This window comes from Lentihominibacter hominis, from assembly GCF_014385065.1.
GTDB lineage: Bacteria > Bacillota > Clostridia > Peptostreptococcales > Anaerovoracaceae > Lentihominibacter > Lentihominibacter hominis.
Window position 1 is genome coordinate 115,343 of the sequence record NZ_JACRTA010000003.1, and the last position, 230,686, is coordinate 346,028.

219 protein-coding genes, 5 tRNA genes, 2 other RNA genes and 1 CRISPR repeat array (2 of these 227 cut by a window edge) are annotated in these 230,686 nt (G+C 38.2%); of the genes, 157 read left to right on the top strand and 69 right to left on the bottom strand.

Annotation, left to right across the window (positions count from 1 at the left end; all coding sequences use genetic code 11):
* Positions 1-855: the 3' portion of an ABC transporter ATP-binding protein gene (locus H8692_RS08565; RefSeq protein ID WP_187525477.1), read on the top strand. The gene continues 531 nt to the left of window position 1, outside the view; only the last 855 of its 1,386 coding nucleotides appear in the window; its start codon lies off the left edge, out of view; its stop codon occupies positions 853-855.
* Between the two features lie 563 nt (positions 856-1,418).
* On the top strand, positions 1,419-2,345 hold the full coding sequence (locus tag H8692_RS08570) for an FkbM family methyltransferase (protein ID WP_187525478.1): 927 nt from the start codon (positions 1,419-1,421) through the stop codon (positions 2,343-2,345).
* 391 nt (positions 2,346-2,736) lie between these two features.
* Here the strand turns inward: H8692_RS08570 and H8692_RS08575 are convergent, their stop codons facing one another.
* The 3 genes from H8692_RS08575 to H8692_RS08585 are packed head-to-tail and all read right to left on the bottom strand — an operon-like array spanning position 2,737 to position 6,769.
* Positions 2,737-4,560 carry an ABC transporter ATP-binding protein gene (locus tag H8692_RS08575; RefSeq protein WP_187525479.1) on the bottom strand — a complete coding sequence of 608 codons (1,824 nt, stop codon included), beginning with the start codon at positions 4,558-4,560 and terminating at the stop codon, positions 2,737-2,739.
* Positions 4,553-6,286 (bottom strand): ABC transporter ATP-binding protein, encoded by a 1,734-nt coding sequence (locus H8692_RS08580; RefSeq protein ID WP_187525480.1) that lies wholly within the window; start codon positions 6,284-6,286, stop codon positions 4,553-4,555. The genes H8692_RS08575 and H8692_RS08580 overlap by 8 nt, the downstream gene beginning before the upstream one ends.
* A 45-nt stretch (positions 6,287-6,331) precedes the next feature.
* A complete protein-coding gene (locus tag H8692_RS08585) occupies positions 6,332-6,769 on the bottom strand; it encodes a MarR family winged helix-turn-helix transcriptional regulator (protein WP_177268658.1) in 438 nt (145 codons plus the stop codon).
* Positions 6,770-7,072: 303 nt separating this feature from the next.
* Here H8692_RS08585 and H8692_RS08590 point away from each other — a divergent pair, with 303 nt between their 5' ends.
* From H8692_RS08590 to H8692_RS08645, 12 genes are all read left to right on the top strand, one after another.
* On the top strand, positions 7,073-7,216 hold the full coding sequence (locus tag H8692_RS08590) for a hypothetical protein (protein WP_187525671.1): 144 nt from the start codon (positions 7,073-7,075) through the stop codon (positions 7,214-7,216).
* A 77-nt stretch (positions 7,217-7,293) separates the two neighbouring features.
* Positions 7,294-7,581 (top strand): type II toxin-antitoxin system Phd/YefM family antitoxin, encoded by a 288-nt coding sequence (locus H8692_RS08595; RefSeq protein WP_177268657.1) that lies wholly within the window; start codon positions 7,294-7,296, stop codon positions 7,579-7,581.
* A complete protein-coding gene (locus H8692_RS08600; protein WP_177268655.1) occupies positions 7,565-7,882 on the top strand; it encodes a type II toxin-antitoxin system RelE/ParE family toxin in 318 nt (105 codons plus the stop codon). Before H8692_RS08595 ends, H8692_RS08600 begins: the two co-directional genes overlap by 17 nt.
* 399 nt (positions 7,883-8,281) lie before the next feature.
* Positions 8,282-8,467 (top strand): hypothetical protein, encoded by a 186-nt coding sequence (locus H8692_RS08605; protein ID WP_177268653.1) that lies wholly within the window; start codon positions 8,282-8,284, stop codon positions 8,465-8,467.
* 119 nt (positions 8,468-8,586) lie between these two features.
* On the top strand, positions 8,587-8,700 hold the full coding sequence (locus H8692_RS08610) for a recombinase family protein (protein ID WP_187525481.1): 114 nt from the start codon (positions 8,587-8,589) through the stop codon (positions 8,698-8,700).
* Between the two features lie 189 nt (positions 8,701-8,889).
* Positions 8,890-9,033, top strand: a complete 144-nt coding sequence (locus H8692_RS08615; RefSeq protein ID WP_177268649.1) for a hypothetical protein — start codon at positions 8,890-8,892, stop codon at positions 9,031-9,033.
* An 18-nt stretch (positions 9,034-9,051) separates the two neighbouring features.
* Positions 9,052-10,623, top strand: coding sequence for a recombinase family protein (locus tag H8692_RS08620; protein WP_187525482.1), 1,572 nt, complete (start codon positions 9,052-9,054; stop codon positions 10,621-10,623).
* A 16-nt stretch (positions 10,624-10,639) separates the two neighbouring features.
* Positions 10,640-11,443, top strand: coding sequence for a D-alanyl-D-alanine carboxypeptidase family protein (locus tag H8692_RS10950; RefSeq protein WP_346727794.1), 804 nt, complete (start codon positions 10,640-10,642; stop codon positions 11,441-11,443).
* A 24-nt stretch (positions 11,444-11,467) separates the two neighbouring features.
* Positions 11,468-11,704, top strand: a complete 237-nt coding sequence (locus tag H8692_RS08630) for a putative Se/S carrier-like protein (protein ID WP_177268643.1) — start codon at positions 11,468-11,470, stop codon at positions 11,702-11,704.
* A gap of 338 nt (positions 11,705-12,042) precedes the next feature.
* Complete coding sequence (locus H8692_RS08635) at positions 12,043-14,316, top strand: SH3 domain-containing protein (RefSeq protein WP_177268641.1); 2,274 nt, start codon at positions 12,043-12,045, stop codon at positions 14,314-14,316.
* Positions 14,317-14,341: 25 nt separating this feature from the next.
* Positions 14,342-15,208, top strand: a complete 867-nt coding sequence (locus tag H8692_RS08640; RefSeq protein ID WP_187525484.1) for a hypothetical protein — start codon at positions 14,342-14,344, stop codon at positions 15,206-15,208.
* Between the two features lie 538 nt (positions 15,209-15,746).
* Entirely contained in the window at positions 15,747-18,620 is a 2,874-nt protein-coding gene (locus H8692_RS08645; RefSeq protein WP_187525485.1) for a glucosaminidase domain-containing protein, read from the top strand.
* A gap of 79 nt (positions 18,621-18,699) precedes the next feature.
* Here the strand turns inward: H8692_RS08645 and H8692_RS08650 are convergent, their stop codons facing one another.
* Entirely contained in the window at positions 18,700-19,809 is a 1,110-nt protein-coding gene (locus H8692_RS08650; protein ID WP_177268635.1) for an aminopeptidase, read from the bottom strand.
* A 101-nt stretch (positions 19,810-19,910) separates the two neighbouring features.
* Here H8692_RS08650 and H8692_RS10955 point away from each other — a divergent pair, with 101 nt between their 5' ends.
* From H8692_RS10955 to yaaA, 7 genes are all read left to right on the top strand, one after another.
* Entirely contained in the window at positions 19,911-20,870 is a 960-nt protein-coding gene (locus H8692_RS10955) for a diacylglycerol kinase family protein (RefSeq protein WP_187525486.1), read from the top strand.
* Positions 20,871-21,081: 211 nt separating this feature from the next.
* A tRNA-Ser gene (locus tag H8692_RS08660) sits at positions 21,082-21,169 on the top strand.
* A gap of 871 nt (positions 21,170-22,040) precedes the next feature.
* Positions 22,041-22,355 (top strand): nucleotide pyrophosphohydrolase, encoded by a 315-nt coding sequence (locus H8692_RS08665; protein ID WP_187525487.1) that lies wholly within the window; start codon positions 22,041-22,043, stop codon positions 22,353-22,355.
* Positions 22,356-22,369: 14 nt separating this feature from the next.
* On the top strand, positions 22,370-24,097 hold the full coding sequence (locus H8692_RS08670; RefSeq protein ID WP_187525488.1) for a DUF2075 domain-containing protein: 1,728 nt from the start codon (positions 22,370-22,372) through the stop codon (positions 24,095-24,097).
* Positions 24,098-24,301: 204 nt separating this feature from the next.
* Positions 24,302-24,811: a GNAT family N-acetyltransferase gene (locus H8692_RS08675; protein WP_187525489.1), complete on the top strand. Its 510-nt coding sequence runs from the start codon at positions 24,302-24,304 to the stop codon at positions 24,809-24,811.
* Between the two features lie 20 nt (positions 24,812-24,831).
* The gene (locus H8692_RS08680; RefSeq protein WP_177268629.1) at positions 24,832-25,284 is read left to right on the top strand and encodes a peroxiredoxin; all 453 of its coding nucleotides are present in this window, start codon (positions 24,832-24,834) and stop codon (positions 25,282-25,284) included.
* Positions 25,285-26,061 carry a peroxide stress protein YaaA gene (gene yaaA / locus H8692_RS08685; protein WP_187525490.1) on the top strand — a complete coding sequence of 259 codons (777 nt, stop codon included), beginning with the start codon at positions 25,285-25,287 and terminating at the stop codon, positions 26,059-26,061.
* A 60-nt stretch (positions 26,062-26,121) separates the two neighbouring features.
* Here the strand turns inward: yaaA and H8692_RS08690 are convergent, their stop codons facing one another.
* A complete protein-coding gene (locus H8692_RS08690) occupies positions 26,122-27,732 on the bottom strand; it encodes a carboxylesterase/lipase family protein (protein ID WP_187525491.1) in 1,611 nt (536 codons plus the stop codon).
* 179 nt (positions 27,733-27,911) lie between these two features.
* Positions 27,912-28,319 carry a response regulator transcription factor gene (locus tag H8692_RS08695; RefSeq protein WP_187525492.1) on the bottom strand — a complete coding sequence of 136 codons (408 nt, stop codon included), beginning with the start codon at positions 28,317-28,319 and terminating at the stop codon, positions 27,912-27,914.
* Between the two features lie 702 nt (positions 28,320-29,021).
* Between H8692_RS08695 and H8692_RS08700 the strand changes: the two genes are divergently transcribed.
* The 19 genes from H8692_RS08700 to H8692_RS08790 all read left to right on the top strand — a co-directional run bounded on the left by H8692_RS08700 (position 29,022) and on the right by H8692_RS08790 (position 48,253).
* Complete coding sequence (locus H8692_RS08700; RefSeq protein WP_177268621.1) at positions 29,022-29,225, top strand: hypothetical protein; 204 nt, start codon at positions 29,022-29,024, stop codon at positions 29,223-29,225.
* A 1-nt stretch (position 29,226) separates the two neighbouring features.
* Positions 29,227-29,748 carry an O-acetyl-ADP-ribose deacetylase gene (locus H8692_RS08705; RefSeq protein ID WP_187525493.1) on the top strand — a complete coding sequence of 174 codons (522 nt, stop codon included), beginning with the start codon at positions 29,227-29,229 and terminating at the stop codon, positions 29,746-29,748.
* A gap of 16 nt (positions 29,749-29,764) precedes the next feature.
* Positions 29,765-30,202, top strand: coding sequence for a MaoC family dehydratase (locus H8692_RS08710; RefSeq protein WP_177268617.1), 438 nt, complete (start codon positions 29,765-29,767; stop codon positions 30,200-30,202).
* A 159-nt stretch (positions 30,203-30,361) separates the two neighbouring features.
* A complete protein-coding gene (locus H8692_RS08715; protein ID WP_177268615.1) occupies positions 30,362-30,655 on the top strand; it encodes an HIRAN domain-containing protein in 294 nt (97 codons plus the stop codon).
* Positions 30,656-30,758: 103 nt separating this feature from the next.
* Positions 30,759-31,751, top strand: coding sequence for a helix-turn-helix transcriptional regulator (locus tag H8692_RS08720; RefSeq protein ID WP_187525494.1), 993 nt, complete (start codon positions 30,759-30,761; stop codon positions 31,749-31,751).
* Between the two features lie 135 nt (positions 31,752-31,886).
* The gene (locus tag H8692_RS08725; RefSeq protein ID WP_187525495.1) at positions 31,887-32,210 is read left to right on the top strand and encodes a hypothetical protein; all 324 of its coding nucleotides are present in this window, start codon (positions 31,887-31,889) and stop codon (positions 32,208-32,210) included.
* A gap of 126 nt (positions 32,211-32,336) precedes the next feature.
* Entirely contained in the window at positions 32,337-35,642 is a 3,306-nt protein-coding gene (gene cas9, locus H8692_RS08730) for a type II CRISPR RNA-guided endonuclease Cas9 (RefSeq protein WP_187525496.1), read from the top strand.
* Positions 35,643-35,789: 147 nt separating this feature from the next.
* Positions 35,790-36,701, top strand: coding sequence for a type II CRISPR-associated endonuclease Cas1 (gene cas1, locus H8692_RS08735; protein WP_187525497.1), 912 nt, complete (start codon positions 35,790-35,792; stop codon positions 36,699-36,701).
* 4 nt (positions 36,702-36,705) lie between these two features.
* Entirely contained in the window at positions 36,706-37,014 is a 309-nt protein-coding gene (cas2, locus tag H8692_RS08740) for a CRISPR-associated endonuclease Cas2 (protein WP_243206958.1), read from the top strand.
* Entirely contained in the window at positions 37,011-37,994 is a 984-nt protein-coding gene (gene csn2-St, locus H8692_RS08745; RefSeq protein ID WP_187525499.1) for a CRISPR-associated protein Csn2-St, read from the top strand. Before cas2 ends, csn2-St begins: the two co-directional genes overlap by 4 nt.
* 96 nt (positions 37,995-38,090) lie before the next feature.
* A CRISPR array of direct repeats spans positions 38,091-39,180; the repeat unit is 36 nt; unit sequence ATTTTAGTACCTAGAGAAATTGAGTTATTGTAAAAC.
* Positions 39,181-39,646: 466 nt separating this feature from the next.
* Positions 39,647-40,144 carry a DUF2284 domain-containing protein gene (locus H8692_RS08750; RefSeq protein ID WP_187525500.1) on the top strand — a complete coding sequence of 166 codons (498 nt, stop codon included), beginning with the start codon at positions 39,647-39,649 and terminating at the stop codon, positions 40,142-40,144.
* Positions 40,145-40,210: 66 nt separating this feature from the next.
* A complete protein-coding gene (gene yhbY / locus H8692_RS08755; protein ID WP_187525501.1) occupies positions 40,211-40,504 on the top strand; it encodes a ribosome assembly RNA-binding protein YhbY in 294 nt (97 codons plus the stop codon).
* Between the two features lie 23 nt (positions 40,505-40,527).
* A complete protein-coding gene (locus tag H8692_RS08760; RefSeq protein ID WP_187525502.1) occupies positions 40,528-40,893 on the top strand; it encodes a DUF4186 domain-containing protein in 366 nt (121 codons plus the stop codon).
* Positions 40,894-41,238: 345 nt separating this feature from the next.
* Entirely contained in the window at positions 41,239-41,754 is a 516-nt protein-coding gene (locus tag H8692_RS08765; RefSeq protein WP_207722981.1) for a QueT transporter family protein, read from the top strand.
* Positions 41,755-41,766: 12 nt separating this feature from the next.
* Positions 41,767-42,264 (top strand): preQ(1) synthase, encoded by a 498-nt coding sequence (gene queF, locus H8692_RS08770; protein ID WP_177269810.1) that lies wholly within the window; start codon positions 41,767-41,769, stop codon positions 42,262-42,264.
* A 37-nt stretch (positions 42,265-42,301) separates the two neighbouring features.
* On the top strand, positions 42,302-43,072 hold the full coding sequence (locus tag H8692_RS08775; protein ID WP_187525503.1) for an EFR1 family ferrodoxin: 771 nt from the start codon (positions 42,302-42,304) through the stop codon (positions 43,070-43,072).
* A 135-nt stretch (positions 43,073-43,207) separates the two neighbouring features.
* A complete protein-coding gene (pta, locus tag H8692_RS08780) occupies positions 43,208-44,167 on the top strand; it encodes a phosphate acetyltransferase (RefSeq protein WP_177269808.1) in 960 nt (319 codons plus the stop codon).
* A 184-nt stretch (positions 44,168-44,351) separates the two neighbouring features.
* Entirely contained in the window at positions 44,352-45,503 is a 1,152-nt protein-coding gene (locus H8692_RS08785; RefSeq protein ID WP_187525504.1) for an exonuclease SbcCD subunit D, read from the top strand.
* Entirely contained in the window at positions 45,500-48,253 is a 2,754-nt protein-coding gene (locus H8692_RS08790; protein ID WP_177269804.1) for an AAA family ATPase, read from the top strand. The genes H8692_RS08785 and H8692_RS08790 overlap by 4 nt, the downstream gene beginning before the upstream one ends.
* 157 nt (positions 48,254-48,410) lie before the next feature.
* Here the strand turns inward: H8692_RS08790 and H8692_RS08795 are convergent, their stop codons facing one another.
* Positions 48,411-49,088 carry a manganese catalase family protein gene (locus H8692_RS08795; protein WP_177269802.1) on the bottom strand — a complete coding sequence of 226 codons (678 nt, stop codon included), beginning with the start codon at positions 49,086-49,088 and terminating at the stop codon, positions 48,411-48,413.
* Between the two features lie 194 nt (positions 49,089-49,282).
* Here H8692_RS08795 and H8692_RS08800 point away from each other — a divergent pair, with 194 nt between their 5' ends.
* The 3 genes from H8692_RS08800 (at position 49,283) to H8692_RS08810 (ending at position 53,473) form a co-directional block, all read left to right on the top strand.
* Positions 49,283-49,894 carry a TetR/AcrR family transcriptional regulator gene (locus H8692_RS08800; RefSeq protein ID WP_243206959.1) on the top strand — a complete coding sequence of 204 codons (612 nt, stop codon included), beginning with the start codon at positions 49,283-49,285 and terminating at the stop codon, positions 49,892-49,894.
* Positions 49,895-49,980: 86 nt separating this feature from the next.
* Complete coding sequence (locus H8692_RS08805) at positions 49,981-51,747, top strand: ABC transporter ATP-binding protein (RefSeq protein WP_187525505.1); 1,767 nt, start codon at positions 49,981-49,983, stop codon at positions 51,745-51,747.
* Entirely contained in the window at positions 51,740-53,473 is a 1,734-nt protein-coding gene (locus H8692_RS08810; protein WP_187525506.1) for an ABC transporter ATP-binding protein, read from the top strand. Before H8692_RS08805 ends, H8692_RS08810 begins: the two co-directional genes overlap by 8 nt.
* A 34-nt stretch (positions 53,474-53,507) precedes the next feature.
* Here H8692_RS08810 and H8692_RS08815 read toward each other — a convergent pair whose 3' ends face one another.
* Positions 53,508-54,494, bottom strand: a complete 987-nt coding sequence (locus H8692_RS08815) for a helix-turn-helix domain-containing protein (protein WP_187525507.1) — start codon at positions 54,492-54,494, stop codon at positions 53,508-53,510.
* Positions 54,495-54,714: 220 nt separating this feature from the next.
* On the opposite strand from H8692_RS08815, the gene H8692_RS08820 reads away from it, so the two are divergent.
* The 3 genes from H8692_RS08820 to H8692_RS08830 are packed head-to-tail and all read left to right on the top strand — an operon-like array spanning position 54,715 to position 57,514.
* Positions 54,715-55,293, top strand: a complete 579-nt coding sequence (locus H8692_RS08820; protein WP_187525508.1) for an MptD family putative ECF transporter S component — start codon at positions 54,715-54,717, stop codon at positions 55,291-55,293.
* Positions 55,293-56,030 (top strand): energy-coupling factor transporter transmembrane component T, encoded by a 738-nt coding sequence (locus H8692_RS08825; protein WP_177269795.1) that lies wholly within the window; start codon positions 55,293-55,295, stop codon positions 56,028-56,030. The genes H8692_RS08820 and H8692_RS08825 overlap by 1 nt, the downstream gene beginning before the upstream one ends.
* A gap of 5 nt (positions 56,031-56,035) precedes the next feature.
* Positions 56,036-57,514 (top strand): ABC transporter ATP-binding protein, encoded by a 1,479-nt coding sequence (locus tag H8692_RS08830; RefSeq protein ID WP_187525509.1) that lies wholly within the window; start codon positions 56,036-56,038, stop codon positions 57,512-57,514.
* A 52-nt stretch (positions 57,515-57,566) separates the two neighbouring features.
* Here the strand turns inward: H8692_RS08830 and H8692_RS08835 are convergent, their stop codons facing one another.
* From H8692_RS08835 to H8692_RS08845, 3 genes are all read right to left on the bottom strand, one after another.
* Positions 57,567-59,471 carry an ABC transporter ATP-binding protein gene (locus H8692_RS08835; protein ID WP_187525510.1) on the bottom strand — a complete coding sequence of 635 codons (1,905 nt, stop codon included), beginning with the start codon at positions 59,469-59,471 and terminating at the stop codon, positions 57,567-57,569.
* Complete coding sequence (locus H8692_RS08840; protein ID WP_187525511.1) at positions 59,472-61,208, bottom strand: ABC transporter ATP-binding protein; 1,737 nt, start codon at positions 61,206-61,208, stop codon at positions 59,472-59,474.
* 147 nt (positions 61,209-61,355) lie between these two features.
* Positions 61,356-61,775: a MarR family transcriptional regulator gene (locus H8692_RS08845; protein WP_187525512.1), complete on the bottom strand. Its 420-nt coding sequence runs from the start codon at positions 61,773-61,775 to the stop codon at positions 61,356-61,358.
* Between the two features lie 164 nt (positions 61,776-61,939).
* Here H8692_RS08845 and H8692_RS08850 point away from each other — a divergent pair, with 164 nt between their 5' ends.
* Entirely contained in the window at positions 61,940-62,473 is a 534-nt protein-coding gene (locus tag H8692_RS08850) for an HdeD family acid-resistance protein (protein ID WP_187525513.1), read from the top strand.
* 74 nt (positions 62,474-62,547) lie between these two features.
* On the opposite strand, the gene H8692_RS08855 is transcribed toward H8692_RS08850, so the two are convergent.
* Entirely contained in the window at positions 62,548-63,789 is a 1,242-nt protein-coding gene (locus H8692_RS08855; protein WP_187525514.1) for an MFS transporter, read from the bottom strand.
* Positions 63,790-64,144: 355 nt separating this feature from the next.
* On the opposite strand from H8692_RS08855, the gene H8692_RS08860 reads away from it, so the two are divergent.
* From H8692_RS08860 to ppk1, 13 genes are all read left to right on the top strand, one after another.
* Positions 64,145-64,597 (top strand): Hsp20/alpha crystallin family protein, encoded by a 453-nt coding sequence (locus tag H8692_RS08860; RefSeq protein ID WP_177269099.1) that lies wholly within the window; start codon positions 64,145-64,147, stop codon positions 64,595-64,597.
* Between the two features lie 120 nt (positions 64,598-64,717).
* Positions 64,718-65,659: a DnaJ C-terminal domain-containing protein gene (locus tag H8692_RS08865; protein WP_187525515.1), complete on the top strand. Its 942-nt coding sequence runs from the start codon at positions 64,718-64,720 to the stop codon at positions 65,657-65,659.
* Between the two features lie 88 nt (positions 65,660-65,747).
* Positions 65,748-66,755 carry a CobW family GTP-binding protein gene (locus tag H8692_RS08870; protein ID WP_187525516.1) on the top strand — a complete coding sequence of 336 codons (1,008 nt, stop codon included), beginning with the start codon at positions 65,748-65,750 and terminating at the stop codon, positions 66,753-66,755.
* Positions 66,756-66,800: 45 nt separating this feature from the next.
* Complete coding sequence (locus tag H8692_RS08875; RefSeq protein ID WP_187525517.1) at positions 66,801-67,751, top strand: TIGR03943 family putative permease subunit; 951 nt, start codon at positions 66,801-66,803, stop codon at positions 67,749-67,751.
* Between the two features lie 22 nt (positions 67,752-67,773).
* Positions 67,774-67,926: an FAM210 family protein gene (locus H8692_RS08880; protein ID WP_177269107.1), complete on the top strand. Its 153-nt coding sequence runs from the start codon at positions 67,774-67,776 to the stop codon at positions 67,924-67,926.
* Between the two features lie 4 nt (positions 67,927-67,930).
* The gene (locus H8692_RS08885; RefSeq protein WP_187525518.1) at positions 67,931-68,431 is read left to right on the top strand and encodes an NUDIX hydrolase; all 501 of its coding nucleotides are present in this window, start codon (positions 67,931-67,933) and stop codon (positions 68,429-68,431) included.
* On the top strand, positions 68,428-68,793 hold the full coding sequence (locus tag H8692_RS08890) for an ACT domain-containing protein (protein WP_187525519.1): 366 nt from the start codon (positions 68,428-68,430) through the stop codon (positions 68,791-68,793). Before H8692_RS08885 ends, H8692_RS08890 begins: the two co-directional genes overlap by 4 nt.
* A 21-nt stretch (positions 68,794-68,814) precedes the next feature.
* Positions 68,815-69,153: a hypothetical protein gene (locus tag H8692_RS08895; protein WP_187525520.1), complete on the top strand. Its 339-nt coding sequence runs from the start codon at positions 68,815-68,817 to the stop codon at positions 69,151-69,153.
* 29 nt (positions 69,154-69,182) lie between these two features.
* The gene (locus H8692_RS08900; protein ID WP_187525521.1) at positions 69,183-69,767 is read left to right on the top strand and encodes a helix-turn-helix domain-containing protein; all 585 of its coding nucleotides are present in this window, start codon (positions 69,183-69,185) and stop codon (positions 69,765-69,767) included.
* A 151-nt stretch (positions 69,768-69,918) separates the two neighbouring features.
* Positions 69,919-70,131 carry a hypothetical protein gene (locus tag H8692_RS08905; protein WP_187525522.1) on the top strand — a complete coding sequence of 71 codons (213 nt, stop codon included), beginning with the start codon at positions 69,919-69,921 and terminating at the stop codon, positions 70,129-70,131.
* Positions 70,124-70,648: a DUF2798 domain-containing protein gene (locus tag H8692_RS08910; protein ID WP_177269120.1), complete on the top strand. Its 525-nt coding sequence runs from the start codon at positions 70,124-70,126 to the stop codon at positions 70,646-70,648. Before H8692_RS08905 ends, H8692_RS08910 begins: the two co-directional genes overlap by 8 nt.
* A 116-nt stretch (positions 70,649-70,764) precedes the next feature.
* Entirely contained in the window at positions 70,765-71,700 is a 936-nt protein-coding gene (locus H8692_RS08915; protein ID WP_207722982.1) for a Ppx/GppA phosphatase family protein, read from the top strand.
* Positions 71,643-73,778: a polyphosphate kinase 1 gene (gene ppk1 / locus H8692_RS08920; RefSeq protein WP_177269122.1), complete on the top strand. Its 2,136-nt coding sequence runs from the start codon at positions 71,643-71,645 to the stop codon at positions 73,776-73,778. The genes H8692_RS08915 and ppk1 overlap by 58 nt, the downstream gene beginning before the upstream one ends.
* A gap of 63 nt (positions 73,779-73,841) precedes the next feature.
* Here ppk1 and H8692_RS08925 read toward each other — a convergent pair whose 3' ends face one another.
* Complete coding sequence (locus H8692_RS08925) at positions 73,842-74,240, bottom strand: NifB/NifX family molybdenum-iron cluster-binding protein (protein ID WP_187525523.1); 399 nt, start codon at positions 74,238-74,240, stop codon at positions 73,842-73,844.
* Between the two features lie 198 nt (positions 74,241-74,438).
* On the opposite strand from H8692_RS08925, the gene H8692_RS08930 reads away from it, so the two are divergent.
* The 3 genes from H8692_RS08930 to H8692_RS08940 all read left to right on the top strand — a co-directional run bounded on the left by H8692_RS08930 (position 74,439) and on the right by H8692_RS08940 (position 76,577).
* A complete protein-coding gene (locus tag H8692_RS08930) occupies positions 74,439-74,804 on the top strand; it encodes a desulfoferrodoxin family protein (protein WP_177269126.1) in 366 nt (121 codons plus the stop codon).
* Positions 74,805-74,822: 18 nt separating this feature from the next.
* Positions 74,823-75,023 (top strand): ferredoxin-thioredoxin reductase catalytic domain-containing protein, encoded by a 201-nt coding sequence (locus H8692_RS08935; RefSeq protein WP_177269128.1) that lies wholly within the window; start codon positions 74,823-74,825, stop codon positions 75,021-75,023.
* Positions 75,024-75,167: 144 nt separating this feature from the next.
* Positions 75,168-76,577 carry an MATE family efflux transporter gene (locus tag H8692_RS08940; RefSeq protein WP_177269130.1) on the top strand — a complete coding sequence of 470 codons (1,410 nt, stop codon included), beginning with the start codon at positions 75,168-75,170 and terminating at the stop codon, positions 76,575-76,577.
* A 10-nt stretch (positions 76,578-76,587) separates the two neighbouring features.
* Here H8692_RS08940 and H8692_RS08945 read toward each other — a convergent pair whose 3' ends face one another.
* Entirely contained in the window at positions 76,588-77,178 is a 591-nt protein-coding gene (locus H8692_RS08945) for a hypothetical protein (RefSeq protein WP_177269132.1), read from the bottom strand.
* Between the two features lie 93 nt (positions 77,179-77,271).
* Here H8692_RS08945 and H8692_RS08950 point away from each other — a divergent pair, with 93 nt between their 5' ends.
* From H8692_RS08950 to H8692_RS09350, 81 genes are all read left to right on the top strand, one after another.
* A complete protein-coding gene (locus H8692_RS08950; protein ID WP_207722983.1) occupies positions 77,272-81,543 on the top strand; it encodes an acyl-CoA dehydratase activase-related protein in 4,272 nt (1,423 codons plus the stop codon).
* 87 nt (positions 81,544-81,630) lie between these two features.
* On the top strand, positions 81,631-82,362 hold the full coding sequence (locus H8692_RS08955) for a YebC/PmpR family DNA-binding transcriptional regulator (RefSeq protein WP_187525524.1): 732 nt from the start codon (positions 81,631-81,633) through the stop codon (positions 82,360-82,362).
* Between the two features lie 276 nt (positions 82,363-82,638).
* On the top strand, positions 82,639-83,007 hold the full coding sequence (locus H8692_RS08960) for a GntR family transcriptional regulator (RefSeq protein WP_177269134.1): 369 nt from the start codon (positions 82,639-82,641) through the stop codon (positions 83,005-83,007).
* Positions 83,004-83,741, top strand: a complete 738-nt coding sequence (locus H8692_RS08965; protein ID WP_187525525.1) for an ABC transporter ATP-binding protein — start codon at positions 83,004-83,006, stop codon at positions 83,739-83,741. Before H8692_RS08960 ends, H8692_RS08965 begins: the two co-directional genes overlap by 4 nt.
* Positions 83,731-84,558, top strand: coding sequence for a hypothetical protein (locus tag H8692_RS08970; RefSeq protein WP_187525526.1), 828 nt, complete (start codon positions 83,731-83,733; stop codon positions 84,556-84,558). The genes H8692_RS08965 and H8692_RS08970 overlap by 11 nt, the downstream gene beginning before the upstream one ends.
* A gap of 97 nt (positions 84,559-84,655) precedes the next feature.
* Positions 84,656-85,333 (top strand): response regulator transcription factor, encoded by a 678-nt coding sequence (locus tag H8692_RS08975; protein WP_177269140.1) that lies wholly within the window; start codon positions 84,656-84,658, stop codon positions 85,331-85,333.
* Positions 85,326-86,237 (top strand): sensor histidine kinase, encoded by a 912-nt coding sequence (locus H8692_RS08980; protein WP_187525527.1) that lies wholly within the window; start codon positions 85,326-85,328, stop codon positions 86,235-86,237. The genes H8692_RS08975 and H8692_RS08980 overlap by 8 nt, the downstream gene beginning before the upstream one ends.
* A gap of 263 nt (positions 86,238-86,500) precedes the next feature.
* Entirely contained in the window at positions 86,501-87,172 is a 672-nt protein-coding gene (locus H8692_RS08985; protein ID WP_177268364.1) for an ABC transporter ATP-binding protein, read from the top strand.
* A 13-nt stretch (positions 87,173-87,185) separates the two neighbouring features.
* Complete coding sequence (locus H8692_RS08990; protein WP_177268366.1) at positions 87,186-89,837, top strand: ABC transporter permease; 2,652 nt, start codon at positions 87,186-87,188, stop codon at positions 89,835-89,837.
* Positions 89,838-89,963: 126 nt separating this feature from the next.
* A non-coding RNA gene (gene ssrS / locus H8692_RS08995) (6S RNA) lies at positions 89,964-90,143 on the top strand.
* A 139-nt stretch (positions 90,144-90,282) separates the two neighbouring features.
* Positions 90,283-92,187: a molecular chaperone HtpG gene (gene htpG, locus H8692_RS09000; protein WP_177268368.1), complete on the top strand. Its 1,905-nt coding sequence runs from the start codon at positions 90,283-90,285 to the stop codon at positions 92,185-92,187.
* A gap of 190 nt (positions 92,188-92,377) precedes the next feature.
* Positions 92,378-93,196, top strand: coding sequence for a formate/nitrite transporter family protein (locus H8692_RS09005; protein WP_187525528.1), 819 nt, complete (start codon positions 92,378-92,380; stop codon positions 93,194-93,196).
* Between the two features lie 36 nt (positions 93,197-93,232).
* On the top strand, positions 93,233-94,207 hold the full coding sequence (locus H8692_RS09010; protein WP_177268372.1) for a P1 family peptidase: 975 nt from the start codon (positions 93,233-93,235) through the stop codon (positions 94,205-94,207).
* 11 nt (positions 94,208-94,218) lie between these two features.
* On the top strand, positions 94,219-96,888 hold the full coding sequence (polA, locus tag H8692_RS09015; protein ID WP_177268374.1) for a DNA polymerase I: 2,670 nt from the start codon (positions 94,219-94,221) through the stop codon (positions 96,886-96,888).
* A gap of 40 nt (positions 96,889-96,928) precedes the next feature.
* Complete coding sequence (gene coaE / locus H8692_RS09020; RefSeq protein ID WP_177268376.1) at positions 96,929-97,567, top strand: dephospho-CoA kinase; 639 nt, start codon at positions 96,929-96,931, stop codon at positions 97,565-97,567.
* 339 nt (positions 97,568-97,906) lie between these two features.
* Entirely contained in the window at positions 97,907-98,125 is a 219-nt protein-coding gene (locus H8692_RS09025) for a hypothetical protein (protein ID WP_177268378.1), read from the top strand.
* Positions 98,108-98,190 (top strand) — tRNA-Leu (locus tag H8692_RS09030). The genes H8692_RS09025 and H8692_RS09030 overlap by 18 nt, the downstream gene beginning before the upstream one ends.
* A gap of 168 nt (positions 98,191-98,358) precedes the next feature.
* A complete protein-coding gene (locus tag H8692_RS09035; protein WP_187525529.1) occupies positions 98,359-98,778 on the top strand; it encodes a cupin domain-containing protein in 420 nt (139 codons plus the stop codon).
* 20 nt (positions 98,779-98,798) lie between these two features.
* Positions 98,799-99,764 carry a helix-turn-helix domain-containing protein gene (locus tag H8692_RS09040; protein WP_187525530.1) on the top strand — a complete coding sequence of 322 codons (966 nt, stop codon included), beginning with the start codon at positions 98,799-98,801 and terminating at the stop codon, positions 99,762-99,764.
* Positions 99,765-100,071: 307 nt separating this feature from the next.
* Positions 100,072-101,787, top strand: coding sequence for an APC family permease (locus H8692_RS09045; RefSeq protein ID WP_187525531.1), 1,716 nt, complete (start codon positions 100,072-100,074; stop codon positions 101,785-101,787).
* A 155-nt stretch (positions 101,788-101,942) separates the two neighbouring features.
* Entirely contained in the window at positions 101,943-102,512 is a 570-nt protein-coding gene (locus tag H8692_RS09050; protein ID WP_177268384.1) for a DUF5684 domain-containing protein, read from the top strand.
* A 149-nt stretch (positions 102,513-102,661) separates the two neighbouring features.
* A complete protein-coding gene (locus tag H8692_RS09055) occupies positions 102,662-103,957 on the top strand; it encodes an FAD-dependent oxidoreductase (protein ID WP_177268386.1) in 1,296 nt (431 codons plus the stop codon).
* A gap of 87 nt (positions 103,958-104,044) precedes the next feature.
* Entirely contained in the window at positions 104,045-104,845 is an 801-nt protein-coding gene (locus tag H8692_RS09060; RefSeq protein WP_177268388.1) for a GH25 family lysozyme, read from the top strand.
* Positions 104,846-104,866: 21 nt separating this feature from the next.
* Positions 104,867-108,532 carry an efflux RND transporter permease subunit gene (locus tag H8692_RS09065; RefSeq protein WP_187525532.1) on the top strand — a complete coding sequence of 1,222 codons (3,666 nt, stop codon included), beginning with the start codon at positions 104,867-104,869 and terminating at the stop codon, positions 108,530-108,532.
* A 20-nt stretch (positions 108,533-108,552) separates the two neighbouring features.
* Positions 108,553-108,639 (top strand) — tRNA-Leu (locus tag H8692_RS09070).
* A 54-nt stretch (positions 108,640-108,693) separates the two neighbouring features.
* On the top strand, positions 108,694-109,143 hold the full coding sequence (gene yajC / locus H8692_RS09075) for a preprotein translocase subunit YajC (RefSeq protein WP_187525533.1): 450 nt from the start codon (positions 108,694-108,696) through the stop codon (positions 109,141-109,143).
* A 116-nt stretch (positions 109,144-109,259) separates the two neighbouring features.
* A complete protein-coding gene (locus H8692_RS09080) occupies positions 109,260-109,625 on the top strand; it encodes a TIGR04086 family membrane protein (protein ID WP_177270321.1) in 366 nt (121 codons plus the stop codon).
* A gap of 171 nt (positions 109,626-109,796) precedes the next feature.
* Positions 109,797-112,175: a protein translocase subunit SecD gene (gene secD / locus H8692_RS09085; protein ID WP_187525534.1), complete on the top strand. Its 2,379-nt coding sequence runs from the start codon at positions 109,797-109,799 to the stop codon at positions 112,173-112,175.
* Between the two features lie 14 nt (positions 112,176-112,189).
* Positions 112,190-114,394 (top strand): RelA/SpoT family protein, encoded by a 2,205-nt coding sequence (locus tag H8692_RS09090; RefSeq protein ID WP_177270317.1) that lies wholly within the window; start codon positions 112,190-112,192, stop codon positions 114,392-114,394.
* Positions 114,391-114,840, top strand: coding sequence for a D-aminoacyl-tRNA deacylase (dtd, locus tag H8692_RS09095; RefSeq protein ID WP_187525535.1), 450 nt, complete (start codon positions 114,391-114,393; stop codon positions 114,838-114,840). Before H8692_RS09090 ends, dtd begins: the two co-directional genes overlap by 4 nt.
* 14 nt (positions 114,841-114,854) lie before the next feature.
* Entirely contained in the window at positions 114,855-115,478 is a 624-nt protein-coding gene (locus tag H8692_RS09100; protein ID WP_177270313.1) for an MBL fold metallo-hydrolase, read from the top strand.
* A gap of 4 nt (positions 115,479-115,482) precedes the next feature.
* A complete protein-coding gene (gene hemZ, locus H8692_RS09105) occupies positions 115,483-116,826 on the top strand; it encodes a coproporphyrinogen dehydrogenase HemZ (protein WP_187525536.1) in 1,344 nt (447 codons plus the stop codon).
* A 4-nt stretch (positions 116,827-116,830) separates the two neighbouring features.
* Entirely contained in the window at positions 116,831-118,084 is a 1,254-nt protein-coding gene (gene hisS / locus H8692_RS09110; protein WP_187525537.1) for a histidine--tRNA ligase, read from the top strand.
* Positions 118,085-118,106: 22 nt separating this feature from the next.
* Positions 118,107-119,879, top strand: a complete 1,773-nt coding sequence (aspS, locus tag H8692_RS09115; protein ID WP_187525538.1) for an aspartate--tRNA ligase — start codon at positions 118,107-118,109, stop codon at positions 119,877-119,879.
* 5 nt (positions 119,880-119,884) lie between these two features.
* Positions 119,885-121,105 carry a serine/threonine transporter SstT gene (sstT, locus tag H8692_RS09120; protein ID WP_187525539.1) on the top strand — a complete coding sequence of 407 codons (1,221 nt, stop codon included), beginning with the start codon at positions 119,885-119,887 and terminating at the stop codon, positions 121,103-121,105.
* A gap of 8 nt (positions 121,106-121,113) precedes the next feature.
* Entirely contained in the window at positions 121,114-121,722 is a 609-nt protein-coding gene (nadD, locus tag H8692_RS09125) for a nicotinate-nucleotide adenylyltransferase (protein ID WP_187525540.1), read from the top strand.
* Complete coding sequence (gene yqeK / locus H8692_RS09130; RefSeq protein WP_187525541.1) at positions 121,703-122,272, top strand: bis(5'-nucleosyl)-tetraphosphatase (symmetrical) YqeK; 570 nt, start codon at positions 121,703-121,705, stop codon at positions 122,270-122,272. The genes nadD and yqeK overlap by 20 nt, the downstream gene beginning before the upstream one ends.
* Positions 122,269-122,613 carry a ribosome silencing factor gene (rsfS, locus tag H8692_RS09135; protein WP_177270299.1) on the top strand — a complete coding sequence of 115 codons (345 nt, stop codon included), beginning with the start codon at positions 122,269-122,271 and terminating at the stop codon, positions 122,611-122,613. Before yqeK ends, rsfS begins: the two co-directional genes overlap by 4 nt.
* Positions 122,614-122,626: 13 nt before the next feature.
* Entirely contained in the window at positions 122,627-125,095 is a 2,469-nt protein-coding gene (gene leuS / locus H8692_RS09140) for a leucine--tRNA ligase (RefSeq protein WP_187525542.1), read from the top strand.
* A 34-nt stretch (positions 125,096-125,129) separates the two neighbouring features.
* Positions 125,130-127,016, top strand: a complete 1,887-nt coding sequence (locus H8692_RS09145) for a ribonuclease J (protein ID WP_187525543.1) — start codon at positions 125,130-125,132, stop codon at positions 127,014-127,016.
* Positions 127,017-127,069: 53 nt separating this feature from the next.
* Entirely contained in the window at positions 127,070-127,426 is a 357-nt protein-coding gene (locus tag H8692_RS09150) for a YlbF/YmcA family competence regulator (RefSeq protein ID WP_177270287.1), read from the top strand.
* A gap of 197 nt (positions 127,427-127,623) precedes the next feature.
* Positions 127,624-128,184, top strand: coding sequence for an elongation factor P (gene efp, locus H8692_RS09155; RefSeq protein WP_177270285.1), 561 nt, complete (start codon positions 127,624-127,626; stop codon positions 128,182-128,184).
* A gap of 110 nt (positions 128,185-128,294) precedes the next feature.
* Positions 128,295-129,356 carry an endolytic transglycosylase MltG gene (gene mltG, locus H8692_RS09160; protein WP_177270283.1) on the top strand — a complete coding sequence of 354 codons (1,062 nt, stop codon included), beginning with the start codon at positions 128,295-128,297 and terminating at the stop codon, positions 129,354-129,356.
* Between the two features lies 1 nt (position 129,357).
* A complete protein-coding gene (locus H8692_RS09165) occupies positions 129,358-130,023 on the top strand; it encodes an O-methyltransferase (protein ID WP_177270281.1) in 666 nt (221 codons plus the stop codon).
* Positions 130,024-130,039: 16 nt separating this feature from the next.
* The gene (locus H8692_RS09170; protein WP_187525544.1) at positions 130,040-131,263 is read left to right on the top strand and encodes a peptidase U32 family protein; all 1,224 of its coding nucleotides are present in this window, start codon (positions 130,040-130,042) and stop codon (positions 131,261-131,263) included.
* 70 nt (positions 131,264-131,333) lie between these two features.
* Positions 131,334-132,752, top strand: coding sequence for a hemolysin family protein (locus H8692_RS09175; protein ID WP_177270277.1), 1,419 nt, complete (start codon positions 131,334-131,336; stop codon positions 132,750-132,752).
* A gap of 54 nt (positions 132,753-132,806) precedes the next feature.
* Positions 132,807-133,562: a ZIP family metal transporter gene (locus H8692_RS09180; protein WP_187525545.1), complete on the top strand. Its 756-nt coding sequence runs from the start codon at positions 132,807-132,809 to the stop codon at positions 133,560-133,562.
* A gap of 177 nt (positions 133,563-133,739) precedes the next feature.
* Positions 133,740-134,654: a stage III sporulation protein AA gene (spoIIIAA, locus tag H8692_RS09185; RefSeq protein ID WP_207722984.1), complete on the top strand. Its 915-nt coding sequence runs from the start codon at positions 133,740-133,742 to the stop codon at positions 134,652-134,654.
* 1 nt (position 134,655) lies between these two features.
* The gene (locus tag H8692_RS09190) at positions 134,656-135,168 is read left to right on the top strand and encodes a stage III sporulation protein AB (protein WP_187525546.1); all 513 of its coding nucleotides are present in this window, start codon (positions 134,656-134,658) and stop codon (positions 135,166-135,168) included.
* An 18-nt stretch (positions 135,169-135,186) separates the two neighbouring features.
* Positions 135,187-135,381: a stage III sporulation protein AC gene (gene spoIIIAC / locus H8692_RS09195; protein WP_177270271.1), complete on the top strand. Its 195-nt coding sequence runs from the start codon at positions 135,187-135,189 to the stop codon at positions 135,379-135,381.
* Between the two features lie 9 nt (positions 135,382-135,390).
* Complete coding sequence (gene spoIIIAD / locus H8692_RS09200) at positions 135,391-135,777, top strand: stage III sporulation protein AD (RefSeq protein ID WP_177270269.1); 387 nt, start codon at positions 135,391-135,393, stop codon at positions 135,775-135,777.
* 15 nt (positions 135,778-135,792) lie between these two features.
* Complete coding sequence (gene spoIIIAE, locus H8692_RS09205; RefSeq protein WP_187525547.1) at positions 135,793-136,887, top strand: stage III sporulation protein AE; 1,095 nt, start codon at positions 135,793-135,795, stop codon at positions 136,885-136,887.
* Positions 136,875-137,045 (top strand): stage III sporulation protein AF, encoded by a 171-nt coding sequence (locus H8692_RS09210; protein WP_177270265.1) that lies wholly within the window; start codon positions 136,875-136,877, stop codon positions 137,043-137,045. The genes spoIIIAE and H8692_RS09210 overlap by 13 nt, the downstream gene beginning before the upstream one ends.
* Before the next feature lie 42 nt (positions 137,046-137,087).
* The gene (locus tag H8692_RS09215) at positions 137,088-137,492 is read left to right on the top strand and encodes a hypothetical protein (RefSeq protein ID WP_177270263.1); all 405 of its coding nucleotides are present in this window, start codon (positions 137,088-137,090) and stop codon (positions 137,490-137,492) included.
* Positions 137,482-138,093 (top strand): SpoIIIAH-like family protein, encoded by a 612-nt coding sequence (locus H8692_RS09220; protein ID WP_177270261.1) that lies wholly within the window; start codon positions 137,482-137,484, stop codon positions 138,091-138,093. The genes H8692_RS09215 and H8692_RS09220 overlap by 11 nt, the downstream gene beginning before the upstream one ends.
* A gap of 200 nt (positions 138,094-138,293) precedes the next feature.
* On the top strand, positions 138,294-139,535 hold the full coding sequence (locus H8692_RS09225) for a saccharopine dehydrogenase NADP-binding domain-containing protein (RefSeq protein WP_187525548.1): 1,242 nt from the start codon (positions 138,294-138,296) through the stop codon (positions 139,533-139,535).
* Positions 139,535-140,155: a hypothetical protein gene (locus H8692_RS09230; RefSeq protein WP_177270257.1), complete on the top strand. Its 621-nt coding sequence runs from the start codon at positions 139,535-139,537 to the stop codon at positions 140,153-140,155. The genes H8692_RS09225 and H8692_RS09230 overlap by 1 nt, the downstream gene beginning before the upstream one ends.
* 14 nt (positions 140,156-140,169) lie before the next feature.
* Complete coding sequence (locus H8692_RS09235) at positions 140,170-141,588, top strand: sodium:solute symporter family protein (protein ID WP_187525549.1); 1,419 nt, start codon at positions 140,170-140,172, stop codon at positions 141,586-141,588.
* A gap of 47 nt (positions 141,589-141,635) precedes the next feature.
* On the top strand, positions 141,636-141,875 hold the full coding sequence (locus tag H8692_RS09240; protein WP_177270253.1) for a hypothetical protein: 240 nt from the start codon (positions 141,636-141,638) through the stop codon (positions 141,873-141,875).
* Entirely contained in the window at positions 141,856-143,466 is a 1,611-nt protein-coding gene (locus tag H8692_RS09245) for an amidohydrolase (RefSeq protein ID WP_187525550.1), read from the top strand. Before H8692_RS09240 ends, H8692_RS09245 begins: the two co-directional genes overlap by 20 nt.
* Before the next feature lie 164 nt (positions 143,467-143,630).
* Entirely contained in the window at positions 143,631-146,171 is a 2,541-nt protein-coding gene (locus H8692_RS09250) for a YhgE/Pip domain-containing protein (protein WP_177270249.1), read from the top strand.
* Complete coding sequence (locus tag H8692_RS09255; RefSeq protein WP_177270247.1) at positions 146,168-148,348, top strand: YhgE/Pip domain-containing protein; 2,181 nt, start codon at positions 146,168-146,170, stop codon at positions 148,346-148,348. Before H8692_RS09250 ends, H8692_RS09255 begins: the two co-directional genes overlap by 4 nt.
* Before the next feature lie 61 nt (positions 148,349-148,409).
* On the top strand, positions 148,410-148,793 hold the full coding sequence (locus H8692_RS09260; protein WP_177270245.1) for an Asp23/Gls24 family envelope stress response protein: 384 nt from the start codon (positions 148,410-148,412) through the stop codon (positions 148,791-148,793).
* The gene (gene nusB / locus H8692_RS09265) at positions 148,780-149,178 is read left to right on the top strand and encodes a transcription antitermination factor NusB (RefSeq protein ID WP_177270243.1); all 399 of its coding nucleotides are present in this window, start codon (positions 148,780-148,782) and stop codon (positions 149,176-149,178) included. The genes H8692_RS09260 and nusB overlap by 14 nt, the downstream gene beginning before the upstream one ends.
* On the top strand, positions 149,171-150,139 hold the full coding sequence (locus H8692_RS09270; protein ID WP_177270241.1) for a tRNA (adenosine(37)-N6)-threonylcarbamoyltransferase complex transferase subunit TsaD: 969 nt from the start codon (positions 149,171-149,173) through the stop codon (positions 150,137-150,139). The genes nusB and H8692_RS09270 overlap by 8 nt, the downstream gene beginning before the upstream one ends.
* On the top strand, positions 150,120-151,340 hold the full coding sequence (gene xseA, locus H8692_RS09275) for an exodeoxyribonuclease VII large subunit (RefSeq protein WP_187525551.1): 1,221 nt from the start codon (positions 150,120-150,122) through the stop codon (positions 151,338-151,340). Before H8692_RS09270 ends, xseA begins: the two co-directional genes overlap by 20 nt.
* Positions 151,341-151,549: 209 nt before the next feature.
* Positions 151,550-151,738, top strand: a complete 189-nt coding sequence (gene xseB / locus H8692_RS09280) for an exodeoxyribonuclease VII small subunit (protein WP_177270504.1) — start codon at positions 151,550-151,552, stop codon at positions 151,736-151,738.
* A gap of 10 nt (positions 151,739-151,748) precedes the next feature.
* Positions 151,749-152,645, top strand: coding sequence for a polyprenyl synthetase family protein (locus tag H8692_RS09285; protein ID WP_207722985.1), 897 nt, complete (start codon positions 151,749-151,751; stop codon positions 152,643-152,645).
* Position 152,646: 1 nt separating this feature from the next.
* The gene (dxs, locus tag H8692_RS09290) at positions 152,647-154,503 is read left to right on the top strand and encodes a 1-deoxy-D-xylulose-5-phosphate synthase (protein WP_187525552.1); all 1,857 of its coding nucleotides are present in this window, start codon (positions 152,647-152,649) and stop codon (positions 154,501-154,503) included.
* Complete coding sequence (locus H8692_RS09295; protein WP_177270507.1) at positions 154,493-155,284, top strand: TlyA family RNA methyltransferase; 792 nt, start codon at positions 154,493-154,495, stop codon at positions 155,282-155,284. The genes dxs and H8692_RS09295 overlap by 11 nt, the downstream gene beginning before the upstream one ends.
* A 27-nt stretch (positions 155,285-155,311) precedes the next feature.
* Positions 155,312-156,502 (top strand): pyridoxal phosphate-dependent aminotransferase, encoded by a 1,191-nt coding sequence (locus tag H8692_RS09300; RefSeq protein ID WP_187525553.1) that lies wholly within the window; start codon positions 155,312-155,314, stop codon positions 156,500-156,502.
* 30 nt (positions 156,503-156,532) lie between these two features.
* The gene (mutS, locus tag H8692_RS09305) at positions 156,533-159,163 is read left to right on the top strand and encodes a DNA mismatch repair protein MutS (RefSeq protein ID WP_243206961.1); all 2,631 of its coding nucleotides are present in this window, start codon (positions 156,533-156,535) and stop codon (positions 159,161-159,163) included.
* Complete coding sequence (gene mutL / locus H8692_RS09310) at positions 159,160-161,001, top strand: DNA mismatch repair endonuclease MutL (RefSeq protein WP_187525554.1); 1,842 nt, start codon at positions 159,160-159,162, stop codon at positions 160,999-161,001. The genes mutS and mutL overlap by 4 nt, the downstream gene beginning before the upstream one ends.
* 1 nt (position 161,002) lies before the next feature.
* Complete coding sequence (miaA, locus tag H8692_RS09315) at positions 161,003-161,944, top strand: tRNA (adenosine(37)-N6)-dimethylallyltransferase MiaA (RefSeq protein ID WP_243206962.1); 942 nt, start codon at positions 161,003-161,005, stop codon at positions 161,942-161,944.
* Positions 161,923-163,056, top strand: coding sequence for a tyrosine-type recombinase/integrase (locus H8692_RS09320; protein ID WP_177270513.1), 1,134 nt, complete (start codon positions 161,923-161,925; stop codon positions 163,054-163,056). Before miaA ends, H8692_RS09320 begins: the two co-directional genes overlap by 22 nt.
* Positions 163,057-163,061: 5 nt before the next feature.
* Positions 163,062-164,639, top strand: coding sequence for a hypothetical protein (locus H8692_RS09325; RefSeq protein WP_187525555.1), 1,578 nt, complete (start codon positions 163,062-163,064; stop codon positions 164,637-164,639).
* 1 nt (position 164,640) lies between these two features.
* On the top strand, positions 164,641-165,933 hold the full coding sequence (locus H8692_RS09330; protein ID WP_187525556.1) for a methionine gamma-lyase family protein: 1,293 nt from the start codon (positions 164,641-164,643) through the stop codon (positions 165,931-165,933).
* A 43-nt stretch (positions 165,934-165,976) separates the two neighbouring features.
* Entirely contained in the window at positions 165,977-166,717 is a 741-nt protein-coding gene (locus H8692_RS09335) for a TVP38/TMEM64 family protein (protein ID WP_187525557.1), read from the top strand.
* A 32-nt stretch (positions 166,718-166,749) separates the two neighbouring features.
* The gene (ilvA, locus tag H8692_RS09340; RefSeq protein ID WP_177270521.1) at positions 166,750-167,955 is read left to right on the top strand and encodes a threonine ammonia-lyase; all 1,206 of its coding nucleotides are present in this window, start codon (positions 166,750-166,752) and stop codon (positions 167,953-167,955) included.
* 15 nt (positions 167,956-167,970) lie between these two features.
* On the top strand, positions 167,971-168,738 hold the full coding sequence (locus H8692_RS09345) for an EFR1 family ferrodoxin (protein ID WP_187525558.1): 768 nt from the start codon (positions 167,971-167,973) through the stop codon (positions 168,736-168,738).
* A gap of 111 nt (positions 168,739-168,849) precedes the next feature.
* Positions 168,850-169,164 carry a LysM peptidoglycan-binding domain-containing protein gene (locus tag H8692_RS09350; RefSeq protein WP_177270524.1) on the top strand — a complete coding sequence of 105 codons (315 nt, stop codon included), beginning with the start codon at positions 168,850-168,852 and terminating at the stop codon, positions 169,162-169,164.
* A 143-nt stretch (positions 169,165-169,307) separates the two neighbouring features.
* Here the strand turns inward: H8692_RS09350 and ruvX are convergent, their stop codons facing one another.
* The 14 genes from ruvX to H8692_RS09420 form a co-directional block, all read right to left on the bottom strand.
* Positions 169,308-169,736, bottom strand: a complete 429-nt coding sequence (ruvX, locus tag H8692_RS09355) for a Holliday junction resolvase RuvX (protein ID WP_177270526.1) — start codon at positions 169,734-169,736, stop codon at positions 169,308-169,310.
* A 97-nt stretch (positions 169,737-169,833) separates the two neighbouring features.
* Positions 169,834-170,085: an IreB family regulatory phosphoprotein gene (locus H8692_RS09360; protein ID WP_207722986.1), complete on the bottom strand. Its 252-nt coding sequence runs from the start codon at positions 170,083-170,085 to the stop codon at positions 169,834-169,836.
* A gap of 103 nt (positions 170,086-170,188) precedes the next feature.
* Positions 170,189-172,807 (bottom strand): alanine--tRNA ligase, encoded by a 2,619-nt coding sequence (alaS, locus tag H8692_RS09365; protein WP_187525559.1) that lies wholly within the window; start codon positions 172,805-172,807, stop codon positions 170,189-170,191.
* 128 nt (positions 172,808-172,935) lie between these two features.
* The gene (locus H8692_RS09370; protein WP_177270532.1) at positions 172,936-173,100 is read right to left on the bottom strand and encodes a hypothetical protein; all 165 of its coding nucleotides are present in this window, start codon (positions 173,098-173,100) and stop codon (positions 172,936-172,938) included.
* A 75-nt stretch (positions 173,101-173,175) separates the two neighbouring features.
* Positions 173,176-173,592: an aspartate carbamoyltransferase regulatory subunit gene (locus H8692_RS09375; protein WP_177270534.1), complete on the bottom strand. Its 417-nt coding sequence runs from the start codon at positions 173,590-173,592 to the stop codon at positions 173,176-173,178.
* Positions 173,593-174,507, bottom strand: a complete 915-nt coding sequence (gene pyrB / locus H8692_RS09380) for an aspartate carbamoyltransferase (protein WP_177270536.1) — start codon at positions 174,505-174,507, stop codon at positions 173,593-173,595.
* Between the two features lie 39 nt (positions 174,508-174,546).
* Positions 174,547-175,179, bottom strand: a complete 633-nt coding sequence (pyrE, locus tag H8692_RS09385) for an orotate phosphoribosyltransferase (RefSeq protein ID WP_177270538.1) — start codon at positions 175,177-175,179, stop codon at positions 174,547-174,549.
* Between the two features lie 20 nt (positions 175,180-175,199).
* Complete coding sequence (pyrF, locus tag H8692_RS09390) at positions 175,200-175,901, bottom strand: orotidine-5'-phosphate decarboxylase (protein WP_187525560.1); 702 nt, start codon at positions 175,899-175,901, stop codon at positions 175,200-175,202.
* Positions 175,901-176,812 carry a dihydroorotate dehydrogenase gene (locus tag H8692_RS09395; protein ID WP_187525561.1) on the bottom strand — a complete coding sequence of 304 codons (912 nt, stop codon included), beginning with the start codon at positions 176,810-176,812 and terminating at the stop codon, positions 175,901-175,903. The genes pyrF and H8692_RS09395 overlap by 1 nt, the downstream gene beginning before the upstream one ends.
* A complete protein-coding gene (locus H8692_RS09400; RefSeq protein WP_187525562.1) occupies positions 176,806-177,552 on the bottom strand; it encodes a dihydroorotate dehydrogenase electron transfer subunit in 747 nt (248 codons plus the stop codon). Before H8692_RS09400 ends, H8692_RS09395 begins: the two co-directional genes overlap by 7 nt.
* Positions 177,553-177,596: 44 nt before the next feature.
* Positions 177,597-178,778 (bottom strand): dihydroorotase, encoded by a 1,182-nt coding sequence (locus H8692_RS09405; protein WP_187525563.1) that lies wholly within the window; start codon positions 178,776-178,778, stop codon positions 177,597-177,599.
* Positions 178,779-178,869: 91 nt separating this feature from the next.
* Positions 178,870-179,553: an amino acid ABC transporter ATP-binding protein gene (locus H8692_RS09410; RefSeq protein WP_187525666.1), complete on the bottom strand. Its 684-nt coding sequence runs from the start codon at positions 179,551-179,553 to the stop codon at positions 178,870-178,872.
* A gap of 14 nt (positions 179,554-179,567) precedes the next feature.
* Positions 179,568-180,227, bottom strand: a complete 660-nt coding sequence (locus H8692_RS09415) for an amino acid ABC transporter permease (RefSeq protein WP_177270556.1) — start codon at positions 180,225-180,227, stop codon at positions 179,568-179,570.
* 32 nt (positions 180,228-180,259) lie between these two features.
* Positions 180,260-181,069 (bottom strand): amino acid ABC transporter substrate-binding protein, encoded by an 810-nt coding sequence (locus H8692_RS09420; RefSeq protein WP_187525564.1) that lies wholly within the window; start codon positions 181,067-181,069, stop codon positions 180,260-180,262.
* A 218-nt stretch (positions 181,070-181,287) separates the two neighbouring features.
* Between H8692_RS09420 and H8692_RS09425 the strand changes: the two genes are divergently transcribed.
* Positions 181,288-181,983, top strand: coding sequence for an ABC transporter ATP-binding protein (locus H8692_RS09425; RefSeq protein WP_187525565.1), 696 nt, complete (start codon positions 181,288-181,290; stop codon positions 181,981-181,983).
* Positions 181,984-181,985: 2 nt separating this feature from the next.
* On the top strand, positions 181,986-183,563 hold the full coding sequence (locus H8692_RS10815) for a hypothetical protein (protein WP_187525566.1): 1,578 nt from the start codon (positions 181,986-181,988) through the stop codon (positions 183,561-183,563).
* Positions 183,564-183,631: 68 nt separating this feature from the next.
* Here the strand turns inward: H8692_RS10815 and H8692_RS09435 are convergent.
* Positions 183,632-183,705, bottom strand: a tRNA-Gly gene (locus H8692_RS09435).
* 248 nt (positions 183,706-183,953) lie between these two features.
* Between H8692_RS09435 and H8692_RS09440 the strand changes: the two genes are divergently transcribed.
* Complete coding sequence (locus tag H8692_RS09440; RefSeq protein WP_187525567.1) at positions 183,954-184,928, top strand: aldo/keto reductase; 975 nt, start codon at positions 183,954-183,956, stop codon at positions 184,926-184,928.
* On the opposite strand, the gene H8692_RS09445 is transcribed toward H8692_RS09440, so the two are convergent.
* The 6 genes from H8692_RS09445 to H8692_RS09470 form a co-directional block, all read right to left on the bottom strand.
* Positions 184,925-185,305: a RidA family protein gene (locus H8692_RS09445; RefSeq protein ID WP_177270565.1), complete on the bottom strand. Its 381-nt coding sequence runs from the start codon at positions 185,303-185,305 to the stop codon at positions 184,925-184,927. The genes H8692_RS09440 and H8692_RS09445 overlap by 4 nt on opposite strands.
* Before the next feature lie 144 nt (positions 185,306-185,449).
* Positions 185,450-186,565 carry a tRNA 2-thiouridine(34) synthase MnmA gene (mnmA, locus tag H8692_RS09450; protein WP_207722989.1) on the bottom strand — a complete coding sequence of 372 codons (1,116 nt, stop codon included), beginning with the start codon at positions 186,563-186,565 and terminating at the stop codon, positions 185,450-185,452.
* Positions 186,486-186,935 (bottom strand): Fe-S cluster assembly scaffold protein NifU, encoded by a 450-nt coding sequence (gene nifU, locus H8692_RS09455; protein WP_177269962.1) that lies wholly within the window; start codon positions 186,933-186,935, stop codon positions 186,486-186,488. Before nifU ends, mnmA begins: the two co-directional genes overlap by 80 nt.
* Before the next feature lie 4 nt (positions 186,936-186,939).
* A complete protein-coding gene (nifS, locus tag H8692_RS09460) occupies positions 186,940-188,109 on the bottom strand; it encodes a cysteine desulfurase NifS (RefSeq protein ID WP_177269964.1) in 1,170 nt (389 codons plus the stop codon).
* A 135-nt stretch (positions 188,110-188,244) separates the two neighbouring features.
* Positions 188,245-188,700, bottom strand: coding sequence for a hypothetical protein (locus tag H8692_RS09465; RefSeq protein ID WP_187525569.1), 456 nt, complete (start codon positions 188,698-188,700; stop codon positions 188,245-188,247).
* Positions 188,701-188,794: 94 nt separating this feature from the next.
* The gene (locus H8692_RS09470; protein WP_177269968.1) at positions 188,795-189,022 is read right to left on the bottom strand and encodes a DUF896 domain-containing protein; all 228 of its coding nucleotides are present in this window, start codon (positions 189,020-189,022) and stop codon (positions 188,795-188,797) included.
* 145 nt (positions 189,023-189,167) lie between these two features.
* Between H8692_RS09470 and fabF the strand changes: the two genes are divergently transcribed.
* The gene (gene fabF, locus H8692_RS09475; protein ID WP_187525570.1) at positions 189,168-190,433 is read left to right on the top strand and encodes a beta-ketoacyl-ACP synthase II; all 1,266 of its coding nucleotides are present in this window, start codon (positions 189,168-189,170) and stop codon (positions 190,431-190,433) included.
* Between the two features lie 70 nt (positions 190,434-190,503).
* Here fabF and H8692_RS09480 read toward each other — a convergent pair whose 3' ends face one another.
* The 8 genes from H8692_RS09480 to nadE form a co-directional block, all read right to left on the bottom strand.
* Positions 190,504-192,156, bottom strand: coding sequence for a sensor histidine kinase (locus tag H8692_RS09480; RefSeq protein ID WP_187525571.1), 1,653 nt, complete (start codon positions 192,154-192,156; stop codon positions 190,504-190,506).
* Positions 192,149-192,826, bottom strand: a complete 678-nt coding sequence (locus H8692_RS09485; RefSeq protein ID WP_187525572.1) for a response regulator transcription factor — start codon at positions 192,824-192,826, stop codon at positions 192,149-192,151. The genes H8692_RS09480 and H8692_RS09485 overlap by 8 nt, the downstream gene beginning before the upstream one ends.
* The gene (gene phoU, locus H8692_RS09490) at positions 192,823-193,497 is read right to left on the bottom strand and encodes a phosphate signaling complex protein PhoU (protein WP_465250897.1); all 675 of its coding nucleotides are present in this window, start codon (positions 193,495-193,497) and stop codon (positions 192,823-192,825) included. Before phoU ends, H8692_RS09485 begins: the two co-directional genes overlap by 4 nt.
* Entirely contained in the window at positions 193,494-194,243 is a 750-nt protein-coding gene (pstB, locus tag H8692_RS09495) for a phosphate ABC transporter ATP-binding protein PstB (RefSeq protein ID WP_177269976.1), read from the bottom strand. Before pstB ends, phoU begins: the two co-directional genes overlap by 4 nt.
* A 4-nt stretch (positions 194,244-194,247) precedes the next feature.
* The gene (pstA, locus tag H8692_RS09500; protein ID WP_177269978.1) at positions 194,248-195,114 is read right to left on the bottom strand and encodes a phosphate ABC transporter permease PstA; all 867 of its coding nucleotides are present in this window, start codon (positions 195,112-195,114) and stop codon (positions 194,248-194,250) included.
* A complete protein-coding gene (gene pstC, locus H8692_RS09505; RefSeq protein ID WP_177269980.1) occupies positions 195,114-195,962 on the bottom strand; it encodes a phosphate ABC transporter permease subunit PstC in 849 nt (282 codons plus the stop codon). Before pstC ends, pstA begins: the two co-directional genes overlap by 1 nt.
* Positions 195,963-195,994: 32 nt before the next feature.
* Positions 195,995-196,858 carry a substrate-binding domain-containing protein gene (locus H8692_RS09510; protein WP_187525573.1) on the bottom strand — a complete coding sequence of 288 codons (864 nt, stop codon included), beginning with the start codon at positions 196,856-196,858 and terminating at the stop codon, positions 195,995-195,997.
* A 228-nt stretch (positions 196,859-197,086) separates the two neighbouring features.
* A complete protein-coding gene (nadE, locus tag H8692_RS09515; protein WP_177269984.1) occupies positions 197,087-197,827 on the bottom strand; it encodes an NAD(+) synthase in 741 nt (246 codons plus the stop codon).
* A 62-nt stretch (positions 197,828-197,889) separates the two neighbouring features.
* On the opposite strand from nadE, the gene H8692_RS09520 reads away from it, so the two are divergent.
* Positions 197,890-198,540 (top strand): GNAT family N-acetyltransferase, encoded by a 651-nt coding sequence (locus tag H8692_RS09520; RefSeq protein ID WP_187525574.1) that lies wholly within the window; start codon positions 197,890-197,892, stop codon positions 198,538-198,540.
* 77 nt (positions 198,541-198,617) lie between these two features.
* Here the strand turns inward: H8692_RS09520 and H8692_RS09525 are convergent, their stop codons facing one another.
* From H8692_RS09525 to murI, 3 genes are read right to left on the bottom strand one after another with little or no spacing between them, the layout of a single operon-like run.
* The gene (locus H8692_RS09525) at positions 198,618-199,559 is read right to left on the bottom strand and encodes an MBL fold metallo-hydrolase (protein ID WP_187525575.1); all 942 of its coding nucleotides are present in this window, start codon (positions 199,557-199,559) and stop codon (positions 198,618-198,620) included.
* Between the two features lie 15 nt (positions 199,560-199,574).
* Positions 199,575-200,177 carry a hypothetical protein gene (locus H8692_RS09530; protein WP_177269990.1) on the bottom strand — a complete coding sequence of 201 codons (603 nt, stop codon included), beginning with the start codon at positions 200,175-200,177 and terminating at the stop codon, positions 199,575-199,577.
* Positions 200,174-201,007, bottom strand: a complete 834-nt coding sequence (gene murI, locus H8692_RS09535; protein WP_177269992.1) for a glutamate racemase — start codon at positions 201,005-201,007, stop codon at positions 200,174-200,176. The genes H8692_RS09530 and murI overlap by 4 nt, the downstream gene beginning before the upstream one ends.
* Positions 201,008-201,228: 221 nt before the next feature.
* Between murI and pepF the strand changes: the two genes are divergently transcribed.
* The 3 genes from pepF to H8692_RS09550 are packed head-to-tail and all read left to right on the top strand — an operon-like array spanning position 201,229 to position 204,804.
* Positions 201,229-203,031, top strand: coding sequence for an oligoendopeptidase F (pepF, locus tag H8692_RS09540; RefSeq protein ID WP_187525576.1), 1,803 nt, complete (start codon positions 201,229-201,231; stop codon positions 203,029-203,031).
* Positions 203,032-203,071: 40 nt separating this feature from the next.
* The gene (locus H8692_RS09545) at positions 203,072-203,875 is read left to right on the top strand and encodes an NAD(+)/NADH kinase (protein ID WP_177269996.1); all 804 of its coding nucleotides are present in this window, start codon (positions 203,072-203,074) and stop codon (positions 203,873-203,875) included.
* 35 nt (positions 203,876-203,910) lie between these two features.
* On the top strand, positions 203,911-204,804 hold the full coding sequence (locus tag H8692_RS09550; protein ID WP_187525577.1) for an RluA family pseudouridine synthase: 894 nt from the start codon (positions 203,911-203,913) through the stop codon (positions 204,802-204,804).
* A gap of 50 nt (positions 204,805-204,854) precedes the next feature.
* Here the strand turns inward: H8692_RS09550 and H8692_RS09555 are convergent, their stop codons facing one another.
* Positions 204,855-205,247 (bottom strand): RrF2 family transcriptional regulator, encoded by a 393-nt coding sequence (locus H8692_RS09555; RefSeq protein WP_187525578.1) that lies wholly within the window; start codon positions 205,245-205,247, stop codon positions 204,855-204,857.
* 99 nt (positions 205,248-205,346) lie between these two features.
* The gene (locus tag H8692_RS09560) at positions 205,347-206,810 is read right to left on the bottom strand and encodes a polysaccharide deacetylase family protein (protein ID WP_187525579.1); all 1,464 of its coding nucleotides are present in this window, start codon (positions 206,808-206,810) and stop codon (positions 205,347-205,349) included.
* A 185-nt stretch (positions 206,811-206,995) separates the two neighbouring features.
* Here H8692_RS09560 and mscL point away from each other — a divergent pair, with 185 nt between their 5' ends.
* Positions 206,996-207,400, top strand: coding sequence for a large conductance mechanosensitive channel protein MscL (gene mscL / locus H8692_RS09565; RefSeq protein WP_177270004.1), 405 nt, complete (start codon positions 206,996-206,998; stop codon positions 207,398-207,400).
* A 2-nt stretch (positions 207,401-207,402) separates the two neighbouring features.
* Here mscL and H8692_RS09570 read toward each other — a convergent pair whose 3' ends face one another.
* From H8692_RS09570 to H8692_RS09625, 12 genes are all read right to left on the bottom strand, one after another.
* A complete protein-coding gene (locus H8692_RS09570) occupies positions 207,403-208,221 on the bottom strand; it encodes a DUF368 domain-containing protein (RefSeq protein WP_177270008.1) in 819 nt (272 codons plus the stop codon).
* 177 nt (positions 208,222-208,398) lie between these two features.
* Positions 208,399-208,485 (bottom strand) — tRNA-Leu (locus H8692_RS09575).
* 105 nt (positions 208,486-208,590) lie between these two features.
* Positions 208,591-208,942: RNase P RNA component class A (rnpB, locus tag H8692_RS09580), an RNA gene on the bottom strand.
* Positions 208,943-208,997: 55 nt separating this feature from the next.
* On the bottom strand, positions 208,998-209,843 hold the full coding sequence (locus H8692_RS09585) for a Nif3-like dinuclear metal center hexameric protein (protein WP_177268034.1): 846 nt from the start codon (positions 209,841-209,843) through the stop codon (positions 208,998-209,000).
* The gene (locus H8692_RS09590; RefSeq protein WP_187525580.1) at positions 209,836-210,594 is read right to left on the bottom strand and encodes a tRNA (adenine(22)-N(1))-methyltransferase; all 759 of its coding nucleotides are present in this window, start codon (positions 210,592-210,594) and stop codon (positions 209,836-209,838) included. Before H8692_RS09590 ends, H8692_RS09585 begins: the two co-directional genes overlap by 8 nt.
* A 4-nt stretch (positions 210,595-210,598) precedes the next feature.
* Entirely contained in the window at positions 210,599-211,747 is a 1,149-nt protein-coding gene (gene rpoD, locus H8692_RS09595; protein WP_177268059.1) for an RNA polymerase sigma factor RpoD, read from the bottom strand.
* 124 nt (positions 211,748-211,871) lie between these two features.
* Positions 211,872-213,626: a DNA primase gene (gene dnaG / locus H8692_RS09600; protein ID WP_187525581.1), complete on the bottom strand. Its 1,755-nt coding sequence runs from the start codon at positions 213,624-213,626 to the stop codon at positions 211,872-211,874.
* Between the two features lie 104 nt (positions 213,627-213,730).
* Positions 213,731-214,735 carry a deoxyguanosinetriphosphate triphosphohydrolase gene (locus tag H8692_RS09605; protein WP_187525582.1) on the bottom strand — a complete coding sequence of 335 codons (1,005 nt, stop codon included), beginning with the start codon at positions 214,733-214,735 and terminating at the stop codon, positions 213,731-213,733.
* 38 nt (positions 214,736-214,773) lie between these two features.
* The gene (locus tag H8692_RS09610; RefSeq protein ID WP_177268042.1) at positions 214,774-214,968 is read right to left on the bottom strand and encodes a catalase-related domain-containing protein; all 195 of its coding nucleotides are present in this window, start codon (positions 214,966-214,968) and stop codon (positions 214,774-214,776) included.
* Positions 214,965-215,936 carry a catalase gene (locus H8692_RS09615; protein WP_187525583.1) on the bottom strand — a complete coding sequence of 324 codons (972 nt, stop codon included), beginning with the start codon at positions 215,934-215,936 and terminating at the stop codon, positions 214,965-214,967. The genes H8692_RS09610 and H8692_RS09615 overlap by 4 nt, the downstream gene beginning before the upstream one ends.
* A 60-nt stretch (positions 215,937-215,996) precedes the next feature.
* On the bottom strand, positions 215,997-216,425 hold the full coding sequence (gene dut / locus H8692_RS09620) for a dUTP diphosphatase (protein ID WP_187525584.1): 429 nt from the start codon (positions 216,423-216,425) through the stop codon (positions 215,997-215,999).
* Positions 216,422-217,630: a M16 family metallopeptidase gene (locus tag H8692_RS09625; RefSeq protein WP_187525585.1), complete on the bottom strand. Its 1,209-nt coding sequence runs from the start codon at positions 217,628-217,630 to the stop codon at positions 216,422-216,424. Before H8692_RS09625 ends, dut begins: the two co-directional genes overlap by 4 nt.
* 167 nt (positions 217,631-217,797) lie before the next feature.
* On the opposite strand from H8692_RS09625, the gene H8692_RS09630 reads away from it, so the two are divergent.
* On the top strand, positions 217,798-218,817 hold the full coding sequence (locus H8692_RS09630) for a hypothetical protein (RefSeq protein WP_177268049.1): 1,020 nt from the start codon (positions 217,798-217,800) through the stop codon (positions 218,815-218,817).
* Positions 218,818-218,918: 101 nt separating this feature from the next.
* Here H8692_RS09630 and H8692_RS09635 read toward each other — a convergent pair whose 3' ends face one another.
* Complete coding sequence (locus H8692_RS09635) at positions 218,919-219,911, bottom strand: 2-hydroxyacid dehydrogenase (RefSeq protein WP_187525586.1); 993 nt, start codon at positions 219,909-219,911, stop codon at positions 218,919-218,921.
* Between the two features lie 113 nt (positions 219,912-220,024).
* On the opposite strand from H8692_RS09635, the gene H8692_RS09640 reads away from it, so the two are divergent.
* Entirely contained in the window at positions 220,025-221,197 is a 1,173-nt protein-coding gene (locus H8692_RS09640; protein ID WP_177268053.1) for an iron-containing alcohol dehydrogenase, read from the top strand.
* A 4-nt stretch (positions 221,198-221,201) separates the two neighbouring features.
* Here the strand turns inward: H8692_RS09640 and H8692_RS09645 are convergent, their stop codons facing one another.
* Positions 221,202-221,633, bottom strand: a complete 432-nt coding sequence (locus H8692_RS09645; RefSeq protein WP_187525587.1) for an acyl-CoA thioesterase — start codon at positions 221,631-221,633, stop codon at positions 221,202-221,204.
* 141 nt (positions 221,634-221,774) lie between these two features.
* On the opposite strand from H8692_RS09645, the gene brnQ reads away from it, so the two are divergent.
* Positions 221,775-223,058, top strand: coding sequence for a branched-chain amino acid transport system II carrier protein (brnQ, locus tag H8692_RS09650; RefSeq protein WP_177268057.1), 1,284 nt, complete (start codon positions 221,775-221,777; stop codon positions 223,056-223,058).
* A 164-nt stretch (positions 223,059-223,222) separates the two neighbouring features.
* Here brnQ and spo0A read toward each other — a convergent pair whose 3' ends face one another.
* The 4 genes from spo0A to H8692_RS09670 all read right to left on the bottom strand — a co-directional run bounded on the left by spo0A (position 223,223) and on the right by H8692_RS09670 (position 226,909).
* Positions 223,223-224,020, bottom strand: coding sequence for a sporulation transcription factor Spo0A (gene spo0A, locus H8692_RS09655; protein ID WP_465250898.1), 798 nt, complete (start codon positions 224,018-224,020; stop codon positions 223,223-223,225).
* 110 nt (positions 224,021-224,130) lie between these two features.
* The gene (gene spoIVB / locus H8692_RS09660) at positions 224,131-225,198 is read right to left on the bottom strand and encodes a SpoIVB peptidase (RefSeq protein WP_187525589.1); all 1,068 of its coding nucleotides are present in this window, start codon (positions 225,196-225,198) and stop codon (positions 224,131-224,133) included.
* 10 nt (positions 225,199-225,208) lie between these two features.
* The gene (locus H8692_RS09665; RefSeq protein ID WP_187525590.1) at positions 225,209-225,637 is read right to left on the bottom strand and encodes a hypothetical protein; all 429 of its coding nucleotides are present in this window, start codon (positions 225,635-225,637) and stop codon (positions 225,209-225,211) included.
* 126 nt (positions 225,638-225,763) lie between these two features.
* The gene (locus H8692_RS09670) at positions 225,764-226,909 is read right to left on the bottom strand and encodes a hypothetical protein (protein WP_187525591.1); all 1,146 of its coding nucleotides are present in this window, start codon (positions 226,907-226,909) and stop codon (positions 225,764-225,766) included.
* Between the two features lie 110 nt (positions 226,910-227,019).
* Between H8692_RS09670 and H8692_RS09675 the strand changes: the two genes are divergently transcribed.
* A complete protein-coding gene (locus tag H8692_RS09675; RefSeq protein ID WP_187525592.1) occupies positions 227,020-227,664 on the top strand; it encodes a tetraspanin family protein in 645 nt (214 codons plus the stop codon).
* An 89-nt stretch (positions 227,665-227,753) separates the two neighbouring features.
* On the opposite strand, the gene H8692_RS09680 is transcribed toward H8692_RS09675, so the two are convergent.
* The 3 genes from H8692_RS09680 to H8692_RS09690 all read right to left on the bottom strand — a co-directional run.
* On the bottom strand, positions 227,754-228,854 hold the full coding sequence (locus H8692_RS09680) for a DUF975 family protein (protein WP_187525593.1): 1,101 nt from the start codon (positions 228,852-228,854) through the stop codon (positions 227,754-227,756).
* Between the two features lie 130 nt (positions 228,855-228,984).
* Positions 228,985-230,109: a 4-hydroxybutyrate dehydrogenase gene (locus H8692_RS09685; RefSeq protein WP_187525594.1), complete on the bottom strand. Its 1,125-nt coding sequence runs from the start codon at positions 230,107-230,109 to the stop codon at positions 228,985-228,987.
* Between the two features lie 55 nt (positions 230,110-230,164).
* Positions 230,165-230,686: the 3' end of an acetyl-CoA hydrolase/transferase family protein gene (locus tag H8692_RS09690; protein ID WP_177269014.1), read on the bottom strand. 795 nt of this gene lie beyond the right edge of the window; only the last 522 of its 1,317 coding nucleotides appear in the window; the start codon falls outside the window, past its right edge — the gene reads right to left on this strand; the stop codon is at positions 230,165-230,167.

Below are 230,686 nucleotides of genomic sequence, written 5' to 3' on the forward strand. Positions count from 1 at the left end.
AGACTTGCAAACACTTTTAGGAAACTAAAAAACGAAGGAAATACGCTCATTATTGCAGAGCATCGCCTTACATGGCTGAATGATATTGCAGATCGTTTTGTATATGTTTCAAATGGAACCATCCAATGGGAAAAGACATTGGCACAGATGCAGGGTATTTCTGAAGAAGAACGAAAACGGTATGGTTTGCGGGAAATAATTGAAAAGGAGCCCTCACTACCAACGTTTTTAATGGATATTGGGAAAGAAAATTTTTGCTCTGTTAATCTGACATTCAAACGCAAAAAGACTGCCATTTTTGAAAACCTGAATTTCTCTCTACCCGCCGGACAGATTGTTGCGCTTACCGGAAAAAACGGCGTTGGTAAAACTACTCTTGCCATGGTATTAACAGGGTTGTGGAAACAGAGCAAAGGAGAAATCTATATAAGAGGAAAAAAGCTATCGGAAGGAAAACGCAGGAAGGCTGTGTGGTACAGCTCTAATGATACAGGAACGCAATTTTTTACAAGCAGTGTAACAGATGAATTATTGCTTCATTCAAGCTATTTTCCTGAGAGATTGGAGCGAGCCAGAGCATTGTTGAAAGAGTTTGGTCTGTATACATACAAGGATGCGCACCCGGCATCTCTTTCCGGTGGTCAGAAACAGCGACTTTCAATTGCCTGTGGGCTGCTATCTGATAGGGAAATTTTGCTGTTAGATGAGCCAACGTCGGGTCTGGATGGGGGAAATATGCGTAAAATTGCTGCTGCATTGACAAACGCAGCAGCCGAAGGGAAAACTATATTGGTGATTACACATGATAAGGAATTGATACAAGCATGTTGTAATTTTCGATGGGAACTGGGATAATAAAATCTTCTGTCAGACATTCCGTCAAAGAGCTATCTAAAAAGAAGTGCCTGTTAAAAGAGGTGAATGGTAACTAACTTTTACAGAACAGGGTAACCAGATAGCTAAACGTGTTTATGAAAAGCATTAGTTTTTTATGAGGCAGCTCATCGAGTCTGGTGTTTCCCATGATATTGTGGCCAAGGACACTTGTAGGTTGGAGCATATCATTAGGAGACAAGTTTTAGGAATTTGCCCTTCTTTGTTTGTCAGCAAGAAAATAAGAACGAGCGTTCGAACATAGTCAGATGCATTAAAAAATTTGGAAGGAAGAATATCGCGGTGGGTAGCCATGTTCACAGTATGCAGTAAAAGTTGTATTCTGTATTTACTGAGTCGTCATTTGTAGGGTTATATAGGGTTAGTCAAAAAATTGTCTGAAGTTTAATGTGCAAAAAATAATATAATATTTCTTCTCTATAAATCTATATTATTTATTAAAATGTAGATTTATTTTTTTAATTTCATATTAGTGGTAGCGTAATCATATAGTTATATACCAAATTAAACGGAAGGGGAATATAATGAATATTATAGATAGAGAATTCCATGAGTTAGTTAACGAAATTAAAGGGTTACGTGAAAAAGAGCTTTATTATAAAATCAGGAAAGCTTTTGATTTAATACCTCTGCAAACAAAGAAAAGTTGCATGAATTTTTTCAATAAATTTAACTATTGGGGAAAGCTTGATATAGACAATGGTATTTATGAAGAAATAGAATTAAAAGGAAAAGCTTTATTTGAACACATAAATGATTTTATATGGTTATATAATCGTCTAATGGATTACAGATCCAAAAAAACTCTTTTTGCTATTTTGAGTAACTGGTACAGATATGATTTTAAAACAACATCGCAAACAAAAGAATACCTTTTTGACAGTTATTTTGATTTAGATATTTTAAAATGTGGAAAAGATGAAGTTATCGTAGATTTAGGAGCTTTTACAGGAGATACTGTGCTTTCTTATATAAATAATTATGGAAAAGATTGCTATAAAAAAATATATTGCTATGAAATTACTCCTGATATATTTAAGATTCTTCAAGAAAATTTAAAAGAATATAAAAATATAGATTTTAGATTAAAAGGTATTGGAGATAGAAAAGAGAAAATGTTCCTATCAGAATGTACAGCAAGTTCTTCTGCAAATACACTTGGTAGTGAGGAGGGGATTGAAGTATCAATGACTACTTTAGATGATGATATAGACGAGCCTTTAACACTCATAAAAGCCGATATTGAAGGTTTTGAACAAAAAGCTATAATAGGTGCAAAAAATCATATTTTTAATAATCATCCTAAATTACTTATATCAGTTTATCACAATAATGAAGATTTATGGAAAATCCCTAAAATGATAAATAATATATCTGACAATTATAAATTTTATTTAAGATATAAAAGTTCTCCCATATATCCGACAGAAATAACTTTGATTGCCATTTAAAAACTTCTATCTTTATGATTTTTTATATATTTGAATATGACAGCCAGGCGGCCGATACTAAGTTTTCGCTTGCAAAGCGACAGTACATTTCTTCCATCGGGCGGGTGTGGGAGGAGACGATTGATAATTACGATTTCGCTTTCTTCAGAGTCTTAAATCCAATGGTAATAGCCCTGCTTTGTTCTTTTAATCAGAATTTTATCTTAGTAGGCAAAGGCATAAATTGAAAATATAACGCTGGCGGAATCATTTATTGATACTATCGGCGTTTCTTTTTTTGATGGTGATTTATTTACTTCACTTGCAAAATGAAACTATATACAGTCGCAGTAAAGTGCTTTATTTTGCTATATAATGCGACTGTTTCTGTCTTTATTTTGTGACAAAGGCATCACGCAAACTGGCTATAATACAGATCGGCATAAGCTCCTTTTGCCTTTAACAAAGTTCTGTGTGTTCCTTGCTCGATAATATTTCCGTTTTGCATAAACAGGATTAAATCAGCGTCTATAATAGTCGAAAGCCTGTGAGCGATTACAAAACTCGTTCTGTTCTTCATCAAGGCTTTCATAGCTTTGCCGATCTCAATTTCCGTGCGGGTATCGACGCTGGAAGTCGCTTCGTCCAAAATGATAACTGCCGGATCACAAAGGAATACTCTGGCTATGGTTAGAAGCTGCCGCTGGCCGATAGAAATATTTTCTGCGTCGTTACTTAAAAGCGTATCATATCCGTGCGGCATAGTGCGAACAAAGAAATCGACTCTGGCCGCTTTTGCTGCCGCTACGACTTCTTCGCGGGTAGCGTTTGGTTTGCTATAAGCGATGTTTTCTGCAATCGTACCGCCAAACAACCATGTATCTTGCAGCACCATTCCAAAATTGCTTCTTAGATTGGAACGGGTCATATCCTTTGTGTCGACTGCGTCTAAAGTGATTTTTCCGCCGTTTAGCTCGTAAAACCGCATAAGCAGATTGATAAGCGTTGTCTTTCCGGCTCCTGTGCTACCAACGATTGCAACCTTCTGTCCCGGTTTTACAGAAAAGTTGATATTATGCATTAAGATTTTGTCCGGCGTATATCCAAATCGGACATTTTGAAATTCTATCGTTCCTTTTGCCTGATCCACAACAGTAGGGAGGGTAGGTTCCGGTGAAAGTTCTTCTTCGTCCAACAGCTTATAAATCCGTTCCAGAGAAGCTAAAGCGGATTGCATACTGTTTATCATGTAGGCAGCTTCCGTGAGTGGTTCCGAAGCCTGATTCGCATACTGGAAAAATGCTTGAAATATACCGACGGTCAATCTTCCTTCTATTAGCATTTTTCCTGCCAATACCGCAATCAGTACTTGACCGAAACGGTTAATCAAGCGAATTGCCGGATTGATAGCGTTTATCATAAAATCTGCCTTTTTTGTAGCTTCGGCCAATTCCTCTGTGGCTCTATGCATATTTTCAGAACTGTTTCCCTCCCGATTAAATGCTTTTATGATAACCCGGCCGCTGTACACTTCTTCTACCTGTGCGGTTACATTACTCACACATTGCTGTCGTTTCATGGCAGATTTCAGTGTTTTTGCAGATACAAAATTCGTAGCTGCCAGTGCAATTCCTGTAAACACCAAAAAAACAAGTGTCAATAGAATACTAAAGCGGAACATCATAACCAAAGAGCCAACAATCATACCAACAGCTGTAAACAGCTTCAACATTCCTGTTTGCAGGGCTTCAGATGTTTTATCCAAGTCATTGATTGTCCGGCTGAGAATCGATCCTGTTTTAGTACGGTCAAAGAACGCCAGAGGGAGTCGGTTTAGTTTTTCGCTGATTTCGGTCCGCAATCGTAAACTAAGTCTTTCTGCGAAACTTGCCATAAGAAACGATTGAAGGGTATAAAACAAAGCCGCTGCTAAATAAATTAACAGCAAAAAAGCGATGTCTCGACCACCTGTCTCCCATGTAATTTGGAAGGCTGTACCTGATGCAAGTGTTTCTTTTATGTTATTCCAAAGCAAATCTATAATATGTGCGCTATACAAGGGCGCAATAATAGAGAGAGAAGTATAAAGAACTACCGACACAAGCACAACTGCTAACCGCTTATGCTGTTCGGCTACGGATCGCCACATCCTTTTTAATGTCTGCCATGCATGATCCGGTGTTTCAAAGTCCATTTCATCTGCAAGGACTTCTATATTGTTGTTATTATCACTCATGGTTCATATCTCCTTTTATTTGGGATTTTGCAATATCCTGATAGACAGGGCAGGTCTGTATTAGGAAGTCGTGATTGCCAATTCCGACAATTCGCCCTTCTTCCAGCACAATAATTTGCTCCGCATTCATAATCGTACTGATCCGCTGGGCGATAATCAGTACGGCAGCGTCTTTTACTTCATTTGCAAGGGCTTTCCGTAACGCCGCATCAGTCTTAAAGTCCAGAGCGGAAAAGCTATCGTCAAAAATATAAAGATCGGCTTTTTTTGCCAATGCCCGCGCAATTGAAAGACGCTGTTTTTGCCCGCCTGAAAAGTTGGTGCCGCCTTGTGATACGCGGGAATAAAGACCATCGGGGAGATCATAAACAAATTCAGACTGTGCAACCGACAAAGCGTGCTTCATTTGCTGTTCGGTCGCCCGGTCATTTCCATGCCGTAGATTATCGGCAATCGTGCCGGAAAACAGCCATGCTTTTTGCGGTACATAGGAAATATGTTCCCTTAATTCTTTCTGCGGCATGCTGCGAATATCTTTGCCATTTAGGAGGACAGATCCGGAGGTAACATCGTGAAACCGTAAAATCATTTGGGCAACCGTAGATTTTCCGCTGCCGGTGCTGCCGATAATAGCGGTCGTTTCCCCACGTTTACAAATAAAATCTAAGTTTTCTAAGGTATTTTCGCCTGCGTCTGTGAAGCGGAAACTTACAGCTTTGAAGCGTATAACTTCTTTAGTTTGACTGGAGTTATTGTCAACAGACAGACCTCCATCTTGAATTTCCGGTGTAAGATGTAGTACGTCGGAAATTCTCCGAACACAAATCATAGCACGAGGTATTAAAATCATCACCATTTGAGCCATAATGATATAAAAAAGGATCATCATGGCATATTGTGTCAGGGCAGTAATATCTCCGATTTCCATAAATCCAGCACCAATCCGGTTCCCGCCTAACCAAAGGATAATGACAATTATCAAATTGATTGCAAACAAGGCAATGCTCTCTAAGCCGGCAAACAGGCGGTTTGCGCTGATTGCTGCTTCCGCATAATCCTCAAAAGATTTTTTCATCCGTTTTTCTTCATCTTTTTCTTTGTTGAAAGCACGAATGACACGAACACCCGTAATATTTTCCCGAAGAACAACATTCATCCGATCAAGGAATTTTTGCAGCTTATCAAAAATTAACGAGGCTTTACGAGTAACAAGGATTGCCAGAAGCAAAATGAAAACTGTTGCTCCTGTCAGCAGGAAACCCATCATGGTATCAATGGAAAACGCCATAACAATTCCCATGATACAAACTGCGGGAACAGGCAGTACCATTTGGATAAACCATACAGCGCCTTGCTGGACAACATTTACATCGTTCAGTGTGCGGGTAATCATAGAGCCGGTCCCAAACTGTTCAAAATCATAGGAGGAAAAAGTAAGTGACTTATCATAAAGATCGTTCCGCATATCCCGGCCAATTTTAGAAGAAAGGTCTGCGGCGAGGTAGCTTCCCAGCAGTGCACCTAAACTGGTAACGATTGTTACAATCAGCATAAGTATTCCGCTGCGGATTAGATAGTCCATATTCCCACCGTTGATACCGGCATTTATCATATTTGCTGTGATGGTTGGAATGAGCAAACCGCCCGCGACATCTAAAAACATTACTATTAATGTAAAAAAACAAAGCCACTTATACGGTTTTATAAATTGTAAAATTGTTTTCATTCTGCGTCGCCTCCTAAATTCAGTAGTCTGCTGCGGAAAATGCAATCAAAGCTCATTTAATTTTCTCCTCAAATTTTCTATATAAATATTTGTTAAGCGTAAAAGTTCCTTTTGTTCTTCCTCTTTCAGAGCGCTAAAAGCCTCATTTTCTTTTTGAACTACCGGCACAATATGGTTTTCAACAAATTGTTTTCCGGCCTCGGTTAAAAAAATGTGTTTATCCCGTCCTCGTCCCTGTTTTAGATAAATGTATCCCTCTTGTACCAGCTTTCGAATGGAAGAATTGACTGTCTGTTTATTTTGAAAAGCTTCGTGGCAAATATCCTTTTGCAGACAACCATCTCCCAGATCGTAAAGAATATAAAAGATACAAAATGCACTATCCGAAATCCCCATTTTCAACGCTGTCTCATGGTATAATTCATCAATTTCTTTGTCAAATTTGTTGAAATCCCGTTGTATTTCACTTGCTTTTCCCTGCATAAACTTACCTCCTTAGTATGATTTCATACTTAAATGGCTTTTATTATAGTATGAAATCGTACTCATAGTCAAGTATGTTTTCATACTTGACTATGAATTTTTCCTTAAATATAGAAAACCAACTGGGGTAGGACAGTCCAAAAGATCATCACGCTCCAGTTTCACTTACTACCAGCATTAATGGATTGGAGATTTGACATAAAAGAAAGTTTTAGACAATATTTTTGAAGAGAATGTGGATAAAAGGCATTATGTGTCACTTGAAATAATTGCAAAAAGGAAAGCGAAACGTACAGCTTTGATTTGAATAAATTTCCTGCAAAATTCATAGATATGCTTGCGAAAGAAATTGTGTATATGATGGCAATGAAATCTTCCGTGTCTTTAGAGGTCAACGGATGGGAACAGATTTTTGCAAAATGTGTTGGAGCTGAGTGGATAAGATAAATATATTTGATCTCATAGTCGTAAAAAGATATAATATATATATAATATTGATATGAAAATAAAGGGAGAGTTAAGCTATGAATATTCGACCATCTGCAGCCATCCGTCAGAACTATAACGAGATTGCCGATATGTGCCGAAAGACCGAAGAACCGGTTTTCCTTACCAAGAACGGTGAGGGCGATTTAGTCGTTATGGACATTGAAACTTACAACCGCAGGGAAAAAATGCTGAAGCTCCGTGAAGAACTGCTTGCTGTCGAGGAAGATAGGATACGTGGAAGCAAAGGATACTCTGTCGATGAAGTCGCTGCTATGATGCGTAGTGCAATCAAGGAGGCGTCAGATCGTGGAAAAGCAGAATAAATACCATGTGATTGTATCGAAACGGGCAACGCAGATGCTTGTTTCATACGCCGCATTTCTGGCACAGGTTAGTCCAGAGGTAGCGGAACGCTTGACTGTAGAGTTTGAAAAGACAGCAAATTCATTAGAACTGATGCCTCAGAGATGTCCGTGGCTCACAGGGAAATATATCCCCAGAAATGCCTACCGTTTTATCCTGTTTGAAAAACGTTATATGATAATTTTCCAGATAATTGATGACATCGTTTATGCTGACTATATAGTAGATTGCAGACAGGATTACAGATGGCTTATCAAATAACAACAGAGTATTGGAATGTTTTATCACATGCGGGCAGATCGTTGTTCTCTATGGAGATGAACTTGCCGCTGTCCTCTCTCTGTTGCCGGAATAGATACAGGAGGAAGTCTTTCAGTACAGTACACAGAAGTAAATCCGTGCGGAGTACGAACAGACCAGACGGTATACCCGGTTTACCTTAAAAAGGAAGTCATCATTTAATGAAAAAGGCAATCGGATTGAAGTGATTCCAGTATACAATGCCGACATACCAATCTTAAATAGGCTTTCTTTGTATTGAAAGAAGTGTATATTATGTTAGAAGTATATCCTGCTATATTTCATGAAGAAGATGGATTTTAGGCTGAATTTTCTGATTTTCCGGATTGTAATAGCTGCGGAAGTACATTATAGGAGACGATGGGGCCTTGCGTAAGAAGTTCTTGGACTATACTGGCAACTTTAGTAGAAGATGGTCAGGAAATACTGAAGGCATCAAATTTAAAAAATATTGGAACTGATGCCTTGGTTTCGTATATTTCTACTGATATGGATAAGTTTTGGAGAAATAATAAAGCGGTGAAAAATTTTAAAGAATGGCAATAATAAAATGATAAATGGCAGCTGTGATAGTTGCTATTTTTTATGCAGATTATTCTGGTAAATAAGTCAATAAACTTATAATGCCTCTAAATAATATTTATATAAATTTGGAGGTAATGAGAATGATTAAATGTGGATATTCAAGAGTAAGCAGTAAAGAACAAAAACTTGAAAGACAAATTGAAGCTCTTTGTAATTTAGGTATGAAAAAAGAAAAAATTCATTTTGATAAGTAGTCGGTAAAAGATTTTAATCGTACTGCATACAAAGAGCTTTTAAAAGTTGCAAAGAAAGATGACATTATCATTATAAAGTCTATTGATAAGTATAGTATGAATATTTATATTTAGTAAGTGTTTATTATGTGAATAATTACCTTTACTTATTAATATATTGTAAACGTATAAACAAATAGGAGGTTTTGTATGAAAAATGAAGTAAAAAAAGAAAATGAATATAACGTAAATGTAAAATATGGTAATCGACCATTAAATGAATGTATGGAAAACGTTATTCAAAAGTTAATTCTAAAAGCTCAACTTTCTAAATTAAACAATTCAAAATCTTAATACTGAGAAGGAGGAGGAATGAAAAGTAGAGCTGCAATTTATTGTAGGCTATCTAAAGAAGATATTGAAAAAAAAGAAAGTGATTATAGTGAATCTATAAAAAATCAAGAATCGATGCTAATTGAATATGCGAAACAACATAATTTTAGGATTGCAAAAATATATCGGGATGATGATTATAGTGGATTATATGCTGATCGTCCAGAGTTTAATAAACTTATAGAGGATGCTAAATTAGGACGTTTTGAAATTGTTATCGCAAAAACTCAAGCAAGATTTACAAGAAATATAGAGCATTTAGAAAGATACCTTCATCATGATTTTGTTGAATGGGGAATACGTTTTATAGGTGTTGTAGATAATGTAGATACTAATGTTTTAGGAAATAAAAAAGCAAGGCAAATAAATGGATTGATAAATGAATGGTATTGTGAAGATTTGTCTGCTAATATAAAAGCGAGCTTTCGTATTAAGCAGCTTAGAGGCGAATTTATAGGTTCGTCAGCTCCATATGGATATATCAAAGACCCAAACAATCATCATCGTTTAATTCCAGATGATTATGCAGCAAATGTAGTAAGGTTTATTTTTTCACTTTATTTGGCCGGGATGGGTAAAAGTAAAATTGCAAGAATTCTTACAGAAGAAGGGGTTCTTAGACCTGCTATCTATAAAAGAACACAATTAAAGCAGAATTATTATAATCCACATGAGAGGGAGTCAGACAAATGTTGGGTTTCTCAAACTGTGAAAGGGATTTTAGAAAATGAAGTTTATATTGGAAATACAATCCAGAATAAGGCAGTAAAAACTTCATTTAAGTCAAAACGTAAAAAGACAGTGGACAAGAAAGATTGGATTAGAGTTGAAAATACACATGTCCCTATAATAGATAAGGTTACATTTGAGATGGCTCAGGAGATTAAACGCAAGAAAAGTGTTCCTGTTAAAGCTATTGAAAAAGATGATTCTATTTTTGCAAGACGATTATTTTGTGCAGATTGTGGGAAAACGATGGTGCGAGCTTTTACCAGAAGTAAAAATAAACCTAAAGAAAGATATTATGTATGTAAAACTTATAAAGCTCATGGGAATTTAACATGTACAAGCCATAAAATTCATGAAAAAGTTTTGATAGATATAGTTTTGTCTGCTATACATAAAGAAGGAGAGCGGATTTTACAAGAAGAAGAAATTGAAAGGATAAAATCTATTGAGTTTAAAAAAGTGGTTTCTAATATAGAAAGTGAATTAGAGCATGTAAACGATGAGTTAAAAAAGCTTAATACATATAAAGAAAAGCTTTATGAGAGCTATATAGATAATATAGTATCAAAAGATGAATATCTTCTTTTAAAGAAAAAATATAATGATCAAATAGCCTTTTTTAAAAATAAAATTGAGCAATTACAAAAGAAAAAGGAAAATTCATCTGATGAGCAGGATCTGGCTTTAATCAGATGGATTAATAAATTTAAAAATCATATGTCAATTGATACTCTGAATAAAGAAGTTGTATCGGAATTAATTCAGAGAATAGAGGTTCACGAAAATAAAGAAGTAGACATATTATTTTATTTTCACCAGTAAAAATTGTTCCCAAACTATAGAAAAATTAAACGCTACCTGTGTTGCTCTCGCAGAGCATCTTAGTGGAAGTGTGGAAAGTTTCGTGGAGCTGATGAACCAACGTGCAAATAAAATGGGTCTTAAGGATAGTCATTTTGTGAATACCAATGGCCTTCCTGTAGCAAAGCATTATTCCTGTGCATATGATATAGGAATGATATCCAGAGAGCTTATGAAATTTGAAAATGCACGAGAATGGTTTACGGCATGGCAAGAAGATATCAAGGTAGGACTTCCCGGAAAGGAAAGCAAATTTACCCTGACTAATACAAATAAGTTAATCAGAAATTATAGCGGAGCAATAGGTGTCAAGACCGGTTTTACACAGGATGCAGGTTATTGTCTTTCAGGTGCTGCAGAAAGAGATTCAACAAGACTTATAGCAGTGGTACTTGGGTGTGAAACGAGCAAAATAAGGTTTGCCGAGATGGCGAAGCTTCTGGATTATGGATTTGCCAATTATCAGACAGTGCAGTTTGCTGAAAAAGGTGAGAAAATAAAGGATGTATCTGTATCGAAAGGTGATGAAGTAAAATTTTCTGCTGTAGCTGAAGATGATCTGGGAATCACAGTAAAAAAAGGCAGTAAGGACAATATAAAGAAAAAAATCGAAATATATGATGATCTCAAGTTACCAATAGAAAAGGGTGGAAAAGTGGGCAGTATGATCATATATAACGGAGAAGAAAAAGAAGCCGAATATGATCTTGTTTCTGATAGAGAGATAAAGCGTGCAGATTTTATGACTACATACATTCGTATGATTAAAAAACTTATATAAATCTGATAGATGGGAGGAATCCCTTTGAATAATAAAAAATGCTATCTTTTCTTTTCCGGCTATTATGTTGTTTCTACGGCATCACAGCTTTTGGCAAGGTATCAGGTGAGCAATAGAATCGTCAGAGCACCGGTATATCTGAGAGACAGTTGTAATTTTGCAGTTCTTATCGATGCTGAAGACGAACAGCGAAGTCTTACATTACTCGAAAAAGCAAAAATAGCCCTTGAGAAAAAAGCCTATACGGCCAAAACTATGTAACTAAATAGAAACTCAGAAAACAAATGCGTTTTCTGAGTTTTTTTATGACCTGCCCGTATCTATGATACGGCGCGCAGGTCAAACACAGAAACCACAGGGCATCAATTTATATTGACTGTTGTTGGCTTATATCAGTAATGTAATAAGAGAGATATATATAATAGAAAAATAATTTATATATTTGTTTGAATTTTGACTTAAATTGGAAGATGCGGAGGTAATATCAAAAGGGCTGTATATATTGACTTTTCAACGTTTTTGCTGTATAATTCCATTGTAAATCACGCTAAAAAACTATGAAAATAGATACAAAAAACATGGTATACAAGGAGGGAGTTATGTCAACAAGACGATTTACAAGAATTAACAGACTGATTTTAATAACAGTTGCGCTGATGATGGCTGTAATGATTTTCGCAGGATTGCCTTCTGCAGATTATGGGAGGGTGTACGCCTCAGGAGAAACTGCTAAAGTTACCGCTGACTTACTGTATGTGAGGAGCGGTCCGGGAACAAATTATTCAAGAATAGGCTCTTTAAGTCAAGGTAAAACTTTTGTCGTTAAAGGCTCTGCCAAAGATTCGTCAGGGGTCACATGGTATAAATTAAACTATGGCTCAAAGACGGGTTATGTATCATCGAAATATGTTAACATAAAACAAAATTCTGTAATATCGGTTTCGAATACACAAGGAACGGTAAATACAAAAACTGATCCTCTTACGGTAAGAAGCGGACCCGGTTCCAGTTATAAAAGTCTGGGAAGTATTGCCAAAGGAAAGACTTTTACCATAAAAGGAAAGGTTCAAGATTTTTCAGGAGTATGGTGGTATACTTTTGATTTTAACGGAAAAACCGGGTATGTTTCTTCTGCATATGTCAAGACCAGCTCCACTTCTACAAGTGTTACGGAGATAAAAGGAACTACAGGTACAGTAAATACAAAAACTGATCCTCTTACGGTAAGAAGTGGTCCGGGTGCAAGCTACAGCAGTCTTGGAACATTGGCAAAGGGCAAAACTTTTGCGGTGACAGGCAAGGCTCAAGACAGTTCAGGAACGTGGTGGTATAGACTTACATATAGCGGAAAGACAGGTTATGTATCATCAAAATATGTTACTGTAAAAACTGATTCAGGAGCTACAGAGAAGCCTCAGAATTCTAAAGGAACAGTAAATACCAAGTCGGATCCTCTTACAGTAAGAAGCGGACCGGGAACCAGTTACGGAAGTATCGGTACTCTGGCCAAGGGAAAAACTTTTGAGATTGTCGGCAGTGCAAAAGATACTTCAGGAAAACTTTGGTATAAACTTACATATAACGGAAGATTTGGATATGTTTCAGCTGATTATGTGAAAGTTACAGATAAAGAAGACAGCGGAAATACGGGTGACAATACAGGAGGAACGTCCAGTAAGCCTGTTACCTTCCAGATGGGAACGACAACAGCGCCGAGTGGTCTTAATGTAAGGAGTGGTCCGGGAACCAACTACAGCAGACTTACGACACTGCCTAAGGGAACAGCAGTGACTATTACCGGATCCGCCAAGGCAAGCGACGGGAAAGTATGGTACAAGTATCAATACAGTGCCGCTAAGGACGGATATATATGTTCTGATTATGTAACAGTGAAAACGGTAACTTCAGACAGTGAATTTGAATCATATATGACATCTCAGGGATTTCCTGAAAGTTATAAGCCGGGGCTTAGGGTTCTTCATGCATCTCACCCTCAATGGATATTCAAGTCGTATAATGTAGGATATACATGGTCACAGGCCATTTCAAAGGAAACTGCCAATGTATCTACTAATCTTGTCAGCTCTTCTTCACCTGTATCATACAGATCTACAGCCCCCGGATCATATAACTCAGCTACGAAGACATGGTCTACATTTGACGGAGGCTGGTATGCGGCAAGCGATAAAGTTGTGGCATATTATATGGACCCCAGGAATTTCTTGAGTGAAAGCGGAATATATCAGTTTATGACTCATAAGTATGACAGTGGATCGCAAAGCGCTAATACAGTGGCAGCAGTAATAAACGGATCTTTCATGCAGAGTAGGAATCCGGGAGGCGGGTATAGTTCATATTCCGCGCTGATAAATGCTGCGGGAAAAAATACAGGAGTAAATCCTAATGTTCTTGCAGCAATGATAATACAGGAACAGGGATGGAACGGAAGCAGCCTTGTATCAGGTACATATCCGGGGTATCAAGGATATTATAACTTTTTCAATATTGGAGCATATACGACAAGCTCTATGAATGCGATACAGAGAGGGTTATGGTATGCGAAGGGCTCGGGAGTAGGAGCGACAAGTTATTCCAGACCTTGGAATACTCCGTATAAATCTATTGAAGGCGGAGCAAAATTTTATTCAGGAGAGTATGTTTCCAACAAACAGGATTCATACTATACTAAGAAGTTCAATGTTAAAAATGGTGTAAATAAAGTAGGTACTCATCAATATATGACTAATGTTGCAGGCGCGGCAGGTGAAGGTAGCATTGTGAAAAGAGCTTACAGCAGCAACGACAATTATCCTGTAGTATTTGAGATTCCTGTTTACAATAGTATGCCTGTATCTGCTTGCCAGCTGCCGTAAACAGCGATAATGATTCGAGGGGTTTATGATGACGCATTGTAAAGAGAAAGAAAATTTAGCAGAATGTATTTTAAGAAAAATGATAATAACGGTGATGGTATTAGCTTTGCTGATACCCATCATCTCGCCTAAGGTATTCGCAGCATCCTCTGTAACAATAAGCGGAGGAGATAATATAAAAGGAGGAGATACTTTTACTGTTGCTGTTACCTTTGGAGGAGGCGATATAGGGCGTGTTGACGGAAGCCTGTCATATGATACAGAGAAACTTACGTATATATCAGGAGGAAGCAGTACGGGAAATTCCGGCTATATACAGCTTAAGGAAGCCAGTACTGACGGCAGTGTTACTTTTAATATAGAGTTTCAGGCTTTAGATGAAGGAGATACAGTGTTACAGGTGGCGACAAGAGAGATGTATGATCTCAATGAGGTTTATATGAGCGAAACTCCTTCTGCTTCTAAAACAATATCAATATCCGGAAGTGCTGCTTCCCAGCAAATTATAACTCAAACATCTTCTCCGGATCAGCCTGTAGCGGAAACAGAGCTCAAAGGTGTAGACGAAAAACCCGATGAGGGTATTTCCGGAAAGACCTTATTTATGGTAATCATTATTGCGGTACCAATTGTGTTGATAATAATAATAGCAATAATTTTATCTAAAAAGAAAAAATCAAAGGATGACATCAGTGGCAAAAAAGAGAATCAAGATGATGAATGTCATGATAACATAGATTATCACAGAGAAAACCGGCATATTGACGGTGAAGTTTCAGAAAATATTGTCAGAAAGGAAAAATCAGAACAGAAAAAAGCTGTAAAAAAGAAAGCTTCGGAAGAAACTGAAAACTGGGCAGACTGGAATGGCTTTGATGATAATGACTTATAGGATAAGTAAAAAAGAGCATCTGAAATTAAAATCAGACGTTCTTTTTTTACGGCAAGATAAATGAAGAAAAGTAAATTAAGATAATAAGTTGTAAAAAATAATATTTAAAAATTAGTTTTTATAAAAACTCAGTAAGTTGTAATAGAAATTTACTAAAGGCTTAAAACATTGACATTTCAACGTTTTTAAGGTATTATTATAGCATAGTTTGCTTAAGAAAAGCAGATAAAAGTACTAAAAAAGCTGATTGACAAGTTTAGGATTATGTAAATTAATTAAAGGAGGTGAATGAAATTATATGTTTTTACGAAGCTTATATCAACTGAATCGTTTGAAATTAGATATGAATCCATTTGAAGATTTTTTAGATAAGTTTCTGTTAAAATTAAATAGAAAAGAAGAAATGTAATTTACATAAAACATTTACAGAAAACTATTTAAACTCGCCAGACAGCATGTATTTTGACTAAAAAATGAGTTGTATGTGAGATTTTAATGTAAATTTTAATATAATGTGATAAAAGGAGGATAAGGAAAAGTGAAAAAACGAAAGATACTGGCATTGGCTCTTTCGCTGTGCTTAATGGTAAATGGTGCTTTTATTTTAGAAAGCAGCGCTGCGGAAGCCGGCAGTGAAAAGTCATCTGAATCTCTCAGTGATGAGAATCAATACAGAGAAATAACTATAATGGATGAGAACGGCAACATCACGGAATCTGAAGATTTTGACGGTAAATTTCCGGAATCTGAAGTGGTTGACCCGACAAGACAGACAAGAAGCAGGTCTGCAAGGTCTTCTTCATATGTGGTGAATTTTAATACTAAAAGTAACGATACAACATCATATACGGAAGCAGCAACGGGAAAAGCAGGGTATACTAATGGAGATTATGGTGCTGATGCGGCTTATCTTGGGACAAGCGGCGGCAAGGTAAAGTTCATGATGTCAGGCGTAGTAGGTCTTGTCAATTCCAGTGAAGTTCAGATCATTTCTGTTGATAGTGCAAAAGTTATCAGCGGGTATGAAGTTTCAAACGGAAGACTCCTTCACGGTATAGTATGTGATATGACTACGCCGGGCTATAACACCAAACTTGACAATGGCAAAGCTCCTTCATATTTAAAGGCAGGAGTTAAATACTACAGTTACGATGGACATTATTTTTATACCGATTATGCTACCATGCTGTCAGATTATCAGAATAACACGAGAAGCAATTCTGTGAATCCAAAAAGTCCGTATTATAATTATTATCAATATCTGCCTATGAGAACCGTTACTTCATACAGCAGCAGTACTCTAAGTTCTATGATAAACAGCAGATCTTCAAGCAGTTCTAAGATGTATAATACCGGAAACAGCTTTGTGAACAATCAGAATACATATGGAGTCAATGCGCTCTTAATGACAGGTATAGCTGCTAATGAAAGTGCATGGGGAAGCAGTTCTATAGCTAAGAACAAGAATAATCTTTTTGGTCTAAATGCTGTTGACAGTTCACCGGGGACAAGTTCATATACATATGCCAGTGTAGATGTCTGCATAAAAGATTTTGCCAATGGCTGGATGTCAAGGGGATATCTGAATCCTAAAGATTGGAGATATTTCGGTGGTTTTCTCGGGAATAAAGCCAGCGGTCTGAATGTGAAATATGCATCAGATCCGTTTTGGGGAGAAAAAGCAGCTAATATTGCTTACAGCCTTGATAAATCCGGTGGAAGCAAGGATTATGACAAATATACTATTGGAATAAAAGATACGATAGCTACATCAGATAAAAACAATTATAATGATGTGAATGTGAGAAAAGAAGCGTCTACAGCTTCCGGCTCCAGTGTGCTTTATTCAACGGGTTCTTCGGCAAGTTATTCAGTAGTTTGCTTAAACAGTGAAACTAAAAATTCCTTCTATAAGATACAGAGCGATGCGGTTTTGAACAGTAGCAGAACAGGAGTAAACAGCAGTTCGGGAAATTATAGTTTTGACAGCATGTATGCCTATATACATTCGGATTATGTAATTCCTGTGAACAGTGGCACTGATACATCTCAGGAACCTGATTCCGAGCCGGTAACATTAAGTTCCATTAAAATAACAACGCCTCCTGAAAAAACAGTATATACAGAGGGCGATAAATTCAATGCTTCAGGCATGAAAGTAACAGCAATATTCAGCGACGGCTCGACTGAAGATGTGACAAGTAAGGTTACGTATACAGATCAGGCACTTAAGATAACTGATACTGATATCACTATCAGTTATAAAACCGGAAATGTAACTAAAACCGCAGTGCAGACAATCACTGTAAAAGAGAAAGCAGAGATAACATCTGTAAAGGTAAATCCTGCAGAAATCACTTTGGAACAGGGTGAGCAAAAAACTTTTGGCGTATCTGTTGCCGGAAAAGGTGATTTTTCCACAGAGGTCGAATGGAGCGTTTCAGGAAATAAAAGCGAGAATACTGTTATAGATGATAATGGCAAACTTACTATATCCTCAGATGAAAGTGCTGAGTCAGTTACGATTAAGGCTGTTTCCAAGGAAGATTCAAGTAAGTCTGCTTCTGTGATTGTAACTATTAAGAAGAAAACGGGAGAAGAACAGAAGCCTTCAGATAAACCACAGACCCCTGATGAGCCGAATATTCCTGAGGTACCGGATGCAACTGAAACTGAAAAAGATGAACTTAAAGATAATGATTCAGGTATAACTCTTTCAGGCAATTTCAGTGAGGGAGCTAAATTAAATGTCACCGAGATAACTGCTGAATCAATGGGAGATTCGGGAAGCATCATTTCGTATGAAGATATAATAAAAACTGTTGCAGATAAGGTAGTATTAGGAGTATATGAAATATCTCTTGAAGGAACTTTTGAAGATTCTATAACTCTTACATTTAAAGTAGAAGACAAATATGAGGGCTGGAATGCTACAGTTCTCCATTATACAGAAAAAGCTTCGTCTGAAGGAGATCAGGAAAATGAAGTTTCAGAGGATGTATATAAAGAGACATATGAATCTACTGTCAAAGACGGAGTTGTTGCAATACAAGTTGACAGCCTGTCACCGTTTGTTTTGGCAGTCGAAGATCCTGACAAAGAAAATTCCGGCGGAGATAACACAGAAGGAACAGTTACCGATGAATCTGATTCAGAAAGCGATCAGACAATTGGTGATGCTAACGAAAACAGCCAAGATGATGTAAACAGCGGAGAAACCACAAAAGAAGATAAAGAGGGAAACGGAATTGAGGATACTGATGAGACTAAAGCGCAGAATGCGACTCAGGATAAGGACAAGTCTGCTGAAACAGGGGACAGCTTCCCAATAACAATACTTGTGATAGTGGCAGTAATAGCAGTATTGTGTATAATAGGAATATTGCTGAGCAGAAAGTTTATGAAGAAATAGAATGTATTGTTTTAAATGTATAATACGTTAATGAAATAAGATAAAAAGTAGGAGATCCTGTGATTCGGATCTCCTGTTTTTATTTAAGATTTTCGGGATTGAGGCATTCCAGCTCAGGAAGAGTAAATATGCCGTCTTTTCTTATGAGTTTGTTATCGAAATATATTTCGCCTCCTCCGTATTCAGGTCTTTGTATAGTGACAAGATCCCAGTGGACAGCTGATTTATTACCGTTAAAAGCATCTTCATAGGCTGCTCCCGGTGTAAGATGAAAACTGCCTGCAATTTTCTCATCAAAAAGCGTATCCTTCATTGGGTGAAGGATATAGGGGTTGACTCCTAAAGCAAATTCACCGAAGAATCTTGCGCCTTCATCAGTATCCAGCAACTTATTTATCCTATCATTATTGTTGGAAGAAGCCTTGATGATTTTTCCGTTTTTTATTTCAAATATAATGTTTTCGAAGGTGAAACCTTGTTCTTCTGACGGGGTATTGTAGGAAATGATTCCGTTTATTGAGTCTTTTACAGGAGCTGTGTAAACCTCTCCATCAGGAATATTGCATTCGCCTCCACATTTTATGGCGGGAATATCTTTTATGGAAAATGAAAGATCTGTACCGGGTCCCTTGATAGTGACTTTATCTGTTTTATTCATCAGATCCACGAGAGAGTCCATGGACTTGCTCATTTTTTTGTAGTCGAGAGTGCAGACATCAAAATAAAAATCCTCGAAAGCTTCAAGACTGCTGTTTGACAGCTGCGCCATAGAAGCATTAGGATATCTGAGTATGACCCACTTGGTTTTGTTTACTCTCTGATCCAGAACGGGTCTTGTAATTTTACTGTAAAGATTAAGCTTTTCAGCCGGGACATCAGAGAGTTCTGAAGTATTATCTCCGGCCCGTACTGCTATATATGCCTGCATACCTTTCATCTGAGCCATCTGATATTCATTCATAAACTCAATCTGATTTTCACTGCAGCCAAGAAGTATTTCTCTGGTGATCTGAGTATCTTTGATCTCAGTATAAGGCAGTCCGCCTTTTGCATATACATTTTTTATCAGTTGTCTGACAAGTGGTTTACAGCATTCTCCTTCGTAAGAGATGAGGACTTTTTCCCCTTTTTGTACGTTGCATGAGTAACCGACCAACAGGTCAGCAAGCTTTTTGATTCGCGGATCCATGAATTCCTCCCTGTCTTGTATATATCAATATTTTAATTTACTATAGCCTATTGTACCCTAAGTATGGTATTTTTAAAAGGAAAGAATGATGGGAGGAAAAGGTGAGATATTTTTTTATAGTCAATCCTAATTCAGGTAAAAAGAAAAAGCAGCGACATATGATTGAATCACTTGAGATCGCAGCTGTACGTCTCGGAATAAAATATGAAATACACTATACACGAGGAACAAAAGACGGAGAGATATATGTCAGGAATTTATGCAGAAAATACTCAGGTACTGATGAAAAATTGAGAATATATGCCTGTGGGGGAGATGGAACCATAAATGAAGTTGTTAATGGAGCTTTTGGATATGGTAATGTGGAGATTGGGGCGATTCCTCTTGGGACAGGCAATGATTATATAAGAAATTATGGAAGTGCAGCCGATTTTCTCAATATGGAAAAACAGCTTACATCAGATTCCGTTTTCAGTGATCTTATCAGGTATGAAGCAGAGTATGGGAACGTTATGACAGAAGGGTACTGTGTGAATATGTTTAATGTAGGATTTGACTGTAACGTTGTGGATATGACTTCAAAAGTAAAACGCATTCCTCTTATAAGCGGCTCACTGGCTTATCTGATATCTGTAGCTGTGATACTCATAAGAAAAAGAGGAGCCGATCTGAGTATCTATTATTCTGATGGATCGTATGTGAGAGGAAAGATTCTTCTTCTTGCAATCGCTAACGGCTGTTATTGTGGGGGTGGAGTAAAAGGTGTTCCATACAGTAAAACAAATGATGGTCTTATGGATGTAAGCGTTGTAAAAAGCATAACAAGGCGAATGTTTGTCGCCCTTTTTCCAAGTTACGCTAAAGGTACTCATATGGAGAAAGCAGCTGTACGAAAGAAAGACGTGATAAAGTATACGAAAGAAGAACAGCTCATTATTGCTGCCAACAGAGAAAGTCTGCGTCTTTGCATTGACGGAGAAATAACAACACAGAAAAAAGCAAAATTTTCAATAGTTCATAACGCTTTTAAATTTATTGTTCCGGAAAGAAGTAAAACTTAATAGTATAAAATGTATTTTTTTCGTTAAAGCTGTATCAGCTCATTAAAAGAAAGTACGTATAGGACATCAGTAGTAAATCTTGCAGAGCATTTGCTACTGAGAGATAATCTTCTGATTTGTAAAACACTACTTGCATGAAATTCCGTTTTAATGTATACTAAACCACATCGGTAAATAGGTAGAAAGTAGTTTTATTTATTATGGTTTACATGGAGAGTTGTCAGAGTGGTCGATCGTGCAGCACTCGAAATGCTGTGTCCTTAACCGGACCCAGGGTTCGAATCCCTGACTCTCCGCCAATAAACAATGCGTCCAATAGGGCGCATTGTTTGTTTTGCGGTGAATTTATGGGATTCAAGGCCGAACCATGTTTGAGGGGTGTGTTTGAAGAATAACAGTTTTATCTTGAAATTTTATGACTTATGTGCTTAATAATCTCTATAAAATTTAAGTAGAAGTTATACTCTGATATCTTATCGTATGGTTTATAAAAAAGAGTTTTAACAATTGTCTTATGTATCTGAAAGTCAGCGCAGTAAGGATACAGAAGAAAATGGAAGATAATGGCGTCATTTTCTTGCATTAAAAGCATTGTAAACCAATACTATGTGCTTTATCAAAGAGTTAGGTTTTAAGAAATGGAAGTATGAAGCGATAACGAAACGGGAAAAGTGTTTCCATTCAATTGATACGGACTTTTTTATTTGTTATCAATAGAATATAAAATTCAATTAATTCAATTTTGTATAAATCTTTAAAAATCGTAGATCTGTTATAATGCTTGTAGTATAATTTGTTATGTATTATTGTATATATTTAAAAGCAAAATGCGAAAATTTGAAAGATTATGGCGTTCTTAGGTTAGTAAAGTAGATACTTGGATAAAAGCCTGTACTGCAGTTGATAAGCAATTTGATTAGAAGGTCTGCTGTTTGGATTTTATTGAATTGTATAAATATCTTGAAAAAATATTTAGTTGGTTTTACTTAAAAAAGAGTGAATCAGCAAAAAGAAAACTGTGATTTTAGATATATGGTTTTTAAGATTCTATGTTTAACAAAGTCATCATTTATTAGGATTTTTTATAAATAATGTAATTGCTATGGTTTATAGTACTATGAAATGTATTAGATATTATATTTAGCTTAAAATGAATTGGCGGAGGTAAAAATGCAAAAGCTCATAGAGGAAATACGCATATTTAACAAGGAGAGAGACTGGGATCAGTTTCATACTGAAGAAAACCTTGCAAAATCGATTAGTATTGAGGCTGGAGAGCTTCTCGAATGTTTCCAATGGGACAGCAGTTACGATTGTGAAGAAGTGTGTGAAGAATTGGCAGATGTTCTCTCGTACTGTATTATGCTTGCAGATAGAATGAATGTGGATATTGAAGAAATTGTACTAAGTAAACTTGAAGAGACAAAACTAAAGTATCCTGTAGATAAGGCTAAAGGCATCAGTACAAAATATACAAAATTGTAATAGGAGATTGTAATATGGCAGTATTTGATCGTCTGAAATTTGATCCAGAAATTATGGTGCGGCTTAAAGAAATAAAGCGTTTTGACAAATATGTAGGCGAAAACTGGCCTGTAGTATATATTTTAAGCAATGAAGAAGAAGCTTATGTTGGAGAAACACATCATGCAGCCATAAGAATGAGACAGCATTGGATGAACCCACAAAGACGTAGCCTTGAGGAAGTGATGCTGATTAGTGGAGATGATTTTAATAAATCGGTTGTTCTTGATCTAGAGTCTTTTCTTATAAAGCATATTAGTGCTGATGGTAAACTCAGGTTGCAAAATGGAAATAGCGGATTACAGGATCATGATTATTACGATAGGTCTGTTTATAAAAATGTATTTGCAAATATATGGGATAGACTTAAGTCAATTGGATTGGTTGAGCATACGATAAATGAGATAGAAAATTCAAACCTCTATAAATACTCTCCATATAAAAGTTTGGGAGAAGAGCAATTTGAAGTAGAACGGCAGATTCTTGCCGTATTTGCAGAGTATATCCATGATGATCAAGGTGTTACAGCACTTGTAAGAGGGGGCGCCGGAACAGGAAAAACGATTCTTGCAATATATCTTATGAAATTGTTTGCTGATATAAACAGTCGACTTGAGATGCAGATGACACCTGATGATTATCTTGATGAATATAGTGATATACAGGTTGCCGCAGAGGCTATTAATGGTATAAATAAAATAGGAATAGTTTTTCCGCAGGCAACGCTTAAAGCTTCAATAACTGATGTCTTTAACAGTGTAAGGTCGCTTGATAAAAACATGGTATATAGTACAACAGAGGTTGTTGATGAGTATCTAAAAAGCGGGGAAAAATTCGACTTGCTTATAATAGATGAAGCCCATAGATTAAAGTGTCGCTATAAAGGTCATTTGAGTTCGTATCCGAAATTCGATAGTTGTACACAAGCACTTGGTTTTAAAAAAGAAGAAGGTAATGAGTTGGACTGGCTAATGGCGTGCAGCCATAATCAGATTATTTTCCGTGATGAATTGCAGACTGTCAGACCATGTGATGTTGATGCAGAAGATTTTAAAAATATTTTGGATACTAAATATAATAACGTGATTGTTGAATTGAGTCTTGATACTCAGTGGAGATGCGAAGGCGGTAATGATTATATTGAATATATAAAGAATATATTATCAGGCAGAGCATCTATAAAGAAAGTAATTAGTAATTACGATTTTAAACTTTATAAAGATGTTGACAAAATGATTAATGATATCAAAGAGAAAGATGCTGAATTAGGACTTTGTCGTAATGCAGCCGGGTATGCATGGAAATGGGTATCTAAAAATAATAAAGCAAAATATGATATTGAGATACAGGGATATCAGTATCGATGGAATTCTACATACAAAAACTGGATTGCAAGTGAAAATTCAATAAATGAGATAGGATGCATACATACTTTGCAAGGTTATGACCTTAATTATGTAGGGCTTATAATAGGTGAAGATATTAAGTATGATGTTGATATGCATGAAATATATGCTGATAAAAACTGTTATTTTGACCAACAAGGCAAATCAGGAGTGGCTAACGATCCGGAAGCGTTGAAAGAATATCTTCTTAATATTTACCTTACTCTTATGACGAGGGGAATAAAAGGTACATATATCTATATCTGTGATGATGCTCTCAGAGAATATTTTGAAAGATTTGTAGATGTAATAGAGTAAAAAGAGGTATTAAAATGGTTTTGGGAAATAAATTAAGGATTAATAATTCTGCGGAGCTTGCCTATGCGGAGAAAGAAGCAAAATAAGAGTTGTGAATTCATTTGAAAAGAATTTGTTGGACACCTTTGAAATAGGTACATTTAAAGTATTGTAAACTGTGCGGAGTCAAAGAATATTGAATGAATAAAGGCAGAGGTGGAGAAAATGTTAATAAGGCAGGCAGAAGCCCGGGATTACAGGGAAGTGTATGAGCTTGTTAAAGAAGCTTTTATAGCAGCGGAACATGCAGACGGTAATGAGCAGGATCTGGTTGAGGCACTTAGAAAAGGTGGGGCGTTTATACCTAAGCTGTCATTGGTGGCGGAAATTGATGGCAAATTGGCCGGCTATATTCTGTTTACAAAAGCAGTGGTGGGCAGAAAAGAGGTTCTTGTACTTGCGCCTGTAGCAGTAAAGCCGGCATATCAGAAGCAGGGTATTGGAGCTGCGCTGATAAATGAAGGTCACGAAATCGCAAAAAAACTTGGCTATGAATATTCGCTGGTATTGGGAAGTGAATTATATTATCCGCGTTTTGGATATGTTCCGGCTGCAAGCTTTGGAATAGAGATTCCTGAAGGCTTTCCGCCAGAAAATTTCATGGCGATAAGACTTAGGGATGATGCGGAGCTTCCTAATGGAAGCGTCGTTTATGCGGAAGAATTTGGAATATAGATATAAGTGAGGATGGAATCATGTTAAAGATAGGAGTGAAAGCGCCGGATTTTGAACTTAAGGATCAAAACGGGCAGATACACAGGCTGGAAGATTACAGAGGAAAGAAGATCGTTCTGTATTTTTACCCTAAAGACAATACAGCAGGGTGCAGCAAGCAGGCGTGCGGTTTTGCAGAGCTTTATCCACATTTTCTTGAGAAGGATGCAGTTGTAATAGGCGTGAGCAAGGACAGTGTTGATTCACATAAGCGTTTTGCGGAAAAGTATAACTTGCCGTTTACGCTGATTTCAGATCCGGAGTTTATGGCAATCAAAGCATATGATGTCTGGCAGGAAAAGAAAACAGCAGGCAGGATATCAATGGGAGTAGTGAGAACCACATATTTGATTGATGAAGAAGGCGTTATTGTTAAAGCTTTCGGTAAAGTAAAGGCGGCAGATAATCCTGCACAAATGCTGGAGGAACTATAAATGAAAATTATTATTTCACCGGCTAAGACCATGAATGTTGAGAGGGATATTCACGATATAAGATCTTTGCCATATTTTTTAGATGAAACGAAAATTCTGATGGATGAAATTAGGAAGCTTTCATTTGACGAATCAAAGGCTTTGTGGAAATGTAATGATAAGTTGGCAATGTTGAATTTTAAGCGGTTTTCACAAATGAATCTTGAAGAGAATCTGACCCCAGCTGTTTTTTCATATGAGGGACTTCAGTACAAAAATATGGGACCCGGAGTTTTTTCTGATGCTGCCCTTGAATATATCGAAAAACATCTGAGGATTTTGTCCGGATTTTACGGTGTTCTAAGGCCTTTTGATGGTGTTACACCGTATCGCCTTGAAATGCAGGCAAAGCTTGGAGTCGGTGAATACAGGGATCTTTATGAGTTCTGGGGCAGAAAGATTTATGAATTTATCAAAAGAGAGTGCCGTGAAGAATTCTGCGGTAAAGATAAATGTTTTACTATTCTAAATTTAGCGTCTAAGGAATATTCTCGGGCTGTTGAGAAATATATCGGCGCGGATTGCAGGTTTGTAACTGTTGATTTTGGACAGCTTTCAGGTGGCAAAGTCAGGCAGAAAGCCACCTTTGCTAAGATGGCGAGGGGAGATATGGTGAGATTTCTTGCAGAAGGAAATATTACTGATATTGAAGGGATTAAGGACTACGATGGATTCGGGTTCAGATTTTCTGAAGAGTTTTCAAGAGGTGAAAGAATGGTTTTTGTTAGAACAGACTAAGAGAAATGCTTTAGTGAGTATTTCCCTTAGTCTTACTTATAGCCTTGCAATTACATTCTTTTATTTTGCCGTGATTTCAAATAAGTTTTGTAATATTTCTCTTGCTTCAGGTTTCGGATCGTTTACGATTTTCCATGGTTTTTCGTCTATTATCATTGTAGCTCGGTTTTTGGTTGTATATTTGAGCCACTTTGTTTCCTGCTTTATACTTGGATTTCCCGTTGTGGCGAAAGCAGTCCAGGCAGCCTGAGTTCTAAGAGCCAGATCCTGCGGCAAATCTTCTCCTGCATAGGCTATAGCGGTAGGAGCGTCAAAATTTCCCAGCACAAACGGAAGTTCAACGGCATGACATGCCCCAAGGCCTTCATTATTGGATTCCCATGCCCATTCATACATATATACATCATTGTGCTGTGACTGGAGCTGGGCGAATATTATTGACGGCTGCTTAATCCATATTTCTCCGGCAAAATCAGTGTATTTCTCGGGATTGTCTTCTATGGTTTTTATATATTCATCTGCAGCAGCAACATTTCCGGAAAATGATTGTCCCATCATAGTATGATTCGGGTATTCTTCTTCAAGGCTCTGCTCAAATTCGGGGTCGTATAATTTGAAATATTTTAATTCGTCTTTATTGGTCCCTATTATGACTTTTACATCTTTTCCTACACCGTCCTTAATATTTTGAAAAACATCTAAAGGTACGGCATATCCGTCTGCTATTGCTCCATAGGTGGAAACATCGAGGGAATCCCCCAAAATATCAGCCAGCTCTTCTGAATACTTTTGAACCTCTGATGCGGATAATTTCTGCAATTCTTCTACAGAAGTTTTTCCGGTAATTTTCATAAATTCCTGACCGATTTTCTTGCTTTGGGCTGTTTCGTCGATGTTAGAAGCACCTTTTTCTTTTATGCTGGCAGGTCCGCCGCTTTCGATGATTGCTTTGTTAAAGAGACCTTCTGCAAGAGGAGTAGCCATTAAGCGGATAATGGCGGAACCTCCGGCAGATTCGCCGAATACAGTTATATTTTCAGGATCACCTCCGAAGCTTTCCACATTTTCGTTAATCCATTCAAGGGCTGCAATTTGATCAAGTATTCCCAGATTTCTGCTGTTCTTATATTCCTTGCCTCCGATTTCCGATAAATCAAGGAAGCCGAAAGGGCCAAGTCGGTAGTTGAAGGAGACCATTACCACATCATTGTTTTCCACAAACTTTTCACCGTCATAAAGAGGATCTGTAGTCCCTCCGCTTACATTGGCGCCGCCATGTATGAATACCATTACAGGTTTTTTGTCATTTACATCTTTTGTCCAGACATTAAGGGTAAGGCAGTCTTCGCCCTGCTGTGCAAAAGAGGCTCGTTCAAATTCGTCCAGCGGCTGTATTGCCGTATTTCCGAAATCATAGGCCTTGATATATTCGTTTGTTTTTTCCGCAGGCTGTGGTTCTTTCCAGCGCAGATCATCTACCGGCTGTTTTGCATAAGGAACGCCTAAGAAGGAGACAACGCCGCTGTCTCTTGTCAGACCGACAAATTTTCCGTACTTTGTATCTGCAACCTGATTGTCCTGCGCTTTATCAGTGCTGCCACATCCGGCGCTTATTAACAGCATGGAAACAGCCAGTAATAATACGGAAAGTATTTTTCTTTTTCTTTTCATGAATTTTCCCTCCTAATTTTATAATGGTAGTTACAGTTTCATAAATCTCAGGGTACCCGTATAAATTTACGCAATATTGTGTTATCTCTGATTTTATGTCTCTTAAGTAAAAAAACAATAGCACCCGGGGTACCAATTTTTTATGGTCCCTCAGGTGCTATGGCGGTATGATTGAAAAATCACTGCAAATACCTGTTTATTAGCTCAACATTTTCTTTGCGGTTCCTGCATTTTGTTTTGCGGTTTATGTTGTTTATGTGTCTCTTTACCGTATATACAGAGATTACATAATGGTTTGCAATTTCCGCATTGCTTTTGCCGTATGCCATGTCGATGAAAATTTCCTGCTCCCTGTTTGTAAGATTATATTCCCGGCCGATTTTTGAGACAGTTTCACTGAGCTTGGCATGTTTTAATATATCATCGGAAGTATTGCTCTTACGCATATAAATTATATCTGTTATGCTGACTGTAAGATATATTATAAGCACGCCGTCAAGGGGATAGAAAAACCACATGCTGGGACCTATGAATCTGAAAATGGCATCTGTGTTGTATATAAATGTGTAAACAAAGTAAATAAGCATTGAAACACCGGGTATAAATATGTTCCAATATGGAGCGCTTTTTCGTTTGTATAGTTTATGGAGAGCTACTAATACACATATAAATGAACTCAGAAATAAAATGACTTCTGATGAAAACGTTATATATTTCGTAATGGATTTAATAATGTAACCTCTATCGTCAAGAGAGAAAATGTATGTTATGAGCCATATACTTGCATATATTCCGCAGATCGTTCCGACTGCAGTGTTTAATTTTTTGTCTTGACTGCCGGAAGCCCTTTGATTTAAATATCTAAGGAAACTGATAAGAACACATATATAAGAAATATCATAAGCCATTAATATTGAAAAGTGAGCACTTGTTTTCCAGCTGAATATTCTTCCGAAAAAGAGGATAAAATTAAAAACAATATATATAAAAAAGAATACATGAAAAATCAGTTTCTTTTTATATAAAGCACTTGTATTGTTTTGATATGTGATTACGTTTAATACCAGTGTAACAGCGCCGCAAATGAAGGCGAATATATAAAAATACATACTCATATCATTTATAATATTTTCCATATTATATCATCCTTTGTATAGTAAAAATATTCTGACTTTGCATAAAGATTATAGCATGAATTAATAATTTAATCAAAATCTTGTGGATTGCTCCTAAAAAGCATATAATTAGAAAAGCAAATAAAAAAGATAACATAAAAGGAGAAAACTTAAATGAAGGAAAAACGTGAAGTTATAAACAAGATAGCTGAATTTCTGGCATACAAAGTTCGCTCAGGTGATGTTTCAACAGAAGGCGGCGATAAGATATGGAGAATAGCATTGAAGAATCCGGAAAAGGTAGATGCCATTATAGACATTCTCGACATGGATCTGCCGGAAGCAGATACGGTAATGAAAGTTGAAAGACTGGTGTAGTATGTCGATAAAAATAATACAAGGAGATATTACAAAGCTTGATTGCGACGCCATAGTCAATGCCGCCAATTCCTCGTTGCTTGGGGGAGGAGGAGTAGACGGAGCCATCCATGCAGCGGCAGGCAGAGCGCTTCTTGAGGAATGTAGGGCCCTAGGTGGCTGTGAAACGGGAGATGCAAAGATTACGGGAGCATATAATCTGCCATGCAGATATGTGATTCATACAGTAGGACCCGTGTGGCACGGCGGTTCCCATGGAGAAAAAGAACTTTTAACTTCTTGCTATAGAAAATCGCTGGAGCTTGCAAAAGCCAACAACTGTAAGTCTGTGGCATTTCCGTTGATTTCTTCGGGAGTTTACGCCTATCCCAAGAAAGAGGCATTTCAAGTGGCGGTAGATACTATCAGAGATTTTATTGCGGAAGTTGAAATGCAGGTATATATTGTGGTTTTCGATAAAGCGGCGCTGGCTGTGGCGGAAAAGCTTTTCAGCGATTTGATTGAGACCAGTAAAATTCAGTAATTTTCAAGGAGGCATCATGTATTTTGATGATTTTACAGTCGGTGATACTTTTGAACTAAGCAGCGTGCAGATAGATAAGGATAAGATGGTTGAATTCGCAAAGGATTACGACCCACAGAAGATTCATATGGATGAGGACCACGGAAGGGCCTCTCGCTTTGGCGATATCATAGCTCCCGGGATCATGAGCTTCATGTCCGTATGGGCAGAATTTGTGAAAAGCAATATAATCTTTGATAACTTTATTGCAGCACAGAATTTCAGGATTGAATGGCTGTCTCCGGTATTTGCAGGAGATGAGCTTACAGGGAAGGTGATAATCCGGAGAACCCAGCCCCGCAATAAATATAACGGAGTGGTGGATATCAATCTGGTCATCTTTAATCAGGATGGAAATAAAGTCATGGATACAGTGACAGAAGCCATACTCAACAGAAGAGTTGGGGAAGCGTAGTTACAAGAATATTGAAGGTAAGAAACAGGTGAAGCAAGTTTGCCTGTTTTTTTGTTTAAAAAAATGTGATGGCGGTTTTCACTGGGAAGATTTATGGACAGTGATATATGGATAATAAAGATATAAAAAGTATTGTTATGGTTTTAGAAAGGATTTGAAATGAAAGAAATGTATATTACTATTACCGGTACAAGCCATTATTACGGAATAGATTTTATAAAGAGTGGAATGACAGTCAGGCTCACAAAAGAACCTGACAATGAATATGACAAAGAAGCCATAGCAGTGAAAATGCAGGGTCTTGATAAAATCGGATACGTTGCCAACAGTCCTTATACGGTATTGGGTGAAAGTGTAAGTGCAGGGAGAGTATACGATAAAATAAGTATGGAAACAGAGGCTGAAGTCCTGTATGTACTTCCTCAAGGTGTTATATGCAAGGTAGTATTATAGTATTTATTGAACAAATAGTAAAATTATAGTAAAATTATATTGAATTAACAAAAGATTTTGAAAAATAATTATCGTAAAACTATACTCAAAAGGACAAACAACCATGACGATTTCCCGAAACAAACTCAGAATACTATATATTATAAAGTTTTTACTGGAACAAACAGATGAAGATAATATTATGTCTGCCGAAGATTTAATAAATGCGTTAAATAGATATGGAATTGAAGCTGAGCGTAAAACTATATACAGTGATATTAAAGTGTTGATAGAATTTGGTATAGATATTATATCTCTGAATGGTGGAAAAACACCGGGATATTATATAGGAACAAGAGAATTTGAACTTCCGGAATTAAAGCTACTTGTGGATGCCGTACAGGCGTCAAAGTTTATTACCGCGAAAAAATCAAAGGAGCTGATTTCCAAGATTGAGAAGCTGGCAAGCAAAAACAGTGCGAGACAACTCCAGCGGAACGTGTTTATTTTCAACAGGACAAAGACTGAGAACGAAAGGATTTACTATAATGTGGATCAGATACATACAGCCGTTTTGGAAAACAGACAGATATCATTTCAATACACTGAATGGAATCTGCAGAAAGAGCTTGTCACGCGAAAAAACGGTAAGATTTATATAGTCAGTCCCTGGGCGCTTACATGGGATGATGAAAATTATTATCTCATTGCTTTTGAAGAAGAATCAAGGAAAATAAAGCATTACCGGGTGGATAAGATGAAAAACACCGAAATCATTGAAGAAAAACGCCTTGGAAAAGATTCTTTTGCCGATTTTGACCTTGCATTTTTTGCAAAGAAAACCTTCGGTATGTATGGCGGCAGGGATGAAACCGTTAGTCTCGTATGCGAGAATCGTTTAATAGGCGTTATCCTGGACCGTTTTTCAAAGGATGTGATAATTATTCCTGAAGACAGTAATCATTTCAGAGTCAATGTGCTTGTATCAGTCAGCCCGCAGTTTTTTGGCTGGATTACGGGAATCGGAGCAGGTATACATATTGAAGGCCCGAAAGTGGTTAAGGAAGAATACAGAAGATTTATTGAAGAGATTTTGGGGAATTATGTATGCAAGTGATAGGAGGAAAGGAAAATGAAAAAGATAAACAGCCATGTTGTGGTTACTGATAAAATCGGCAGTCTACATTTTTATTGTTGTTCTGCTGTTCAAATACTTGATTTTCGATTAAAAAGATCAGAAAGGAAGTAAGTTATGAGTTTATTTGAAAATTATTGCAACTATGCATTGCTGAATGATGAAATAGAATTTTCCAGATATTACGAGCTGCGTGAAGACGAAGAGGGTACTCAATACATCTGTGACATTTCCGAGAGAACCTTTGAACATATATGCATGAAAACACTGCAGGTTTTGCTTGTTTTTAATCATGAAGGACACAACTACGTCATTACCGTTGATTCAGAGGATACATATTACTTAGATGAATATGTACTTCTGGGAGACAGCAAAATCGAACTTATCCAGGTGGAGGAACAGTTGAGAGATGCACTGGTTGAGATGTATTGGGAAGAGTAGTGGCAGTTATGATTTGCTGTTTTTTATAATACCTTCAAGGTTCAAGTAATTAATGCAGAAATTATTGTGTCTAAATTATATACATGTTAAAATTATATAGAATATTTTGGAAATGCGAGGTGCGCTATGAGTATACACATTGGATTGGATATAGGAATTGCATCAGTTGGATGGGCTGTAGTGGATGAAAATTATAATATACTTGAATCGGGAAGTAATCTTTTTGACTCCGCAGATGCCAACAGTAATGTTGAACGTCGTGAAAACAGGGGAAGACGCAGACTAATAAGAAGGCAGAGAACAAGATTATTTGATTTTAATAAATTATGGATGCAGTATACCGGGGTTGTTCCGGAAAAGGGATGTAATACACAGCTACAGCTTCGTGTAAAAGGTTTAACTGAAAAATTGTCTATAGAAGAAGTGTACTTTGTACTTTGCAATATGCTTAAGCATAGAGGAATTTCGTATTTGGAAGATGCTTTAGATGAAAATACAAATGGTAAAAGTGATTATCAAAGAGGCATCAAGAAAAATCAAGAAGAGCTGCAGGAAAAACTACCTTGTGAGATTCAGTTGGAACGTTTAGAGAAGAACGGTAGTTATCGAGGAAATACAACGGTAGTTGAAAACGATGAAAAAATTGTGTTAAGTAATGTTTTTACTATTAGCGCATATAGAAAAGAATTAGAAGCATTTTTTTCTGAACAGAAAAATCATCATGATTTTATGTCTGATGATTTTATAAACAGATATTTTGAATTATTCAATCGTAAAAGAAAATATTATGATGGACCGGGAAATGAGTTATCAAGAACCGATTATGGCAGATATACAACAAAGATAGATGCAGAGACAGGGGAATTTATTACCGATAAAAACATATTTGATAAGCTTATCGGTAAATGCAGTGTTTATCATGAGGAGGAAAGAGCAGCGGGAGCATCATATACAGCGCAGGAGTTTAATGCTCTAAATGATTTGAATAACCTTAAAATTAATAATCGCAAGCTTGAGCGGGAAGAAAAAGAAAAAATAATAGAAGCCTATTTAACTGAAAAGACGGTATCAGTACGTAAGATTATTTCTAAAGTAATAGGAGAGAAAATCGAATCTTTTACAGGAGCGAGGATAGATAAAAGTGATAAAGAACTTTTCCACACATTTGAGACATATAGAAAAATGAAAAAGGCCTTTGAAAAAGAAGGCTTGGATTTGATGCGTTTTGATATAGAAACATATGACTTAATTGCAAGGATTTTAACTTTGAACACAGATAAAGATTCTATTGAAGAAGCAATAAAGGAGAAAGCTATATCTATGAGCGAAGAAGAAATGAATTGCTTCATAGATTTTAGAAAAAAGAACGGTGGAATGTTCTCTAAATGGCAGTCTTTCTCTATTAGAATAATGAAGGAATTAATTCCTCAAATGTATGAGCAGCCAAAAGAGCAGATGACCTTGCTTACAGATATGGGAGTGTTTAAAACAAATATAGAAAGATTCAAGGAATGTAATAAAATCCCTACCGAAGATATATTGGAAGAAATATATAATCCTGTTGTCAGAAGGTCAATAAGAATAGCAGTTAATATTATGAATGCACTCATTAAAAAATATGGCTACCCTGAAGAGGTTGTTATTGAAATGCCTCGTGACAGAAATGATGATGAAAAGAAAAAACGTATAAAGGAGTTTCAGAAAAAACAGGAAAAAGAATCTAAAGATATTGAGAATAAGCTTAAAAAAGAATATAACATTACGGTATATCCGCAGGATTACAGTGAGCATAAGCAGCTTAGAATGAAACTGAAATTATGGAATGAACAGCAGGGCGTGTGTCTGTATTCAGGGAAGCCGATTGAAATTACAGAGCTCTTTAATAATCCTAACCTGTTTGAAATCGATCATATAATACCACGCTCTATTTCTTTTGATGACAGCCGAAATAATAAGGTGCTTGTATATGCAACAGAAAATCAAAAGAAAGGGAATAACACACCGTATAAGTATCTGAATTCTGTACATAGAGAGTGGACTTATGAAAAATATAAGGCTTATGTCCTTGATTTGGCATCAAAAAATTTTATAAATAAATATAAAGTTACTAATTTGTTAAACACTGAAGATATAACTAAGATAGAAGTTTTAGAAGGCTTTATATCCAGGAACTTAAATGATACCCGTTATTCATCAAAAGTAGTGCTTAATACTATGCAAGACTATTTTAATGCAAAAGAAACCGAAACAAAAGTTAAAGTTATACGCGGCAGCTTTACACATCAGATGAGAAGAAATTTGAAACTGGATAAAGATAGAGAAGAAAGCTTTGCTCATCATGCTATGGATGCTGTCCTTATTTGTTATTCTCAAATGGGGTATAAAGCATATAAAAAACTTCAAGAAGATGCTATTGACTTTGAAACCGGCGAAATACTTGATGCAGAAAAGTATGAAAATGTATTTAATGATAAGTGTTATGAGGACATATTATATGAGAAAAAATGGTATGAATTGTCTCAAAATATTAGAGAAGCAGAAAAACACGTAAAATACTGGCATAAAGTGGATCGTAAATATAACAGAGCCCTATGTAATCAGACAATCAGAGGCACAAGAAACATTGATGATAAGATTTATAAAATCAATAAAATGGATATACGTACCAAAGAGGGGTATGCATTGTTTGCTAAAAAAATTAACGCTGGTAAACAGAACGATATTTTAATGGCGGTAAACGATCCTAAAACTTTTGACATCTTACTGAAGATAATGGTCGACTATTCCGATACGGACAATCCTTTTGTTGCTTATGAAGAAGAAACAGGCGAACATATTAAAAAGTATTCCCAAAAGGGTAACGGTCCTAAAATAGGCCTGCTAAAGTATAGAGATGGCGAAGTGGGCAGCTGTATTGATATATCTCATAAATATGGTCACGAAGCGGGGAGCAGAAAGGTCATACTGGAAAGTCTTAAGCCTTATCGTATGGATGTATATTACAGTGAAGAGGAGCAGCAGTATTATTTAATCGGCATTAAATATTCTGACTGTAAATACAGTAACGGAAGGTATGTAATAGATGAAGCGGCGTACGAAAAGATTTTAAGAGATGAAAAGCTTATTAATGCCAATGAAAATATGAAAACTTTAGAAGAAAAGGGAGTAGAGTTTAGACTTTCGTTTTACAAGAATGAAATAATCAGATATGAGAAGAACGGTGAATACTTTACGGAAAGATTCTTATCCAGAACAATGCCTAAAGTTAGAAATTATATTGAGACAAAACCTATTGTTAAACCTGAATTTGAAAAGCGAAATCGTGTTGGATTAAATGGTACAAAAAAGATACAGAAAATACGAGCTGACATTTTAGGAAATACATATATGTGTGAAAAAGAAGAATTTTCTTTAGATATTGACAATATGTAGCAGATGTCGTAAACTGTTAATAGTAGGTTTTTACAATAACTCAATTTCTCAAGATCTACTAAAACAAGGCTTAATGCCGAAACCAAGGACATCGACGGATGTCCTTTTTTTCTTATGTAAATTCATTTTAGAGGAAAGGGGTTGTACATGTCATTTAGAGTGGTGTTAATAGAAAATCAAGTTGATGTTAAGGTGAATTTGGATAACCTTGTTTTTAAAAAAGACGGCAGGGAAATACGAATTCCTGTAAGTGATATTTCCACTATTGTAATAGATAACTTGAAAATCAATATTTCAGTAAGAACATTATGCTTATTGGCTCAAAATAATGTAGGCGTAGTAGTATGCAATCAGGAGCATCTTCCTATTGGATTTTATTCATCATATGACAATCATAGCAGGATATCAAAGCGAATTGGTTATCAGATTAATAGAAGCAAAGCATTTTATGATGAATTATGGGAGAAAATTGTAAAGGCTAAAATAGAAAATCAGGGGAAAGTGTTGGAGCTTCTGGGACATGAAGAACATAATGTTGCAGATGTTATGTCATTTTCTAAAGAGGTACAGCCGGGAGATCCAACCAATAGAGAAGCTCACGCGGCAAAAGTATATTTTTCCAAGATGATGGGGCACAGTTTTTCAAGAGGGAACGATAATATATTACTTAACTCGGGTCTTGATTATGGATATACGATAATACGTTCATATATCGCACGACTTTGTGTAGGATATGGGCTTAACAGTCAACTGGGTATACATCACAGAAGCGAATATAACAGGTTTAATCTTGTTGATGATCTTATAGAGCCATTAAGACCTGTTGTAGATTATTATGTATGCAATCTATTGGATAATGAAGAGTTTTTTACAGGGGAGCATAGAAAATCAATAATTAACATGCTCAATCATAAAATTAAATACAAAGAAAAAAATATGTATCTATGTAATATGATAGAAGAATATGTATCGGATGTAGCTAAATATATAGAGGGCAAAGATGTTGTTATAAAATATCCTTTAGTTGAAAACTATTACGGTGAACAGGATGAGATATAAAGTTATGAGATTATTGTGTATGTTTGACCTTCCGGTAGAGACGGGAGATGAAAAGAGATCTTATCGTATTTTTAGAAAAAACCTGATAAAAGAAGGGTTTATAATGCTGCAGTATTCGGTATATATGAGGACTTGTCCTAACCGGGAATATGCACATGCTTTGGAAAAAAGGCTAAAAAAATATATTCCTGCAAATGGGAACATACGGCTTGTATCAATAACAGAAAAACAGTATGAAGATATGATATTTCTTGTGGGAAGCAAACAAGCAACAGAGGAAGCTGTGGGTACAGAAAGAATGGTAATCATATGAATATAAAAGTAAAGAATAGAGAAGAAATCTATGAAATGAACTTCCTGCCTATAACACAGCTATGTGGGAAAAATATTGTTGAGAAAGCTTTTGTCATAGACTCACTGGAAAAGTATTTTTCTCTATCAAGGTATATGGAGTATGAGCAAGCCATGATAGATAATATTTTAGTAGATGATGAAGCGGTTGGAAGAAAATATTTTGATGTGACTGTAATAAGATCAAGAGAAGACCTTATCAACCAACTGAAAATAACTAAGACGGGAAGAGTAAAAAAGCATATAGATAAGATATTAGCAGAGTATTGCTGTCAGGTTGAAGTGGAAAAGCTTGAACAAATTATAAATAACATATTCGACGAAATAAATATTAAATTTTTAAAGGGCGACAGTGATTTAATGCTTACATATAAAGAAGAGAACTTGTTTGATATGTTCCTATGCAGTGAGTTAAAAGCTATTGATGGGCGTATTTTGGAAGAACTTACAAATATAGAGCTATTGGAAAACTATTTAAAGTTGATTGAAGAAGAACAGCATGAAGATGGTAAAAAGACGATGTTAATATTTGAAAATGTTGATCATCTTTTAAATAGGAAAGAATATTTGAGATTTATGGAAAGTTTAACTGAAGTTGTTACTAAGTCTGATTTGTGGTGTGTTGTCAGTACTAGCTTGGAAGGCTATACATTTTTAGATGAAGAATATTTTACAGGAATAAACTGTGTAAACGATATTATATACACTATGGCAGATTATGCCGTAGTAAAGGAATATGTGGAATTTAATTATCCAGTAAATAAGCTTTTTTCTGACAAAGAATTTAAATTAGGAATGGAAACAGCAATACACAATATAGGTGCCGATAACCATAAATATGATTTGAGAGGGTATATTATTGAGAGGTTAATAAACACATCTGTGTGTACGAATGTATGTGAAAAAAGCAATATGACTTTGCCGGAAAAGAATTTTTTATAGGACATTTATATGGTATAATAAATGTATGCTGATTTCAATAAGAACTAAAATATCAATATGTTGTGTAATGCAGACGTGCAGTTAGCATATTTGGGAATTTTAGTACCTAGAGAAATTGAGTTATTGTAAAACATTTTAACAATCAAAACATATCATTACCAATTTTAGTACCTAGAGAAATTGAGTTATTGTAAAACTTTAAGGGTTGTAAAGATATTTGCGGATTTATTTTAGTACCTAGAGAAATTGAGTTATTGTAAAACGAAGATTACGGGTTTGAGTACAGAGGAGAAATTTTAGTACCTAGAGAAATTGAGTTATTGTAAAACCAAAGGCAATAAAAGAGGGGGTGAACAGTTATTTTAGTACCTAGAGAAATTGAGTTATTGTAAAACGAGCAGTACCGTCCATATCAGGTGCTTCTAATTTTAGTACCTAGAGAAATTGAGTTATTGTAAAACTGAAATACGCCGTACAGCCTACTATCCCGAATTTTAGTACCTAGAGAAATTGAGTTATTGTAAAACCATTTGGCTGTTTGTGAGGATATGGTTGCAATTTTAGTACCTAGAGAAATTGAGTTATTGTAAAACAAAAGTTTAAGTATACTAAATCCCAGCCAATTTTAGTACCTAGAGAAATTGAGTTATTGTAAAACTGTCGAAACATCGTTTAAGTGCCATCGCATATTTTAGTACCTAGAGAAATTGAGTTATTGTAAAACATGTATGCTAATAAATTTTCGTACCTCATTATTTTAGTACCTAGAGAAATTGAGTTATTGTAAAACCAGCAGCAGCGTCAATCGGAACGATCGATGATTTTAGTACCTAGAGAAATTGAGTTATTGTAAAACATGATGAACATGGCATCAGTAGACTGGAAGATTTTAGTACCTAGAGAAATTGAGTTATTGTAAAACAACAAGTACATATCGAAACCCTGTGGAGCAATTTTAGTACCTAGAGAAATTGAGTTATTGTAAAACATAGCCATTTGTACGGCGTTTTTTATTGCGATTTTAGTACCTAGAGAAATTGAGTTATTGTAAAACCAGCAGCAGCGTCAATCGGAACGATCGATGATTTTAGTACCTAGAGAAATTGAGTTATTGTAAAACCTAATTTTTGTAGGAACTCAAGATGTGTATATTTTAGTACCTAGAGAAATTGAGTTATTGTAAAACTGGTCGCTGCCCGCTCGCTTCGCTCGCTCGATTTTAGGAGTTATTGTAAAATTTATCAATAACTCATCATAATATATGGTTTGTAATTTGTTTTTTGTAAAATAAAACAGATGCTACCACCGACGGTATGACTGCTACATATCCCAAAGGTGAGGGAACGACCATCGCATCTGCTTCTAATAATATATCCAATAATTCAGAAAATAGCAATGGAGAATTTTTCATCTTCAATGAATCAGACGTAATCGACTATGTCAATGAGCAAGAGACTGAATTTGTTGATGTTACAGGGTTCAGTGATACAAAATCAACTATCCCACCAATCAGGCGGTATTTTTATTACCTCCAATTCAGCATAATACAATCACATATTACCCACCGCCCCTTGTTTTCCTCAAACCATATATGATACTATTTCCACAGTCATCTTTCCCATAAATGATATTAAATAATTAAGGAGTATACAATGAAAAAATATTTCAACTTCCTATACGATGCCGGTGTTTTCCGTGCAGAAAAAATAGAGGCAAGGTCCATTGTGACTGCTCCGTGGACAAACTATAAATGCAGGTACGGATGTGATTTTTACGGAAAGAGCTGCTGCTGCCCGCCTTATACACCTACGTGGCAGGAGACGCAGGAGATTATAGATTGTTATGAGTACGGCATTCTTTTTAATACGCGAAATGACTGTGATGCAGCTATTACGCCTCTTGCAGTTGAGCTTACAAGGGTGGCCTTTCTTGACGGCTATTACAAAGCGATAGCTTTTGGCAGCGGACCATGTCTGATCTGCAAAGAGTGCAGTGTAGAGTATTGCAGATTTCCCAAAAAGACAGTGCCTTCTATGGAAGGCTGCGGCATAGATGTTTTTTCAACGGCAAGAAATAACGGCTTTAAGGTAGAACCTGTAAAGGAAAGGGCAGATCAGCATAATTATTTTGGACTGGTACTGTTGGAATAGTGACAGAAGTTGTGGTACAATTACTGATAAACTGTCATTTTGAGGAGTTGGAAAAAGGAGTGTAATATGCTGACAGGAAAACAGAGAAGTTATCTAAAAAAACTGGCTCATGAGCTGGATCCTACCGTATATGTGGGAAAGGCTGGACTTACTGAGAATATAAAGAAAGAAATGGTTACTGGTTTTGAATCCAGGGAGCTTGTAAAAGTTAAGCTGCAGGAGGGTTGTATCCTTGATCCCAAGGAGCTTGCAAATCAGCTTGCAGATGAGCTTGGAGCAGAATTTGTGCAAGCTATAGGCAGAAAATTTGTTCTTTACAGACAGTCTAAAGAAAACAAACAAATCATTCTTCCGCGTTAAAAGTTTAAAGGAAGATATTCGTTATGCAAACTATTGAACAGGCTCTCGAAAAGCTAAAGAAATCTGATTTCAGAGCGAGATTTCATCTAAATGATACAGATGTGGCTTATATTAAAGAAAAAGGAATGAAAACTATACGAAAGCACGGGGAAGATTTTATAGCGCAAAGACTGGCTCCTGCTGTCATAAAGAATGACAGCAGGCAGACTCCTATGAGGGGGCATCCTGTATTTAAGGCGCAGCATGCCTGCGGATGCTGCTGTAGGGGATGCCTTGAAAAATGGTATCGCGTACCACAGGGCATAGAGCTTACCGAAAATCAGCAGAAAAGGATAGTAAACCTTCTAATGGCATGGATTGAAAAAGAATTGAAAAGCAGAAGCAAATGATTTATAATATATAGTGGTTTGGAGACAGACCTTAATATTTTCGGGAATTAAACCCGAAACGACAGTTCGAGACCATCCTGTCGGAAAATAAAACTAGGGACAACAAAGAGTTATTATTGTGCGGATAGCATCAAAATGCGATCGGCACTTGTGTAATTGTTGTTGATATTCCCGGGTCAACCCCGGGAATTTTTTTATGACCTGCCCTGACCAAAACTTGTTTTGGCGCGTAGATTAAACGATAGAATTGCATAGCTTTAGCTGTAGAGCAATTTTGCTGCGAAGTATGATCCGCCCATATTTACTGCGAGATACGGTAAGGTCTGTTAATGGAGGTGAACGAATATGGATATAGAAAGAATGAGTCGCATGCAGAAAATGACGTTTTCTGCAATGATGATGGCGATTTATATCGTCGTGCTTTACTTGACACAGAGTTTTTCATTCGGGGCATATCAGATCAGGATAGCTACATCTCTTTATGCCCTTTCTTATCTCTTTCCGTTCCTGGTTTTTCCGCTTGGTTTCGCAAATCTTATATCAAATATGCTTTTTGGAGGATTTGGCATTGCTGATATGATAGGAGGATGTCTTGTGGGCATACTTACTACGGCAAGTATTGTGCTTATTCGGAAGAAAGGCTGGAATCGCACATTTATAGCGGTACCCATCGTACTAATCCCGGGGCTGGGAGTTGCAGTTTATCTTTTTTATTTCCTCAATATACCTTACTGGCTTATGGCTCTCAATCTGTGTATCGGTCAGCTGATTCCGGCTGTTGTCGGAGTGGTTCTTGTAAAGGTGCTGGAAAGAGTGTGGCATCCTGTGCATTCTGCATCTGGTTGTAATGAAAAACATTAAAAGGAGAATAATATGAGTGGACGAGAAAAAGAAGAATTGAAAGGTGTTTCACTTCTGGGAAATCAGAAAGTCTCTTATCCTGTGGATTATGCGCCGCAGATTCTTGAGACCTTTAAAAACAAACATCAGGAGAATGACTACTTCGTAAAGTTTAATTGCCCGGAATTTACAAGTTTGTGTCCTATGACTGGACAGCCTGATTTTGCCACTATTTATATTTCTTATGTTCCGGGAGAAATAATGGTGGAAAGCAAATCTCTTAAATTATATCTTTTTAGTTTTAGAAATCACGGAGATTTTCATGAGGATTGTGTTAATATAATCATGAAAGATCTGGTGAAGCTGATGGATCCCAAATATATTGAGGTCTGGGGTAAATTCACACCGCGGGGAGGTATTTCTATAGATCCTTACTGTAATTATGGAAAACCGGGGACGCCATGGGAAAAGGTGGCTTTTGAGCGGCTTACTCATCATGATCTTTATCCTGAGAAGGTAGATAATCGTTAAAACTGAAAATTACAGACCTCGGACAAGGAGTATTGTTGTGATATTTTATTTTTCCGGTACGGGAAACAGTAAATACGTGGCCCAAATAATAGCAAGCCGGATAGAGGATGATATTTGCTCTATCAATGAGAAGCTGAAAAAAGAAGAATCTTTTTCATCAGAAAGCTTGGGCGGAAAGCCTCTTGTTTTTGTGGCGCCTGTTTATGGATGGAGACTTCCTCGAATAGTGGAAAAGTGGATACTTGAGGCTGAATTCCCAAAAGATTCTAAAGTCTACTTTCTTTTGACATGCGGAGGAGATATGGGAAATTCTGCAAAGTATATAAAAAAACTGTGCAGAGTTAAATCTTTTCTGTATATGGGTTGCGGTGAAATCGTTATGCCCGAAAATTATATAGCCTTGTTTGATGTTCCGCAAGAAAAGGAAGCCAGAGAGATTATAAAGAATTCTCAACCTAAGATAAATATGTTGGCAGACAAAATAAAAGAAAGGCACTGCTTTGCAGATAAGCCTGTTCATATGATGGACAGAATAAAGAGTACCATTGTCAATCCTTTGTTTTATATGACTACCGTAAAGGCAAAAAAATTCATGGTAAAAGACAGCTGCATAGATTGCGGTAAATGCGCCGAAGAATGTCCGTTAAATAATATTTCCATGAGAAATAAAAGACCTTTTTGGTCAGATGATTGTACACACTGCATGGCTTGTATAACGATCTGTCCGGTTGCTGCTATAGAATATGGCAGTAAAAGTGTCGGAAAACCAAGGTACAGGTGTCCTGATATGGAAAATCACAGTCTTTAGTAATTTTTCATCAGAAATACTTGAAAAGCGGAAGTCAAACCGATACAATAAATATGTATGTTCGGAAACGGCTCCGCTTTTTCCGCATACTGTTATTAGGAAAAAATATAAAGATATAAGAAAAGAGGGAAAAGAATGTTTACAAAACTGACAGAACAGTTAAAAGCAAATCCACGCACTATCGTATTTACAGAAGGTCCTGATGCTCGTATTTTGGAGGCTGCTTCAAAGCTTACGGCAGATGATATCCTTAAGGTAATCCTTTTAGGTAAAGAAGATGAAGTTAAGGCTGCCGCAAAGGATGCCGGCTTCAATATCGACAAATGTCAGATTATCGATCCTGAAACCTATGGCGAAATGGATGCTATGGTAGATGAAATGGTGGCTCTGAGAAAAGGTAAGATGACGGCTGATGAAGTAAGAGCAGCTCTTGCTAAGGGCAACTATTTCGGAACTATGCTTGTTAAGATGGGTAAAGCAGACTGCCTGCTGGGCGGAGCTACATACTCAACAGCTGATACTGTAAGACCTGCTCTTCAGCTGATAAAGACAAAACCGGGCAACAAAATCGTAAGCTCGTGCTTTATCATGGTTAAAGGCGATAAGAAGCTGGCGATGGGCGATTGTGCTATCAATATTGCACCTAACGAAGATGAGCTGGCAGAGATCGCTGTGGAAACTGCAAAGACTGCAAAGGTATTCGGAATCGATCCTAAGGTTGCAATGCTTTCATACTCAACATACGGATCAGGAAAAGGTGATATGGTAACTCTGGTTGCCAACGCTACAAAGAAGGTCAAGGAAGCAGCTCCTGATCTTGCCGTAGACGGAGAGTTACAGTTTGATGCGGCTGTAGCACCTGAAGTTGCTAAGGTTAAGTGTTCTGATTCTCCTGTTGCAGGACAGGCAAACACATTCATCTTCCCTGACATAAATGCAGGAAATATCGGATACAAGATCGCTGCACGTCTCGGAGATTATGAGGCAATAGGACCTGTTCTTCAGGGACTCAATGCACCTATCAATGACCTCAGCAGAGGCTGCAACGCGCAGGAAGTTTACAAGATGGCTCTTGTAACTGCTGCATTAAGCTAATCGCATACAGATGATATGAAATAAAATGAAGCCGGGGCAATGCCCCGGTTTTTTGTTGAAAATATCTTTTTGTACTGATTTACGGAGATGCTCATTGGCAGATAAGGGGGCGTAATTTTAGTCAGTTTAGAAAAGCTCTTATATGGTATAATAGATAAAAATTTTTATTTCGGAAGGAACATATATGAAATTCATACATTTATCAGATCTTCATATAGGAAAGCGTGTCAACGGATTTTCTATGATGGAGGATCAGGAGTATATACTGAATGAAATTATAAATATAATCGACAATGAAGAGCCGCAGGCCGTAATACTGGCAGGCGACATATACGATAAGGCGATTCCGCAGGCGGATGCCGTGGAACTTCTTGATGATTTTCTTGTAAAGCTCTCGGAAAGGAGGCTGCAGGTTTTCGTCATAAGCGGCAATCACGATTCGCCGGAAAGGCTGGCATTCGGAAGACGTTTGATGGAAGACAGCGGAATATATGTTGCTCCGGTTTATGATGGAAATGTAAAACCTTTTACTGTGAAAGACGATTATGGTGAGGTCAATATTTTCTTGCTTCCCTTTATTAAGCCTGTACATGTGAGAAAGGCCTTTCCGCAGCAGGTGCATGAGATAGAGTCATATAACGATGCTGTCAGGGTTGCCATAGAAAATATGGATATTGATTCTTCTGTTCGCAGTGTTTTAGTGATTCATCAGTTTGTCACGGGGGCAGTCAGGTCGGAATCTGAGGATATGACATTGTCTGCCGGCGGAAGCGATAATATAGATTGCGGCATATTTAAAAAATTTGATTATGTGGCTTTAGGTCACATACATAAGCCGCAGAATATAGGGTCTCCCAATATACGGTATTGTGGTACGCCCCTCAAGTATTCTTTTTCCGAGAGTCTTCATGAAAAATCTGTGACGGTGGCAGAGCTTGAAGAGAAGGGCAGCCTTTCCGTAAGAACCGTGCCCCTAAAACCTATGAGGGATATGGTGGAGATAAGAGGCGAATATGACCGGGTCACAGCCAAGAGTTTTTATGAAGGGACCACATACAGAAGCGATTATATGCACATAACACTTACTGATGAGGAAGAAATTCCCGAAGTGATAGGGAGATTAAGGTCTGTCTATCCCAACCTGATGAAAGTGGATTATCATAACACAAGGACGCAAAGCACCGGGATTGTAGATGTGGTGAAGATGCCGGAAGTGCATATGCCATTAAATATATTTGAGGAATTTTATGAGAAACAGAATAATGCTCCGCTGTCACAGGAGCAGTCAGGACTTTTAAGGAAACTAATAGAAGAGGTTTGGGAGGAAGAAAAATGAGACCTGTAAAGCTTGTAATGTCTGCATTTGGGCCGTATGCAGGCAGGGTAGAGATAGATTTTGAAAAACTTGGGACAAGGGGAATTTACCTGATAACAGGAGATACAGGAGCCGGAAAGACCACTGTTTTTGATGCCATAACCTTTGCGCTGTATGGGGAGGCAAGCGGAGAGAATAGGGATGTGAAAATGCTCAGATCAAAGTATGCGAGGCCGGAGACACTTACAGAGGTGCAGTTGACATTTTTATACGGCGAAAAAGAGTTCTTCGTAAAGCGTAATCCCGAATATGATAGGCCAAAGGCAAGGGGTGAAGGTATGACCACTGAAAAGGCAAATGCAGAGCTTCATTATGAAGATGGACGTATAATCTCCAAACAGAAAGAAGTCAATAAAGCTATCGTGAATATTATGGGATTGGACCGTCATCAGTTTACTCAGATTGCTATGATAGCTCAGGGAGATTTTCTCAAGCTGCTTCTGGCATCAACTGAAGAGCGGAAAAAAATATTCCGCAGACTTTTTAACACTGATCTTTATCAGAAGCTCCAGGAAAGACTAAAGGAAGAGGCAGGCGCGCTTCGTACTAAACGTGAAGCTATTAACGCAAGCATAAAGCAGTATATTGACGGTATTCTCTACAGCCAGGAGGCAGAAGCTGTATTATCAGATGAAAACATAGTATCTTCGGAAGATGTGATACGAAAACTTCAAAAAATGACAGATGATGATGAAAGGCGGCAGATTCTTTATATAACTCAGGTAAATGAGTTGAGTGACAAAATAAACGACATAAGTGAAAAGCTGACAAGAGCGCAGGAATGGGAGAAAGCGGAGCAGCAGAGACAGGAAGCTGATGTATTACTGAATTCGCAGATCATTAGGTTCAGTGTGTTAAAGGAAGAGCTGAAAAAAGCGGAGGCTCAGCTTAATGAGGCTCGCAGGCTCGGAGAAAAGTCAGCTTTGATTACAGCGGAACTTTCGGGATATGACGATATCGACATTAAGAGGCAGGAGCTGATGGATCTTAAAAAGTTGGAAGAGTCGGATAAAAATACTTTTCGTCAAAAGTCAGAAGATCTTACAGATATAAAGGAGGAGATTAAAGCCCTGGAGGAGGAATTAAAGACTTTATCTGGTTTGGAAAAGGAAATGACAGTGATTCAGCTGCAAAAAAGCGTGCTTTCAAGAGAATATAAAGAGATAGAAGACTTTCAGAACAGCATAGAAGAGCTAAAGCTGCTTCATGAAAAGCTTAAAAAAGCACAGGCATACTATCTCAAAAAATCACAAACAGCAGAGGAAGCAAAAAGCTGGTATGAAGAGAAAAATAAAGCATATCTTGACCAGCAGGCAGGTATACTGTCTCAGATACTAAAAAAGGGCGAGGCGTGTCCTGTATGCGGAGCTGTAAATCATCCCAATCCTGCCAAGCTTTCACCTGGTGCACCGACTGAAGAAGAATTGGAAAACTATAAGGAACTTTCTCAGAAAGCCTCAGATGATGCAGGCCAGGCCAGTAAAACGGCAGGACGATTAAAAGGAATGTGGCAGGAAAAACATGAGACTTTTTTAAAAACAGTGCACAAACTTTTAGGCGATATAAGTGAGAACCTTTGGAACGAAGCTATTTCCGACAAGAAAGCAGAAAATGAAAAAGCGGCGGCAAATCTTTTAAAAAAAGAAGATATAGTATCGGAAAAGATAGAAAGAAAACAGGAGATAGAAGGCTTGCTTCCCATAAAGCGTCAAACAATGAAGTCTCTTGAAGAAGAGGTAAGGCAGACAGAGGCGGCATCAGTAAAGCATAAGGCTGAAGCAGAAGCGCTGAAAAAGTATGTTGAGGATTTGCGAAACAATTTGCAGTATGAAAGCAGAGCCGAGGCAGAAAAGGCAGCATCAGAATTTGAAGCAGAGAAGAAAAATATAGAAGATCGTGAAAAACAGGCAAGAAAAAGTTATGCTGAGTGCGATAAAAATATTGCCGCTCTAAAGGCTAAAATAGAAGAAAGCTGTAAGTTTTTAGAAAATAAAGAAATACTGGATGTTGATAGGGAAAAGAAGAAAAAGCAGCAGCTTTACGATTTGCGTGAGTCACTTGAACCCAAAGTCACGGCAGTGAATATAAGGCTTGATAATAACAGAAGGGCTCTTGAAAACATATCGGAAAAAGCAGCTGAGCTAACAGATATCGATAAGAGATGGGGCTGGATCAAAGCTCTTTCAGATACGGCAAACGGTAATATTACAGGCAAAGAAAAAATAATGCTGGAAACGTATGTGCAGATGGCATACTTTGATCGCATCATTGCCCGGGCAAATATCCGCTTCATGGTAATGTCAGGCGGACAGTATGAGCTGAAGCGCAGTCGTTTGGCAGGCAATAACAGAAGCCAGAGCGGACTTGATTTAGATGTTGTGGACCACTATAACGGAACCGAGCGAAGCGTACGAACACTTTCAGGCGGAGAATCCTTTAAGGCGTCACTTTCTCTGGCGCTGGGACTTTCCGATGAAATACAGGCATCAGCCGGAGGAATACGACTTGATACCATGTTTATAGATGAAGGTTTTGGATCACTCGATGAAGAATCACTGCAGCAAGCTATAAGATCACTTTCTGATCTTGCCAACGGCAATAGGCTTGTAGGAATAATCTCCCATGTACCTGAACTGAAAGAAAAAATAGATAAACAAATAATCATAAGAAAGAGCAAGAGCGGAGGAAGCAGCGCAGAAGTTTCGGTATGAAACACGGATGTATGGTATAATAAAAATAATAGAGATATATTGAACATGGTTTCTCCTCAGGCTGATGCAGTTTTGGATCCAGAAAAATAATTTCAATAAATAAAAAACTCAGCTTTTCCGATGTTTGCATCGATTGTACAGCTGAGTTTTTAATGGTTTAATTATTTGGAGGGGTAAATCCCGGCGGATTTGCCTGAGTATCTCCAAAGGCGCCGGCAGGCGACGGTGTGGAAAGGTCAAAATACATTCTTGAATCTTCTGTCACACCAAAATCATGGTTTGATCCTGTGTCCTGAACTTTATTAAAAGCTTCTCTGAACAGAGCGTTATGAGCTTCTTCTCTGTTAAGGAGAAAGTCGATAGTCTCTTTTACCTTTTTATCATCTATCTGGCGGTATAGATATTCATATACGACTTTAGCTCTTTGTTCGGAAGCTATATTGGAGAGAAGATCAGCGCACAGATCTCCTGTTACTGTTACGTAATCACTTGTCCATGAGTAACCTGAAGCGTTGATAAGACCGGGATTTAACCCCAGGATCACATGACTTTGTATCTCTCCAGAACCAACTGCTGCTGCATCTACATCATGACCGTTGAGCAGGTTTATGGTTTCTGCCACCATTTCCATATGACCCAGCTCTTCTGCAGCAATATCAAGGAAAAGATCTTTTATTTCCTGATCTTTGATACGGAAGCTCTGTGACATGTACTGCATGGCTGCTTTGAGTTCTCCGTTGCCACCTCCCAGCTGTTCCTGAAGCAGAGCAGCGTAGTGAGGGTTAGGACCTTCTACGGCAACAGGGTGAAATAATTGTTTTTCATGTTTAAACATAATATAACATCCTTTCGTATTAATACACACTTTATGAGAATAGTATTTGTTCGCTGAAGGATAATATTCATTAAAGAAAAATATGCCCAGATTATTCTTGACATATCTTCATTACAGGTGTAAGATAACAGTGTTATATAACACTGTTATCTTGATTTAAGAAATTATGATGTTTTATAAAGTCTGGTGATGTTTTGAATAATACTAAAAGTTTAATAGAGCAGGCTGCTATAAAAGAGTTTATGGATAAAGGTTTTAACTGTGCGTCTCTCAGGAAAATTGTAAGAAACGCCGGCCTTACCACAGGAGCTTTTTATAAGTATTATCCTAATAAAGAGGCGTTGTTTGCTGATCTGGTAGAGGAACATGCGGATTATATTTACAGTATTTATGATAACGTGCTGAAAAATTTTGAAGCATTGCCTGCATCAGAGCAGCCTGAGAATATGAAAGATACTTCTCAGGGAGCGATAAGTGAAATGCTGGCATATATATATGCACACTATGATAATTTTAAACTGCTAATATGCAAGTCTGAGGGAACTCCTTTTGCGTGTTTTATTCATAACCTTGTGGAAAAAGAGGTGGCGGCTACAGATCGCTTTATAGTTCTGATGAAGGAAAATGGAATAGATGTGCCTGATATAGATCCTGAGCTTAATCATATGCTCGCAAGCGGTATGTTTTCAGGAATATTTGAAATAGTAGTTCACGATATGGAAGAGACCGAGGCTATAAAAAAGGTTAAGAAACTTAAAGATTTTTATACAGCAGGCTGGGAGAATCTTATGGGAATAAAGTTTTAAAATATCCGCGTTTGTCAGAGCAGACGCGGTAAAATAATAACGGTTGGTTAGAAAAAGCTAACTAAATATAAAGGAGGTTTGAAAAAATGCAGAAGCAAAAAGAAAAATCTGCTGTACAGTGGATATTGGAATGGGCCGGAAGGCGTAAAAGTTTTTACATAATAAGTGTGGCGTTGGCTGTTTTAAACGTGGCTTTTAAGATATTTCCGTATTTTATTATAGGAAATGTCATAGCAAAATTATTGTTAGGAGAAAGAGATATAGAATTTTATATCATACAGGTAGTATTTATAGCTGTTTCTTTTGTATTATCTGAAATTTTTCGCAGTATTTCAACTAGCTGTTCACATAAGGCAACGTTTGCTGTTCTTGCAGAAATACGCAAGCAATGCCTTGATAAACTTGCAAGAGTTCCGCTTGGATATGTTAAAGACACATCGTCAGGGACCTTTAAAAATATAATTGTGGAACGTGTGGACAGTATGGAAACGACATTGGCACATATTATTCCTGAATTTACCAGTAATATGCTCGTTCCTATAGCTGTTATAATTTATCTGTTTGCCATTGATTGGAGAATAGCTCTCTTTTCATTTATACCTATTATACTTGGTCTTGCTGCTACAGGAGGAATGTTTATAGGATATGAGGAGAATTTTAGTAATGCTGTAGCAAGGACAAGAGAGCTGAATGCTGCCGCTGTGGAATATATCAATGGAATTGAAGTTATAAAAGCTTTCGGTAAAGTTGATGGTTCTTACGAAAAGTTTATGGTGGCGGCAAGGCGAGGTGCCGATGCTTTCATATTCTGGATGAAAAAGTGCAATGTATATCACAGTCTGGCTTTTATTTTAGCTCCATATACGCTGCTGACAGTTCTGCCTTTTGGAGCTGTATTTGTCAGCAGTGGCTCTCTTGCTGTATCGGATTTTGTGATGTGTATCATTTTATCTTTAGGAATCGTGGGTCCTATATTGAATATGATGGGATTTACTGATGATTTGGGGACTATAAGTACTATTTTAGGAGAGGTCACTGGTATTTTGACACATGAAGAACTTGATCGACCGGAAATATCTGAATCAAAGCCTGCAAATGCTTCTGTTTCGTTAAAAAATGTGACATTTGCTTACCATGATACGGAGGTTCTCCATGGAATCAATATGGAAATGAAGCAAGGAAGTGTTAATGCTTTGGTAGGACCATCAGGAAGCGGTAAATCTACTATAGCCAAACTTATTGCATCTTTATGGGATGTTACAGGAGGAAGTATACAGATAGGTGGAGTGGATATAAGAAGGATGGCACTGTCTCAGTATAATCGGATGATCGCTTATGTATCTCAGGATAATTATCTTTTTAATGAAACCGTGAGGGAGAATATCAGGCAGGGGAGAGCAGATGCTACTGACCGTGAGGTGGAAGATGTCGCAAAAAAAAGCGGATGTTATGATTTCATAATGAAATTGGAAAATGGTTTCGATACAGTTGTAGGAGGAGCAGGAGGGCACTTGTCGGGAGGTGAACGGCAGAGAATCTCTATAGCAAGAGCTATGCTTAAGGATGCACCTATAGTTATCCTTGACGAGGCTACAGCTTATACTGATCCTGAGAACGAGTCGGTGATCCAGACTTCTGTGGCAAAGCTGGTTTCGGGAAAGACTCTGATAGTCATCGCTCATAGATTGTCTACCATATCTGATGCAGATCATATATTCGTTATTTCTGAAGGGAGAGTTGCTGAAGAAGGTGACCATAAGAGTTTGCTTTCAATGGGCGGTATATATAAACATATGTGGGAGGCTCACATATCTGCTAAAGATACAGTGAAGGAGGAAAGGGAAAATGTTTAAGATACTTAAAAAATTCTTTGATTTCTGCGGGAAGATTAATAAAAGAAAATTCAGGATTTCCATTGCTTTGGGGGCGGTACAGGCTATAGGCGAGGCTATGAAAATCCCCGCTATAATGATTGTTCTCGGTTTCATCACTTCAGGAGGAGCAGATCCTGTAATTTTGTGGGGAGCCGTAGGGGTAATGGCAGTATCTTTTGCAGTTTCTTTTATAAGCAAAATGAAATCCACTATGCTGCAGACAGAAGGAGGTTATGATACAGCAGCTTTTAAACGTATAGAAATAGCCAGACATTTACGTTATCTTCCTATGGGATATTTTAATAAAAACAGTCTGGGAGAAATAACATCGGTGACTACCAACACTATGGAAACATTGGGAAATGTAGCTACAAGAGTAGTTATGCTTACAACGCAGGGCCTTTTGAATACAGCAATAATCCTGCTGATGCTCTTGCTCTTCGATTACAGGATAGGTCTTATCGGCATCATAGGAACAGCGTTGTTTTTATTGATGAACAATCGTATGCAGAACGCAGGAAAGACCCTTTCCAGACAGAAAGTTGAATCAGATACCCAAGTGGTGAGTCAGACTATGGAGTATCTGCAAGGTATTTCTGAAGTTAAATCTTATAATATGACAGGTGAAAGGACAAGGAAGCTGAATAGGATTATAGAGGATAATGCAGATATCAATACAAAGATGGAATTTACATTTATACCGTATATGACTCTTCAGAACAGTATTACTAAGGTTACGGGAGCGGTGATGACTTTATGTTCACTGGTGTTTTATCTCCATGGCACTATGGAACTCATGGTCTGCATAGGAATGATCATTTGCTCCTTTATTTTGTATACCAGTCTTGAACAGGCGGGCAGTTATAATGCTCTTCTCCATACTGTAAGTGTGTCTGTCGATAAAGCTCAGGATATTCTTAATCTTGATACTATGGATATAGATGGGAGAAAAATAACGCCGGAAAATCACAATATAGATGTGGAGAATATTTCATTTTCGTATGGTACAAAGAAAATAATAGATAATGTGAGTGTACATATACCTGAAAATACTACAACAGCTATAGTAGGTCCTTCAGGTGGAGGCAAGACTACATTATGCAATCTTATTTCAAGATTTTGGGACGTGGATCAGGGTTCTGTAAAGCTGGGAGGCGTAGATGTCAGAGAATATAGTATGGATAGTCTGATGGAAAATTTCAGCTTTGTATTTCAGAATGTGTATCTTTTCGCTGATACTATAGCCAATAACATAAGATTCGGAAGAGAAAGCGCTTCAATAGATGAAGTAATGGACGCTGCTAAAAAAGCTTGTTGTCATGATTTTATAAGCAGATTACCTGATGGATATGATACTGTGATAGGAGAGGGAGGCGAGTCTCTTTCCGGCGGGGAAAAGCAGAGAATCTCCATTGCAAGAGCTATCATGAAGGATTCACCTGTAATAATCTTAGATGAGGCTACAGCTAATGTGGACCCCGAAAATGAAAAAGAGCTTACAGAGGCTATTAAAGCTCTTATGGAAAACAAGACCATAATAATGATTGCTCACCGTCTTAAAACAGTACGGCACGCAGACCAGATACTGGTAGTGGATAGCGGGAAGATAGTCCAGAAAGGGAGACATGAAGAACTTATAAAACAGGATGGAATTTATAAGAGATTTGTCAATGCCAGAGAAATGGCTGTAGGCTGGAAACTGTGATCTGCAGTTTTATTTACCGTCCCCGGAAGATAATTCAGATCTTTTCCGGGGACATATCATTTTTTTCAAGGTATCTTATTCTTCTGTATTCAAGCGGAGAGAAACCGAATTGCTTTTTAAAAACAGAAGCAAACTTTCCCTGATTGGAGTATCCGACTTGTATGGATATTTCGGAGATAGGTCGTCTGGTTTCTGACAGCATCTCGGCTGCTGTATCCATCCGCTTTTTTCGCATATAGGAAGATATGTTTTGTCCGTATACGCCTTTGAAATAATTTTTTAAACTTGTTTCACTGACAGAAAACTCGTTGGCAAGCACACGTATAGGAAGATGTTTTCTTAGATCCGATGTTAAAATCTGATGTGCTTTTTTTGCTATTTCTACTTGCGTTTTTGTATAAAAACCTCGCCGTTTTGAGGTGTGGGACTGGGATATCAGCATATAGTAAAGCAGCTCAAAAAGATATAACTTCATATGAAAATAGGAACTTTTTTCTGAAAACTTCCATAGTTTTGTTAATATATTTCTTTCTGTATCATCTGTTTCGCATATATAAGTATTTTTTTTCTCTATATATTTTCTTTGCAGTTTCCATAAATCTATATCAAATGCCTCCAATATTTCCTTGCATGAAACAGTAAAAGTATCAAGATCAAAATATACTTTCAGACCTCTGTATTTTCCGGTGGGAAAAATATATTTATTTTGAGCTGACTGACAGCTTATACAGTATTCTTTTTCCTGGAGATAGACATAGGTATTGTCATCAAGAAGCAGTTCACATCTTCCGAAGAGACAGTAATTGAGAAGAAGAGGATGAAATTTCTGATTGGATTCTGATTCAGGCCAGATGAACGTATCTGCGTATACGAGTGCAATGGTAAGTCCGGGAAAGATGGTATGGAAAATCATTTTTCCGTTTCCCTCTGAATGATTAAGAAGCAATTTTCTGCTGTTCGGGCTGTTTTTAAGAGTAACTCCGGGGAGTTTATCGCTGTTTTCAAGTATATTATTGAGCATATCATTCAAATTGGTTCACCTCTTTTAAAAGAATATCTTTCATTATAGTCAAGATAGAATTTTTGGTCAATCTTAATCTGATAATATGGAAAACTGAGTGCTATTTGGAGTCAAATAACTGATATGAGCATAGACGTATATGGCTATCTATAATATTATGATTTTTAGAGTTAGCTTGATCTAATTAAATTAAAAGAATTATGTCGGGAGGAATTTTAAAATGAACAAGTTACAGGGAAAGGATTTTATTAATATTGGTATTTTCACTGCAATATACTTTATAGTTATTTTTGCAGTCGCATCTATAGGATTTATACCGATTTTTATTCCTCTCATCAGTGTCATAGTACCGCTGGTGGGAGGGATCCCAATGATGCTTTTCTTTTCAAAGATAAGAAAATTTGGTATGATCACTGTCAGCGGTCTGCTATTGGGCATAATTATGTTGATTACAGGCATGGGATATTGGTGTATTCTTACAGGAATTGTTTTTGGTCTTCTGTCTGATCTTGCGCTTAAAGCCTGTGGATATAAAAATTATAAAAGGGAGATTCTGACTCATGGCCTTTTTTCTATGTGGGTTATAGGAGCATTTATACCTATAGTAGTCACAAGAGCAGACTATTATCAGAATCTATTGCCTGGATATGGAGAGGAGTATGCTGATACTCTCATGAGTTATATGCCTGACTGGATATTGCCGGTTCTTCTTGCTGCATCTTTTATAAGCGGTATAGCGGGAGGAATAATAGGTTATAGGATATTCAAAAAACATTTTGAGAGAGCAGGTATAGCGTGATGGCAAAAGAACTTCTGGCAAGCTGCAGAGATGGCAGCAGTATTATTTTAGATCCCAGAACTAAATTGGCAGTACTCATAACTATTTCAATATTTATTCTGGGAGGATCATATGAGGGAATAATGCAGTATTACATAATAATTTTAGCATTTATACCGCTGATTTTACTGCTGTCATCTGGCAAACGCAAGGCTTCGGTCATATATATAGTTATATTCGGAGGAAGTCTGTGTCTTGAGTTGTTTATTTTATCCATGCTGCCAAGTCCGGTAAATTATATAGCTGTTACCATCACTGGGATACTACTCAGGTTTGCTCCGGGAATTGTTATGGGGTATTTATTAGTAACTGATACCACTGTAAGTGAGTTCATGGACGCTATGGATAAGTTACATATGCCTCGGTTTATTACGATGCCTATGTCGGTGATGTTCCGTTTCTTTCCCACAGTAGCGGAAGAATGGAGCTGTATCGGAGATGCCATGAAAATGAGAGGTATCGGTTTGGGATACAGACGGGCAGGGCATATACTGGAATATCGACTTGTTCCTATGATGATCTGTTCGGTTAGGATCGGTGAGGAACTCAGTGCAGCTGCTCTCACACGAGGTTTGGGAGGCCCTATAAAGAGAACTAATGTCTGCGATATAGGATTTCATATACAAGATATTTTTATTCTTTTTGTTTGCGCAGGTGCTTATGTTGCTCAGATATATGTTCTGATTACAAGGGGGTAAAAATAATGATAGAGTGCAAAAAGCTTTCTTTTTCTTATCTGGCGGGAGGCGGTAAGAAAAAATATGAGACTATAAAAAATGTGTCCTGCCGAATTAAAGAGGGGTCCTTTGTACTTCTATGTGGTGTTTCCGGTTGTGGAAAAACGACACTTACAAGGATCTTCAATGGATTGATTCCCCATTATCATGAAGGGAAATTGGAGGGAGATGCATATATTGAAGGGAAAAATACAAAAAGATTATCATTATTTGATATATCTCTTAAAGTGGGTTCTGTTTTTCAAAATCCCAGATCTCAGTTTTTTAATGTAGATACTACCAGTGAAGTAGCTTTTGGACCTGAAAATCATGGTATGTCCGAATCCAAAATAAAACAGAGGGTTCAGCAGGTATGCAGCCAGCTTGATATAGAAGATTTGATGGATCGAAGTATTTTTTCTCTTTCCGGTGGAGAAAAACAAAAGATTGCCTGTGGCTCGGCTGCAGCAATAGATCCTGATATTTATGTTCTTGACGAGCCTTCTTCCAATCTTGATTCATGTGCTGTATCTGACTTGCGGAGATTGCTTGAAATTCTTAAATCTTGCGGAAAAACAGTAATTATTTCTGAACATCGTCTTTATTATCTGGCAGATCTCATTGACAGAGTTATTTATATGAAGGATGGTAAGATAGAGGGGGATTATACAGCGCAGGAGTTTAAGGCCATGCCGGAAAGTCAACGAGAAGTTATGGGGCTGCGGCCTTTAGATCTTGATGTTTTGAAAGATACAGAACATGGAATAAAAGCTGAAGCATTTTCACGCTGGGTGATAAGTGATATGACTTTTTCTTATAAATATCGGCCCGGAATTCTGCAAATAGGAAAGTCGATATTGCCAGCAGGAAAAGTTACAGCTGTTATAGGAGACAATGGAGCAGGAAAATCCACGTTTTCGAGATGTCTATGTGGCTTAGAAAAAAGGTGCCGGGGTACTGTTGAGTATGATGGTCATGTTTATAGTGCAAAGGAACGGCTGAACATTTGTTATATGGTTATGCAGGATGTCAATCATCAGCTTTTTACAGAAAATGTAGAAGAAGAAATCCTTTTGAGCATGAAAAATAAAAACAAAAAGCAGATTGAAAGGCTGCTGGAAGATATGGATTTGACAGAGCTTTCAGAGTGTCATCCCATGGGATTGTCGGGAGGACAGAAGCAGCGTGTGGCTATAGCTTCAGCTATAGCATCAGAAAAGCCTCTTATAATATTTGATGAGCCGACAAGCGGTCTTGATCTTTTTCATATGAGAAAAGTAGCAAATGTTGTAAATGAGATTGCAGATCAGGGGAGAACAGTTCTTGTAGTCACCCATGATCCGGAATTTATCCTTCGGTGCTGTGATCATGTGATCCATCTTTCAGCAGGCAGAGTATATGAGAGTTATCCGCTGAGAGACAGAAGGGACAGGATCCGTCTTTTGGATTTCTTCATGCTCAAATAAAAAAAGCCATATAAGGGTTAATTTCCTTATATGGCTTTTTTGGGTTTTGAAATTATTCCAGCTCGAAAGCTCCTGTATAGAGCTGGTAATATGTGCCTTTTTGAGCGATTAGTTCATCATGATTTCCTCGTTCGATGATACGTCCGTGGTCAAGAACCATTATGGCGTCACTGTTGCGGACGGTAGATAGTCTGTGGGCTATGACAAATACGGTTCGCCCTTTCATAAGATTATCCATACCTTCCTGAACAAGAGCTTCGGTTCTTGTATCTATTGAGCTTGTGGCTTCATCTAATATCATTGCGGGTGGATCCGCTACAGCTGCTCTGGCAATGGATATCAGCTGACGCTGTCCCTGAGAAAGGCTGGAGCCGTTTCCTGTAAGAACAGTATCATATCCGTCGGGAAGTCGAGTGATGAAATCATCAGCATTGGCAAGTTTTGCAGCTGCTATACATTCTTCATCTGTTGCATCCAGTTTTCCGTAACGTATATTTTCCATGACTGTTCCGGTAAAAAGATTTACATCTTGCAGTACAACACCCAGAGAACGCCTCAGATCAGGCTTTCGTATTTTTGTTATATTAATACCATCGTAGCGTATTTTTCCGTCAGGAATGTCATAAAATCTATTGATTAGATTAGTTATGGTAGTCTTTCCTGCACCTGTGGCTCCTACAAAAGCAATTTTTTGTCCCGGTTTTGCGTAAAGACTTATGTCATGAAGTACGGTTTTTTCAGGTACATATCCGAAATCTACATGTTCCATGCGGATATCCCCCTTAAGTTCGGTGTAAGTAACTGTACCGTCTGAGGAATGTGGATGTCTCCAAGCCCATAAGCCTGTCGCATGATCTGTTTCTGTGAGCTGACCTTCAGAATTTTTTTCTGCTTTGACCAGTGTGACATATCCATGGTCTTCTTCCGGTTTCTGATCCATGAGTTCAAAAACTCTTCCGGCTCCGGCTATTCCCATGGCAACTAAGGAAACCTGCATTGATACCTGACCGATGGTCTGGGATAGCTGCCTTGCCATGCTCAGAAAAGAGATGATGATTCCCGCCGTGATCAGATCCGTTCCTGTAAGGCTGATATTTACGGCTTTTTCAAATACCATGATTCCTCCTATACCGGCGATGAATACATACATGAGATTGCCGATATTCCCGAGGGTAGGCATAAGTACGTTTCCCATTTTATTTGCTCTTTGGCTGTCTGAAAAAAGCTGTTCATTGAGCTTAATGAAGCCTTTTTTGCTTTCTTCTTCATGACAGAATACTTTGATGACTTTCTGGCCATTCATCATTTCTTCTATATAGCCTTCTTCTTTGGCAAGAGCTTTTTGTTGTTTCATCATGTATTTTGAACTTTCTCCGCCGAGCTTTTTTGTGACAGTAAGCATTATGATCATGAAAAAGATTACGATTAAAGTCAGCCATATACTGAAATAAATCATCATGAAGATAATAGCTATAACTGTAAGGGAAGACTGTAGCATCAGAGGCAAACTCTGTCCGATAAGCTGACGGATTGCGTCGGTATCGTTGGTATAGGTACTCATGATATCTCCGTGTATATGAGTATCAAAATAACGGAGAGGGAGGGTCTGCATTCTGTCAAACATGTCATTTCTCATGTGTTTTAGTGTTCCTTGAGTAACTGTTGCCATGAGGCGTGTGTATATCAAGGCTGCAGCTACGCCGCATGCATAAAATGCCGCCATAGTGCCAAGAAGAGAAATAAGTTTAGGCCATACGGCTTCGAGTCCTGATGTAATACCCGGAGTTATACATTCGTCGATGAGTCTCTGCAGAAATACTGTTGCGACTACAGAAGCGCAGGCACTTATTATGATGCAGATACATACTATTGTAAGGCGCAGTTTAAAATGAGAAAACAGATAGCCTATAAGTCTTCTGAAATTTCCTTTGCTCCTTTTTTCCTTTGTTCTGCTCATTTATTCCACCTCCTTGCTGCGTGTCTGAGAGTCATATACTTCCCGGTAAATGCCGTCGGCAGCCAACAATTGACGGTGAGTGCCTTGCTGAGCTATACGACCTCCGTCCATGACGATAATTTTATCTGCATCTTCTACTGAAGAAACACGCTGGGCGATAATTATCTTTGTTGTGTCAGGTATTTCTTCACTCATTGCTTTTCTTATCAAGGCATCTGTTTTTGTATCGACTGCTGAAGTGGAGTCGTCAAGAATAAGAATTTTAGGTTTTTTTAACAGGGCTCTTGCAATGCATAACCTTTGTTTCTGTCCGCCGGATACGTTTGTTCCGCCTTGTTCTATGTAAGTATCATATTTTTTCGGAAACTGCTGTATGAACTCATCTGCCTGTGCCAGTCTGCATACACGAATCAGTTCCTCCTCATCAGCATCTTTTTTTCCCCAACGAAGATTTTCTTTAATAGTGCCGGAGAAAAGTACATTTTTCTGGAGAACCACCGCAACTTCATTACGAAGGGCTTCAAGGTCATACTTGCGAACATCTATTCCTCCTACTTTAACACTTCCTTCCGTCACATCATAAAGACGAGAGATAAGCTGTATTAAAGTGGTTTTAGCTGAACCTGTTCCGCCTATTATGCCTATAGTTTCTCCCGGATTAATAGTAAGGTTTATATTTGAAAGAGCTTTCTTTTTACTGGCTTTAGAATAACAGAAAGAAACATTTTCAAAATCTATTTTTCCGTTTTTTACTTTTCTGATACCGTTTTCCGGTGATTGTAGACTGCTTTCCTGTGTTAGGACTTCAGCAATACGATTTGCTGATTCTTCAGCCATTATAGTCATGACGAAAACCATAGATAATACCATCATGGCAGCCAGTATTTGCACTCCATAGCTTATGAGAGAAGAAAGCTCTCCTGTTGTCAAGCTGACAGCGCCTGTTCCGATAATGATCCTTGCTCCGAAATAACTGATGAGAAGCATGGACATATAGATACAGAACATCATGACAGGATTGTTGAAAGCTAATATTTTTTCAGCTCGAGTAAAATCTTTTCGCACATCTTCAGAAGCCTTTCCGAATTTTTTCGCTTCATAATCTTCCCGTACAAAAGATTTGACAACTCTTATACCGGCTATATTTTCCTGAACAGAATTGTTCATGGCATCGTACTTTTTGAAAATTCTCTTAAAAATAGGATGTACGTAGAGAACTATTCCAAAGAGCGCTATACCAAGTACAGGTATAGTAACAAGAAAAATACATGCCATTTTTACATTGATGGTCATACTCATGATGACAGAAAAAATCATCATAAGAGGTGTCCGTATAGCGGCACGGATTATCATCTGATAGGCATTCTGGACATTTGTGACATCTGTTGTCATTCTTGTGACCAAAGATGATGTGGAGAATTTATCCATATCAGCAAAGGCAAAATCCTGTATCTTAAAATACATATCTTGTCGTAGATTTTTGGCAAACCCACAGGAAGCTGTAGCCGCTTCACGGCCGGCAAGAACGCCGAAAAGCAGGGAAAACATTGCCATTATGACCAACATGAGTCCGTATTTTAAAATAGGTGTCATAGAATTACCGCTCATGGAATCTATGACCATTGCCATTACCAGAGGCAAAAAGCATTCTATAATAACTTCTACTGTAACTAACAGCGGAGAAGCAAGAGAAGCTTTTTTGTATTGCCGGACACTTTTCAGTAAAGTTTTTATCATAATCTCACTCCTTTTTTGTTTTGTAGCGCGCTACACTTTGAGGCGTAAAAGAGAGGACAAGTCCTTGCAAACTTATGTCCTCTGTGTTTTTTACATATGATAGATTTTCGTTTGAGGTTTTTCCGTAATTTACTATGAAGGAAAAAGTCATTCTATATTTTTATAAAGACGTTTTAGCATTTCACGGAGAGTTTGAAGCTCCTGTCTGGAAAATCCTTCCGTAAGCTGTTTTTCTGTCTCACGGATTCTGGCATCGTGCCATTTTCTGTGTTTTAAAGCTCGTTCTGTGCCGCATACAAGTTTATTTCTCCGATCATCGGGATCTACATGGCAGTTTACGTATCCGCTTTTTTCAAGGCGGCTTACAATTCCTACAATTGTAGGGTGGGAGACTTTGAGTTCTTTCTCAATTTCTTTTTGTGTGACTTGTCCTCCATGTTTCCATATGATTTTCAATACGCGAACCTGAGAATATGTAAGTTCGCTTTTGCTGAATGTAGCATTTGCCCTTGTATGCAGTTTTGATTCAAGCTGCTTTAGCATATGTCCGATGTCAGTATCTTTCACTTTTTTCACCTTCAATCTGTAGCTTGTTACAGATTATAGTAAGAATTTGGATAATTGTCAAGAAAAAGATTTTATAACGGTGGTAAATAATTAAGAATTAGCACTCAGTGGTTGACAGTGCTAAATATAAGGGTATAATACCTTAATAAAGGAGGTTGGTTTTTATGAACAGAACTTTTTCAAAAGTTATGTGGATGATAGCAGGTATATTTCTTATAATAGCAGGTATCATTTGCTTGAGAAGTCCGTCGGCAGGGCTGTCAGCGATTTCTCTTCTTCTTGGGAGTTTTCTGCTTGTTTCAGGAATTATAGACATTATGGTGTTTGCCAGAGGACATAATATAATGTATGGAGCAGGGTGGTTTCTCGCAGATGGGATTCTGACCGTTATCATGGCTTTGTTTATCTTGTTTAATCAGACATTTGTTACACTGACTCTTCCTTTTATTTTCGGGATGTGGATGCTTTTTTCAGGTATTACGAGATTCGTACAGTCTTTTGAACTCAAACGCATGGCTGTAGATGGCTGGGGATGGTTTACTGTTTTGGGAACGGTTCTGGCTTTGGCGGGAATTCTATCCTTTATTGCGCCTGTAATCAGCTTTATGGCAATAAATCTGATGTTGGGGATATTTCTCATATTGCGGGGTATTTCTTCCATTATCCATGCCATTTTTTCGGGACATCTTTTTATGTAAAAGAGAAGTTGTGTAATATAAAAAAGAAGAGACGCTTTAAGCGTTTCTTCTTTTTTATATATTTACTGAAGTTATTATTTTTGTTTTGCTAATTTAACCTCTTTTGCAAAGAACATTAGAATAATGTAAATGATTGTTACAGCTATGAGCGCAGCCATCAACATATGATGATTTGTTCCGAAAAGGCTTGAAGCCCCGAGGAAAATCACTCCGGCAACATTACCTGCAAACATAAGGAGTCCTTCTGAAGTACCTTCCGAAGTCGGATAGCAGGATTCTGCAGCAAAAGTCAGAGTGAGCGGAGCACCTCCTACAATAAAGAATCCGTAGAGAGCTGCGGCTACAGCCATTCCGCTGAAACCTTTCAGTACTAAGAAAAGGGCGAGACCTATACAGCCTATAATGCTTACTGCAATCATATACGGCAGTCGTCTGTGGTGCTTATCTTTATCAGAGATCAGGGACAGGATAAGGCTTCCGACTATTCCTATACCTAAGATTATAACACCTATAATTCCCACTTGAGTTGCGTCAACACCTTCATTAGTCAGAGTTTTTAAGATGGGCTCGATCATAGTGAAGAAGGTATTGAAGATCCCGAACATGCAGAAGAAAATCAATAATGCCAGAATGAAATTTTTCTTCTTTAATGCAAACTTTATACCTTCTTTAAAGTCAGAACGCATAGCCTGTTCTTCAGGACAGGGAGGTGTAGGCGGTTTTTCTTTTACGAAGATGAGGAATAAGACTGCAGCGACAGCTCCGATGATACCGTATGTAAGAAGCATTTCTTTTATTGTCATTCCCGATTCCAAAAGAACCGGTGTCAATAGAAGACCAACACACATTCCCAAATAACTGCACAGAAGTCCGACGCTGTTGGCTGTAGCACGTTCTTTTTCAGGGAACCATTTACCTGCAACAAGACCCGGTGAGTTCAGCAGGAATGGCTGAGCGATAGCGAATCCGAAGGTAATGATAAGAACCAGTGTGTAGTTATCTCCGAAAAATCCTCTCAGCAGAGCACAGACTCCTGTGAGAACAACTCCGAAACCAACTGCTTTTTTGAATCCGAATTTTTCGAATGCAGCAAGAGATGGGATAGAAACGATAATCATACCTGCCATAAATATGATTGACAGAAGACTGATTGCACTTTCTCCTTCTGTTGCGTTGGTAAACCCATAATACTTCCATGAATCTGTCGTAATCGAAAAGAATGTAGTCCACATCAACTGAATAATGCCTGTACATAATCCGTAAATCCCCAATACTACCCATCGGTACCCATAGACCTGATAATTTTGTTCTTTCATTAGTTTTAACCATCCTTTCCGGCTGTAAGCCGTTCTGTTTTACTTGTTTGTCGTTTTGTTACTAATGATGCGATCTTTTCTTTTATTGACAGATATCGTTTTCGGTTCAGTTGTTTCAGCGTCTGCTGTATCTCATATACGCAAACGGATTAAAACGTTTGAGTATTAATTTTAATTATACGTTGCTGTAAAAATAGTGTCAAGTCTAACAATTCTGTTTAATCCTTTTTTTGTAAATAATAAAAAATTTAAAAAATATTAGCACTCACCTCTTGACAGTGCTAACAACAGGTGATATATTATAGTCAAGAAATAAAAAATGATCCGGATAAGGATCTTAAGGGGGCGACGACTTATGAGAATGAGTAGTATTTTTGGAGAAAATTTGTTTGACGATTTTATGAATGATTTTGCGTTTCCGGCATTGCCGAACGCTGAGAAAAAATTGTACGGCAAACGTGCACGTAATCTGATGAAAACAGATGTAAAAGATGTTGAAGGCGGTTATGAGGTTGACATTGATCTTGCCGGTTTCAAAAAAGATGAAATACAGATGGAACTGGAAAAGGGTGTCCTTACAGTTACTGCTGCTAAAGGTCTTGATAAGGATGAAAAAGATAAGGAAGGTAACTATATAAGACGTGAACGTTATGCTGGAAGCATGAGCAGGAGCTTTTATGTAGGTGAACATGTGACGGAAGAAGACATTCATCCGAAATATGAGAATGGTATTTTATCCTTCAGTGTTCCTAAAGAGGATGTGAAGGCAGTGGAAGACAAAAAGCATTACATCTCCATTGAGGGATAGTGCTCAAAGAGTAGATATGTACCCCGCGGGCAGGTTCCTGCGGGGTATTATTGTATCAGTTAGATAAAGTATGCATTCTCTTTAGAGTATTAAAAAATTTGAATTAACGGGGTGATGGCTATGGCATCAAAGAAAGATTATTATGAGGTGCTCGGTGTGAACAGAGACGCCTCACAAAGCGATATAAAAAAGGCCTATCGAAAGATGGCCAAAAAATACCATCCCGATACTAATGCGGGTAATGCACAGGCTGAAGCAAAGTTTAAAGAAGTATCTGAAGCATATTCAGTTCTTAGTGATCCCAAACAGAAAAAACTTTACGATCAGTTTGGGCATGCAGCTTTCGATGGAAGTGCATCAGGACCGCAGGGCAGAAGTGAGGGTGGAAATTACAGAGAATATCATTTTGAAGGCGGAGACATGGATGATATTCTGAAGAATATATTTGGCGGCGGATTCTCAGGTGGTTTTTCAAATGGGTTCTCAAGCGGATTCAGAACTGAAGATTTTAAGCAGAATGGAGCCGATGTCAAGGCTGAAATTAATGTCACATTTGATGAAGCGGCTTTTGGCTGTGATAAATTTATAAGGATATCTGATGCGTCAGGAAAAAATTTCGAATCTGTAAAAGTTCATATTCCTGCCGGCATAGATGACGGAAAAAGTATAAGACTTAAAGGACGGGGAAAGCCAGGTGTAAACGGAGGAAAAAACGGAGATCTTCTTATCAAAGTAAATGTTATGAAAAAACAAGGTTTTGAGAGAAAAGGAATGGATGTTTACTCAACAGTAAAAATCCCGTTTACAACAGCTGTTTTGGGAGGAAAGACGGCTGTGCAGACACTTCATGGTAAGGTTATGTGCAAAATAGCCCCGGGAACACAGTCCGGAACTAAACTCAGAATAAAAGATAAAGGTATAGTATCTATGAAAGACCCTTCTCAGTATGGCAGTCATTATGCATGTGTGGAGATAAAGGTTCCGCAGAATATCAGTGTGGAAGCAAAACAGAAACTTAGAGAGTTCGGCAGATTATGCGGAGAAGAAGATTTGCTTTCATAATATCTGATTTTTAATGGAGAGCTGATTTCAACTGTGATATAATAAAAAAAACTATGGCAGAATTTAATAAATATATAAGGAGCAGATCATGACAAAAGTTGACATAATATCCGGCTTTCTGGGGGCCGGTAAAACGACATTTATAAAAGAGCTCATTGCTAAAGTATATAGAGATGAGAAAATAGTTCTCATCGAAAACGAATTTGGAGAAATAGGTATTGACAGCCATTTCATGCAGGATAGTGGCATAGAAGTGACAGAAATGAATTCAGGCTGTATTTGCTGTACGTTGGTAGGAGATTTTGCCAGATCTCTCAGAGAGGTAAGTGAAAAGTTCCATCCTGACAGAATAATCATAGAGCCGTCAGGAGTCGGTAAGCTTTCGGATGTAGCGAAGGCCGTAATAGATATGGAGGAAGAGGCCGATGTGGAGATAGACAGTCTTATAACTGTAGTAGATGGTAAAAAGGCTGCAATGTATATGAAAAATTTCGGAGAATTTTTCAATGATCAGATTCAGCATGCAGGTACTATAGTAATAAGCCGTACTCAGGATATGGAAGAGAGCAAGATAGATAAATGTGTGAAAACTCTTCGGCAGAAGAACAGTGATGCGGCTGTCGTTACAACACCATGGAAAATTTTGTCTGCGGACATGATAGCATCGGCTCTTGATAATAAACATGCTTTGAAAGAGGTCCTTGAGGAATTGTGTCATGACCATCATCATGAACATGGATATCACCATGATGATCATGAGTATCATCACAAGCACTGTGATTGTCATCATGATCATCACGAAGATCATCATCATGCAGATGATGTGTTCTCAAGCTGGGGACGTGAGACGGTTCATAAATTTAAAAAGTCTGAGCTGGAAGACATATTGAGACTCATGGCTGCTACAGATGATTTCGGGACTGTCCTTCGGGCAAAAGGTATAGTTGAAGCAGAAAACGGCAGATGGATTGAGTTTGATATGGTTCCTGAGGAGCTTGAAATAAGAGATTCACAGCCGGATTATATAGGCAGAATATGTGTTATAGGAACAGATCTTGACGAGAGCGCGCTGAATCAGGTATTTGGAGTTAATTAGGGAAGATTGGGAAACAGCTTTGCAATTTAAAAGAAAGGATGGAAGATGGAAACACCGGTTTATGTATTTACAGGTTTGCTGGAAAGTGGAAAAACAACATTAATACACGAAGTAGTGGAAGAAGAGGACTTTTTAGAACCGGGGACGACTGTTTTGGTACAGTGTGAAGAGGGGGAGAATGAATTTGATGAAGATTTCCTTAAAAAGTTTTCAATAGTATTGGTGAGAGCTGAAGATCCCGAAGCCCTCAGTGAGATGTTCTGGAAACGGATTGAGAGAGATTATTCTCCTGCGCAGGTTTTGATTGAATATAACGGCATGTGGGATCTTGAAAAACTTTTTAACGAAAATGTGCCACAAGACTGGTATGCAGGGGGAGTATATTCTACGGTAAATGCAGAAACCGCTGAAATATATATGAATAATATGAGAAAAACTTTCATGGAACCTCTTAAGGCTTCTAATCTCATAATATTCAATAGATGTGATGAAGACATCGACAGAATGAAATTCAGGAGAGCTATAAAGGTGCTTAATCCTCAGGCGCAGCTGGCATTTGAGAGAAAAGACGGTAAAATGTTTGAAAACGAGATGGATGTAATGCCTTTTGATTACAGCGGACAGACAGTGGATATAGACGATATGGATTATGGGCTGTGGTATCTTGATGCTATGGAACATCCTGAACATTATATGGGAAAAGAAATAATTTTTACGGCCAAATACTGTGCAAGTGAAGAGTCAGGAGCTGATTATTTTATTCCGGGAAGGCATGTAATGACCTGTTGTGAGGAAGATATACAGTTTTTGGGTTTTATATGTTATCTTGATGATGAGACTGAGAGGCGATTCGGTCATGAAGATTGGGTAAAAGTCAGAGTGAGATTTGATTATAAAGAGCATGAAATGTATGGATATGATGAAGGTCCTGTACTTACGCTTATATCTATAGAACCGTCAAAACAGCCTCAGCAGGAGCTTGTTACATTTTCATGACAGAGTAAGAAAGGAGATTTTTATGAAAAAATTTTTTAAGAATTTGAATTACAGAAAATATGCTAAGTTAGCCACAGGAATTCATCTGGCTTGTTACGCGATAGATATGACGCTTGGATATGTATTGGTGCGAAAGTATCTAAAAAACTCAGGAGATGAAAAGGATAAGAACTGATACAATGAGGTATAGATTTTGTTCAAGCTGTACGGAAGCTATAGAAGATAAAATCTCCGGTGATATTTTGGAATATGCTGTGAAGTTTCAGGGGTATAACTGCGTAATGATATACAGCAGAGATAAAGAAAAGCTTCTTTTTTGTAAACGGCTCAAAGATCCATATGAAGGTAAATATAATCTGGTAGGAGGAAAAATAGAGGATGGGGAAGATCATTTTGATGCCGCCTACAGAGAACTGTTTGAGGAGACAGGGATAAGCAGATCAGATGTAAGTCTGTCTCACATGATGGATTTTACATACTATAATCAGAAATGTTATGTGGAAGTTTATGTAGGGATTTTAAGAAAAAAAGTAAAGCTTTCTCCGGAAAAACATCCGCTTTATTGGTTTGACGTAGACGAGGATTTTTTTGATCTGGAACGTTTTGCCGGAGAAGGTAATATTGGACATATGGTTGAGCAGGTGAAAGATTACGGAGAAGGAGTGTTTCAGGACGTATGAAAATAAAAAAGATAGATTATGATTTTTCAGTATGTAAGGTAACTGATTTTTCACTGACAAATTTTGAAAGTGAATATTGTTTTATAGGGAAGACAGATGAAGAGTGTTCTCTTGTCTGTATTACAGCAGATGTTCCCGATAATATCATAAATCGGGATGACGGCTGGAAAGCATTTCGAATAGAAGGGATTCTTGACTTTTCTTTGATTGGAATACTTTCAGGGATATCAGGACTTCTTGCGGAAAACAGTATAGGAATATTTGCTGTATCAACGTATAATACAGATTATATTCTTGTTAAGGAAAAAGATTATAAGAAAGCGATTAATGTTCTTTCTCAGGCCGGATATGACTTGGGATAAATATGTGAAAGGAAAAATAATATGGGAAGAAAGAAGACAGGTTCCATACCTACAGAGATACCTAATAGGAAAAAGAAAATGGTTATAGATATGACGAAGATCAGCCTTGCCAAGGCATATCAGAATCCGGGGTTTAGAACCGGAAAACATATGACTGAAAAAGACAGGCCAAGAAAGAAAAACTGGAAGAAAGAGTATGAAAAACAACCGGGTAGTTTGAATAATGAGGATTCTACTCGGTTGTTTTTGTTTTATGATTACAGGGAGAAGTTTGGATATAATGCAGAACTGACAAATTCTACGATACGTCGATTGAAATGCGTACACACTGATGTTATCTTAATAACATGTGGGGCGTAACTTAAGCAAATAAAAAGGAGGTTATATCAGTGGATAGCAAGAAGATAGGACAATTGATATATAATATAAGAATAGAGAAGGGATGGACGCAGAAGCAACTGGCTGATGAGGTCTGCATCAGCGATAAAACCGTATCTAAGTGGGAGCGAGGTGCAGGGTGTCCTGATATATCTTTACTTTCACGATTGTGCGAGCTTTTGGGAATAGAGTTGGAAGCTCTGATTTCAGGGAAAATAATTAAGAATGAAGAAACAGGAGGAAATATGAAAAACACACAATTTTATATTTGTCCGCAATGTGGAAATATAATAACAGTCGTATCAAACGCCCAAGTTTCATGTTGTGGCAAAAAATTACAGTCTCTGAATGCAAATAAGGCTTGCGACGAAGAAAAATTATCTGTTGAAGTTATAGATAATGAATATTTTATATCAAGTGATCATCAGATGACTAAGGATCATTATATAACATTTGTAGCTTTGCTGACAGGTGATAGTATAGTGTTGAAAAAACAGTATCCCGAATGGAATCTGCAAGTTAGAATACCTCAGCTTGCCCATGGCAGATTGATATGGCATTGCAGCAATCACGGGTTATTTTATCAGCTTATATGAAGTTTTGAACTTGAAATCAAAAGATTTTTTATGATAAAATAAATAATAAAATTAAATAAAAACAAGTAAACGACACTAAATATCGCCGGCTCCCATGTCTGATGGAGCGGCAGTTTAGTGTATTTTTGTTGGAGGTAAAATAGGAGGAAATATGAAAAACATAATAACTATAAGCAGAGAAGACGGAAGTGGAGACCGTATAATAGACAGGAAACTGAGCAAATGGTCAGATTTTGATTTTTATTACAGCGAGATTATAACTCAGATGGCAAATGATGCAGAATCGGCCACAGCAGTAATAAACGAGAGGAAATGTTATAACATAACCCGGGAAATATTGAGAGGAGATGAAAAAAATGCCTAAGACAAAGTTTCAGTCATTCATATTTACTTTTATTACTGCATGGATGATGGTTTATTTTATGACACTTTATAATATGGTGCTGTCTGCAGATCATTTTACGAATACCTTATTTCTTGATGCGCTTTTGCATATGTGGATAGAGTTTGTCATCATATTCCTGTGTGCTTATTTCTTTGCCGGCCATATTGCTAAATATTTTGCTTTTCGCATAGTACGGCCTGAAGACAGATCTATATTTATAATACTGACAATACAGCTTTTTACTGTGATAACGCAAGTATTCTTTGCCAGTATAATGGCTACAATTAAATTGTATGGTTTTACCTTTTTATTTCTTCCGCATTTTTTGACGGCGTACTGTACGAATTTTATTATGGCTTTGCCATTGCAGCTGATAGTCGTAGGACCTGCAGCCCGATTTATATTCAGAAATTTGTTTTTAAGAAAAGAAAAAGAGGCTGTTTTGAAATCGCAGACTCGAGAACAAGGTGAGGAAATAATGCGAAGAATCACGTGATACAGCAACTTAGTTTATATAGATTTAACAAAAATCGGATAGAAAATCATATATCTCCGTATTATAATTGATATAAGTCTTTTATACATAATCTGGCAAGGGGGATTGGAGAAACTATGAAATATTCAGTTATAGATATAGGGTCGAATTCAATAAGACTTACTGTTTATAAAGTGAAAAACGGAAAATTCAAGATACTGTTTAAAGCAAAGAAAATGGCAGGACTGGCAGGATATGTTGAAAACGGCTGTATCAGTGATGTAGGTATCGATTTGGCTTGTGAAAGTATAATGGAGTTTAAATCTACTCTTCAGTCTTTAGGTATTACCGAACGAATCTATGTGTTTGCTACAGCTTCCCTTCGTAATGTCGTTAATACAGATGAAACTGTAGCAAAGATTTTTAAGGCAACGGGTTTTAATGTAGATGTGATCACAGGTGAGGAAGAAGCTATGCTTGGTTATGCAGGTATCCTGCAGGAACTTTCGGTTTCTTCCGGAGCTTTTATAGATATAGGAGGAGCCAGTACAGAGATAGTACTGTTTGAAAAGGGCAGGATATTATTATCTAAAAGTTACCGTATGGGATCACTCAAACTTTATAAAGATTGTGTAAAGCATATATTGCCGGGAAAACATTCTTTTAAAAGAATAAAGCATGCGATAAAACATGAAATAGATAAACAGCCTTTGGAGACTTCAGGCAAGTACAGTAAGCTCATCTGTACAGGGGGAACAGCTCGTTCTGTGCTTAAATTCGCCAGATATTTAGAAATTATAGATCCGGGAAATAATACTATGACTTCGGAAGATCTTAAAAAAGTAGGAGATTTTCTGACAGGAGATAAAAGAAGCGCCGCTAATGCTATATTGAAGATAGATCCGGAACGTATTCATACTATAATACCGGGATATATGATACTTAGATATATTTCACGGAAACTGAAAACAAAAAAGCTGACTATAAGCAGTTATGGTGTAAGGGAGGGGTATTTGTGTCAAAAAATCTTAAAACAAGAAAAAAATACAGTTATACGCAGAACAGAGAATTAAGTTGGTTACGTTTTAATCGAAGAGTTCTCGAAGAAGCGGCAGATAAAAATGTTCCAATTCTGGAGCGGCTTAAATTCGTGTCTATATTTTCTACTAATCTTGACGAATTTTTTATGATACGAGTAGGAAGTCTGTTTGATATAGCTTCAGTCAATCCTGATCATATTGATAATAAAAGCGGTATGACACCCGATCAACAGCTTGGCAGAATATATAGGGTTATGCCCGGACTTATAGAACGAAAAAGACGAATATATTCTTCGGTATGTTCTGAACTTGAGGCACAGGGGATAGAAGATGTTTCCTATGAAAATCTGACTGGTGAAGAAAAACGATTTGCGGAAAAGTATTTTGATAATGAGATACTTCCCATACTGTCGCCGCAAGTCATAGATAACAGACACCCCAAACCTCATTTTGAGAGTAAACATCTTTACATAGCGTCCCTTGTAAGAGATAAAAACGACAGAAAATCCATAGCGTTTGTTCCTGTTCCTCAGGTTCTTCCGCAAGTCGTCATGCTTAATGAAGAGGGAAGGTTTATACGGACGGAAAATATAATATTTCATCGAGCTCATGAACTGTATGGGAAATATAAACAAGAGGAAGCATGTATAATCTCTGTTACAAGAAATGCTGATGTCAGCTTTGACTCAGAGAAGTTCGAAGACACAGAGACAGATTTCAGAAGTTATGTGAAAAAGCTGCTTAAGAAAAGATCTACGTTAGCTATAGTGCGCCTTGAGATCGGACAGTCTATATCTGATGTTTTTGTGAAAGAGCTTCTTAAAATGATACAAGTGGAGAAACATCAAATATATGTAGATAAAACACCTCTCAATATGAAATATGTATTTGAATTGGAGAGCAAGCTTTCAGAGAAAATAAGCAAACGCATTTCATACGTTCCATATGTTCCCAAATGGCCGGCGGATCTTAATGAAAATATTTCCGTGATGGAACAGATAAGGCAAAAAGATAGGATGCTGTTTTTTCCATTTGATTCAGTGGATCCATTTATAAAACTTCTTAATGAAGCTGCTGATGGAGATGATGTGATTTCTATTAAGATAACCATATATCGACTGGCTTCATCTTCCAAAATAGTTCGTGCTCTTTGCCGGGCAGCAGAAAACGGCAAAGAAGTCGTAGTTCTAATGGAGCTGAGAGCAAGATTTGATGAGGAAAATAATATTGCATGGTCTAAGATGCTGGAAGATGCGGGGTGTAAGGTTATATACGGTATAGATAATTATAAGTGTCACAGTAAAATATGTCTGATAACATCTCATAAGAGGGGTAGATATAGTTATATTACCCAGCTTGGTACAGGAAACTATAACGAAAAGACAAATGCCATGTATACAGATATAAGTATTATGACAGCAAATGATGAGATTGGACGGGATGGTACTGCATTTTTTAGGAACATGCTTACAGATAACCTGGAGGGAAATTACAGTCAGCTACTTGTGGCTCCAAAGGGAATAAAGCCTGCGCTTCTGGATTTGATCGATGAGGAGATGCAGAAAGGTACGGAAGGTTATATTTGCATGAAAGTCAATTCGGTAACAGACCGTGATGTGATAGATAAGCTTGCAGAGGCTTCGAGAGCAGGTGTGGATATACAGCTCATAGTCAGAGGTATCTGCTGTATCAGACCCGGTATAGCCGAAGAAACCGAAAACGTGTCTGTTACCAGTATAGTGGGAAGATTTCTGGAACATGCCCGAATATATTGTTTCGGAAAAGGAGATGCAGTTAAATTATATATCTCTTCTGCTGATCTGATGACCAGAAATCTCAAAAGACGTGTAGAGATAGCTACACCTGTATATGATGAGGATATAAAAAAACAGCTTCTTCATATTCTTTCAGTCCAGCTTTCTGATAAGGCAAAAGCCAGCTTTCTGCAACCGGATGGTTCTTATATAAGAAAATGTGAAGGTGAACCTGAGCCGTTTGACAGTCAGCAGACATTTATGGACACAACGCTTCACAGGCAGGAACGTTCTGTTTCAAGAATGAAGAATATATTTGCCGGAATCGGCAGATTTTTCTCGAGACTTGGAGGCTGAATAATCGTAAAACAGAGCTGCCTGTGTTTTTCAGACAGCTCTGTTGTTTTATCCGTGAGGATTTTATTCATGTGATCCGCAGTTTCCGTGGCCGCAGTTTTTTCCATGTTGGTGATCGTGATCATGATCATGATGGCTGCACATAATATCAGGTTTATATGAGAGGTTGCCGTTAAGATAGTCTTTTACAGCTTGATCTGCGTTTCCGGAAACTCCGCCGAAAAGTTTTATTCCTGCTTCTGAAAGAGCTGTTTTTGCTCCTGCGCCTATGCCGCCGCAGATCAAAATGTCCACACCTTTACTTTTCAAAAAGCCTGAGAGAGCTCCATGGCCGTTTCCTTCTGTGCCTATTGTTTTGCTTTCTGTTATATCTTTTCCATCGATTTCATAGATTTTAAATGTTTCAGTATGGCCGAAATGTTGGAATATCTGACCGTTTTCATAGGTAACAGCGATTTTCATTATTTCACACTCCTTAATAATTATTGACATATGTCATTTATTGATTTGATTTTATCATTTTAAATATCATATGTCAATAATTTTAAAAATAATGGTAAAATTATCTTGACATAAGTCTCAAAAAGTAGTATTGTGGACTCATAAGGTACAATATATTAAAAACCTTAAACAAGAGGTTAAAATCAAGGAGGTATGAATATGAAATTTTATAAATGCGAACACTGTGGAAATATCATCACATTTGTAGAAAACAAAGGTGTTCCTGTAATGTGCTGTGGACAGAAGATGACAGAACTGGTTGCCGGCTCCACTGATGCAGCTCAGGAAAAGCATGTTCCGGTAGTTGAAAAAGATGGAGATAAAGTGAAGGTTACTGTAAGTTCAGTTGAACATCCTATGCTGGATGAACATTATATTCAGTGGGTATGTCTTGAAACTAAAAAAGGCAGCCAGATAAAATATCTTAAGCCGGGGGAAAAGCCTGAAGCTGAATTTGTACTTGACAATGATGAAATTGTTGCTGTATATGAGTACTGTAATCTTCACGGCCTTTGGAAGGCATAATTTTTCGGGAGAATAGATATGGCAGTTACATTAAATAAAGACAAAGAAGTAGTAAAAAAGATAAAAGAGGGTCTTGTCAAAAAACACGGATACTGTCCGTGCCGCGTTGAAATAAAGCCGGAGAACAAGTGTATATGCCAAGAATTCAAGGATCAGATAGAAGATCCGGATTTTGAAGGTTACTGTCATTGCATGCTTTACTACAAATCCAAGGATTAATCATTATTCTGTAATTGCTCCCAGACTATTGCTTTTTACCGATAACGATGGTAAGATTAAAAAGAAATAGTGCATTGAAAAATTTGCCTAATATATTTTAGGCAAATTTTTGTGGTGAAAATTACGTAAGAATAAGAGGAAAAGATGATGGAGAACAATGACAGACTCAACAATTCGGATCATATGGACAAAATGGGTAATATGCCTGTGGGCAAGTTGATATTCAACATGTCTTGGCCGGCAATACTGTCCATGTTCATACAGGCATTTTATAATGTAGTAGATAGTTTTTTTGTTTCGCTTATAAGCGAACAGGCTCTTGCTGCCGTTACATACATATTCCCTATACAAATGTTGATAATTTCAGTATCGGTGGGAACCGGAGTAGGTATAAATTCGCTTATTTCAAGAAGACTTGGAGCTCAGCGTTACGAAGAGGCAGATATGGCTGCTAGTCATGGATACAGACTTTCTTTTATCAACTGGATGTTTTTTGCTCTGATAGGGATATTCTTATCAAAGCCTATGATGAATCTTTTGTCTGATACACCGTATATAGTTGAAAACGGTATAAACTATATGTTCATAATAACGGTCGGTTCTCTGTTTTCTATTGTTCAGGTTACTACTGAAAAGATACTGCAGTCTACAGGCAATATGAAGATTCCGATGGTATGCGGAATCTTCGGTGCTGTGACAAATATAATAATGGATCCTATGCTTATATTCGGCATCGGACCGTTCCCTGAAATAGGCGTTACAGGTGCTGCCGTAGCTACTGTATTGGGACAGCTTGTGTCCATGTGTCTGGGACAGATATTCCTTTTCAAGAAAAAGCATGCTGTTCATGTAAAGCTTTTCGGATGGAAGATGCAGGGGAGGATTCTTAAAGATATATATGCTGTAGGTGCGCCTGCAATACTGATGCAGTCTATAATGTCTGTGATGCAGTTTGGTATGAATATAATACTTAGCGGTCTTACAGAGACGGCTGTTGCTGTAATGGGTGTATATGGAAGGCTGCAGTCATTCATATTTATGCCTGTGTTCGGGTTGAATCAAGGAGTGCTTCCTATAATGGGGTTCAACTATGGAGCAAGAAACAGAAAGCGGCTTATGGAAACCTTTAAAAAGGGATTTATGACGGCTTTTGTTATAATGGGGCTTGGTCTTCTGCTTTTTCAGACACTTCCGTATCAACTGCTTACTATATTTAATTCGACAGGGAGCCAGGAAATGTATGATATAGGAGTTCCTGCGTTAAGGACAATAAGCCTTTGCTTCCTTCCGGCTTCTTTTGGTATTATGTCATCTTCAATATTCCAAGCGATAGGGCATGGATTTATGAGTCTGTGGGGTTCACTTTTAAGACAGCTTGTAGGGATACTGCCTCTGGCATGGATATTCGCTTCCATAGCAGGATTGAAATTGGTATGGTATGCATTTCCTATAGCGGAGCTTATAGGTGTAGTTTACTTTGCTATCGCCTTGAAATATGTATATAAGAAGGATATAAGGCGTCTTGATATTATAAAGGAAGATTACGTAAATTAAAGATATCTTTTTAGGGATATAGTATGTTTATATCCTCACCGTCCTGGATTCTGAAATATGAGTCCATTTCGACAAGGTCACGGATGAGAGGATCGCGGAGAAGATGTTTCCATACTGTAAAATTGGCTTTCACAAAGTCATCATTCAATTTTATTTTTTCAGAGATTAGCGGGCAAGTGTATGGGAGCTGCCCGCTTTGATATATCATAAACAACTGTCCGTTTTCGTCCAGATGGGGAGTTAGCGGAAAAATACGACATTGCAAGGGGCGCATTTCTCTATGGCAAAAAGGTGCAGTTTTGCATTTGAGAAAATACACTTTGCCGTGCCAGCTTTCAGGGAATTCATAATCCTCGGCATATTCCCAGTTCCATTCCAGCCAGTCTTCACGGCCTGTGAAAAGTTTTTCTTCTCCGGGCAACAGATAAAGACCCAGAGACAAGTTTTCATCTATACTGGGCTGGCTTTCAGAGGATGTTTCATATTCGTATGTGCAGCAGATGCTTCCGCAGAGTTTGCCGCAGTTTCCGTTAATTGGAGAAAATCTATCCAATAATCGGTATATCGCTTTAAATGTGTCTTTTTTGATTGAACTTTTCATGAAATTATTATATCATAAGACAATATTAAATGAAGAAAACAAATTAAATTTACATATATATTATTAGTTATAGAAGGAAGGATTGTATATTATATGAGATTAGGTATAGATGTTGGTTCTACGACTGTGAAACTTGTGTTGCTTGATGACGGTGACAAGGTTATATACAGTAGATATGAGAGGCATATGTCGAATGTTTTTAAAACAGTTGTAGACTTGCTTAAAAATATGTATGAAACAGTAGGAAATATAAAACTCAGAACTGTTATTACAGGATCCGGAGGGTTGTCGTTATCCAATATTCTAAAGATTCCCTTTGAGCAAGAGGTAGTAACGTGCAGTGCGGCTGTCGAAACTCTCATTCCGGAAACAGATGTTGCTATAGAGCTGGGAGGAGAGGATGCTAAGATTACTTTTTATGGGCAGACTATAGAGCAGAGAATGAACGGCACATGTGCCGGAGGAACAGGAGCTTTCATAGATCAGATGGCTGCTTTGCTCAATACAGATGCATCGGGACTGAATGAAGCTGCTAAAAAACATACTATGATATATCCTATAGCTGCCAGATGCGGAGTATTCGCTAAAACAGATATACAGCCTTTGATAAATGAGGGAGCCCCTATAGAGGATTTGTCAGCATCTATTTTTCAGGCAGTGGTCAATCAGACTATCAGCGGTTTGGCGTGCGGACATACCATAAAAGGAAAAGTTGCCTTTTTAGGTGGACCGCTGTCATTTCTTTCAGAACTCAGGAAAAGATTTATTCAGACTCTGGAACTCAAAGAGGATGAGGTGATCTTTCCTGAGGATTCTAAATATTTTGTGGCTATAGGGGCAGCTATCAATTCGGCAAAGTATGAAGAAATAGAATTTAAGGAGATCATAAACAGAATAGAACATGCAGATCCCAGCGCTTTGTCTGATACTAAACATGTGGATCCACTGTTTGCTGATTCAGAAGACTATAGAAAGTTCCGGGACAGGCATCTTCAGGATAAGATAAAGCGTAAAGATATAAAAAAGGCTAAGGGCAAAGTTTTTCTCGGCATAGATGCGGGCTCCACTACTACGAAGGCTGCCCTTATAGATGATGAAAAAAATCTTCTGTATTCGTATTACAGAGGTAATGAAGGAAAGCCTCTGGAGGCTACTATGAATATGTTTAAGGAACTCTATTCATTGCTTCCTCCCAAGGCTTACATAGCCAACGTTACGGCGACCGGATATGGCGAAGGCCTGATAAAGGCCGCTTTTAAAGCTGATCTTGGTGAAATAGAGACTATGGCTCATTACAAAGCTGCCGAAGAGTTTCTGCCGGGAGTTGATTTTATCCTGGATATCGGAGGTCAGGATATGAAGTGTATGCGTATAAAGGATGGAGCTATATATAATATAATGCTCAATGAAGCTTGTTCGTCAGGGTGCGGCTCCTTTATAGAAACATATGCTAAATCTGTAAACATGGATGTACAGTCTTTTGCAACAGAGGCTCTGTTTGCGAAAGCTCCGGTAGATCTGGGAACGAGATGTACCGTATTTATGAATTCAAAAGTAAAGCAGGCTCAAAAAGAAGGCGCAACAATAGGAGATATTTCCGCAGGCTTGTCATATTCGGTAATTAAGAACGCGCTTTATAAAGTTATTAAGCTGAGAAATCCCGAAGAGGCTGGAAACAAGATAGTAGTTCAGGGGGGGACGTTCCTCAACGATGCTGTTCTTCGGGCTATAGAAAATGTTATGGGCAAGGAAATCGTAAGGCCTGATATAGCAGGACTTATGGGTGCTTACGGAGCAGCTCTTATTGCAAGAGAGAATTACGTTGAAGATACGGTATCTTCAGTAATAACGCCGGACGACATTGCTACATTTCATGTGACTACAAGCCATGTCAGATGCAAAGGCTGTGAAAACAACTGTCTGATGACTATAAACAAGTTCAGTGACGGGACCAAGTTCTTTACGGGAAACAGATGCGAGAGGGGCGAAGGAAAAACATTAAAAGAATCGAATAAGATCCCGAACCTTTATGAATATAAACTCAACAGACTCTTTAGATATGAGCCTCTGACTGTTGAAGAGTCAAAGCGGGGAGTTATAGGGATACCCCGTGTACTTAATATGTATGAAAATTATCCGTTCTGGTTTGTGCTCTTTACGAGACTGGGATTCAGCGTAATGCTTTCGCCGACTTCCAGCAAGGATATGTATGAAAAAGGAATGGAAACTATTTCATCGGATACGGCATGCTATCCGGCAAAACTGGTTCATGGACATATCAAGTGGCTCGTAGATCACGGTGCTAAATGGATATTTTATCCGAGTATTAATTATGAGCGGGTTGAAGATGATTCTGCGCCTAACCATTACAACTGTCCTATAGTAGCTACATATCCTGAGGTGATAGCCGGAAATATGGATGACATATTTGAAGAAAACGGAGTCACATTCTCTCATCCGTTCCTTCCTTATGATAATGATGAATATCTTGCCAGAGAGCTTTACAAGGTGCTGAGAAGAACAGGCGTGGGAAGGCTCGAGCTGATAGAAGCCATAAAGATGGCGAGAGCAGAAGATAAACGTGTAAAGGACGATATAAAGAAGCAGGGCGAGTATTCCCTTAAATATGCCAGAGACCATAAGAAAAAGGCAGTGGTTCTTGCGGGAAGACCTTACCATCTGGATCCTGAAATCAATCACGGCATAGACAAGATAATAAGTTCTTTTGATATGGTGGTGCTTACAGAAGATTCAGTAGCCCATCTGGGGAAATTGGAAAGACCTATAAGAGTTTTGGATCAGTGGATGTATCACTCAAGGCTTTATAAAGCAGCTACGTTTGTGGGAACTACCGATGATGTGGAGATTGTGCAGCTGAATTCATTCGGCTGTGGTCTTGATGCTGTAACAACAGATCAGGTAGAGGAAATTACAAAGAAGAATAATAAACTCTATACGGTATTGAAAATAGATGAGGGCACAAACATGGGAGCAGCTAAGATCAGAATAAGATCTCTTAAAGCTGCTATGGATGAGCGGGAGAAGAACGGCGTTACTCATGTAGATGATAAGAGCTCATATGAGCGCGTATATTTCACAAAGAAGATGAGAAAGGATTATACGATTCTTATTCCTGAAATGTCGCCTATACATTTTCAGTTCCTGGAAGCTGCAATAGGAAGCGCAGGATATAATGTGAAAAGGCTTCCCACTGTAGATAAGAATGCTGTAGATGAAGGCCTCAAATATATTAATAATGATGCTTGTTATCCTACCATCGTGACTCTCGGCCAGATAATTTCGTATTTAAAGTCAGGTGAAGTTGATCTTGATAAAGTGGGGATATTTATGAGTCAGACGGGCGGAGGATGCAGAGCCAGCAATTACGTGGCTCTTTTGCGTAAGGCTCTTAAAGATCTGGATATGGAACAGATACCTGTTATTTCCGTAAATATGGCAGGCCTTGAAAGCAATCCGGGGTTTAGTCTTTCCGTAAAGGTTATAAAAAGAGGTGTGATGGCACTTGTATATGGAGATCTTTTTATGAGGGTTCTGTATGCTACCAGACCATATGAAAAAGAACCGGGTTCGGCTAATGCTCTTTATGAAAAATGGGCAAGAGTTGCAAGAAGAAATGTGTATACAGGAAGCCTTGTGAAATTTAAAAAAATAGTGGCATCTATAGTCAGAGATTTTGATCAGCTCCCTCTTCTTGACATAAAAAAGCCTAAAGTAGGTGTTGTCGGTGAGATTCTCGTAAAGTATCATCCTAACGCTAATAATGATGTAGTAGATATAATCGAGAAGGAAGGCGGAGAAGCAGTAGTTCTTGATATGATAGACTTTTTCATGTATGGAATGCATAGTAAAGAGTTTAATTTCCGTAATCTTTCCGGTACATACGGTACTATGATGGGGAATAAGATCGCTATGGACGTTCTTGAGTATTTCAGAAAACCTATGAGAAAGGCTCTTGAAAATAGCAAGAGGTTCCATCAGCCTATGTATATAAAAGATATTGCAGATAAGGCAAAGGAAATAATCTCTTTGGGCAATCAGTGCGGTGAAGGATGGCTTCTTACGGGCGAGATGGTAGATCTGATTGATGACGGAGTGGAAAACATAATATGTATGCAGCCTTTTGCCTGCCTTCCTAATCATGTTACCGGAAAGGGAATGATGAAGGCCTTGAGAAAAAGGAATCCTATGGCTAATATAGCAGCTATAGATTATGATCCGGGAGCATCAGATGTAAATCAGCTCAACAGGATAAAACTCATGATGGCTACAGCTCATAAAAATCTTGAAAAGAAAGAGGCTGAAAAAGCAGCGAAAGAGCATATGGGTGAATCTGTAGTGCAGTAATCGGGCTGTCTTTTTCACCTTGAATTAAGCGTAATATAGGTGTATAATTTTCTTTGTTGAATAATTTTTAGGTTAGGAGGTGTCTCCATGGGAAGACACGGAACGATAGCAGGCAGAAAAGCGGCGCAGGATTCAAAACGTGCTGCGATGTTTACAAAATATGCGAGAGCGATAATAGTAGCGGCAAAAGCAGGCGGAGACCCGGATTATAATGCTACTTTAAGGGTAGCTATAGAAAAGGCCAAAGGGATCGGAATGCCCAATGACAATATTAAGAGAGCCATTAAGAAGGGAACAGGAGAGCTGGAAGGAGAAACTTACGAAGAACTTACCTTTGAAGGATATGGTGTAGGAGGAGTCGCAGTAATAGTGGAGACTCTCACTGATAACCGAAACAGGACAGCTTCCGCTGTAAGATCTACTTTTGACAAGCACGGCGGCAATTTGGGAACACCGGGATGTGTTTCATATATGTTTTCGAGAAAAGGTGTTATCATTATAGAGAAGACTGATGATGTAGATGAAGATGCGCTGATGGAGACAGCACTTGAAGCAGGAGCCGAAGACATAATAACTCACGATGATAGTTTTGAGATACAGACAGCTCCCGAAAACTATACTGATGTACATGGAGCTCTTACTGATGCGGGTTATGATATCATTGATTCTGATGTTGAATTCGTTCCGTCTATGGAAGCTGCTCCAAAAGATGAGAATGATCTGAAATCTCTTAAAAAAATGATAGATATTCTCGAAGACAATGATGATGTACAGAAGGTACACCATAACTGCAGTGTGGATTTTGAATCTATTGAATAGAATGAGTATTAAATTTAAAACTCCTTCATATGTTACAAACGTATGAAGGAGTTTTTGATTTAGCAGACAGAAGGCGGCTGTATTAATTGGGTTTCCGATTATATAAACGCTTTTTTATTTTTGGGATTTTGGCATCTTATTATTTTAAAAAATTTAAAATATATATTGACAAATAAAGAAAATAGTAATATATTGATATTGTCTTAAGCACATAGGACAATATGACAACAAGAACAAAAAATATAAAAATGAATAAAGAAAAGGAGGGAATTAGGTGTGAAATGGAAACTTGATGACAGCCGGCCCATATGGCCTCAGCTTAAAGAGCAGCTTATAATAGCTATAGTAGCGGGGGAATACAAGATGGGAGGAGCCTTTCCTACGGTGAGGGAATTGGCAGAATCTGCGGGAGTTAATCGCAACACTATGCAGAGAGCGCTGAGTGAGCTGGAGCATGATGGATTTGTTATAACGAACAGAACAGTAGGAAGGGTTGTAACGACAGATGAAGGGTTGGTGGCTAAAATGAAAGAATCAATAGCAAAACAGACCATAGAAAAATTTATAAGGGAAATGGAAGCTATTGGATACAGCGAAGATGATGTTGTAAAAATGATAAAAAAGAGAGGGGAAGAAGATAAATGAAAACAGGAACATTAATAGAATGTTTTGATGTAAGCAAAGCATTTGGAAGTAAGCTGGCTCTTAACAGAGTAAACCTCAGTGTAGGCAGAGGAAAAGTCATAGGTCTTCTCGGTCCTAACGGAAGCGGAAAGACAACGTTCATAAAACTTATAAATGGACTTATAAGACCTACGAAAGGTGAGATATTGATTGATGGCAGAAAACCGGGAGTATATACAAAGTTGATAATAAGTTATCTTCCTGACAGACCGTATTTTGCAGACTGGATGACTGTTAAGGATGTTCTCAGTATGTTCAGTGAATTTTATCAGGATTTTGACAGAAACAAGGCGGAGAATATGTGCGCCGCAATGAATATACAACCTGAAGATAGGATAAAAACCATGTCCAAGGGAACAAGGGAAAAAGTTCAGCTTGTTTTAGTGATGAGCAGAAAAGCTCAGCTCTATTTGCTGGATGAGCCTATAGCGGGTGTGGATCCTGCTGCAAGAGACTATATCCTTACTACTATAATAAATAATTATAATGAGGATGGAACGGTTATAATTTCAACACATCTTATCTCTGATATAGAAAGAATTCTTGACGAGGTTATTTTTATAAAAGACGGTAAGATGGTAAGGCATGAATCTGTTGATGAAATCAAGGAGAAGGAAGGCAAATCCATAGATGATGTATTTAAGGATACATTCAGAATGGAGCCATTTATGGGGGTGAACAGAAATGACAGGTAGACTGATCAAATATGAGATAAGATCCAGTATAAAACTTATGGCAGTCATATGGGCTGCACTTATTGCAGCAAGTTTGCTTTTTAGTGTGAGTAGTAATTTGCTTAGACGTACGTTCGAAGGAGCGTCGCAGGGAGCAAATACACTGGTATCTATTGTCGGAACAATTACCGGTTTCATGTATATATCTATTTTTATTGCATTGGTGGCGGCGACAGTAATAATCGTCATACTGAGGTTTTATAAAGGGCTTTTGGGTGACGAGGGATATCTGATGCATACTTTGCCGGTGAAACCTTGGCAGCTTATAACATCAAAAGGTCTTGTGGCAGCGGGAGTGGTTCTTTTGAGTATAATAGTAGCTATGGTATCACTTGCAATACTTGCAGGGCTAAGCAGTTTGAGTGTGATTCCTGACATATTCAGTGGTATTGCGAAAGCATGGAAAGAAGATCCGAGATATATACTTATCATAGTAGAGGTTCTGGTAATAATGGTACTTTCACTGCTGAAAAGCATATATCAGGTATATGCATCTTTGGCAATAGGACAGTTAGCTGGGAAACATAGGATATTACTTTCTTTGGCAGCATATATAGGTCTTTCAACAGCTGTCACTGTGTTTTTCATAATACTGGGAATGATCGCAGGCAGTTTTGATATGGTTGATTTGCTGTCGTCATGGGACGGATCTGCAGGAAATATGTTCGGTCTGAGTCAGTTTGTTATAGCTGTGATGTTTGGTCTGACGGCTATACAGCTTGTCGCTTTTCATATCATTACAGAAAGGATATTATCTTTGAAGCTTAACCTTCAGTAGCTAATTTAAAGACATTCTGTTTTTTAGTTAACAGGATGTCTTTTATTCTTGCCATTTAAAAACTCATGGCTGTATAATAAAAACGGAGGTTCAGTATATGTCAGAGTACATTCTTATAATAGAAGATGATTCAGCGCTTGCATCGGGTCTTTGCAGAGCACTGACGCTGAAAGAAAGGACTGTGGAAAATTGTAGCAAGATTATGGAAGCGCGGAGAATTACAGAAGAAAGATTGCCGGATATGATTATTTTAGATGTAAATCTTCCGGATGGAAGCGGTTATGATTTTCTTGCAGAATTCAGGGAAAAAAGTGATACCCCTGTAATACTTCTTACGGCTAATGATATGGAGGCTGATATCGTAGCAGGTCTTGAACTGGGAGCTGATGATTATATAACGAAACCTTTCAGCCTGGCTGTACTTCGCGCACGAGTAAATGCTCAGTTAAGAAAAAAACAGTGCCGGCAGCATCAGGCAGAAACATACATGGGAAAGTATAGATTTTATTTTGATAAAATGAAATTTTTCATAGGTGACAGAACGGTAGAGCTGAGTAAGACAGAGCAGAAACTTCTCAGGATACTTACAGATAATGAAGGAATAACTGTAAGTAGGAATGAGCTTGTGGATAGGATATGGACCGACGGTGCTGAATATGTTGATGAAAATGCTCTTTCGGTGACAGTAAAGAGACTGAGAGATAAACTGGAGGCTCATAAATATATTAAAACCGTTTACGGTGTGGGGTATATGTGGGTGAAGAATCATGAATGATTTCTGTCTGATAACATTGGCTGTCTGTGTTGTCATCTGCGGCTCAGTAATATTTTTTTTCATGAGAAAGCAGCGCACAATGACAGAAAGAATAGAGAGGATGCTGGAACAAGCTCTTAGTGGAGAATTTGCAGAAAGTAGCTTTGACGAGTCAGTATATTCATCTCTTGAAAATCAGTTTTCCAGATATCTTGCTTATTCAGAAATATCCATGAAAAACATATCTGCTGAAAAAGATAAAATAAAGACGTTGATTGCAGATATTTCACATCAGACTAAAACACCCATATCAAATATATTATTGTATTCTGATTTGATGAGTGAGGTAGAAATGTCCGATGAGGCATCGGAATATCTTGAAGCTATGCGTTTTCAAACCGAAAAGCTTAATTTTCTGATAGCTTCTTTGGTAAAGCTTTCAAGACTGGAAACAGGTATAGTAACTCTTAGACCTAAACCCGGAGACGTAAAAAAACTTGTAGAAAGTGTAGCGGCATCCTATTCCGAAAAGGCAGCGGCAAAAGGTCTTGTTTTGAATATAGATATCAACGCTTTTTCCGGACAATATACAGCTGTATTTGATGAAAAATGGACTGCAGAAGCCCTTGGAAATATTATAGATAACGCTGTCAAATATACGAAAAAGGGAAAGGTGAAACTCAGCTTAAAAAAATATGAATTATTTATTTCCGTGGAAATACGAGATAGCGGAGAGGGTGTCGATGAAGAAGAGATACCTAAAATCTTTTCAAGGTTTTATAGAGGAGAAAATACAGCAGGATATGAAGGCGTAGGTATAGGTCTTTATCTGGCGCGGGAAATAATATCAGGAGAAGGCGGCTATATAAAAGTTACGTCTGAAAAAGGAAAAGGTACCTGCTTTGCAGTGTTTCTTCCTTTGTAAAATGATATGCTGCCGATTGTTACAAAACCGTTAGAATTTATTATAACCCGGAAAGAATGTAGAAAGATTACTATGAGATAATCTGTATAAAAGAAAAAACTTTTTATACAGATTTTTTTTATGATCTGCCCGTATCTATGATACGGCGCGCAGATCAAACACAGAAATCACAGGACTTTAGTCCGTAGTGATTTTTCAGTGAAATGTCTGCCCGTATCTATGATACGGCATATGATTTTAATGAGATGAAAGGAGAAAAAGTAATGGCTATATTGGAAACAGAGAATCTCAAAAAAATATACGGGAACGGAGTCAATGAAGTACATGCGCTGAATGGTGTGGATCTGTCGGTTGATGATGGGGAGTTTGTTGCTGTTGTAGGAACCTCCGGATCAGGAAAATCGACTCTTCTTAATATGTTGGGAGGACTTGATAGACCTACATCAGGTAAAGTAATAGTAGATGGCAAAGATATATTTTCTCTTAAAGATGAAGCCTTAACTATTTTCAGAAGAAGGAAGATAGGCTTTGTTTTTCAGGCATATAATCTTGTGCCTGTCCTCAATGTATATGAAAATATTGTACTTCCTGTGGAGCTTGACGGTAAAAATGTAGATAAGAAATTTGTAGACAGCATAATTTCTACTCTGGGGCTGGAAGATAAAGTGACGAGTCTTCCAAATCAGCTCTCTGGAGGTCAGCAGCAGAGAGTGGCAATAGCGAGAGCTCTTGCTTCAAAACCGGCAATACTTTTATGTGATGAGCCAACAGGGAACCTTGACAGCAGAACATCTCAAGACGTATTGGGACTTCTGAAGATTTCCAGTTCGAAATACGAGCAGACTATTGTTATGATAACACATAACGAAGAAATTGCTCAGATGGCGGACAGAATAGTGCGTATTGAAGACGGACGTATCATATCAGGCAATTAGAAGGAGGTGTATCATGAAAGTATTGAATAAGAAAACGATACGCCGCCTTAGCTTCAGATCCCTTAAAGCATCGGGAAAGAGAAATATTATCGCGGCTGCAGCAATCGCTTTGACTACCGTTTTGTTTACAACTCTTTTTACGATAGCAATGTCTTTGAATTCAAGTTATGAGACATTTACATTCAGGCAGATAGGGGGATATGCCCACGGTTCATTCAAAGACGTAGATGATAGTCAGATAAAAGAAATCGCATCTCATGATAAGGTAAAAGCAGTGGGAGAAAGAGATGTTATAGGAACCATATCTGACGGAGTATTTGCAAAGGTTCCTGCTGAGATAAGTTTCATGGATAAAAACTGTTCCAAATGGAGCTATATCGAAATGTCAGAGGGAAGAGAACCGAAGGAAAGAGACGAAATAGCTATGGACACAAAAGCACTTGAAATCCTCGGTATTAAACCTGAAGTGGGAGCTGAAGTCAGTATAACATATGAGATTTCTGATAAAGAACAAAATCTTGGCAAAAGAACTGACTCTTTTAAACTGTCCGGATGGTGGGAGTATGATGATCTTCTTCCTGTGCATTTTATCAATATATCGAAGAGTTATGCATCGCAGGTGGAAAAGGATGTCTCGGCAGAGGGAAAGGTTTCGTTTCGCAAGGATCTTAATGTAATGCTGAGCTCAAGTATTAATATTGACGGCAATATGAAGAAGATACAGGAGGATCTTGGATATCAGGATGAAAATGCGGCAGAAGAAGATTATGTCAGAATAGGGGTTAACTGGGGATATACCTCTGCTCAGGCCGATTCAAATATTGATATGGAAAGTATTTTAGCTATTTTAGCTTTTTTGGTTCTTGTAGTGTTTACAGGGTATTTGATAATATATAATATATTTCAGATTTCAGTTTCGGGAGATATACGTTATTATGGCCTTTTGAAAACTATAGGCGTCACACCGAAGCAGCTTCGCAGGATAATAAGAAAACAGGCGCTGATGTTGTGCGTGTTAGGATGCCCTGTGGGAATGGCAGTGGGGTATCTGGCAGGATATGTTCTGACGCCTGTGGTGATATCTCAGACAACACTCGGTGAGGCCAGCCTGACGGTGAGTGCTTCTCCTCTTATTTTTGCAGGGGCAGCTGTATTTTCTCTGATTACTGTTCTTCTGTCATGCGCTAAACCGGGGAGAATCGCTTCCAAAGTTTCACCTGTTGAAGCCACAAAGTATACGGAAAGAGCCAAAACAGCAAGGAAAAAACGCACTACAAGAGGCGCGAAACTGCATAATATGGCGTTTGCTAATCTTGGAAGAAACAAATCAAAGACTGTTCTTGTAGTGGTATCGCTGTCGCTGTCTGTTGTTCTGCTTTCTATACTGATGGCGTTTACAAACGGGTTTAGCATGGAGAAATATCTTAATGAAAAAACATGTGCTGATTTCATAGTAGGAAATACTGACTATTTCAGGTTCAGAGCTAATAGTTCAAAGTCAGGTATGAACAGTCAGGATATAGACCAGATAAAGGAAAACACAGAAATATCATGGGGAGGAGAAGCATGGTCACTGGCAGATACAGGTTCTGTAGAGTGGATCACACAAGAGCAGTTTACAGAGATGTCATCAGAGCAGACTTCGGAAACATCGAAAGATCGACTCAATGACAAAGAAAGCAGAGGAAGTCTTGTTAACATTGATATACAGATAGAAGGACTGGATACTCCGCTTCTTGAAAAGCTTACTGTTTTAGACGGAGATCTTACCCAATTATCTGATCCGAATAAGAAAAACATCGCTATTGCCGTTCATACTGATGATTACGGCAACGCAGATGATTTGAAAGATTACCCGAAAGTGGGAGATAAAATTACTGTAACATATGTGGAAAACGGATATTATATAGACAGCCGTACAGGTAAATTGAGTGATGAGAAGACTCCGCAGGAATATATCCAATATCATATAGATAAAGGCCATGATGTGGAATATACTGTTGCCGCACTTGTAACGGTACCGTATCAAATGTCTTTCAGATCATCAAACCTCTACGGAAGAGATGCCATACTGCCTGTAGATAAGTTGAGGGAAGACAGCGGTGATGATTTGTTTTCATTGTTTTATATGTTTGATACACCTGATTATAAAGCAGAAGTGAAAGCTGAAAGCTTTTTGACTAATATGACCAAGGGTGAATCATCAGGGCTTATGTATGAGAGCAAAGCTTCCATAAGAGATGAATTTGAAGGTTTCAGAAAGATGTTCATTATTTTAGGAGGTGTTCTCTGTGGGATAATAGGTCTTGTGGGAATATTGAACTTCTTCAATGGGATAATGACGGGGATATTAAGCAGACGAAGAGAGTTTGCAATGCTGCAGTCTATAGGCATGACGGGAAGACAGCTGAAGACTATGCTGATTTATGAAGGATTGTTTTATGCTCTTGCGACAATACTCTTTTCATCAGTTCTGACAGCGCTTCTGGGACCTTTGGTAGGAAATATGATGGAAAAAATGTTCTGGTTTTATGAGTACCATTTTACTTTTATGGCCATCACTGTAACAGCTCCTGTTTTCCTGGTACTTGGAGCAGCGCTGCCGGTGATAGTATATAAAAATGTATCAAAGAAAACAGTTGTTGAACGTCTTCGAGAGAGTTAGTGATTATGACAAATAGACAATACAGATATTGGCAAAAATATGTTTTGATATATTTTGAATTAACCTCTTGAAATTAACGTATGATATAACTATAATTAACATTATAAAAACAATATAAGATTAAAATTTATCCTGAGATGTGCGACAAGGCAGTGTAATTCAACCTACGTAACGACATTGGGAGCCCGGGTTTTTGGCGAGCTTATGTCAAGCCTCCTTTGAGTGGAAGACAGAAGCGGAAACAGGGCACCCCCCTATTGAAAGATAGGGTGTGAATTATATCCTTGACGGCATGTCGGGATTTTTTTTAGTAATTAATAGATGAATAAATTTTGATCATATGAAAAATATTCCTGTTATCCTCTTGATTTTTAGCAGGAGTTGACGTATTATATTATTAGCACTCAAAACTAACGAGTGCTAATAAAGTGAAAAGGAGATCAATATGGCTAAAAAACAATTTAAAGCAGAGTCAAAAAGACTTTTGGATTTGATGATCAATTCGATCTACACTCATAAAGAAATATTTTTAAGAGAGCTTATCTCAAATGCCAGCGATGCGATAGATAAACTCTACTATCGCTGTCTGACAGAAGGAGATACAGGTATATCAAGAGATGAGTTCTGTATCAGACTGGAAGCTGACAGAGATACAAGGACATTGAAGATAACCGATAACGGTATGGGAATGACAAAAGATGAGCTGGAGAAAAATCTGGGAACCATTGCCAAGAGCGGTTCTTTGGATTTCAAAGAAGAAATAGAAAAGAAGGATGAAATCGATATAATAGGGCAGTTCGGAGTCGGATTTTATTCAGCGTTTATGGTAAGTGACAAAGTTAGTGTACTAAGTAAAGCCTATGGAGAAGATCAGGCATATTTGTGGGAATCATCCGGAGCTGACGGATACAGTATAACCGAAGCTGAGAAGGAAGGATGCGGTACTGAGATCACTCTGACTCTTAAGGAGGATACAGATGATGATAAATACAGTGAATATCTGGACACCTATAAAATAAAGAACCTTGTTACGAAGTATTCAGACTATATAAGATATCCAATACAGATGATGGTGGAAAAGAATCGTCTCAAGCCGGGCTGTGAGGATAAAAAGCCGGAAGAGCAGGAGTATGAGACATATAGTGAGCTTGAGACACTTAACAGTATGGTACCTCTGTGGAAAAAGAGCAAAAGTGAGATAAGTGACGAAGATTATAATAATTTCTATAAGGAAAAGTTTTTTGATTATACAGATCCGGCTAAAGTTATACACACAGATGTTGAAGGTATCGTAAGTTATACAGCATTATTGTTTATTCCCGGACAGGCTCCATTTAATTATTATACGAAAGATTTTGAGAAGGGGCTTCAGCTTTATTCTTCAGGAGTACTTATCATGGACAAGTGTGCGGATTTGCTTCCGGATCATTTTAGTTTTGTGAGAGGTCTTGTGGATTCTCAGGACCTGTCTTTAAATATTTCAAGGGAAATGCTTCAGCATGACAGGCAGCTTAAGGCTATAGCCCAGAGGCTTGAGAAGAAGATAAAAAGTGAACTTCTTTCTATGCAGAAGACAGACCGGGATAGATATGTAAAGTTTTTCAAGAACTTCGGCCTTCAGCTTAAATATGGACTTTATGACGGATTCGGGGCTCATAAGGATATGCTTAAAGACCTTGTGATGTTTTATTCTTCCACAGAGAAAGATTTGGTTACACTTTCTGAATATGTCAGCAGAATGAAGCATGAGCAGAAGAATATATATTATGCGTCGGGGGAAAATGTAGAGAAGATCGATAAACTTCCTCAGACGGAACTTCTCAAGGATAAAGGGTATGAGATATTATATCTTACAGACGACATAGACGAATTTGCTTTGCAGATGTTGCAGGAGTTTGATGAAAAGGAGTTTAAATCAGTATCAGCGGAAGATCTTGATATAGGAGAATCAAAAGAGGAAAAAGAGGAATCCGAGAAACAAGCAGAGGAGAGCAAAGACCTTCTCGAGTTTATGAAAGAGGCTTTGGAAGGAAAAGTTTCCGAAGTGAGACTTTCAGGAAGACTTAAGAGCCATCCTGTATGCCTGACTTCAAAGGGAGGTCTTTCCATAGAAATGGAAAAAGTTCTCAATTCAATGCCTACCGATGAAAAAGTACAGGCTCAGCGTGTACTTGAGATCAACGCAAAGCATCCTGTTATGGAAGCACTCAGAAGACAGTACGATACAGATAAAGAAAACGTGAAAAAATATGCATCGCTGCTTTATGATCAGGCTTTGATGATAGAAGGCCTTCCTGTAGAAGACCCTGTAGCTTTTTCGAATGCTGTATGTGAGCTTATGACAAAATAACTTGCAGCATGACTTAACGAACACATTGATTACATGGTTATTCATGGTATAATAAATACCTGGGCGGCATATATTGTCGTTCAGGTATTTTATTGTGCATGGGAATATCATATTGATATTTCCAAAATATAAACAGACATAGCCGTAAAAGGGTACGGTGTATTTTATTTATATAAAGGAGAGTTTAAAATTGCAGGCATTAACATCGATTGAAATTTTGGAAAAAATATCGGATTCCGCTGTTGCAAAAGCGCGCGGAAGCATAAAGCATTTTATTTTAGCTATACTGGCGGGAGCTTATATAGCTTTTGGAGCTCAGGCATCTGTGATGGCATCATTTAATCTGGTTTCCGATCCAGCTACCTTTGGTATCGGCAAATTGGTATCTGCTATGGTTTTTCCTGTGGGACTTATGATGGTAATGTTGTGTGGCGCAGAGTTGTTTACCGGCAATAATCTTATGATTATAGGAACGCTTGACAGAAAGATAAAGATGTCGGGTATGTTAAAAAACTGGATAGTTGTTTACATAGGTAATTTTGTCGGGGCTTTGTTGATTGCAGCTTTAGTCAATTATTCCGGACTTTTGGAGAGCGGAGGAGGGCTTCTTGGTGCCGTCACTGTTAAAACAGCTGTTTCAAAAGTCAGTCTTGATTTCGGTAAAGCCTTTGTTTTAGGTATAATGTGTAATTGGATGGTTTGTCTTGCTGTATGGATGGTAACAGGAGCATATACTACTATAAGTAAAATTTTTTCGATATTTTTCTGTATAGGTCTTTTTGTAGTTTCAGGATTCGAGCACAGTATCGCTAATATGTATTTTGTTCCGGCCGGTATAATAGCATCAGGAAATGATGCTTTTGTACAGCTTCTTGGCACAGACATATCAAATCTTAACATAGAAAATTTCCTGATGGGGAATCTTTTACCTGTTACATTGGGCAATATAGTAGGAGGCGGTATATTTGTAGGAGTTGTATACTGGCTAGTGGGCAGAAAGCTTAAATAAGAGTGCGGGTGTATTGTGTGAGGAGAAAAAATAAATATGAAAAAAATCAATATAGCGAATATAAAGGGATTCAGGATAGGCAACGCCCAGAATGAAAAAGCAGGAAGCGGATGCACTGTCATTATATGTGAAGACGGAGCTGTCGGAGGTGTTGATGTGAGAGGCGGAGGTCCTGCTACACGGGAGACGGATCTTCTCTCTCCTGTGAGTTCATGTGAGAAGATTTATGGTGTTCTTTTATCGGGAGGAAGTGCTTTTGGACTGAATTCTGCGGCAGGAGTTATGAGATATTTAGAGGAAAGAAATATAGGCTTTGATGTAGGTGAAGGATATGTTCCTATAGTTCCGGCAGCATGTCTTTACGATCTGTCAGCTGGAGATTTTTCTTTCAGACCGGATGCAGATATGGGTTATGAGGCTTGTGTAAACTCTGAGCTGAATAGTCCGCAGCAGGGTAATTACGGAGCTGGAACAGGGGCTACCGTAGGAAAATTTTTAGGCGCCGCAAGATCAATGAAAGGCGGACTCGGTATATATGCTGTACAGATAGGCAGGCTTAAAGTCGGAGCTGTAGTGGCTGTAAACTGTTTGGGAGATGTTTATGATGCTGATACAGGAAGGCAGATTGCAGGCCTTTTGGCAGAAGACGGCACAACGCTTGAGAGTACACGCAATATTATGTGGGATAATATTCAGCAGCCGAAAAATGTTTTTACAGAAAACACTACAATAGGATGTATTATAACAAACGGCAGACTTACGAAAGCTCAATGCTGTAAACTGGCTTCCATGAGTCATAACGGTTATTCGGCAGCTATAAAACCTGTTCATACATCGGCGGATGGCGATACAATATTTTATCTTTCAAAAGGAGAGGTAGAAGTTAATCCTGATGCGCTGGGTGATCTCAGCTCTTACATCATGTCGAAAGCTATAAATGAAGGTATCAGAAATGCAGTGTCAGCATATGGATTTGCGGCGGCTGCAGATCTGAAAGAACAGAGAGTATAATAGGTGAATATATGAAAAAGATAGCTATAATAGATGGTAACAGCCTGATAAACAGAGCATATTATGCCATGAGGAATCCTATGATAACAAAGGATGGAATATTTACTCAGGGTATATTCGGTTTTCTTAATATGCTGGACAAGATTAAACGTGATTATGAACCGGAATACATGGCTGTCGCATTTGATATGAAAGCTCCTACATTCAGACATAAGGAATATGAAGAATATAAAGCTGGAAGAAAAAAAATGCCACCTGAGCTTGCTATGCAGATACCTCTTTTAAAGGATATACTCAGAGCAATGAATATAAAGCAGCTGGAACTTGAAGGTTTTGAAGCGGATGATATCATCGGGACTATAGCTAAAAAAGCCGAGACAGAAGGATTGAATCCTTATATAATTACAGGAGATAAAGATGAGCTTCAGCTGGCTTCTGATGTTACTAAAGTAATAATAACGAGAAAAGGTGTTTCAGAGTTTGATATATATGACAGGGAAGCCATGATAGAAAAATATGGCTTTACACCTGAACAGTTCATAGATTTTAAAGGTCTTATGGGAGATCAGTCAGACAATATACCCGGCGTTCCGGGAGTAGGTGAAAAGACAGCAACTAAGCTGGTGATGGAGTTTGGGAGCATAGAGAATCTGCTGTCCAATACAGATAACATAAAACCAAAAGGTGTAAAGCAAAAAATAGAAGACAATGCTCAAATGGCTGTTATGAGCAAGAGACTGGCTACTATAAATACACAAGTGCCTATAGAGGTAAACTTTGAAGAATTTTTTATTGAAGAGCCGGATTATGATAAGCTTGTCGAACTGTACACCAAACTGGAGTTCAATAAATTTCTTAAAAAACTTAATATAGGAATAAGTAACAAGACATTTTCAGAGGAAAACGATTCTCATAATATGCCGGTAGACACCTCGGCATTTCAGCGAATTATAATAGACAGCGATGAATCATTGAATAAAATAACCTTCAGTGATAAAACTGTTATAAAGGTTTTCGGGGACTATAATCATACAGGTGATGTTTTCATAGAAGGCGTAGCTGCTGTAAATGGAGGAATATACTATTATTTTGATTATCAGAAACTTGAGAATTTCCCGGACTGGCTTTTACGGCAGGATGTGACATACTGGGGACATGGACTTAAACGTGATTATTTTATGTTAATGTGTGAAGGCGTGAAAAACTTTGATACAGGATTTGATACCATGATAGCCCAGTACGTATTGGATTCCGGAAGAAGCAATTACAGTCTGGCTGCCATATCAAATGAATATCTTCATATCACTGTAAAAGATGAGAAGAATTTTTTTAGTGACAATGGACAGGTTGATATGTTTTCTGATAATAAAAAAGCCTATGTGGATTATGGCTTTGATGTGTGTACAGCTGTCCTGAACCTCGCAGATATGCAGAAGGAAAGGCTTAAGCAGGAAGAACTAGATAATGTGTTTTACAATGTTGAGATCCCTCTCATTATAGTGATGGCTTCTATGGAATATGAGGGGTTTAAAGTCGACAAAAATGTTCTTCGGCAGTTTGGGCATGTGATGGCTGAGAAAATTGATGAGATATCGGCAAAAGTTTTTCAATTGGCAGGAGAGACTTTTAATTTGAATTCTCCTTTTCAGCTGGGTGATATATTGTTTGAAAAATTAGGCTTGCCTGCAGGAAAAAAGACAAAAAGAGGATATTCCACCAGTGCTGATATTCTTGAAAAAATAAAAGATAAGCATCCTATAGTACCTGCTGTGCTGGAATACAGGACTCTTTCGAAACTTAAAAGCACATATATAGAAGGACTTATTCCCCTCATCAGTGAAACTGACGGAAAAGTTCATGCGCATTTTAATCAGACAGTGACTACTACGGGGCGTATAAGTTGTACAGAGCCAAATCTTCAAAATATACCTATAAGACAGGAAATGGGAAGAAAGTTAAGGAAAGCTTTTATACCTGATTCAGATGACTGTGTTCTTGTAGGAGCTGACTATTCTCAGATTGAACTTAGGGTTCTTGCTCATATGTCCGCGGATCAGGCGCTGATAGAGGCTTTCAATAGAGGTGAGGACATACACAGAGCAACTGCAGCCAATGTTTTAGGAGTACCGGAAGAAGAGATAACTATTGAAGAAAGAAGCCGAGCAAAAGCTGTGAATTTTGGTGTGATTTATGGCATGAGCAGTTTTGGTCTTTCTACGGAGCTTAATATAACGAGAAAAGATGCAGAAGAATATATAAACACATATTTTAAAAAACATATGGCAGTAAAGGCATTTATGGACGGACAAGTAGAATTTTGCAGAGAAAAAGGTTATGTAACTACAATAATGGGAAGAAAGCGATATATAAAAGAAATAAAAGCTTCAGCCTATATGGTGAGACAAGTGGGGGAAAGACTTGCCATGAATACACCGATACAGGGAAGCGCAGCCGATATAATAAAGATAGCGATGATTAAAGTATATAATGCCATAAAAGAACGAAATCTAAAATCAAGTCTGATACTGCAGGTACATGATGAGCTTATAATCAATACCTACAAAGATGAGAAGGAAGAGATCGAGAAACTTCTTGTGGAAAACATGGAAGGAGCATATCAGATGGCGGTCAAATTAAAGGCTGATCTTAACGAGGGAAGCAGCTGGTATGAATTGAAGTAATATCGTACAGTGTTTTGTTTTACAGAAAAGAGATATTAAAATGATAAAAGTAATTGGTCTTACTGGCGGGATAGGTACAGGAAAATCTACCGCTGCAGAGTATTTAATACAAAAGGGATTTGCACATATAGACGCTGATGATATAAGCAGGAAACTTACAGAGAGCGGAAGCGATATGCTTCCAGTTCTTGATGAAATATTCGGGCCTGAAGGCGAGTTCGGCGACGGAAAAACCAGAATACTTGATGATAAAGGAAATCTTATTAGGAAAGCATTGGCGGCTGTAGTTTTTTCAGATATAAACAGAAAATCTCGTCTTGATGAGATAATGTTTTCCAGGATTATAGCAAGAATAGATGAAAAAATAGCGTGGTTTAAAAGACATCCTGCTGAAGCCGGCAAAGGTGTGCTTTTGGATGCGCCTCTGCTTTTCGAGGCTGGGCTTGACAGTAGATGTGATCTTGTTCTTGTTTTAGTGGCTGATATGGATGTGAGGCTGGCCAGAGTATGTTGCCGTGACAGTGCTACTCCTGAGGAAGTACGAGACAGGATAAAAAGTCAGATGAGTGATAATGAGAAAATAAAGAAAGCTGATGCAGTAATAGATAATTCTGAAGAGAGGGCTGATTTGTACGAGAGCCTTGATGAGTTTTTGAGAGAGTATTTTTCTGTATTTTAAATACATGAAAATACTTTATGAAATTTTCAAAAAATTCTTGCAAACTGTATTGAGCGGTGCTATAATAAATTCAAGAAAGGAGAAGTCAAACAAATTTTGATAAAAAGTTAGAGCAAGAGATGTAACTTGGAAGTTAGAATTTGTATGATGAAGAAAGAGGGTGAGTCCGCCAGAAATGTCAATTGAAGAACAAAGAAAATACCAGCCTGCAGAAATTTGAAACGCCATACTTTATAAAGTGATTATAAAGAGGGTAATGAGTAAAGCGGAAACTTTAATATAATCGAGAAGTAATAGCTGACATACAATCAAAAGATTGTGAAGGGATAAGAGAATATTTTGAACAAGTCAGAAGGGTATCGATTTAAAGATGAAAGCTTTGCAGAAAAGAATGTATTCAGACAGATGAGGCTGGTATTTTTATTGTCATATAAAATATTATTTTTTAAACCTTTAAAAAAAGTAAATTATTTTGTTGACAAAAGGAATAAAAATCTATACAATAGAGAAGCACTGTTAAGTAAAAACTTAATAATATATGCGGCCTTGGCGGAATAGGCAGACGCGCACGTTTGAGGGGCGTGTGGGAGACCGTACCGGTTCAAGTCCGGTAGGCCGCACCAAGTTCGACTCGGGATTTTTCGGAATTCCGAGTTTTTTGTACAAATATGTTTTAAAATCAGAATCATTCAGTTACTTTGCCTTGTAAAAAATTTTGATTATAGATATAATGATATTATATAAATTTATTATAAGAGAGCCGGCACGGTGTAAAAAGGAATGGGTGTATCATGATAGAACGAGAATTTATAAAATTTATATCGGGAACACCGATTGCCATCAGAACCTATAACATAGATAAATATGAGCCTCATTATCATGATGATTGTATTGAATTGTTATTCGTGTTGAACGGAGCTGTTAACATACGGGCCAACTATGACAGGTTCTATATGACAAAAAATGATTTTACGATAATAAACAGAGGTGATATTCACTATATAAGAGGTGACAAAGATAACATGGTAGTATCTCTGTATATAAATCTAAAAGCATTTGAGGAAAAATACGAATATGTAAGATATATTTATTTTCTGTGTGAGAGTTTTAATGCCAACAGTGTACAGAAAAAATATAATCCTGAGGTGAGGAAACTTTTTACTGATATAGTTTTAGAGACTGCAGAAGAAAAAAAGATATACATAAAATAAATGATAAAATATGGCAGCTTATGGATATTTTTATCAGCAAATACGATTTTGCTCATTATCATAATGGCAGAGAGATTCCTGATAATCAGCTTCAGAGATACTATAGAATAATAAAAGAAATAGAAACCAATTACGGAGAAAAGCTCGATCTTGATTATTTTGCTCAAAAAGAATTTGTAGGAAAAAATTATATTTCACAGTTTTGGAAAAAAATAACTAACATGAATCTCACGGATTATATAAATGCTATAAGAACTGAGAAATCTGAAAAAATGATGCTTACAGGTGAAAAAAGTGTCAATGAAGTATCTTTCAAATGTGGATTTTCTGATCCTAAATATATATATAAGGGGTTCAGAAAGTGGTATGAAAAGACACCGTCGCAGCATAAACGTGAATATAAGAGATATAAAGAAGAAGGAACCTCTGTAGATGAGTATGGCATTGGAGAATTTATAGTCAAATTCGGACATGACCTGGTTTATGCCGATATGGATGAAATAAAAGTTTCTCTTATACAAGGAGAAGGCGCTAAAGACAACTGGAAAAGAAAATATGAAGCCGAGGTAAGAAAATATTCGGGAAGCAGGATGAAGCAGGAACTTATAAAAGAAAGCCACCGTGAATCAGGAATACGTGAAGTATATCTTCCTCTTTTCGACAGATCTGTCACCGATGTTTCAGGAGAATATGTGACTTTTGATAAAAAGTTTATCGAAAAAGTCTTAGTAAAAGTTAAAGAACTGGCTCAGACACTTTTTATTGAGATGCGCTTTAGAGAAAGGGCTTCAGATGAATGGGAAAAAATAATAAGAGGTTTTTCCCAGATCGCAAAAGATATAGGATCGCCTGATCTTTTGTCTATGTGCAGATTTGTTGTGTGTTTGGATGAGTTTGGGGCCGATATAGAGGCGAAGGAATTTATCGATAGAATTTCTGATATAGTAAACAGAAAACATATCAAGATAGCGTTAAAGTTTGACTGAATATTATCACAAAACTGACAATTGACAAAAGTGGACAAAAATAGAGAAAAATTGACAAGGATATATTTTAACTTAAAAATCAAGAAAAAGTCCTTGTCTTTTTTGTTTGAAAAAATAGATAATTGAGCGATTGAAGATTAATTTTTTTTAAAATATTATTAAATCAATTTAAAACTATCATCATTTAAACACATTTAAGGACAGATAAATAAAATGTCGTAATATGTCACAAAAAAATAAAGTTTGACAAAATTACAGTTTATGATAAACTTGGGTGTGTTAAATAGTTGACAGGAGGTGTTTTTTTATGAGTCAACAAGAGCAAGTTCATGGTGTTGCCGGACTCAAAAAGCATGATATCAAGGTTTCAGGAATTGTATTCATGCTCTATTGTCTGGTGGCGGCAGGAGCCTTCGGAATCGAAGAGATGGTTCCGGAAGCAGGACCGGGAATGACTATTATCTTACTTTGTGTATTCCCGATAGTATGGGCGTACCCTATCAGTAATCTGGTAGCAGAATCAGGTTCGGTATTACCGTCAGAAGGCGGCGTATACGTTTGGGTAAAAGAAGCGTTCGGTGAGTTCTGGGGATTCCAGGCAGGATGGTGGGGAACAGTATCCACTTATATCACTAACGGCGTATATGTAGCGTTGGTTGCAGGTTACACAAGTCAGATGATACCTGGTATGTCTGAGGCCGGAGTACACGCAATAAAAATCGGAATGATATTGATCTTTACAGTTGTTAACTTGATGGGACTGAAAGAGGTAGGAAAAGTAAGTACTATTCTTTCCATCCTCATCGTTCTTGCGTTCGGACTGGTTGCAGTTGTAGGTTTTATCAACTGGCAGACAAACCCAATTGATCCTATAATGCCTGCTGATTACAGTATTATCGATGGTTTAGGCGGCGGTATCTGTATATGTGTATGGATGTACTGCGGATATGAATGTATCTCCAATATGGCAGGCGAAGTTAAGAATCCTCAGGTAATCCCTAAGGGACTTAAGATAGCTATGCCGCTGGTTGCGCTTACATATGTGCTTCCTACATTGGGTGGTCTTGCATCTCTTCCTGCAGGAAGCTGGGAAAACTGGTCTACAGAAGGCGGTTTCGGAACAGGAGTAGGTTATGCTTCAGTTCTTACAACACATCTCGGACAGGCATGGGGATATGTATTTCTGGTTATAGCAATCATCTCACAGTGTGCGATTTTCAATACATATCTTGCATCAGGTTCAAGAGGATTCTTCGTACTGGCTGATGATAATCTTGCTCCTAAGTTCCTGGTAAAGGTAAGCAAGAAGAAAGGTGTTCCTTATATAGGAATCTTATCACTGGCTATAGTTACTCTTATACTGGCACAGTCATCATTCACTACTCTGGTAAGTATGGAAGTAGTTTTCATGCTGGCTCTCTATATTATTCTTCCGATAGCTGTAATAAAGCTGAGAAAGAAGCTCCCTATAGAAGAAAGAAAAAAGAGAGGTCTGTTTGTAATGCCCGGAGGAAGTGCAGGTCTGATCTTCTATGCAGGCTTCCCTATGGTTATTGCAGTTATTGCGCTGCTGATAAACGGTACTGACTATTTGGCTGTAGGTCTTCTGGCTATTTGCTCAGGTCCGGTTGCATATCTGATCTTTAAAAAGATTTACGGTGGAGTTGGTAAGAAAGATCCTGAAAATTATCCACTGAACGGAGCTGGATTTGCAAAGGGTGATACTGTAAGAGTCGGTTTGTTTATGTTCCTTGCAGGACTGATGGCATTCCTCGGACAGTTCTGGCTCAGATGGTATGAGCAGGATTGGGGTCCTGATGATTATGATATGCTGGGAGAATCAATTTCCAAAGTACAAGATATTCTTTTATGGGCTGGTCTTGCGGCTATCGTAATAGGTGCTGTAATATTCTTTGTAGGAAAGAAGAAGGATGCTCCTATGCCTGAAAAACCGGTAGATATGGATGCTCTCATGAATAAGTATCTTAACGAAGAAAAACATGAATCCTTCTTTGAGGATTAATCTTCAATAATAATCTATATTAAAAGCAGTCATCTCGCATTTATTTTAGTGAGGTGATTGTTTTTTTGTACAGGGAGGGATGTTGAAAATACAGCTGCTGTACAGTATAATGAATAAATGATTGTTTTATTGTAATAGAAAATGGAGGAAGAAAAATGGATTACTATTACAGCTACAACAGCACATATGGGTATGAGAATCCGGCATTTATAGTTGGATATACGATTGGCATTCTTGTATTTGCTGCTATCGCTGTTATATCATGGTGGAGGATATTTTCCAAGGCCGGGGAAGCAGGATGGAAAGCTATAATACCTTTCTACAATATGTATACGGCGTATAAGCTGTTTTGGAAGAAAGCGATATTTTTTATCATGCTTGCTCTTGGAGTTGTCGGAGCTATAGGATATTTTATTATGATATTTGGGGTCGCAGCAATGTATATGTTCGGCGGCGGATCAGGAAATATGGCGGCATTTGCTATTGGCCTTATTTTGCTTTTAGGATGCAGCGTAGCAGCGCTTGTACTTCAGATAATATTTTATAATCGTATTTCAAAGGCATTTGGTCATGGCGCCGGCTTTACAGTAGGACTTGTATTGCTGAATTTCATCTTTTGGCTTATATTGGCTTTCGGATCATCCAGATATGTGACGGATGATCAGGTTCAAAATATGAATAATGAAAATGCAAATCAGTATACATATAGAAATCCTATGGAGTGATGACCTGAATAATAATCATTGTTAAATAAAAATGACAGATGATATATAGAAAATATTATCTGCCATTTTTTTTGCGATAATTATCTCTGATTTTGGTAAATAATAAAAGTATTATGTGATGAAATCGGATATCGAAGGAGGAGATGGCAATGAAGTATCTATGGGAAGAAACTGCAGATCGGAAAGTATCAGAATCTTTGATGGGTGATACAGAAACAGAGGTACTGATTATAGGAGGAGGAATATCAGGTATAATGTGTGCCTATATGCTTCAAAGTAATGGTATAGACTGTATGGTAGCAGAAGCTGCTACTGTCGGAAGTGGTACGTCAAGAGGAACAACTGCTGCACTTACTCCGCAGCATGGAGATATATACACAAAACTGACAAAGAAATATGGAAAAAATACGGCGAAGGGATATCTTGATGCTAACCTGGACGCCTTAAATCGGTATGAAAAGCTGGCCGGAGAGTTTGATTTTGATTTTTCTTATAAAGATTCGTACATTTATTCGTTAAATGATAAAAAGCGAATGAGACTTGAAGCTGCCATTGTAAGGGAACTGGGATTCCCTGCGGAATTCACTGACACTACCGAACTTCCTATGAAAGTTGCAGGTGCGGTGAGATTTCCAAAGATGGCACAGTTTCATCCTCTGAAACTTATTTTTTCTCTTTGTGAAAATTTAAATATATACGAAAATACACAGATAAAGAAGATAGATGAAGGCAAAGCATATTTTTCAAAGGGTTCTGTAAAAGCCAAGAAAATAGTGATAGCAACCAGATTTCCTTTTATGAATATGTACGGTTTATATCCTCTTAAATTATATCAGAAGCGTTCTTTTGTTTTGGCACTTGAAAATGCTCCTGATATTGGTGGCACCTATGCAGATATATCAGAGCGAGGTTTTTACATGAGAAATTATAAAGATCTTCTTATTGTCGGCGGAGGAGATCATAGAACCGGAACAAAAAACGATGGATTTGAAACTGTGAGAAACTTTGTAAGTGAGTATTTGCCTGAATGCAGTGAAAGGTATTCTTGGGCGGTTCAGGATTGCATAAGTCTTGATGATATGCCTTATATAGGAAATTACAGTAGAATGCTTAATAATATATATGTAATATCAGGTTTTAATGAGTGGGGTATGTCGTCTGCTATGGTGGCGGCTTCGATTATAAGCGATAAAATAATGGGCATTGATAACAAGTTTGAACATATTTTTTCTCCTGATAGAGGTATACTTGCGAGACAGACAGTTCTCAACGCTGTTGAGGCAGTAAAAAGTTTTCTGTCTCCGGGGAAAAAGCGATGTGCTCATCTGGGATGTGCTCTTAAAAAAAATATAGATGAAAATACATGGGACTGTCCATGTCATGGCTCTCGTTTTAGCATGGATGGAGAACTTTTGGAAAATCCAGCAGTTCGTGATATTAAATAATGTGAATACTGCGTGATGATTGATCTGCCTTTGTTGAAAATTTGAAAAAGTGCAGATATAATAAAGTATTATGTTGTACCAGTGATTATGATCGGAATAAGAATGACCCAAAGACACAGAAGAAGCAGAAGATACGGCAGCAGATCGCGCAATCAAAAAGTCATCAATAAGATATTTGTGATCGCAGCTATAATCATAGTTGCGATCATAGTTTTATTTGTGCGTAATTTGTATTTTTTTATTACAGAAAGAGATGTAACCGATGAGAACCGTTATCCGGTGAAAGGGGTGGACGTATCTTCGTATCAGCTTGAAATTGACTGGAAAGGACTTGAAGATGAAGGCTTTAAATTTGCTTTTGTAAAAGCTACGGAAGGAAGCAGTCATGTAGATGAGAGGTTTGAGTACAATTGGAATGAAGCTAATAAAACAGATATGAAGATAGGAGCATATCATTTTCTGAGCTATGATACGAACGGGGAGGCTCAGGCAAAAAATTATATTGATACTGTCAATAAAAAATTAGGTATGCTTCCACCTGTGGTAGATGTAGAATTTTATGGAGAATATCAGGAAAAGCATCCTGCAAAAAATACAGTGAGAGAAGTGCTTACTACAGTTTTGGATGAACTGGAGGATCATTATCATAAAAAGCCTATCATATACACTAATTCATACATATATGATGAATATATTTCAGGTATATATGAAGATTATGACATATGGATAAGCGCTCATGATATACCTGAAACTTTAAGTGACGGGAAGAAATGGTCTTTTTGTCAGTATACGTTTTATGGTAAATCAGAAAATGTGGCTGCAGGAGAAAAATATGTAGATATGAATGTGTTCAATGGAAGTTCTTGGGATTTCAGAAAATATGACTGAAAGTAAAGAGGAGGAAGTGTAATGCTGTCTAAATTCAGCGTAAAACGGCCGTTTACCGTATTGGTTGCCGTAGTAATTGTTATTGTGTTCGGGGTGATATCTTTTATGAAGATGACACCGGACCTTTTCCCTAATATAAACACCCCTTATGTGATGGTGATGACTGCATATCCGGGAGCAAGTCCCGAGGAGGCAGAAACGGAGATCACAGAGCCTATGGAGCAGCAGATGGCAACTCTTACCAATATAAAGAATGTGACATCGGTTTCGGCAGCCAATTATTCTATGATACAGATGGAGTTTTCTGACGATGTAAATATGGATGCTATTTCTGTTGATATCAGGGACAAGATAAGCCAAATAGAAGGAAATATGCCTGAAACTGCAGGAACCCCGGTAGTTATGAAAATAAATCCGGATATGATTCCGATAGTAACGTCTGCAGTGGGCATGAAAGGAAAATCTGCGGGAGAAGTATCGCAGTTCACTAAAGAAAATCTGGAAAATCAGCTTTCCGGAGTAGAAGGCGTAGCGTCAGTTTCTGCTATGGGTATGATTTCCGATAATATACAGATAGTACTTTCTCAGAAAAAAATAGATGAAATTAATGATAAAATATCTTCAGCTATAAGCAGTCAGTTGGGAGAGGCAAAAGAACAGATAAACAGCGGAATAAGTGCAGCAAACAGTGGAAAAGAACAGATAGCTTCAGGGAAAATTGCCGTAATTGAGGGGCAGAAGCAGGCATCGCAGCAGATCGCTGCAACAAGATCTCAGCTTAAAAGCGGACGTGAGAAACTTGTCGAGCTTAAAAAACAAGGACCGACACTTAAGGCATTGCTTAAACAGTATGATGAGGCCATAGCTTCCAATAATCCTGTTGCAATAAAAGCTGCTGAACAGGCTATTGCACTTTTGGGAATGGATGTGGATACTCTCAGAAAATCTGTCGAGCAGTTAGATACTATAGATCAGCAGATAGCTGCAGTTGATACTGCATTAAGAGATCTCGATGCTCAGGGGGCTACTGCTACATTTACGCTGGGGAATAAGTATTCTGATCTGTCAGCCGCAGAAAGCACTATAGATGCGACAGTAAATCAACTTCAGAGTGCTCTTGCAGAACTTCAAAGCTCAGAGGAAGCCGCTCTTGCCAGTGCTGATATGACAGGTGTGCTGACAATGAACAACATATCAGCTATTTTAAATGCTCAGAATTTTTCTATGCCTGCAGGATATATAACTGACGGAGAAGCAGAAATTTTGGTAAGTGTAGGCAATAAGATAAAGGACAAAGAAGAACTGAATAATCTTGTTCTGCTTGATATGGGGATAGATGGAGTAGACCCCATAAGATTATCTGATATAGGCACTGTTACATATACTAATCAGGCAGAGGATACATATGCAAAAATAAATGGGCAAAACGGAGTACTTTTGAGTTTTACCAAGCAGTCGAGTTATCCCACAGCTGAAGTTTCGGAAAATATTACAGACAAGTTTTCACAGCTTGAGAAACAGTATGATGAACTGGAATTTACTATGCTTTCAGATCAGGGAGAGTATATAAATATTGTTGTAGATTCTGTTCTTCAGAATCTGCTTATGGGGGCTGTACTTGCTATATTGATATTGCTGTTTTTCCTCAGAGATATCAGACCTACGCTGATAACAGCGGTCAGTATACCAATAAGTGTCGTTTTTGCTATAGTATTGATGTATTTTTCAGGGGTTACACTGAATATGATATCATTGTCCGGCCTTGCTATAGGAGTAGGTATGCTTGTGGATAATTCTATAGTAGTGGTTGAAAATATATATAGGCTCAGAGCTTTAGGATACAGTAGGATAAAGTCTGCAGTTTCCGGAGCGGTTCAGGTTGCGGGAGCTATTACATCATCTACTCTTACTACGATATGTGTTTTTGTTCCTATAATATTTGTAGACGGAATGACTAAGGATTTGTTCACTGACTTGGCACTTACAGTGGCCTATTCCCTTATAGCCAGCCTTATAATTGCATTGACTCTGGTTCCGGCGATGGCTAAGGGAATGCTGGGAAAAGACACGAAAAAATCTATTCTCAGTCAAGACGGCAAGACCATAAGTAATTATAAGAAGATAGCCTCGTGGAGTCTGAGTCATAAAAAAACTTTGATTATAGCATCAGTGGCTATATTAGTTGTATCTACAGGGTTAGCTCTTGCAAGAGGATTTTCTTTTATGCCTTCCATGAGTACTTCTCAAATATCTGCAACGATACAGATGCCGGAGGAAAGTTCGCTTGAAGAAACTTCGGAGACTACGGATGCGATATCTGAAGAAATTAAGAAAGTAGATGGTGTAAAGACGGTAGGCGCTATGCTTTCCAGTGATGCTATGGGAATGTTCGGTATGTCTTCTGGTCAGCAGGATGTGACATCTACTATGCTATACATTATATTGGATGAAAATAAAACAGAAAACGGAAGCCTTATAGACAAAAAATTAGAAAAAATGGCAGAAAAATATGGTTGTGAGATTGTTTCATCATCAGGAACGGATATGACATCTATGATGGGAGGATCAGGTGTGTCTCTGAATCTTTACAGTGGTGATCTTGAAATTTTAAGAAAAACAGGTTCATCTATAGAGGATGCTTTGAGAGATATGAAACAGCTTGAAGAAATTTCTGATGTAGATGAGGACAGTACAGAGGAAATGAAAATAGTAGTGGATAAGAATCTGGCTATGAAAGAAGGGTTAACTACAGCACAGGTATATCAGCAGGTTTCTTCTAAACTTACAAAGGAAGCGACAGCTACTTCAATTAAGCAGTCTGATAAATCGGTAGATGTTATAGTTGAGAATACTGTCTCAGAGAATATTGATAAGGATGACCTTATGAATATGAAACTTTCTGCCGATAAAAAAGACGGGACTAAATCAGAGATAACATTATCGTCCATAGCTTCTGTAGAAACAGGGAAGTCCATGAATTCCATAAATCATGATAATCAGAAAAGAAGTCTTAAGGTTACGGCGGCAGTGAAAGAAGGATATAACGTAACACATGTGACTGATGAAGTGAAAAAGATGATTCAAAAGGAAAAACTTGTGCCTGAAAACGTCAAGATAGAATACGGCGGTGAAAATGAAGAGATCGTGGATGCCATGAAGCAGATGCTGCTGATGCTTGTAGTGGGACTCGTTCTGGTCTATCTTATTATGGTGGCGCAGTTTCAATCACTGCGATCTCCATTTATCGTGATATTTACTATTCCGCTGGCTTTTACGGGAGGAATGCTGGCACTGCTTGTATGCGGTCAAGATGTTAGTGTGGTCTCTATGATGGGTTTTGTTATGCTGATGGGCGTTGTGGTAAATAATGCTATAGTGTTGGTTGACTGTATAAACAAATTCCGCATGGAAGGAATGGAAATGGATGAAGCTATCATAAATGCCGGGGCTGTAAGAATGCGTCCTGTACTGATGACTGCCATAACTACTATACTGGGGCTTTTGCCTCTTGCCATAGGAATAGGTACAGGAGCGGAAATGATACAGCCTGTAGCTATTGTCTGCATAGGAGGGCTGCTTTATGCAACTCTTATGACTTTAGTTATAATTCCGATCATGTACAAGATTTTTGCCAAGAAACATATTGAAAAAATTAAAGAGGAAGACCTTGAAATACTGTCAGTATAATGATATAATCAATATGCTGTGCCGGCGTGATGGAATTGGCAGACGTGCGGGACTCAAAATCCCGTGGTGGCAACACCGTATGGGTTCGACCCCCATCGCCGGCACCATTATCTTCGGATAAAAATAAATTATAGAACACACTCAAACAGGAGGAGCGTTAAATGAACGGAACTTTGACGATGTTATTGCCATTAGTCATTTTGCTGGCCGTAATGTATTTTTTACTTATCAGACCACAGAAGAAGAGAGAAAAAGAAATCAATGCTATGAGAAGAGGTATCCAGGTAGGAGATGAGATCATAACTATCGGAGGTATCTGCGGAAAGATTGTCAAGACAAAAGAAGAATCTCTCGTCATACAGGTGGGAGCAGATAAAGTGAAATTCGAAATCATGAGATGGGCAGTTTCAAAAGTAGTTGAGGAAAGCAAGAGACCTGCGGCGAAGGCTAAGGAAGAGGTTGAAGAGATCGAAGAAACCGAAGAAGTAAAGCCTGCTAAACCAAAGAGAATGAAAAAAGCAGCTCCTGCTCAAGAAGAAACAATCGAAGCGGAAGCAACTGAAGAAGTTGGAGAAACAGAAGAATCTGCTGAAGCAACTGAAGAAAAATAAACAGAAATTTTAAGAGAGGGAGACCTCTCTTTTTTCGTGGTCAATAAATCTGTTCGCCCTGTGTGTTTTCATAATTAGCTGATGAGTGCAATATAATAAATTATCGGAGGTGAATTATGGAAATATTAAGAAGAACATTAAAAGCTTATATGTTAACATTATGTATCTTTGTGATACTCACATTTGTTCTTGCGGCAATCATCAATTTTACAGGATTCAGGGAGAGCTGGACGTTCGCAGCTTTGTTGGTGGCTTTATCTGTGTCATGTACGTTTATTGGTGTAATGGAAGGCAATATCGTAGGGAAAAAGGGGCTTCTTGTGGGAGCAGCTTCTTCGGCTGTTTTGATTCTTATAATACTTTTGGCGGTGGGAGGAGTTTTCGCAGGAGTCTTTGGAATGCACAGTTTCAATATTTTTTATATTATTCCGGTTATCATAGGCGCTGTCGGAGGAGTTTTCGGTGCAAATCTTGCTAAATAAAAAAGCAGACCTTACCTGCGGTTAGTTCATATAACAGAGTAATATTTTCGGCATGATGAAAAATCAGTGGATTTTCCTTGTTTACAAGCACAAAAAGTAGTAAACTAATAAAAGTATGATTAAATGGATTTTTTGTCGTCTGTTTAAAATAAATCATAGCCGGAGGATCAGATGAACTATAAGTTAAAAAGAGTTTTAGCAGTATTGTTTGTTGTCATAATAGCCGTGGGATGGTATCTTACTATCTTCGGAGCGGGACCTATAGATCCCATAAAGGACAGAATAAAACTGGGCCTTGATATTAAGGGCGGGGTTTATGTAGTAATGGAAGCAGATACGGATCTTAAAGGTGATGATCTTCGGGAGGCAATGGAACAGACACAAAGTGTCATTGAGGAGAGGGTCAATCAGATGGGGCTGGCCGAGCCGGTCGTTACTATAGAGGGAGAGAAGCGAATAAGGGTGGAACTGCCGGGAGCAGATGATGCCCAGCAGGCCATAGAACAGATAGGAAAAACTGCGCAGCTTCAGTTTGCTCTTGCTGATGGAACGATAGTTTTAGATGGAGGCAATGTTAAAGATGCATCTATTGCTACAGATAGTGAAAAAGCAGGGTATGCTGTTTCTCTTGAATTTGACAGTGAAGGAGCGGATCTTTTTTATCAGGCAACGACCAAAGCATATAACGGAACTGTGACATCTTCTGTAGAAGGGGTTTCCAATAAATCTATAATGATAATACTTGACGGACAGATTATCTCGTATCCGGAAGTAAATGAGCCTATAAGTGGAGGAAAATGCAGTATTACAGGCAATTTTTCTCAGGAAGAAGCTTCTAATCTGGCCGCTTTGATAAGAGGCGGAGCGCTGCCTTTGGAGTTACATGAAGTTAATTCTTCTGTTCAGTCGGCAAAGATAGGATATGATGCTCTTGAAATGAGTGTTTACGCAGGACTTATAGGTCTTGCCATAATATTGATACTCATGCTTGTAGCATACAGAGGAATGGGGCTTGCGGCTGATCTTGCGTTACTGTTTTATGTGGTGATAGTACTGAATGTAATGGCATTTATGGGAAGTGTACTGACATTGCCGGGTATTGCAGGTATTATCTTATCAGTAGGAATGGCAGTGGATGCCAATGTTGTTATCTTCTCAAGAATAAGAGAGGAGATTGAATCGGGGAAGACGGTAAGATCTGCTGTGCAGATTGGATTTAAGCGTGCCATGAGTACTGTTATAGATTCTCAGGTAACTACTCTTATTGCGGCTGTTATCTTATATGAAATAGGAACGAGTTCGGTAAAAGGTTTCGCATGGACCTTCATGATAGGTATTGTTGTAAGTATCTTTACAGCAGTAGTTGTCACTCATTTATACGTAAGCATTATGTCTGAAGGCAAGAGAACAGGACGCAAAGGTTTTTTTGGGATAAAGAAAAACAACAAGGCCACTTTCTCTATAAACAGAGACCTTCATTTTATAAAATACAGAAAAATATATTACGGAATATCTGTGGCTATTATGGTGGTGGGCCTTGTATGCGGCGTAGTCAGAGGATTGAACTATGGCATTGATTTTACCGGTGGAACGATGATTCAGATGGATATGGGGAAAGAAATATCGATTTCCGATGTTGAAAAAGCCATAAAAGAATATGATCTGGAGCCGGAAATAATATATTCGGGAGAAAACAATGACCAGATAGTCATCAGGACTATAGAGTCTCTTGATACTGATGAGAGAGCTGAAGTTATAGGAACTATAAACGATACTTTCGGTACGACGCAGGAAGACGTGGTAGCGGAAGAACTTTTTGGTCCGTCAGTGGGAAAAGAACTCAGAAATAATGCTGTTTTGGCAACAGTTCTGGCCGCTGTGTGTATGCTGATTTATATAAGATTCAGATTTTCACAGTGGAAATTCGGCGGTGCGGCGCTTCTTGGAGTGCTTCATGATGTACTGATAGTCATAGCATTTTATGCCATATTTAATATCACTATCAATAATCCTTTCATTGCGGGTATACTTACAGTAGTGGGATATTCTATAAATGACACTATCGTGGTATTCGACAGAATACGTGAGAATATAAAATATATGAAGAAAGGAAGCACAGAACAGCTCGTTGATAGGAGTATAACTCAGACTTTGGGCCGTTCCATGATGACTTCGGCAACTACATTGATAGTTATGATACCTTTGCTTATTATGGCAGGAGATGCTATAAGAGAGTTTGTTATACCTTTGATGGTGGGCATTATTGCCGGAGCATATTCCTCCATAGGAACCTGCAGTCCTCTTTATTATGAGTTTTCGAGACCGGGAAGAATGTCCAAATATGAAAAACATGTAAAAGCAAATCAGAAAAAGAAAAGAAAGGAAGAAAAATTCCAGGAAGTGAAAGCACTGGAAGAAAAACATGATCCGGAACCGGAAGTTGAGGCAGGAAGACCTTTAAACGAAAAGGAAAATAATGCTGTCGATAAAAATAAGCCTAAAACAAATGAAAAAAGATCAAAACGTTATGTAAAAGGAAATAAAAAGTAAAGGGCATCTATGTTATGATGAAAAGAAAAGAATTCCTAAACACTATTTTAAAATTTAATTCCAATTACGATATCGAACTGATAGGAAGAGCATATGATGTCGCTGAAGAAATGCACAGAAGTCAGCTGCGTAAATCAGGCGAACCGTATTTGATACATCCTATGGCTGTCGCCGAAATACTGGCTGATTTGGGAATGGACGAAGAAACTATTGTAGCCGGCCTTTTGCATGATGTCGTTGAGGATACTGAGTATACGGAAAAGCAGCTGGTAGCCGATTTTGGAGAAGAAGTAGGTCTGCTGGTGGATGGAGTCACGAAGCTGGGTTCACTTAAATTCCAGAGTAAAGAAGAAAGGCAGGCAGAAAACCTCAGAAAAATGTTTCTTGCCATGTCAAAGGATATAAGGGTTCTGATAATAAAACTTTCAGACAGACTCCATAATCTCAGAACGATCAATTATATGACTCATGATAAAATAATTGAAAAGTGCCGGGAAACACTTGATATATATGCGCCTCTTGCAGCAAGGCTCGGTATATATACCATGAAAATGGAGCTTGAGGATATAGCTTTGAAGTTTTTGGAACCTGAAGCCTATTATGAACTTGCAGAGCAGGTGAACGAGAGAAAAGGCGAACGGGAAAAATCTATAGAAACAGTAGTGGAAAAAATAAAAAAATCACTGGATGAAATAGATATAAAGTATGATATATATGGTCGGTCCAAACATTTTTACAGTATATATAAAAAAATGAAATACCAGCATAAGAGTATTGATGAGATTTTTGATCTTATGGCTGTGAGAGTCATTGTTGAAACAGTAAGAGATTGTTACGCTGTGTTAGGTATGGTGCATACTATGTGGACTCCTATACCGGGAAGATTTAAAGATTATATAGCTATGCCTAAACCTAATATGTATCAGTCACTTCACACTACAGTCATAAGTGAAAACGGTAAACCCTTTGAGATACAAATCCGTACTTATGAAATGCACAGAATTGCCGAATATGGTATAGCTGCTCACTGGAAATATAAAGAAGGAATCGAGTCAGATAAAGAAGAAGTTAAGCTTTCATGGCTGAGGCAGGCTCTTGAATGGCAAAAAGATGTAAAAGATCCTAAGGAATTTATGGAGTCCTTGAAGATGGATCTGTTCTCAGGGCAAGTGTTTGTTTTTACTCCTCAGGGAGATGTCATAGAGTTGCCGGCGGATTCTACTCCTCTTGATTTTGCTTTCAAGATACATTCCGATGTAGGGTGTAAATGTGTAGGAGCTAGGGTGAACGGCAAGATGGTTACTATAGACCATAAGCTTGAAAACGGTAATATTGTAGAGATAGTGACTTCTCCCAATGCCGCAGGCCCCAGCATAGATTGGCTTAAGATAGCCAAAAGCAGTTCTGCCAGAAACAAAATAAGACAATGGCTGAAAAAGGAAAGTAAAACGGACAGTATAGATAAAGGTAAAGATCTTCTTGATAAATATATAAGAAAAAAAGGACATGATCCAAGAGATCTTTTAAAGAATACCTTTCTTGTTAGGGCAGTTAGGGAGATGGGATATAAAAGCAGTGACGAGCTTTATAACCATTTGGCAAACGGCGGAACTTTGCTGACAAAGCTTAACAATCTTTTGCTTAAATACGATGCCGAAGCAAAAGAAGCAGAAGCTGAAAAAGAAAAAAGCCTTCTTGAGAACCTCAATGAAATGAGCGAGAAGACTCAGAAACGTATACAGCAGAAGAAACATAAGAAGGAAGACAATTCAGGTGTAGTAGTAGATGGCGTTAATAATCTTATGATAAGGATAGCCAGGTGCTGTAATCCTGTACCGGGAGACGATATAGTCGGATTCATAACTAAAGGCAGAGGGATTTCCGTTCACAGAAGAGACTGTGATAATCTTAAGTCTCTGTCTCCTGCCGATAAAGCAAGATTTATTGATGTGAGATGGGATAAAGATATATTGGACAAGTCTTTTGATACTGAGATAAGCCTTATTGCGAAAGACCAGAAGAGTATGCTTTCCAGCATATCTAAAATTTGTGAAGACATGGATGTTCATATATCGGGATTAAATGCAAAATCTAATAAAGATGAGACTGTCAAGATAAACTTGACTCTTTCCATAAAAAATAAGGAACAGATGGAGAAAATATGCCGTTCTCTCAAGGGAATTCCGGGGATATTAGAGGCATACAGAGCAACAACATGAGAGCAGTAATACAGAGAGTAAAAAGCAGCAAAGTCACTGTAGACGAAAAAGTGACGGGAGCCATAGGAAGAGGCCTTATGGTTCTTATTGGTGTCGAAGTCGGAGATTCAGAAAAAGACGCACAATATATTGCAGATAAAGTTACAGGACTGCGTATTTTTGAAGATGAAAACGGAAAAATGAATCTTTCTGTAAAAGAAACAAACGGAAAGATTCTTGCAGTATCCCAGTTTACGCTTTTGGGAGATGTAAGGAAAGGGAAAAGACCAAGCTTTACAAAAGCTGCGCGCCCTGAAGAGGCTCAGTCTCTTTACAGGAGAGTTATAGAAAATATAATATCGCAGGGCATAGATGTAGAGGAAGGGATATTCCAAGAGGAAATGCTGGTAGAGATTTACAATGACGGCCCTGTAACTATACTTCTTGATAGCAACAAGAAATTTTGAAAGGAGATTATAAAATGAAAATAACTTGTCTGCCCAGCGGAGCGTTGGGAGTAAACACATATCTTGCTATAGATGAAAATACAAAGAAAGGTTTTATCGTAGATCCGGGAGGATATAACCCTAAGCTTACGAAGATGGTAAAGGAAGAAGGAGCAGATATTCAATATATCATTCTTACTCACGGACATGCAGATCATATATGCGGAGTCAATGAACATTTAGATGATTTTCCGGGAGTGAAAGTGGTCGCAAACAAAAACGAAGAAAATATGTTGTCGGATGTTAACTTTAACCAGAGCGCGATGTTTGGTGTTCCTCAGACTGTAAAAGCCGACATACTGACTGATGATGGGGATGAATTGAAAGTAGGTGATCTTACACTTAAATTTATATATACTCCGGGACATACGCCCGGCGGAATGTGTGTATATATAGCATCAGAAAATGTTCTGTTCAGCGGAGATACTTTATTCTGTGAGTCTATAGGACGTACAGATTTTCCGGGAGGATCGTTTCAGGAACTGAAGGATGCCGTGCACAATAAGCTTTTCACGCTTCCGGATGAGACAGCAGTTCTTCCGGGACATATGGGAGCTACCACCATAGGACACGAGAAAGGGAATAATCCTTTTGTATAGATGTGTGCTGAGAGGTGTTCAAAACACCCATCAATATGAAGAACTTATAAAAATATTTTTGACTGCAGGAGAGTATGAGATACTAAGCGAGTCAACAGAGAATTTCGGCGCTTGTAAAGTCTTTGAGTTTAAAGGAGATAAGAATCTTCTGAAGCGTGAAATATACGAAAGCCTCCGAGAGTATACAGGTAAAAGCCCCAAATGGGGGATTCTCACAGGCATCAGGCCTGTAAAGCTTACAGGAGAGATTATGGATAGATGTGGCAGTGCTGAAGAAACGGAAGAGATATTGGCTAAAAAGTATTTAGCTCACGCTGACAAACGCTCTCTTATTATGGAAATACTGGACTATCAGCGTCAGACGGCAGGCAGACCAAAAAGAGACAGCATGAGTCTCTATGTGGGCATACCGTTTTGCCCCACAAGATGTCTGTATTGTTCCTTTACATCTAATCAGGTTGAGAAAACCGAAATTGACAGGTATCTTGAAGCACTCTTAAGGGAAATAGATTACTGCGGAGAAAGAATGCGACAGCACGGTAACAGACCGGAGTCTGTTTACATAGGCGGAGGTACTCCCACATCTTTAGATGAGTTTCAGCTTCAGAGATTGCTTGATAAGTTAAATGACGAGTTTGATACGCAGGTTCTCCGCGAATTTACTGTGGAAGCCGGACGACCGGATACCATCACGAAAGAAAAGCTGGAGATAATAAGAGATTCAGGAGTGGGACGTATAAGTATCAATCCCCAGACTATGAAAGAGGAGACTTTGAGGATAATCGGAAGAAACCATACGGTAGATGAGACTGTGAAAGCTTTTGAGATGGCTCATAAAGCAGGAATAGACTGTATCAACACCGATCTTATAGCAGGTCTTCCGGGAGAAAGCTTTGATGACTTTAAAAACAGCGTTCAAAGAATAGAGGAACTTGGTGTCGAAAATATAACTCTGCATACTCTTGCTGTCAAGAGAGCTTCGGCACTCAAGGCGATAGACGAGGAATTTAACTATAAAAACGAAGATCTGTGTGAGAGAATGCTGTCATATGCAGGAGAATACCTAAGGAGCAGAGGGTACAGACCTTATTATCTTTACAGACAAAAGCATACGTCGGGGAATACCGAGAATCTGGGATTTTGCAGAAACCATAAAATTTCGGTTTACAATATAAGAATTATGGAAGAGGCACAGTCTATTCTGGCTCTGGGAGCAGGCGGTGTAAGCAAGGTATATTTTCCTGATGAAAACAGGCTTGAAAGAGTAGCAAACGTGTCCAATTACCAGATTTACATAGACAGAATAGATGAAATGATTGAGAGGAAAGAAAAGGAATTTTGGAGGTGAACTTATGTTGACAAAAGCTCCTAAGGGAACTAAAGATATGTTGCCTGAACAGGCGTATAAATGGCATTATATAGAGAAAGCATTCGCAGATATTTGTGAAAAATACGGGTTTGAAGAAATCAGAACGCCTATGTTTGAGCATACCGAGCTTTTTCAAAGAAGTGTGGGAGATACTACTGATATCGTACAGAAAGAAATGTACAGTTTCCAGGATTATGGCAAGAGAGCCATAACTCTTAAGCCTGAGGGGACATCTCCAGTGGTAAGGGCATATGTGGAACATAAGCTTTATGCAGGCGTTCAGCCAAGCAAGTTTTATTACAATATTCCTTGTTTCAGATATGAGAAGCCTCAGTCGGGAAGGTTAAGAGAATTTCATCAGTTTGGAATAGAGACCTTTGGGACTTTCGACATGATGGCAGATGCAGAGATAATAAGTCTGGCTTATGAATTCCTCAACGAAATGGGAATAACAGATATAGAGCTGAGAATAAACAGCGTGGGATGCCCTAACTGCAGAAAGGTGCACAGAGAAGCGCTGAAAGATTTTCTTAAGCCAAAGTACGATCAGCTTTGCGATACATGTAAGGATAGATATGAGAGGAATCCTATGAGAATACTTGACTGTAAGTCGCCTGACTGTCAGGTACTTGTACAGGGAGCCCCTATGATGCTTGATTATCTGTGTGATGACTGCAGCGACGCATTTACACAGCTTAAGAATAATCTTGATGCCATGGGCATAGATTATGTGGTTGATCCTGGAATCGTAAGAGGTTTGGATTACTATACTAAAACGGCCTTTGAATTTGTTACTACAAAGATAGGAGCTCAGGGAACTGTGTGCGGCGGAGGAAGATATGATCATCTTGTTGAAGAAATCGGAGGGCCGTCTACTCCGGGAGTAGGCTTCGGTTTGGGTAAAGAAAGACTTCTGCTGACTATGGAGGCATGTAAGGCGCAGATACCAGAGCCGGAAGGCGCAGATGTATTCATCGCTTTTATGGGTGATGAAGCAAAAGCCCTCGGTCTTAAACTCATGGGACAGCTGAGACAGAAGGGTCTCAAAGTCCAGATGGATATAATGGGAAGAAACATCAAGAATCAGTTTAAATATGCCAACAGGATAAATGCGCGAAAGACCGTTGTCATTGGTCAGGATGAGATAGAAAATAACAGTTTTGCCATAAAAGACATGAGTACTTCACAGCAGGTGACGGTTTCCGTGGAAAACATCATAGATGAATTGTTGAAATAATTTAGGAGCAGGAGATAAGACAATGAGTATATATAAAAGAAGTCATATGTGCGGAGACTTGAGAGAAGCCAACGTAGGGCAAGAAGTAGTCCTCAATGGCTGGATACAAAAGAGACGAAATCTTGGAGGCCTTATTTTCTGTGATCTTCGTGACAAAACAGGTATTACGCAGATTGTATTCAATGATGAAATCCCGCAGGAGATTTTTGAGAAAGCGGACACTTTAAGAAGTGAATACGTAGTGGGAATTAAAGGAAAGGTAATGGAAAGGGAATCAAAAAACCCTGACCTTCCCACAGGAGATATAGAAGTATTTGCCAGCGACCTTGTAATATATTCAGCTGCCGATACTCCTCCTATCTATATAAAAGATGATGATAATGTAGATGATAACTTAAGGCTTAAATACAGATATCTTGACTTAAGAAAGAAGAAGATGCAGGATAATCTTACATTCAGACATAACCTTGCAAAGTTGACGAGAGATTATTTTGCGGAAAACGGCTTTACTGAAGTGGAGACTCCTGTATTGATAAAATCAACTCCTGAAGGGGCAAGGGATTATCTTGTTCCCAGCAGAGTAAATCAAGGGCGTTTTTATGCGCTTCCTCAGTCACCGCAGATGTTCAAGCAGCTTTTGATGGTGGGCGGAACCGACAGATACATGCAGATAGTGAAATGTTTCAGAGATGAGGATCTTCGTGCTGACAGACAGCCTGAATTTACACAGATCGACCTTGAGATGTCTTTTGTTGATGTAGATGATGTAATAGAAATACAGGAAGGTTATTTAAAAAGAGTTTTCAAGGAAATGAAGGGCATAGACATTGAGACTCCGTTTCCGAGAATAACATATGATGAAGCCATGACGAGATACGGAAGCGATAAGCCGGACACAAGAATCGGGTTTGAGCTTCAGGATATAACAGCTCTTGTAAAAGACTGTGATTTTAAAGTCTTCACAGATGCTATAGCAGCAGGCGGCAGCGTCAGAGGCATATGTATAACAGGCGCAGCGGGCGAATATACGAGAAAAAAAATAGATAAGCTTACCGAGATGGTAAAAAGCTACAGTGCAAAGGGAATGGTATGGATGAAGGTTGCGGCAGACGGCGTATCCTCATCTGTCAACAAGTTTTTTTCACCGGAGCAGCTTAAGGAAATCGCAGACAGCATGGGAGCAGCAGACGGCGACCTTATTCTCATAGTTTCGGATAAAAATAAAGTGGTATTTGACAGTTTGGGATTTTTAAGAAGACATATTGCAGGAGAACTTGGTCTTCTTGATGATGAGCAGTACAATCTGCTGTGGGTTGTGGATTTTCCTCTTCTCGAGTATGATGAGGAAGAAGATTCGTATCATGCAATGCATCATCCGTTCACATCACCTAAGGAAGAGGATGCAGAGCTTCTCAAGACTGATCCTACAAAGGTAAAGGCCAACGCCTACGATATCGTTCTCAACGGTGTTGAACTTGGCGGAGGCAGTATAAGAATACATCAGCAGGACATGCAGGAGGATATGTTCAGAGCTCTTAATATGACTCAGGAAGAAATAGATGAAAAATTCGGTTTTCTTGTTGAAGCTTTTAAATACGGTACGCCTCCTCACGGCGGCTTGGCTTACGGCCTTGACAGACTGGTAATGCTCCTTACAGGAGAAAAATCCATAAGAGAAGTAATAGCATTTCCTAAAAATCAGAACGCTCAGTGTATGGTGAGTGAAGCGCCGGGAGTCGTTGAGGATAAACAGCTGAATGAATTAGGTATAAAAATCATTACAGAAGTGGAGTAACATAAATGAACTTATTGCAGAAGTGGACGGATACAAGTCTTATCTTAAGGATCATAGCAGGTCTGATTTTGGGCGTAGCTTTGGGTATCACTGTTCCCAGCGCTGTCGGGATCAGTATGCTGGGGGATCTCTTTGTAGGAGCTCTTAAAGCTATTGCTCCGCTGCTTGTGTTTTTCCTTGTAATGCACTCCCTCGCAAATAAACAGGATACTGCACAAAGTAATATGAAGACGGTAATTATACTGTATCTTGTAAGTACTTTTTTGGCTGCTCTTACTGCGGTAGCAGCAGGATTTCTTTTTCCTTCTGATATAGTTCTTGTTCAGGGGGCAGAGGATGCTGCGGTTCCCGGAGGAATAGCAGAGGTTCTCAAATCTCTGCTGATGAATGTGGTGGACAATCCTGTCAGCTCTCTGATCAACGCAAATTACATAGGTGTGCTGGCATGGGCGCTTATACTGGGGTTTGCTTTCAGAAAGGCCGGGGATAATACAGTGAAGGTTTTGGGAGATGTATCCGATGCTTGTTCTTCTGCTATAAGATGGATAATAAACTTTGCTCCTCTTGGTATTTTGGGACTGGTGTTTGCTACTGTTTCTGAAACAGGAATAAAATCGCTTATGGATTATGGACACCTGATTCTTGTATTGGTAGGATGTATGCTGTTTGTGGCATTTATCGTGAATCCTGCCATCGTATTTGTAAACATAAGACAGAATCCTTATCCGCTTGTTTTTAAGTGTATAAAAGATAGTGGTATAATGGCGTTTTTTACGAGAAGCTCAGCTGCCAATATCCCGGTCAATATGTCTCTTTGTGAGTCTCTTGGCCTGGATGAAAAACAATATTCAGTTTCAATACCTCTGGGAGCCACTATAAATATGGCCGGTGGTGCAGTTACTATAACTACTTTGACTTTGGCAGCAGCAAATACCTTGGAAATTCAAGTGGATTTCCCCACAGCGTTGCTGCTGAGCATAATCGCATCCATATCGGCATGCGGGGCGTCAGGCGTCGCAGGAGGATCGCTTTTGCTTATACCTCTGGCTTGCAGTCTTTTCGGCATATCCAGCGATATAGCTATGCAGGTTGTAGGCGTGGGATTCATAATAGGCGTTATTCAGGATTCTTGTGAGACGGCGGTTAATTCATCGTCAGATGCTCTGTTTACAGCTACTGCTGAATTCAGAAAATGGAAAAAAGAAGGACGGAAGATTAAGTGGTAAGATCCGGCGTGAAAAGAATAGGTATAATGGGAGGGACTTTTGATCCGATACATTTAGGGCATATAAATCTGGCTATGGACGCTAAGAAGCAGGTGGGGTTGGATAAGGTAATACTTGTTCCGGCAAAGCTTCAGCCCTTTAAGCTTGACAGAAAAACAGCTTCGGCAGAAGATCGTTTGAATATGATAGAGTGTGCCATAGAAGATGTGGAAGGTCTTGATGTATCATCTTTAGAGCTTGATTCGGAAAGCATATCGTATACGTATCTGACCATCAGAGCCATGAGAGATATTTACGGAGAAAAGGCCGGACTGTATTTTATAACAGGAACAGATTCGTTTTTGAAGATTGAAAGCTGGAAAAATTCAGAAGAGCTTCTCAGAGGCTGCTCATATATTATAGGCACAAGACCGGGATATAAACAGAAGGAACTGGAATCCTGTATAGAGAGAATACGCCGTGACTATAATACAGAAGTGAGAAACATTAAAAATACTCAGCTTGATATCTCATCTACCGAAATACGTAAAAGACTTAAAAACGGTAAACAATGCAGAGAACTGATTCCATATGAGGTAGAGAAGTATATTAAAGCAAATGGATTGTATAAAGAATGAAATAATAAAATATATAGAACTAAATTTAACACAAAAACGGCTCAGGCATACTTATTCTGTGGCATCAGAAGCTGTAAAACTGGCTGAAAGATACGGATGCGACACGAAAAAGGCAGAGCTTGCTGCGTTTTGTCATGATATGTTTCGAAGTAAGCCGGCCGGGGATCTGGATATGTATGTGAAAGAATTGGGCTTGCCGCAGAAACTGCTGGAAAATGTCAATCTGTCGCACGGTAAAGTGGCTGCGGAGATGATGAAACGAAGGTATCATATTGATGATAAAGATATGATAAACGCAGTGGCTTTTCATACTACAGGACGAAAAGGCATGTCTGTATTGGAAAAAATAATTTTTTTAGCAGATGCCATAGAGCCGGGAAGAAATTATCCGGGTGTTGAAGAAATGAGAAAAACTGCGTATACCGATCTGGATAAAGCTTGCATTATGTCTCTTGAAAGAACTGTGCAGTATGTGAGAGACAGAGGAGAATACCTTGATCCTGATACGGAAGATGCGTTAAATGATTTAAAGGAGAAACAGAATTTATGATTGAATCTAAAGAATTAGCATTGAAGATTGCAAGGCTTCTGAAAGAAAAAAAAGCTATAGATGTGACAGTGATAGATATTTCACCTAAAGCATCGTTTGCTGATTATTTTGTTATGTCCTCGGCCGGAAGCGAAAGGCAGATGAGTGCTCTTGTTGATTATATTGAGGATATGCTGGAGCCACAGGGTGTATTCCCTAAGAGCGTTGAAGGAAAGCGCAGCTCGGGCTGGATACTTATGGACTACGGTGATGTAGTCATCAATGTCATGACTGTTGCCACGAGAGAAAAATATAACATTGAACGAATATGGGGAGATTGTGATAATCTTGAAATAGACTAATTGGAGGTAGAAAATGATAGATAAATATAATTTCAGCGAGATCGAAAAAAAATGGCAGACAAAATGGGAAAAGGAAAATACTTTCAAGGTCGTTGAAGACAAGGACAGGGAAAAGTATTACGTTTTGGAAATGTTCCCTTATCCGTCAGGAAAACTGCATATGGGACACGTTAGAAATTATTCCATCGGCGATGTTTTAGCGAGATTTAAGAAAATGAAAGGCTATAATGTTCTGCATCCTATGGGCTGGGATTCTTTCGGCCTTCCTGCCGAGAATGCTGCTATAAAGAATAACGTAGAGCCAAGTGTATGGACGTGGAACAATATAGATGAAATGAGAAAGCAGCTGAAAGAACTTGGCCTTTCTTATGACTGGGGACGTGAGGTGGCTACGTGTCATCCTGATTATTACAAGTGGATGCAGTGGATATTCATTCAGTTTTATAAAAAAGGTCTGGCATATAAAAAAGAAAATCCTGTGAACTGGTGTCCAAGCTGTCAGACTGTTCTTGCCAATGAGCAGGTAGTGGATGGCAAATGTGAACGATGTGGCTCAGTTGTAGGAAAGAAAGAACTTTCACAGTGGTATTTCAAAATAACAGATTACGCTGAAAGGCTTCTTGATAATCTTGATGATCTTCCGGGATGGCCCAATAAAGTTAAACTTATGCAGAAGAACTGGATCGGAAAGAGCACGGGAGCTGAAGTAACATTCGAAATAGATGGATATGACAAGGGGCTGGATATATTTACTACAAGACCGGATACTCTTTATGGAGTAACATATATGGTTCTTGCGCCTGAACATCCTTTCCTTAAAGATCTCGTTGCAGGTAGTCAGTATGAAGACGCTGTGATGGCATATATAGATAAAGTACAGCATATGAGCGATATAGAGAGAACCTCAACAACTAAGGAAAAGACGGGAGAATTTACAGGAAGATACTGTATCAATCCGCTTACCGGAAAGAAAGTTCCTATTTTTATCTCTGACTATGTACTCATGGATTACGGAACCGGAGCCATTATGGCTGTACCGTCTCATGATCAAAGGGACTTTGATTTTGCAAAAGCTTTTGATTTAGAGATAATTCCCGTAGTTGATCCCGAAAATGATGAAATAGATCTCAATGATCTTAAAGAAGCTTTTGAAGCAGAAGGTAAGCTTATCAATTCCGGGAAGTTTGACGGAATGAACAATAAAGAGGCTATCGTAAAGATTACCGATTATCTGCAAGAACAGGGAATAGGAAAAAAGACTATAAATTATAAGCTCAGAGACTGGCTTATATCCAGGCAGAGATATTGGGGAACTCCTATTCCTATGATTCACTGTGACAGCTGCGGATGGGTACCTGAAAAAGAAGAAAATCTTCCTGTAATGCTCCCTACGGATGTTGAGTTTACAGGAAAAGGCGAATCCCCTCTTGCAACAAGCAAGACTTTCCGTGATACAGTTTGTCCTGTATGTGGAAAGCCTGCAAAGAGGGAGCTTGACACTATGGATACTTTCCTGGATTCATCATGGTATTTTCTCAGATATTGTGATGCCAGAAATATGCAGGAAGCCTTCAGCAAGGAAAAAACAGATTACTGGATGAGTGTGGATCAATATATAGGCGGTGTAGAACATGCCATACTGCATTTAATGTATGCAAGATTTTTCCAGATGGCTCTTTATGATTTGGGATATGTAAGCCAAGAAGAACCATTTAAAAATCTTTTGACTCAAGGAATGGTAATAAAAGATGGCGCCAAAATGAGCAAATCCATCGGAAATGTTGTGAGTCCGGCAGAAATAATTGAAAAATACGGAGCCGATACGGCGAGACTTTTCATACTCTTTGCAGCGCCTCCTGAACGTGAGCTCGACTGGTCGGACAAGGGTGTAGAGGGAAGCTTTAGATTCATCAACAGAGTGTACAGAATGGTCTATGAGTTTTCCGAAAAGTATGCAGATATTCCTGATAATTATGAGATTTTAAGCGAAGCTGACAAGAGTATGGCATATTGGATGAATTATGCCATCAAAAAGGTATCAGATGATATCGGCGAAAGGTTTAATTTTAATACAGCCATAAGCACCATAATGGAAATGGTAAATGAAATGTACAGATATAAAGAGGGCACAGTAAACGAGGGTCTCTTTGCAGCAGCTGTAAAAAATCTTATAATCATGATGGCTCCGTTTGTTCCTCACGTTGCCGAGGAAATGTGGGAACATCTTGGGTACGGCGGTTCTGTACATGAGCAGCAGTGGCCTGAATATGATGAAAAAGCCCTTGTCAAAGATACCGTTGAAATCGTAGTACAGATAAACGGTAAGATAAAAGAAAAAATAAATATAGCAGGTGATTCATCCAAAGAAGAAATGGAAAAAATTGCTGTAGAAAACGATAATATAAAAGCTTTGACGGAAGGTAAAAATATTGTAAAAATAATAGCCGTTCCCAATAAGCTGATAAATATCGTTGTGAAATAGAGACCCGTTAGTTTCTACAGCGGGAAAGGAAATTATGAACGAACAAAAAATAAATACGTCCGCGAAAGCGCATAAGTCTGCTGCTTCCGGAAACAGAAAAACAAACAGCAGCAGGGCAGGAGGCCGAAGCAGAGGTACGAAAAATAATAATACTGCAGGCGGTAAAAGGACGCAGACGGCAGTTTCCAATGAAAAGAATATGGGAAAAAAGATTGCTCCCCGTAAAAAGCAGCCGTCCGGAAATAAGAACAAAAGAGCAATCAACGAACCTAAAGTCAAAATTATTCCGTTGGGAGGCCTAGGTGAAATAGGAAAGAATATGACCGCTGTCGAATACGAGAACGAGATTTTAATAATCGACTGTGGACTTTCTTTTCCTGATGATGATATGTTTGGTATAGATAAGGTTATTCCGGATTTTTCTTATCTTGAAGAAAACAGCAAAAAAATAAAAGGTTTGGTTATAACCCACGGTCATGAGGATCATATAGGAGGAATCCCATATCTTTTAAAAGAACTTAATGTCCCGATTTACGGAATGAGATTTCCTTTGGGACTGATCGAAAATAAGCTTAAGGAACACCGACTGAGAGCAGTGATGCATACTATCGAAGCCGGGGAAATTTTTAAAGTCGGACGACATTTCAAAATAGAGGCTTTGAGGATAACCCATTCTATAGCTGATTCTATCTGCATGTCCATAGCAACACCTGCCGGACGGATTTTTCACACGGGAGATTTTAAGATAGATTATACACCTGTAGACGGCAATCCCATAGATTTTGCCAGACTGGCACAGATAGGCTCTGAAGGAGTGCTGCTGATGATGGCAGACAGTACTAATGTCTTAAGACGCGGATATACAGCATCCGAACGTGTAGTTGGAAGAACTCTGGAAAATATTTTCAGACGGTCTGACAAGAGGATAATAATAGCTACGTTTTCATCAAATGTACACAGAATCCAGAAGATAATAGATCTGGCAGTTTTATGTAAGAGAAAAGTGGCAATCTCGGGAAGAAGTATGGTCAATGTTGTTGATCTTGCAAAAGAGCTTGGATATATAAAAATTCCGGCTAATGTATTAGTTGATCTTAATAAAACGAAGAATATACCGGATAAGGAACTGGTGGTAATAACCACGGGAAGTCAGGGAGAGCCTATGTCGGCTCTTGCAAGAATGGCTTCATCAGATCATAAAGCGATAAGTATAAAACCGGGAGATATGGTAATACTATCGTCTTCTCCTGTACCGGGCAATGAGCTTACCGTATCAAACGTAGTAAATCAGCTGGTGGAAAAAGGTGCAGAGGTAATATATTCAGATATAGCCGATACTCACGTTTCAGGTCATGCCTGTCAGGAAGAACTGAAGCTGATGCACTCCCTTATACGTCCTAAGTTTTTTATGCCTGTTCATGGAGAATACAGACATCTGAAGACACATGCCGAACTGGCTCATTTATTGGGAATGCCCATGGAAAATATCTTCATTCTGCAAAACGGCGACTGTTTGACAGTTTCTCAAAGTAAAGCTTTTATAACAAAAAAAGTTGCTGAAGCAGAAGGCATAATGGTAGATGGTTTAGGGGTAGGAGATGTAGGCAACATCGTTTTAAGAGACAGAAGATTGCTTTCTGAATCAGGTCTTATAATTTTGGTTGCAGCTATAGACAGAAAGGCCAATACAATAGTATCAGGACCGGATATAATCTCAAGGGGTTTTGTATATGTGCGTGAGAATGAAGATCTTATAGATGACGCCTGCAGCCTTGCCGAGAAAATACTTGAAGATTGTATGAGTAAAAACATGAAGGACTGGAATGGAATGAAAACAGCAGTAAGAGAGGGACTCAGAAAATATATATATAATAAAACAAAGAGAAGCCCGGTAATACTGCCTATATTTCTTGAGGTATAGAGGGGCTACCCCTGCAAACTAAGTGAATGGCGGAAATTTGAAAGGAGATTAAGATGAATGTATACGATCAGGCGCACGGTCTGGCTGCAGCAATAAAGGCATCAGAAGAATTTAAACAATATGAACAGCATAAGAAAGTTATCGAGGCGAACCCTCAGCTTAATGATTCTATAAAAGACCTTATGAAAAAACAGATGGAAATGCAGGCTGCCCAGATGATGGGGCAGGAAGTGAATTCAGAAGCTTTTCAGCAGATACAGCAGCTTTCTGCCATATTAATGCAAGATCCTGCAGCAGCACAGTATCTTCAGTGTCAGATGAGATTTTCAATGATGATGGCAGATGTTTATAAGATAATAGGAGAAGCTGCAGATCTTGGTATGGATCCTTTTGGAGGTTCAGCTCAGTAAAATTTGAGGTATTGGCAACTATCATATAATTTGGTATAATAAGTGTCGTGATCCTAACGGCTTTGCCGAAGCACGAGCAGTATTTAAGAAAAACAAGGTCAGTCCGTTTGATTTTGCCAACGGACAGACTTTGGCGATATTAAGGAAATATCGATACAGATATTTCACGTATAATAAAAAGAGAGGTCAATAGATTTATGATTTACGCAGGTGATTTTAGAAAAGGTATTACATTTGAGATCGATGGAGATCCGCATATCGTAATTGATTTCCAGCATGTTAAGCCGGGTAAGGGTGCAGCTTTCGTCAGAACTAAGCATAAGAATATATTGACAGGAGCCATAAAGGAAGAATCTTTCAATCCTGACGCTAAGTTTCCTAAAGCTCATATAGAGACGAAAACCATGCAGTACTTATATAATGACGGAGAGCTTTATTATTTCATGGATCAAGAGACTTATGATCAGATCCCTCTTACTTATGATCAGGTTGAAGATGCCATGAAATATCTGAGAGAAAATGATGAGGCCACTATCAAGTTTTATAAAGGAAATGCATTCTTAGTGGAAGCTCCTAACTTTGTGGATTTGAAAGTAATTGAAACAGAACCGGGAGTTAAAGGAGATACGGCCACTAATGTGACTAAAGCAGCAACTGTAGAGACCGGCGCGGTGATCCAGGTACCTATCTTCATTGAAGAGGGTGAAGTGATTCAGATTGATACGAGATCAGGAGAATATCTGGGAAGATCAAAATAAATCATGTTATATGAAAAAGGGGCGCATATACGTCCCTTTTTGTAAACCAATAAAAACGATATTTCCTACATAACAATAAATACGGACAAGATCCGGAAATGAGGTATCAAATGTCGAAACCTAAAGGCAGTAAGATAAAGTGGATATTGATAATTTTAGCTATAGCAGTAGTTCTTATAACAGGAGGCTCGATAGCTTACCTTACAGGAATAGGCGCTGTAGATTCGGAAAATAAGGAGACTGTAACAGTAAATATACCATCCGGAAGCGGGGCTTCATCTATAGTAGAGATACTTGATGAAAGTGGCCTTGTAAAAAACAAAACTTTTGCGAAAATACATGCCAGAATAGGCGGCTATGATACATTGCAGGCAAACAGTTATTTGTTTAATAAATCCATGACTTTACCTGAAATGATGGATGCTATAAATACAGGTGATTTTGAATATATTTCAAAAGACAAAATAATAGTCAGAGAAGGTCTTACCATTCCTGAAGTAGCAGCAGCTATAGCCGAAGAGATGCCTTTTTCTTCAGAAGAGCTGATCGCTAAGTGGGCGGATAAGAATTATCTAAAAGAATTGATAGATAAATATTGGTTCCTCACAGATTCTATACTGAGTGATGATATAATGTATCCACTTGAAGGATATTTATATCCCGAGACGTATTTTATAACAGAAGAAAATCCTACAATGGAATCAGTGACGGAAATTATGCTTGATATGATGGATTCAGCTTTATCTTCTAGAAAAAGTCAGATAGAGTCAAGTGGTTTTACGGTACATGAAGTTCTTGCCTTATCGTCTGTCGTTGAAAGAGAGGCCAGCAATGTTAAGGAAGAAATGCCGAAAGTGGCAGGTGTGTTTATAAACCGCATGAATAAGGGAATGAATTTGGGAAGTGATGTAACAGTCTGCTATGCCAACGGGAAAACGTCATTGGAATTGACTCAATCAGAGCTTAATATAGATTCAAAATACAATACTCGAAAATATGCAGGTCTTCCGGTTGGCCCGATATGTGCGGTAAACGGTGATGCTATGGACAGTGTTCTTGATTATGAAAAATCAGATTATCTGTTTTTCTTTGCAACCCAGGATGGAACTATTATTTATTCAAAAACAAATGAGGAACATGACAAAGTCGTAAAAGAAAACAAATGGTATTGATATGAATATAACAAATGATATAGTGACTTCATATATAGAGACACTTTATAAAAATGACAATCCGAGGCTCAGGGAGCTGAGAGCTTTTGCTGAGGAGAGGCATGTTCCTGTGATTTTGAAGGATACGGAAGGACTTTTACTCAATATACTGAGGATCAAGAAGGCCTCTCATGTACTTGAAATCGGATCCGCCGTCGGATATTCAGCATGTTGTTTTGCAGACAGCTGCGGCTGTAAAGTGATAACCGTAGAATCTGATAAAGAAGCGTATGATGCAGCTAAGAGTAATATATCAGAATTAGGGTTTTCTGATAAAGTACAGGTGCGATTCGGAGATGCCCGTGATGTGCTTTTGCAGATGGCTGCTGAGAAGGAAACTTTTGATGTAGTTTTTATTGATGCGGCTAAAAGTCATTATCGGGAATTCTGGGATTTGGCTCTTCCACTGTGCAGTCAGGATGCTCTTGTCATATGTGATAATGTATTGATGAAAGGTATGACTGTATCAGATGAATATGATCCGGGAAGAAGATACAAGACCAGTATACGGAAAATGCGTGAATTTATAAAGTATATAACTCATTTGGAATATGCGGATACCTGTGTCCTTCCTGTAGGAGACGGAGTTTCCGTAAGTGTTATAGATAAGGATTTGTATATTCTTTAGAAAGAATCATAAAACTATGAGAAAACTGGAACTTTTAGCTCCTGCGGGAGATTTGGAAAAACTGAAAATAGCTGTGGATTATGGAGCTGACGCCGTGTATTTCGGCGGAGAGATGTTCAGCCTTCGTGCCGGAGCAGGGAATTTCTCTGAGAGTGAGATTATAGAGGGCGTAAAATATGCGCATGACAAAGGTGTAAAATGTCATATGGCTTTTAATATCTTTGCTCATAATGAAGATATAGAGCCACTCACGCAATATTTGAAAAAAATAAAAAAAATTCCTATAGATGCTTTTATCGTATCTGATCCGGGTATTATCAGTATAATAAAGGATGTAATACCCGAAGCTGAACTTCATCTTTCAACACAGGCTAACATGACAAATTATGCTACAGCTAATTTCTGGTATAGACAAGGAGTAAGACGCCTTGTTTTGGCGAGAGAGTTAACCTTTGAAGAAATAAAGGACATAAAGTCGAATATACCTGATGATATGGAGCTGGAGGCGTTTGTACACGGAGCTATGTGCATTTCTTATTCAGGGCGCTGTCTTCTCAGTAATTTTATGATAAACAGAGATGCCAACAGAGGACAATGTGCTCATCCATGCAGATGGAAGTATAAACTAGTGGAAGAGCAAAGGCCGGGAGAACACTATCCTGTAGAGGAAGATTCTCGTGGAACATATATTATGAATTCCAAGGATCTCTGTATGCTTGAATATATTCCGCAGCTTGCGGATGCTGGGATATCTTCAGTAAAGATAGAAGGCAGAATGAAAAGCGTATTTTATGTTGCGACAGTGGTAAGCGCTTACAGAAGAGCGATTGATACTTACTATGATAATCCTGATGGATTTGTATATAACCCTGAATGGATGGAAGAGCTTAAGAAAGCAAGTCACAGAGAATTTACAACAGGATTTTATTTCAATAAGCCTACAGATAAAGATCAAAATTATCAGACAAGTGATTATACAAGAGACTACAGCTTTATCGGAATGGTCAGAAGTTATGATCCTGAAACGAAGATAGCAGTGGTTGAGCAGAGGAATAAAATGATTCTGGGAGATGAAATAGAGATATTTGGACCCGGAAAACCTTATTTTTCACAAGTACTTGACGTTCTTCAGAATGAGGACGGTGAATCTATAGAGTCGGCACCGCATCCTCAGCAGATAGTCAGAATAAAAATGAGACAGCCTGTGGCAGAAAATTTTATATTGAGAAAGAGGAAATAATTTCCCTTTATACATATAGTTATTTATATAGGTTTAAGATTGATTTTATTGGATGAGAAAGGAGAAAAAAATGTCATCTGATGCTGGACCCATGTGGGGACAAATTATTGTATTAGTCGTATTGGTAGCGGTAAATGCTTATTTTGCTGCGGCAGAGATCGCCATCGTCTCCGTAAACAAAAACAGAATACGGACACTTGCGAATGAAGGAAACAAAAAAGCGGAGGCATTATCAAAACTGATTGATGATCCTAATAAATTTCTTTCAGCGATACAGGTAATAATAACTTTAGCCGGGTTCTTTTCCAGTGCGAAAGCTGCCACCAGCTTTTCCGAAGGAATGGGCAGAACACTTGAAGGTTGGGGAATCCCTTACGGAGAGGGTATAGCTGTATTTGTTATAACACTGATTCTGTCGTTTTTTACACTTGTATTCGGAGAGCTTTTCCCTAAGAGAATAGCAATGCTTCATGCTGATAAGGTGGCTATGGCTGTAGTGAAACCTATACAGATCATATCCGCTGTTTTCAAACCTTTTGTATGGCTTCTGTCTATATCGGTTACTATTGTTCTGAAGATATTCAGACAGAAAACTGATGTGGCCGGTGAAGAGTACTCTGAAGCTGATGTTGTTTCTATGCTGGAGACAGGACAGGAGAAAGGTGAACTTAAAGAAGTAGGCAAGAAAATGATTACGAGCATATTCGCCTTTGATGATATGCTTGCCTATGAAGTAATGACACCGAGAACAGAAGTGTTTTCGATAGATATAAATGCTCCTACAGAGGAATATATAGATGAGCTGATGGAGCTTAGATATTCACGTATACCTGTTTACGAAGACGACAGTGATAATATTATAGGTATATTGTATATAAAGGATTATCTTATAAAAGCAAGACAGGAAGGGTTTGACAACGTAGATTTCAGATCTATTTTAAGGAAACCGTACTTTGTTCCTGAGACTAAGAATATAGATGCTTTGTTCTTTGAGCTTCAGTCTACGAAACAGCATATTGCTGTATTGATAGATGAATATGGCGGTTTCTCGGGCATAGTAACCATGGAAGATATAATAGAAGAAGTCATGGGAGATATAGATGATGAATATGATGAAGAAGAACCCGATATACAGAAAGTGTCAGACGATACTTATGTAATGGAGGGAAGTATGGATCTTGATGATATAAACGATGAACTGAATACCGATCTTGAATCTGACAATAGTGAAACTATAGGAGGGCTCATTATAGATATTCTTGGTGAGATACCTGATGAAAGTGATGTAGGAAAAGAAGTTGAATTTGGGAATTACAAATTTAAGATAGACTCTATAAAGGAAAGAAGAATAGAGCAGATCACCATGAAGATACTTCCTGTAACTGACGAAAGTGAATCAGCAGCTGATCAGGAAAAACAGGATAAAAATGAAAAACGCGATAAGCGTGAAAAGATCAAAGATACTGTCGGCAATGTAAATCATCAATAAGAATTATAATCTAAGCAGAAGCGATGACTCATTATGTCGTCGCTTCTTATAATTATGAAAAACAGAGAAAGAGGTTTTATAATGTCATTGCTAATAACATTTTTTCTGGGAATATTTATTATGGCAGGAGCCTTGATTGCGAGATCAGCAAAAAATAAAAAGCTTATAGAACATCTCTCTATTTCTATTGCTTTGGGAACTATGTCGGCTTTGGCAGTTTTGGAGCTGTTTCCGGAAGCTTTGGAAAAATTGGGCAAAACCCATATTATCATATTGATTGTATGTATAGCATTGGGAATAGCAGTTCTTAAAGTTTTGGATAACTTTATACCTGATCATGAACATGGATCCGGGGGAAAATACACAACAGGAAATGTTATCCACATAGGCATAATTTCATCAATAGCTATAATACTTCATAATATCATAGAAGGTATGGCTGTTTACAGTATGTCAGCAGAATCAGCAAGTGTAGGATTTCTTATCGGTATAGGTGTAGGTTTGCATAATATCCCTATGGGAATGGTTATTTATTCCACACTGGCACGAGAAAAAAGAAGCAGGAAAACAGCGTTTCTTCTTGCGGCTTCCTTGTCTACCTTTGTCGGAGGTATAATGATGAAATTGCTTTGGCTCTTTATAAATGACTTTATTGTGGGAATACTCATATCCCTTACTTTGGGAATGATCATATATATAGTCATTTTTGAGTTGCTTACGCATTTAATTCATACAGAAAATAAATGGTTGTCAGCAGCGGGTGCTGTAGCAGGAATTGCTGTTATTTTGATAAGCGGAATATTTGAATGATATGGTTTTTATTTTTAAAACTGTGTACACATTGAGAAATGCTCTCCTTGTGTACACAGTTTTTTTTTTAGAAAAAACTCTATTGTTTAATTTTAGATCTGATGTTTTTTATCAGTCATATTTTCTGGGACAAGGAATATCTTGTAATGTAAGAGACAACGAAAGAAAAGGGGTGGGATGATGGACAAAAACACAGAAAAAATATTGAGGAAGCTTCCGTCTTCGGTGAACGAGAGGATAGAAACTCTTCCGGAAAGTATAGTCGATCGTTTTGAGGAAATAAGATTAAAAACATTTCAAGATACGCTTATCATAAGTGAAGGAAGAGAGATAAGTCTTCATGACGGCAAAGCCGTAACGCCTGATGTTCTTGATGAAACATTGAACAGGTTACTAGATTATTCTTATTACGCTTATGAGGATGAGCTTTCTAAAGGTTATATAACTATAGAGGGTGGTCATCGTGTGGGTATATGCGGGAGAGTAACCTTAAGGGATGGAAAAGTACATCTGATAAAAGAGATTTCATCGCTTAATATAAGGAGGAGCAGACAGATAATAGGTGCATCAAGAAATGTCATAAGTTCAGTATGTGATGATAAAAAAAATCTCATAAAAAATACTTTGATAATATCACCGCCTAAGTGCGGAAAAACAACAATACTGCGGGATTTAGCCAGAAGCCTGAGTTATAAGGGCTACAGAGTGGGGATATGTGATGAACGTTCTGAAATAGCAGGAAGTTATAACGGGGAGACAAGTTATGACTTGGGAAAAAGGACTGATATACTGGATGGATGCCCTAAAGCAGAGGGGATATTGATGCTGATACGTTCAATGTCTCCTGATGTTATTATAACCGATGAAATAGGAAAGAGCGAAGATGTGAGCGCTATAGAAGCAGCATTGTGTGCTGGCGTTAAGACCATTACCACTATACATGGCAGTAGTTATGAGGACGTTGAAAATTCAGCTATAGGAAAACTGATAAGAAATCATGTCTTTGAAACGTTAATATTTTTATCAGCAACGCCGACTACAGGAACAGTAAAAAGAATCATGAAACTGTCGAATTTGGGAAAGGGTGCGTAAAATGTTCAGATTAATGGGATGTATCCTCATATTTATAAGCTGTTCCTGCCTTGGATTTATAAAAGCCTCGTCTTATAAAGCAAGAACAATAGAACTTGAAAATACACTTGAACTCATAAGGCTACTCAATATGGAAATTGTTTATAAAAAAGATTCTCTTGCCAAGACTTTCAAAAAAGTGTCCGAAATGAAATCCTGTTGGTTTTCACAAGTGCTCAGAAGCTGTAGTTTATCAATGCAGAAGCAAAATACACTGAAGGATTCATGGCAAAAAGCGCTGGAGGATAATATGAAAAACTGTCCTTTGAAAGAAAATGATATCAAAATATTACAAGATATCTCCATAGGTCTGGGAAAAAGCGACATCAGAGGACAGAAGAATATAATGGAGCCTGCTGTAATGAGAATGGAAACAAGCCTTACTGAAGCCAGACAGCAGGAAAAGAAAGAGAGCCGTATGTACAGGGGCTTAGGTGTAGCGGCAGGCGTAGTTATAGCAGTAATGTTGATTTGAGTTGGGAGTTTACCGAATATGGATATAGACATCATTTTTAAAATAGCGGCTATAGGCATAGCCATAGCAGTTCTTAATCAGGTGCTTATAAAAGCCGGAAGAGAAGAACAAGCTATGCTGACAACTCTTGCAGGTGTCATTGTCGTGCTTATGCTTGTGATACAGATGATAAGTGAATTTTTTGATACGGTGAAAACATTCCTTCAGTTTTAGGGAGAACTTATGGAGATTCTTAAAATCGTAACTTTGGCATTGACAGGAGTCATACTGGCCTCTCTGATGAAGAGCGTAAATAAGGAAATATCTATTTATATAATTCTCGCCACTGTAATAATTCTTTTTGTATCTATCATAGATAAGCTTACATATATTTTTCATTTTCTTGAAGGAATATATGACAATGTTACTTATGGCAGGACGTTTTTTCCCGTAATACTTAAGGTTTTGGCAGTAGCGTATATAACAGATTTTACTGCACAGCTGTGCAAGGATGCCGGAGAAACCACCATAGGATCAAAAGTAGAGCTTGCGGGAAAGGTGATCATATTTTATCTGGCTATGCCTATTCTGACTGCAATACTTGAGCTTATAGGATCATTGCTGAATTAGGGAGAGTGATAAAATATGGATTATGAAACTATCATAGAAGAACAACTGAATTCCATGGATTTATCGGGACTTGAAAGTATCATGTCAGAGGCATCCAAGCAGGGTGGGATATTTGAAGATATGACAGTAAGCCAGATAATAAATAATCTTATAAACGGAGATGCTATTTTTGATTCAGATAAGATCATCGATAATCTTATAAATCTGTTTCTGCTTGAAGTGAAAGCTTCTGTTTTTTTAGGATGTGAAATACTGGCAATATGTATTGTTGTCGGACTTTTGACAAATTTTTCAAATACATTTGGAAGCAAGACTGTATCTTCGTTGGGTACAATGATATGCAGTGTGGTAATAATCGCGTTATGTATAGGTAATTTTTATCAAACATATGAATATTGTCAGGATGCCATGAACACTATGACTTCGTCTATGGAAATACTGCTTCCGATAATGATTCCGCTGCTGATATCTATGGGAGGCATCTCATCAGGGAGTATCATGGATCCGGTAATGATAGGGTCGGTGACAGGATTTAATTTTATCATGCAGCATATTATTCTTCCTCTTGTATTCTTATCGGCAGTATTTGTCATGATAAACAGTATTACAGAGAAGGATTATGTTAAGAAGCTGTCAGGTTTTATAAGAAAAGGAGCAATTTTTCTGACTGGCCTTTTGATAACTATATTCACAGGGATAACAGCAATACAAGGGATTGTCACTAAATCTGCCGATGGTATTCTAATAAACACCGCCAGATTTTCCATAGATAATTTTGTTCCAATTGTGGGAGGCTTTGCTGCTGATTCTCTGGATATGGTGATAAGTTGTATAGGACTGATAAAAAATTCTGTGGGACTGATAGGGATAATAATAATAATTTCTCTTTTAATATTGCCGGTTATCAAGATACTTTCTATAGCGTTTATATATAAGATAATAGCTATAGCAGCTGAACCTATAGCGACAAAGAATATTTCCGACAGCCTGAGCGAAATAGGCAGCGCGGCCATAACTATGACGGTGGTTTTGGCTACGGGAGCTTTTATGTTTCTCATTTTCATAACCATAATAATGGGTATGGGAGGAGGCGGAACTTGGACGTCATAAAGCAATGGGTAAGCAATCTGTTTATCATAATACTGGCTCTTTCATTTATAGAGATTCTTTTGCCGGACACATCTATGGGGAAATATATCAAATTTATTTTTTCTTTGGTAATAATGGCTACTATACTATATCCCATTATTTATCTTCTGGGGGAATAAGAACAGATTTAATAAATATATATTGTATAGGAGGAGAGTAATTTGCTGGAAAAATTTAAAAACGATCCCGAAATTAAAGAAAAAGGTCTGAAAATAATTGCGCTGCTTGTGATAATCGCAGTTATACTGCTGTCCTTTGATGTTTTTACGCAAAATAAGGACGGGAGAAAACAGATTATAGATGAAGACGGAGGTACGGAAGCTCAGCTTTGCAGTATACTTGCGGATATAGACGGAGTCGGCGATGTAGATGTAATGCTTCAGCATGATGACGATGATAACATAACAGGTGTAATAGTAACTGCTCAGGGCGCAGGAAATCCTATTGTAAAAAATAATCTCATAAATGCAGTAATGGCTGTATTTAATATATCATCCACCAGTGTGGAAGTATTTGAAAAAAAAGCTGCCAATGAATATAAGGAGGAAGACTTAAATGAAAAGTAAGAAATCTATTTTTTCTTTTATAAAAAATAACAAGAAAAAGATTGCGGGACTTGTCGCTATAGCTATATGTTTCGGGGTGTATACAGCTATAGGAGGTGTATTTTCAGAGAAAGAAGTCAGTGAGGATGTACCTCTTCATGACGGAGATGTGCTTGTAGATAGTCTGAACGTAAAGGAGGAAAACAGTAAGTCTGAAAATAAAGTTGATGAATCAGCGCTTGTAACTTCTGATGATGTTTCTGAAGTGAAAAACACGGATACATATTTTCAGGAACTGAGAGCTACGCTGGATATGGACAGAAATAAAATAATTTCTATGCTTACGGATGCAGAAAGTTCAGCTTCCACAAAAGCAGAGAAAGAAGAAGCTTCAGCTGAGAAGATGCGCCTGCTCAATTATATGGAACAGGAGAAGACCATAGAAACTCTGATAAAAAATAAAGGACTTCCGGAGACTTTTGTGGTAATAACTGATAGCGGAGTCAATGTAACGGTTAATTCGGAAGAGCTGGATCAGAGTATGGTAACTAAAATATGTGAGATAATAATGCGCGAGACGGACAGAAAGGCCAGTGAGATTGTAGTTCAGGATGCATCATAATATTTTGAGGTTGCGTATATACAACTTAAAGTAGCAAAACTGCACCTGAAGAGAACTTTTGTATATTAATCAAAACAGCTGATAATACTGTGAAAAACAATGTTATCAGCTGTTTTTTGTTTTTTCTGAAAATTGGCACATATATTGCTTTATTAATAAGCGAAAAATTTTATCATGTAAATTCGTATGAGGAGGTAAAAATGAAGGTATTGATAGTAGGAGCAGGAGGTCAGGGCGGTTCATGTGCATCTATACTGGCAAGACAGGATAACGTTGAAGAAATACGTATAGCAGATCTGAAAAAAGAGACTGCAAATGCAGTAGCTGATAATATTGGCAGTGATAAGATAAAGACCGATACCGTCAATGCCACAGATCCTGATGATGTGGCGAGGGCAGCAGAGGGTGTCGATGTAGTTGTGGATATGGTAATGCCATGGATGGTACCATATGTTATGGAAGGAGCTCTTAAAGCAAAAGCAAATTACATAAATACAGCATTTGATGCTCCTTTCTGGGATAAGTTTATAGAAGGTGTTTCTATAGAAAATATGCCTATGTACAGAGAGTTTAAAGAAGCCGGACTTACTGCACTTTTTGGATGTGGTTTTGCTCCGGGCTGGACAAATGTTTTAGCAAGAAGGCTGGCCAACAGACTGGATAAAGTTAACAGCATAAGGATGAGAATTGGAAAAGCAACGCATCTTCCTGGTGAACATGAATATGACTGGGTGCTGAGGCCATGGAATCCGGGCTGGTCGCCAAAACAGGCACTCATAGACTGTGCTTCACCTACATATGCATTGGAAGAAGGCAAGTACGTGAAATATCCACCATTTGGAGGACTTGAAATGTGGGATTTTCCTGAGCCTGTGGGAAGGTTACCTGTTACACATCATTCTCATGAAGAGATATATAGCATGCCTGCAACCTTTAAAGATGTAAAATATGTTGATTTCAAATATTATATGATGTATCAGCCTGCGATTTTTTATGCTATGGGGTTGTGCTCACAGGAAAAAGTAAAAGTCAAAGATACAGAGGTGGCGCCTATAGACGTGGTTACGGCAATGGTACCTCCTCCTCAAAACAACATATTTGGGGCTACTGACAAACAGCTTGAGTATGCCGATAAAACCGCCTTTATAGAGTTGGTAGTGGAAGTTTCAGGGGAAAAGGATGGCAAACCTTTTACATGGACGGCAAACTGTCCAAAGATGAATGCTCCCGGACCTGAGCTCAAAAAGATATACGGAACGGCTCTTGTTTATGTATCTCTTCCGCTGGCTACAGGAACCATGCTCATAGACGAAATGGATATGCCTAAAGGAATCATCTTTGCGGACCAGTTGGATCCTGAAGCATTTATCAGCAAAATGATGGGAACAGGATATCCGTATAAGTGGAAGGAAATCGTAAGGGAAGGGAGTGCAGTGGAATAATGAAAGATACTATGGTGAAACATCTGAATAAAAGGAAAGAAGAATTTTATACAGAGGAAATTGCTGACAGAAAGAAAGCTGTAGAAAGCAAACTGAAGCTTCTCCATGGCAGTTTCTTCGGGAAGCAGATAGTAAAATTTGAAATAGGAAGTGTTGCAGATGTTTGGGTACCATACTGTTATCTTGAATACGATTTCCATGTAGAACGAAATATTATGTTTAAGAAAAAAGGTCTTGTAAAAGAGGGGAAGGTTGCCGTCGTTTTTGATGCCAATGAGATGCATCCATTTCAATATGATGTATATGAAAGCGGATCACTACCGCTGAAAAAAGGAAAGATAAAAATTGAAGAAAAGAAAGTGGTAGCTGCCTCAGGTTCTGTTTCTGATATGAAAAAGAAATCTGAGGAATATATCCAGTATAAAATCATGAGAAAATTTTACGGCCGCAACGGAGAACTTACTTTGAGAAAAGAAACTCTCTTTTACAGACCTGCTGTAGAACTTGAGATCATATATAAAGGGCGGCATTCTAATATGAGATATGCTTATCTTGATCAGTTCGCCATTGAAAATGAACATGTTCTGGGTCTTAAGTACAGAGTAGAGAATAATTTTTAAAAAGGAGGAATTTTATGGCTATAAACTTTTCCGAAATATGGTCGGCCTTTGACTGGATCATAATATCAGTATATTTTGTGATCATTATAGCAGTAGGACTAGCCATGCGTAAAAGAGCGAGCAAAAATATGAAGAGCTTTTTTGTGGCTTCCAGAAGACTTACAATACCTGTTTTGGTAGGAGTAGGTGCAGCCAGCTGGTATGATTCGTGGACTATCGTAGGTCTTGCAGAATGCGGAACGACTATGGGTATATGTATAATATTTATATACATAATACCTACGGCTATTTTGAGGCTTCCTTTGGCTGTATGGATAGGACCTCTTGTAAGAAACAAAATTCCCGACTGGGTACTTACCATGCCGGATCTTATGTCTTATATGTATGATAGAAAAACAAAGTTCGTAATGGCAATAGGAATGCTGCCTCCTTTTCTTTATGAATCTGCTCTTCTAACGGCAGGGGGATCTGTCATAGCGTATGTAACGGGGATGAATATGTGGCTGGCCTTTGCTATACTGGGAATAATTATTATATTTTACACATCTTTGTCAGGACTGTGGGGGCTTGCGATAACGGACATGATGCAGTTTGTTGTGATGTCAGTATCTGCCGGTGTACTTTGTTTCGGGCTGGTCAATCATTTTGGCGGATTCGGAAGCTTATTTGATCAGGTAGGCGCTGTAAATCCTGATTTTCTGACGGTTACAGGAGGAAATGGATTTATGGCAGTATTAGGATGGGTAATAAGTGCTTTGGCTATGTATGCGAACTCTCAGTCATATCAGAGATTCGGTTCTTCAAAATCCGGAGGTGATATCAAAGTATCGTATACTTGTATAATGATTTTTGGATTGTTTTTCAGCACTGTGATGGTATTTGGAGGAATGGCAGCACTCGTGATGTTTCCGGATGCAGCTCAAGAAGCTCCTTCGGAGGCATTTTGGGCGGTGGTCTTCACTACACTTCCGGTAGGTCTGAGGGGACTTTTCGTGGCAGCGCTTCTTTCTGCTGTAATGTCTACAGTCAGCGCTGATTATCTTATTTGCGGAGCGGTAGTTGTACACGATATAATAAAGGGCTTCTTTAAGCCTGATCTCAGTGATAAAGCAGAAGTCTGGGGAACGAGAGTTGTTATCTGGGTAGTAGGACTTCTCATTATTGTTGCTACGTATTTCTGGTCTGACGGAATTTCAAAAGCATATTACTATTGTGGTGGATTTCAGGTAGCAGCTTTTATAGTTCCACTTATGCTGGGATTATTTTACAAAAAAAAAGACTCCTGCTGCAGGTTTTTGGAGCTTGCTTCTTACAGTAGTTGCCTATGCTGTCTGGGAGTTTGTTCTGGGAACTCCATGCGGAATTCCAGCCAACGTAGCCTGCATAATATTCAGTGTTATAGTATATGTTACAGTCGCCAAGCTTACTTATAAAGAAATTGGGCAGAAAACGCTTACTGTTTAGGAAAGGCAGGATATATATGAAAAAAGATATAGGTGAAGAAAGAAAAAGCAAATTAGCATTTATATGGGCAGCTATATGTTTGATATGTTCCGTATTAATATGGATACTTACTATCAGCAGATCTGATATTATATTACCTCTGTTTATGGGAACTGCCGCACTTCTTTACGGACCTGTGACTGCCTTTTTATATTTAAGAGAAGTAAAAAACGGCGTGTTTAATGCGGAGGATGAAAATGAAGAAGAAAGCCTTTAGATGTAGGAATATTTATACATCTCTTACTCCACAGTTGATTGACGGATATGTCATATGCGACAGAGAAAATATAAGCTTCGTAGGCTCGTGTGAAGATGCAGAACAGTACATAGATAAAAACACTGAGATTCTGGATTTTGAAAACAATTTTATAATGCCCGGTTTTAATGATTTTCATGTCCATCTTTTAAGTGGCGCTCTTATGGAAAGAGACGGGGTACTTAGGTATGCATCTTCAGAGGAAGAAGCTGCTTATATAATCTGGGGAAAAAATAAAGATCGCCGGGATGGCGGATGGATAATGGGAGGAGCTTGGGACAATTTCAGATGGCCGAAAGGTAAACTTCCCACAAAGGAAAGCTTGGACAAATATTTCAAGAATACTCCTGTATTTCTCTTGAATAAAGAATGCCATGGTGCATGGGTCAACAGTGAAGCTCTCAGAAGATTTAATATCAGCAGAGATATTGATGATCCCGACAACGGAAGTTTTTTTAGGGATGATAACGGGGAACTTACCGGTTATATACATGAAGCTGCTGTAATACCCATGCTTAAAGATATTTTAAGTGATATGACGGCAGAAGAAATGGCATCCTATGCAGTATCATTTGCCGAAACAGCCTCACAGTACGGAATAACGTCAGTTGCAGATCTGCCTCTTTACGGGATCAGAACGGAACATGCTTACAAGATCCTTGAAAACAGCGGAAAGCTTAATGTCAGGATACATTTTGCATTGGCCTTCAGCGAAGCACTTGATGAAATTCTTAAAATCAGAAGTAATTATAATTCCGATATGCTTAGATTTATAGGAGTAAAAGATTTTCTTGACGGGACCCCTATGGGGCATACAGGATACATGCTGAAACCTTATACTGACAGGCCGGGGTTTAGAAGCAGTTCCATGATAGATCCACAGTATCTGAAAGAACGTGTTGCGCTGATGACAAAAAATAATATAAAGGTAAGGCTGCACGCTTGCGGAGATGCAGCTGTACGATTAGGACTTGATGCTTTTCAATATGCAGAAAATATTCACGGAAAAAGAGATGTCAGGCATTGTATAGAACACATAGAATCCATTTCTCCCGAAGATATAGGCCGATTCGGACAGTTGGATGTCATCGCATCGGTACAGCCTGATCATCTGCCTAAATATAATTTTTCGGATCATCCGTTCCATACTATGATTGGTGAAGAAAGAATGAAGTATTCATGGCCTTTTAGATCTATAAAAAACAAAGGCGGGAGACTGGCTTTCGGAACTGATTATCCCGTGACGGAGCTTAATCCTTTGAGAGGTATATTCAGATCAGTAAGTCGTCTTACAGATGATAATGAGCCGAAGGGAGGTTTCTCTCCCGAAGAAAAGCTGTCAGTACATGAAAGCCTCAGAGCTTATACATATGGTTCGGCATATGCGGCGAATTTCGATAAAAGAATAGGAAGCATAGAAAAAGGTAAGCTGGCTGATATAGCTGTTTTTGAAAACAACATATTTCAGATGGCATATGACAGAGAACAAATGTTTAATATGAAAACTCTTATGACAATATTAGGAGGGAAAATAGTATACAAAAAGATATAATTTCATTAAATAAAAGTAATAAAGCCGGCAAAACAGCTGTTTTACCGGTTTTATTTATGTTGTTTTCCCTGTGGACATGAAGACTAAACTGATTTAGAATAGGAAACATGAATTATTGCGTCAGTAAAATCAAAAATATGACTGAAGCTATCAGGAGGTAATTTATGAAAACGGCATTTCAGATTTTCAGTCGAGATATAAGACGTCTTTCACATAATAAAGCTGCCATTATAGTAATGATAGGGGTATGTGTTTTGCCATCTCTTTATGCATGGTTTAATATAGCGGCCAATATGGATCCGTACGGCAATACACAAGGTATCAAAGTAGCAGTTGCTAATAATGATACAGGATCTGAAACAGATAAGCTGTCTATAAATGCAGGAGATACAATTATTGAAAATCTTAGGGAAAACAGTCAGCTGGGCTGGACATTTGTAGATGAAAAACAGGCTGAGGAGGGTGTCCGTTCTGGGAAATATTATGCAGCTATCATAATTCCTGATGATTTCAGCGATTCGTTGCTTAGTATATTGTCAGGAAAAATCGAAAAACCAAAGCTTGATTATTATATTAACGAAAAGAAAAATGCTATAGCGCCTAAAATAACAGATACCGGAGCAACTACAGTTCAGCAAGAAATAAATGAGACTTTTTCATCTGTCGCTTCAGAAACGATATCAGGAATAATCCGATCAGCAGCAGATCAATTGACAAATGACATGAATGCAGCAGATTCTCAGCTGATTACGGCTGTTTCCGATGTAAGATCGAATCTGGCTGAATATCAGACTGCGCTGGGAGACTTCCAGGAAACTGTAAAGGGATCGGAAACAGTTATAAAAGAGACAATAGATACCCTCGATAAAGTTGATTCTGCTTCAGATGCAGCTGCTGCAGCTTTTGAAGATACATCTTTTCTGTTGTATGAAAGCCGCTCGGCTTTGAGTCGCTTTTCGGCTCAGATATCCGGAAGTCTCTCGCAGAGTGAGATCCTGATAAATGATATTTCCATATCAGCTTCAGCAAAGTTGGGAACTTTTGAAGCAAATGCTCAGAAAGCTACCGCTGATGTAGGAAATGCGATAGATTCAGTATCAGAGCTGAATGAAAAAAATGAAAAATTGCTTCAATCTCTTGCCGAACTCAATGACAATATAGGGAATAATACAGAACTTTCGGCTATAATAGGCGAACAGATAAAACATTTACAGAGTCAGAATGAGACTTATGAAAAGATTTTGGATTCCTTGAGCGGAGGTAATGACAGTGTCAAGAATATACTTACGACGGCGAAGGATACGCGCTTAGATCTGGAAAAAATATCAATAGATGGAAGACAATCCATGCAGGACAGCAGAAAAGCTTTTGAGCAAAATACTCTTCCGAAAGTAAATAAGTCTCTTGATGATCTGGCATCAGTCAGTGGAAGTCTTTCAGCAACACTTTCAGCAACAGAGCCTATGACCAAGCAGATAAAAGGAATCCTTCAGCAATTTGAATCAAGCCTTGATATGAGTTTAGCAGCATTGGAACAAACAGGTGAAGTATTGGAAAGAGTAGATGAGAATCTGAATTCTGTAATGACAGATATAAGTGCTTTACAAAGTTCCGGTACATATCAGCAGCTTCTTTCTCTGGAAGGAATAGATCCGCAATCGGTTTCAAGATTTATGGCATCTCCTGTTTCTTTGAAATCTGAGGTTCTTTATGATGTGGAAAATTATGGATCTGGAATGACCCCGTTTTATACAAATCTGGCATTATGGGTAGGTGGGTTAATTTTAGTTTCCATTCTCAAACAGGAGGTAGACCAAGAAGGGTTTATACATCGTTTTGATACGACAGATGCTTATTTCGGGCGATGGCTTTTGTTTTCATCTGCTGCACTGATCCAAGGATTCATAGTATGTACAGGAGATCTAATATTGCTTAAAACACAATGTATGCATCCTACAGCATTTCTTCTGGCAGGTATGTTCTGCTCCTTTGTATATGTGAATATCATATATGCGCTTGCGATAACCTTTAAACATATAGGAAAAGCCGTAGCTGTTCTTCTTGTGATACTGCAGATACCAGGATCTTCAGGGACTTATCCCATAGAAATGATGCCTGGCTTTTTTCAGAAAGTACATCCTCTGTTTCCGTTCACATATGGCATAGATGCTATGCGGGAAAGTATGGCGGGCTTTTACGAAAATTACTATATAAAAGACCTTTTGATACTTCTTATTTTTATATTGATTTCACTTTTAACGGGGCTTGTTCTTCGGCCACTTATTTTGAATCTTAATCATATGTTTGATAAACATCTTGAAGAAACGGATCTCATGATAGGCGAGACTGATACTGTCAGGAATGAAAATCCCCAGCTCCAGCTGCTGATAAAAGCTCTTCTCAGGCATGATGAAGGAAAACAAAAATTCATGGCAAGATCTGCGAAGTTTGAGGCACATTATCCCAAGATGATAAAATATGGATTTATTTGCATGATAGCTATACCGCTGTTTTTTCTTATTCTCATGTTTAGTCTGGAATCAAGAATAGTATTTTTAGTTTTATGGATAGTTTCACTTATAGGGTTGTCAATATATTTAATTTGTGTTGAATATATTCATGACAGAGTGCAAAGACAGATAAAAGTCAGTGGGCTGACATCAGAAAACCTTATAGACATCATAGAGGAGGAGAAGAGCAAATGAAAAATATATGGCATATTTTTACGGGAGATGTCAGACGTATAAAAAAGAACGTAATTGCACTTATTGCCATTGTAGGAATAGCTGTCGTTCCATGTTTGTATGCGTGGTTTAACATAGCTGCCAGCTGGGATCCTTATAAAAATACAGGCAATTTAAAAGTTGCTGTGGCCAGTGTTGATGAGGGATATGAAGGTAATTTGATCCCTATACAACTTAATGTAGGAGATCAGGTTCTGTCAATACTTAGAGAAAATACTGATATGGAGTGGGTATTTACCAGTAAAGAAAAAGCTGTAAACGGCGTAAGGTCAGGAGATTATTATGCGGCAATCGTTATTCCGGAACAGTTCAGTAATGAAATGATGAGTATATTTTCCGAAGATATAAAAAAAGCAGAAATAATCTATTATTCCAATGCAAAAGAAAACGCTATTGCTCCAAAGGTTACGGAAAAAGGTGCCACTTCTATACAAAGACAAATAAATCAAGTATTCATAAGAACTGTTTCAGATACGATACTTGTAGTTCTTCAATCTGTATCCAATATGACTGATACAGAGGGAGCTGAATCTGTGGTAGAAAATCTGGAAGCTAATCTTGACAGAATATCTTCAGATCTTTCATCCTCAGCTGATGCTTTGCAGTCATTTTCAGCAGCGACCTCATCCTCCGGAGATCTTCTCGAGGCTACATCAGGTGTTCTTGAACAGGCTCAGACTCAATCTGAAAGCAATATGAAGGTACTTAAAGACATCAGAGAGACTTTTTCAGATGTCCATGAAGCACTTTCGGGAATAACAGATGATGTTAATGGAACGCTGTCATCTGGCAAAGATTTTTATGATCAGATGTCATCTGTTGTAGATACGGCTTTTGAAACACAATCAAAGGATGTGGAATCGGCAGCGTTTTCGCTAAATACTATTGCAGAACAATTGGACAGTCTTATAGTTTCCTATACATCACTTAGAGATTCTCTTGAATCTATGGGAAAAAAATATCCACAGTTTGCTTCCCTTACAGAACCTATTGTTGCTAAGCTGAATGCTTATATTGCTACACAAAATGAGCTTAAAGATAAGCTTATCTCTGTAGCAGATTCTATGAGAACTACATCAGCAGATATTGGCGAGGCAAAAAAAGAACTGGATAATCTGATTATGAAGAGCATAGAAGAAATAGAAAAGATAAAGACAGATTACGAAGAAAATGTCACAGATACATTAAAAAATCTTTCAAAATCTCTGGAAAAAACTGATGACGGTGTGAAAGAACTTCTCTCTCAGATAGGAAAAACCACAGACGGAATAAAAGCATTATCAGATTCAGCGACGGATCAGCTTTCAAGACTTCAAAGCGCACTGGATAGCTCCATAGCTATTCTTTCGAGTTCTTCATCAAGGATATCAGAAGTGACAGGAAAGCTTCAGCAAATGGAAGAAGACGGCGATTTTTCTGAAATAGACAATCTTCTGTCTGATAATAAAGATAAACTTACGTCTTTTGTGTCTTCTCCGGTATCTCTAAAAACTCATAAGATATATGAAATGGAAAACTACGGATCCTCTATGGCTCCTTTTTACTCTACGCTTTCCATTTGGATCGGAGGTATCGTTCTTGTTGCAATGATGAAGGTGACTGTTTCTGAAACACAATTGGCAGGTCTGCGGAATGTAAAACCAAGTCATATATATTTCGGACGATATGTTATTTTTCTTATAATAGGATTGCTTCAAAGTACATTGATCGCATTAGGAGATTTATTTTATCTTGGGATACAGTGCCGACATCCGTTTTTGTTTCTGCTGGCAAGCTGGTTTTCAAGTATTGTGTATGTGAATATTATTTACACTTTAACAGTATCTTTTGGAGATATAGGAAAGGCGATAAGTGTTATACTTCTCGTTATACAGGTGGCTGGAACAGGAGGAACCTTCCCTATTGAAGTGGCTCCTTTGTTTTTCAGAGTTGTCTATCCTCTTCTTCCTTTTACTCATAGTATGTCTGCAATGAGAGAAGCAGTAGGAGGTCTTTATGGTATGTATTATTGGGCAGATATGGGAAAACTTGGAATATTCCTTGCTCTTTCTCTCATAGTAGGACTCGTTTTGAGAAAGCCTATAATAAAGCTCAATTCTGCTTTTTCTGAGAAACTGGAAGAGACTAAAATCATGTAGAACACCATGGACACGTTGTTTTTTAGACTAATATTTGATATAATATTTAAGAGGTGGTTTTATGGGCACAAATAAAATAAACGGTGAATACGGCATAAGAATTTCGGATGAAGTCATCGCTGTTTGTGCCGTAAATGCAACATTGAAAACAGAGGGCGTGGCCGGAATGTCGGGCGGTATACCTAATGCACTTTCCAGGAATTTTTTAGGCAAAGAACTGCTGGCAAAAGGAATAAAAGTCAGTCAGACAGATGAAGGTGTGGAAGTAGACGTATATATAACCGTAAAATATCATGCAAAGATACCTGCAGTAGCGTGGGATATACAGGAAAATGTTAAGAAAGAGATACAGTCCATGACGGAACTGGACGTCACAGCTGTAAATATACATGTACAAGGTGTTAAAATACCATCGGAGGATAAGAAACAAAATGACGAGAAATGAAGCAAGAGAGATCTTGATGCAGATACTTTATGAAATGGACACTACAAAAACAATGGATCTTGAAACCGCAGAAAAGCTTTCTCAGGAAAGGCTGTCAGGCAATCATAAAAGAAGAGGACTGAAACTTCTTACCGATATAGTCCGAAATTTAGAAGATATTGACGGAGAAATTAACCGAAACAGCCGTTCGTGGAAAACCGGAAGGATGCCTAAAGTAGATCTGGCCATAATGCGTCTTGCTCTCGGAGAGATAAAATTCGATGAAGGGATTCCCGAAGCTGTATCTATAAATGAGGCTGTAAATCTGGCCAAAAAATTCAGTCTGGACAAATCGTCGGGATTCATAAATGGAGTTTTAGGTGCGGTAGTGAATTCCAATGAATAGTAGATATATATTAGGCATAGATACAAGTAATTATAAAACATCTGTTGCTATTATCGACACAGAGTGTAATATTTTATGTGATTTAAGAAGGTTTTTAACTGTAAAAGAGGGTGAAAAAGGGCTGAGACAATCCGACGCCCTTTTTCAGCATATTAGGAATCTGCCGGAATTACTTGAAGAAGCCATGAGTGATAATAATTATCATATTGGGGCTATATCCTTTTCATCCAAGCCAAGACCTGTTAAAAATTCATATATGCCGGTGTTTTTTGCCGGAGAAAGTTATGCGAGATCCCTTGCTGCTGTTTTAAGTATACCTTCATTTGCTTTTTCTCATCAGGAAGGGCATATAGAGGCCATAAAGGCTTTTTCAAAGCACAGTAATAAAAAAGAGCTCCTTGCATGCCATTTTTCCGGCGGTACATGTGAAATGCTCAGTGTAAAGTCAAAACATACTGGGTATGATATAGATATCATAGGCGGATCAAAAGATATTTCTTTTGGCCAAGTAATTGACAGAACCGGTGTGCAACTGGGTATGTCCTTTCCTGCCGGAGAAGAAATGGACAGGCTGGCCCTCGCATCTGATGAAATATCCAGTTTTCTTACCCCTATTAAAGTAAAAGAAGGATGGCTCAACCTGTCGGGAATAGATACTCAGATAAAAAGGCTGACGATTAATATGGATATACAGCAGGCTCAGCCTGTTATAAAAGAGCTGTTTGAAAAAGTCGCAGATGCTATGACAAAGATGATTTTTCAGTGTGCCGAAAAAACAGGAATAACAGACGTAATCATGGCAGGCGGAGTTACCTCCAGCTTATTTATAAGAGACAAGATAGTAAAAAAATTGGCAGAAAATCATATAGATGCAGCCTTTGGTCAGGCAGATCTTGCGCAGGACAACGCGATCGGCACAGCAATATTGGGAGGAAAGATTTATGGGAATGAAACCCGTTAAAGTTTCACAGCTTAACAGCTATATAAAACGAATACTTCAGACAGATCCGCTGCTTGGCAATATTTCTGTAACAGGAGAAATATCCAATTTAAAATTTCACGGATCAGGTCATGTTTACTTTTCGCTTAAAGATGAAAAAAGCAAAATAAATTGTTTTCTGTCGGCAGGAAATCTGGCTTCCCTTGAATGTCAGCTGGCGGAGGGAAACGGAGTAATTGCAGAGGGATATATATATTTATATGAAAGAGGCGGCAGTTACTCTCTCAATGTGAAAAATATGGAAAACGCCGGTCAGGGCGATTTAGCAGCGACTTTTGAAAGGTTAAAGAAGAAACTTGAAAGTGAAGGGTTATTTGATAAGTCTAAAAAAAAGACTATTCCTGTTTTTCCTAAAAAAATAGCGGTTGTTACGTCTGCAACAGGTGCAGCAGTGAGAGATATAGTAAAAATAATAAAAGGGAAAAATGACTGTGTTGATATAGTCATATACCCTGTTCTTGTACAGGGACCTGCAGCTGCAGAAGAAATTTCCTCTGCAATAGATGATATTAATATTAATTATCCAGATGTAGATATTATAATCGCAGGGAGAGGCGGAGGATCTATGGAAGAACTGTGGGCTTTTAATGAGGAGATTGTAGCCAGAAGCATATACGCTTCAGATATACCGGTAATATCTGCAGTAGGACATGAAACGGATTTTACCATAGCCGATTTTGTGGCTGATATGAGAGCGGAAACTCCTACAGCTGCAGCAGATAAGGCAGTTCCCGATACGTATGCTCTCAGAGATTACATAGCTTCTATCGGCAGGGAAATGAAAAGATCTTTAAAAATGACGACTGATAATAAATCTAAACAGCTTCAGCTTTTGAATCCACGGAATTTTGGTCGTGATATACAGAGTCGAATAGCACTGGAGCAATTAAACTTGGATAACATAATGTCGGATATTGAAAACTATACGAAAACTATGATTGCCGGTTTAAAACATAGGGCAGATCTTGCTAAAGAAACTATGAATTCGGCTGATCCAAAATCTATACTGAAGAAAGGATACAGCGTTGTGACAGATGCAGACGGAAATGTAATAACAGATGTAGGGAGCCTAAGGAAAGATCAGGTTGTAAATATAGAAGCTGCAAAAGGAAAAGCTCAGGCCCGAGTCATTACGAGTCAAAATACTGAAACACAACAATAATAATTCAGCCGAATAATATCCTTGTCACGCATTTTGTGTGACAAGGATATGAAATCCGCTGGATAACCTATATGTCACATTTCATGTGACAAAGATATGAACTCCGTTGGATAACCTATATGTCACATTTCATGTGACAAAGATATGAACTCCGTTGGATAACCTATATGTCACATTTCATGTGACAAAGATATGAAAGGAATATTTGTATGGCAGAAAAGAAAACAAGTTTTGAAGATGCGCTAAGAAAACTTGAAGAGATATCTGAAAATCTTAAATCCGAAAACATTTCTCTTGAAGAGGCTATGAAGAGCTATGAAGAAGGCGTAAAATACTATAAAGAATGTAATGAAATACTGGAAAAAGCCAGCCAGAAAATCGAAACTTTAACGAAATAGGAGGTAGATCATGAAAGATTATACTTTTGATGATTACAAAAACCTGATAGAAGAACATTTGATGGATTTTATACCGGACATTGACCATAAGAGTATAACTCTCTATGAATCTATGAAATATAGTCTTGCATCAGGTGGGAAGAGAATAAGACCAGTTCTTCTTCTTGCCGCATGTGACTTTTGCGGAGGCAAGAGGGAAGAAGCCCTGCCGTATGCCTGTGCCATAGAATATATACACACATATTCCCTTATACATGATGACCTCCCCTGTATGGATAATGACGATTTGCGGAGAGGAATGCCAACAAATCATAAAGTATATGGGGAGGCTGTGGCCACACTTGCAGGCGATGGTCTACAGGCTGCAGCATATGAAGCCATGAGTAGAGATATGTTTTTTTATTTTGATGATATAGATGCCTTAAAGCGAAGAATCAGAGCCGCTTACGAAATCAGCAGAGGCTCCGGCTGTCGCGGTATTGTAGCAGGCCAAATAGCTGATATAGCTGCAGAGGATAAAAGCTGTTCAAAGGAAATGCTGGATTATATACATCTGACAAAGACATCAGCGCTTATAATAGCCGCTGTCAGAGCAGGAGCACAGCTTGGAAATGCTGATGAGGAAACTTTGGAGAATCTCACTGTATATGCAGAAAATCTGGGTTTGGCATTTCAGATATGTGACGATATTCTGGATGTGGAAGGAAGCGAAGAAGAGATGGGCAAGAAAGCAGGAATGGATTCTATCAATAAAAAAGCCACATATCCGGCGCTTTACGGACTTGAACAGTCAAAAACAAGACTTGACAACCTCACTCAAACATCAATAAATGCGCTGAAAAAATATTATGATAATGCTGAAGTATTCGTTAAACTGGCAAAAGATCTGGCTGTAAGAGGTAAATAACATGAATAAATATATAGCAGGTCTGAATCTTCCGCATGATTTGAAAACTATGGAATACGACGAGCTGGAAGTTCTGACTTATGAAATAAGAGATTTTCTTATTGAGAAAGTTTCCAAGACAGGCGGACATCTGTCATCCAATCTTGGAGCGGTTGAGCTTTCCATAGCGCTTCACAGGATCTTTGACGCTCCTGAAGATAAAATAATATGGGATGTGGGACATCAGACATATGTCCATAAGATTCTTACGGGAAGAGCAGAAAAATTTGATTCTCTGAGACAGCTTGGAGGAATGAGTGGGTTTCCCAAAAATGCAGAAAGTCCTTACGACATTTTTGATACAGGACACAGCAGTTCCTCCATATCTCTTGCTCTCGGAATGGCCGCAGCCCGTGATCTTTCGGGAGATGACTATAATGTTATCTCAGTTATAGGAGACGGAGCTATGACGGGAGGTCTTGCATTTGAGGCTCTTAACAATGTAGGAAATCTTGATTCCAAGCTTATAGTTGTTCTCAATGACAATGGAATGTCAATCTCTCACAACACAGGAGGTTTTCCTAAATATCTGGGAAAATTGAGGGCTTCAAGAAAATACATATCTATGAAGGAAAGCGTTAAGAAAAGTGTGTCAAAAGTCCCGGTAATAGGGAAAGGTGTTATTGCCGGAATACATCATGCTAAGGATACAATAAAATATGCCGTGATAGATGGCGTTATATTTGAAGAACTGGGTTTCAAATATTTCGGACCTATAGATGGACACAATATAAAAGAAATGTGTGAAACTATGGAACTCGCCAAAGAGAGTAATGATCCTGTTTTTATACATGTTATAACTAAAAAAGGGAAAGGTTACACTAAAGCAGAAGAGAAACCTAATATATTTCATGGGATAGGTCCTTTTGATATGGAATCGGGAAAACCTATAAAAAACTCAGATAAACCTTCATATTCCGGAATTTTTGCACGTAAACTTACAGATCTGGCTTCTAAAGACAGCAGGATTGTTGCTGTAAGCGCTGCAATGATGGAAGGAACAGGGCTTGACAGTTTTCATGATACGTTTCCGGGAAGAGCTTTTGATGTAGGAATAGCAGAAGGTCATGCTGTGACATTTGCAGCAGGTCTTGCTAAAGCAGGACTTAAACCGTTTGTTGCTATATATTCTACATTTATGCAGCGCGCCTACGATCAGATCATCGAGGATGTTTGCCTTCAGAATTTGCCGGTAGTTCTTTGTATAGACAGAGCGGGAATAGTTGGAGCCGATGGAGAGACACATCATGGAATTTTTGATCTAAGCTATCTAAAGCATATGCCCAATATGGTGATTATGGCGCCCAAAGACGGCAGTGAATTGGAATTGATGATGGAGTTTGCCTCTTCATATGACGGTCCTTGCGCTATAAGGTATCCAAGGGGAACTGCTTTGCAGTCAAAGAAAAAAAGAAATATTATTTTAGGGAAGGCAGAACGTCTCAAAGAAGGGAAAAATGTAGAGATATGGGCTCTCGGATCTATGGTTGAAAAAGCACTTGAAGCTTCGGAGATTCTTAAAGAAAACGGGATAATTGCCGGAGTTGTTAACGCATCTTTTGTATGTCCCATAGACAAAGATATGCTGCTTGAATCTTCAGGGAAGGTATCTTTGATTGTCACTGTAGAAGATAATGTTATTCCCGGAGGAATGGGTGAGGAGATAAATAATATCCTCATAAATACTGGTGTCAAAGTAGTGAATATAGGATGGCCTGATAAGTTTATAGAACATGGTACTTGTGAAGAACTCTACATAAAATACAAAATGGACAGTTCTTCTATAGCAGAAAGGATAAAACGGGAATTTGAAGGATAGATTAGATATAATTTTGACGGAAAGAGGTTTTTTTTCTTCACGGGAAAAGGCAAAAGCATCTATAATGGCAGGACTTATATATGTAGAAGGACAGCGTATAGACAAACCGGGTACATCGGTAGATAAAAAAGCTGATATCACAGTAAAAGAAGATCTTTGCCCTTATGTGAGCAGAGGAGGTTTGAAACTCGAAAAATCGCTTGATATTTTCGGCTTTTCTCTTAAGGATGCAGTAACAGTGGATATAGGAGCTTCCACAGGCGGATTTACTGACTGTATGCTCAAGAACGGAGCAAGGAAAGTCTTTGCTGTAGATGTAGGATATGGACAGCTTGACTGGAAGCTGCGAAATGATCCTCGTGTAATAAATATGGAAAAAACAAATATAAGGTATCTTGATACTGATACCATAGATAAAGATGTGGACTTTATAAGTATTGATGTATCCTTTATTTCTCTCAGACTTGTTTTCCCGGTGGCATCAAAGCTTCTCTCGGAAAAGGGGAGTCTTGTCTGTCTCGTCAAGCCTCAGTTTGAAGCAGGACGTGATCAGGTAGGAAAGAAAGGAATCGTCAGAGATGCGGCCGTTCACAGAGAAGTCATAGAAAATGTCATAAGGTATGGAGAAGATAATGGTCTGTACAGCCATGGACTTACATATTCCCCTGTGACAGGAACGAAGGGAAACATAGAATATCTTCTTTATATGAAGAAAATCAACCCCGGAAAAAGGCCGAATGTAGAAGAGACAGTAAATGCTTCTCATGATGAGTTAATATAATGCAACACAGACAAAAGGAGAATAAAAATGAACATATCAAAAAAAATGAACAAAATAGGGCAGTCCCCCATAAGAAAATTTAATCCCTTCGCTATAAAAGCAGAAAAAGAAGGGAAAAAAATCTATAGATTAAACATAGGACAGCCTGACATAGAAACACCTTCCTGCTTTATGGATGCGGTCAATAATTTTCATGAAAAAGTAATCGCTTATTCTGAATCAGGCGGTGAAACAGTATTGCAGGATGCTATATCAAATTATTTCAAAGCCTATGGAATGAGTTATACAAGGGATGACATAATGATAACAAACGGTGGTTCCGAAGCTCTCAGTATGGTATTTACAAGTATTTTAGATCCAGGTGATGAAGTAATAATAGCAGAACCGTTTTATACGAATTATCATACATTTGTAACGGCAGCAGGAGGCAATATTGTTCCTATAACAACAAAGGCTGAAGACGGATATGATTATGCAGATGCCGAACTTATAGAATCCGCTGTAACCGGTAAGACACGAGCTATTGCCTGTATAAATCCGGGTAACCCTACAGGCAGAGTTCTCACAAAACAAGATATGGAGCTTATTGCCGAAATAGCTGTGAAACATGATTTATGGATCATAGCTGATGAAGTATACAGAGAATTTGCTTATGACGGAAACGAAATAACTTCTTTCGGTATGCTTTCGAATGTTGCTGACAGAGTAATAATAATAGATTCAGTGTCAAAAAGATTTTCCGCATGCGGAGCAAGAGTCGGATGTCTTATAAGCAAAAACAAAGATATAATGGAGTGTGCACTTAAAATCGCTCAGGGTCGTCTTTGCTGTCCTACTCTTGATCAGATAGGCGCTGCCGCTCTTTACAATATAGATCGTTCATATTATGCTGACGTAAAAAAAGAATATGAAGGAAGAAGAGATGCAGTTTATGAAGAACTTATGAAAATACCGGGCATTGTATGCAGAAAACCCGGAGGTTCATTTTATATAATGGCTAAACTTCCTATAGATGATGTTGAAGATTTTCTCATGTATCTTCTTACAGAATTCGAAGACAATGGTGAGACTGTAATGTTTTCACCAGCAGAGGGTTTTTATGCTACCGAAGGCCTTGGTAAAAATGAGATCCGTATAGCATATGTGCTCAAACAAGATGATATGAGAAGAGGCGCGCAGCTTATAAGGCTGGGACTTGAAAAATATAAAGCCAGATAAGAATATGAAGTCAGGGGAGGAGTATTAAAAATGTCGGCGCCTAAACTTTCGCCCATGATGCGGCAATATATGGAGATAAAGAAAAACTATGAAGACTGTATTCTATTTTTCAGACTCGGTGATTTCTATGAAATGTTTTTCGATGATGCCAAGCTTGCTTCCCGCGAGCTGGAGCTTACACTTACAGGAAAGAATTGCGGTATGGAGGAAAGAGCTCCTATGTGCGGAGTCCCTTTTCATTCCGCTGAGGCTTATATAGCCAGACTTGTAGAAAAAGGATATAAAGTAGCCATATGTGAGCAAACTGAAGATCCTGCGTCTTCAAAAGGAATAGTTAGTCGGGAGGTTATACAGATCGTAACTCCCGGGACTGTTATCAGCAGTGCTATGCTGAAAGAAAATGAAAACAATTACATTGCTTCAGTATATGTGCGCGAAGTTTCTATAGGATTATCTTATTGCGATATATCGACGGGTGAAATTCGCCTTACAGAGATAAGAGGGACAGGCAGAAATGAGAATCTGGTAAACGAACTTGTTAAGATAAATGCCAGAGAAGTTATCTTGGATAATTTTGCTGCAGAAGCTATAGATATGAACAGCATCAAACCTATAACCAGTGCTTATTTCAACATTCTTAACGAATCTTACTATAAACAGGATGCAGTCAGAAATGCGATAAAAAGGCAATTTAATATATCATCTGTCTTTGGTATCGGAATAGATGAGAATTCACCGGCTGAATATGCTCTGGGAGTATTGCTCATATATCTGCACGAGACACAAAAAAACTCGCTGGGGCATATTGCTGATCTCAATATATATTCCATGGGACAGAGAATGGCACTGGATAAGTCAACCATTAAGAATCTTGAACTTACAGAGACCTTGTTTGAAAAAAAAGTGAAAGGGTCTCTTTTAGGTGTACTGGATAAAACTCACACTGCTATGGGATCAAGAAAGCTTAAACAGTGGATCAAGGAACCATTAAATGATATTTCTGAAATATCCGCAAGACTTGATGCGGTAGAAATTCTTCTCGAAAATATTATCATCAGAAATAATATAAAAGAATCACTTAAGCGTGTATATGATTTTGAGCGCCTTGCAGGCCGCATCGCCTGCGGTACAGCTAACGGCAAGGATATGATAGCACTTCGAAATTCATGCAATGTACTTCCGGATATAAAGGAAGATTTGTCATCTATAGAGTTGCCTCTGATTTCACAGATAAACAAAAATATCCATTCTCTCAGCCATGTATATCAGTTGATAAACTCAGGGATAGTAGAAGATCCTCCTTTTTCAGTGAAAGAGGGAGGGCTCATAAAAGCAGGATATTCTCAAAAGCTGGATACTCTCAAAGATTCTATAAAGGATGCTCAGGATTGGATTGCCGGATTGGAATACAGTGAACGGGAAAGAACAGGTATAAAAAATCTGAAGGTAGGATATAACAAAGTTTTCGGATATTATCTGGAAGTCACTAAGTCTTATTATGATCTTGTTCCCGATAATTATATAAGAAAACAGACATTAGCTAACTGCGAACGTTTTATAACTCCTGAACTGAAGGAGACTGAACGACTGGTTCTTAACGCAGAGACAAAAATAAATCAGACTGAATACAATCTGTTTATTGATATTCGTCAAAAACTGCAACGCTTTATTAGGCAGATTCAGGAAACATCAAAGGCTATCGCATCTTTAGATGTTCTTACATCTTTCGCAGAAGTCAGTGAAAAAAATGATTATGTGAAACCTTCCGTAGACGAAAGCGATATAATAGAAATTGTTAAAGGCAGACACCCCGTGATAGAACAAACGATAACAGACGGGATGTTTGTTAGTAATGATACATACATAAATAAAGAACTTCGCAATCTCTTGCTTATAACAGGACCCAATATGTCAGGAAAATCAACGTATATGAGGCAGACTGCTCTCATAACTCTTATGGCACAGGCAGGCTGCTTCGTACCATGTGAAAAAGCAAGAATAGGTGTCTGTGACAGGATCTTTACAAGAATAGGAGCATCTGATAATTTGGCTCAGGGACAGAGCACATTTTTCGTAGAAATGAGTGAGCTTTCATATATTCTCAATACTGCCACCTCGAGAAGTCTTGTTATTCTCGATGAGATAGGACGGGGAACAAGCACATACGATGGACTTTCAATCGCATGGGCAGCTGCAGAATTCTTGTGCCGTCCGAAAAGAAAAATACGCACACTTTTGGCTACTCACTATCATGAAATGACGCAGCTTGAAGGGTCTATGAGAGGTGTTAAAAATCTCAATGTAGATGTTGCCGAAGAAAACGGTGATGTGGTATTTCTTCATAAGATCATTGAAGGCAGCGCAAGCAGAAGTTACGGTATACATGTGGCAAAGCTGGCTGGTGCTCCGTCTGAACTTTTAAATCGAGCAGAAGAACGTTTACTGGAACTGGAAAAAGGAAGCTGCGGCAAAACGGAAGAATATGAATATATTTTGACTGAAAATGATGAAAGCTCAAATAAAGATATAGAGGAAACTCAGATATCTTTTTTCACATCTATACCCGATCCTGTAATAGAAAAAATTAAAGCTCTGGATCTGATGAATACAACACCGTCAGAAGCTCTTAAAGTACTGGAGGAACTTAAAGGATATATATGATAAGAATATTAGAAAAGAATATTGCTGATAAAATAGCAGCAGGAGAAGTCATAGACAGACCCGTTTCTATTATTAAGGAACTCCTTGAAAATTCACTGGATGCAGATGCTTCAAACATCACTGTCGAAATAAAGAACGGAGGGAAATCATATATAAGGGTAACCGATAATGGCTGTGGCATAGATGGACAACAGGCAGAGCTGGCATTCATGAGACATGCAACAAGCAAAATATCATCTGCTGAGGATCTCGATGCCATACATACGCTGGGATTCAGGGGAGAAGCTCTGGCAAGCATATGTGCAGTCAGCAGAGTGGAGCTCATAACAAAGACAGCTGATTCCAAAACAGGAAGGAAAATCGTTATTGAGGGAAGCCAAGTATTGGAAAATACTGCTATAGGCTGTCCAGACGGGACAACAGTGACTGTTAGAGATCTGTTTTATAATGTTCCTGCCAGACAGAAATTCCTGTCCTCTGATAATTCAGAGACGAGGCGTGTAGTTGATATGGTATCCAGAATTTCTCTGGCGTACGGAAATGTAAAGATAAATCTTATAAATGGAGAGCGCACTGTATTTGCTACAAGAGGAAACGGAAACATTTTTAATAACATAATAAATATATATGGGAATAACGTTGGAAAAGATCTTCTTCCTGTAGATGGCGAGGGTAGAGGATTTATCCTCAAAGGTTTTGTATCAGCCCCATCAGCTTCAGCTCCATCCAGAAACAAACAGATATTTTGTGTAAACGGCAGAATTGTTACCAGTAAAGTAATGGAGAACGGACTTGAAGCTGCATATAAGGAAAAGCTTTTTCATGGCAGATTTCCTGTAGCTTTTTTGTTTCTCAGCATGCCTGCGGAAAAACTGGATGTCAATGTTCATCCTACTAAAAAAGAGATCCGTTTTGATGATGATTTTGAAGTAGAAGACTTTATAAAAAGTAATGTAAGATCTGTATTAATGAAAAAAGATGCTTTGCCTCAAATAAGAAGTGAACATATTAAACATAATGCAGGAATAGAGGAGGAACTATTCTCATACAAATCTTCAGAGGTTTCGAAAGAAAATTCAGATTCAAATACATACATACAGGAAATATCAGAGAGTAAAGTTTCCGAAAAAAGAAAAACACAAGATATTATTTATTCTGACGGCGAACAAGTTGACATAAAAAATTTATTATTTAATATGCGCCGCAAACAAGAAGAAGAAAAAAAAGAGATACTGCCTGAAAAACCGGAAAACAGATACTTTGATTTTACTACACTGAATTACATAGGTACTTTGTTTAATACCTATATTATAGCCTCAGATGAAAATAATTTTTACCTTATAGATCAACATGCTGCTCATGAAAGAATCTTTTATGAAAAACTGCTGGATCAGTATAACCAAAGAGATAAGGCTTCGCAGCAGCTGCTTATGCCTATAAGTATTAATGTATCGGCAAATGTGGTCGCTGGTGAAGATATATGGTTTTCAGATATTTCAGGTATGGGCTATGATATAGAATTTTTTGGAAACAATACATATATAGTAAGAGAAATACCGGCTTTCATGGAGCTGAAAGAAGCAGAGGATTTTTTATCGGATTTTTTTAAAGAAATGGAGGATAAGCCTGATCTGACCGACCGACAGACGTTAAATAAAATTATTATGAGATCTTGCAAAAGCGCTGTTAAAGGAGGAGATCCTCTTACACAAACAGAGATACAGGCTCTCGTAAAAGATTTGGACAGATGTGTCAATCCGTTTTCATGCCCTCATGGCAGACCTACGTTTATAAGAATGACTAAATATGAGATAGAAAAATTATTTAAAAGGGTATAAAATGTTTACTGATATGAACAAAATCATTGCAGTGGCAGGTCCTACTGCTGTAGGAAAGACTAAATTTGCTATAAAACTGGCAAAAGAACTTGATGGAGAGATCATTTCATGTGATTCTATGCAGTTGTATAAGTTTATGGATATAGGAAGTGCCAAGCCAACTCCTGATGAAATGGCTCAGGCGAAACATCACCTTGTGGATATTATAGATCCAAGAGAGGATTTTTCAGTAGCGGAATATCAAAAGCTGGCAAAAGCTTCAATTCGAAATGTACTATCAAGAGATAAGCTTCCCATAATTTCAGGTGGTACAGGACTCTATCTCAATTCTCTCATATATGAAATGGACTTTTCTTCATCACCCGGAGATTTTTCATACAGAAAAGAGTTGGAGAAAATCGCCGAAGAAAAAGGAAATAAATATCTTCATAATATGCTTGAACAGATGGATTCAGAAGCAGCATCAGCCATACATCCCAACAATTTAAAAAAGATAATAAGAGCTCTTGAACGTCTTAAAGAAGGAGAAGGCAAAATAAAGAAATTTTGTGATATTAAACGCCGCACGAATGATTATGATATAGTTCTTATCGGTTTGACAAGAGACAGACAAGAGCTGTACGAGAGAATAAATAAAAGAGTTGATATACTGGTTGAAAAAGGACTGTTTGATGAAGTCGAAAATCTTATGAAGATGGGACTTACTGCTGAAAATATATCTATGAAAGGTATCGGATATAAAGAAATAATGTATTACTTTGAAGGCAGATATTCACAAGAAGAGGCAATCGACAAAATCAAAAAAAATACGAGGCATTACGCTAAAAAACAGTTAACGTGGTTTAGAAGATATGATAGAATGAAGTGGTATAATATTTCAGATTTTGACAGTGACAATGATGCCGCAGAGGTAATAACGACATGGGTGCGGGAAAGCGTATAAAACTGCATAATAAGAGCGATAAACCGGATAATGTGGTGTTGAGCGAGCACGAGATAATTTTCAAATGTGAGGAAATACAAAAACAGCTTCCGGATTTTCTTAAAGAATTTTTCGCATATCTTAAAGGAAATGTGCTTCCCAGAACAAGACTGTCTTACCTGAGCGATATAAAATTTTTCTGCCAGTACCTCATAGATGAGAGTAAACTCACTTCTGCACAGAATATAATTGACATAAAACTGCAGGAATTTAATAGAATAAAAGCGGCAGACATAAATCTCTTCTTGGATTATTGCAGAAAATACACTGTGGAAAAAAACAATGAAATCATAGTGTATGAAAACAGCAATAAAACACTTGCGAGAAAGAAATCTTCTCTTTCAGTAATGTTCAAACAGCTTTACAGAGCTGGAAAAGTTCAAAAGAATATTACCGATGGATTTGATCCTATAAGAGTTCCCAAAGCAGGTGAGAGAGAAATTAAAGCTCTTCAAGATGACGAAGTAATGATTATGTTGGATGCCGTTTCCACAGGGGAATATCTTACGGAAAAAGAACGGCAATACTGGAAAAAAACAAAAAAACGTGACAAGGCGATACTGGTGCTTTTTCTGACTTATGGTCTCAGACTTTTTGAGCTCCAGCAGCTCAATGTGTCTTCTTTTAATTTTTCCAGAGGAGAATTTAAAATATACAGAAAACGCGCTAAAGAATCAGTGATGCCCTTGAATGAATCAGTGACCCAAGTAGTCCTTGATTATATACAAAATGAACGTGCTGATGACAGTAATCTCGATGATCTTTATAAAGATGCTCTTTTTCTTTCTCTTCAGGGTAAAAGAATGACAGACCGTCAAATACGGGAGCTTGTGAAAAAATACACTTCCATAGGTCTTGCCACCTCAAGAAAATCCGGCTACAGCCCTCACAAACTGAGAGCAACCGCTGCTACAAGTCTGATTGGCAGGGGGAATTCAATTTTTGATGTACAGGCGCTTTTGGACCATGAGCAGGTAACAACTACGCAGCTGTATGCCAGTCATAAAATGAATGTAAAAAGAGATCTGGTCAACGATATGGAGTGGGAATTAGAGAGAAAAGAAAGGAAATGACGATAATGAAACGATTAGTGATTTTATCTGCAACTGTAATATTCGCGGCAAGTTCACTTGCTGCCGCACCTGTTTCATTTGCCCAACTTAGAACATCGAAAAATATGGGTAACCATATCAATTCATATTTCGATGAAGAAGAAGGTGAAGATCAGCAGAAAAAGTATACAGAAAAGGATACATCATGGTTTGATTATCTTGATCCGCAGGATACATATGAAATATCCACGGAAGGCGAGCTCATAGGTCTGGCGAGTCTGGTAAACGAAAATCAGACAGATAGATGGAAGCCTACGAGAATAGAAAATTTCGAAGGTGTGACTTTTATTTTGAAAAACGATATTGAACTCACCTCTGAATGGACGCCTATAGGAACAGGAAGCGCATCATATTTCGCAGGAACATTTGACGGGAACGGACATACCATCAGCGGTCTTGATGTTGATATAGATGCAGGCCCCGCAGGTCTTTTCGGATATCTTGTGGGAGAGGTAAAAGATCTTACTGTTGAAGGTAAAATAAGTTCAGGAGACGGAAATTGCGGAGGAGTTGCAGGACTTCTCAATTCTGCAGGACAAATCATAGGATGTACTTCAAATGTGGAAATATCGGCAAAAGATAAGACTGGCGGAATAGCCGGATACAGCGACGGAGGAACGATAGAATTATGTGTGAATCTGGGAAAAGTTTCGGGAACCTATAAGGTCGGAGGTATAGTGGGCGAAAACTGGGGAGGCACTGTAAATCAATGCGGAAACAGGGGAGAGATAAATTCATCCAAAAGAGGTGTCGCTACTTACGGAACAGGAGGAGTTGCAGGTAGATCAGTGTCAGCTGAAGCAAAGGTAACACAATCATTCAATCAAGGAAAAATTTCTTCAGACACAGAAGCTACAGGAGGCGTAGTAGGATATACCAATGCCAGTGGAGCTACAATAAAAGACTGTTATAATACAGGTGAAATAACCATAAAAAATAAAAATAATGCTAAAAAAATATCTAAATCCTATGCCGGAGGAATTGTAGGAATTGTAGGAGCTACAAGAGTAAATGTAAAAAACTGTTATAATTCCGCCTCTGCTCTTAATGCAGACGTAAGCGGGGGAGTCGTAGGTTATTATATCAATGAATCCTATAATTCAGAAGAACTGAAATATCTTAACAATAATTATTACTCCAACGGAAAATTCAAAGCGGGAATAGGAATGATCCATAACGAAAATGACCGCAACATATCAAAAGCCGCCATAGGTATTTCAGATAGGAGTTTTAACAGCCTCGTTTCATCACTGACTACTGCCTACAAAGACGATCTTGGAATATACGGAAACAATGGATATCCTGTACTCGAATGGCAGGAACCTATAAGTGATGATGAAAAGGTTTATATGGACAGCATCTCAAAAGATATACAGAAAGCTCTTGATAAGTATCTGATGAAGAATGCCGAAACTTCACACTACGGCCAAACTATCATCAATTTCTTTTCACCGGCCAACTATACAAATGATGCAATGATCCTCTATAATGAGAATAAAGAGGATTCAAAGGACAAAAATAAAAATACAAAGGAAGAACATTAATATGCAAAACAACACTTACAGATTATTGACGGAAAAATTCAATATATCAAAAGATGTCCTGGATCTTATAAATAAAAGTGAAGATCTTGTTTCCGATTTGTTCGAAAATCTGGATGACATAATGGCATACAACCAATATAAAGTTCTGGACGCTTTCCAAAAAAACGGTATACGTGATATGCATTTTTCATGGAATACAGGATATGGTTATGATGATGCAGGAAGAGACGCTACAGAAAGAGTTTTTGCTGATATTTTTAATACAGAAGCGGCACTTGTAAGACCTATCATTGTAAATGGAACACATGCTCTTACACTGACACTCATGGGCATTCTGAGACCTGGAGATAAATTGATATACTGTACGGGCGCTCCTTATGATACTCTGGAAGAGGTTATCGGAATAAGAGGGAAAGGAAAAGGATCTCTTAAAGAATATGGTGTTTCATATGATCAAGTTGAATTAACTTGTGACGGGTCAATAGATTTCGATGCTCTGAGAGAAGCTATAGATGATGATACGAAAATGGTTACACTGCAGAGAGCTACAGGCTATGGCTGGAGAAAAGCTATATCTATCGAAGAAATAGAAAAATGGGTCGAATTTGTAAAAAGTATTAATCCCAATATAATCTGTATGGTAGATAATTGTTATGGAGAATTTCTTCACACAAAAGAGCCTACAGATGTGGGAGCAGATGTTATGGCAGGCTCTTTAATAAAGAACCCCGGAGGAGGACTGGCACTTACCGGAGGATATATTGCGGGAAGGCAAGATCTGATCGAAAAAATATCTTACAGAATGACTTCGCCGGGCATAGGCGGGGAGTGCGGACTTACGTTCGGACAAACAAGGACTATGCTGCAGGGGCTGTTTATTGCTCCCAAAACTGTAAACGGAGCTATAAAGGGAGCTATTTTATGCTCTAAAGTTTTTGAACTTTTAGGATATGATGTATGTCCTAAAGCTGAAGAAGTAAGAAGCGATATAATACAAGCTGTAAAACTGGGAACTGCCGAAGGAGTGATTGCCTTCTGTAAAGGAATACAGGCTGCAGCTCCTGTAGATTCCTTTGTTTCTCCGGAGCCATGGGATATGCCCGGATATGATGATCCGGTAATAATGGCTGCAGGGGCCTTTGTTCAGGGATCTTCCATAGAGCTTTCAGCAGACGCTCCTATAAGACCTCCTTATATAGTATATTTTCAGGGTGGACTCACTTATGAACATTCGAAATTCGGAGTTATCAAAGCTCTTCAGGAACTTTTTGACAAAAAACTTATAGTCATATAAATATGAGGTCTTTTCAGACCTCACTTTAACTAATGAGGGAAAAATGTCAATATCAACAGATAAAAAAAACAGATTAAGAAAACGTGTTAAAATATTCAGCGCAATATTAAAGCTGGCGCTGCTGCTTGTTATCCTGATAGGACTGCCTCTATATATATATTTCTTTCATCATGATCTGATACAAAGATTTTCCAGCGCAGAGAATATAGAAGCATTTTTTAATGATTATAAAGCGCAAAGTGTATTTATATATATGGGCTCACAGATTCTTCAGATAGTAATCTGTATAATACCGGGACAATGGCTGCAGTTTGCTGCAGGATATATGTACGGCTTTTGGCTGGGGTATCTTTATTCACTCATCGGGGCTTTTTTAGGGTCCGTGATAACTTATTACGTCGCTAAAATATTGGGACACGATGCAATGCATCTTATTTTTGGTGAGGAAAAAATCAAGAAAATGCTGGTGACTTTAAACAGCAAGAAAGCAGTTGTACTTGTTTTTCTCATATTCCTGATTCCGGGTGTTCCCAAAGATCTATGTAATTATGTAGCAGGGCTTTCTGAAATGAAACTGAAGCCATTTCTTATCGTTTCTCTCATAGGCAGATCTCCCGGTATGATGGGCAGTCTTTTAATAGGAAGACAGATTCATACCGGAGGATATATAAGTGCAGCCATTATAGCTGCTGTTGCCGTAGTATTATGTATTTTGGGAGTTGTATTCAGAAAAAAGCTTACTGTCTTTTTAGATAAAGCTTATGAAAAACTTATGCGAATCTAAAGAGTCTTTCGTGATCATATGGAGAAAAAATCATGCTTACACTTGATAAAATATATCATGCCGCTTTCGTGTTAAAAAATGTGGCCAGAAAAACAGATCTTATAAAAGCTACTAAATTATCGAATAAATGCGAGCTTTATCTAAAAACAGAAAACCTACAGGAAACCGGAAGTTTTAAGCTCAGAGGCGCATATTACAAAATAAGCCAGCTTACAGAAGAAGAAAAGTCCAGAGGAATTATAGCCTGCAGTGCAGGAAATCATGCTCAAGGTGTTGCAATGGCAGCATCCCAAAATGGAATTAAAGCGATTATCTGTATGCCTGACGGAGCGCCCATAAGTAAAATAGAAGCTACAAAACAACTTGGAGCGGATATCAGACTTGTAAAAGGTGCCTATGATGATGCTTATGCTGAAGCCATCAGAATTCAGGAAGAAACAGGAGCCACATTTATACATCCATTTAATGATAATGAAGTAATAGCAGGACAGGGCACAATAGGGCTTGAGATTCTCGATGAGATAGAAGACCTTGATGCGATTGTAGTTCCTATAGGAGGCGGCGGACTGATTTCCGGAATTGCCTATGCTGTAAAACATCTTAATCCTAATATAAAAATTTACGGTGTGCAGGCCGCAGGTTCGGCCAGTATGTACGAAAGTAAAATAGCCGGTCATCCTGTAATGCTTGAATCAGCTGCTACATTTGCCGATGGGATAGCTGTTAAACAGCCGGGAGATATAACTTTTGACATAGTGGAAAAATACGTAGATAAAATAGTTACTGTAAGTGAAGATGAGATAGCTGCGGCAATACTTGCCCTTATTGAAAAGCAAAAGGTAATAGCAGAAGGAGCGGGAGCAGTTGCCGTGACTGCAGTCATGTTTGACAAACTTCCATTGGAAGGCAGAAAAGTAGCATGCATCGTTTCAGGAGGAAATATCGATGTTAATATATTGAACCGGGTTATTACCAGAGGCCTTGTTACCAGTGGAAGAAATGCTAATCTTACCATAGCTCTTTCAGATAAACCGGGACAGCTTCAGCAAGTAGCTGAAATAATTGCGCGGTGCGGAGGCAATGTGGTAGCAGTTCACCATGATCGTGCTGATGCCAATATGGCAATAACGAGTTGTTTTCTTAAAATAGCACTTGAAACAAGAGATCATGCCCAGATAGACGAAATAAAAAATGAACTTTCAAAGGAAGGCTTTACAATAGTTACAGAAAGAGTTTAAAGAAAGGGTGTCTATATGAGTCTGTATAATATTTACTTTAGTCCCACCGGGGGTACCAAAAAGGTAGCTGATATTATTGCTTCCCAGCTTGATAAGGATCATATTGATTTAGATATGATAAAAAAACCTGATGCTGTAGAAAAATTAAAACTCGATCAGAATGATATCTGCATTATTTCAGTTCCTTCCTATGGAGGGCGAGTTCCTGCTATAGTTTTGGAACATTTAAATAAGACAGTCGGAAACGGAGCAAAAACCATCTTAGTGGCAGTCTACGGAAACCGTCATATTGACGATACGTTAATAGAGCTTTATGATTCACTAAACAACAGAGGATTTTTTTGTTTGGCAGCGATAGAAGCTGTTGCAGAACATTCTCTTATGCATCAATTCGCAGCAGGAAGACCTGACACAAAGGACAAGAACGAGCTTTATAATTTTGCAGTACAAATCAAACTGGCATTAAAAGAAGACCGCAACTATTCAAAACTTCATATTCCCGGTAGTCATCATTATAAAGAATACAACGGAGTTCCCATTAAACCCATCACAACTTCAAGATGTAATAAGTGTGGAATTTGTGCAGAAGAATGTCCGGTAAATGCTATTTCTAAAGATAATCCCCAAAACACAGACAAAGAAATCTGTATTTCATGCATGCACTGTGTTTCTGTCTGTCCCGAAAAAGCCAGACAGACTAGCAAAATAATGACTTTTGTGGCTTCTCAAAAGTTTAAGAAAGTCTGTTCGGGGCGAAAGGAAAATAAACTGTATCTGAATTAAATACATTGAGAACAGGTGTTTACTTTTTTCATTGACAAAGAACGCACATTCTGCTATACTATTATCAAACAGAAGAACAAATGTTTGATAAAGAGGAAGTGAGGGCTGTCAATGAGATCACATAAAAGGAAAAAATACAAAATATCATCGAAGCTCAGATTTATAACATCCATAGTAGTTATGGCCGGACTGTCAATAGGTATTTTAGGAGCTGTTTCAGGACTTAATATTTCACGAGCTGTAACAAAGCAAGAGTATATAAAAGTAGAAATTTGCTATGGAGACACATTGTGGAATATTGCCAATACATATAAATCCGATGATACAGATACAAGAAAAGCAGTATATGAAATATGCAGAACAAACGATATCGAAGCTTCTGATCTGATACCCGGAATGATTATATCCATACCTGAAGATTTATAAAAAGTAAAAATGAGAGAAAATCATAACAAAACCTCTTTGAGATAAATACAGAGAGGTTTTGTTATATTAGTAAAAAAAGAGTTTAACTATTCCCATAATTATGATTATAGGAATAGTTGCTTTTTATCCTATATACTCTCGTCTTATTTCAATGTATCCAGATATCCCTGCAGTATAATAACTGCAGCCTGTTTATCTATTACCTTCTTTCTTTTTCCTCTGCTGACATCTGCTTCTATGAGAATTTTTTCAGCCATTACTGTAGTTAGACGTTCATCATAGAATTCAATTTTTATATGAGACATACCGCTGCTTTTCATTTTGTTTTGCAGCATAGTTTTAAACTCGTAAACTTTTTCGGTCTGCGGACTATCTGTTCCGTCAAGTCTCTTGGGAAGTCCTATTACTACGGTATCACAGTCAAACTCCTTTATATAATCCATGACTTTTCCGGAATCCTTTCGTATACCTATACGTTCTATAGTAGTAACTCCCTGCGCCGTTATATTGAGAGCATCGCTTACTGCTACACCTATAGTTTTATCTCCTACATCGAGAGCCAGTTTTTTCATTGATTTATTCCTTTCTGTTTGCATTTATGCGCTTCAAGATTTAGATAGATCATAAAAAAAGGCGGACATTTCTGTTCGCCTTTGAAATCTCTGTTGATTATCTGTGGAGGTACGCTCTGATAAGTTCTTCAACAAGATCATCTCTTTCTATTCTTCCCATAACATTCCTTGCATTATTATGGCTCGTAATATAGGAAGGATCTCCTGATAAAATATAACCTACCATCTGGTCGATAGCGTTATATCCTCTTTCCTCTAATGCATCATATACTATATTTAAAATTTCTTCAATAGTTCTCTGCTCTACTTTATCGAAATTATCATACATTCTAGTTTGCCTATCCATCATATAACCTCCGTTCATCTATATATTGGAATTATAACATTTCCTCTGTTAAAAATACAAGGGAAAAAGTATAATTACACAAAATTATCACATGTAATTTATTATATTATAACAATTCTTCAGCTTTTGCAAAGGCAGCAGAAATTTTGTTCGGGTCTTTAGCTCCAGCTTGAGCCATATCTGCTTTTCCGCCGCCGCCGCCACCTGCTGCAGCTGCAATTTCTTTTATCATTTTTCCTGCATGGAACCCTTTTTCAACTACATCATCAGTCAGTGAAACAAGGAATGTGACTTTGCCATCAGCTACTGCAGCGAATATCATCGCTGTATTTTTACTGTTTACTTTGATTTGATCTGATAAATCTCTCAGGTCATTGATATTATAATCATCAAACTGTTTCATGATAAGCCTTATTCCGTTTATTTCTTTGGCGTTACCTATGATATTATCAAGAGACTTACTCATTTCGGCTTTTTTCAGCTCATTTATTTCCTTTTTTAAAGATTTCACTTCATCTGATACGGATATTGCTTTATCCACTATATTATCTCGGCTTGATCTTAGGGCTTCCGCAGCCTGATTGATAACTATTTCGCTTTCATTGAATTTCTTTAACAATCCCTGCCCTGTTATAGCTTCTATTCTTCTTACCCCTGATGCTACTCCTGATTCTGAGAGTATTTTGAATAAACCTATTTGCCCTATGTTGCTTACATGTGTGCCTCCGCAGAATTCTTTACTGTAATTACCGATAGAAACGACTCTCACAGTATCTCCGTATTTTTCTCCGAATAATGCTGTTGCGCCTTCTTTAAAAGCTTCTTCAGCCGGCATTACTTTGGTAGTAACTTCTATAAAGCGGCTTATTTTATCATTTACAATAGCTTCAACTTTATTTATCTCATCCTTTGTCATGGCCTGGAAATGATTGAAATCAAATCTGAGTCCGTCTTTAGTCACTGATGATCCAGCTTGTTTTATATGATCCCCAAGAACGTCCTTGAGAGCTTTATGGAGCAAATGCGTAGCTGTATGATTTGCCGAAATCATATTCCTTGAAGGTACATCCGGCATACACAATACACTGTCGCCTTTGTTCACTGTACCTTTAATCACTTTTATTTTATGAACAAAAACGCTCTGAGCTTTAGTAACCTCCATTACTTCGGCAGTAAAATCATCATTGGATATTATTCCGGTATCGTATATCTGACCTCCGCTTTCTGCGTAAAATGAAGTTTTATCCAGAACCATTCTGCATACTGCACCTTCTTGGACAGAATCAAGCATCTCCTTATCCTGCAGTATTGCCTTTACAGTTGCCTCCTGCATCATGACTGTATATCCTGTAAACTTGGTCTCTCCTTCAAGAGAAAGGCCTGCAGCTGCTTCTTCCCAGCCTGCACCTTCCATTTCCTGCTCCACTTGCGAGCGTTTTTTCTGCTGCGCCATAGCTCTTTTAAATCCTTCAAGATCAACAGTATATCCTGATTCCTCAAGTATTTCTCTTGTTAAATCTATAGGAAAACCATAAGTGTCGTGAAGCTTAAATGCCTTATCTCCCTCTAAAACGTTCTGTCCTAAAGTTTTCATCTCGTCCGTATATCCATTTATTATTTTCATTCCTTGGTCTATAGTAGAAGCAAATTTTTCTTCTTCTACAGCAACAACCTTCTTTATCATTTCACGTCTTGTCTCAAGCTCAGGATAAGCTTTTCCGGAAACATCAATAACTCTGTCGCAAAGTGCTGAAAGAAACGGCCCTTCTATACCTAACATCCTGCCATGTCTGGCTGCACGTCTTATAAGTCTTCTCAGAACATATTCCCTTCCTTCGTTACCCGGAAGTATTGAATCTCCTATCATAAATGTCATAGATCTGAGATGGTCAGTTATTATTCTTATTGAAACATCTGTAGATGCAGCCCCGCTTTCATATTTCACACCTGAAACTCCCACAACACCATCTAATATATATTTTATAGTATCTATATCAAATATGGATTCAACATCCTGCATTATACATGCCAGACGTTCAATTCCCATACCTGTATCAATGTTAGGATGAGCCAAATCCGAATAATTGCCTTCTTCATCTCTATTAAACTGAGTAAATACATGATTCCAGAATTCCACATATCGGTCACATTCACAGCCCGGTTTGCAGTCAGGATTGTCGCAACCGTATTTTTCACCTCTGTCATAATAAATTTCAGAACACGGACCGCACGGACCTGTTCCGATTTCCCAGAAATTATCGTCTTTGCCTAAACGTACGATTCTGTCCTCAGGCATACCTATAGTGTCTCGCCAAATAGCATAGGCATCATCGTCATCTTCATATACAGTGGCCCACAGCTTGTCCGTAGGCATTTTGAGAACTTCTGTTATAAATTCCCATCCCCATGTGAGAGATTCTTTTTTAAAATAATCTCCAAAAGAAAAGCTTCCCAGCATTTCAAAAAATGTACCATGTCTTGATGTGAAGCCTACATTTTCAATATCTCCCGTTCTGATACATTTCTGACATGTAGTCATACGCTTTGCCGGAGGAGTCTCCAGCCCTGCAAAATACGGCTTTAAAGGCGCCATGCCCGAATTTATGAGAAGAAGACTTTTATCCTTTTCAGGTATGAGAGGAAAACTCTGTTGCCTGTAATGATCCTTCGACTGATAAAAGCTTAAAAATAATTCTCTGATATCATTTAAACCCATTTTTTTCATGATAATTATTGTCCTCCTAAAAATTAGATACGCACACATGCAAAATGTGATATCTGACTTCTAATTATAGCAGAAAAACATTAGAATTTCAATAAAATTGACGCCTTACGGCGTCAATCTCTCTACTCTTATGATGTTAATTTTTCAGCGGCTTTTTTTATCTCTTCAACAGCATCCATTACATCTTCTTTTACATTGCATCTGCTGCCTGCATCCATAAGCATGTATACATGCATGCCTACGATGGCGCCGGCAAGTCCGATTCCCAGTATAGTATTACAAGCTTTTCCCATATGATGCACCTCCTGTTCACGTGAAAAGGCTGTCTTTTGACAGCCTTTATTATATGCAAATTTTATGAATATATTCTATTTTGCTTTGCTTTCACAATAAATACATCTGTATACTCTGTTTTCTTTATCAGTAAGTCTGAAAACATGGGAAAGTTCCTGTTCTGTAGTAGTTATGCATCTCGGATTTTTACATTTTATTACATCTACTATTTCTGTAGGCGGAGCTATATGAGTTCTTTTCGCCAGCTTACCGTTTTCAATAATATTCACTGTGATTCGAGGATCCACATAACCGATGGCATCAAGATTGACATCTATTATACGATCTATCTTGATAATATCTTTCCTGCCCAGCTTTTGACTCTCAGCATTTTTTATGAGAGCTACCTGACAGTCCAGAGAATCAAGGCCTAATATTTTATAAAGTCTCATGCCTTCACCTGCTTTAATGTGATCCAGTACTATTCCGTTTTCTATCTTTCCTATAATCATTTATTTCACCTCCAAAAGCTTGAGAATAAGCGCCATTCTTATGAATTTTCCGTTGAGAACCTGTTCAAAATATCTGGCTCTGGGATCATCGTCTACTGCTACGGATATTTCGTTTACACGCGGAAGTGGATGAAGTATGCTGAGGTCCTCCTTGGCGTTAATCAGCTTATCCGGTGTCAAAATGTAGCTGTCCTTCAATCTTATATAGTCCTGCTCGTTAAAGAAACGTTCCCTCTGTACTCTTGTCATATAAAGTATATCCAACTGTGGCATTGCAGCTTCAAGATCTGTAGTCTCAACATATTCCATGCCATTTTTCTCCAGAACCTCATGTTTGAGGTATTCAGGAATTTTAAGCTCTTCCGGCGATATAAGCATGAATTTTACATTTTTATATCTTGACATAGCTCCTATCAGAGAGTGTACTGTTCTTCCGAATTTAAGATCGCCGCAGAATCCTATAGTTAAATCATTGAATCTTCCCTTTTCTCGGCTTATTGTAAGTAAATCTGTCAATGTCTGCGTCGGATGATTGTGACCTCCGTCTCCGGCGTTTATAATAGGTACAGTTGACTTTCTTGAAGCAACCATAGGCGCACCTTCCTTAGGATGCCTCATGGCGATTATATCGGCATAAGAGCCTACAGTTCTGATGGTGTCAGAAACACTTTCGCCTTTTGCGGCGGAAGAACTCTGAGCTTCCGAAAATCCAAGTACATTGCCGCCCAGCTCATACATTGCCGCCTCAAAGCTGAGTCTCGTCCTTGTGGATGGTTCAAAGAACAGGGTGGCCAGCTTCTTGCCTTTGCACTTTTCAGCATATTTACCGGGATTATCTATGATATCCTTTGCAACACTTATCATTTCGTCGATTTCACCTGTGGTCAGCTCCATAATATCAATTAAATGTTTCATTCTTACCTCCTGTTTTTAAAATCACAACAACACAAACGATTATTTTTTCATCCAGCTTTCATCCTGTGGATTGTCTCTGAATGCCATAAGTCTCTTTATATCCGATTCTTCAATATATCCCGTCTCTGCCGCAGCAAGAGCTACTGCATCAAAATCCGTAAGGCTTATATTTTTCACATTGGCAGCCGCCATTCTGTCAATTCCCTTTTTCATTCCATATGTAAAAATGCTGACGATACCAAGAACATCGGCACCTGCTTCTCTTAAAGCCTCAACAACATCTATGACACTGCCTCCTGTGGAGATTAGATCTTCTATTACCACAACCTTCTGTCCCTTTTCAAGCCTTCCTTCGATGCGGTTGCCTCTGCCGTGATCCTTTGCTCCCGAACGCACATATCCCATAGGAAGATTCAGTATATGCCCGGCTATTGCAGCATGAGCTATGCCCGCCGTACTCGTTCCCATAAGAACCTCCGCATCGGGATAATTTTCCTTTACGGTATCGGCTATTGCCTGCTCCACCTTATCTCTGACTTTAGGAGCTGTAAGTATAAGCCTGTTGTCACAGTACACAGGACTTTTTATTCCGCTTGCCCATGTAAAAGGTTTAGCCGGACTCAGAAAAACTGCTTCGATTTCAAGTAAGCTTTTGGCGATTTCTTTTCTCACATCATACCTCCTGATACACATTATTTATCTACAAATTCTTCAACACATCGTTCATATGCTTTAACGGGGTCATCTGCTGCCGTTATGCTTCTTCCCACAACTATATAATCGGAACCAAGCTCCTTTGCTTTAGCCGGTGTGGTTACACGAGCCTGATCTCCCTTGTCGTCATCTGCAAATCTAACTCCCGGAGTCACTGTAAGGAAAGTATCTCCGCACACTCCGTGAACTTTCGGAGATTCCAGAGGTGAACATACAACTCCGTCAAGACCTGCTACCTTAGCGTTGTAAGCATAGTGAGCAACAACTTTTTCCATATCCTCATCTATCATCAGATCATTCTGCATACGCTCCTGTGTAGTTGACGTAAGCTGGGTAACTGCTATGAGCAGTGGCCTGCTGCCATCATCTGCTTTAAGTCCTTCAAGACCGGCCTTCATCATGTCTATAGTTCCCGAAGCATGAACATTGCACATATCCACTCCCAGTCCCGAAAGAACCCTCATGGCCTTATTTACAGTATTGGGAATGTCATGGAGCTTAAGATCAAGAAATACCTTATGTCCACGCATTTTAAGCATTTTTACGATATCAGGACCTTCCGCATAAAAAAGCTCCATGCCTATCTTCACATAAGGTCTTGAATCTCCCAGTTTTTCGAGAAAGTGCAGCGTTTCCTCACTGCTGTTAAAATCACATGCTATGATAACATCTTTACCCATTAATGCGCACCTCCTATTATATCTTTAAGATCATTTATACCGTATTTTTTCATTGTCTGAGGCAGCGCCTCCACAACCTCTTTGCATACATAAGGATTCACAAGATTAGCCGCCCCAATCTGCACTGCCGATGCTCCTGCCAGCATCATCTCTATTACATCTTCGGCAGAGAAAATGCCTCCTATGCCGATAATCGGAATATCTACACATTCATACACCTGATAAACCATCCTCAGAGCTACCGGAAAAACCGCAGGACCCGAAAATCCTCCCATTTTATTGGCTACTACAGGCTTTCTTGTCTTAAGATCTATTCTCATGCCAAGCATTGTATTTATGAGGGATATACCGTCGGCGCCCGCTTCTTCACAAGCTGCTGCGATTTCCGTTATATCTGTAACATTGGGAGAAAGCTTTACTATCACAGGTTTGCTGACCCGTGATTTCACTGCCTTGACCACCTGCGCCGCTGCCTTTGCATCTGTTCCGAAGGCGATGCCGCCGCCGTGTACATTGGGACATGAAACATTCACTTCAAGCCACCCCACCTGGTCACAGCTGTCAAGCCTCTGACATACTTCCGTATATTCCTCCACTGAAAAGCCTCCGACATTTGCCATAACTTTTTTATGTAAACATCTTTTCAACTTAGGCAGTTCTTCTTCTATTACTTTATCTACTCCCGGATTCTGAAGGCCTATTGAATTGATAAGCCCTTCTCTGCATTCCGCTATTCTCGGCGTGGGATTGCCGAATCTCGGCTCAAGAGTTGTTCCTTTGAAAGAAAAGCTTCCCAGTATATTTATATCGAATAACTCCGCGAACTCATACCCGTATCCGAAGGTTCCGCTGGCAGCCATAACAGGATTGTCCAGCGTTACTCCGCAGAGATCCACTTTGGTATTTACCATATTATCTCTCCTCTCTTTAATACAGGACCTTCTTTGCATATACGTTTGCTTCCGTATTTTGTCTCACAGGAGCACCCCATACATGCTCCGAACCCGCATCCCATTCTTTCCTCGAAGCTAAGCTGACCGTCTGTTTTCTTATCCGCAGTATAATCAATAGCCTTAAGCATTGCTTCTGGTCCGCATGCGAAAAAGTAAGTATACTCAATAGTTTTAAGAGCGTCTGTTACAAATCCCTCTGTACCGATGCTGCCGTCTGCGGAAGTTACGTAAACATCTGCTCCCATTGCCTTGAATTCTTCTATGTAAAAGCTGTCCTTCTGCGAATTAAAGCCCAGAATTACAGACGGTTTCACGCCCTTGGATATAAGAAGCCTGCACAGTCCGTACATGGGGGGAACACCTGCGCCGCCGCCTATAAGTACAGGTTTTTCACCGATATTCTCATCTTCAATATTAAAACCGTTGCCCAATGGTGTCAGAATATCCAGCATCTGTCCTGCTTCCATTTTACTCATTTTCTCTGTTCCCGCACCTACAGTCTTGTATATAATTGTAATATTGCTGTCTGTCCAGTCACATACGGAAATGGGTCTTCTTAAAAAAAAGCCGTCAAGTTTTATATTGACAAACTGTCCTCCGTTGGAGATCCCGTGCTCCCCACTGCAGAAAAGCTTCATTTCGTAGGTTTTATCTGCGATTTTTTTATTGGATAATATTTTGAAATCTGATTTCTTCATTGATATTTCTCCGTATTTTCATTGCTATATATTGATACTTCACATTAATACTTCCAGACGATGTTTCCGTCGACTACAGTCATCATACATCTGCCTTTTACGCTCCAGCCTTCAAACGGGCAGCTTCGTCCCTTTGTCATGAATTTTTCCGGGTCTATTACGTATTCATGCTCCAGATCCCAGATTGAAAATGTCGGAGCATTTTTTTTCAGCTCTTCTCTCAGTGGTGTAACTTCAAATCCGAAACGTTTTCTCGGATTTTCATACATTAGGTCTATAAGTTTTTCCATAGTTATAATGCCCGGTGCCACAAGCTTTGAATACATTACAGGCAGCGCTGTTTCCATGCCTACTATACCAAATGCACTTCCTGCAAATCCTTTGCTTTTCTCTTCAATACTGTGAGGAGCATGGTCAGTGGCTATCATATCTATCGTCCCGTCAGCTATGGCCGCAAGAAGAGCTTCCTTATCTTCACGGCTCTTTATAGGTGGGTTCATCTTGAATCTGCCGCTGTCTTCAATCTCATCATTTGAAATAGTAAGATAGTGAGGCGCCGTTTCACAGGTTATATCAAGCCCCTCTTTCTTTGCTGCTCTTATCAGGTCCACAGACTCTTTTGTTGAAACATGGCACACATGATAACTGCAGCCAGTCTGTTCTATCAGCTTTATATCGCGTTCAAGCTGTTTCCATTCGCTTTCGGAGGTTTCTTTTGGAAAACTTTCATCTTCACAGTGAGCCACTATTAGCTTACCCAAAGCCTTCGCCCGTATCATTGCATCTTTCATCATCTGTTCTGATGCCACGCCTCTGCCGTCATCAGTAAAACCTATAACATATTCGGTCATCTGCTCCATGTCGGCAGGTTCGCTTCCAAGCTCACCCTTCGTTATTGCTCCGTATGGATACACATGAACTTTTGCATCCTTTTTTATAGCATCCAGCTGTACTTTAAGATTATCAAGACTGTCAGGGCAGGGATCAAGATTAGGCATGGAAAATATATCAGTAAATCCACCTGCGGCTGCTGACAGTGTACCACTTTTCATAGTTTCCTTATATAAAAAACCCGGCTCTCTCAAATGTACGTGTACATCCGTAAGACCGGGTAAAATATGACAATTTGAAAAATGAGAAATATCAATACCGACAGATCCGAGATGATCCCTCTCAGCAATATTGATATCTTCAACTTTAATGAATCTTTCGTAATTACCTCTCATCGCTATCTCCAATTTTCTATATACATTAACATCCTTACATTTATACCATAACAGAATTATCATGTCAATAGAAAATAACGATTCGTATAATTTACGCTCTGAGCATAGATCCAAGGAAAGAAATAAGTCTTTCGTTTTCAGGATTATCAAAGATCTCCTTGGGAGTTCCCTCCTCTACTATGACACCTCCATCCATGAAAATGACCCTGTCGGCTACTTCTTTGGCGAATCCCATTTCATGTGTGACTACGATCATAGTAGTATGCTCCTTTGCCAGAAGCTTCATTACATTTAAAACTTCACCTGTTATCTCAGGATCAAGTGCAGATGTAGGTTCATCGAAAAGCATGATATCAGGTTTCATTGCCAAAGCTCTGGCAATAGCTATACGCTGCTTCTGACCTCCTGATAAATGCGCCGGATATACATTCGCTTTGCTTTCCAGACCTACCATCTTAAGAAGCTTATTCGCTTCTTCATATGCATTTTCTTTCTTTTCCTTTTTTACTTTTATAGGCGCATATGTAATATTCTCTGCACAAGTCATATGAGGAAAAAGGTTAAAGTGCTGAAAAACCATTCCGGTAGTTCCCTTCAGCTCTATCTGTCCCGATGTTATACTGTTGAGACCATTGATACATCGCAGCAGCGTACTTTTTCCCGATCCGGAAGGGCCGATAATAGCTACTATCTCTCCTTTGTGCATAGAAAAATTCACATTATCGACAGCTTTAAAGCCAGAATAATCTTTTACGATGTTCTTCATCTCCAATATGGTTTCTCTGCTCATCACCATTCCTCCTTAGCATCATATCTGGAAAAATATTTTTCCAATCTGCCGGCTACGACCGTGAGTACAAATGTCATTATCAAATAAATGATGGCAGCAAAGAAAAACGGAGTCATGTCTGTCATCCTGTTTACTGCACTGTTGGTTGCTTTCATCAGCTCTATAACAGGAAGAGACGATGCAAGTGCAGTATCCTTAACGAGAGTTATCGCTTCGTTGACTACAGGAGGAAGTATTGCCTTCATGGTTTGCGGAAGTATTATATCTCCCATGGTCTGCCGTTTCGAAAGGCCCAGTGCATGAGCAGCTTCGTACTGCCCTCTGTCAATACTGTTAATACCTCCTCTGTAGATTTCTGCAAAATATGCTGCATAGTTAAGCACATATGTCAGAACCACCGTGATAAAAGCATTCATCTGTATATTGAGAACCAGTGGGAAAAAGAAGTAAAAGAAGAACAGCTGCAGTAGCAGCGGTGTTCCTCTGAAAATCCACACATATACCTTGCATATAAAACTGAGTGGTTTTATTCTGCTGTTGCTCCCAAGAGCTATAGGAAGACCCAGCGGCAGAGATATGACGAGAGTCAGTGCAAATAATTCGACTGTAACTACAGCTCCTTCCAGCATAAAAGGAATAAACTCCATTACCTTATCCATAATAATATCCTTACTGTAAAATAAATTTAAAATCAGTCTTCAAGAGGTTCAAGAACTACGATATCTTTGCCAAACCATTTTTCGCTGATCTCTGCAGCTTTGCCGTTGTCCATGAGAACTTTCAAAGCATCATTTACTTTGTCTCTGAGATCAGTGTTGTCTTTAGCAAAACCTATTACATAGTAATCATCACCAAGTGAATAAGTGCATTCTTTAAGCTCTCCGCCCAGGTTTTTATTTGTGTACTCGCCCAGAACCTGATCCACGGCGATAACATCAACTCTTCCCGCTTTAAGATCCATAATGGCAGTATCATATGTATCATATTCACTGATATTATCTTTGAAAGAATCATAAGCTTCATTTGATTTAAGCATTTCAAGTGCAGATGAATCTACCTGAGTTCCTATTTTCATTCCGGCCAGCTGATCTGCCGAAGTCACATCAGTATCGGAATTTGCCAGAGCCATAAGCACGATCTTATTATTCAGATACTTATCTGAGAGAGACATGTTTTCCTTTCTTTCCGGTGTTATGGACATTCCATTCCACACACAGTCCACAGTACCTGCTTCAAGCTCAGTTTCTTTCGCATTCCAGTCTATAGGTTTGAACTCAACTTCCATATCAAGTTCCTCTCCTACTGCATTTCCCAGATCAATATCAAAACCTACAAGTTCGCCGTCTTCATCTCTGAAGCCCATAGGTGCAAATGTATCATCCAGTCCTACTACCAGCTTGTCTTTATCTGCTGAATCATCAGATCCGCCACAGCCTGTAAGGGCGAATATTCCGACCGCCATAACCATGATCATCATAATACACAGAAATTTCTTCTTCATTTTTATCCTCCATTACTGTTTAATTAAATGTTCAATACTGATCAAGCAACTGTATTATCACTTTATCGCATTAAATCTAAACACTCTTTTCACTTTATACTATTATCAATCTGTTGTCAATCCCTAAAATTCAGCTAAACATACCCCCCCCCCTCGTTTTGTTTTGAACAGTATTTTATGTTATACTTTTACAAAACAGAAAAGGAATAAGGTGTTATATGAAATTAATAATAAAAGATTTGAAAAAATCCTTTGAAAAAAAGGAAGTATTAAATGGGATTAACTTTGAATTCGAAAAGGGTAAAATATATGGATTGCTGGGAAGAAACGGAGCCGGTAAAACTACTTTGTTCAACTGCATAAACGAAGACATTCCCATTGATGCCGGCGATTTTTATATAGAAGACGAAAACGGCAGTAAACCTGCTCCCGAATACATAGGATATGTGCTCTCTACCCCCAATGTTCCCGAATTCCTCACAGGAAGAGAATTTTTAAAATTTTTCATTGAAATCAACGAGCACAAAATCAAAGATAAAAAAGATATTGATCTGTATTTCGACCTTATGAAAATAAATGAAAGTGACAGAGACAAGCTCATGAAAGATTATTCCCATGGAATGAAAAACAAGATGCAAATGCTCGTAAACATAATAGCGAGTCCTGATGTCCTGTTGCTTGACGAACCGCTTACTTCTTTTGATGTTGTCGTAGCAGAAGAAATGAAGCAAATGCTGAAAAGCATAAAAGACAACCATATAATAATATTCTCCACTCATATAATGGAACTGGCTTTAGATCTGTGCGATGAAATAGTAATCTTAAACAAAGGTATCCTTGAACAAATAGATAAAAATTATCTTGACAGTGATAGTTTCAAAAATAAGATTATAGAAACGTTAAAGGAGGAATAAGTATGATGGAGACTTTTGCCACATCTTTTAAATTAAAAAACACTTACAGAGTAAACAGCATCATATATTCCATAAAAGGACTTCCTCTTGTAAGAAAGATACTGCCTGATAGTCTGTATAAAAATAAAGGGCTTAAAGTATTGGGTAATATAATCAGTGCTATATGGGAAATTGCCGGCACATTTCTGGGGAAAATAATATATATAACTTTTATGATAGTTTTTATGTCCTATTTATTCGATACTGATAAAGGAAATACTTTTCTTCACATTTTCCTCTTCCTTACTTTGGCTGGAAGTGTACTCAATACATATCTATTTAATCCCAGCAAGGACAAATACTACGCCATCATCATTATGAACATGAACGCCAATAAATTTGCGCTGTCAAATTACTGCTATTCGATGCTCAGAGTGGTGATAGGATTCATGCCTGTAACGGTTATATCAGGGATGTTGTATGGTATTCCACTGTGGATCTGTATAGCTCTGCCGTTTTTTGTAGTAATGTCAAAAATGACAGCTATTGCCCTTGATATATTGAAATATAAAAAAACAGGTACTGCCAGTAATGAGAATATGCCAACAAAAGGATATTGGATCTTTGTCGGCATTATGATAGCCGCAGCTTATATACCTCCTTTTTTTGGTATAGTCATCAATTTTAATATTTTTACAATATTACTGACCCTTAGTTTTATTATAGGTATCGTAAGCCTTATACAAATATACAGTTTTAAAGATTATAAGAAACTATATAAATTGATTCTGACTACAGAAAATGTATATGCTTTTAAAAATGCTACAAGCTCAGATGCAGTAAAAATTAATATGGCTAAACGTATAGACTATGACAAAGATATAGCCAGTACTAAAAGTGGTTTCGCTTATTTTCATGAACTTTTCGTAAAAAGACACAGCAAACTGCTTACAAAGGCAGTTAAAAAGCAAACATTATTTATAATTATAATATTCGCCATGATTATTATGATTTCATATATCGTACCTGACATAAAAGAAAATCTTAACACAATCGCCCTAACCTACCTTCCCTATTTCGTATTTATTATGTACTTTCTCAACAGAGGTACTGTTATAACTCAGGCAATGTTTATGAATTGCGACCACAGTATGCTGACCTATAAATTTTATAGAAGGCCCACTGTTATTTTAAGCATTTTCAAAGAACGGCTCAAAACCCTGATAAGAATCAACCTCCTGCCGTCCTCCTTTATAGGAATAGGACTGGCAACTCTTTTGTATGTTACAGGTGGTACTGAAGATCCTCTTAATTATCTCGTTTTATTTATTTCTATAAACGCAATAAGTATTTTCTTTTCAGTTCATTATCTGGTGCTTTACTATCTTCTTCAGCCTTATAATATCAATACAAAAATAAAAAACAGCACCTATATCGTAGTACAATACCTTACATATTTTATTTGCTTTTTCATGATGCAATTTAAGCTGCCGACACTGTTCTTTGGTATCGCATGTATAATATTCAGCATCTCCTATTGTTTGATCTCTTTGATGTTAGTATACAAACTGGCTCCTAAGACATTTAAAATACGCTTGTAAAAAGATTTTAATACGTTTTCTAAGATAATAAAAACTCACGAATCATAAAAGATTCGTGAGTTTTTATATGGAGCGGATGATGGGAATCGAACCCACAACTTCAGCTTGGGAAGCTGAGGTTTTGCCACTAAACTACATCCGCCTGATGTAACTGTATATAGTTTATCACTTAATTAGTGATTTGTAAACATTTACATTTTTAGGTTTAATCTATTTTAAATTTTAATATTTCTCAGTCACAATAAATATGCGTTGTCATCTGACAATATAAACCTCTGTTTTTATAAATCAATCTTTCACAAATCATATAATTTCAAATGACAATTTGTAAACACGACTTCCCTGTGATAAAATCTCAAATAGAATAAATCATAAAGAGGAGGAACAACTATGAAAAAAAACAGACTGGGAAATACCGATTTATATGTATCACCTGTTTCCTTCGGCGTTTTGACAGTTGGAAACACACAGCTGAATCTAACTGTAGATGAAGGAGCCAAGCTAATAAAGTATGCATTTTCAAAAGGAATAAATTTTTTTGATACAGCTCAATACTATGAAACATATCCTTATCTAAAAGAAGCTTTTAAAGATATAGATATGTCTGCAGATGCTCCGGAAAGACCTGTGATATGTACAAAAAGTCTCGATCTTTCTTATGAAGAAATGGAATATGCCGTAAAAGAGGCGCTGCGGGAAATGGATCTGGAAATCATAGACATATTTCTTCTCCATGAAGTACGCCAGGATCCTGACTGGGATATGAGACAGGGAGCGTGGCAATGTCTTAAAGATTATAAAGAAAAAGGAATAATAAAAGCTATCGGTATATCCACTCATCACATTGATGTCACAGAAAAAATGGCTTCAATTCCCGAATGTGACGTTGTTTTTCCCCTTATAAATTTTGCCGGCCTGGGCATAAGAAAAGGTTCCGGTCACGGAACGCCGGAGGAAATGGCTGCAGCTATCGAAAAATGCGCCGATGCAGGAAAAGGTGTTTTCGCTATGAAAGCGTTTGGAGGAGGCAATCTGACAGGTCAGTATCAAAAATCACTGGAATACGTTTCCTCACTCAAAGGGATAGACTCCATCATGGTGGGAATCGGTAAAAAAGAAGAGATAGACAGGCTTGTATCGTTTGCAGAAGGCACTCTTCCTTGTGATTATCAGCCCGATATAAGCAGTAAAAAAATCCACATCGATCCAGGTGACTGTGAAGGATGTGGATCCTGTATAACGCGATGCCCCAACAAAGCTATAGGATGGAACGAAAACGGAATAGCTCAGGTAAATCATCAGATATGTCTAACATGCGGATACTGCGCTCCTGTCTGTCCCGTAAGAGCTATAATAATGTATTAAAGAATCGCTATCACTTCTATTTCACACAGAGCGTTTTTAGGAAGCGATTTGACAGCGACACATGATCTTGCCGGCTTTTCTGTAAAATATCTTGAATACACTTCATTGAAGTCGGCAAAATCATTCATGTCACTCAAGAAACACATTGTCTTTATGACATTTTTCATATTAGTTCCGGCTTCTTCAACAACTGCAGTGATATTCTTCATAACTCTGTCAGCTTGCTCCTTAATATCACCTTCCACAATTTCACCTGTAGCCGGATCAAGTGGTATCTGTCCCGATGTATATACAACACCATTTGCAATTATAGCCTGTGAATAAGGACCTACGGCAGCAGGAGCCTTATCAGTATGAATTTTTTTTATAGTACTCATAACCTCTCCTTTCATATATTTGATCGTTTTAACGATCATCTAGGTATACCCTTGCGGTATTTCATATATTTGATCGTTTTAACGATCATTTAGGTATACCCTTGTGGTATTTCATATATTTGATCGTTTTAATGATCAAATATATTACGCTTTTGTAATAAATCCTCCCCCTATAACAAGATCGCCTTTATAAAACACTATAGATTGCCCTGGTGTTGCCGCACGTTGAGGTTCTTCAAAAATTGTTTTTATTTTGCCGTCTGTCAAACGCTTAAGATGTGCTCTGGCAGGCATGGCCGCATATCTTATCTTCGCTGTCACATCATCAGAACTCAGAAAATCCTCATTTACGATAATATTATGATCAGAAATAATTTCATTTTTAAAGAGATCCTCGTTATTTCCAAGTATTATATTGTTATTTTCACTATCTATAGATGTAACAAATGCAGGTTTGCCCAACGCTATTCCCAAGCCTTTACGCTGGCCTATAGTATAATTCAATATCCCTTGATGTTCTCCAAGCATATTACCATATCTGTCTGTAAACTTTCCTTTAGGCGTTTTGAATCCTTTTCTCTTCAAAAAATCCTTATAATTGTCTTCTTCTGATATAAAACAGATTTCCTGGCTATCCTTTGCCTCTGAATTATTTAGAGATCTGGATCTGGCCAGTTGTCTCACATGTTCTTTTTCTTCAACATCATTAAGAGGAAGAATAAGCCTTGATATGATATTCTGATCAAGTCTGTAAAGCATATAGGATTGATCTTTCTTAATATTGTACGCCCTTCTTACATACCATCTTCCGCTTTCATAATATGTATCAGCATAGTGTCCTGTAGCTATATAATAAGCATCTCTTTCATCAGCTGCTTCTGTAAGTGTTTTGAACTTTATGGCAGGATTGCATACTATGCAGGGATTAGGCGTTCTGCCTGCCATATACTCGCTGCAGAAATTTTTTATAACTATATCTTCAAATTCACAACTGACATCCTTGTAAATAAAATCTATCCCAAGCTCCTGCGCTGCCGTTTCTGCTCTTTTTCGTCCCTCATCAGAATTAGTCTGCGATCCAAATATATCAAAATAAAGCCCTGTGACCTTATATCCTTTTTCTTTAAGCAATAAAGCGGCAGCAGTACTGTCCACGCCGCCGCTTAGGCCTAAAATTACTTTATTCTTCATCAATGTCATGATGGTGATCCTCTTCAGCATCAGGGTCAAAGCCCTCAAGCCCTTTATATATCTTGCCATGCTTTTGAGCATAGTCATATATTGCCGCTTTTATAGCATGCTCTGCCAATACCGAACAGTGTATTTTTACAGCAGGAAGACCCCCAAGTTCTTCAATTATCTTCTTATTGGAAAGCTCTAAAGCTTCTTCCACACTCATTCCTATTATCATATCTGTAGCCATGCTGGATGAGGCTATAGCGCTGCCGCATCCAAATGTTTTAAATTTAGCGTCTGTTATCTTATCGTTTTCATCCACCTTGATGGACATCTGCATCATATCTCCGCATACAGGGCTTCCATAAGTGCCTATACCATCAGCGTCTTCTATCTGACCTACATTATGAGGATTCATAAAATGTTCCATTACTTTATCGTTATATAATGCCATGATACTACCATCCTTCCTGTCCCGTTACCGGCGACAATTCTCTCAATCTTTCTACAATTTTTATCAATACATCTACAGTATAATCAATATCCTCTTTTGTGGTAAAATCTCCTACAGTGAATCTGACTGTGCCGTTCATTTTCGTAATTGAAACGCCTATAGCTTCCAGAACATGAGAAGGGACAAGAGATTTAGATGAACATGCCGAGCCTGTCGAAACACTTATGCCGTTTGCATCAAGCATAAGCAATATAGCTTCTCCCTCTATATAATCAAAAGAAACGTTCAAATTACCCGGATGCCTCTGTTCTTTAGGTCCATTCAGCTGCACACCTGTAATATTCTCCTCTATCTTTTTCCAGAAATAATCCCGGAGTTTGCTGCTGTGTTCAATATGATTCTCCAGATTTTTTCCTGCCAGTTCAGCTGCCTTTCCAAATCCGGCAATCCCTGCCAAATTCTCTGTTCCGGCTCTCCTTTTGCTCTCCTGGGCACCTCCATGCATAAAACTCGATATCTTAAGACCTGATCTTGTATAGAGAGCGCCAACTCCCTTAGGTCCGTATATTTTATGGGCTGATATAGACAGAAAATCTACTCCGAGTTCTTTTACATCTATAGGAACGTTTCCCAGAGCCTGCACTGCGTCTGTATGGAAAAGAACCCCGTGATCTTTTGCAACAGCTGCCAGTTCTTTTATAGGTTCTATAGTGCCTATTTCATTGTTTACCATCATAATACTTATCAGAATAGTATCTTCTCTTATGGCTTTCTCAAGAGCTTCCGGTTTCACAAACCCTTCGCTGTCCACATCAAGATAAGTTACTTCAAATCCTTGCTTTTCAAGATACTGACATGTATGAAGTACTGCATGATGTTCTATTTTAGTAGTTATTATATGCTTTCCTTTATTTTTTAAGGTATCGGCAGTTCCTTCAAGTACCCAGTTATCGGATTCTGTTCCGCACGATGTAAAAAATATTTCTCTCGGCTCTGCATTTATAAGCCCGGCAACTCTTCTTCTTGCCTCCTCAAGGCCATCTTTCGCATCCAGTCCTTGACTGTAAAGACTGGAAGGATTCCCATACCTTTCAGTATAATAAGGAATCATTTCTTTTACGACCTCGTCTTTGACAGGTGTCGTTGCTGAGTAATCCAGATATACCTGCTTCATGATAACACTCCTTTTATATTAAAATTATGTATCTTAAATTTGCTTTTCTGGGTTTATATTATACCATTTTAATGTAGATTGCAACACGTTTTGTCAACAAAAAGAAATATTTTCCTATTATTTTAGTAGGTAAATTCACTTATCTTGTATTTCAAAGGAAATAAGCTTATATTCACCACTGTCTACATCAACACCTATATGATACTCACATGTTTCATCATACACGCCTTCCATCCCTGATACTGTCCATTTTATCTTACCATAAAATGTCATGCGGTCATAAATATTACTTTTCCTTTCCAATTTAATAATGTCCATTCTTTCTATCTTGTCCAGATCTGTATTGCGATATTCTGATAACGCATTGATATCGTCACTGTAAAGTTTATCTTTTTCTATTTTTTTTAGTTGTTCTTTTCCTTCTTCGTATGTGATCTTCCCAAACAGCACATTTTCCATTATGAAACTTCTTTTTTCCAAAAGCTTTCTGACTGTTCCGTTCTCTCTGCTTTCGGCAGCCCCCATAAGAGCCAGTCCCACTACGCAAACTGCAGCGGCTGTAATTATCCATTTAAGATATCTCTTTTTCATGTTTACCCCTTATTTTCATGATTTAATGATATTTTTTTTACATATTACAATAAAAAAGGCGAGAAACATGATGTTTCCCGCCGTCATTAAAAGACTAATTTTGTCTGTTTTTTTGTTCCTTTATTTCTTTAAGTTCTTCCTCTGACAAATCTTCCACGAATTTAACTCTGCTGAGATGGCCTTTAAAGTGTTCTCTGAATTTTTCTATATATTCTTTTCTCAACTGTTGCTGTTCGGCTTTTTCTTCTGCTGTAAGCCCCTCGCTTGTCTTTGATTTCTTGGCAAGTTGATTTATTCTGTCTATTTTTTCCTTTTTAAGCATGGCATCCTCCATATATAATCATTTACTAAATGATATCTAATGGGTCAGCGCATGTCAACATAATTCCCAAATTAAAGATGACTTTTAACTATATGTATGTTAGAATATAAACAATTGGCAAATTTTCGGGAGGAAATTATACGAAATGAAAAACTTGGTAATTACAGGCTTGGGAGCAGTTACTCCCATAGGAATAGGTGTCGATAACTACTGGCAAGGAATTCTGGATATGAAATGCGGAATAGAAAAGATAACGAGATTTCATGATGAGGATATTCCTATTACAATAGCCGGAGAAGTAAAAGATTTCGACCCTAAAAATTATATGTCGCCTAAACTGACTAAAGAAACCGGAACTTTTATTCAATTCGCATATGCTTCTGCAAAAGAAGCCATTAAGCAGAGTAATATAGATATAGATTCCCAACCAGACCGAATCGGAATAGTAATGGCTACAGCTCTCAGCGGTACATCAATAATTGCAGATACCGAAAGAGCTTACAGTGTTGACGGGAAAAAGAGGGTTAGCCCCCGTTTTCTTCCCAAAATTCTGGGCAATTTAGGTGCTGCTCAGATAGCTATTTCTTACGGGATACACGGACCGAGCTTTACCGTGAGTACAGCCTGCTCATCAGGAGGCGATGCCATCTGTATGGCTGCCATGCTTCTGAATTCAGGAGAAGCCGATGTCATGCTGGTAGTAGGAGGAGAAAGCGCACATTGCCCTATAATAATGTCAACTCTTGCTCAGGCTAAAGCATTGTCTAAAAATACAGATCCAAAATCCGCATGCAGACCTTTTGATGCAGACAGAGACGGTTTCGTCATGGGAGAAGGCGGAGGAGCTATAGTTTTGGAAACAGAAGAACATGCAAAAAAGAGAAATGCAAAAGTATTATGCAGTCTCGCCGGTTATGGAAACAATACCGATGCATATCATGTAACTTCACCCAGACCGGATGGAAGCGGCGCTGTTGAATGTATGATCAGCGCACTGAAAAAGGCCGGTATGAAACCGGAGGATATAGACTATATCAATACACATGGAACCTCAACACCTGTTGGCGACCCCATAGAAGTCAAAGCTATAAAGACTTTGTTTGGATGGAAAAATCACGAAAACCCGATGCCGGAAGAATTAAAAGCTAAAATACCTCCCGTAAGTTCAACCAAGGGAAATACAGGTCATCTTATGGGAGCTGGGGGCATAACAGAAATCATAGCCTGCATCAAAGCTATAGAAACCGGAATACTCCCTCCGACCCTTAACTATAAAACACCTGACCCTTTATGCGATCTTGATTTTGTTTCCGAAGGTCCTCGAAAAGTTAAAATTAACACAGCAATGTCAAATGCTCTCGGTTTTGGAGGTCAAAATTCAAGTATTATAGTAAAAAAATATACAAAATAGCAAAAAGGCTTACTACTCGCAATGAGTGATAAGCCTTTCTTTATTTAAATCAAAATCAAGAAATTTTATATTAATGAGGAAATGTCACAATCATTTTTGTTCCTATCCCTTCTGCGCTTTCTACCTTTATCGTTCCTCCCATATGAGATACGGCATGTTTTACTATAGAAAGACCCAGACCTGTTCCGTCTACTTGCTGGCAGTGGCTTTCATCGACTCGGAAAAATCTTTCGAAAATCCTTTCTTTATATTCAAACGGGATGCCTATTCCTGTATCTTCCACCGTCAGTGTTACTCCCTCATGGAGATCCCTGACGTATATTATGACTGAACCGTTTTCTTTATTGTATTTTATAGCATTATCGCAGAGATTATATACAATCTCACTGCATAGAGAAGGTATTCCGTTTATAAATGCATGCTCCCCTTCCATGAAAATCTGCACATTTCTTTCTTCTGCTTTCATAGACAGTCGTTCCACCACACTTTTGACTGTTTCAAGTAAATCTATTCGCGCATATTCCTCCGGAAAAGAATCTTCATCAAGTTTTGAAAGCTTGATGATATCTTCTATAAGATTTATCATACGTCCGGATTCTTCCTTTATATTTTTTCCAAAACTCTTTACATCTGCCTGCTTGACAATTCCTTCCGCCATCATATCAGAAACACCATATATAGTAGTGAGAGGCGTCTTTAATTCATGAGATACATTGGATGTAAATTCTCTTCTCAGTCTTTCCCTCTGCTCTTTCTCTGTAACATCTACTATTATTATGACAGCTCCTGCGATCTTATCTTTTTCTGTAACAGGATTCGCAATTATCTCATAATGTCTGTTTTTCAGTTCAAGCGGCTGCTCATTATGTCTTCCCGAAAGAGCTTCTTCCACAGAATTTCTGAAGCCCTCACTCCTATTTAGTTCAAAAGCAGTATGAGGCGTCTCTGTTCCCGGATCTCCCAAAAGACGGATAACCGCTTTATTATATGATAAGATCTCCATATTTTTATCAATAAGAAGAAATCCTTCACTCATATTTTCTGTGATGGTTATAAACTCATTTTGCTGTCTTTTCATCTCTTCTAACTGCATATTGATATGCCTGCTCTGACTTCTTATTTTCTCAATCAGTGGCGCCAGCTCAGGATAAGGCTCTTCCGTCTCCTCATTATTTAAATCCATATCGTTCACAGGAGCAACTATTTTTTTTGCCGCTTTTTTTGAAATCACATAAGCTATGATTATTATAACTATCATTATCAATACAAAAGGACCTATTATCCCTTTCAGCAGCAATACTGCCATACTTTGCTGCTGAGCAATCCTAAGTATATTTCCATTATCAAGTTTCGTTGCATAATAAACCGTTTTTGTCGAAAGAGTATCTGAATATCTTACTGCATATGCTTCGCCCTTTTCCCGTGCTCCTGCAATTTCTTCACGATCCGCATGATTATCTAAGTCCTCTGCTTCGGCAAAAGAATCAAATAGAACATCTCCATCAGTATTAAGTAATGTTATTCTATTTTTTATATTTCCTATACTTTTCAGAAAATCCTCATCTTTCTGTACTTCCTGGGAAAGAATCGAAGCCTCTTCTTTCAATTCTTTTTCTATTATTCCTCCGAAATACCCATACAGCACATATGATATGCAGCTCATACATATCAGTAATACTGCGACAGATACAGCAAGAATACTTTTGAATATTCTCTTAGTCATTGCTGCCTCCTATCTTATATCCCAAACCTCGCACAGTCTTTATGATTTTCCCGGCGCTTCCCAGCTTAGACCGGAGTGTTCTTATATGCACATCTACTGTACGATTTTCTCCATCAAACTCATATCCCCATATTTTCGTCAATATTTCATCTCTTGTCAAAACTACCCCTTCGTTTTTAAACAAGATACACAAAAGCTCAAATTCTTTTAAAGTCAACGTAATATCTTTATCATCTACTTTAACTATGTGTTTTGAAGGACAAAGATATAGATTATCTTTTTTATACTCTGCCGGATCATCACTTTTGCCTGTCCTTCTTAAAAGAGCTTTTATTCGCGAAATAAGCTCCATAGTACCGAAAGGTTTTGAAACATAATCGTCAGCTCCGTTATCAAGACCTATAACCTTATCATACTCTGTTCCTTTTGCCGTAAGCATTATAATGGGAAGATCTTTTGTAGAATTATTGTTTCTGAGTTTCTTGAGGATTGATATTCCATCCTCTCCGGGCAGCATAATATCCAGAAGCAGAAGATCCGGATGTCTTACCTTCATAGCTTCCCAGAATTTATCCGGATGATCGAATCCTTGAGCTTCAAGTCCTGTATTATTGAGAGCATAAGTTACAAAATTTCTTATATTGTTGTCATCCTCGAGAAAATAAATCATATCTTTTCCTTTTCTATGATCCTTGTATTAACATGTTCACCTGTTATGGAAAAAATCACCCATTCTGCAATATTGACAGCGTGATCACTTATTCTTTCAAGATATTTTGCAATCATAAGTATATCTACGAAATATTCTCCACATGATCTGTCTTCTGTTACGGCATTTATCAGATCATCCTGAACGTGAATAAAGAGATCATCTACCTTATCGTCTTTGATTATAACATCATTTGCAAGTTTTATATCCTTTTTCACAAAAGAATCCACACTCTCAGTAACCATTCGTATAGCAGTATCTGCCATTACGCTTATATGATCCCGACAAAAATCTTTTCTGTTTGACTGTATGGTTTTGGTTATTTCTGCGATATCATATGCCTGATCTCCTATTCTTTCCATATCAGAGATCATTTTCAAAGCTGATGATATTAATCTGAGATCCCTTGCCACAGGCTGCTGCTGCAGTAAAAGTTTCAGACACACACTCTCTATTTCCCTTTCCATATCATCTATTATCTGATCCGTTTTAAAAGTTTTTTCTCTCATCTCTTCGCTGTCTGTTTCAAATGCTTTGACAGCATATGTTATCGCCTCTTCACAAAGAGCTCCCATCTCTATGAGCATTACATTAAGCTGCTCAAGCTGCTCATCAAATTTAGCACGCATCATCCAAACCTCCCTGTAATATAATCTTCCGTCCTTTTATCTTCAGGCATCGAGAAAAGTTTTTCAGTATCATTGAATTCAACCATATCTCCCAGAAGGAAAAAAGCTGTCTTATCAGAAATCCTCGCAGCCTGCTGCATATTATGAGTTACCATAATTATAGTATATTTTTCCTTCAGCTCAACTGTAAGATCCTCTATTTTCGATGTAGAGATAGGATCAAGCGCTGACGTTGGTTCATCCATAAGAATAACTTCCGGCTCCACTGCCAGAGCTCTGGCTATACACAGCCTTTGCTGCTGCCCTCCTGAAAGTCCCAGCGCACTCTTGTTGAGTCTGTCTTTCACCTCATCCCATATTGCCACATCTTTGAGGGATTTCTCAACAATCTCGCTCAGTCTTGATTTAGAGTGTATTCCATGAGTTCTCGGACCGTAAGCAATGTTATCAAATATACTCATAGGAAAAGGATTGGGTTTTTGGAATACCATTCCCACCCTTTTTCTTAAATGATTGACATCTATTTTACCATATATGTCTTCGCCATCAAGTTTTATCTTTCCTTTTATTCTGCAACCCTCTACAAGATCATTCATCCTGTTTAGGGTTTTGAGCAATGTGGATTTCCCACAGCCTGAAGGACCGATAAATGCTGTGATTTCCTTCTCTTTTATATTTAGGTTTATATTCTTTAAAGCCTTGAAATCACCGTAAAAAAGCTCTAAATTTTCTATAGTGTATTTATCCATCTTACTACCTCGTCGCCAATTTCTTTGCTATGAATCCTGAAACGGCATTGATCAGGATAACCAATACCAAAAGCACTACTGCGGTTGCATATGCTTCATTGGTATAAAGGCCCTCTGACAGCAATGCATACATGTGTACCGACAATGTTCTTGCAGAATCAAATAAACTTCCCGGTACCTGAGCTACTGTTCCTGCAGTAAATATCAATGCTGCACTTTCTCCCACGATTCTTCCTATTGCCAAGATAACTCCTGCCAGTATTCCCGGGACAGCACATGGCAGTATTATTTTGAATACAGTTCTCAATTTTCCTGCCCCGAGACCAAAACTTCCCTCTCTGTAAGCATCCGGAACTGATATAAGTGCTTCCTCAGTCGTTCTTATAATAAGAGGAAGAATCATTATAGCCAGCGTTACTGCTCCCGCCAAAAGTGAATAACTCCATCCAAGCGTTATGACAAAAAGTATATATCCAAACAGTCCGTATACAATAGAGGGAATTCCCTGAAGGGTCTCTGTTGTAGTTCTTATGATCTTCACAAGCTTACTACCTCTCTTTGCATATTCCACAAGATATATCGCAGAAAAAATACCTATAGGCACTGCCATTAAAAGAGACAAGGCAGTAATATATACCGTGCTGATTATTGCCGGCATCATGGACATATTATCAGTATTGAATTCCCATGCAAAAAGTTCAGGTTTTAAATGAACGACACCATTTACCAGTATATATAATATCAAAGAAAATAATATGCCTGCTGTCAATATAGCCGATATGACAACGAGTATCCGCATTATCAATGAACCCGGCCTGTGTTTATATGTGAGCCAGAATTGTTCCCATGACCCCCGTTTTCTTCTTTTCATCAGTCAGCCCTCCTCTTCAATGCTGTAAAGGAAAGATTTATTATCAAGATAAACACAAACAATACTACAGCAGTAGCTATGAGAGCTTCTCTGTGAAGACCTGAAGCATATCCCATCTCCAGTACTATATTTGCTGTCAGTGTTCTGACTCCTGATGTTATTCCTTCCGGCATGATGGCCTGATTGCCGCAGACCATTACGACTGCCATGGTTTCTCCTATTGCCCTTCCTATTCCGAGAATTACTCCTGCCAGTATCCCCATTTTAGCGGCAGGAAGTACAGCACGGAACACACTGCGTTCCTTAGTGGCGCCGAGAGCTAAAGATCCTTCATAATAATATTCAGGAACTGCTCTTATGTTTGATTCGGATACGCTTATTATCGTAGGCAAAATCATTATTCCCAAAAGAATGGAAGCCGTCAGAAGACATTTTCCGCTCCCCCCTAATGAGCCCTGCACCATAGGAACTATTACCATCAATCCAAAAAATCCATATACGATGGAGGGAATTCCGGCAAGAAGATCCACAGCAGGTTTAAGTATTCTGTAAAGACCCTTAGGGCAGTATCGCGCCATGAACACAGCACATAGCAGACCGATAGGAACTCCGATTATTATAGATCCTGCCGTCACATATATACTTCCTATAATCATAGGAAAAATTCCATACAATTCCTGATTTGGCTTCCATGAATTGCCAAGAAGGAAATCGGATATACCGATTTCCTTGATAGCTGGTACGCCACTTGCGAACAAGAATACACATATGAGTATTACTGCTATTATCGAAACACATGCTGCTATGAGAAATACCACCTTCATGATGCTTTCACTGTATTTTCGCATTTTCTGTACCTATTATTCTTTCTTACTTTATACTATTTAACATCAGCCCAGTTTGTGATCTCTCCGGTGAATATCTTCATTATCTGCTCTGTAGTCAAATCCTCTACTGCGTTATCATTATTCACGATCACTGCTATACCATCAAGAGCAATCTCCTGACTTGTAAGACCTTCACTGGCTTCTTCATCCTCAAGAGCTCTTGAAGCCATACCGATATCACATACACCTTCTAAAGTACTCTGTATTCCGGCGCCTGATCCTGTCTGCTGAATCTCAATGGTAACATCACTGTTAAGCTCTTTATACTTATCAGCAAGAACTTCCATTACCGGAGATACAGAAGTAGATCCGGCTAATGTTATGGTTCCTTTAAGTCCGCTTGCTTTGTAGTTTTCTGCAGAATCATTAGCCATTATATAACCTTCTTCTTCAACAATTTTCTGTCCGTCGGAACTCATGATAAATTTTATAAAATCCTGAGGAAGCTCTCCAAGATCACTTTTAGTTACGATATTGAAAGGTCTCTGAAGTTTATAATCCCCACTTTTTACATTGTCCACTGTAGCCTCTACACCGTCAACTTTTACAGCTTTAACCGAATCATCCAGCGAACCGAGGGATATATAACCGATAGCTGCATCATTTCCGGCTACCGACTGGGTAACTACCGATGTGCTGTTGGATATTTCTGCTGTATCTACAGTTTTGTCAACATCATCCTGCAGAATTCCCGTCAACTCCGTGAAAGCATCTCTCGTTCCGGAACCTTCTTCACGAGAAATCACCGTGATGTCTTTGTCTCCTGACTCGTTGCCACCTCCGCAGCTTGCCAGTGAAAAAATCATAACTGCTGATAAACTTAACGTAAGGATTTTAGCTAATCTGCTTTTTTTCATTTTTTACATCTCCTTCATTTCTTGATTTGATTATGTACTTTTATTTTTCTCTTTTGTACGTTTTGTATTATAGATTCTCAATGTTAAATACAAAATCTTATCTACGTTAAATCTATGTAAAATGTTTTACAATTATCATGAGGACAAATCAGAAATATTAAAAGAAATATTTTTTTATATAAAAAACCGGGCAATTACTGCCCGGTCATTAAATTATAACACGATATTCTATTTTTCCGGTTTATATTGAAATGTCGGCATCGGCTGCAGCTTAAAAAGATTCATTGTATGCATGCGATCTATTTTTTCTTTAATTTCTTTATCCTCGCACACACCTTCTCTTATATATTTATCTAATACTTCATAGGTAAATCCCAGATTGTCTTCATCTGTTAGTCCGCAAAGACCGTCAATAGGCACTTTATCTACAAATATAGAAGGAAGTCCAAGTGCTCTTCCCACTGCTTTTACTTCCTGTACTGTCAACATTGATAAAGCGCTGAAATCTCCTGCCATATCACCAAATTTAGTTGAATATCCCACCCAGTCTTCTGAAAGGTTACAGGTATTGGCTACTCTTCCATTAACACTCTGCGATACGGCATACAGAACTGACATTCTCAGTCTCGGAGGAAGATTAACTTTTGCCTGACCTTCAAATCTTTCAAAATTTTTTTCAAGCTGACTTACCACTCCTATATATGCATCCTTAATATTTATCACGATACTTTCAATACCAAGATGCTCCGCCAGTTTATGTGAAACATCAATATCAAACTGTTCTCCATTAGGCATCATCACTCCAAGAACTCTATCTTTTCCTAAAGCTTCCGTACACAGTGCGGCAACTACAGAACTATCCTTTCCGCCGGAAAGCCCTATTACTGCTTTACATCCCTTGCCGTTTTCTTCAAACCAATCCCTGATCCACTCAACGATCTCATTCTTTGTCTTTTCCGCATTAAACATATTACATTCTACCTTTCCGATTTTTACTTGAATCTATCTGACGATGATGTTATCATTTATTCATGAAAACTACGATTAATATACCACAACTTTATAAAATAAAACAATCCGATAAGGAAAAACTTATCAGAACATATTTAGATGCCTTTGATCAGTATCCTAAATTAATGAATGCTTTTACCGAAAAAGATAAGCGTATGCTGGCTCTCGAAGCTACATTAAGATATTACACCGCTTTTGATTTGAAGTACGGTGCAGGATACAGCCTCGATGAAAATGTCAACGAAGCTGTTATGCTGATACATTCTGACGATATGGAATGTACGTTTTTCAAGCATCTGATGGCCGGAAGTTACAGCCGTTCATACAGAAAAATCATGAACAAACTTACAAGAGCCGAAAGACAGGTAAGAATAGACCTTTTCAACGAGCTTGAACGTCTTGAAAAAGATATCAACCTTCCGGAACCTCATATATATGTTGATTTTCTTGGGGTATCCAAAGATTATCAGCATCAGGGCCGAGGAAAAAAACTCATGGCCTGCATATGCAGGTATGCCGACAGCCTGAAACTCCCTCTCATGCTGTTTACCAATACGGCAGATGATGTGAAATTCTACCAAAATCTCGGATTCAATATCACAGGCGAAACATCCTCTGAAAAATTTGGTTTTGTCAATACGTATTTGACATATGGATCAGAAGATAAATAAGAAAATCCCGGCCGTACCGATTTTATATTACATGAACTATTTAGTCTTATGGATAATATTGTCCGTAAGACTTTTTATTATAATACTTTCAAGAAAGCTTTGATAATAGCTTTGGAATTTATTATGTAAGCTTCTATAGGCTGCACCTGTTTTAAAGCCGAATCCCAATATTTTTCTATATATTGATTAACCATTTTGTTTTCGTCAAGCCCTTCGGCCTTCATCTGTTTCACAAAATCAAGCTTCTCTTGGCAAGCTTCTTCAAACATTTCCCAGTATTTATCATTAAAACTTTTAGGAAGCATTCCAAAATGAGGGAGGCACAAATACTCCGCCCTATAATCCATACATTTTTTCATAGAAATCATTGAATCGCCGTAATCTTTTAATATTGGTGTATGAACATATTCCGCCCGTTCAAGCATGCCGGTACTCTCACTTGTAAAAAGAAGCCTGTAAGGCTCCAGTCCGTAACTCATGGAACAGTCGGTATGTCCTTTAGTTTCAATCGCAATAATACGTTCCTTTCCTAAAGATATGGAATCACCTTCCTTTAAAACCAAATCCACAGCCAAGCCTTCAATAGTGATATCTCCTTTATCATCAGGAGCATAAAGATCTCTGGCTGCGGTACCAAGTTCTTTTATCAGATTTCTTGCATTTGGCCTTTTAAGGATTTCACAGCAATGATGGCTTGCACAGACGATAACTTCGGGAAACTCATCCTTTACATAAGGAAGCGCACCTATATGATCATAATGAGAATGACTGAGAATTACAAAATCGAGTTTTTCACGTCCGCGGATTTTAAGCTCCTTCTTTAGATTGGCAGTCATACTTTTACCACAGTAAGCCATACCGCAGTCTAAAAGAGCTGTCTTTTCACTCCCCATTATCAGCAAAGCTTCGCCTCCATTTCCTGCCGTAACCCTACATATATCGGCAGGAAAACGAAATCTGTCAAAATCATCTCCGAATATATTAAATACATCATCGGTAATCATAACATTTTTTGACATAACTAAATCAGCTCCTTATACATAAGGCTCAAGACCCTCATCACCCGGCTCACCGTCCTCGGGAGAAAAAACGATGGTCCCATCGTTTTCATCTTCAGTCTTTGCCAGATCGGAAAAAGATACCGTATAATCATCCAGCTGATAATCAAGAGCCTTTTCAAAATCATATCGGTACTTCTCCCCTCCCAATTTTTCTACACGGGAAGCAGTAATGGCATCTCTCACCGTATGGTACAAAACAGCTCCTCCATCTTCCGGTTTAAGCTGTACTTCCGATTCACGGGAATACCAGTTGCTGAATTTATGGAACTCCTCGGCAAACCTTCTCAGATCAGTATCATCCTCCATATTGGATATCATACCGGTAAGGCTGAGTTTTATCTGATGAAGCAGCGAAAATATTTCCCCTGAATCCTCAGGCAGCCCCTCCAGAATATCCTCAAAATAATCATTGAGAAGCTCTTCTATCATTGTTTTGTCAGCCCTGTCAAAAAGCTGATACATAGCCTCAGGCTCAATATAATCTTCACTTTCAATCATATCAGCCATAGCCTCAAAATACTCGAAATCTCTTCCATCCTCTAAATCAAGGTATTCTAACAATTCATCAAAATTCATATAATCTGTTCTCCGTTTTCAAGATCAAAATTTAAAAACTTTACATTTGCTGTTTCTCTTTCACCTTCAAATATGTGATCTATCATATTTATAAAGTTTTCCGAAAGATCGCTGGCATAAAACACATTTTCAAAAGCAGAATCTGCGGCAAGCATATCTTTTTCCGCCAATATACGCTTTATGTTATCCGCCATGATGCTGGATGGATTTATTATGTGCAGCTTTGGGTAAATTCTTTCGATATTTTTGCTTATAAGCGGATAATGAGTACAGCCCAGTATTAATGTATCGATGTTATTTTTTCTTATGAAATCATCCATATAATATTCTATAGTAAGATCCATAATAGGATTTTGGATTATACCCTCTTCTATAAGAGGAACAAAAGCCGGACATGCAGTTTCAAAAATATTCAGGCTTTTGTTATATCGTTTTATATGCTTCTCATACTCTCTGCTGGATATGGTAACTTTCGTACCTATTATTCCAATATTATTTTGCTGAGTACACACTTGAGCCACATTTTGAGCTGCAGGGTCTATGATTCCCAGTATTGGAATCTGCGGGAATCTTTCCTGAAGTTCATCTACACACGTAGCACTGACAGTATTGCATGCAATCACAATCATTTTCACATTGCTTTTGACCAGAAAATCAGCAATCTCCATAGAAAAATTCTTTATAGTACTGGCGGCCTTTGAACCATAAGGAGTCCTTGCGGTGTCTCCAAAATATATTATTTTTTCATCAGGCAGTTTCTTCATCAAAGGAGTTATACATGTAAGCCCTCCTAAACCTGAATCAAAAAAACCTATGGGTCTATTGTCCATTACGGTAATAATCCTTTCATATTTATGGTATAATGGACGAAAAATATCACAAAAATAACAAAGTCGGCTTTGCTGATTTTAATTTAAGAATCTCCTTTGCCGGCCATGTGGGAAATAGTGAAAACAATATTTCCTACATAATAAGAAACGTCCATGTTATAATCATATCGGTTTATTATATAATATTACGATTATAAAGTAAATTATTACGGAGGGAAAAAATGAATTCAAAAGAATTGAAAACCAGAGAGCAAATAGATAAAAAATACAAATGGAATATCGAAGCTATGATTTGTGATGAATCATCTGTAAACAGCGATTTAGATTCCATAAAAGACCGCGCAGAAAAATATGCGGCAGACTACTCAGGAAGACTTGCAGAAAATGCCGAAACTCTTTTGGCTGCATACACAGAACGTGATCTCATATGGAGAGACCTTGAAAAAATATTCGTTTATGCCAGAATGAGACGTGATGAAAATAATGCAGAGAGTAAATATCAGGCGATGACAAGCAAATGCAGTACTGTTATTGCAGCTGTGTCCTCTTCCATGTCTTTTTTTACTCCCGAACTGCTTTCAGCTTCAGATAAAACTATATTAGATTTCATAAAAAAGGAACCTGGACTCAAAGAATATGAATTTGCCATAAAGGATACACTTCGTCAGAAAGCTCATATATTATCGGAAGAAGAAGAAAACATTCTCGCACAAATGAGTGAAGTCACAGGCGCTACCAACGATATCTTCACTATGCTTAACAACGCAGATATAAAATTCGGTTCCATAATTGATGAAGACGGTGACAAAATTCAGGTTACTCATGGCAACTATATTAAATTTATGGAAAGTCACAACAGAAATGTCAGGAAAGCTGCATATGATTCAATGTACACATCATATAAAGACCTCGTAAATACTATCGCATCCTGCTACAGCTATAATACCAAGACAGATGTGATAGGCTCCAGAATAAGAAAATTTGACTCTGCAAGAGCGGCAGCTCTTTCAGGAGATAATATACCTGCAAACGTATATGATAATCTTATTTCTGTAGTTAATGAAAATCTTCCGGTCATGCACAGATATGTACAGCTGCGAAAAAAAATGCTGGGATTGGATAAAATGTACATGTATGATATGTATGTACCTCTCATAGAACTTCCAAATAAAACAGTTCCTTATGAAGAAGCTCTTGATATTATGCGTGCGGGACTGTCCCCTCTCGGCTCTGAATATATAGAAAAAATGAACGAAGGTATATCTCAGGGATGGATAGATGTTTATGAAAACAAAGGAAAGACAAGCGGAGCATATAGTTTCGGAAGTTATGACAGCTATCCTTATATACTTTTGAATTATACCGATACTCTTAAAGATGTGTTTACAATAGTTCATGAAATGGGACACTCTATGCACTCAAGATATACAAGAGACAACCAACCTTATATATACGGAAGTCACTCAATATTCACTGCCGAAGTTGCATCTACAGTTAACGAATCTCTGTTGATGCAGTATCTGCTCAATAAAGAAACAGATACAGAAATGAGAAAATATCTTCTTAATCTTCACTTAGAAGAATTCAGAACTACCCTTTTCAGACAAACCATGTTCGCCGAATTTGAAGATATTACTCACAAAACTATAGAAAACGGGCAAGTCCTCACTGCTGAAAGAATGTGCGAACAGTATGAGGCTCTCAATGCAAAATACTATGGAGACGCTGTCGAAAAAGATGATACAATAAAATACGAATGGGCCCGAATACCTCATTTTTATAATGCTTTTTACGTCTATAAATACGCTACAGGTTATTCTGCTGCTACAGCTATCTCTGATAAAATTCTTACAGAAGGCGAACCTGCCAGAAAAGCTTATATAGAATTCCTGAAAACCGGAGAATCGGATTATCCTATTGAACTGTTAAAAATAGCAGGCGTCGATATGAGTACTCCGGCACCTATAGAAAAAGCTATGAATACTTTTAAGAATCTTCTTGATGAGTTTGAAAAATTAGTTTAACGTTTTATTTAATCGATTAAAAACATATCGGGAGAAAAATATGAAGAAAAAATATATAGACATATTTACAAATGGTACTGATGTTTCGCTTCAGACCCGGTCAATACTCGTAAAAAAACTGACAGACAAAGGCTATGAAGTCTCTTTTGAATATTCCGGAAAAGCAGAGCTTATTATCTGCATAGGCGGAGACGGTGCTCTTCTGAAAGCTGTTCATTCATGCGATTTCCCCGGCTGTCCTATGATAGGAATAAATACAGGACACCTCGGCTTTTTCCAAGAAATATCTCCGGAAAATCTCGATATGTTTATTTCTGATTATGAAAACAGACAGTATTCTATACAGGAACTGAGTACAGTAAAAGCTATGGTAACTACACTTGACGGTACATGCAACAGTCACTTGGGATTAAATGAGATCGTCATAAAAGGCAGGCACTCCTATTCTGTACATCTGGACATATCTATAGGAGGCATGTCCATAGAAAGATTCAGCGGCGACGGTATACTTGTCGCCACCTCTGCAGGAAGTACAGCTTATAATTATTCTCTTGGAGGCTCCATTGTCGATCCCCGCCTGAAGCTCCTGCAGGTAACTCCAATAGCTCCCATGAACACCACTGCATACCGCTCTTTTACATCCAGCATACTGCTGCCCTCAGATCTTTCTCTCGGTGTTATACCGGAGCACAATGACGATATGATATTTATAGTAAATGATGGTACAGAAACCGAATATTCCAATGTAAAAAAAATAGACGTAATGATCTCAGAAACCTATGTACAGCTTATGAGATTCAAAAATTACGATTTCTGGAACAAAGTGAAAACAAAATTTCTGTAGTATTCATAAAACAACTGAAAGGCATAATCATAGCAATGACAGATTTTATTCACAAAGTAACGACCTGTGACGAAGGTCTTGAAATCAAAGATATAATGAGAAATCACTTCGACTTTTCTTCACGTCTGAGAAATAAAATAAAACGTGAAAAACTTGTGATGCTTAATGGAAAACAGACACAAGGATGGATCAAACCAAAGATAGGAGATGTGATAAAAATTACACTACCTGAAGAAACAAGCAATTTTGAACCTCAAAATATACCTATTTATCCTATATTTGAAGACAATGACCTGCTTATCATAAACAAACAGCCCGGCCTTATAGTCCATCCCACGAAAGGACATCCATCAGGAACTGTTGCTAATGCTCTTGCATACTATATGCAGCAGACTAAACAGCTCTTTAAAATACGATTTGTCAACCGCCTCGATATGGACACTTCCGGACTCCTGGTAATAGCAAAAAATGCCTACTGCCAAAACGACTACACTAATCAGATGAAAGCAGGTACAGTAAAAAAGTGCTATACAGCTATAGTGCGGGGCCTGATTGAATCGAATTCCGGTACTATAGATCTGCCCATAGGAAGACCTGATCCGGAAAATGTAAGACGAGGAGTCATGAAAAACGGCTCTCCCTCAATAACCCATTACAAGGTAATAAAAAGATTCCCTCGTATGGGATATACGCTTACAGAACTTGTTCTCGAAACCGGGCGTACTCATCAAATACGCGTACATATGTCCCATATAGGTCATCCTATACTGGGAGACTGGCTATATGGCGGAGATAATGTACATCTTATGGAAAGACAGGCCCTTCACGCAGCCCGTCTTTCCTTCATTCATCCCATAACAAAAGAGAAACTTCATCTTAAAGCGCCTCTTCCGCCTGACATGATAGAGGCTCTAAAAAAATTATCATAATAATAAAAACCTCTTTTATATTATTTAAATTATATAAAAGAGGTTTTTATTCAATCCATTATCTCTTCAATGGTTTTTCGTTTCATTTCATCTATGAGGATAGTCTGTATCCGCTCTATCTCTTGATGAACTTTACAAGGCATGCTTTCCGGATTTCTTACACAATCTTCCTTCATGCAGTGCAGTATTGCAAGATCCCCTTCTGTAATGCTTACGATGTCATATAAAGTCAGCTTATCAAGAGATTTATTGAGATAATATCCTCCCTGATTGCCTCTTTCTGAATTAACAAGATCAGCCATTTCAAGCTCTCTCAATATTTTATATGCAAATGCCCGCGGGATGTCCTCTCTCTGACAGATTTCTCTGACATTGTGTACCTTTCCGTCACGCAAAACACGACATATTCTCATAGCATAATCACTTCGTCTCGTAATTAACATAATACAACACACTCCATATTTATCAATTCATTTTTTGATCATATATACTCAACCAACATTAGTTTAACATGAAATATATATTATATCAAATAAGTACATTTAAAAAGTTCTGTAAACTTGTCCTTTTTTAGGATCTGCTCCTGTTTTATACTTTATCATCTCGCTCACTGTAACAAGCTGATAACCATTTTCTTTAAGCCATGGTACAATAAGATCTGTGGCATCTGCAGTAGAATCATAAATAGAATGCATCAATATTATCTTTCCATCAAGATTCTTCATTTTCTTGACTTCTTCAAATATCTTTTTACCATCACGGCTCTTCCAGTCAAGAGTATCTACGGTCCACATTATCACAGGCATTGCTGACATCTTATTTATGGTATCGTTTGTCTCACCGTAGCTTGGTCTGAAAGCTGTAGGATCTTCTCCCGTCACTGCTTTTATGGCTGCATTAGTATCATCAAACTGCTTTTGTATCTGTTCAGGTTTAAGCTTTGTCAGTACAGGATGATTCCATGTATGGGTTCCTATCTGACATCCAAGATCATAAGCAGTTTTCAAGTTAGCTGAATTTCCGGCAACCCTGCTTCCCAGATAAAAAAATGTAGCTACATCGCCGTTTTTTCTTAAGCACTCAAGTATCCTTGTCTCCGCACCGCCTCCCGGCCCATCATCATATGTTAGAGCTACCATAGGTTTTGTCGGATCTATATATCGTTCCAGAATCTTATTTCTGAGTCCCGTTCCCATATCAGCCTCAGGGATTCCTGCAGATATGACACCCCTTGATTCGTCCAGTACAGTTCCTTCGTCGAAAAAAAATGTAACACCGGTATCCGTAAGAGCATATTTATTAAAATTATTCTCCCCGGCTGTGACATAATCTTGCCACCCATCCTTTAATTCGTCCTTTTTGTAATTTTTTCTGAAATATTTCATAAAAAATTCAGAACATATTTCTTTATATTTTTCTGAAAAAATCTGCTGAGGTATAAGAATTTTTCCTGTTTTAGCAGAAAACTGATATGTATATATCATCGAAGCATCCTGCTCCATGTCCTTCTTTCTTTCACTGTTTTCTGATTCATATATAGAAAGGCTTATTACTCCTTTATCTGATTCATATACACTTGATCTTAATATCAAGGCATGTTCCAAAGGTCTATAATTTCTCTGATCTTCATATCTCTTTGCCCTCGATTCTTCCTCAGCATTCTTATCCTGCTGATACTTTTCTTTAATCTCCTTTATCTTCTGATCTCGAAAGACTGCTATAGATTCATTGTCACAAACGCCATAATCTATTACATACGATATGGGCCTTCCGTATTCATAATCAATCTTGGTTTTCCCTCTTACACTGAACTGTGAAGTTTTCTTCAGTTCATCATCCGCATATTCCCTAAACTCATCCTCATTTTGATAAACATTAGTCGATATGTATGATATGAGGCCTATACAAACTGTAGCGATCAGAACTGCAATAAAGATTATAAAGAGAATAATATGCCTTTTCCTTTTTTTTCTGATCCGATCCATATGGCGCTGTTCCCTGTTCATTTTTTTCCCCATTTCCTTAAAATATTACAAATTTATTATACACCTGCTTATACCTTAAGGACAAATATTCTATACAAAGAGAAAATTTAGTCGACATACTTCTCAAGGTTTTACATACGCCGGCAATAATGTTAAAATACTTTAAATAAGTTACAGGAAAACAGAAAGAAAATCAAGGTGAACAAATGAAAAAGTTTTTTAATGAATTTAAGGAATTTGCCATGAAAGGAAATGTTATGGATATGGCTGTAGGTATCATCATCGGAGCCGCATTCACAGCCATAGTGACTTCACTGGTAAACGACATTCTTTCTCCCATAATCGGCCTTCTGGTCCGCGTCGACTTCAATGATCTGGCAGTTACTGTATCAGGCGTAGATCTTAAATACGGTTCATTCATCATGGCAATAATCAATTTTATCATCGTAGCCTTTGCTCTTTTCATACTGATAAAAGCCATGAACAAAGCAATGTCAATAGCCAGAAAACCCAAAGAAAAAGCTCCTGCGACTAAGGAATGTCCTTACTGCAAGAGCGAAATATCCATACATGCCAGAAGATGTCCACACTGCACATCATACCTTCAATAAAATCAAAACTTATTGGAAATAAACAAAATAATTCCTATCCCTGCCGACAGAGTGACAGCACACAATATTATTTCCGCTCCGGCAGGGACACCGGGAAAAACTTCTGCAAGAGATCCTAAAACAAATCCCAAAATCATAAGATACGTAGGCTGAGGAAATTGTAACATAGCTTTCTCAAGAATCTTAGTAGTCAAAATTATTCCCAATATCAAACCTAAACCCAAAGGAATCAAAAACGGCATATACACCTGACTTATGGCAGTGACAGTTTCATCATAAAGCCCCATTACCAAAAGAAGATATGAAACACTTATTCCGGGAAGTACTAAAGCTATAGCCGCTATAAAGCCGGCAAGAACCAGAAAAAGCATTCCTTTCAAATCTGCGTCAAGGGAAGAATCCGAACCCCCTATCGGTATAAAAGCCACCGCTGTAACTATAACTATACCGACAACCACATAAAAGAGACCTCTTATGGAAAACTTTTTGAGTTCTGATTTTTTAAATATCAAAGGCACTCCGCCCAATACAGCACCCATAAAAAAATAAAGAGTAGGCATAGGAAATTCCTCTATAAGATATAATATCGGTCTGGAAAGCAAAAACATTCCCAGTATCCCTCCTGCCGAAAACAACAGAAGAAATTTAAAGCTGGCGCTTTTATGTTTCATAAATGAACTTACCGAATAAATCAAATCATCATATATGCCTAGTATTATCGCCATGGATCCTCCGCTGACTCCCGGAACAAGCATTGTTCCTCCTACTATAAGACCTTTTATCAATGTCCAAAAATTATTATTTCCTATTCTCGGTTCCATATAATTTTTCTGCACTGTATCTGTTTCCCTTTCTTAAAACGCTATTTCCCTTATAGAAATGCCGACGCTTCCAGCTTCATCTTAAAACTCTTCACTGTTAATATTTATTTCATAATAACAAAAATGCAAATTTCCAAAGATCATTAACCATTGAAAAATTTGCATTTTAGTTTTTCGTGGTGCGGATAAAGGGATTCGAACCCCCATGAAGTAACCCTCACACGGACCTGAACCGTGCGCGTCTGCCAATTCCGCCATATCCGCATATCCAGCGACTTTTACATTATACTATATTTTCAAATTTTTGCAAGGGAATAATAATAATTTGTCCCTGTTTTTTACTCGGCAATATCAATTTTATTTCAATAAGATTTGGGCAAGACATAAGCCGGGTTCTGTATCAGACAATCATCTATCTTGGCCTGCCGTTACCGACAGGCTCATGCGACCTACCTCCCGGACAGCGACGGGCCGCCGCTTTTTATGTCCTGCTTGGTCTTGCTCCGAATGGGGTTTACACGGAAAATATGTTACCATATTCTCCTGTGAGCTCTTACCTCACAATTTCAACCTTACCACGGCATTATCCGTTTCGGCGGTATGTTTCTGTTGCACTTTCCCTATAGTTACCTACGCCGGACGTTATCCGGCATCCTTGCCCTGCGGAGCCCGGACTTTCCTCATATATCCCGAAGATATACGCGATTGTCAGTCTTACCCAAAAAATTATAACATTAATATTTATAACACAATCAACTTCTTTTGTAAAGAAATCCTTACAGCATCCTAAAAGGATCAAGATCTATAGCTGATTCAATTATTTTTACGTTTTCCGGCACTTTTTTCTGTAATTTTTCTCTCATAACCGCTGCAAAAAATTTTTCTGTCCCATAATGACCTGCATCCAAAACACAAATGCCATGAGCTAAAGCATCTCTGGCTTCATGATATTTAACATCGCCTGTTATAAAAAGTTGACACCCTGATGCAGCAGCCATCTTCATAAGATCAGCGCCTGCCCCCGTACATATTCCTATGATAGTTATTTCACGATTAAGATCACCTGTTATCCTCATCTGCCTCACACTCATATCAAGCTGTGCGGCTACCATGCCTGCAATCTGAATACAGCTGGCAGGTTCCTTCAATTTTCCTATGCGTCCTATATCCGCTTCATCCTTATTTTCACACATTTTTTCAGGAGAAACTATATCTTCGCCTTTCAAATTTTTAACTGAAGATAAACCAAGTCGTCCGGCTAATATATCATTGTTTCCACCTTTTACTTTATCAAATGGTGTATGACAGGAATAAACTGATATTTTGCCGGATATCAGCTTCATAACAGCTCTGTCATATGATTCCCTATAATTTAATTTTCTAATTCCGCTGAATATAAGAGGATGATGACTTATTATCATATCTGCACCCATATCAACAGCTTCATCGGCAACGGACTCATCGATTTCAAGACATGTAAGTATCCTGCGAATTTTTCTGTCATCAAAGCCTATAATAAGTCCGCTGTTATCCCATGTCTCCTGCAATGAAACGGGAGCTATAGTTTCTATGATATCTGCTATGTCAAAAACGCTCACTGTATTTTTCTTTTTGTTATCCATTTTTTCTGTATTCCTCCAACAATCCCTTTAAATAATATATAGCGCTGCATATATTTGCTTCAAGAATATGATCTCGTTTTTTTGAAAGCATCACATTTTCCAATTTCTTTTTCTCTATGTCAAGATTTCTCATAATGAATTCTTCCACAGGTCCTGTTGCCTCGGTTATCCATGGAGGCAATCTGTAAAATATCATGTTATCATTATTCCCCTGTATATTACAATCTGTTATACTCAGACACTGACCGTCATCATCACATATCTCAGATCCCGGGCTCAGTACAGTGATTATTTCTGTTATGTACTTGCCTTCCTCAGCAAGATCTTCATGAATTATGGTAAATCCGTTTTCTAAAAGCCATTTTCTCAGCTCCCCCTGTCTGATTCTGGGTTGAAGAATGAATTTTCTGAAAGAACTTGTGAGTTTCATATCTGCGTTCATCATATCTCTTATGAGTTTTCCGCCCATTCCCGCTATCACAACAGTATCTACTTCAGACTTTTTCAATACGGAAAGGCCATCGCCAGTTCTGAAATATATACCGGATCCAATATCCGCATATTCTCTGAAATTACGCTGTCCCTTCATGAGAGAGGATTCACTCACATCAGTCATTACTGCCATAGGAGATATACCTGAATTGACCATATATATAGGCAAAAAACCATGATCTGTACCTATATCAGCCATGGTTTCGCCTTTGCTTATTCTGCCTGCTATTGTCTGTAATCTATTACTTAAATTGATCATATCTTTATTCCAAATAATCTTTGAGTTTTTTGCTTCTTGTAGGATGTCTTAGTTTTCTCAAAGCTTTAGCCTCAATTTGTCTTATTCTCTCACGTGTTACATCAAATTTCTTGCCGACTTCTTCCAATGTTCTGGCTCTGCCGTCTTCAAGACCGAATCTGAGCTTAAGAACTTTCTGTTCTCTTTCCGTAAGAGTTCCCAGCACATCGACAAGCTGCTCTTTAAGCATCGAAAATGCAGCTGCTTCAGCAGGTGCCGGAGCATCATCATCTGGAATGAAATCTCCTAAATGACTGTCTTCCTCTTCTCCTATAGGGGTCTCCAAAGATACAGGTTCTTGTGATATTTTAAGTATTTCTCTGACTTTTTCAACAGAAATTCCCATTTCAGCAGCTATTTCATCAGGTGTAGGTTCTCTTCCTTCCTCCTGCAGAAGCTGCCTTGATACCCTTATCAGCTTATTTATAGTTTCCACCATATGAACAGGTATCCTTATAGTCCTCGCCTGATCAGCTATAGATCTTGTTATGGCCTGTCTTATCCACCACGTCGCATATGTGCTGAATTTATAACCCTTTGTCCAGTCAAACTTGTCCACTGCTTTTATGAGACCTAAGTTTCCCTCCTGTATAAGATCCAAAAACAGCATACCTCTGCCTACATACTTCTTTGCTATACTCACTACCAGCCTGAGATTTGCTTCACATAGCTTCTGTTTAGCATATTCATCACCCTGCTCCATACGTTTCGCAAGATCTATTTCCTCCTGAGCTGTAAGAAGAGGAACTTTTCCGATTTCTTTAAGATACATTCTTACAGGATCATCTACCGCAATATTTTTTGAAATGGTAGCTTCAAGATCTATCTCTTTAGCCCCCGGATTTTCTGCGATAACAGCTTCCACCTCAGGATCTTCTATCTCATCTTCATCTATTTCCAGAAGATCTATATCATCCGGTTCACTTTCCAGATTTACTTCAATCCCCTTGCTCATGAGAGTTTCATAAATATCATCCATCTGGTCTTTATCTATATCCATATCTCCCAGTCTGTCCGAAACTTCGGTATACGTCAGCACCTTTTTTGACTTGGCAGCAGCTTTCTCTGTCAAATCCTTTATTATCTGCGCCTTTGTTTCATCATCTAAGATCATTGTTTCTGCCGTCTTATTTTTCAGCGGCATATTTTTTTCACTTTTCACTGTTCTTTCCTCAGAAATATTTTCATCTGAAATTTTACTGTTTATATTTTTGATCTCAACCATTTCCTATGCCCCCTTATTTCTTCAATTCTTTCTGTATCTCAATAAGCTGTCTTGTGAGCTTGATGATCTCTTCACGATTTTCTTCTTCGTCAGCCATGGAAAGCCGTATCATCAATTCTTTTTCCTGCCGTTTCAGCGACCTTTCTCTGATTCGAGCTATACAATCATCAAATACCGCTTTTTCTCTTCCTGCCGGAATTAGCTCTTCTTCTATTTCTGCCAGACACTCTATATCATCTTCATCCAATATGTCCTTCAATTTATTCATATCTACAGATTCCCCATCATCATATAAAGAAATCATTGCTTCATATATATTTTTCCCGGGGCTGCTTTCAAAAGCAGTTTCCTTTATATCATCGGGAATACTGATATATCCGGAATCAAGGATCATAAGTTTTATCAAATCCTTCTCTATAAGAGACATTGAATCTCGCTTATTATCCTCTTGTTCAGTTCTGCGGTTGATATCAGAAGGATGTTCGAAATTCTTCACCTGACTATTATTGCCTAAATACTCAAATCTTATAGCACCCTCTGAAACGCCTGTGTCTTCAGCTAATTTCTTTATATATATATCAGCTTCCACCGGCTTCATTGATTTTAAAATATCAACAGCTTCTCCTATATAATCTATACGCTGCTGCTGATCGTTCATATCATATTTGGCTTTCGCAAAATCAAGCTTAAAGTCTCCGTAAGGCTGAGCATTATCTATAAGCCGGATAAATGCTTTCCTTCCGTTTTTCTTGATAAACTCATCAGGATCTTTTCCTTCTGTTACTTTTAAAACTCTTGCTCTGCAGCTTTCTTTATAAAGTATATCCAGCCCCCTCATGGCAGCACTCTGCCCTGCATTATCGGCATCATATGAAAGAATCACATTTTTTGTATACCGTTTTATGAGTCTGGCCTGATTTTCTGTAAGAGCTGTGCCCAAAGAAGCAGATACATTACGAACCCCGTTCTGATAAAGAGACACCACGTCCATATATCCTTCTACCAGTATGATGGAATCTTCCTTTCTCACATCTCCTCCAGCCAGATTGAGGCCGTACAAATTGTATTTCTTCTTAAAAATATTAGATTCCTGTGAATTTAAGTATTTAGGCTCACCTTCTCCTATTATTCTTCCTCCGAAGCCTATCACTTTACCACCAGTATTGATTATAGGAAATATCACCCGGTTCCTGAACTTATCAAAATACCTGCCGTTGGATTTTGAAATAAGCCCAAGGTCAAGCATCTTTTCCTCGGAAATACCTTTACCCCTGAGAAATCCATATAAGCTGTCCCATTTTTCATCAGCATATCCTATACCAAATTTATTCAGTATTTCTTCGGATATTCCTCTTCTTTTCATATATGTATATCCCGGATTTGCCTGCTGGCGCAATGCTTTGAAAAAAAACCTGGCAGCCTGTCTGTTTATCTCATAAAGCTCATCTTTATCTTTATTGCTTCTGAAAGCTCCTTCAAGACTTATGCCATATTCCTTGGCAAGCATTTCAACAGATCCTCTGAAATCCAAATTATAATAGCGCTTTACAAATTCAAGCAAATCTCCGGTAGCTCCGCAGCCGAAACAAGTAAATATCTGTTTCGACTCTGAAACAATAAAAGAAGGTGTTTTCTCATTGTGAAACGGGCAAACCCCTTTATAATTGCTCCCGGCTTTTTTAAGGGGTACTACTCTGCCGATAACATCAACAATATTACACCTGCTCTTTATTTCATCGACTATATTTACATGGTTATTTGTGTTCACTTTTGCCCCTCTTGATTAAAATAATCCTTAATTATTATATACGACAAAAGTCTCCACTTTCCTTTTTTTAATTCTAAAATTTTATGTTTTTATAACTTATGCTTTCATGTTGTTTTAGAAAATAATTTTTCATAAAGATTTACCGCATATCTATCTGTCATTCCCGCTATATGATCCTTAACAAGCTCCTCTTTACAGAATTCATCTCTCATAGCTTTGAGATCATCGGGAAGCGCTTGCGGATGATTAAGAAAATATTTATACAGAGCAATTATTATAACTCTTACTTTATTTATATCTTCTGCTTTTTTTACCCTCTGATTATGATATACATTCTTAAACATATATGTACGAAGTTCATTCATTGCTTGCGCTTTTTCTTCACTCAAACAGACAAAAGATCCGTTAAAACTGTTATTTATCATATCTCTAACCAGGGTATCTATTCTTTTCTTGTGAGTATCTCCTAAAACATTTATGCTTTCCTTGGGAAGATCTTTCGATGTTATTATACCGCTTCTGATAGCATCATCAATATCATGATTTATATAAGCTATACGATCGCTGGTCTTTACCACCTGCCCTTCTAATGTAACGGGCATCTTACTTCCTGTATGATTCAATATACCGTCCCTGACTTCAAAAGTAAGATTCATACCGCGTCTACTGCTCCCCGATTCAAGAACATCCACTACTCGTAAACTTTGAATATTATGTTTGAAACCACCTGGATGTATTTCATTTAAAACAGCTTCTCCGCTATGGCCAAAAGGTGTATGCCCCAAATCGTGACCCATAGCTATAGCCTCGGTGAGATCTTCATTAAGACCCAGTCCTCGTGAAATAGTCCTGGCTATCTGTGATACTTCTATGGTATGAGTCAGTCTTGTTCTGTAATGATCGCCCTCCGGAGCGAGAAAAACTTGCGTTTTGTGCATAAGCCTTCTGAAAGCTTTGGAATGTATTATTCTATCTTTGTCTCTCTGAAAATCCGTTCTCACACTGCACTTATCTTCCTCAAGCTTTCGGCCTCTGCTCTTTGCGGATTTTGCCGCATAAGGCGATAAATACTCAAATTCTCTTTTTTCCAAATCTTCTCTGCCTATCATTGCCTCCTCCTGATAATAATTATAATACATATACTGCTTTATGTTGTAAAGTCGTTTCTCCTTCTTACATTAGTACCGAGTCTGTGATCAACATCATTTAAAAGAGATATTATTTTCTTTTGAAGATCATCTTCCAAAAAAAATATATCTTCAGCAACGGCTTCTTCAAGATCCTTTTTCTGCGCTTCTGATAACTTGTTAAAAAATTCCCCGGCCTGTATCAGTTCCTTCACTCACATTCACCTCTCTCAAAAGCTTCTATCTGATATATATAATTCATCATATCATTAAATCCGTCACTGTATAACTCTATACCTTTTGCAGTATTTCCGGGAGCAAAGCTTACCATATCTCTCTTAAACTGTCTATCATCAGGAATCCCGGTAAGCCTCATTATTCCCGCAGCAACAGGAGATACTGTCTCATCCTCCCAAATCAGCGTGTTTCTGACATAATCATATTTATTATACCTATCATAATCTAACATCTGTACATAAAGTTCAAATTTAGGAAAATTTCCAGAAGATACAGCTGATTCAAGTTCATTAGAAGCCCTGTCACTATCAAATCCTGCAATAAATTCAGCTGATATTCTATCTACTTTGTTTCTTCCTTTTTCCGTTTTTTCCTTCTCTTCATATATAGGTATCCATTTATACCGTACGAGAAACCTCTTGCCTTTACTGTTTTTCCAAACAGTCAGATTAGCAGAAAACCATGACATATCAATAAATGATGAAGATAGCCCCTCATAAGAAAACAACCTGATAGCACAATTGGCAGCTTCAGGATTCTCAACGATAAATCTCCAAAATTCCGTATTATTTATACCGTCAAAATACTCTCTCTTAGTAAAAGCCTTCAACATACTGAAAAATTTTGTATCTTCATTTATAAAGAAGACCGGCATACTGTGGCAAATCATATCGTATTCTTCATCGCTCTGAAATTTTACACTCATTCCTTTTATATTCCGAACTGTATCAGCAGTACCTTTATTTCCCAGCATAGAAGCAAATCTTACCGTTACCGGAGTCACTTCGTCAAAACTACTAAATATCTCCGATTCCGTATAATCGGAAAATGACATATACGGCCGAAAAAAACCTTCGGCAAAGATACCTTTTCTGAACATAAGCCTGGGCTTTGGTATTTCTTTTATCATCCTATGTAACTGCTTTAGCATTAAAAAATCTGTCATCTACACCACCTCACGGTAGTATATGCGACAGATTTGATTTTTGACCATATGACTGTCCGTTTAAATTCCGGTATGACCGAAACCTCCGCGGCCTCTTTCAGTTTCTGACAATTTCTCAGTTTTTTTTAATGATACTTTTTCATATTTTGCTGCCACCATCTGCGCGATACGATCCCCGTCATTTACCGTAAAACTTTCCTGTCCCCAATTTATAAGAGATATTTTTATCTCTCCCCGGTAGTCGCTGTCTATAGTACCTATTCCGTTGGTAAGACCTATGCCGTATTTTACCGCAAGACCGCTCCTTGCTCTTATCTGAACTTCATATCCGGAAGGTATCTCCATAAACAATCCTGTGGGAATAAGAGCGCGCATACCCGGTTTCAATTCTACAGGCTCTTTTAAATAAGCTTGTATATCCATACCTGCCGATCCATCCGTTTCGTAACGCGGAAGCCTTCCGGAAAGCGTTTTTACTTTTATTATCATCTTTTCACAAGCCTTTCCAGATCAAAATTTTTGCCTGTAACTGCCGCTGCACAGTATGACGAATAATCTCCTATGATGCTTGCAGCCTGTAATATATCTTCTCTTGTAACCTTATCAAATTTCCCAAGAACTTCTTGCGGTGAATAAACCTTATCAAGCAACAATTTATTTTTTCCTATGGAAAACATCCTACTGTTTATATTTTCCAAACCGAATATGTATGAACTCTTCACCTGTTCCTTTGCCATTGCAAGTTCTTCCTCTGTAACACCATCAGTTCTGAGAATTTCCAACTCAAATTTTACAGCATTCAGCGTTTCTTCCACTTTGTCATGGGCTACACCCGCATATATGCTGAAAAATCCCCAGTAACTGGAAAATATGTTCATGGAGCATACGGTATATGCCAGACCTTTTTCTTCTCTTATATTCTGAAAAAGTCTGGAGCTCATACTTCCTCCAAATATACTGTTCATCAGCACAAAAGAATAATATCTTTCGTCATCCATTGAAACACCCGGAGTTGCAAGGCATATATGTGTCTGTTCTATATCTCTTTCTTTTACATTGAAATCTTGCCTGTACGGTTTTAATATCACTTCTTTTTTAACTTTCTCGTCACGAAGAGAATCAAGCCTGCTTTCAAAAAGATCTATGATCTTGTCTTCGTCAAAATTGCCGGCTACAGCTACAACTATACTGTCTTTTGCGTATTTTTCACTGAAATACCCGGTCAACTTTTCTCTGTCTATATCTGACAGACTTTCCGGTGTCCCAAGAACACTTCTTCCCAGCGGATTACCGCTTGAAACCAATTCTGAAATAGTATCATATACATCATCGTCTGGACTGTCCTGTACCATCTTTATCTCTTCAAATATTACCTGTCTCTCTTTATCCATATCATCCGGATCAAATCGGGATTCTGTCAGCATATCCAGAAGTATTTCAGCTCCGGCATAGATGTTGGATGACAACGTTTTAATGTAATAACACGTTGCCTCCTTGCCGGTAAATGCATTGAACATGCCGCCGATCTTATCAACATCTGAAGCGATTTCTTTCGCAGTTCTGTTCTTAGTTCCTTTAAACATCATGTGTTCTATATAATGTGATACACCCGAAACATCGTCGCTTTCATCAGCTGCTCCGACTTTCACCCATATTCCCAAAGCTGCCGACTGAACATAATCGGTCTTTTCCATTATTAACGTTGTACCGCATTTTAATTTTATTGTTTTTACCATATCAACGCTGCCCTTTCTCCAAAATATAAATTGTATTGTAACACAAATCCAGAATTTTTCATATACTGCCATTGAACAATTCAGTATAAATTCATATTTAAAATTACCATTCAAGGAGGTAAAACATGAACTGTTTTTGCACACCACAAAACAACACTACAGGAGAATCCTGCTGTAAGGCAAATGAACTTTGCAGCTTCAGCGGCAATCTTGATGATGTGACCGCAACTCCCATCTATGTACAGAGCGTATACGACGCTGTGAGATTCCACATGCAGGGTATGAAAACCGTACAGTGTCTGAAATTCACTCCTGCTATTCCGCCGGGATGCTCAGTAAGCAGGATACTTGATATCAGATGCAAGAAGGTCTTCGATCCTTCCCAGGCATCAAACTGCGATAATCTCACTCTTGACATGGAAACAGGAATTTCGGGAGCCTATTTCGTTAATGAATGCAACAGCGTAGTTGAAACAGTAGGTCCTGACGGTGTTCCTTCAGAAAAAATATTGTTTGCTGATACCAGCGAATGTGACGCAACAGACTGCGGTACACCTATATTCGGAACTCAGAACGTAAGAATCTGGGGTAACATAGTCGTTTATATCGATCTTGCTATATGCGACAGCTGCGGCAGAGAAAGCACAATGACTATCTGTGCTGAAGTCAACATAGCGAAACCATCATGCCCATTAGTACTTACCAACTTCTTTGAGCTCTGCATGCCAAGCACTACAAATTCAGCGTTTATGCCAAGACTTACAGAGCTTTCAAATGCGGGATTCAGCTGCAGAATGGCTACAAATAATGCTTCAAGAGACTTGTGCATAGGACCTAACGGAGAAATTTCAGCCAATCTTATCGTCACTATCTGCATAACCGTAGAAAAGAAAATCACCGTTCCTGTTCAGCTCTGTGTTCTTTCAACAGGCTTTGCAGAAGCACCTCTTCAGGAAAATGTGTCAGGTGTAGTCACATGCCCGGGACTGTTTCCTGAAAGAAATGATGGAAGCAGCAGCTCCAATAGCTGTCAAAGCGAGTCAAACTCTTGCATTACGAACCCGTGCTGCGATCCATGCTGCCCTCCGTCATCTGGAGACTGCGACTGCGGCTGCAGTGATTACCCACCGAAAACGTGCAAATAACCGCTGCAGATAATACATTAAGAAAAAAGAAAATCTATATTTTCCATAATTAAATTTCCTCTCTTTATCAAATTTTATTTGATAAAGAGAGGTTTTTTCTGCTATAAATTCACTACATTATCCGGTCTTTCTCCTTTTTCTACTTTCTCTATAGAGGACCATATCATATTATATCCCCTTTTAAAGGAAGCGCCTGTGATACCTCCTATGTGACAGCTTAAAAGGAGCTTTTTCGAATTTTGATTGGAAATACTGAGAAGAGGGTTATCCTCATGTACAGGCTCCCCATCTATAGTATCGAGTCCTGCTCCTGCTATTTCACCACATTCAATAGCCTCAACAAGAGCCTTACTGTTTACCAGTTCACCTCTGGATGTATTGATAAGATACGATGTATTCTTCATTTTCTTGAAAAAAGTCTCATCTGCCATATATTTTGTTTCTGAAGAGACAGGCAAATGAAGGCTTACTATATCACTGACACCAAGAAGACAGTCAAGTGGCATATAATCTGCTTTATATTCTCCTTCTTCCTCCTTTGTCAGTCTGTTTGGTTTATAATAAACTACTTTCGCTCCAAAAACACGCAAAAGCCTTGCAGTTGCCTTTGCAATATCGCCAAAACCGATAAGCCCTACTGTACATTCCCCCAGTTCTTTAAGACTTCCTTCAAGCATATACGCTTCTTTTGTTATAATCTGAGTCCCCTTTCTTACGCTTCCGTCTCCTCCCACTACATCGCGCAAAAGCCCCAACATAAGCAGTATTGTCTGTTCTGCCACAGCGGTGGAATTCATACCTTTACAGTTACATACATATATGCTGCGTTCTGCTGCTGCTTTTACATCTATCCCTTGATATCCGACGCCTTCCGAATGTATCAGCTTAAGATTCGGCATATTATCTATAATATACCCTGAAACGCTTCCTACAGCATCAACAATTATACACTCTGCATCCCGCCCCTTTTCAAGAATCTCATTGTCAGAAGCATCCAAAGGAACATAGACGATTTCATATTTTTTAAGTATTGTTCTATCATCGGTATACTTTTCGAGACGCCCTTCTTTTCCCATTATCAGAAGTTTTTTCATATGACTCTCCTTTCCTTTTAATTGTAACAAATAATGCAGGTACTTCAACATTAAATGTACAAATTATGATATAATGCTTAACGATTATTTTAATACAAAGGAGGCTATTTTATATGTTAGGAAATTTCACTTTTTCCAACCCGACAAAAATACATTTCGGTAAAAATTCTATTGAAAAACTTTATACAGAACTTTCAAATTATGGAAAAAACGTACTTCTCTGCTATGGAAAAGGCTCTGTCAAAAAAAACGGAATATACGACCATGTGACAGAGATACTGAATAAATGCGGTAAGAATATTACAGAGTTTTCCGATATCATGTCTAACCCTACTTTAGAAAAACTGAATGACGGAAGAAAGCTGGCAAAAGACAATAATATTGATCTTATTCTCGCCGTAGGCGGAGGCAGCGTCTGCGATATGGCAAAAGGAATTTCTGCCACTGCCTACTGCAAGGAAGATCCGTGGGAAAAATATTACATACAAGGCAAGGAAGCCGAGGATAAAGTGATACCTGTTGGATGCGTACTTACCATGGTAGGCACAGGCTCTGAGATGAACGGAGGCTCAGTTATTACAAATACCGTTACTAAGCAGAAGATCTGCGCTATCTTTGGAGAAAGAGCTTTCCCTAAATTTTCAATAATGGATCCCACATATACTTTCACTCTTCCAAGATACCAAATGGTATCAGGATGCTTCGATGTGATGTCCCACATCATGGAACAATATTTTTCAGGAAATGATGACAACGTGTCCGACTATATATCCGAGGGAATGATGCGCTCCGTAATACATTCTTCCCTCGCTGCAGCAAAGAATCCTTTAGACTATGAAGCACGAAGCAATATTATGTGGCTTGCAGCGTGGGCACTAAACACTCTCATAGAAATGGGCAAATCCACAGACTGGATGGTCCACATGATAGGTGAAGCCACTACTGCACATACCGACGCCACTCACGGAATGACTCTGTCAGCCGTTTCACTGCCTTACTACAGATATATCATGCCTTACGGCCTGCACAAATTCAAAAGATTTGCATTAAACGTATGGGGAGTTTCACCAAAAAATAAAAGCGACGAAGAAATTGCCGCAGAAGGTCTCGACAAACTAGAGGAATGGATGAAAAAACTTGATCTCGTAATGAGTATAAGAGATTTCGGTGTCACTGAAGAAATGCTGGATGGTATAGCAAAAAGCGCTCTTATCCTTGACGGAGGTTATAAAATACTTAGCAGAGAGGAAATAAAGGAAATTCTGAAAAAAAGTCTCTGCGCATAATTATTCATTTATCAGAGAAGAAGCTGTCTGCTTCTTCTCTCCATCTTATCTCTTCATTATCTTGAATATCATCTAACATAATTCTGTGTATTAAAGATTTTTTCGTGACAGGGTCTACAGTGACAAATGTAACATACCCTTCAGCATACAGTTCCCCAGTATCTGCATTCTTCAGATTCACATGCACAGTTATGCTTGTTTTTCCCGATCTTACAACAACGCTTTCGTAGCTCACAATATCTCCCGGTTTTACAGATCTTATAAAATCAAATTTATGGGTATTTTTGTACAGAAGGCCATCCTTGTTTCCATGTTCAAGGCATGCTGCAATAAAAGCAGATTCTATCATCCATTCAATCCCTCTTCCGGCATACAGATTAGAATGGTGATTGAGATGCTCCATTCTCACCATATGAAAAGATTTATATCGTTTCATTTTAAACCTTTCTCCTCATGATTATTTATCTGCGTAATATCTTATCATCGCAATCGCTGACAGTCAAATGTTGATTTTCCCCTCTGCATATGTTACCGTATTTTAGTCGAAACTAAGTTTATATTGAAAGGTGATTATAAAATGAAGCATGATCGGATTAATATCATAGTAATAGGATTTGCACTGTTTTCGATGTTTTTCGGTGCCGGAAATATAATATTTCCCCCTTTTCTGGGGATGGGAGCAGGTCCCCAATGGTTCATTGGTTTTATCTGTTATTATATGGCTGATATAGGACTTTCTATAATAGCTATTTTTGCTCTCATAAGAAATAACGGAGAGATATCTAACGTAACAAACCGTATAGGTACTATACCTGGTGAGCTGATGATATCTATAATGATCTTATGTATAGGGCCTTTTATCGCTATCCCACGCACAGGGGCAACAGTACATGAAATGTTTTTTCTCCCTATTATAGGGGATATTCCTCCCGTTATATCCACATCAGTTTTTTTCATCCTCGTTCTCATATTAACTATAAGAGAATCGGCAGTTATTGATATAATCGGCAAATTCCTTACTCCCGTTCTTTTTGTCGGTCTTCTGATTCTCATAATATGTGGTATAGTTTCGCCAATAGGAGATATCTCAGCAGCACCCATGATGAATAATGTTGTCGTATCCGGAGTAAACGCCGGGTATCAGACTATGGATGTACTGGCCGCCATGATATTTGGCATTATTATAGTAAAAAATGTTACAGAAAAAGGATATGCCGAAACAAAGATAAAAAACAAAATCGTACGTAATTCCAGTCTGGTCGCCGCCTCAGGACTTCTTATAGTTTACTGTGGGCTAACGTATCTTGGAGCCACTGTCTCCGGGATTTTCTCTCTGCGGATAAATCGCTCGGAACTAATCGTAAATATCACAGAAGAACTTATGGGAAGTACAGGAGTCATTATTCTTGGTATAGTGGTCACACTCGCATGCCTGACTACCGCCGTAGCTTTAGTCAGTGCCAGCGCAGATTATTTCTGTACACTTTCAAATGAACGGATCAGTTACAAGTTTCTCGTCGTAGTTATATGTCTTATGAGCGCTTTCATTGCTAACTTTGGCATAGACAAGATAGTACTGCTGGCTCAGCCTGTTCTCAGTATTATTTATCCAGGTGCTCTTACACTCATCGTACTTGCTCTTTTTCCTGACAAAATTCACGATTACACCATAAGGTTTGCCGTAGCTGGCGCAATGATCGGAAGTCTCCTTGAAGTCTTATACGGACAAGGACTTTTAACTTTTGATTTCATACCCAATCTGCCGCTGTCGTCCTTCGGATTCGGGTGGTTGACTCTTGCTGTATGTGCCGGAATCATAGGAAGTATATTCAAGAAAACATTAACTGTAAAAACACAATGATCGATCATTAAATAAAAAAGAGCTGCGTAAAGCAGCTCTTTTTTATTGTTTGCCTGTAAATTATTTTTCAACCTACTATGGTCATCTCTATATTTTGTTTCTGTAGATCTTCTTGCGGATTCTTCAACAACAAGTTTTGAAATGATTAATATGTTAGATGACTCTCAGCTTGCCCTTCTCTCTATTCTCAACTTATCCGCTATTATAGCGATAAATTCCGAATTGGTGGGCTTTCCTTTATCGTTTTGCACTGTGTAACCGAACAAAGAATCAATGGTCTCAAGTTTGCCTCTGTTCCATGCCACTTCTATTGCATGTCTTATAGCACGTTCTACACGGCTCGGTGTAGTATTATTGGCTTTGGCAATAGCAGGATAGAGTTCTTTAGTGACGGCCCCGAGAAGATCTATGTCTTCCACTACCATGATGATAGCATCTCGAAGATAATGATACCCCTTAATATGAGCAGGCACTCCTATCTCATGTATTATATTCGTTATGTCTATTTCCAAACTTTTCTCTTCATCATCCTTCTGCCCTGTCAGTATGGCTCTGGCATACTGCATTTTGTTCTCACTTTTATCATCGACACCTGACAACTGATTGATCCGCTTCATAAGTATATCGAGATTGAAAGGCTTTACTATGTAATATTCCGCTCCCAGACTTATTGCTTTCTGAGTTATAGGCTCCTGTCCCACTGCTGATAAAACGATAGTTCTCGGATACTTTTCAAGCTCTATATTATTTATAGTTTCCAAAACACCCAATCCGTCAAGATGGGGCATGACCATGTCCAGTATTAAAATTTCAGGCTGATGTAATTTGATGTTTTCTATTGTTTTTATTCCATCATGAGAAACGAAAGCCAAATCAATATCTTCTTTATCTTGGAAGTAATCAACAAGGATCTCACAAAATTCCTTATTATCGTCAGCGATACCGATTTTAATTGTTTTCATTTTCATTTTCCTCCTGTTTTTGCCCTAAGACACTCTGTTCGACAATTGTTACATACTTAATTTTAAATAGATTCAGATTATTATCAATAATTTACTAAATACATTTTGCTTTATTTTTCGACAAGATTCGACTCTTCCAGCATCCATTCGATAAAAATCCCGTATCCTCGCTGTGGATCGTTCACAAACACATGGGTAACGGCGCCGATGATCCTGTCGTTCTGTATGATGGGACTTCCGCTCATTCCCTGGATTATTCCTCCGCTTTCCTCCAAAAGCTCCTCATCAGTTACCTTTATGACCATACTCTTATCAGCAGGAGAATCCTGATTCTCTATTTTCTCAATCTCTATTTCAAAACGCTTTATTTCATTATTGGAAAGCGTTGACAGTATATACGCTTTTCCTAATTCTACCTGATCTTTGGTACCCACCGCAATAGGCTGTTCATATAAAGGATTTTCAATTGGATGATATGCAATGCCGAAAACTCCGAAATTACTGTTTCTTTCAAGGCTTCCAAGCGGATTGTCTGAATGATAAAATATTCCTCTTATTTCTCCCGGCTGACCGCTTTTGCCCTCCTGTACTTCCTGAACCTGTGACTCCAAAAGCAAACCTGTCTCTACAGAAAGGATAGAACTAGTCTCCGGATCCACTATACCATGCCCTAATGCTCCAAAAGTAGAGTTTGTAGGGTCATAATATGTCAGTGTCCCTATTCCCGCTGTCTTATCCTTAACCCACACTCCAAGCTTATAAAGGCCATCTTCTCCGGATTCCACAGGATTTATTTCAACGTTCATAATATTATCATTGCGTTTTATCTTGAGCTTCACAGTATCTTTTATCTCATTAACAAGAGCCTGAACTTCATCTGCTCTGTAAACTTCGGTACCGTTTATTTCCATTATTATATCACCGATCTGCAAACCGCTTAAAAGACCCGGATTGACCTTTTTCCCGTCTTTGCCTTCTATTTCCTCAAGACCTACTATTAAAACACCTCTGACGTCCATTTTGACCCCTACAGACTGCCCTCCGGGTACCAGAACCTTTTCCGCCACTACAGGCGCGGTCACTGTACTTTCATTTTGAGGAAAAACTTGACCTATGATAATAATAGAAAGAAGAAGTCCGCATAAAATAAACGCACTCTTTTTTATAAAACGTTTCATTAAAAGCCCCCTAGCTATCAAAGTTTTGCAGGAATTCACCTAAGTCTTCTTCCGTCTCTATAGTCACACCGTCTACAAACAGCTGCTGATCACTTTCCGAAAGCAGATCAAAAGGAATGGACGTTATGAGATACAGTTCCTTATTGCCGTCTTCATCACATACGAAGACTTTGACTACTCCCTCCACTTCTTTTATTAGATATGTTTCAGGCCGGTTTTCTGTGTCTGTCCCGTCTTTTCCGTTTTTATCTTTTGTTTCCGAAACCTTATCTGATTCGGTTTGCTGTACCTCTACCTTTTTGACAGTATCCTCTGCAGGCTGTTCATCCTTATCATTTCCCTGAAAATTCAGCCATATGCCAAAACCAAGGACAAATACTCCGATAGCGGTAAAAATAACCCTGTTTTTCAATTTTTTTCTTCTGGTATCTCTAAACATAATTCACTTCACCTCAAGTGTATTATGGTCTTTTTTTCCTCCTTTATTCACTTTTGACAATAAATCATTATTTAAAAAGAGTCACACAAAGATTTTAATCACTTTATGTGACTCTTTTATGATCCTCTATTTTTCTTCTATTTTTTCTATAATATATTCCCTAAGGTCGTCCATAGCATCAAAATCCATATTAGGAACATAATAGTCTTCAAGGATATCATGATTTGCCTTTGCTTCTTTTAATATCTCTATGGCTTTCAAAATACAGTCTCTGCTTGATTCTTTAATATCCTCATATATTTTTTTCAGAAGTTCGCTTTCAGCACTGTCCAAATCGTCTTCTACTTTTATTCTTATAACTTTGCCGCTTACATTTTCAGTATCTATCACATGATATTCGTTACTGCATACTACTGCCGTATCAGCATCCGGACACACTACATGCTCAAGTTTGTCTTCCGGAAACATAGGGCAATAATACTCTTCTATATCAAATCCTGCATCTGTAAAACGTTCAGAAACTTGAGAAAGAAGCTTTTCAGATCTGAACCCTATCGGAACATCTATAATTATTATTCTTTCTATATTATCTATTATTGAAATTATATTATTCTTAATGCCCCCAGGAGTTATTGCTCCTGCAAAAAATTTTCTTTTTTCTCCTGTATAGATATCTTTTCCCAGAACACTATCGCGTTTTATTTTACTCTCAGATCTTCTAAGTACCGAAATGCCATCTAACTTAAGGCATACCTGACTTTTATACTCTCTCATCTTCTCATATGAAATAGATTCGTCAAGTACGTGTGACAGGAATTCATATTGCTGCTGCGCGCATTTGAGATATCCGTAAACATATCCAAAAAGTTTTGCAGTCTTCTCATTGCAGCTTATTACTCGGCTTCTGTTTTTTCTTATAAGTTCTTCATTCCAGAATTCTCCAAGATTTATTATTTCATCTACTGCTCCCGGATTCTTGGGATCCACAATATGAGGAGATGTACCATCCAATATCGCAGCATTTCTCTTTTTTACTAATATTCCGTCAAGAGAACCGGGATCTGACGAGCACCATAAAAAATCTACATCTTCTCCCTTATCAATAAAATGCTGCCCAACTTTTCTCATAAGTGTCGATTTTCCTGTTCCGGGACCACCTTTTAAGCAAAAAATTTTTTCTGCTTTTCTTTGTGGTAAAATATAGTTATAATAGGAATAGAATCCATCAGGAGTATTTCCTCCCGGATACAGATTTCTTATTTTGCCTTCCATAATTGACCTCCTTTTCGTTACTTATCATAATATGCTTCATGACATCACAATTGTTAACACAACGGTCGATTATGTGCATACTATCTAACTTATGAAAAGAGGAACTGATAATGAAACACAAATATAAAAAATCAAATCTGGTTATATCCATCATTCTATTTGTCATTTCTGCGTTTTTTTTAGGTTATGGTATATATATGATAGATTATTCTATCGATTATGTTCGCACCTATAAGGAAATATCCTCTATTGCGTTGGATAATGCGACTCAGTACGTTATATCCTCCTCTTATACATATATAGGTTTCGCTGTTCTCATATTTATTGGAGGATTCCTCATATTTTCACTAAGAAAAACTTCCTGTAAAATTCAGCCCGATAATATGATCATTACAAATGAAACAGACGAGGATCTTCATCCTGAAAACAATCCCTATTTTATTGCTTCTACAGAATCAATTCCTAATGAAATGAAAGAGATTGAAACAACTCCTGATGAAATACATAGCTCTAATTTATTTCAGAAATCTGATACTCCTGAGCCTTCATCCCCCGAAAGCACTATTTCAGAAACAGACACTCTTCATCCAGAAGATCACATATTGTCAGATTCAGATGAAAACGACACAAAAAAACCATTACACACTGAAAAGTCTGAAAGCAGAGACACAGAGGCTACTCATTGGGACAATGATAATGTCCACGCTAAAATAATGTCAGATTCATGGCTAAAAGATATTTTCGAAGATAAATAGCTCGTTAAACATATAAAAAGCTCTCTTGCCCAAGAGACATTCATTGTCTCCGCTAAGAGAGCTTTTTAAACTATTTTAATTACACTGCATCAATCTACCTGCTTCGGTAAAGAATCATCATCCCCGTCCTTTTTATCTGAAGAAGAATTTCTTTTTTCACTATCAATACTTCCCTCTTTGTCAACTTCAGCAAAAACCGTAGCCACATCAACCGTTTTTAAATCACTTTTTCCCTGCGATGTATCATTAGAAGCTTCGGAAACCGTTTCCTCAGTCACGTCGTATCCATCATCCTTATTGTCATGCACTTCTTCATCAGCTGAGATATTATCCGCCGTTTGTGCCATACTTTCAACAGGAATTGCTTCCGGCTCTATAGGTGCAGGTTCTGTTTCTTTAATAAGATGCCCAGCAAGAATTTCATAAAATCCAGCCATAGTAGCATAGCGATATGCTATCACAGGAACAAGAAACAAAGATCCCAATATGGATATAAGAACTGTTACAAATGCAGAAAAATATAAAACCGAAGCTATAGCCGACAATATACTGGCGGGTATAATGGCCAGACAAAACCAGCCTATGAAGGATATATCCAGACAGAAATATTTCCATTTGTTGCCGGCCATCATCCTCTTGCTTTCATCCATACATTCCCTTATACCTTTATTCGGATCATCAGCCAAAATAAAGAAAGCCTGGCTGTATCTTATTGATGCAATCACTCCCGGAACAATCAAAAGAAGAGACCATAAAAATATAAACAATGACTGAAAAAGCATCAGTCCCAAGGCTTTGCCAAAACGCTCAAAACCAAGAAAAATATCACCTATGCCAACAATCTGTCTTCTGAACAAAGCAAGAAAAAACAATGTTATTCCCAATGTAAATGCTCCGGTAACCAATATGAGGTATATACCGCTCAATGATGAATACGTAGGCATACTGTCATAAACATAGCTATATTGATAATACATCCCATCATATCCATAGTTGTAATACATATCTCCTATATTAATGCCGAACAATGAATTTAAAATAACAGGAGGAACGTCTATACACAATGTGTAGACTATTACAGCCAATATTGCCAGTTTCCATTTGCCTGCAAGAGCATTGCGCCCCAAAGCTCTGAGATTGCTGCTCGGCTCTGTTATTATTATATTCGGTCCGATCATATTCTGTTGCATATTATAACCTCTCCTTTAAAAAATCCAATTTAATAATCCAACTAATAATACCATAAATCGCATGAAAACGGCAAGCGGAGTTTTCCGCTTGCCGATATAGGTTTTTATTTATACAGAACCTGTTCTGATATTAATACAGATTCTCAAATATCTCAGCAATCTCTGCTTCCGTAAGAGGCACATAATTATTTGCCAACAGTCTCTGCTGATTATCAACAGTTGATTTAGCAAATTCAGCAACCTGATCTTTTGTCATACCGTATTCACTAAGCGGTTTCTTTTCAAGAATTTTTCCTAAAAACTCATCCAAAGCAGGATATACATCTGCGGGAGCACATCCTAATACATCAGCAAAGAGCTTATTGGCAAGCTCAATTTTGCCCTTAGGCTGTTTTTTCATATACATCTTGAATACTTCTGTAAAACAGATGAAGTTAGCTTCACCGTGAGCAATATGGAAAGCGCCCCCATGAGCATATGACAGAGCATGAACCGCGCCGCAGCCTGCATTGCCAAACGCAATTCCGGCATAATTGGCAGCCAGACAGAAATCTTTAAGATGAGCTTTTCTGTTCTCAGCAGTATTTCCTCCTGCAGCTATGATTTCCTTATATCCATTCATTATCATGTCAATAGCTTTTACAGAGTACATTTCTGTGAAAGGAGAAGCCTTAGGTGAAAGGAACGATTCTACAGCATGAATCAGAGCATCTACCGATGAAGTGGCAAACACCTTATCAGGAAGTCCCTGGAGTGATTCAGGGATAAGAACAGCAGTATCAGCATAAGTCTGTTCATCAGCGATACCCTTCTTAAGATTTAAGGAAGGTATTGAAGCTACAGCTACATTAGTCACTTCTGAACCTGTTCCACAAGTGGTAGGAACAACAATAAGCTCCTTTACTCTCTTAGGTGCTACCTTTCCTGTATAAAGATCAGCCACCTTGTCAGGAATCTCACATGCCAGAACTTTACAGCAGTCTACAATAGTACCGCCGCCAAAAGCAATAATCCTGTCATACTCATATTTATCCATTTCAGCCTTCATGGCATCCATCATCTCGTCTGTAGGTTCACCTGCACCATATTTTTCCTGATATACTACAGGCATATCAATACCGAGCGGTTTTACATACGGATCATACATCCACTGGTTAGTTACAAGGATATCTCCCTTGCCCAGTTTGAATTCATCATTGAACTCTTTAAATGTGTCAAAGTAATAAATTGCAGGAACTACTCTTAATGCTTGCATAATTTTACCTCTTTTCTTAAACTTAGCAATAATTTACCGATTCATTTTTTATGAATTAAAATTCTGCATTGAATCTCTCTTTGAACTGAACTTTCAGTTCTTCTCTGAAATCAGGATGAGCTATGTTGATGAGCTGTCTCGCTCTGTCTTTCAAGTTAGCTCCCTTTAATTTAGCAATACCATATTCAGTTACAACATAATCTGCGTCACATCTCGAAGTTGTTACCGCTGCGCCATGATCGATAAAAGGAACTACCTTTGATATCATTGAACCATCTTTCTTGACAGTTACCGAAGGCATTGCGATGATAGCCCTCGCATTTCCATCTTTAGCCATTGAAGCTCCTCGGATAAAATCAACCTGGCCGCCTACACCTGAAATCTGCTTAGTTCCGATACATTCCGATACGATCTGACCCATGAAATCTATCTGCACACATGCATTAATGCAAACAAGATTCTTTAGGTTGCATACTGTCATAGGGTGATTTACATAATCTACTTCCCTTAGTTCTACCATAGGGTTTTTATCACACCAGTCATACAGCTTCTTTGTACCCATAAGAAATGTTACTAC

Bases quoted from the DNA above. Each gene is read 5' to 3' on its own strand.
- H8692_RS08885 (WP_187525518.1), top strand. From the start codon at position 67,931: ATGAGGTATAGATTTTGTTCAAGCTGTACGGAAGCTATAGAAGATAAA.
- H8692_RS08705 (WP_187525493.1), top strand. From the start codon at position 29,227: ATGTCGATAAAAATAATACAAGGAGATATTACAAAGCTTGATTGCGAC.
- H8692_RS09405 (WP_187525563.1), bottom strand. From the start codon at position 178,778: ATGAGAGGTAATTACGAAAGATTCATTAAAGTTGAAGATATCAATATT.
- H8692_RS09420 (WP_187525564.1), bottom strand. From the start codon at position 181,069: ATGAAGAAGAAATTTCTGTGTATTATGATGATCATGGTTATGGCGGTC.
- H8692_RS08855 (WP_187525514.1), bottom strand. From the start codon at position 63,789: ATGAAAGAACAAAATTATCAGGTCTATGGGTACCGATGGGTAGTATTG.
- H8692_RS08830 (WP_187525509.1), top strand. From the start codon at position 56,036: ATGATAGAGTGCAAAAAGCTTTCTTTTTCTTATCTGGCGGGAGGCGGT.
- H8692_RS09050 (WP_177268384.1), top strand. From the start codon at position 101,943: ATGGATTACTATTACAGCTACAACAGCACATATGGGTATGAGAATCCG.
- H8692_RS09350 (WP_177270524.1), top strand. From the start codon at position 168,850: ATGAGATCACATAAAAGGAAAAAATACAAAATATCATCGAAGCTCAGA.
- aspS (WP_187525538.1), top strand. From the start codon at position 118,107: ATGAGTATATATAAAAGAAGTCATATGTGCGGAGACTTGAGAGAAGCC.
- H8692_RS08795 (WP_177269802.1), bottom strand. From the start codon at position 49,088: ATGTTTAAACATGAAAAACAATTATTTCACCCTGTTGCCGTAGAAGGT.
- yajC (WP_187525533.1), top strand. From the start codon at position 108,694: ATGAACGGAACTTTGACGATGTTATTGCCATTAGTCATTTTGCTGGCC.
- H8692_RS08765 (WP_207722981.1), top strand. From the start codon at position 41,239: ATGGATATAGAAAGAATGAGTCGCATGCAGAAAATGACGTTTTCTGCA.
- H8692_RS09055 (WP_177268386.1), top strand. From the start codon at position 102,662: ATGAAGTATCTATGGGAAGAAACTGCAGATCGGAAAGTATCAGAATCT.
- xseA (WP_187525551.1), top strand. From the start codon at position 150,120: ATGGGAATGAAACCCGTTAAAGTTTCACAGCTTAACAGCTATATAAAA.
- mltG (WP_177270283.1), top strand. From the start codon at position 128,295: ATGTCGAAACCTAAAGGCAGTAAGATAAAGTGGATATTGATAATTTTA.
- H8692_RS09300 (WP_187525553.1), top strand. From the start codon at position 155,312: ATGAACATATCAAAAAAAATGAACAAAATAGGGCAGTCCCCCATAAGA.
- H8692_RS09175 (WP_177270277.1), top strand. From the start codon at position 131,334: ATGTCATCTGATGCTGGACCCATGTGGGGACAAATTATTGTATTAGTC.
- mutS (WP_243206961.1), top strand. From the start codon at position 156,533: ATGTCGGCGCCTAAACTTTCGCCCATGATGCGGCAATATATGGAGATA.
- spoIIIAA (WP_207722984.1), top strand. From the start codon at position 133,740: ATGATGGACAAAAACACAGAAAAAATATTGAGGAAGCTTCCGTCTTCG.
- rsfS (WP_177270299.1), top strand. From the start codon at position 122,269: ATGATTGAATCTAAAGAATTAGCATTGAAGATTGCAAGGCTTCTGAAA.
- H8692_RS09180 (WP_187525545.1), top strand. From the start codon at position 132,807: ATGAAAAACAGAGAAAGAGGTTTTATAATGTCATTGCTAATAACATTT.
- H8692_RS08675 (WP_187525489.1), top strand. From the start codon at position 24,302: ATGTTAATAAGGCAGGCAGAAGCCCGGGATTACAGGGAAGTGTATGAG.
- alaS (WP_187525559.1), bottom strand. From the start codon at position 172,807: ATGAAAAAAATGGGTTTAAATGATATCAGAGAATTATTTTTAAGCTTT.
- nadE (WP_177269984.1), bottom strand. From the start codon at position 197,827: ATGTTTAATGCGGAAAAGACAAAGAATGAGATCGTTGAGTGGATCAGG.
- pyrF (WP_187525560.1), bottom strand. From the start codon at position 175,901: ATGGGTAAAGATGTTATCATAGCATGTGATTTTAACAGCAGTGAGGAA.
- polA (WP_177268374.1), top strand. From the start codon at position 94,219: ATGAAAAAGATAGCTATAATAGATGGTAACAGCCTGATAAACAGAGCA.
- sstT (WP_187525539.1), top strand. From the start codon at position 119,885: ATGAACTTATTGCAGAAGTGGACGGATACAAGTCTTATCTTAAGGATC.
- spoIIIAE (WP_187525547.1), top strand. From the start codon at position 135,793: ATGGATTATGAAACTATCATAGAAGAACAACTGAATTCCATGGATTTA.
- H8692_RS09645 (WP_187525587.1), bottom strand. From the start codon at position 221,633: ATGAAACGATATAAATCTTTTCATATGGTGAGAATGGAGCATCTCAAT.
- H8692_RS09150 (WP_177270287.1), top strand. From the start codon at position 127,070: ATGAATGTATACGATCAGGCGCACGGTCTGGCTGCAGCAATAAAGGCA.
- H8692_RS09485 (WP_187525572.1), bottom strand. From the start codon at position 192,826: ATGATTTATTTTCTCGAGGATGACAACAATATAAGAAATTTTGTAACT.
- H8692_RS08805 (WP_187525505.1), top strand. From the start codon at position 49,981: ATGCAGAAGCAAAAAGAAAAATCTGCTGTACAGTGGATATTGGAATGG.
- H8692_RS09545 (WP_177269996.1), top strand. From the start codon at position 203,072: ATGAAGAAAAAATATATAGACATATTTACAAATGGTACTGATGTTTCG.
- miaA (WP_243206962.1), top strand. From the start codon at position 161,003: ATGTTTACTGATATGAACAAAATCATTGCAGTGGCAGGTCCTACTGCT.
- H8692_RS09555 (WP_187525578.1), bottom strand. From the start codon at position 205,247: ATGTTAATTACGAGACGAAGTGATTATGCTATGAGAATATGTCGTGTT.
- phoU (WP_465250897.1), bottom strand. From the start codon at position 193,497: ATGATGCGTGCTAAATTTGATGAGCAGCTTGAGCAGCTTAATGTAATG.
- H8692_RS08575 (WP_187525479.1), bottom strand. From the start codon at position 4,560: ATGAGTGATAATAACAACAATATAGAAGTCCTTGCAGATGAAATGGAC.
- ruvX (WP_177270526.1), bottom strand. From the start codon at position 169,736: ATGAAAAAACTGGCTCTCGATGTAGGAGATAAAACTATAGGTGTAGCA.
- H8692_RS09190 (WP_187525546.1), top strand. From the start codon at position 134,656: ATGTTCAGATTAATGGGATGTATCCTCATATTTATAAGCTGTTCCTGC.
- murI (WP_177269992.1), bottom strand. From the start codon at position 201,007: ATGGACAATAGACCCATAGGTTTTTTTGATTCAGGTTTAGGAGGGCTT.
- H8692_RS09230 (WP_177270257.1), top strand. From the start codon at position 139,535: ATGAAAGATACTATGGTGAAACATCTGAATAAAAGGAAAGAAGAATTT.
- H8692_RS09685 (WP_187525594.1), bottom strand. From the start codon at position 230,109: ATGCAAGCATTAAGAGTAGTTCCTGCAATTTATTACTTTGACACATTT.
- H8692_RS09090 (WP_177270317.1), top strand. From the start codon at position 112,190: ATGATGAAAAGAAAAGAATTCCTAAACACTATTTTAAAATTTAATTCC.
- H8692_RS08990 (WP_177268366.1), top strand. From the start codon at position 87,186: ATGAAAGTATTGAATAAGAAAACGATACGCCGCCTTAGCTTCAGATCC.
- pstB (WP_177269976.1), bottom strand. From the start codon at position 194,243: ATGGATAAATACACTATAGAAAATTTAGAGCTTTTTTACGGTGATTTC.
- H8692_RS09065 (WP_187525532.1), top strand. From the start codon at position 104,867: ATGCTGTCTAAATTCAGCGTAAAACGGCCGTTTACCGTATTGGTTGCC.
- H8692_RS09240 (WP_177270253.1), top strand. From the start codon at position 141,636: ATGAAAAAAGATATAGGTGAAGAAAGAAAAAGCAAATTAGCATTTATA.
- H8692_RS08720 (WP_187525494.1), top strand. From the start codon at position 30,759: ATGACGATTTCCCGAAACAAACTCAGAATACTATATATTATAAAGTTT.
- H8692_RS09635 (WP_187525586.1), bottom strand. From the start codon at position 219,911: ATGAAAAAACTTCTGATAATGGGAAAAGAAGGGCGTCTCGAAAAGTAT.
- H8692_RS09270 (WP_177270241.1), top strand. From the start codon at position 149,171: ATGAATAGTAGATATATATTAGGCATAGATACAAGTAATTATAAAACA.
- H8692_RS09170 (WP_187525544.1), top strand. From the start codon at position 130,040: ATGAGAAAACTGGAACTTTTAGCTCCTGCGGGAGATTTGGAAAAACTG.
- xseB (WP_177270504.1), top strand. From the start codon at position 151,550: ATGGCAGAAAAGAAAACAAGTTTTGAAGATGCGCTAAGAAAACTTGAA.
- H8692_RS08570 (WP_187525478.1), top strand. From the start codon at position 1,419: ATGAATATTATAGATAGAGAATTCCATGAGTTAGTTAACGAAATTAAA.
- H8692_RS08750 (WP_187525500.1), top strand. From the start codon at position 39,647: ATGAAAAAATATTTCAACTTCCTATACGATGCCGGTGTTTTCCGTGCA.
- H8692_RS09605 (WP_187525582.1), bottom strand. From the start codon at position 214,735: ATGATAGGCAGAGAAGATTTGGAAAAAAGAGAATTTGAGTATTTATCG.
- H8692_RS09035 (WP_187525529.1), top strand. From the start codon at position 98,359: ATGATAGAACGAGAATTTATAAAATTTATATCGGGAACACCGATTGCC.
- H8692_RS09525 (WP_187525575.1), bottom strand. From the start codon at position 199,559: ATGTCAAAAAATGTTATGATTACCGATGATGTATTTAATATATTCGGA.
- H8692_RS09560 (WP_187525579.1), bottom strand. From the start codon at position 206,810: ATGAACAGGGAACAGCGCCATATGGATCGGATCAGAAAAAAAAGGAAA.
- H8692_RS09250 (WP_177270249.1), top strand. From the start codon at position 143,631: ATGAAAACGGCATTTCAGATTTTCAGTCGAGATATAAGACGTCTTTCA.
- H8692_RS09640 (WP_177268053.1), top strand. From the start codon at position 220,025: ATGTTAGGAAATTTCACTTTTTCCAACCCGACAAAAATACATTTCGGT.
- H8692_RS08925 (WP_187525523.1), bottom strand. From the start codon at position 74,240: ATGAAAATCGCTGTTACCTATGAAAACGGTCAGATATTCCAACATTTC.
- H8692_RS08880 (WP_177269107.1), top strand. From the start codon at position 67,774: ATGAAAAAATTTTTTAAGAATTTGAATTACAGAAAATATGCTAAGTTA.
- H8692_RS08585 (WP_177268658.1), bottom strand. From the start codon at position 6,769: ATGCAGGGAAAAGCAAGTGAAATACAACGGGATTTCAACAAATTTGAC.
- H8692_RS08670 (WP_187525488.1), top strand. From the start codon at position 22,370: ATGGCAGTATTTGATCGTCTGAAATTTGATCCAGAAATTATGGTGCGG.
- leuS (WP_187525542.1), top strand. From the start codon at position 122,627: ATGATAGATAAATATAATTTCAGCGAGATCGAAAAAAAATGGCAGACA.
- H8692_RS08930 (WP_177269126.1), top strand. From the start codon at position 74,439: ATGAAATTTTATAAATGCGAACACTGTGGAAATATCATCACATTTGTA.
- pstC (WP_177269980.1), bottom strand. From the start codon at position 195,962: ATGCGAAAATACAGTGAAAGCATCATGAAGGTGGTATTTCTCATAGCA.
- yhbY (WP_187525501.1), top strand. From the start codon at position 40,211: ATGCTGACAGGAAAACAGAGAAGTTATCTAAAAAAACTGGCTCATGAG.
- H8692_RS09670 (WP_187525591.1), bottom strand. From the start codon at position 226,909: ATGGAAGGCAAAATAAGAAATCTGTATCCGGGAGGAAATACTCCTGAT.
- pyrB (WP_177270536.1), bottom strand. From the start codon at position 174,507: ATGAAACATTTAATTGATATTATGGAGCTGACCACAGGTGAAATCGAC.
- yqeK (WP_187525541.1), top strand. From the start codon at position 121,703: ATGGATTGTATAAAGAATGAAATAATAAAATATATAGAACTAAATTTA.
- H8692_RS09465 (WP_187525569.1), bottom strand. From the start codon at position 188,700: ATGAAAAAGAGATATCTTAAATGGATAATTACAGCCGCTGCAGTTTGC.
- H8692_RS08690 (WP_187525491.1), bottom strand. From the start codon at position 27,732: ATGAAAAGAAAAAGAAAAATACTTTCCGTATTATTACTGGCTGTTTCC.
- H8692_RS08910 (WP_177269120.1), top strand. From the start codon at position 70,124: ATGCCTAAGACAAAGTTTCAGTCATTCATATTTACTTTTATTACTGCA.
- rpoD (WP_177268059.1), bottom strand. From the start codon at position 211,747: ATGATCTTAGATGATGAAACAAAGGCGCAGATAATAAAGGATTTGACA.
- mnmA (WP_207722989.1), bottom strand. From the start codon at position 186,565: ATGGCAAGATATATAAAGGGCTTGAGGGCTTTGACCCTGATGCTGAAG.
- H8692_RS08980 (WP_187525527.1), top strand. From the start codon at position 85,326: ATGAATGATTTCTGTCTGATAACATTGGCTGTCTGTGTTGTCATCTGC.
- H8692_RS09400 (WP_187525562.1), bottom strand. From the start codon at position 177,552: ATGAAGAAATCAGATTTCAAAATATTATCCAATAAAAAAATCGCAGAT.
- spoIVB (WP_187525589.1), bottom strand. From the start codon at position 225,198: ATGAAACGTTTTATAAAAAAGAGTGCGTTTATTTTATGCGGACTTCTT.
- H8692_RS08890 (WP_187525519.1), top strand. From the start codon at position 68,428: ATGAAAATAAAAAAGATAGATTATGATTTTTCAGTATGTAAGGTAACT.
- cas2 (WP_243206958.1), top strand. From the start codon at position 36,706: ATGAGATTATTGTGTATGTTTGACCTTCCGGTAGAGACGGGAGATGAA.
- H8692_RS09285 (WP_207722985.1), top strand. From the start codon at position 151,749: ATGAAAGATTATACTTTTGATGATTACAAAAACCTGATAGAAGAACAT.
- H8692_RS09570 (WP_177270008.1), bottom strand. From the start codon at position 208,221: ATGGAACCGAGAATAGGAAATAATAATTTTTGGACATTGATAAAAGGT.
- H8692_RS08860 (WP_177269099.1), top strand. From the start codon at position 64,145: ATGAGAATGAGTAGTATTTTTGGAGAAAATTTGTTTGACGATTTTATG.
- H8692_RS09395 (WP_187525561.1), bottom strand. From the start codon at position 176,812: ATGGTAAATACCAAAGTGGATCTCTGCGGAGTAACGCTGGACAATCCT.
- H8692_RS09590 (WP_187525580.1), bottom strand. From the start codon at position 210,594: ATGATCAATTTAAGTAATAGATTACAGACAATAGCAGGCAGAATAAGC.
- H8692_RS10815 (WP_187525566.1), top strand. From the start codon at position 181,986: ATGATGGAGACTTTTGCCACATCTTTTAAATTAAAAAACACTTACAGA.
- H8692_RS08615 (WP_177268649.1), top strand. From the start codon at position 8,890: ATGAAAAATGAAGTAAAAAAAGAAAATGAATATAACGTAAATGTAAAA.
- queF (WP_177269810.1), top strand. From the start codon at position 41,767: ATGAGTGGACGAGAAAAAGAAGAATTGAAAGGTGTTTCACTTCTGGGA.
- H8692_RS09585 (WP_177268034.1), bottom strand. From the start codon at position 209,843: ATGGATAACAAAAAGAAAAATACAGTGAGCGTTTTTGACATAGCAGAT.
- csn2-St (WP_187525499.1), top strand. From the start codon at position 37,011: ATGAATATAAAAGTAAAGAATAGAGAAGAAATCTATGAAATGAACTTC.
- H8692_RS09335 (WP_187525557.1), top strand. From the start codon at position 165,977: ATGTCAATATCAACAGATAAAAAAAACAGATTAAGAAAACGTGTTAAA.
- H8692_RS09255 (WP_177270247.1), top strand. From the start codon at position 146,168: ATGAAAAATATATGGCATATTTTTACGGGAGATGTCAGACGTATAAAA.
- H8692_RS08595 (WP_177268657.1), top strand. From the start codon at position 7,294: ATGAATATTCGACCATCTGCAGCCATCCGTCAGAACTATAACGAGATT.
- dut (WP_187525584.1), bottom strand. From the start codon at position 216,425: ATGATAATAAAAGTAAAAACGCTTTCCGGAAGGCTTCCGCGTTACGAA.
- H8692_RS09320 (WP_177270513.1), top strand. From the start codon at position 161,923: ATGGGTGCGGGAAAGCGTATAAAACTGCATAATAAGAGCGATAAACCG.
- fabF (WP_187525570.1), top strand. From the start codon at position 189,168: ATGAAAAACTTGGTAATTACAGGCTTGGGAGCAGTTACTCCCATAGGA.
- H8692_RS09045 (WP_187525531.1), top strand. From the start codon at position 100,072: ATGAGTCAACAAGAGCAAGTTCATGGTGTTGCCGGACTCAAAAAGCAT.
- htpG (WP_177268368.1), top strand. From the start codon at position 90,283: ATGGCTAAAAAACAATTTAAAGCAGAGTCAAAAAGACTTTTGGATTTG.
- H8692_RS09225 (WP_187525548.1), top strand. From the start codon at position 138,294: ATGAAGGTATTGATAGTAGGAGCAGGAGGTCAGGGCGGTTCATGTGCA.
- H8692_RS08610 (WP_187525481.1), top strand. From the start codon at position 8,587: ATGATTAAATGTGGATATTCAAGAGTAAGCAGTAAAGAACAAAAACTT.
- H8692_RS09615 (WP_187525583.1), bottom strand. From the start codon at position 215,936: ATGACAGATTTTTTAATGCTAAAGCAGTTACATAGGATGATAAAAGAA.
- H8692_RS09330 (WP_187525556.1), top strand. From the start codon at position 164,641: ATGCAAAACAACACTTACAGATTATTGACGGAAAAATTCAATATATCA.
- yaaA (WP_187525490.1), top strand. From the start codon at position 25,285: ATGAAAATTATTATTTCACCGGCTAAGACCATGAATGTTGAGAGGGAT.
- H8692_RS08790 (WP_177269804.1), top strand. From the start codon at position 45,500: ATGAGACCTGTAAAGCTTGTAATGTCTGCATTTGGGCCGTATGCAGGC.
- mscL (WP_177270004.1), top strand. From the start codon at position 206,996: ATGAAAAAGTTTTTTAATGAATTTAAGGAATTTGCCATGAAAGGAAAT.
- H8692_RS09260 (WP_177270245.1), top strand. From the start codon at position 148,410: ATGGGCACAAATAAAATAAACGGTGAATACGGCATAAGAATTTCGGAT.
- H8692_RS08940 (WP_177269130.1), top strand. From the start codon at position 75,168: ATGATGGAGAACAATGACAGACTCAACAATTCGGATCATATGGACAAA.
- H8692_RS09445 (WP_177270565.1), bottom strand. From the start codon at position 185,305: ATGAGTACTATAAAAAAAATTCATACTGATAAGGCTCCTGCTGCCGTA.
- H8692_RS09010 (WP_177268372.1), top strand. From the start codon at position 93,233: ATGAAAAAAATCAATATAGCGAATATAAAGGGATTCAGGATAGGCAAC.
- H8692_RS08825 (WP_177269795.1), top strand. From the start codon at position 55,293: ATGGCAAAAGAACTTCTGGCAAGCTGCAGAGATGGCAGCAGTATTATT.
- H8692_RS08650 (WP_177268635.1), bottom strand. From the start codon at position 19,809: ATGGATCCGCGAATCAAAAAGCTTGCTGACCTGTTGGTCGGTTACTCA.
- H8692_RS09165 (WP_177270281.1), top strand. From the start codon at position 129,358: ATGAATATAACAAATGATATAGTGACTTCATATATAGAGACACTTTAT.
- H8692_RS09100 (WP_177270313.1), top strand. From the start codon at position 114,855: ATGAAAATAACTTGTCTGCCCAGCGGAGCGTTGGGAGTAAACACATAT.
- H8692_RS09470 (WP_177269968.1), bottom strand. From the start codon at position 189,022: ATGCTTAAAAAGGAAAAAATAGACAGAATAAATCAACTTGCCAAGAAA.
- H8692_RS08715 (WP_177268615.1), top strand. From the start codon at position 30,362: ATGAAAGAAATGTATATTACTATTACCGGTACAAGCCATTATTACGGA.
- pepF (WP_187525576.1), top strand. From the start codon at position 201,229: ATGAATTCAAAAGAATTGAAAACCAGAGAGCAAATAGATAAAAAATAC.
- H8692_RS09665 (WP_187525590.1), bottom strand. From the start codon at position 225,637: ATGTTTAGAGATACCAGAAGAAAAAAATTGAAAAACAGGGTTATTTTT.
- H8692_RS08975 (WP_177269140.1), top strand. From the start codon at position 84,656: ATGTCAGAGTACATTCTTATAATAGAAGATGATTCAGCGCTTGCATCG.
- spoIIIAC (WP_177270271.1), top strand. From the start codon at position 135,187: ATGGATATAGACATCATTTTTAAAATAGCGGCTATAGGCATAGCCATA.
- H8692_RS09415 (WP_177270556.1), bottom strand. From the start codon at position 180,227: ATGGATAAGGTAATGGAGTTTATTCCTTTTATGCTGGAAGGAGCTGTA.
- spo0A (WP_465250898.1), bottom strand. From the start codon at position 224,020: ATGAAAACAATTAAAATCGGTATCGCTGACGATAATAAGGAATTTTGT.
- H8692_RS08820 (WP_187525508.1), top strand. From the start codon at position 54,715: ATGAACAAGTTACAGGGAAAGGATTTTATTAATATTGGTATTTTCACT.
- H8692_RS08810 (WP_187525506.1), top strand. From the start codon at position 51,740: ATGTTTAAGATACTTAAAAAATTCTTTGATTTCTGCGGGAAGATTAAT.
- H8692_RS08935 (WP_177269128.1), top strand. From the start codon at position 74,823: ATGGCAGTTACATTAAATAAAGACAAAGAAGTAGTAAAAAAGATAAAA.
- H8692_RS09480 (WP_187525571.1), bottom strand. From the start codon at position 192,156: ATGACTAAGAGAATATTCAAAAGTATTCTTGCTGTATCTGTCGCAGTA.
- H8692_RS09630 (WP_177268049.1), top strand. From the start codon at position 217,798: ATGAACTGTTTTTGCACACCACAAAACAACACTACAGGAGAATCCTGC.
- H8692_RS09440 (WP_187525567.1), top strand. From the start codon at position 183,954: ATGAAAAAAAACAGACTGGGAAATACCGATTTATATGTATCACCTGTT.
- H8692_RS09345 (WP_187525558.1), top strand. From the start codon at position 167,971: ATGAGTCTGTATAATATTTACTTTAGTCCCACCGGGGGTACCAAAAAG.
- H8692_RS08905 (WP_187525522.1), top strand. From the start codon at position 69,919: ATGAAAAACATAATAACTATAAGCAGAGAAGACGGAAGTGGAGACCGT.
- H8692_RS09675 (WP_187525592.1), top strand. From the start codon at position 227,020: ATGAAACACAAATATAAAAAATCAAATCTGGTTATATCCATCATTCTA.
- H8692_RS08985 (WP_177268364.1), top strand. From the start codon at position 86,501: ATGGCTATATTGGAAACAGAGAATCTCAAAAAAATATACGGGAACGGA.
- H8692_RS09245 (WP_187525550.1), top strand. From the start codon at position 141,856: ATGAAGAAGAAAGCCTTTAGATGTAGGAATATTTATACATCTCTTACT.
- H8692_RS08700 (WP_177268621.1), top strand. From the start codon at position 29,022: ATGAAGGAAAAACGTGAAGTTATAAACAAGATAGCTGAATTTCTGGCA.
- H8692_RS09375 (WP_177270534.1), bottom strand. From the start codon at position 173,592: ATGATTATAGGAAAGATAGAAAACGGAATAGTACTGGATCACATTAAA.
- H8692_RS09520 (WP_187525574.1), top strand. From the start codon at position 197,890: ATGAAAACTACGATTAATATACCACAACTTTATAAAATAAAACAATCC.
- dxs (WP_187525552.1), top strand. From the start codon at position 152,647: ATGAATAAATATATAGCAGGTCTGAATCTTCCGCATGATTTGAAAACT.
- H8692_RS09060 (WP_177268388.1), top strand. From the start codon at position 104,045: ATGATCGGAATAAGAATGACCCAAAGACACAGAAGAAGCAGAAGATAC.
- H8692_RS08695 (WP_187525492.1), bottom strand. From the start codon at position 28,319: ATGCTTATTTACTTTGTTTACACATTTATATACAACACAGATGCCATT.
- H8692_RS09510 (WP_187525573.1), bottom strand. From the start codon at position 196,858: ATGAAAAAAAGCAGATTAGCTAAAATCCTTACGTTAAGTTTATCAGCA.
- H8692_RS08580 (WP_187525480.1), bottom strand. From the start codon at position 6,286: ATGAAAACAATTTTACAATTTATAAAACCGTATAAGTGGCTTTGTTTT.
- H8692_RS09040 (WP_187525530.1), top strand. From the start codon at position 98,799: ATGGATATTTTTATCAGCAAATACGATTTTGCTCATTATCATAATGGC.
- hisS (WP_187525537.1), top strand. From the start codon at position 116,831: ATGTTGACAAAAGCTCCTAAGGGAACTAAAGATATGTTGCCTGAACAG.
- dtd (WP_187525535.1), top strand. From the start codon at position 114,391: ATGAGAGCAGTAATACAGAGAGTAAAAAGCAGCAAAGTCACTGTAGAC.
- efp (WP_177270285.1), top strand. From the start codon at position 127,624: ATGATTTACGCAGGTGATTTTAGAAAAGGTATTACATTTGAGATCGAT.
- H8692_RS08665 (WP_187525487.1), top strand. From the start codon at position 22,041: ATGCAAAAGCTCATAGAGGAAATACGCATATTTAACAAGGAGAGAGAC.
- H8692_RS08840 (WP_187525511.1), bottom strand. From the start codon at position 61,208: ATGATAAAAACTTTACTGAAAAGTGTCCGGCAATACAAAAAAGCTTCT.
- H8692_RS08835 (WP_187525510.1), bottom strand. From the start codon at position 59,471: ATGAGCAGAACAAAGGAAAAAAGGAGCAAAGGAAATTTCAGAAGACTT.
- secD (WP_187525534.1), top strand. From the start codon at position 109,797: ATGAACTATAAGTTAAAAAGAGTTTTAGCAGTATTGTTTGTTGTCATA.
- H8692_RS09235 (WP_187525549.1), top strand. From the start codon at position 140,170: ATGGCTATAAACTTTTCCGAAATATGGTCGGCCTTTGACTGGATCATA.
- H8692_RS08620 (WP_187525482.1), top strand. From the start codon at position 9,052: ATGAAAAGTAGAGCTGCAATTTATTGTAGGCTATCTAAAGAAGATATT.
- nusB (WP_177270243.1), top strand. From the start codon at position 148,780: ATGACGAGAAATGAAGCAAGAGAGATCTTGATGCAGATACTTTATGAA.
- cas1 (WP_187525497.1), top strand. From the start codon at position 35,790: ATGTCATTTAGAGTGGTGTTAATAGAAAATCAAGTTGATGTTAAGGTG.
- pta (WP_177269808.1), top strand. From the start codon at position 43,208: ATGTTTACAAAACTGACAGAACAGTTAAAAGCAAATCCACGCACTATC.
- H8692_RS09550 (WP_187525577.1), top strand. From the start codon at position 203,911: ATGACAGATTTTATTCACAAAGTAACGACCTGTGACGAAGGTCTTGAA.
- H8692_RS09425 (WP_187525565.1), top strand. From the start codon at position 181,288: ATGAAATTAATAATAAAAGATTTGAAAAAATCCTTTGAAAAAAAGGAA.
- brnQ (WP_177268057.1), top strand. From the start codon at position 221,775: ATGAAGCATGATCGGATTAATATCATAGTAATAGGATTTGCACTGTTT.
- H8692_RS09080 (WP_177270321.1), top strand. From the start codon at position 109,260: ATGGAAATATTAAGAAGAACATTAAAAGCTTATATGTTAACATTATGT.
- cas9 (WP_187525496.1), top strand. From the start codon at position 32,337: ATGAGTATACACATTGGATTGGATATAGGAATTGCATCAGTTGGATGG.
- H8692_RS09530 (WP_177269990.1), bottom strand. From the start codon at position 200,177: ATGAATTTTGATGAATTGTTAGAATACCTTGATTTAGAGGATGGAAGA.
- ilvA (WP_177270521.1), top strand. From the start codon at position 166,750: ATGCTTACACTTGATAAAATATATCATGCCGCTTTCGTGTTAAAAAAT.
- nifU (WP_177269962.1), bottom strand. From the start codon at position 186,935: ATGGCATTATATAACGATAAAGTAATGGAACATTTTATGAATCCTCAT.
- nifS (WP_177269964.1), bottom strand. From the start codon at position 188,109: ATGAAGCAGGTATATCTGGATTACTCAGCAACGACACCTGTCAAAGAC.
- H8692_RS09220 (WP_177270261.1), top strand. From the start codon at position 137,482: ATGAAAAGTAAGAAATCTATTTTTTCTTTTATAAAAAATAACAAGAAA.
- coaE (WP_177268376.1), top strand. From the start codon at position 96,929: ATGATAAAAGTAATTGGTCTTACTGGCGGGATAGGTACAGGAAAATCT.
- spoIIIAD (WP_177270269.1), top strand. From the start codon at position 135,391: ATGGAGATTCTTAAAATCGTAACTTTGGCATTGACAGGAGTCATACTG.
- H8692_RS09370 (WP_177270532.1), bottom strand. From the start codon at position 173,100: ATGGGAAAAGCTTGTAATACTATACTGGGAATCGGACTTGCCGGCGCC.
- H8692_RS09680 (WP_187525593.1), bottom strand. From the start codon at position 228,854: ATGCAACAGAATATGATCGGACCGAATATAATAATAACAGAGCCGAGC.
- H8692_RS08710 (WP_177268617.1), top strand. From the start codon at position 29,765: ATGTATTTTGATGATTTTACAGTCGGTGATACTTTTGAACTAAGCAGC.
- H8692_RS08970 (WP_187525526.1), top strand. From the start codon at position 83,731: ATGACAGGTAGACTGATCAAATATGAGATAAGATCCAGTATAAAACTT.
- H8692_RS08915 (WP_207722982.1), top strand. From the start codon at position 70,765: ATGAAATATTCAGTTATAGATATAGGGTCGAATTCAATAAGACTTACT.
- H8692_RS08605 (WP_177268653.1), top strand. From the start codon at position 8,282: ATGGGGCCTTGCGTAAGAAGTTCTTGGACTATACTGGCAACTTTAGTA.
- H8692_RS08635 (WP_177268641.1), top strand. From the start codon at position 12,043: ATGTCAACAAGACGATTTACAAGAATTAACAGACTGATTTTAATAACA.
- H8692_RS08725 (WP_187525495.1), top strand. From the start codon at position 31,887: ATGAGTTTATTTGAAAATTATTGCAACTATGCATTGCTGAATGATGAA.
- H8692_RS09625 (WP_187525585.1), bottom strand. From the start codon at position 217,630: ATGGAAAAGACCGATTATGTTCAGTCGGCAGCTTTGGGAATATGGGTG.
- H8692_RS08875 (WP_187525517.1), top strand. From the start codon at position 66,801: ATGGAAACACCGGTTTATGTATTTACAGGTTTGCTGGAAAGTGGAAAA.
- H8692_RS08785 (WP_187525504.1), top strand. From the start codon at position 44,352: ATGAAATTCATACATTTATCAGATCTTCATATAGGAAAGCGTGTCAAC.
- H8692_RS08865 (WP_187525515.1), top strand. From the start codon at position 64,718: ATGGCATCAAAGAAAGATTATTATGAGGTGCTCGGTGTGAACAGAGAC.
- H8692_RS08640 (WP_187525484.1), top strand. From the start codon at position 14,342: ATGATGACGCATTGTAAAGAGAAAGAAAATTTAGCAGAATGTATTTTA.
- H8692_RS09145 (WP_187525543.1), top strand. From the start codon at position 125,130: ATGAACGAACAAAAAATAAATACGTCCGCGAAAGCGCATAAGTCTGCT.
- H8692_RS08760 (WP_187525502.1), top strand. From the start codon at position 40,528: ATGCAAACTATTGAACAGGCTCTCGAAAAGCTAAAGAAATCTGATTTC.
- H8692_RS08965 (WP_187525525.1), top strand. From the start codon at position 83,004: ATGAAAACAGGAACATTAATAGAATGTTTTGATGTAAGCAAAGCATTT.
- mutL (WP_187525554.1), top strand. From the start codon at position 159,160: ATGATAAGAATATTAGAAAAGAATATTGCTGATAAAATAGCAGCAGGA.
- H8692_RS08815 (WP_187525507.1), bottom strand. From the start codon at position 54,494: ATGCTCAATAATATACTTGAAAACAGCGATAAACTCCCCGGAGTTACT.
- H8692_RS08680 (WP_177268629.1), top strand. From the start codon at position 24,832: ATGTTAAAGATAGGAGTGAAAGCGCCGGATTTTGAACTTAAGGATCAA.
- H8692_RS08955 (WP_187525524.1), top strand. From the start codon at position 81,631: ATGGGAAGACACGGAACGATAGCAGGCAGAAAAGCGGCGCAGGATTCA.
- H8692_RS08895 (WP_187525520.1), top strand. From the start codon at position 68,815: ATGGGAAGAAAGAAGACAGGTTCCATACCTACAGAGATACCTAATAGG.
- pstA (WP_177269978.1), bottom strand. From the start codon at position 195,114: ATGAAAAGAAGAAAACGGGGGTCATGGGAACAATTCTGGCTCACATAT.
- H8692_RS08950 (WP_207722983.1), top strand. From the start codon at position 77,272: ATGAGATTAGGTATAGATGTTGGTTCTACGACTGTGAAACTTGTGTTG.
- H8692_RS08850 (WP_187525513.1), top strand. From the start codon at position 61,940: ATGAACAGAACTTTTTCAAAAGTTATGTGGATGATAGCAGGTATATTT.
- H8692_RS09360 (WP_207722986.1), bottom strand. From the start codon at position 170,085: ATGATGGATAGGCAAACTAGAATGTATGATAATTTCGATAAAGTAGAG.
- H8692_RS08945 (WP_177269132.1), bottom strand. From the start codon at position 77,178: ATGAAAAGTTCAATCAAAAAAGACACATTTAAAGCGATATACCGATTA.
- H8692_RS09325 (WP_187525555.1), top strand. From the start codon at position 163,062: ATGAAACGATTAGTGATTTTATCTGCAACTGTAATATTCGCGGCAAGT.
- H8692_RS08870 (WP_187525516.1), top strand. From the start codon at position 65,748: ATGACAAAAGTTGACATAATATCCGGCTTTCTGGGGGCCGGTAAAACG.